The organism is Lysobacter olei, from assembly GCF_054777355.1.
Map to the genome: position 1 here is coordinate 332129 of NZ_BAAHAT010000001.1, position 203028 is coordinate 535156.

200 protein-coding genes, 5 tRNA genes, 5 pseudogenes and 1 riboswitch (1 of these 211 running past the window's edge) are annotated in these 203028 nt (G+C 68.0%); of the genes and pseudogenes, 73 read left to right on the forward strand and 137 right to left on the reverse strand.

What is annotated here, in order from left to right:
• From tuf to ACYVBS_RS01745, 12 genes are all read right to left on the reverse strand, one after another.
• A protein-coding gene (gene tuf, locus ACYVBS_RS01690) for an elongation factor Tu (protein WP_460821358.1) crosses the window boundary here: on the reverse strand, positions 1 to 649 show its 5' portion. It extends 542 nt beyond the left edge of the window; only the first 649 of its 1191 coding nucleotides appear in the window; the start codon lies at positions 647 to 649; the stop codon falls past the left edge of the window.
• A gap of 39 nt (positions 650 to 688) precedes the next feature.
• Positions 689 to 764, reverse strand: a tRNA-Thr gene (locus tag ACYVBS_RS01695).
• Between the two features lie 40 nt (positions 765 to 804).
• Positions 805 to 878 (reverse strand) — tRNA-Gly (locus ACYVBS_RS01700).
• A 91-nt stretch (positions 879 to 969) separates the two neighbouring features.
• A tRNA-Tyr gene (locus ACYVBS_RS01705) sits at positions 970 to 1055 on the reverse strand.
• A 137-nt stretch (positions 1056 to 1192) separates the two neighbouring features.
• Complete coding sequence (gene ychF, locus ACYVBS_RS01710) at positions 1193 to 2284, reverse strand: redox-regulated ATPase YchF (protein ID WP_460821369.1); 1092 nt, start codon at positions 2282 to 2284, stop codon at positions 1193 to 1195.
• A 169-nt stretch (positions 2285 to 2453) separates the two neighbouring features.
• A complete protein-coding gene (pth, locus tag ACYVBS_RS01715; RefSeq protein ID WP_460821370.1) occupies positions 2454 to 3035 on the reverse strand; it encodes an aminoacyl-tRNA hydrolase in 582 nt (193 codons plus the stop codon).
• A gap of 54 nt (positions 3036 to 3089) precedes the next feature.
• Positions 3090 to 3701, reverse strand: coding sequence for a 50S ribosomal protein L25/general stress protein Ctc (locus tag ACYVBS_RS01720; protein WP_460821372.1), 612 nt, complete (start codon positions 3699 to 3701; stop codon positions 3090 to 3092).
• Positions 3702 to 3827: 126 nt separating this feature from the next.
• A complete protein-coding gene (locus ACYVBS_RS01725; RefSeq protein WP_460821373.1) occupies positions 3828 to 4787 on the reverse strand; it encodes a ribose-phosphate diphosphokinase in 960 nt (319 codons plus the stop codon).
• A gap of 40 nt (positions 4788 to 4827) precedes the next feature.
• Positions 4828 to 4904 (reverse strand) — tRNA-Gln (locus tag ACYVBS_RS01730).
• Between the two features lie 12 nt (positions 4905 to 4916).
• A complete protein-coding gene (gene ispE / locus ACYVBS_RS01735) occupies positions 4917 to 5861 on the reverse strand; it encodes a 4-(cytidine 5'-diphospho)-2-C-methyl-D-erythritol kinase (RefSeq protein WP_460821374.1) in 945 nt (314 codons plus the stop codon).
• The gene (gene lolB / locus ACYVBS_RS01740; protein WP_460821375.1) at positions 5858 to 6517 is read right to left on the reverse strand and encodes a lipoprotein insertase outer membrane protein LolB; all 660 of its coding nucleotides are present in this window, start codon (positions 6515 to 6517) and stop codon (positions 5858 to 5860) included. The genes ispE and lolB overlap by 4 nt, the downstream gene beginning before the upstream one ends.
• Complete coding sequence (locus ACYVBS_RS01745) at positions 6514 to 8196, reverse strand: tetratricopeptide repeat protein (RefSeq protein WP_460821376.1); 1683 nt, start codon at positions 8194 to 8196, stop codon at positions 6514 to 6516. Before ACYVBS_RS01745 ends, lolB begins: the two co-directional genes overlap by 4 nt.
• Before the next feature lie 74 nt (positions 8197 to 8270).
• On the opposite strand from ACYVBS_RS01745, the gene hemA reads away from it, so the two are divergent.
• The 5 genes from hemA to ppk2 all read left to right on the forward strand — a co-directional run bounded on the left by hemA (position 8271) and on the right by ppk2 (position 13652).
• A complete protein-coding gene (gene hemA, locus ACYVBS_RS01750) occupies positions 8271 to 9569 on the forward strand; it encodes a glutamyl-tRNA reductase (RefSeq protein WP_460821377.1) in 1299 nt (432 codons plus the stop codon).
• Complete coding sequence (gene prfA / locus ACYVBS_RS01755) at positions 9547 to 10650, forward strand: peptide chain release factor 1 (RefSeq protein WP_460821378.1); 1104 nt, start codon at positions 9547 to 9549, stop codon at positions 10648 to 10650. The genes hemA and prfA overlap by 23 nt, the downstream gene beginning before the upstream one ends.
• Positions 10647 to 12377 (forward strand): O-linked N-acetylglucosamine transferase, SPINDLY family protein, encoded by a 1731-nt coding sequence (locus tag ACYVBS_RS01760; protein ID WP_460821380.1) that lies wholly within the window; start codon positions 10647 to 10649, stop codon positions 12375 to 12377. The genes prfA and ACYVBS_RS01760 overlap by 4 nt, the downstream gene beginning before the upstream one ends.
• A 73-nt stretch (positions 12378 to 12450) precedes the next feature.
• The gene (locus ACYVBS_RS01765) at positions 12451 to 12876 is read left to right on the forward strand and encodes a helix-turn-helix domain-containing protein (RefSeq protein WP_460821381.1); all 426 of its coding nucleotides are present in this window, start codon (positions 12451 to 12453) and stop codon (positions 12874 to 12876) included.
• Positions 12873 to 13652: a polyphosphate kinase 2 gene (ppk2, locus tag ACYVBS_RS01770; protein WP_460821383.1), complete on the forward strand. Its 780-nt coding sequence runs from the start codon at positions 12873 to 12875 to the stop codon at positions 13650 to 13652. The genes ACYVBS_RS01765 and ppk2 overlap by 4 nt, the downstream gene beginning before the upstream one ends.
• An 88-nt stretch (positions 13653 to 13740) precedes the next feature.
• Here ppk2 and ACYVBS_RS01775 read toward each other — a convergent pair whose 3' ends face one another.
• Positions 13741 to 14337: a TlpA family protein disulfide reductase gene (locus ACYVBS_RS01775; protein WP_460821384.1), complete on the reverse strand. Its 597-nt coding sequence runs from the start codon at positions 14335 to 14337 to the stop codon at positions 13741 to 13743.
• Between the two features lie 6 nt (positions 14338 to 14343).
• Positions 14344 to 15612, reverse strand: coding sequence for a YihY family inner membrane protein (locus ACYVBS_RS01780; RefSeq protein ID WP_460821385.1), 1269 nt, complete (start codon positions 15610 to 15612; stop codon positions 14344 to 14346).
• A gap of 82 nt (positions 15613 to 15694) precedes the next feature.
• Between ACYVBS_RS01780 and wrbA the strand changes: the two genes are divergently transcribed.
• The 3 genes from wrbA to ACYVBS_RS01795 all read left to right on the forward strand — a co-directional run bounded on the left by wrbA (position 15695) and on the right by ACYVBS_RS01795 (position 17244).
• Complete coding sequence (gene wrbA, locus ACYVBS_RS01785) at positions 15695 to 16288, forward strand: NAD(P)H:quinone oxidoreductase (protein ID WP_460821387.1); 594 nt, start codon at positions 15695 to 15697, stop codon at positions 16286 to 16288.
• Positions 16285 to 16644, forward strand: coding sequence for a DUF2069 domain-containing protein (locus ACYVBS_RS01790; protein ID WP_460821388.1), 360 nt, complete (start codon positions 16285 to 16287; stop codon positions 16642 to 16644). The genes wrbA and ACYVBS_RS01790 overlap by 4 nt, the downstream gene beginning before the upstream one ends.
• 111 nt (positions 16645 to 16755) lie before the next feature.
• Positions 16756 to 17244, forward strand: coding sequence for an asparaginase domain-containing protein (locus ACYVBS_RS01795; RefSeq protein WP_460821389.1), 489 nt, complete (start codon positions 16756 to 16758; stop codon positions 17242 to 17244).
• 98 nt (positions 17245 to 17342) lie between these two features.
• On the opposite strand, the gene ACYVBS_RS01800 is transcribed toward ACYVBS_RS01795, so the two are convergent.
• From ACYVBS_RS01800 to ACYVBS_RS01815, 4 genes and pseudogenes are all read right to left on the reverse strand, one after another.
• On the reverse strand, positions 17343 to 17717 hold the full coding sequence (locus ACYVBS_RS01800) for a proprotein convertase P-domain-containing protein (protein WP_460821607.1): 375 nt from the start codon (positions 17715 to 17717) through the stop codon (positions 17343 to 17345).
• Positions 17706 to 19427, reverse strand: a pseudogene (locus tag ACYVBS_RS01805) (S8 family peptidase); the annotation flags it as partial. The pseudogene ACYVBS_RS01805 and the gene ACYVBS_RS01800, both read right to left, overlap by 12 nt.
• A gap of 385 nt (positions 19428 to 19812) precedes the next feature.
• Positions 19813 to 20103 carry a proprotein convertase P-domain-containing protein gene (locus tag ACYVBS_RS01810; protein ID WP_460821608.1) on the reverse strand — a complete coding sequence of 97 codons (291 nt, stop codon included), beginning with the start codon at positions 20101 to 20103 and terminating at the stop codon, positions 19813 to 19815.
• A gap of 78 nt (positions 20104 to 20181) precedes the next feature.
• Positions 20182 to 21888: pseudogene (locus tag ACYVBS_RS01815) on the reverse strand (S8 family peptidase); the annotation flags it as partial.
• Positions 21889 to 22329: 441 nt separating this feature from the next.
• Here ACYVBS_RS01815 and ACYVBS_RS01820 point away from each other — a divergent pair.
• Positions 22330 to 25281, forward strand: coding sequence for a winged helix-turn-helix domain-containing protein (locus ACYVBS_RS01820; RefSeq protein WP_460821391.1), 2952 nt, complete (start codon positions 22330 to 22332; stop codon positions 25279 to 25281).
• A gap of 12 nt (positions 25282 to 25293) precedes the next feature.
• Here the strand turns inward: ACYVBS_RS01820 and sufT are convergent, their stop codons facing one another.
• The gene (sufT, locus tag ACYVBS_RS01825; RefSeq protein ID WP_460821392.1) at positions 25294 to 25845 is read right to left on the reverse strand and encodes a putative Fe-S cluster assembly protein SufT; all 552 of its coding nucleotides are present in this window, start codon (positions 25843 to 25845) and stop codon (positions 25294 to 25296) included.
• 100 nt (positions 25846 to 25945) lie between these two features.
• Between sufT and ACYVBS_RS01830 the strand changes: the two genes are divergently transcribed.
• Positions 25946 to 26365 carry a hypothetical protein gene (locus tag ACYVBS_RS01830; RefSeq protein ID WP_460821393.1) on the forward strand — a complete coding sequence of 140 codons (420 nt, stop codon included), beginning with the start codon at positions 25946 to 25948 and terminating at the stop codon, positions 26363 to 26365.
• A 130-nt stretch (positions 26366 to 26495) separates the two neighbouring features.
• Here ACYVBS_RS01830 and ACYVBS_RS01835 read toward each other — a convergent pair whose 3' ends face one another.
• Together ACYVBS_RS01835 and ACYVBS_RS01840 are read right to left on the reverse strand one after the other, a co-directional pair.
• Complete coding sequence (locus ACYVBS_RS01835) at positions 26496 to 27884, reverse strand: NAD(P)(+) transhydrogenase (Re/Si-specific) subunit beta (protein ID WP_460821394.1); 1389 nt, start codon at positions 27882 to 27884, stop codon at positions 26496 to 26498.
• 106 nt (positions 27885 to 27990) lie between these two features.
• On the reverse strand, positions 27991 to 28290 hold the full coding sequence (locus tag ACYVBS_RS01840) for an NAD(P) transhydrogenase subunit alpha part 2 (RefSeq protein ID WP_460821395.1): 300 nt from the start codon (positions 28288 to 28290) through the stop codon (positions 27991 to 27993).
• Positions 28291 to 28490: 200 nt separating this feature from the next.
• Here ACYVBS_RS01840 and ACYVBS_RS01845 point away from each other — a divergent pair, with 200 nt between their 5' ends.
• From ACYVBS_RS01845 to ACYVBS_RS01855, 3 genes are read left to right on the forward strand one after another with little or no spacing between them, the layout of a single operon-like run.
• Positions 28491 to 29078, forward strand: coding sequence for an RNA polymerase sigma factor (locus ACYVBS_RS01845; RefSeq protein WP_460821610.1), 588 nt, complete (start codon positions 28491 to 28493; stop codon positions 29076 to 29078).
• Positions 29075 to 29491 (forward strand): hypothetical protein, encoded by a 417-nt coding sequence (locus ACYVBS_RS01850; protein WP_460821396.1) that lies wholly within the window; start codon positions 29075 to 29077, stop codon positions 29489 to 29491. Before ACYVBS_RS01845 ends, ACYVBS_RS01850 begins: the two co-directional genes overlap by 4 nt.
• Before the next feature lies 1 nt (position 29492).
• Complete coding sequence (locus ACYVBS_RS01855; RefSeq protein WP_460821398.1) at positions 29493 to 29942, forward strand: DUF3106 domain-containing protein; 450 nt, start codon at positions 29493 to 29495, stop codon at positions 29940 to 29942.
• A gap of 116 nt (positions 29943 to 30058) precedes the next feature.
• Here ACYVBS_RS01855 and ACYVBS_RS01860 read toward each other — a convergent pair whose 3' ends face one another.
• On the reverse strand, positions 30059 to 31171 hold the full coding sequence (locus ACYVBS_RS01860; RefSeq protein WP_460821399.1) for an NAD(P) transhydrogenase subunit alpha: 1113 nt from the start codon (positions 31169 to 31171) through the stop codon (positions 30059 to 30061).
• A 75-nt stretch (positions 31172 to 31246) separates the two neighbouring features.
• Entirely contained in the window at positions 31247 to 33424 is a 2178-nt protein-coding gene (locus ACYVBS_RS01865) for a DUF1631 family protein (protein WP_460821400.1), read from the reverse strand.
• A gap of 151 nt (positions 33425 to 33575) precedes the next feature.
• On the opposite strand from ACYVBS_RS01865, the gene ACYVBS_RS01870 reads away from it, so the two are divergent.
• From ACYVBS_RS01870 to ACYVBS_RS01880, 3 genes are all read left to right on the forward strand, one after another.
• On the forward strand, positions 33576 to 34154 hold the full coding sequence (locus ACYVBS_RS01870; protein ID WP_460821611.1) for a nitroreductase family protein: 579 nt from the start codon (positions 33576 to 33578) through the stop codon (positions 34152 to 34154).
• A complete protein-coding gene (locus ACYVBS_RS01875; RefSeq protein ID WP_460821401.1) occupies positions 34139 to 35086 on the forward strand; it encodes a 5'-3' exonuclease in 948 nt (315 codons plus the stop codon). Before ACYVBS_RS01870 ends, ACYVBS_RS01875 begins: the two co-directional genes overlap by 16 nt.
• A gap of 193 nt (positions 35087 to 35279) precedes the next feature.
• Positions 35280 to 35774, forward strand: a complete 495-nt coding sequence (locus ACYVBS_RS01880; RefSeq protein WP_460821612.1) for an NUDIX hydrolase — start codon at positions 35280 to 35282, stop codon at positions 35772 to 35774.
• Positions 35775 to 35881: 107 nt separating this feature from the next.
• Here the strand turns inward: ACYVBS_RS01880 and pip are convergent, their stop codons facing one another.
• Together pip and prmC are read right to left on the reverse strand one after the other, a co-directional pair.
• Positions 35882 to 36823, reverse strand: coding sequence for a prolyl aminopeptidase (pip, locus tag ACYVBS_RS01885; RefSeq protein ID WP_460821403.1), 942 nt, complete (start codon positions 36821 to 36823; stop codon positions 35882 to 35884).
• A 146-nt stretch (positions 36824 to 36969) separates the two neighbouring features.
• Positions 36970 to 37794, reverse strand: a complete 825-nt coding sequence (prmC, locus tag ACYVBS_RS01890) for a peptide chain release factor N(5)-glutamine methyltransferase (RefSeq protein WP_460821404.1) — start codon at positions 37792 to 37794, stop codon at positions 36970 to 36972.
• Between the two features lie 219 nt (positions 37795 to 38013).
• On the opposite strand from prmC, the gene ahpC reads away from it, so the two are divergent.
• From ahpC to katG, 4 genes are all read left to right on the forward strand, one after another.
• On the forward strand, positions 38014 to 38577 hold the full coding sequence (gene ahpC / locus ACYVBS_RS01895) for an alkyl hydroperoxide reductase subunit C (RefSeq protein WP_460821405.1): 564 nt from the start codon (positions 38014 to 38016) through the stop codon (positions 38575 to 38577).
• Positions 38578 to 38848: 271 nt separating this feature from the next.
• Positions 38849 to 40432, forward strand: coding sequence for an alkyl hydroperoxide reductase subunit F (gene ahpF / locus ACYVBS_RS01900; RefSeq protein WP_460821407.1), 1584 nt, complete (start codon positions 38849 to 38851; stop codon positions 40430 to 40432).
• A gap of 81 nt (positions 40433 to 40513) precedes the next feature.
• The gene (gene oxyR / locus ACYVBS_RS01905) at positions 40514 to 41458 is read left to right on the forward strand and encodes a DNA-binding transcriptional regulator OxyR (RefSeq protein WP_460821408.1); all 945 of its coding nucleotides are present in this window, start codon (positions 40514 to 40516) and stop codon (positions 41456 to 41458) included.
• A 151-nt stretch (positions 41459 to 41609) separates the two neighbouring features.
• Entirely contained in the window at positions 41610 to 43805 is a 2196-nt protein-coding gene (gene katG, locus ACYVBS_RS01910; RefSeq protein WP_460821409.1) for a catalase/peroxidase HPI, read from the forward strand.
• A 165-nt stretch (positions 43806 to 43970) separates the two neighbouring features.
• Here katG and msrA read toward each other — a convergent pair whose 3' ends face one another.
• The 3 genes from msrA to ACYVBS_RS01925 are packed head-to-tail and all read right to left on the reverse strand — an operon-like array spanning position 43971 to position 45494.
• Positions 43971 to 44612, reverse strand: a complete 642-nt coding sequence (gene msrA, locus ACYVBS_RS01915; protein ID WP_460821410.1) for a peptide-methionine (S)-S-oxide reductase MsrA — start codon at positions 44610 to 44612, stop codon at positions 43971 to 43973.
• A gap of 60 nt (positions 44613 to 44672) precedes the next feature.
• The gene (locus ACYVBS_RS01920; protein WP_460821411.1) at positions 44673 to 45206 is read right to left on the reverse strand and encodes an adenine phosphoribosyltransferase; all 534 of its coding nucleotides are present in this window, start codon (positions 45204 to 45206) and stop codon (positions 44673 to 44675) included.
• A 21-nt stretch (positions 45207 to 45227) separates the two neighbouring features.
• A complete protein-coding gene (locus ACYVBS_RS01925; protein ID WP_460821412.1) occupies positions 45228 to 45494 on the reverse strand; it encodes a putative signal transducing protein in 267 nt (88 codons plus the stop codon).
• A 142-nt stretch (positions 45495 to 45636) separates the two neighbouring features.
• On the opposite strand from ACYVBS_RS01925, the gene ACYVBS_RS01930 reads away from it, so the two are divergent.
• The 4 genes from ACYVBS_RS01930 (at position 45637) to ACYVBS_RS01945 (ending at position 49901) form a co-directional block, all read left to right on the forward strand.
• On the forward strand, positions 45637 to 47397 hold the full coding sequence (locus tag ACYVBS_RS01930; protein WP_460821413.1) for a glutamine--tRNA ligase/YqeY domain fusion protein: 1761 nt from the start codon (positions 45637 to 45639) through the stop codon (positions 47395 to 47397).
• A gap of 7 nt (positions 47398 to 47404) precedes the next feature.
• Complete coding sequence (locus ACYVBS_RS01935; RefSeq protein ID WP_460821415.1) at positions 47405 to 47980, forward strand: nucleoside deaminase; 576 nt, start codon at positions 47405 to 47407, stop codon at positions 47978 to 47980.
• 19 nt (positions 47981 to 47999) lie between these two features.
• The gene (gene rlmM, locus ACYVBS_RS01940; RefSeq protein WP_460821416.1) at positions 48000 to 49067 is read left to right on the forward strand and encodes a 23S rRNA (cytidine(2498)-2'-O)-methyltransferase RlmM; all 1068 of its coding nucleotides are present in this window, start codon (positions 48000 to 48002) and stop codon (positions 49065 to 49067) included.
• A gap of 93 nt (positions 49068 to 49160) precedes the next feature.
• The gene (locus tag ACYVBS_RS01945; protein ID WP_460821417.1) at positions 49161 to 49901 is read left to right on the forward strand and encodes an EF-hand domain-containing protein; all 741 of its coding nucleotides are present in this window, start codon (positions 49161 to 49163) and stop codon (positions 49899 to 49901) included.
• 98 nt (positions 49902 to 49999) lie between these two features.
• On the opposite strand, the gene ACYVBS_RS01950 is transcribed toward ACYVBS_RS01945, so the two are convergent.
• Both ACYVBS_RS01950 and ubiH read right to left on the reverse strand, forming a co-directional pair.
• Positions 50000 to 51199, reverse strand: a complete 1200-nt coding sequence (locus ACYVBS_RS01950) for an FAD-dependent oxidoreductase (protein WP_460821418.1) — start codon at positions 51197 to 51199, stop codon at positions 50000 to 50002.
• Complete coding sequence (gene ubiH / locus ACYVBS_RS01955; RefSeq protein WP_460821419.1) at positions 51196 to 52473, reverse strand: 2-octaprenyl-6-methoxyphenyl hydroxylase; 1278 nt, start codon at positions 52471 to 52473, stop codon at positions 51196 to 51198. Before ubiH ends, ACYVBS_RS01950 begins: the two co-directional genes overlap by 4 nt.
• Positions 52474 to 52516: 43 nt before the next feature.
• Between ubiH and ACYVBS_RS01960 the strand changes: the two genes are divergently transcribed.
• The 3 genes from ACYVBS_RS01960 to ACYVBS_RS01970 are packed head-to-tail and all read left to right on the forward strand — an operon-like array spanning position 52517 to position 54598.
• A complete protein-coding gene (locus ACYVBS_RS01960) occupies positions 52517 to 53107 on the forward strand; it encodes a DUF6580 family putative transport protein (RefSeq protein WP_460821420.1) in 591 nt (196 codons plus the stop codon).
• 12 nt (positions 53108 to 53119) lie between these two features.
• Positions 53120 to 53674: a cob(I)yrinic acid a,c-diamide adenosyltransferase gene (locus ACYVBS_RS01965; protein WP_460821421.1), complete on the forward strand. Its 555-nt coding sequence runs from the start codon at positions 53120 to 53122 to the stop codon at positions 53672 to 53674.
• Between the two features lie 3 nt (positions 53675 to 53677).
• Positions 53678 to 54598, forward strand: coding sequence for a histone deacetylase family protein (locus ACYVBS_RS01970; RefSeq protein ID WP_460821422.1), 921 nt, complete (start codon positions 53678 to 53680; stop codon positions 54596 to 54598).
• A 15-nt stretch (positions 54599 to 54613) separates the two neighbouring features.
• On the opposite strand, the gene msrB is transcribed toward ACYVBS_RS01970, so the two are convergent.
• The gene (gene msrB / locus ACYVBS_RS01975; protein ID WP_460821423.1) at positions 54614 to 55030 is read right to left on the reverse strand and encodes a peptide-methionine (R)-S-oxide reductase MsrB; all 417 of its coding nucleotides are present in this window, start codon (positions 55028 to 55030) and stop codon (positions 54614 to 54616) included.
• Between the two features lie 119 nt (positions 55031 to 55149).
• On the opposite strand from msrB, the gene lptD reads away from it, so the two are divergent.
• From lptD to ACYVBS_RS02005, 6 genes are all read left to right on the forward strand, one after another.
• A complete protein-coding gene (gene lptD, locus ACYVBS_RS01980; protein WP_460821424.1) occupies positions 55150 to 57546 on the forward strand; it encodes an LPS assembly protein LptD in 2397 nt (798 codons plus the stop codon).
• Positions 57543 to 58847 (forward strand): peptidylprolyl isomerase, encoded by a 1305-nt coding sequence (locus tag ACYVBS_RS01985; protein WP_460821425.1) that lies wholly within the window; start codon positions 57543 to 57545, stop codon positions 58845 to 58847. Before lptD ends, ACYVBS_RS01985 begins: the two co-directional genes overlap by 4 nt.
• 1 nt (position 58848) lies before the next feature.
• Positions 58849 to 59820, forward strand: a complete 972-nt coding sequence (gene pdxA / locus ACYVBS_RS01990) for a 4-hydroxythreonine-4-phosphate dehydrogenase PdxA (protein ID WP_460821426.1) — start codon at positions 58849 to 58851, stop codon at positions 59818 to 59820.
• 193 nt (positions 59821 to 60013) lie between these two features.
• Positions 60014 to 60889: a 16S rRNA (adenine(1518)-N(6)/adenine(1519)-N(6))-dimethyltransferase RsmA gene (gene rsmA, locus ACYVBS_RS01995; protein WP_460821427.1), complete on the forward strand. Its 876-nt coding sequence runs from the start codon at positions 60014 to 60016 to the stop codon at positions 60887 to 60889.
• A gap of 47 nt (positions 60890 to 60936) precedes the next feature.
• Positions 60937 to 61320: a Co2+/Mg2+ efflux protein ApaG gene (gene apaG / locus ACYVBS_RS02000; protein WP_460821428.1), complete on the forward strand. Its 384-nt coding sequence runs from the start codon at positions 60937 to 60939 to the stop codon at positions 61318 to 61320.
• A 10-nt stretch (positions 61321 to 61330) separates the two neighbouring features.
• On the forward strand, positions 61331 to 62335 hold the full coding sequence (locus ACYVBS_RS02005) for a symmetrical bis(5'-nucleosyl)-tetraphosphatase (RefSeq protein WP_460821429.1): 1005 nt from the start codon (positions 61331 to 61333) through the stop codon (positions 62333 to 62335).
• 16 nt (positions 62336 to 62351) lie between these two features.
• On the opposite strand, the gene ACYVBS_RS02010 is transcribed toward ACYVBS_RS02005, so the two are convergent.
• The 16 genes from ACYVBS_RS02010 to ACYVBS_RS02085 all read right to left on the reverse strand — a co-directional run bounded on the left by ACYVBS_RS02010 (position 62352) and on the right by ACYVBS_RS02085 (position 76303).
• Positions 62352 to 63260 (reverse strand): hypothetical protein, encoded by a 909-nt coding sequence (locus tag ACYVBS_RS02010; protein ID WP_460821431.1) that lies wholly within the window; start codon positions 63258 to 63260, stop codon positions 62352 to 62354.
• Entirely contained in the window at positions 63257 to 63604 is a 348-nt protein-coding gene (locus ACYVBS_RS02015; protein WP_460821433.1) for a PadR family transcriptional regulator, read from the reverse strand. The genes ACYVBS_RS02010 and ACYVBS_RS02015 overlap by 4 nt, the downstream gene beginning before the upstream one ends.
• A 204-nt stretch (positions 63605 to 63808) precedes the next feature.
• On the reverse strand, positions 63809 to 64303 hold the full coding sequence (locus ACYVBS_RS02020; protein ID WP_460821613.1) for a dihydrofolate reductase: 495 nt from the start codon (positions 64301 to 64303) through the stop codon (positions 63809 to 63811).
• 2 nt (positions 64304 to 64305) lie between these two features.
• Positions 64306 to 65100, reverse strand: coding sequence for a thymidylate synthase (locus ACYVBS_RS02025; protein WP_460821434.1), 795 nt, complete (start codon positions 65098 to 65100; stop codon positions 64306 to 64308).
• A 3-nt stretch (positions 65101 to 65103) separates the two neighbouring features.
• Complete coding sequence (lgt, locus tag ACYVBS_RS02030) at positions 65104 to 65961, reverse strand: prolipoprotein diacylglyceryl transferase (protein ID WP_460821435.1); 858 nt, start codon at positions 65959 to 65961, stop codon at positions 65104 to 65106.
• 93 nt (positions 65962 to 66054) lie between these two features.
• Positions 66055 to 66543 (reverse strand): TPM domain-containing protein, encoded by a 489-nt coding sequence (locus ACYVBS_RS02035; RefSeq protein WP_460821436.1) that lies wholly within the window; start codon positions 66541 to 66543, stop codon positions 66055 to 66057.
• A 13-nt stretch (positions 66544 to 66556) separates the two neighbouring features.
• A complete protein-coding gene (locus ACYVBS_RS02040) occupies positions 66557 to 67444 on the reverse strand; it encodes a TPM domain-containing protein (protein WP_460821614.1) in 888 nt (295 codons plus the stop codon).
• Positions 67445 to 67555: 111 nt separating this feature from the next.
• Entirely contained in the window at positions 67556 to 68194 is a 639-nt protein-coding gene (locus ACYVBS_RS02045) for a LemA family protein (RefSeq protein ID WP_460821437.1), read from the reverse strand.
• A gap of 159 nt (positions 68195 to 68353) precedes the next feature.
• Complete coding sequence (locus ACYVBS_RS02050; RefSeq protein ID WP_460821438.1) at positions 68354 to 69088, reverse strand: TerC family protein; 735 nt, start codon at positions 69086 to 69088, stop codon at positions 68354 to 68356.
• 33 nt (positions 69089 to 69121) lie between these two features.
• Positions 69122 to 69502, reverse strand: coding sequence for a diacylglycerol kinase (locus ACYVBS_RS02055; RefSeq protein ID WP_460821439.1), 381 nt, complete (start codon positions 69500 to 69502; stop codon positions 69122 to 69124).
• Between the two features lie 97 nt (positions 69503 to 69599).
• Positions 69600 to 70640 carry an isoaspartyl peptidase/L-asparaginase family protein gene (locus tag ACYVBS_RS02060; RefSeq protein ID WP_460821440.1) on the reverse strand — a complete coding sequence of 347 codons (1041 nt, stop codon included), beginning with the start codon at positions 70638 to 70640 and terminating at the stop codon, positions 69600 to 69602.
• Between the two features lie 100 nt (positions 70641 to 70740).
• Positions 70741 to 71973: an ABC transporter permease gene (locus ACYVBS_RS02065; protein WP_460821441.1), complete on the reverse strand. Its 1233-nt coding sequence runs from the start codon at positions 71971 to 71973 to the stop codon at positions 70741 to 70743.
• Positions 71970 to 72677, reverse strand: a complete 708-nt coding sequence (locus ACYVBS_RS02070) for an ABC transporter ATP-binding protein (RefSeq protein ID WP_460821442.1) — start codon at positions 72675 to 72677, stop codon at positions 71970 to 71972. The genes ACYVBS_RS02065 and ACYVBS_RS02070 overlap by 4 nt, the downstream gene beginning before the upstream one ends.
• On the reverse strand, positions 72677 to 74200 hold the full coding sequence (locus ACYVBS_RS02075) for an efflux RND transporter periplasmic adaptor subunit (protein ID WP_460821444.1): 1524 nt from the start codon (positions 74198 to 74200) through the stop codon (positions 72677 to 72679). Before ACYVBS_RS02075 ends, ACYVBS_RS02070 begins: the two co-directional genes overlap by 1 nt.
• A 93-nt stretch (positions 74201 to 74293) precedes the next feature.
• Positions 74294 to 75580 (reverse strand): sensor histidine kinase, encoded by a 1287-nt coding sequence (locus tag ACYVBS_RS02080; RefSeq protein WP_460821445.1) that lies wholly within the window; start codon positions 75578 to 75580, stop codon positions 74294 to 74296.
• A 15-nt stretch (positions 75581 to 75595) separates the two neighbouring features.
• Positions 75596 to 76303 (reverse strand): response regulator transcription factor, encoded by a 708-nt coding sequence (locus ACYVBS_RS02085; RefSeq protein WP_460821446.1) that lies wholly within the window; start codon positions 76301 to 76303, stop codon positions 75596 to 75598.
• Between the two features lie 113 nt (positions 76304 to 76416).
• On the opposite strand from ACYVBS_RS02085, the gene ACYVBS_RS02090 reads away from it, so the two are divergent.
• A complete protein-coding gene (locus tag ACYVBS_RS02090; RefSeq protein WP_460821447.1) occupies positions 76417 to 76764 on the forward strand; it encodes a DMT family protein in 348 nt (115 codons plus the stop codon).
• A 16-nt stretch (positions 76765 to 76780) separates the two neighbouring features.
• On the opposite strand, the pseudogene mazG reads toward ACYVBS_RS02090, so the two are convergent.
• The 3 genes and pseudogenes from mazG to nudE form a co-directional block, all read right to left on the reverse strand.
• Positions 76781 to 77587, reverse strand: a pseudogene (gene mazG / locus ACYVBS_RS02095) (nucleoside triphosphate pyrophosphohydrolase); the annotation flags it as partial.
• 115 nt (positions 77588 to 77702) lie between these two features.
• Complete coding sequence (gene cysQ / locus ACYVBS_RS02100) at positions 77703 to 78536, reverse strand: 3'(2'),5'-bisphosphate nucleotidase CysQ (RefSeq protein WP_460821449.1); 834 nt, start codon at positions 78534 to 78536, stop codon at positions 77703 to 77705.
• Entirely contained in the window at positions 78533 to 79081 is a 549-nt protein-coding gene (nudE, locus tag ACYVBS_RS02105) for an ADP compounds hydrolase NudE (RefSeq protein WP_460821450.1), read from the reverse strand. The genes cysQ and nudE overlap by 4 nt, the downstream gene beginning before the upstream one ends.
• A gap of 74 nt (positions 79082 to 79155) precedes the next feature.
• Here nudE and bioA point away from each other — a divergent pair, with 74 nt between their 5' ends.
• A complete protein-coding gene (bioA, locus tag ACYVBS_RS02110) occupies positions 79156 to 80625 on the forward strand; it encodes an adenosylmethionine--8-amino-7-oxononanoate transaminase (protein WP_460821451.1) in 1470 nt (489 codons plus the stop codon).
• Positions 80616 to 81353 carry a 16S rRNA (uracil(1498)-N(3))-methyltransferase gene (locus tag ACYVBS_RS02115; RefSeq protein WP_460821452.1) on the forward strand — a complete coding sequence of 246 codons (738 nt, stop codon included), beginning with the start codon at positions 80616 to 80618 and terminating at the stop codon, positions 81351 to 81353. Before bioA ends, ACYVBS_RS02115 begins: the two co-directional genes overlap by 10 nt.
• 46 nt (positions 81354 to 81399) lie before the next feature.
• Here ACYVBS_RS02115 and ACYVBS_RS02120 read toward each other — a convergent pair whose 3' ends face one another.
• From ACYVBS_RS02120 to ACYVBS_RS02130, 3 genes are all read right to left on the reverse strand, one after another.
• Positions 81400 to 81873, reverse strand: coding sequence for a chemotaxis protein CheW (locus tag ACYVBS_RS02120; RefSeq protein ID WP_460821615.1), 474 nt, complete (start codon positions 81871 to 81873; stop codon positions 81400 to 81402).
• Between the two features lie 99 nt (positions 81874 to 81972).
• A complete protein-coding gene (locus tag ACYVBS_RS02125) occupies positions 81973 to 83484 on the reverse strand; it encodes a chemotaxis protein CheB (RefSeq protein ID WP_460821453.1) in 1512 nt (503 codons plus the stop codon).
• Entirely contained in the window at positions 83474 to 85909 is a 2436-nt protein-coding gene (locus ACYVBS_RS02130; protein WP_460821616.1) for a response regulator, read from the reverse strand. The genes ACYVBS_RS02125 and ACYVBS_RS02130 overlap by 11 nt, the downstream gene beginning before the upstream one ends.
• A gap of 191 nt (positions 85910 to 86100) precedes the next feature.
• Between ACYVBS_RS02130 and ACYVBS_RS02135 the strand changes: the two genes are divergently transcribed.
• Complete coding sequence (locus ACYVBS_RS02135; protein WP_460821617.1) at positions 86101 to 86766, forward strand: pentapeptide repeat-containing protein; 666 nt, start codon at positions 86101 to 86103, stop codon at positions 86764 to 86766.
• A gap of 208 nt (positions 86767 to 86974) precedes the next feature.
• On the opposite strand, the pseudogene ACYVBS_RS02140 reads toward ACYVBS_RS02135, so the two are convergent.
• The 5 genes and pseudogenes from ACYVBS_RS02140 to pilG all read right to left on the reverse strand — a co-directional run.
• Positions 86975 to 89761: pseudogene (locus ACYVBS_RS02140) on the reverse strand (Hpt domain-containing protein); the annotation flags it as partial.
• Between the two features lie 48 nt (positions 89762 to 89809).
• On the reverse strand, positions 89810 to 91831 hold the full coding sequence (locus ACYVBS_RS02145) for a methyl-accepting chemotaxis protein (protein WP_460821454.1): 2022 nt from the start codon (positions 91829 to 91831) through the stop codon (positions 89810 to 89812).
• A 28-nt stretch (positions 91832 to 91859) separates the two neighbouring features.
• Positions 91860 to 92408: a chemotaxis protein CheW gene (locus ACYVBS_RS02150; RefSeq protein WP_460821455.1), complete on the reverse strand. Its 549-nt coding sequence runs from the start codon at positions 92406 to 92408 to the stop codon at positions 91860 to 91862.
• Between the two features lies 1 nt (position 92409).
• Positions 92410 to 92775: a response regulator gene (locus tag ACYVBS_RS02155; RefSeq protein ID WP_460821456.1), complete on the reverse strand. Its 366-nt coding sequence runs from the start codon at positions 92773 to 92775 to the stop codon at positions 92410 to 92412.
• Between the two features lie 19 nt (positions 92776 to 92794).
• Entirely contained in the window at positions 92795 to 93193 is a 399-nt protein-coding gene (pilG, locus tag ACYVBS_RS02160; RefSeq protein ID WP_460821457.1) for a twitching motility response regulator PilG, read from the reverse strand.
• Positions 93194 to 93374: 181 nt separating this feature from the next.
• Here pilG and gshB point away from each other — a divergent pair, with 181 nt between their 5' ends.
• Together gshB and ACYVBS_RS02170 are read left to right on the forward strand one after the other, a co-directional pair.
• Positions 93375 to 94322 (forward strand): glutathione synthase, encoded by a 948-nt coding sequence (gene gshB, locus ACYVBS_RS02165; RefSeq protein ID WP_460821459.1) that lies wholly within the window; start codon positions 93375 to 93377, stop codon positions 94320 to 94322.
• A gap of 37 nt (positions 94323 to 94359) precedes the next feature.
• Complete coding sequence (locus tag ACYVBS_RS02170; protein ID WP_460821461.1) at positions 94360 to 95232, forward strand: energy transducer TonB; 873 nt, start codon at positions 94360 to 94362, stop codon at positions 95230 to 95232.
• A 126-nt stretch (positions 95233 to 95358) separates the two neighbouring features.
• Here the strand turns inward: ACYVBS_RS02170 and tsaB are convergent, their stop codons facing one another.
• From tsaB to mrcB, 3 genes are all read right to left on the reverse strand, one after another.
• Entirely contained in the window at positions 95359 to 96057 is a 699-nt protein-coding gene (tsaB, locus tag ACYVBS_RS02175) for a tRNA (adenosine(37)-N6)-threonylcarbamoyltransferase complex dimerization subunit type 1 TsaB (protein WP_460821462.1), read from the reverse strand.
• Positions 96058 to 96204: 147 nt separating this feature from the next.
• Positions 96205 to 98349 (reverse strand): ATP-dependent DNA helicase, encoded by a 2145-nt coding sequence (locus ACYVBS_RS02180; RefSeq protein ID WP_460821463.1) that lies wholly within the window; start codon positions 98347 to 98349, stop codon positions 96205 to 96207.
• Between the two features lie 73 nt (positions 98350 to 98422).
• On the reverse strand, positions 98423 to 100849 hold the full coding sequence (gene mrcB, locus ACYVBS_RS02185; protein WP_460821618.1) for a penicillin-binding protein 1B: 2427 nt from the start codon (positions 100847 to 100849) through the stop codon (positions 98423 to 98425).
• A gap of 95 nt (positions 100850 to 100944) precedes the next feature.
• Between mrcB and ACYVBS_RS02190 the strand changes: the two genes are divergently transcribed.
• Positions 100945 to 103062, forward strand: coding sequence for a glycosyltransferase (locus ACYVBS_RS02190; RefSeq protein ID WP_460821464.1), 2118 nt, complete (start codon positions 100945 to 100947; stop codon positions 103060 to 103062).
• Here ACYVBS_RS02190 and ACYVBS_RS02195 read toward each other — a convergent pair.
• Both ACYVBS_RS02195 and ACYVBS_RS02200 read right to left on the reverse strand, forming a co-directional pair.
• Complete coding sequence (locus tag ACYVBS_RS02195) at positions 103038 to 104489, reverse strand: hypothetical protein (RefSeq protein WP_460821465.1); 1452 nt, start codon at positions 104487 to 104489, stop codon at positions 103038 to 103040. The genes ACYVBS_RS02190 and ACYVBS_RS02195 overlap by 25 nt on opposite strands.
• Positions 104490 to 104544: 55 nt before the next feature.
• Positions 104545 to 106710, reverse strand: coding sequence for a RelA/SpoT family protein (locus ACYVBS_RS02200; protein WP_460821467.1), 2166 nt, complete (start codon positions 106708 to 106710; stop codon positions 104545 to 104547).
• 75 nt (positions 106711 to 106785) lie between these two features.
• On the opposite strand from ACYVBS_RS02200, the gene ACYVBS_RS02205 reads away from it, so the two are divergent.
• Positions 106786 to 107304 carry a hypothetical protein gene (locus tag ACYVBS_RS02205; RefSeq protein ID WP_460821620.1) on the forward strand — a complete coding sequence of 173 codons (519 nt, stop codon included), beginning with the start codon at positions 106786 to 106788 and terminating at the stop codon, positions 107302 to 107304.
• Between the two features lie 23 nt (positions 107305 to 107327).
• Positions 107328 to 107774 (forward strand): hypothetical protein, encoded by a 447-nt coding sequence (locus ACYVBS_RS02210; protein WP_460821469.1) that lies wholly within the window; start codon positions 107328 to 107330, stop codon positions 107772 to 107774.
• A gap of 15 nt (positions 107775 to 107789) precedes the next feature.
• Here ACYVBS_RS02210 and hrpA read toward each other — a convergent pair whose 3' ends face one another.
• On the reverse strand, positions 107790 to 111824 hold the full coding sequence (gene hrpA / locus ACYVBS_RS02215) for an ATP-dependent RNA helicase HrpA (protein WP_460821471.1): 4035 nt from the start codon (positions 111822 to 111824) through the stop codon (positions 107790 to 107792).
• 86 nt (positions 111825 to 111910) lie between these two features.
• Between hrpA and ACYVBS_RS02220 the strand changes: the two genes are divergently transcribed.
• From ACYVBS_RS02220 to ACYVBS_RS02240, 5 genes are all read left to right on the forward strand, one after another.
• Entirely contained in the window at positions 111911 to 112462 is a 552-nt protein-coding gene (locus ACYVBS_RS02220) for a Dps family protein (protein WP_460821473.1), read from the forward strand.
• A 255-nt stretch (positions 112463 to 112717) separates the two neighbouring features.
• Positions 112718 to 114529, forward strand: a complete 1812-nt coding sequence (gene recQ, locus ACYVBS_RS02225) for a DNA helicase RecQ (protein WP_460821474.1) — start codon at positions 112718 to 112720, stop codon at positions 114527 to 114529.
• 55 nt (positions 114530 to 114584) lie between these two features.
• On the forward strand, positions 114585 to 115160 hold the full coding sequence (locus ACYVBS_RS02230) for an RNA polymerase sigma factor (protein ID WP_460821476.1): 576 nt from the start codon (positions 114585 to 114587) through the stop codon (positions 115158 to 115160).
• Positions 115157 to 115798: a hypothetical protein gene (locus ACYVBS_RS02235; protein WP_460821477.1), complete on the forward strand. Its 642-nt coding sequence runs from the start codon at positions 115157 to 115159 to the stop codon at positions 115796 to 115798. The genes ACYVBS_RS02230 and ACYVBS_RS02235 overlap by 4 nt, the downstream gene beginning before the upstream one ends.
• A gap of 14 nt (positions 115799 to 115812) precedes the next feature.
• Complete coding sequence (locus tag ACYVBS_RS02240) at positions 115813 to 116715, forward strand: DUF4097 family beta strand repeat-containing protein (protein WP_460821478.1); 903 nt, start codon at positions 115813 to 115815, stop codon at positions 116713 to 116715.
• 321 nt (positions 116716 to 117036) lie between these two features.
• On the opposite strand, the gene ACYVBS_RS02245 is transcribed toward ACYVBS_RS02240, so the two are convergent.
• The 6 genes from ACYVBS_RS02245 to ACYVBS_RS02270 are packed head-to-tail and all read right to left on the reverse strand — an operon-like array spanning position 117037 to position 120157.
• Positions 117037 to 117306: a hypothetical protein gene (locus ACYVBS_RS02245; protein ID WP_460821480.1), complete on the reverse strand. Its 270-nt coding sequence runs from the start codon at positions 117304 to 117306 to the stop codon at positions 117037 to 117039.
• Positions 117306 to 118487, reverse strand: a complete 1182-nt coding sequence (locus ACYVBS_RS02250) for a hypothetical protein (protein ID WP_460821482.1) — start codon at positions 118485 to 118487, stop codon at positions 117306 to 117308. The genes ACYVBS_RS02245 and ACYVBS_RS02250 overlap by 1 nt, the downstream gene beginning before the upstream one ends.
• Positions 118484 to 118738: an Rz1-like lysis system protein LysC gene (gene lysC, locus ACYVBS_RS02255; protein ID WP_460821483.1), complete on the reverse strand. Its 255-nt coding sequence runs from the start codon at positions 118736 to 118738 to the stop codon at positions 118484 to 118486. The genes ACYVBS_RS02250 and lysC overlap by 4 nt, the downstream gene beginning before the upstream one ends.
• The gene (locus ACYVBS_RS02260; protein WP_460821484.1) at positions 118720 to 119112 is read right to left on the reverse strand and encodes a hypothetical protein; all 393 of its coding nucleotides are present in this window, start codon (positions 119110 to 119112) and stop codon (positions 118720 to 118722) included. The genes lysC and ACYVBS_RS02260 overlap by 19 nt, the downstream gene beginning before the upstream one ends.
• Positions 119109 to 119585 carry a lysozyme gene (locus ACYVBS_RS02265; RefSeq protein ID WP_460821485.1) on the reverse strand — a complete coding sequence of 159 codons (477 nt, stop codon included), beginning with the start codon at positions 119583 to 119585 and terminating at the stop codon, positions 119109 to 119111. The genes ACYVBS_RS02260 and ACYVBS_RS02265 overlap by 4 nt, the downstream gene beginning before the upstream one ends.
• Complete coding sequence (locus ACYVBS_RS02270) at positions 119582 to 120157, reverse strand: PAS domain-containing protein (RefSeq protein ID WP_460821486.1); 576 nt, start codon at positions 120155 to 120157, stop codon at positions 119582 to 119584. The genes ACYVBS_RS02265 and ACYVBS_RS02270 overlap by 4 nt, the downstream gene beginning before the upstream one ends.
• 78 nt (positions 120158 to 120235) lie before the next feature.
• On the opposite strand from ACYVBS_RS02270, the gene ACYVBS_RS02275 reads away from it, so the two are divergent.
• Complete coding sequence (locus ACYVBS_RS02275) at positions 120236 to 120373, forward strand: hypothetical protein (protein ID WP_460821487.1); 138 nt, start codon at positions 120236 to 120238, stop codon at positions 120371 to 120373.
• On the opposite strand, the gene ACYVBS_RS02280 is transcribed toward ACYVBS_RS02275, so the two are convergent.
• The 34 genes from ACYVBS_RS02280 to ACYVBS_RS02445 all read right to left on the reverse strand — a co-directional run bounded on the left by ACYVBS_RS02280 (position 120370) and on the right by ACYVBS_RS02445 (position 149337).
• Positions 120370 to 129762: an LPD38 domain-containing protein gene (locus ACYVBS_RS02280; protein WP_460821488.1), complete on the reverse strand. Its 9393-nt coding sequence runs from the start codon at positions 129760 to 129762 to the stop codon at positions 120370 to 120372. The genes ACYVBS_RS02275 and ACYVBS_RS02280 overlap by 4 nt on opposite strands.
• 12 nt (positions 129763 to 129774) lie before the next feature.
• Positions 129775 to 130509, reverse strand: a complete 735-nt coding sequence (locus ACYVBS_RS02285; protein ID WP_460821489.1) for a hypothetical protein — start codon at positions 130507 to 130509, stop codon at positions 129775 to 129777.
• 11 nt (positions 130510 to 130520) lie between these two features.
• Positions 130521 to 131174 carry a hypothetical protein gene (locus tag ACYVBS_RS02290; protein WP_460821490.1) on the reverse strand — a complete coding sequence of 218 codons (654 nt, stop codon included), beginning with the start codon at positions 131172 to 131174 and terminating at the stop codon, positions 130521 to 130523.
• Position 131175: 1 nt separating this feature from the next.
• Positions 131176 to 131874 (reverse strand): hypothetical protein, encoded by a 699-nt coding sequence (locus ACYVBS_RS02295; RefSeq protein ID WP_460821491.1) that lies wholly within the window; start codon positions 131872 to 131874, stop codon positions 131176 to 131178.
• A 1-nt stretch (position 131875) separates the two neighbouring features.
• Positions 131876 to 132364 (reverse strand): hypothetical protein, encoded by a 489-nt coding sequence (locus tag ACYVBS_RS02300; RefSeq protein WP_460821492.1) that lies wholly within the window; start codon positions 132362 to 132364, stop codon positions 131876 to 131878.
• Between the two features lie 39 nt (positions 132365 to 132403).
• Positions 132404 to 132898: a hypothetical protein gene (locus ACYVBS_RS02305; RefSeq protein WP_460821493.1), complete on the reverse strand. Its 495-nt coding sequence runs from the start codon at positions 132896 to 132898 to the stop codon at positions 132404 to 132406.
• On the reverse strand, positions 132895 to 135360 hold the full coding sequence (locus ACYVBS_RS02310) for a putative Ig domain-containing protein (RefSeq protein WP_460821494.1): 2466 nt from the start codon (positions 135358 to 135360) through the stop codon (positions 132895 to 132897). Before ACYVBS_RS02310 ends, ACYVBS_RS02305 begins: the two co-directional genes overlap by 4 nt.
• Entirely contained in the window at positions 135357 to 136136 is a 780-nt protein-coding gene (locus ACYVBS_RS02315) for a hypothetical protein (RefSeq protein ID WP_460821495.1), read from the reverse strand. Before ACYVBS_RS02315 ends, ACYVBS_RS02310 begins: the two co-directional genes overlap by 4 nt.
• The gene (locus ACYVBS_RS02320) at positions 136133 to 136849 is read right to left on the reverse strand and encodes a phage adaptor protein (protein WP_460821496.1); all 717 of its coding nucleotides are present in this window, start codon (positions 136847 to 136849) and stop codon (positions 136133 to 136135) included. The genes ACYVBS_RS02315 and ACYVBS_RS02320 overlap by 4 nt, the downstream gene beginning before the upstream one ends.
• Before the next feature lie 46 nt (positions 136850 to 136895).
• Positions 136896 to 137225: a hypothetical protein gene (locus ACYVBS_RS02325; RefSeq protein WP_460821497.1), complete on the reverse strand. Its 330-nt coding sequence runs from the start codon at positions 137223 to 137225 to the stop codon at positions 136896 to 136898.
• Entirely contained in the window at positions 137225 to 137476 is a 252-nt protein-coding gene (locus ACYVBS_RS02330; protein WP_460821498.1) for a hypothetical protein, read from the reverse strand. The genes ACYVBS_RS02325 and ACYVBS_RS02330 overlap by 1 nt, the downstream gene beginning before the upstream one ends.
• A gap of 46 nt (positions 137477 to 137522) precedes the next feature.
• On the reverse strand, positions 137523 to 138572 hold the full coding sequence (locus tag ACYVBS_RS02335; protein WP_460821500.1) for a phage major capsid protein: 1050 nt from the start codon (positions 138570 to 138572) through the stop codon (positions 137523 to 137525).
• Positions 138573 to 138742: 170 nt separating this feature from the next.
• The gene (locus ACYVBS_RS02340) at positions 138743 to 139756 is read right to left on the reverse strand and encodes a hypothetical protein (protein WP_460821501.1); all 1014 of its coding nucleotides are present in this window, start codon (positions 139754 to 139756) and stop codon (positions 138743 to 138745) included.
• Positions 139753 to 141960, reverse strand: coding sequence for a hypothetical protein (locus tag ACYVBS_RS02345; RefSeq protein WP_460821502.1), 2208 nt, complete (start codon positions 141958 to 141960; stop codon positions 139753 to 139755). Before ACYVBS_RS02345 ends, ACYVBS_RS02340 begins: the two co-directional genes overlap by 4 nt.
• The gene (terL, locus tag ACYVBS_RS02350) at positions 141957 to 143555 is read right to left on the reverse strand and encodes a phage terminase large subunit (protein ID WP_460821504.1); all 1599 of its coding nucleotides are present in this window, start codon (positions 143553 to 143555) and stop codon (positions 141957 to 141959) included. The genes ACYVBS_RS02345 and terL overlap by 4 nt, the downstream gene beginning before the upstream one ends.
• Complete coding sequence (locus ACYVBS_RS02355; RefSeq protein ID WP_460821506.1) at positions 143548 to 143973, reverse strand: terminase small subunit-like protein; 426 nt, start codon at positions 143971 to 143973, stop codon at positions 143548 to 143550. Before ACYVBS_RS02355 ends, terL begins: the two co-directional genes overlap by 8 nt.
• Complete coding sequence (locus ACYVBS_RS02360; RefSeq protein WP_460821507.1) at positions 143966 to 144178, reverse strand: hypothetical protein; 213 nt, start codon at positions 144176 to 144178, stop codon at positions 143966 to 143968. The genes ACYVBS_RS02355 and ACYVBS_RS02360 overlap by 8 nt, the downstream gene beginning before the upstream one ends.
• Before the next feature lie 162 nt (positions 144179 to 144340).
• Positions 144341 to 144631, reverse strand: a complete 291-nt coding sequence (locus ACYVBS_RS02365; protein WP_460821509.1) for a hypothetical protein — start codon at positions 144629 to 144631, stop codon at positions 144341 to 144343.
• A gap of 112 nt (positions 144632 to 144743) precedes the next feature.
• A complete protein-coding gene (locus tag ACYVBS_RS02370; protein ID WP_460821511.1) occupies positions 144744 to 144917 on the reverse strand; it encodes a hypothetical protein in 174 nt (57 codons plus the stop codon).
• Positions 144918 to 144925: 8 nt separating this feature from the next.
• Positions 144926 to 145267: a DUF1064 domain-containing protein gene (locus ACYVBS_RS02375; RefSeq protein WP_460821512.1), complete on the reverse strand. Its 342-nt coding sequence runs from the start codon at positions 145265 to 145267 to the stop codon at positions 144926 to 144928.
• Positions 145264 to 145449, reverse strand: a complete 186-nt coding sequence (locus ACYVBS_RS02380) for a hypothetical protein (RefSeq protein ID WP_460821513.1) — start codon at positions 145447 to 145449, stop codon at positions 145264 to 145266. The genes ACYVBS_RS02375 and ACYVBS_RS02380 overlap by 4 nt, the downstream gene beginning before the upstream one ends.
• Entirely contained in the window at positions 145442 to 145759 is a 318-nt protein-coding gene (locus ACYVBS_RS02385) for a DUF3307 domain-containing protein (RefSeq protein ID WP_460821621.1), read from the reverse strand. Before ACYVBS_RS02385 ends, ACYVBS_RS02380 begins: the two co-directional genes overlap by 8 nt.
• A 1-nt stretch (position 145760) precedes the next feature.
• On the reverse strand, positions 145761 to 146249 hold the full coding sequence (locus ACYVBS_RS02390; RefSeq protein ID WP_460821515.1) for a hypothetical protein: 489 nt from the start codon (positions 146247 to 146249) through the stop codon (positions 145761 to 145763).
• Entirely contained in the window at positions 146246 to 146527 is a 282-nt protein-coding gene (locus ACYVBS_RS02395) for a hypothetical protein (protein WP_460821516.1), read from the reverse strand. The genes ACYVBS_RS02390 and ACYVBS_RS02395 overlap by 4 nt, the downstream gene beginning before the upstream one ends.
• Complete coding sequence (locus tag ACYVBS_RS02400; protein ID WP_460821518.1) at positions 146524 to 146727, reverse strand: hypothetical protein; 204 nt, start codon at positions 146725 to 146727, stop codon at positions 146524 to 146526. The genes ACYVBS_RS02395 and ACYVBS_RS02400 overlap by 4 nt, the downstream gene beginning before the upstream one ends.
• Positions 146724 to 146933, reverse strand: a complete 210-nt coding sequence (locus tag ACYVBS_RS02405) for a hypothetical protein (RefSeq protein ID WP_460821519.1) — start codon at positions 146931 to 146933, stop codon at positions 146724 to 146726. Before ACYVBS_RS02405 ends, ACYVBS_RS02400 begins: the two co-directional genes overlap by 4 nt.
• Complete coding sequence (locus ACYVBS_RS02410) at positions 146930 to 147103, reverse strand: hypothetical protein (protein ID WP_460821520.1); 174 nt, start codon at positions 147101 to 147103, stop codon at positions 146930 to 146932. The genes ACYVBS_RS02405 and ACYVBS_RS02410 overlap by 4 nt, the downstream gene beginning before the upstream one ends.
• Positions 147100 to 147300 carry a helix-turn-helix domain-containing protein gene (locus tag ACYVBS_RS02415; protein ID WP_460821521.1) on the reverse strand — a complete coding sequence of 67 codons (201 nt, stop codon included), beginning with the start codon at positions 147298 to 147300 and terminating at the stop codon, positions 147100 to 147102. The genes ACYVBS_RS02410 and ACYVBS_RS02415 overlap by 4 nt, the downstream gene beginning before the upstream one ends.
• A complete protein-coding gene (locus ACYVBS_RS02420; protein WP_460821522.1) occupies positions 147297 to 147446 on the reverse strand; it encodes a hypothetical protein in 150 nt (49 codons plus the stop codon). The genes ACYVBS_RS02415 and ACYVBS_RS02420 overlap by 4 nt, the downstream gene beginning before the upstream one ends.
• The gene (locus ACYVBS_RS02425; RefSeq protein ID WP_460821524.1) at positions 147443 to 147757 is read right to left on the reverse strand and encodes a hypothetical protein; all 315 of its coding nucleotides are present in this window, start codon (positions 147755 to 147757) and stop codon (positions 147443 to 147445) included. The genes ACYVBS_RS02420 and ACYVBS_RS02425 overlap by 4 nt, the downstream gene beginning before the upstream one ends.
• Positions 147729 to 148604 (reverse strand): hypothetical protein, encoded by an 876-nt coding sequence (locus ACYVBS_RS02430; RefSeq protein ID WP_460821525.1) that lies wholly within the window; start codon positions 148602 to 148604, stop codon positions 147729 to 147731. The genes ACYVBS_RS02425 and ACYVBS_RS02430 overlap by 29 nt, the downstream gene beginning before the upstream one ends.
• The gene (locus tag ACYVBS_RS02435; RefSeq protein WP_460821526.1) at positions 148601 to 148918 is read right to left on the reverse strand and encodes a hypothetical protein; all 318 of its coding nucleotides are present in this window, start codon (positions 148916 to 148918) and stop codon (positions 148601 to 148603) included. Before ACYVBS_RS02435 ends, ACYVBS_RS02430 begins: the two co-directional genes overlap by 4 nt.
• Positions 148915 to 149121, reverse strand: a complete 207-nt coding sequence (locus tag ACYVBS_RS02440) for a hypothetical protein (protein ID WP_460821527.1) — start codon at positions 149119 to 149121, stop codon at positions 148915 to 148917. Before ACYVBS_RS02440 ends, ACYVBS_RS02435 begins: the two co-directional genes overlap by 4 nt.
• 3 nt (positions 149122 to 149124) lie before the next feature.
• Positions 149125 to 149337, reverse strand: a complete 213-nt coding sequence (locus tag ACYVBS_RS02445; RefSeq protein WP_460821528.1) for a hypothetical protein — start codon at positions 149335 to 149337, stop codon at positions 149125 to 149127.
• 69 nt (positions 149338 to 149406) lie between these two features.
• On the opposite strand from ACYVBS_RS02445, the gene ACYVBS_RS02450 reads away from it, so the two are divergent.
• From ACYVBS_RS02450 to ACYVBS_RS02540, 19 genes are all read left to right on the forward strand, one after another.
• Positions 149407 to 150147, forward strand: coding sequence for a LexA family transcriptional regulator (locus ACYVBS_RS02450; RefSeq protein WP_460821529.1), 741 nt, complete (start codon positions 149407 to 149409; stop codon positions 150145 to 150147).
• Positions 150148 to 150211: 64 nt separating this feature from the next.
• Positions 150212 to 150670: a hypothetical protein gene (locus tag ACYVBS_RS02455; protein ID WP_460821530.1), complete on the forward strand. Its 459-nt coding sequence runs from the start codon at positions 150212 to 150214 to the stop codon at positions 150668 to 150670.
• Between the two features lie 156 nt (positions 150671 to 150826).
• Complete coding sequence (locus ACYVBS_RS02460; RefSeq protein ID WP_460821531.1) at positions 150827 to 151711, forward strand: DUF7666 domain-containing protein; 885 nt, start codon at positions 150827 to 150829, stop codon at positions 151709 to 151711.
• Positions 151712 to 151714: 3 nt separating this feature from the next.
• On the forward strand, positions 151715 to 152074 hold the full coding sequence (locus ACYVBS_RS02465) for a hypothetical protein (protein ID WP_460821532.1): 360 nt from the start codon (positions 151715 to 151717) through the stop codon (positions 152072 to 152074).
• The gene (locus tag ACYVBS_RS02470; RefSeq protein ID WP_460821533.1) at positions 152071 to 152223 is read left to right on the forward strand and encodes a hypothetical protein; all 153 of its coding nucleotides are present in this window, start codon (positions 152071 to 152073) and stop codon (positions 152221 to 152223) included. The genes ACYVBS_RS02465 and ACYVBS_RS02470 overlap by 4 nt, the downstream gene beginning before the upstream one ends.
• Positions 152220 to 152399: a hypothetical protein gene (locus tag ACYVBS_RS02475; protein WP_460821534.1), complete on the forward strand. Its 180-nt coding sequence runs from the start codon at positions 152220 to 152222 to the stop codon at positions 152397 to 152399. The genes ACYVBS_RS02470 and ACYVBS_RS02475 overlap by 4 nt, the downstream gene beginning before the upstream one ends.
• The gene (locus ACYVBS_RS02480; RefSeq protein WP_460821535.1) at positions 152396 to 152596 is read left to right on the forward strand and encodes a hypothetical protein; all 201 of its coding nucleotides are present in this window, start codon (positions 152396 to 152398) and stop codon (positions 152594 to 152596) included. Before ACYVBS_RS02475 ends, ACYVBS_RS02480 begins: the two co-directional genes overlap by 4 nt.
• Positions 152593 to 153003, forward strand: a complete 411-nt coding sequence (locus ACYVBS_RS02485; RefSeq protein ID WP_460821536.1) for a recombination protein NinB — start codon at positions 152593 to 152595, stop codon at positions 153001 to 153003. Before ACYVBS_RS02480 ends, ACYVBS_RS02485 begins: the two co-directional genes overlap by 4 nt.
• Before the next feature lie 25 nt (positions 153004 to 153028).
• Complete coding sequence (locus ACYVBS_RS02490) at positions 153029 to 153796, forward strand: ERF family protein (protein ID WP_460821538.1); 768 nt, start codon at positions 153029 to 153031, stop codon at positions 153794 to 153796.
• Positions 153793 to 154419, forward strand: a complete 627-nt coding sequence (locus ACYVBS_RS02495; protein WP_460821539.1) for a lambda-exonuclease family protein — start codon at positions 153793 to 153795, stop codon at positions 154417 to 154419. The genes ACYVBS_RS02490 and ACYVBS_RS02495 overlap by 4 nt, the downstream gene beginning before the upstream one ends.
• Positions 154416 to 155336, forward strand: a complete 921-nt coding sequence (locus ACYVBS_RS02500) for a hypothetical protein (RefSeq protein WP_460821540.1) — start codon at positions 154416 to 154418, stop codon at positions 155334 to 155336. Before ACYVBS_RS02495 ends, ACYVBS_RS02500 begins: the two co-directional genes overlap by 4 nt.
• A 55-nt stretch (positions 155337 to 155391) precedes the next feature.
• Positions 155392 to 156168 carry a hypothetical protein gene (locus ACYVBS_RS02505; protein WP_460821542.1) on the forward strand — a complete coding sequence of 259 codons (777 nt, stop codon included), beginning with the start codon at positions 155392 to 155394 and terminating at the stop codon, positions 156166 to 156168.
• 1 nt (position 156169) lies between these two features.
• Positions 156170 to 156481, forward strand: coding sequence for a hypothetical protein (locus ACYVBS_RS02510; protein ID WP_460821543.1), 312 nt, complete (start codon positions 156170 to 156172; stop codon positions 156479 to 156481).
• Positions 156481 to 156744: a hypothetical protein gene (locus ACYVBS_RS02515; RefSeq protein ID WP_460821544.1), complete on the forward strand. Its 264-nt coding sequence runs from the start codon at positions 156481 to 156483 to the stop codon at positions 156742 to 156744. The genes ACYVBS_RS02510 and ACYVBS_RS02515 overlap by 1 nt, the downstream gene beginning before the upstream one ends.
• The gene (locus tag ACYVBS_RS02520) at positions 156741 to 157097 is read left to right on the forward strand and encodes a hypothetical protein (protein WP_460821545.1); all 357 of its coding nucleotides are present in this window, start codon (positions 156741 to 156743) and stop codon (positions 157095 to 157097) included. The genes ACYVBS_RS02515 and ACYVBS_RS02520 overlap by 4 nt, the downstream gene beginning before the upstream one ends.
• A complete protein-coding gene (locus ACYVBS_RS02525; protein WP_460821546.1) occupies positions 157094 to 157327 on the forward strand; it encodes a hypothetical protein in 234 nt (77 codons plus the stop codon). Before ACYVBS_RS02520 ends, ACYVBS_RS02525 begins: the two co-directional genes overlap by 4 nt.
• Positions 157328 to 157386: 59 nt before the next feature.
• A complete protein-coding gene (locus ACYVBS_RS02530; RefSeq protein ID WP_460821547.1) occupies positions 157387 to 157752 on the forward strand; it encodes a hypothetical protein in 366 nt (121 codons plus the stop codon).
• Entirely contained in the window at positions 157749 to 157949 is a 201-nt protein-coding gene (locus tag ACYVBS_RS02535; RefSeq protein WP_460821548.1) for a hypothetical protein, read from the forward strand. The genes ACYVBS_RS02530 and ACYVBS_RS02535 overlap by 4 nt, the downstream gene beginning before the upstream one ends.
• Positions 157949 to 159082 (forward strand): site-specific integrase, encoded by a 1134-nt coding sequence (locus ACYVBS_RS02540; RefSeq protein ID WP_460821549.1) that lies wholly within the window; start codon positions 157949 to 157951, stop codon positions 159080 to 159082. The genes ACYVBS_RS02535 and ACYVBS_RS02540 overlap by 1 nt, the downstream gene beginning before the upstream one ends.
• Positions 159083 to 159137: 55 nt before the next feature.
• Here ACYVBS_RS02540 and ACYVBS_RS02545 read toward each other — a convergent pair.
• The 21 genes from ACYVBS_RS02545 to aspS form a co-directional block, all read right to left on the reverse strand.
• Positions 159138 to 159213 (reverse strand) — tRNA-Lys (locus ACYVBS_RS02545).
• 111 nt (positions 159214 to 159324) lie between these two features.
• On the reverse strand, positions 159325 to 160020 hold the full coding sequence (queC, locus tag ACYVBS_RS02550; RefSeq protein WP_460821551.1) for a 7-cyano-7-deazaguanine synthase QueC: 696 nt from the start codon (positions 160018 to 160020) through the stop codon (positions 159325 to 159327).
• A gap of 89 nt (positions 160021 to 160109) precedes the next feature.
• Complete coding sequence (gene queE, locus ACYVBS_RS02555) at positions 160110 to 160787, reverse strand: 7-carboxy-7-deazaguanine synthase QueE (RefSeq protein WP_460821552.1); 678 nt, start codon at positions 160785 to 160787, stop codon at positions 160110 to 160112.
• 9 nt (positions 160788 to 160796) lie between these two features.
• Complete coding sequence (gene ybgF / locus ACYVBS_RS02560) at positions 160797 to 161627, reverse strand: tol-pal system protein YbgF (RefSeq protein WP_460821553.1); 831 nt, start codon at positions 161625 to 161627, stop codon at positions 160797 to 160799.
• An 8-nt stretch (positions 161628 to 161635) separates the two neighbouring features.
• Positions 161636 to 162154, reverse strand: coding sequence for a peptidoglycan-associated lipoprotein (locus tag ACYVBS_RS02565; protein WP_460821554.1), 519 nt, complete (start codon positions 162152 to 162154; stop codon positions 161636 to 161638).
• Positions 162155 to 162246: 92 nt separating this feature from the next.
• Positions 162247 to 163572, reverse strand: coding sequence for a Tol-Pal system beta propeller repeat protein TolB (gene tolB / locus ACYVBS_RS02570; protein ID WP_460821555.1), 1326 nt, complete (start codon positions 163570 to 163572; stop codon positions 162247 to 162249).
• A gap of 102 nt (positions 163573 to 163674) precedes the next feature.
• A complete protein-coding gene (gene tolA, locus ACYVBS_RS02575; RefSeq protein WP_460821556.1) occupies positions 163675 to 164646 on the reverse strand; it encodes a cell envelope integrity protein TolA in 972 nt (323 codons plus the stop codon).
• Positions 164643 to 165086, reverse strand: coding sequence for a protein TolR (gene tolR / locus ACYVBS_RS02580; protein ID WP_460821557.1), 444 nt, complete (start codon positions 165084 to 165086; stop codon positions 164643 to 164645). Before tolR ends, tolA begins: the two co-directional genes overlap by 4 nt.
• A gap of 3 nt (positions 165087 to 165089) precedes the next feature.
• The gene (tolQ, locus tag ACYVBS_RS02585) at positions 165090 to 165875 is read right to left on the reverse strand and encodes a protein TolQ (protein WP_460821558.1); all 786 of its coding nucleotides are present in this window, start codon (positions 165873 to 165875) and stop codon (positions 165090 to 165092) included.
• Between the two features lie 45 nt (positions 165876 to 165920).
• On the reverse strand, positions 165921 to 166364 hold the full coding sequence (gene ybgC, locus ACYVBS_RS02590) for a tol-pal system-associated acyl-CoA thioesterase (protein WP_460821559.1): 444 nt from the start codon (positions 166362 to 166364) through the stop codon (positions 165921 to 165923).
• Entirely contained in the window at positions 166354 to 167394 is a 1041-nt protein-coding gene (gene ruvB / locus ACYVBS_RS02595) for a Holliday junction branch migration DNA helicase RuvB (protein WP_460821560.1), read from the reverse strand. Before ruvB ends, ybgC begins: the two co-directional genes overlap by 11 nt.
• A 109-nt stretch (positions 167395 to 167503) precedes the next feature.
• Positions 167504 to 168499 carry an LLM class flavin-dependent oxidoreductase gene (locus tag ACYVBS_RS02600; RefSeq protein ID WP_460821561.1) on the reverse strand — a complete coding sequence of 332 codons (996 nt, stop codon included), beginning with the start codon at positions 168497 to 168499 and terminating at the stop codon, positions 167504 to 167506.
• A gap of 59 nt (positions 168500 to 168558) precedes the next feature.
• The gene (locus ACYVBS_RS02605; protein ID WP_460821562.1) at positions 168559 to 170478 is read right to left on the reverse strand and encodes a potassium transporter Kup; all 1920 of its coding nucleotides are present in this window, start codon (positions 170476 to 170478) and stop codon (positions 168559 to 168561) included.
• Between the two features lie 43 nt (positions 170479 to 170521).
• Positions 170522 to 171112, reverse strand: a complete 591-nt coding sequence (gene ruvA, locus ACYVBS_RS02610) for a Holliday junction branch migration protein RuvA (protein WP_460821563.1) — start codon at positions 171110 to 171112, stop codon at positions 170522 to 170524.
• 4 nt (positions 171113 to 171116) lie between these two features.
• Complete coding sequence (ruvC, locus tag ACYVBS_RS02615; protein WP_460821564.1) at positions 171117 to 171644, reverse strand: crossover junction endodeoxyribonuclease RuvC; 528 nt, start codon at positions 171642 to 171644, stop codon at positions 171117 to 171119.
• Between the two features lie 16 nt (positions 171645 to 171660).
• Complete coding sequence (locus ACYVBS_RS02620; RefSeq protein ID WP_460821566.1) at positions 171661 to 172401, reverse strand: YebC/PmpR family DNA-binding transcriptional regulator; 741 nt, start codon at positions 172399 to 172401, stop codon at positions 171661 to 171663.
• A 40-nt stretch (positions 172402 to 172441) separates the two neighbouring features.
• Complete coding sequence (locus ACYVBS_RS02625) at positions 172442 to 173086, reverse strand: esterase/lipase family protein (RefSeq protein ID WP_460821567.1); 645 nt, start codon at positions 173084 to 173086, stop codon at positions 172442 to 172444.
• A 68-nt stretch (positions 173087 to 173154) separates the two neighbouring features.
• Positions 173155 to 173697 carry a DUF3016 domain-containing protein gene (locus ACYVBS_RS02630; protein ID WP_460821568.1) on the reverse strand — a complete coding sequence of 181 codons (543 nt, stop codon included), beginning with the start codon at positions 173695 to 173697 and terminating at the stop codon, positions 173155 to 173157.
• A gap of 48 nt (positions 173698 to 173745) precedes the next feature.
• Positions 173746 to 174264 (reverse strand): GNAT family N-acetyltransferase, encoded by a 519-nt coding sequence (locus ACYVBS_RS02635; RefSeq protein WP_460821569.1) that lies wholly within the window; start codon positions 174262 to 174264, stop codon positions 173746 to 173748.
• Between the two features lie 74 nt (positions 174265 to 174338).
• Positions 174339 to 174653 (reverse strand): DNA primase, encoded by a 315-nt coding sequence (locus tag ACYVBS_RS02640; protein ID WP_460821570.1) that lies wholly within the window; start codon positions 174651 to 174653, stop codon positions 174339 to 174341.
• A gap of 108 nt (positions 174654 to 174761) precedes the next feature.
• The gene (gene aspS / locus ACYVBS_RS02645; protein ID WP_460821571.1) at positions 174762 to 176537 is read right to left on the reverse strand and encodes an aspartate--tRNA ligase; all 1776 of its coding nucleotides are present in this window, start codon (positions 176535 to 176537) and stop codon (positions 174762 to 174764) included.
• Positions 176538 to 176723: 186 nt separating this feature from the next.
• Between aspS and ACYVBS_RS02650 the strand changes: the two genes are divergently transcribed.
• The gene (locus tag ACYVBS_RS02650) at positions 176724 to 177629 is read left to right on the forward strand and encodes a DUF3011 domain-containing protein (RefSeq protein ID WP_460821572.1); all 906 of its coding nucleotides are present in this window, start codon (positions 176724 to 176726) and stop codon (positions 177627 to 177629) included.
• 3 nt (positions 177630 to 177632) lie between these two features.
• Here ACYVBS_RS02650 and ACYVBS_RS02655 read toward each other — a convergent pair whose 3' ends face one another.
• Entirely contained in the window at positions 177633 to 177941 is a 309-nt protein-coding gene (locus ACYVBS_RS02655; RefSeq protein WP_460821573.1) for an FmdB family zinc ribbon protein, read from the reverse strand.
• Between the two features lie 280 nt (positions 177942 to 178221).
• On the opposite strand from ACYVBS_RS02655, the gene ACYVBS_RS02660 reads away from it, so the two are divergent.
• Positions 178222 to 178935, forward strand: a complete 714-nt coding sequence (locus ACYVBS_RS02660) for an SIMPL domain-containing protein (RefSeq protein WP_460821575.1) — start codon at positions 178222 to 178224, stop codon at positions 178933 to 178935.
• 6 nt (positions 178936 to 178941) lie between these two features.
• Here ACYVBS_RS02660 and ACYVBS_RS02665 read toward each other — a convergent pair whose 3' ends face one another.
• Positions 178942 to 179502 (reverse strand): YbhB/YbcL family Raf kinase inhibitor-like protein, encoded by a 561-nt coding sequence (locus tag ACYVBS_RS02665; RefSeq protein WP_460821576.1) that lies wholly within the window; start codon positions 179500 to 179502, stop codon positions 178942 to 178944.
• 466 nt (positions 179503 to 179968) lie between these two features.
• Positions 179969 to 181558, reverse strand: a pseudogene (locus ACYVBS_RS02670) (ABC-F family ATP-binding cassette domain-containing protein); the annotation flags it as partial.
• Positions 181559 to 181695: 137 nt separating this feature from the next.
• Between ACYVBS_RS02670 and ybaL the strand changes: the two are divergent.
• Positions 181696 to 183399, forward strand: coding sequence for a YbaL family putative K(+) efflux transporter (ybaL, locus tag ACYVBS_RS02675; RefSeq protein WP_460821577.1), 1704 nt, complete (start codon positions 181696 to 181698; stop codon positions 183397 to 183399).
• 86 nt (positions 183400 to 183485) lie between these two features.
• Here ybaL and btuB read toward each other — a convergent pair whose 3' ends face one another.
• The 5 genes from btuB to rluD all read right to left on the reverse strand — a co-directional run bounded on the left by btuB (position 183486) and on the right by rluD (position 192489).
• On the reverse strand, positions 183486 to 185366 hold the full coding sequence (btuB, locus tag ACYVBS_RS02680) for a TonB-dependent vitamin B12 receptor (RefSeq protein WP_460821578.1): 1881 nt from the start codon (positions 185364 to 185366) through the stop codon (positions 183486 to 183488).
• Between the two features lie 116 nt (positions 185367 to 185482).
• Positions 185483 to 185729: riboswitch (cobalamin riboswitch) on the reverse strand.
• Between the two features lie 171 nt (positions 185730 to 185900).
• Positions 185901 to 188486, reverse strand: a complete 2586-nt coding sequence (clpB, locus tag ACYVBS_RS02685) for an ATP-dependent chaperone ClpB (protein WP_460821579.1) — start codon at positions 188484 to 188486, stop codon at positions 185901 to 185903.
• A gap of 468 nt (positions 188487 to 188954) precedes the next feature.
• Positions 188955 to 190541, reverse strand: a complete 1587-nt coding sequence (locus tag ACYVBS_RS02690) for a SulP family inorganic anion transporter (RefSeq protein WP_460821623.1) — start codon at positions 190539 to 190541, stop codon at positions 188955 to 188957.
• A gap of 112 nt (positions 190542 to 190653) precedes the next feature.
• Positions 190654 to 191442, reverse strand: a complete 789-nt coding sequence (pgeF, locus tag ACYVBS_RS02695) for a peptidoglycan editing factor PgeF (RefSeq protein ID WP_460821580.1) — start codon at positions 191440 to 191442, stop codon at positions 190654 to 190656.
• Between the two features lie 72 nt (positions 191443 to 191514).
• Positions 191515 to 192489, reverse strand: coding sequence for a 23S rRNA pseudouridine(1911/1915/1917) synthase RluD (gene rluD, locus ACYVBS_RS02700; protein ID WP_460821581.1), 975 nt, complete (start codon positions 192487 to 192489; stop codon positions 191515 to 191517).
• An 82-nt stretch (positions 192490 to 192571) separates the two neighbouring features.
• Here rluD and ACYVBS_RS02705 point away from each other — a divergent pair, with 82 nt between their 5' ends.
• On the forward strand, positions 192572 to 193438 hold the full coding sequence (locus ACYVBS_RS02705) for an outer membrane protein assembly factor BamD (RefSeq protein ID WP_460821582.1): 867 nt from the start codon (positions 192572 to 192574) through the stop codon (positions 193436 to 193438).
• A gap of 451 nt (positions 193439 to 193889) precedes the next feature.
• On the opposite strand, the gene ACYVBS_RS02710 is transcribed toward ACYVBS_RS02705, so the two are convergent.
• From ACYVBS_RS02710 to sucC, 3 genes are all read right to left on the reverse strand, one after another.
• Positions 193890 to 195524 (reverse strand): NAD+ synthase, encoded by a 1635-nt coding sequence (locus ACYVBS_RS02710; RefSeq protein WP_460821583.1) that lies wholly within the window; start codon positions 195522 to 195524, stop codon positions 193890 to 193892.
• A 313-nt stretch (positions 195525 to 195837) separates the two neighbouring features.
• Positions 195838 to 196713, reverse strand: a complete 876-nt coding sequence (gene sucD / locus ACYVBS_RS02715; protein ID WP_036136724.1) for a succinate--CoA ligase subunit alpha — start codon at positions 196711 to 196713, stop codon at positions 195838 to 195840.
• Between the two features lie 11 nt (positions 196714 to 196724).
• Positions 196725 to 197891, reverse strand: coding sequence for an ADP-forming succinate--CoA ligase subunit beta (gene sucC, locus ACYVBS_RS02720; protein WP_460821585.1), 1167 nt, complete (start codon positions 197889 to 197891; stop codon positions 196725 to 196727).
• Between the two features lie 248 nt (positions 197892 to 198139).
• Here sucC and ACYVBS_RS02725 point away from each other — a divergent pair, with 248 nt between their 5' ends.
• Together ACYVBS_RS02725 and ACYVBS_RS02730 are read left to right on the forward strand one after the other, a co-directional pair.
• The gene (locus tag ACYVBS_RS02725) at positions 198140 to 199756 is read left to right on the forward strand and encodes a sensor histidine kinase (RefSeq protein WP_460821586.1); all 1617 of its coding nucleotides are present in this window, start codon (positions 198140 to 198142) and stop codon (positions 199754 to 199756) included.
• Between the two features lie 80 nt (positions 199757 to 199836).
• Positions 199837 to 201363 (forward strand): sigma-54-dependent transcriptional regulator, encoded by a 1527-nt coding sequence (locus tag ACYVBS_RS02730; RefSeq protein ID WP_460821587.1) that lies wholly within the window; start codon positions 199837 to 199839, stop codon positions 201361 to 201363.
• A 28-nt stretch (positions 201364 to 201391) separates the two neighbouring features.
• Here the strand turns inward: ACYVBS_RS02730 and ACYVBS_RS02735 are convergent.
• Positions 201392 to 203028, reverse strand: a 1637-nt coding sequence (locus ACYVBS_RS02735; protein WP_460821588.1) for a T6SS phospholipase effector Tle1-like catalytic domain-containing protein, incomplete at its 5' end; no start/stop codon positions are given.

Consider the following 203028-nt stretch of genomic DNA (forward strand, 5'->3'; position numbering starts at 1 on the left):
CCGGCATCAGGAACGGCTTGTCGACGTCACGCTGCGGCTCCGGAATGAACGTGTCCAGCGCCTCCACCAGCTTCAGGATCGACGGCACGCCAATCTCCGACTGGTCGCCTTCCAGCGCCAGACGGGCCGAACCGTGGATGATCGGGGTGTCGTCGCCCGGGAAGTCGTACTTGCTCAGCAGCTCGCGCACTTCCATCTCGACCAGCTCGAGCAGCTCGGCGTCGTCCACCATGTCGGCCTTGTTCAGGTACACGACGATGTACGGCACGCCGACCTGACGCGACAGCAGGATGTGCTCGCGGGTCTGCGGCATCGGGCCGTCAGCGGCCGAGCACACCAGGATCGCGCCGTCCATCTGGGCGGCACCGGTGATCATGTTCTTCACGTAGTCGGCGTGACCCGGGCAGTCCACGTGCGCGTAGTGACGGGTCGGGCTTTCGTACTCGACGTGCGCCGTCGAGATCGTGATGCCGCGCGCCTTCTCTTCCGGCGCCGCGTCGATCGCGTCGTACGCCTTGAACTCACCGCCGAAACGCTCCGCGCCCACCTTGGTCAGCGCCGCGGTCAGCGTGGTCTTGCCGTGGTCAACGTGACCGATGGTGCCCACGTTCACGTGCGGCTTGGTGCGCTCGAACTTACCCTTGGCCATGGCTGCTTCTCAATGGTTGTGCGGATGCGTTTGAAAGGATGGTGCTCACGAAAGGAATCGAACCTTCGACCTCCTCCTTACCAAGGAGGTGCTCTACCGACTGAGCTACGTGAGCACGTTGTACAAGCGGGTCAAACTGTCGCGGCAATCAATGGTGGAGCGGGAGACGGGAATCGAACCCGCGCTAGTAGCTTGGAAGGCTACAGTTCTACCATTGAACTACTCCCGCGCCGGACTGACCTGCTTGGGTACTGCGCCGTTGGCTGGTAAGGCCACCGGTTTACTGCGATCTCCGCCAGGTCACTTGAACCGGGTGAAGCTGGTGGAGGGAGGTGGATTCGAACCACCGAAGGCGTAAGCCAGCAGATTTACAGTCTGCCCCCGTTGGCCGCTTGGGTATCCCTCCGAAGAGCCCGCAATTCTGGCGATGTTGAACCCGGAAGTCAACGCCTGAATGGCGAAAATTTTCGTTCTCAGCCCGCGCGGCGGGACAGACCGACAATTCTAACGCGAATCCTCGCTTCCTGCCGAGCGATCCGGGCCTCAGACGTTGAAACGGAAGTGCAGCACATCGCCTTCCTGCACCCGGTATTCCTTGCCTTCCAAGCGCATGCGACCGGCTTCGCGCGCGCCGGCCTCGCCCTTGTACTTGAGGAAATCGTCATAGCCGATGGTCTCGGCGCGGATGAAGCCCTTCTCGAAGTCGGTGTGGATGACCGCGGCGGCCTGCGGCGCGGTGGCGCCTGCCCTGACAGTCCAGGCGCGAACTTCCTTGACGCCAGCGGTGAAGTAGGTCTGCAGGCCGAGCAGCTTGTAGGCGGCACGGATGACCCGGTTAAGGCCTGGCTCGTCGAGACCGAGATCGGCCAGAAAAGCGTCGCGATCCTCGTCTTCCAACTGGCTCATTTCTTCTTCGATCGCGGCGCACACGGCCACGACCTCGGCGCCCTCGGTGACGGCGCGGGCGCGCACGGCCTCCAGATGTGGGTTGTTGTCGAAGCCGTCCTCGAGCACGTTGGCGATGTACAGCACCGGCTTGAGCGTCAGCAGGAACAGGTCGCGCAGCAGCGCCTTGTCCTCGTCGGACAGACCCAGCGAGCGGGCCGCCTTGCCGGCGTCCAGGCCGGCGCGGACGCGGGCCAGCACTTCGACGCGGGCCTTGGCGTCCTTGTCGCCGGTCTTTGCCGAGCGCTCGGCGCGCTGCAGGGCCTTCTCCACCGAATCGAGGTCGGCCAGGGCCAACTCGGTGTCGATGGTGTCGATGTCGGCGATCGGATCGACCTTGTTGTTGACGTGGATGACGTCGTCGTTCTCGAAGCAGCGCACGACGTGGGTGATGGCATCCACTTCGCGGATGTGAGCGAGGAACTTGTTGCCCAGGCCTTCGCCGCTCGCGGCACCCGCGACCAGGCCCGCGATGTCGACGAACTCGACCGCGGTGGGGATCACGCGCTCGGGCTTGACGATCTCGGCCAGCGCGTTAAGACGAGGATCCGGCACCGGCACCACGCCGACGTTGGGTTCGATGGTGCAGAACGGGAAGTTGGCGGCCGCGATGCCGGCCTTGGTCAGGGCGTTGAAGAGGGTCGACTTGCCAACGTTAGGCAAACCGACAATGCCGCACTTGATACCCATGACGCGTGTTCTCGCTCTGTTGTGGGCCGGCGGGGCCGGACCCGGAATGTGCGCCTGCCCGGTGGCAGGCCCGATGTTGCGAATGGCCGCCTCGGGCGGCCCCTTGTTGTGTATGGCCGCTTCCGGCCGCCAAGCGGTGGGGTGGCGCAAGCGCCCTGCCCCGCCGAGGTCAGGCGCGGGCGGTGTGCAGCCGTTTCATGGCCTCGTTGAAGTCGCCAGCCATGGCCAGCGGCAGGACGTCGATGGCGTCGTCGATGGCGCGCAGGATGGCTGCTTCGTCAGCCTGCCCCGGGCGGCCCAGCACCCACGGGGTGACCTTGTCCTTGTGGCCGGGGTGGCCGATGCCGACGCGCAGGCGGTGGAACTTGCCGTGCCCGAGCAGGCGGATGGTGTCGCGCAGACCGTTCTGGCCGCCGTGGCCGCCGTCGAACTTGAGGCGGGCGGTACCGGGCGGCAGGTCGAGTTCGTCGTGCGCCAGCAGCGCCTCTTCAGGCTCGATCTTCCAGTAGCGCAGCGCGGCGGTGACCGACTTGCCGGACAGGTTCATGAACGTCGCGGGCTTGAGCAGCCAGACGTTCTGGCCGGCGATCTCGACCTTGGCGGTTTCGCCGAACAGCTTGGGTTCCAGGCCGAAGCGGCCGCCAAGTTTTTCCGCAAGGGCGTCAACAAACCAGAACCCGGCGTTGTGCCGGGTCCGGGTGTGCTCGGGTCCGGGATTGCCCAGCCCGACGATGAGGCGCAAGCCTGCCATGCGTCATTCGCACGCGGCCCCGGCCCGGAAACCGGCCGGGGCACGGGAGTGCGATTACTCCGCGGCGCCTTCGGCGCCTTCGGCCTCGACGCGGCCCGGCTTGGCGATCACGACAGCGACGTCGTGTTCCTTGCCCAGCTTCAGTTCCGGCAGCTCGACGCCCTTCGGCAGCTTGATCTGCGACAGGTGGATCACGTCGCCCGACTTCAGCGCGCCCAGGTCAACTTCGATGAACTCCGGCAGGTCCTTCGGCAGGCAGCTGACGGTGACTTCGTTGAGCTCGTGGGTGATGACCACGTCGGCAGCCTTGCCGGCCGGCGAGCTGTCCTGGTTCAGGAAGTGCAGCGGAACCGCGGCCTTCAGGGCCTGGCTGGCGTCCACGCGCTGGAAGTCCAGGTGCATGATGATCTGCTTGTACGGGTGGCGCTGCATGTCACGCAGCAGCACGCTCTCGACCTTGCCGTCGATGTCCAGGTTCAGGATCGAGGAGTAGAACCACTCGTTCTGCTGGGCGAGCCAGATCTTTTCGTGGTCGAGCTGGATGGCCTGCGGCGCGGACTTGCCGCCGTAGACGATGGCCGGGATCGAAGCGGCGTGACGCAGGCGGCGGCTCGCACCCTTCCCCTCGACAGCGCGGCTCGTGGCCTTGATGGTGTGTTCGGACATTTCAGTGTCTCACTTTGCTTGCAATGGCCCCGCCTTGCGGCGGGAAGGAACGCTCATCCGCGACCAGATGAGCGGGTTGCGGTCCCGGCCGAAGCCGTGAGACCGCGGGTTCTGTTGCCGCTGGCGTCAGTCGACGTACAGCGAGCTCACCGACTCGCCGAAGGCGACGCGGCGGATGGTTTCGGCCAGCAACTCGGCGACGCTGAGCTGGCGGATCTTGCTGCAGGCCTTGGCCGCGTCGGACAGCCTGATGGTGTCGGTCACCACCAGCTCGTCCAGCTGCGACTTCGTCACGTTGTCGAGGGCGGCGCCCGACAGCACCGGATGGGTGCAGTAGGCGGCAACCTTGCGCGCGCCACGCTCCTTGAGGGCGTTGGCGGCGGCGCACAGAGTGCCGGCGGTATCGACGATGTCGTCCACCAGCACGCAGGTCTTGCCTTCGACGTCACCGATGATGTTCATCACCGTGGCGACGTTGGCGCGCGGACGGCGCTTGTCGATGATGGCCAGGTCGGCGTCATCCAGGCGCTTGGCGATGGCACGGGCGCGAACCACGCCGCCCACGTCCGGCGAGACGACCACCATGTTGTCGGTGCCGTGCGCGCGCCAGATGTCGGCCAGCAGCAGCGGCGAGGCGTACACGTTGTCGACCGGCAGGTCGAAGAAGCCCTGGATCTGGTCAGCGTGCAGGTCTACGGTCAGGACGCGGTCGGTGCCCACCGCGCCGAACATCTTGGCGGCGACCTTGGCGGTGATCGGCACGCGCGACGAGCGCGGTCGGCGGTCCTGGCGGGCATAACCGAAGTACGGGACCACGGCGGTGACGCTGGAGGCCGAGGCGCGCTTGAGCGCGTCCACCAGCACCAGCAGCTCCATGAAATTCTCGGCGGTCGGCGCGTTGGTCGGCTGGATGACGAACACTTCCTGCCGGCGCACATTCTCTTCGATCTCGACCTGGACTTCGCCATCGGAGAACCGGCTGACCAGCGCCTTGCCCGGGCGCACGCCCAGCTCACGGCAGACGGCATCGGCAAGCGGGCGATTGGCGTTGCCGCTGAACACCAGCAGATTGCGATCGGACTGCACGGGGAGAACTCCAGCGAGGGCGGGCGTGGGGTAGCGCAAATGGCAGGGGCGGTAGGATTCGAACCTACGGATGCCAGGATCAAAACCTGGTGCCTTGGGCCTCTTGGCGACGCCCCTGCAGTAACTTGTTCAGCACATGGCTTCGAGCGCGGCGTGCAGCGGTGAACGCGCAGCGCCCGCAGCCACCCAGGCCTGCAGGCCCGAGGGCAGCGCCGCCAGCGCCGCCTCGGCCGATTCGCGGGAGGCGAATTCGACGAAGACCACGCTGCCGGACCCGGTCAAGTGCGGCGTGCCGACGTGCGACAGGACCTGGAACACGGCATCAACCGCCGGTTCACGCCCGCGCAGCACCGGCTCGAATGCATTCCCGAGCGGTACACCCGAAACGAAGTCCGATATTGTCGCGGGCGCAGCATTGCGCGTCAAATCAGGCGACTGGAAAAGTGCCGCGGTGGGGGCGTGCACGCCGGGGGCGACCAGCAGGTACCACGCGGGCGGCAGCGCAATGGGACTCAGTTGCTCACCCACGCCTTCGGCCCAGGCATTCTCACCACGAACGAAGACGGGGACATCCGCCCCCAGGCTGAGCCCCAGTGCAGCCAGCCGGCCGACGTCCAGATCCAGTCCCCAGAGGCGATTCAGTGCGACCAGCACGGTGGCCGCGTCCGACGATCCGCCGCCCAGTCCGCCGCCGGCGGGAATGCGCTTTTCGATGACGATGTCGACACCTAGCGCACAATTAGCCTCACGTTGAAGCAACTTTGCCGCGCGCACAGTGAGATCGGCGGCCTCTTCCACGCCTTCGACCGAGCCGCCATGTCGCATCACTCGACCGTCGTCCCGGACGCGCAGGCGTAGCGTGTCACCCCAGTCGAGGATCCGGAACACGCTCTGCAGCAGGTGATACCCGTCCGCGCGACGTCCCACGATGCGCAGGAACAGGTTCAGCTTGGCGGGGGCCGGCCAGGACGACCACCCCTCCGCGCCCCGCGCCTCATTAGCGTCGCCGGTCGGGATCTGGCCGGAATCGACCGAGGAATGGGCGTCCGCTGCGCCGGAACGACCTTGGGTCATCGCCCAGCCACGCCGTCGGCCCCGCCCCACTGGCCGACGATCAGGCGCACGCGAGCTTCGCCGCGGCGGGCGTCGATCCGGGCCGGCAGGGCATCGGTCGCGGCCGACTCCGGCCATGTGTAGGCAATGTCCCAGCCGGCCTGCGCGATCCGGGCCGGCCGCAGGTCGGGGCCGAACTGGATGACCGCTGCGCCCGCCGCCGGCGAGCGCAACCCACGCACCCAGTGGCCCAGAGACGTAACGGGAATGTCCCAGCCGGTGGCCTCACGCAGCAGCAGCGCCGCATCCGGCCCGGTGCGCGGTCCGCCGTCGAGGCCTTCCAAGCGTGCCAGGCCAGTGGCGCCGTCGACACTGAGTTGCCAGCTCTGTCGGGTGACCGGGGCGCTGAGCGAGACCCGGTAGCCGGCTTGTTCCTGGTTCCAGTCGATGCGGCCACTGCCGCCGTTGCCGCCATTGGAAACGGCAATGCGGCCGGCGAGCGACCAACCCGCCTGACCGCCCAAATCGGCTTCGCGGGCGGACTGCCGCTGTTCCGCGGCGGCCTGCTGCTCGGACGTGAGGACCGCGGTGGTCGGGACGCTCGCGCAACCGGCCAACAGGGTCAGGACCAAGGCGGTGACCGCGGCGCGCGCGGCGAAGGGGGAAGCAAACGTCATGCGCCAACATTCTCCAGTGCGCGCTTCAGGGAGCGGTTATCGGGGTCGAGCTTGCGCGCTTCGTCGAAGTACTTGCGCGCCTCGTCGGTCTTCCCCAGTTTCCACAGGACTTCGCCCAGGTGCGCGGCGATCTCCGGATCCTTCTGCAGGGTGTAGGCGCGGCGGAGTTCGACCAGCGCGTCCTGCAGGCGACCCAGGCGGTAGAGGACCCACCCGTAACTGTCGATGATGGCGGCGTTGTCCGGCTCGGCGGTTCGGGCGCGGTCGATCAGTTCGAGGGCTTCCTGGTAGCGGTCGGTCCGGTCGGCCAGGGTGTATCCCAAGGCGTTGAGCGCCGCCACGCTGTCGGGTTCGACGACGAGAATCTTGCGGAAGTCGGCCTCGGCGCGGGCAATGTCATCGCGCCGCTCCCAGCCCAACGCGCGGGCGTAGAGGATGTCCAGATCGTCCGGGAAGGCGGCCAGGCCGCGGGCAAAGGCATCCAGTTCGCCCGCGTCGTTGCGGTCCTTTGCGAGCAATGACGCCTCGAGCATGTAGGCGTCGCGCCTCGCCTCATCCGGCGCCGCACCGTCGGCCTGCAGGTCACGCAGCGCCTTGTAGGCCTCCGCGCCTCGCCCGACCTCGTGCAGCACGTTGGCGATGCGCAGACGCGCCAGCCAACGCAGCGGGCCGCTGGGCACGCCCCCGTACCAATCGATGGCCTGCGGGTGACGGTCAAGGAACTCGGCGATCTGGCCGAGCAGCAAACGGCGCTGCGGATCCGGCCGGGAGGCCCCGCGCGCGAGTTCGTCGTAAAGCCGGCCCAGCCCCTCCTTGTCCTCCGCGCGGGCAAGCAGCGATGCGCGATGGGCGTAGGTCTCGTCGTCCTGCGGGCCGACAGCCAGGATGGCTTCGGCGCGCTGCGGGTCACCCAACTGGGCGTATTCCTGCGCGAGCGCCAGGCGCAGGGCCGCATCCGAGCCGGCGTGATCGGCGACGGCATCCAGTGCGGCCTTCGCCTCGTCAGTCTTGCCGGCCTCACGCAACTGGCTGGCCCTCAGCAGGGCGACGCGGGGTTCGCCGGGAAAGCGCTTTACGACTTCACCGACAATGCGCTCGGCCAGCCGGGGCTGTTCGAGACGCTGCGCCAGGCCGCCAAATGCCAGCCACGCCTGCAGCTCATTGGGCAACAGCTTGCGGTCAAGGATATGGGTGAGCAGGCGCGCGGACTGACCAGGCTCGCCCGCGCCTCCGCCCAGCACGGACAGTGCGTGGCGCCAGCCCTCCTGGTCGCCGCTGCGAAGCAACGTGGTCAAGTGCTTGCGGGCGACCCGCTCCTGCCCTTTGCGCAAAGCCAAGGTGGCCTCGGCGGCTGTCAGGCCATGGCCGGAGCCCCCCAGTCGGCGCCAGAGCGCCAAGCCTTCGGACGCACGCGCATCGTCCTTGGCGAGCAGCGCGATGCGCGTGGCGCGCTCGGCCAGCGCCACGTCCTGGGCGGTGCGGGCCGCGTCCAGGTACCAGCGCGCGGCTTCCTCCAGCTTGCCCGACTGCAGCGCGAACTCACCGGCCATCAGCGGCTCGACGGCTTCGCCGACCGGGTCGGTGGTGGGCTTGGAAGCGGGCGGCGCCGCATGCAGTGCCCCGGCCAGGCTGAGCGCGGCGAGAACGGCAACGGCAGTGGAACGCACGGTAACGGGCATGGAAGGGGTTCGGGCCGGTAGAATGGCGGCCCACGGTAGCCAGCAGCTTATCGCAAGCACCTGAACGGAATTCCATGACCCTGTTCGTCCTTGGCCTGAACCACCAGACCGCGCCGGTGAGCCTGCGCGAACAGGTGTCGTTTGCCGGCGACGGGGTGGCTTCGGCACTGAAGGCATTGCGGGAGCTGCCGACGGTGCGCGAAGTGGCCCTGCTGTCGACCTGCAACCGGACCGAGCTGTACGCGGTGACCGATGACGACGGGGTGGCCCTGGCCGACTGGTTGTCGACACACGGCACCGGCAATGCCGACCTGGACGCCTACTTGTACCGCCACCGCGACTCCGAAGCGGTGCGCCACCTCTTCCGCGTGGCCACGGGACTGGATTCGCTGGTGCTGGGCGAACCGCAGATCCTGGGCCAGGTGAAGGATGCCTGGGCGGCTGCGCGGGAAGCCGGCAGCCTGGGCACGCAATTGGACCGCCTGTTCCAGCAGGCGTTCACCACGGCCAAGCGCGCGCGCACCGACACCCGCATCGGCGCCAACCCGGTGTCGGTGGCGTCGGCGGCCGTGCGACTGGCGCAGGAATCGTTCGCGCGGATCGAGGAGTCCACGGTGCTGCTGATTGGCGCCGGAGAAACCATCGAACTGGCCGCACGGCACCTGATGCAGGCCAAGCCCAAGCGCCTGCTGGTGGCCAACCGGACCCTCGCCCACGCGCAGGAACTCGCCAGCCGGCATGGGGGCGTTGCGATGCCGCTGACCGAACTGGAGCGGCACCTGGCCGAGGCCGACGTGGTGTTCTCCGCCACCGCCGCGCGCGACCCGATCCTGCACAAGGCACACGTGGCAGCAGCGCTGGCGGCGCGCAAGCACCGGCCGATGCTGCTGCTGGACCTGGCCGTCCCGCGGGACATCGCGGCGGACGTGGCCGAACTGCGCGACGCATTCCTGTACACGGTCGACGACCTGGAGCGCGCGATCGAGGACAACCGCCGAGGCCGCCGCGAAGCCGCCGCCGAGGCCGAGGCCATCGTCGACCTGCAAGTGGCGCGCTTTGTCGAGGCGATGGCCGCGAGGACCCGCACGGCGCCCCTGAAGCGCCTGCGCGCGCATGGCGAAGCGGCCAAAGCCGAAGTCCTGGAGAAGGCGCGTCAGCAATTGGCTTCCGGCCAGGACCCGTCGGAGGTGCTGGACTTCCTTGCGCACACGCTGACCAACCGCCTGCTGCATGCGCCGACGATCGCCTTGCGCGAAGCCGCGCTGACCGGCAACCACGAACTGGCCCGGGCCGCGGATCGGATGTTCCCGGCAGCTTCCCCCTCTCCCGACCCCGGATTGACCCCGCCCGATGACGCCGACCCTGCGCCGTAAGCTCGAAGCACTCGCCGAGCGGCGCGAGGAACTGGAACGCATGCTGGCCGACCCGGCGGTGATCGGCGATGCGGCGCAATTCCGACGGCTCTCGCGTGAGTTTGCGCAGTTGGAGCCGGTGGCCACGGCACTGGCCGCGGAGGCACAGGCCCAGCGCGACCTGGAGGCGGCACGGGCGATGCGCCAAGACCCGGCGCTGCGCGACGACGCCGCCATGCGCGAGTTGGCCGACGACGAGATCGCCAGCGCCACTGCACGACTGGAAACGCTGGACGCGGAGTTGATGGCCCACCTGATTCCGCGCGATCCGCGCGATGACGGCGACATCTACCTCGAAGTCCGCGCCGGGACCGGCGGCGACGAGGCGGCCATCTTCGCTGGCGACCTGTTCCGCATGTATTCACGCTACGCCGAACGCCAGGGCTGGCGCGTCGAAGTCGAATCGGCCAATCCCGGCGAGCATGGCGGATTCAAGGAAGTCATTGCGCTGGTGCAAGGCTCGGGTGCGTATTCAAAATTGAAGTTCGAATCCGGCACCCACCGCGTGCAGCGCGTGCCGGAAACCGAATCGCAAGGCCGCATCCACACTTCGGCGGCGACGGTGGCGATCATTCCGGTCGAACCGGCGGGCGAACCGATCGAACTCAATCCCGCCGACCTGAAGGTGGACACGTTCCGTTCTTCCGGCGCGGGCGGCCAGCACGTGAACAAGACCGACTCGGCCATCCGCATCACCCACCTGCCGACCGGCGTGGTGGTGGAAAGCCAGACCGAGCGCAGCCAGCACGCGAACCGCGACAAGGCGATGAAGCGCCTGAGCGCGATGCTGGCCGAGGCGCAGGCCGCCAAGGCGGCCGCGGCGGTGGCGGAAACCCGCAAGTTGCAGGTGGGCAGCGGCGACCGCAGCCAGCGCATCCGCACCTACAACTACCCGCAGGGCCGCATCACCGACCATCGGGTGGAGGGGCTGACGCTGTACGACCTGCCCAACGTGCTGGCCGGAGACCTCGATTCGCTGGTCGGACGGCTGCAACAGGAACACCACGCCGACGAACTGGCGCGGTTGACGGCCAGCGCATGACGGTGACCGGCCGCGACCCTCTGGGCGCCGCACGACGGGCGGTGGAACGCGAGCCGGGCAGTCCCATCGCCTGGATTCTGTTGGCGGAAGAGGCCCTGAACGCCGGCGACGCCAATACCGGCGAGCAGGCCGTCCAACGGGCGTTGGTGCTGGCGCCGGGCCACCCCGAGGCATTGGCGCGGCTGGGACGCGCGCAATGGATGCAACGCCGCTTCAACGAAGCCGCGCTTAGCCTTCGGGCAGCCGCCGCGGCCGCCCCCCTGCACGCGGGCATCGCGCTCTGGCTGGCGCATGTGCTGGAGGACACGGGCGAGGCGGAAGCGGCCGCCGAGGCCTATACCCGCGCGCACACGCTGGCCCCTGAGCAGCCGCAACTGGCCGCCTACCGGCTGGCCTGGCAGCGCAAGCTGTGCGACTGGCGCGACCTGGCGGCGCTGTCGGCGCAGGTACGTGTGGCCGTGCAATCGGGTAGCGCAGCCGTGGAGCCGTTCGCCTTCCTAAGTGAGGATGCCGGCCCGGATGAACAACTGCGGTGCGCCCAGTTGCGCGCCGCTGCGTTGGCGCGCTCAATCGTGCCTTTCCCGCCGGCGCCTGCCGTGGCGCCCGGTAGCCCGGTACGCCTGGGACTGTTATCGAACGGTTTCGGCGCACACCCGACCGGACTGTTGACGGTGGCGATGCTTGAGGCATTGCGCGACGTGCCGGGCATCGAAGTACACCTGTTCGCGTTGAACGCCGACGACGGCAGCTCGGTGCAGGCGCGCCTGAAGGCGGCCGCGCACGGTTGGCACGAGGTGAACGCGCTTGCGCACGCGCGCGTGGCCTCGCGAATCCGCACCGCGGGCATCGACGCGCTGGTCGACCTGCGGGGCTGGGGCGGGGGCGGCGCCCCCGAGGTACTCGCGATGCGTCCAGCGCCCGTGCAAGTCAACTGGCTCGCCTACCCGGGGACCAGCGGCGCGCCATGGATCGATTATGTGTTGGCCGACCCCTTTGTCCTGCCCGATGCATTGACCGCGCATTTCAGCGAGCACGTCGTGCGGTTGCCGCGTTGTTTCCAGCCCTCTGACAGCCTTCGGACCATCCCAACCCCGCCGAGCCGGGAGGCTTGCGGATTGCCGCCCGGCAGTGTGGTCTTCTGTTGCTTCAACAACAGCTACAAGCTCAATCCACGCAGCGTGGATCGCGCGCTGAAGGTGTTGAAAGGCGTTCCGGACAGCGTGCTGTGGCTGCTGTCGGGGCCGGGGCATGCCGATGCGCGGCTCCGTGCGCACGCCGCCGAACGGGGCGTCGTGCCGGAACGGCTGGTGTTCATGCGCAAGCAGCCGCATCCCGAGTACTTGGCGCGGTTGCGGCATGCCGACCTGTTCCTCGACACCCACCCGTACAACGCGCACACCACCGCGTCCGATGCGCTGTGGGCGGGTTGCCCGGTGCTCACCACCCCGGGAGACACGTTTGCCGCGCGCGTGGCGGGCAGCCTGAACCACCACCTTGGCGTGCCCGCGCTGAACGTGGCGGACGATGCGGCATTTGTTGACACGGCGATCGCGCTGGGCAACGCCCCCGGGCAACTCGCCGCGTTGCGGGCCACCGTGGCGGAGCGGCGACAGACCTCCAGCCTGTTCGACATGCGCGGCTTCGCGGTCGACTTCGCTGCCGCCGTGCGTTGGATGGCGGACCGGCATCGCCAGGGACTGCCACCCCAGGCGCACGATTTCACCTGACCCAGCCGCAATCGCTGGACGGCCCCCGCCCCTGTCGGGTTAGGCTGCACCGGTGCCAGGACGGAGTCTGCCGATGCCCCTTGCCACCACCCTGCGCCTGCTGGCGCTTGCGCGCGGCCTGAATGCCACCGACATCGCCACCGCGATCCCACGCGCCGGCGTGGAAACCGTCAGCGCGTGGTTGCGTGGCGAGATGGCCCCTGGCCGCGACCAGTTGGATGCCCTCGCCCGCACATTCGGCGTGCCGGTGGGTGCATTGCTGTCGGAATTGGCCAGCACGCTCGACCCGGCGCGATCCCCCGGGGAACACGAACTCCTCGCTGCTTACCGTTCGCTTGGCACGAAGCAACAGGGCGCACTGCTGGAGGTCGCCTGCGCGATGGCGGGCAGCGTTCGCCGCCGCCCGCGCGCGGCCAAGGCATCGGCGCCGAAAGCGGCCTCATCCAAGGCCGCGCCGCGCGCCTCGGGTTCTTCAGGCAAGGCAAGCCCGCGCGCATGAGTGGTCTCAAGCGCAAGGACTATGAAGCCGCGCTGGAGCCGATGAAGCTGGAGCTGGTGGCGATGGCCCGCTGGGTGCAACACACCGGCCAGCGCCTGGTGGTTCTGTTCGAGGGGCGCGATACCGCCGGCAAGGGCGGTGCGATCAACGCCATTGCCGACACGCTCAACCCGCGCCAGTGCCGGATCGTGGCGTTGCCCAAGCCCAGCGAACGCGAAACCACGCAGTGGTATTTCCAGCGTTATGCGGCGCACCTGCCATCGGCGGGCGAGATCACTCTGTTTGACCGCAGCTGGTACAACCGCGCGGGCGTGGAACAGGTGATGGGCTATGCGACGCCATCGCAGGTCAAGTCATTCCTCAAGCAGGCGCCGATCTTCGAGCAACTGCTGGTGGACGATGGCATCGTGCTCTTCAAATACTGGCTGACCTGCGACCAGATCCAGCAGGAAGAGCGGTTTGCCGAGCGATTGGAAAACCCCCTCAAGCGCTGGAAGTTGTCGCCCATCGACCTGCAGGCGCGTGAACGCTATGCCGAATACACGCGCGCCCGGGAAGCGATGCTCAAGGCGACGCACACCACGCATGCGCCATGGACGCTGGTGGATTTCAACGACCAGCGCCGGGGTCGGCTGACGCTGGTTCGCGACTTGCTGGACAGGTTGCCTGACACGCGGGTGCCATCGGACGGCATCTCACTGCCGCCGCTGGACCGGAAGCCCTTGAAGGAACGATGCAGCGTGCTGAAACCACTGGCACCCTACCCGCTGGACTGAGCGCACCGCCGAAACGCTCTGGCCAAGGCGATGGCCCGACCCGCCGGCGCGTACGCGACACAACCGACGGATATGCAGGGTTTGGTGGTCAGCCGGCCTTGGGCCCACCTGCCTTTTCAATCGCCACCTCGATACTGCGGGCGGTGACCGGTCCCAACACCTTCTCAACGACCTTGCCATCGGGCCCGATGAGATAGGTCATGGGCAGGCCACGCGGCGTATCGAAGTCCTTGGGCGGATTGAACGTGTCCACGATCGCGATCGGATACACGACCGGGTGTTCCTTCAGGAACGCCTGCATCGCGCTGACATCGATTTCCTCGTAGGCAAGGCCGATGACCTCGATGTGCTCATGCATCGCGTCAAGCGCCGACAGCTCGGGCATCTCCTTCAGGCACGGACCGCACCAGGTGGCCCAGAAGTTGACCACGACCCATTTGCCGCGGCGCGCGGCCAGATCGTATTCGCCGCCATCGATCAGCGGCAGTTTCAGCTCGGGCACGATCACGGCCGCGTCGCCGCCAGCGCTGGCCGCATCCACGGCCGGTTCCGGGGTCTTTGACTGGGGCGCGTCAGCCTGCGTCCCCGTGGGCGGGGTCGGCGCGGGGGCCGGGGCCTGCGGGCGTTGACCGCAGGCCGACAGCAAGCACAGGGACGCGGCGAAAGCCGCAGTGCGAACATGCATCATCGTTCATTCCTTGTTTTCAGCGTGGATCGAGGCCACGCGCCGTTTCAAAAGTTCGCGCAAAGGCATGCGCAGTTCGTCCATTGCCGCCACGGCCGAGCGCCCCAGTGCGTCGTCGCGGCACGGGAGATGGGCCTCGGCGATGGGAATCCGCAACTGGCAGGCCTCGTAAAGCTCCGCCAGCGTCAGCTCATCCAGGTCGCGCGCGAGCAGCCATTCACCGTCCTCGGCGCGGCGGACAACCTTGATGTCGTGGAGCTGGCCGAGCATCTCCTGCACGAGACTGTCGGTCAGCAGGGGCTCCAACTGCTGGATGGTATCGCTGTGCAGCCCGCGCCCTTGCACCCGCGATTCCTGGAAGCGAGCGAGCAGGCGCAGCAGCCCGTACATTTCGTAACCCAGCGGCAACCGCATCGCCGCCGGCTGGTAGCGGAAGGCCGATACCGAGGACGCAAGCGATGCCCCAAGCAGGATCGAAACCCATCCCAGGTAGATCCACAGCAGGAAGATCGGCACGAAGGCCAGCGTGCCGTAGATCTTCGAGTAGGTCGCGAAGCTGCCGAAATACAGGCCCATTACGGCTTTCACCGTTTCCAGCAACAGCATGGCCAGTAGTGCACCGGCGAGCGCGTGCCGCCATTTAACGGTCCGGTGGGGCACCACGCGGTAGATCGCAGTGAAGGCCAGCAATTCGATGACCATCGGGGCCAGCTGCAGCAGCCCGTTTTCCAGCACGTGCCCCGCATCGGTCTTGAACACCTCCATGGCGAAGAAGCGCGCCGATATCGCAAGGCTGGCCGCGGCCATGAGCGCGCCCAGTGTGAGCACGGTCCAATACACCAGGAAGCGGCCCAGTCGCGGCCGTGCCGCATGCACACGCCAGATGCGGTTGAAGGTGGTCTCCACGCCATTGAGCGTGATCAGCAAGGAGATCACCAGCGCGATCACACCCGCTGCGGTGAGCTGCCCGACATTGCTGGAGAGCTGCTTGAGGTACTTCTCGACCGAACGCGCCGAGGACGGCACGAAGTTGGAGAAGATGTAGTCGCTGAGCCGGTCGCTCCAGTCGGAGAACGCCGGGAAGGCCGACAGCACCCCGAACACCACCATCGACAGTGGCACCAGGGCGAACACCGTGGTGAACGACAGTGCGCCCGCCGCCTGGAACAGGTTGTCGTCCAGGAAGCGCCGGGCGAGGAAACGGAAGAACGTCCCGACGCGCGCTCGGTCGCGCACGCGCTCGCTCCAGCGATTGAGGGTGTCCAATGGCTCCATTGGCCGCAGGGTAACCGATGGGCACCGCCAGCGGCATCGCCTATGCTTCACGCTGGTGCTGCCCGGCAGCAATGAGGACGCGATGATCGAAATCCTGGTGCTGTACTACAGCCGCGGCGGCTCGGTGGCCAAGCTAGCGCGCCAGATCGCGCGCGGCATCGGCGAAGTCGATGGCGTAAGCGCCCGGTTGCGCTCCGTCCCTCCGGTGGCGGCGATCACCCAGACCACTGCCCCACCCGTGCCCGACGAAGGTGCGCCGTACGTGGAAGCCCGGGACCTGGTGGAATGCGCGGGCCTCGCCTTGGGCAGCCCCACCCGCTTTGGCAACATGGCCGCGCCACTCAAGCACTGGATGGATGGGCTCGGCAGCGAGTGGGCCAGCGGCACGCTGGTCGGCAAGCCGGCCGCCGTGTTCACCTCCACCGCCACCCAGCACGGCGGCCAGGAGAGCACGTTGCTGTCGATGATGCTGCCGCTACTGCACCACGGCTGCCTGATCACCGGCATTCCCTATACCGAACCGGTCCTGAGCACCACGCGCGGCGGCGGCACGCCCTACGGCGCCAGCCATGTGGCCGGGGTGGAGGATGACCCACGGATCACGGATGACGAAGCCGTGCTGGCGCGCGCGCTGGGTCGCCGTTTGGCGGAAACCACGGCGAGGCTGGCCCGATGAATCATCCTTCCTTGCTGCGTACGCGCGCCCGCGGCGTGCTGCTGGTGTCATTGACCGCGCTTGCGGCCCTGTATGCCGCCTGGTTCGCCGGTGACGCGGACCCATGGGCCGAGTGGCTGGTATTCGCCCTGCCTCCCGCATTGCTGGCGCTTGGGGTGTGGCAGCGCCGCCGCACCGCCGGGTTCTGGGCGGCGGTGCTCGCGCTGTTCTGGTTCAGTCATGGGGTCATGGTGGCCTGGAGCCGCCCGCCCGAGCGTGGCTTCGCGCTGGCGGCGGTGTTCCTGGCGGTAGTGGTGGTGTTCGCGGCCAGCCTGCCCGGTCTGCAGGCGCGCTTTGCGGGCAAGCGCAAGGCCTGAAGGGCCGGCCGTTGCCGGCGGGGTACCCGACGCGTCCGCACGGCGGCGCGCTTCGAGCCGGCAGCGCGAGGGGACTATAATTGCGCCCCCGAACCTGAAAGACCCTGCGCGATGGACCAGCTCTGCATCGTCACCACCGGCGGCACGATCGACAAGATCTACTTCGACGACAAGTCGGACTACCAGGTCGGCGAGCCGCAGATCGGCCACATCCTGGACGAGCTGGGCGTGGCGTTCCGCTACAGCGTGATCCCGATCATCCGTAAGGACTCGCTGCACATCACCGACGAAGACCGCGAGCTGATCCGCGCCGCCATTGCCGCGCAAGAAGCCCGCCACGTGCTGGTCACCCACGGCACCGACAGCATGGTCGCCACGGCCAAGGTGCTGTCCAGCATCAAGGACAAGACCATCGTGCTGACGGGCGCCCTCAACCCGGCGCGTTTCCGCGGCTCGGATGCGGAGTTCAACATCGGCACGGCAGTGGGCGCGGTGCAGTCCCTGCCGCCCGGCGTGTACATCGCGATGAACGGCCGCATCTGGGACCCGGCGAAGGTGCGCAAGAACGTCGAAGCCAATCGTTTCGAATCAGCTGACTGAGGCCAAGCCTCCGACGCCTGGCAAGCCATCATGGCCAATAGAAAAGCCCCGGGAATGACCCCGGGGCTTTTTTGTTTGCCTCTATCCCGAAACGGCGATCAGAAGTTGATGCTCCAGCTGTTGATATAGCCGGTGTCACCACCAGCATTATCGTTGACGCGGAGCTTCCAGGTGCCGTTGAGGGCCTCGCTGGTCAGGTTGAACGTCACGGTCTTGATGACGTTGTCGGTGCTGCTGCCGGTGCGGTTGTGGATGTTGTAGAGCGTGCCATCCGGCGCGACCAGGTCCACCTTCAGGTCGCCCTGGTAGGTGTGGCGAACGTCCACCGACACCGAGGCGTCGGACGGGCCATTGCCGCTACGGCCGGACACGGTGATCGGGCTGTCCACGGTGGCGTTGTCGGCCACCGTGTAGTCCGCGGTGTTGCTGTAGGTCTGGCGGCTGCCACCACCACCGGTGGCGTAGTCACCCACCAGGCTGACGCCCGAGAACGCCGAGTACGCCTTGACGTTGACGTAGTACTTGCCGGCCGACGGCGCCGCGAAGGTGCAGGTCTCGGCGTTGCCGGTCTTGTACGGACGGCAGTCGTACACGCTGTCGGTCGGCTCGGCGCCGAACTTGACGTACATGTCGGCGTCACCGGTACCGCCGGACATCGTGAAGGTCAGGTTGGTCGCGCCGGCCGGCACGTCCATTGTGTATTTCACGTAGGCGCCGGCCGAAGCCGACAGTCCGGTAGCCGCCACGCCCTTGGTCAGGGTATTGCCGGTAGGCGGCGGCGTGGTGCCGTTGGCAGCGGCGACTACGGCCTGGGCATTGAGGATGCCGGGGCCAATCGGCTGCGACGGCGTGGACGGGAACGCAGTCACGTTGCCCTTGATCAGCGCCTCAACTTCGGCCGGAGTCTTCGGCGTGGTCGCCGCTGCCTGGAGCAGGGCTACGACGCCGGCCACGTGCGGGGTCGCCATCGAGGTGCCGTTGTACGAAGCGTACGACTCGGTAGACGGCGAGGTGGTGCCCGAATTCAGCGTCGACATGATGCTGGAACCCGGCGCGGCGATATCAATCAGCGAGCCGTAGTTGGAGAAGCTCGAGCGCGCACCGGTGCTGGTGATCGACGCCACCGCGATGACGTTGTTGCAGTTGGCCGGGGAGGCGTTCGACACATTGGTGTTGTCGTTGCCGGCGGCGATGACCAGCGTGGTGCCGCGGCCGACCGCGCTGTTGATCGCGTTCTGGGTGGTGGTGCCGCACGCGCCCGAACCGCCGAGGCTCAGGTTGATCACTTCGGCCGGGTTGGCATTGGCCGGCACGCCGCTCACGGTTCCGCCCGAGGCCCAGATGATGGCGTCGGCGATGTCGGAGTCGTAGCCGCCGCAGGTGCCCAGCACGCGCACCGGTACGACCTTGGCGCTGTAGGCGGTGCCGGCCACACCCTTGGCATTGTTGGTCACGGCCGCAATCGTGCCGGCCACGTGGGTGCCGTGCCAGCTGGAGTTCTGCGCCGAATGAGTGCCACCGCACTGGTTCGCGGTCACCCAGTCACCCGGGTCGCTGGCGTCGCTGTCACGGCCATTGCCGTCGTTCGACACCGCGGTATCGATGATGAAGTCGTAGCCGGGCAGGACGTTGGCGTTGAGGTCGCTGTGGTTGGTGATGCCGGTGTCCAGCACGGCGACGACCGCGCCCGAACCGCTGGTCACGTCCCACGCTTGCTGGGCCTTGATGCCGTAGGTGCCGTTGAAGCCCCACTGCTGCGAGTAGTTGGTGTCGTTGGGGACGAAGGTCGGCTTGTTGATCTTATCGACCTCGACGTATTCGACGTTCGGGTCAGCCGCAATCTGACGCATCAGCGTCTCGGCCTCCACGCGGTCCAGCTTGCGGCTGGCACGCACGACTTCGGCGCCGGTGGCAATGCGGCGCACGTGGTTCAGTCCCACGCCCTTGCCTGCCCCGGCGGCCGCCGCGTGCAGGGAGCGCTGCATTTCCGAGGGATTGGCGCGCTGGGCGCTGCCATCACGGTACTTCACGATGAAGCGGTCGGTCGGCTGGCCGGCCTGAAGGCCGCTCAGGTCCATGCGGCCGGCGGCATGCGCCGGTACCAGGATGGACGACGACAGAACGAGCGCCGTGGCAGCCGCAAGCACGTGCACGCGGACAGGACGCGAAACTGACTTGGTCATTACGTTTAACCCCGAAGTTGAAGTGAAAGCGCCGCGAATCCTGCACGGCGACGACAGTGGCGCCGCGGCCACCGGTCGACACCAAAGCCAGCGGCCCTGGGTCTATCGGGTGAACGGACGGGAGCGGCCAACTCCCCCCCTGGGGTTGACCGGATTGGGACGCTACACACGTTTTTGGGGCGGCTCACGCTGCACCCGCAGCAAATTTCACGGGTTCGACCCCAATTCGGGACACGCCCGGCCCTTTGGGCGACCAGCAGGCTGTGCGGGCGCAAAAAAAGGGGCCCCAGCCAAAGCCGGGGCCCCTGGATCGTCCTGATCCGGAAATGCTCAATCCTTCGAGAGGGGGGTGGATCACAAGGATCCACGCACACGGAGCCTTACATCAGAAGTTGATGCTCCAGCTGTTGATGTAGCCGGTGTCACCCGTGCCGTTGTCATTGACACGCAGCTTCCAGGTGCCGTTGAGCGCTTCGCTGGCCAGGTTGACCGTGACCGTCTTGATCACGTTGTCGGTGGCGTTGCCGGTACGGTTGTGGATGTTGTACAGCGTGCCATCCGGCGCCACGAGGTCGACCTTCAGGTCGCCCTGGTAGGTGTGGCGGATGTCCACCGTCACCGACGCATCCGACGGGCCGTAACCACTGCGGCCGGACACCGTGATCGGGCTGTCCACGGTGACGTTGTCGGCGACGGTATAGTCCGCGGAGTTGGTGTACGTCTGACGGGTTCCGCCACCACCGGTGCCGACGGTGTAGTCGCCGAGCAGGCTGACCCCAGAGAACGCCGAGTAAGCCTTCAGGCGCACGTAGTAGGTGCCAGCCGACGGCGCGGCGAAGGTGCAGCTTTCGGCATTGCCAGTCTTGTACGGGCGGCAGTCGTACGAGCTGTCGGTCGCCGGGGCACCGAACTTGACGTACATGTCGGCATCGCCCGTACCACCGGACATGGTGATGGCCAAGTTGGACGCCCCCGTCGGCACCACCAGCGTGTAGACCAGTTCGGCGCCAGTCGCGGCCGACAGGTTGGTGGCGGCCACGCCCTTGGTCAACGTACCACCGCCACCACCACCACCGGTGACAGAGTCCACGGCAGCCCTGGCATTGACGATGCCGTTGCCGATCGCGCGGTCGATGCTGGTCGGGAAGGGACGGAGCGTGCTCTTCAGCTTGCTCTCGACCTGCGCCGGCGTCAGCGTGCCGCCGGCCTTGGCCTGCATCAGCGCGGCGACGCCCGCCACGTGCGGCGCGGCCATCGAGGTGCCCGACATCGAGCTGTAGCCCTCGGTGCTCGGCGTGGTGGTGCCCGCGTTGACCGTCGAGTAGATGGTCGAGCCCGGGGCCGCCACGTCAATGAGGGTGCCGTAGTTGGAGAAGCTGGAGCGGGCGCCGGTGCGCGTGGTCGAGGCCACCGCGATCACGTTGTTGCAGTTGCCGGGGCGGTAGCCCACGGTATCGGCGTTGTCGTTGCCGGCCGCCACCACGACGGTGGTGCCGCGGCTGACGGCGCCGTCGATGGCGGCCTGATAGGTGCTGCCGCAGGTGCCGCCACCGCCGAGGCTCATGTTGATGACTTCTGCCGGGTTGGCGTTCGCCGGCACGCCGGACACGCTGCCACCGGACGCCCAGATGATGGCGTCGGCGATGTCGGACAGGCTACCGCCGCACTTGCCCAGCACGCGCACCGGAACGACCTTGGCGCCATACGCCACGCCGGCAACGCCCTTGGCGTTGTTGGTCACCGCCGCAACGGTGCCGGTCACGTGCGAGCCATGCCAGCTCGAGTTGGAGGAATAGGTCGCACCGCACTCGCCCGCGGCAAACCAGTCGCCCTGGTCGGCCGGGTTGCTGTCGCGGCCGTTGCCGTCGCGGGAGGTGGTGGTGTTGGTGATGAAATCGTAGCCGGGCAGGATGTTGGCGTTGAGGTCGCTGTGGTTGGTGATGCCGGTGTCAATCACCGCCACGACCACGCCGTTTCCGTTGGTCACGTCCCAGGCCTGGTCGGCCTTGATGCCACCGGTGGCCTCGAAGTAATGCCACTGGTTGCTGGTGTAGTAGGTGTCGTTCGGGGACAGGGTCGGCTTCATGATGGCGTCGACCTCGACGTACTCGACGTTCGGGTCGGCGGCGATCTGGCGCATCAGGCTCTCCGCCTCGACGCGGTCCAGCTTGCGGTTGGCCGTGACGACGTCGGCCCCGATGGCCAGACGACGCTGGTGGGTCAACCCCAGGGCCTTGCCGCTCACGCCGGTCGCAACCGCGCGACCGAATGCGGCCTTGGCCCGGTTCACGTCGGCGCGCTCCGCGCTGCCGGACTTGTAGCGAACGATGAACTGGTCGGCGGCGCCATCGGCCAGGCCCGACAGATTGACCTCACCGGCAAAGGCGGCCGGTGCGGCCAGCGCAAGCAGGGTTGCGACGGCCAGGGTGGAACGGCGTGCGGAGAAATGCTTAGGGTCCACTGCTGAAAAGTCCTCTGGTGATTCTGGGTAGGCAGGCACGCGGTGCCTGAATTTGTACGTCCGATGTACACACGACAGTGGGGGCGTCGCGCGTTCCGTTTCCCGAAGGCGGGATCCGCCCAACGGCCGGGACCGTCGGGCCGTCCGCCGGGTGGTGAACCAGCGGACACGTCATTGGTAGGCCAGGAGGCGGAGCGCGAACCTCTGGGAAAGGATCAAATTCTTCTCAAAATCGGATCTTTTTGAGATATCGGTCACGTTTTGGCCCCCAAAATAGCCGCCCCAGACGCCTCCGTACGGCCGCTCCGCGTGCGAACATCGACAGACAGGAGATGCGACCAGGCTCGCCTGCGGAGGCCACCAAGGATGCGGGGCCGCCCGTAGACGGTGCCTGGCACGCCGACAAGGACGGGTTGCAGCACGTGTGTTCGGGGCACTGCAGTGACGGAATCAACGCGCCAGACGTGGCCGGCCAATGCCTGGCTGCTACAGATCGACGACGTGCGCGTGGATACGCGCTACCGCCGGGTGGTACGCCCGGAACAGACGGTTGAACTGCCGCAGCGCACGTTCGACCTCTTGATGCTGTTCCTGCGCGAGCCCCACGTCCTGCATCCGCGGGCGGACCTGTTCCAGCGGGTCTGGCCCGGGGTCATCGTCGAAGACGCCAACCTCTCCCAGGCCATCTGGGTGCTGCGCAAGGCACTGGGGCCGGAGCGCAAGGACTGGATCCGTACGGTGGCAAAAGGGGGCTATGTGTTTGAGCCGCCTGCGCCCATCACGGCGGTGGGGGACGGCGCGGCGACCGGGCCCGCACAGGCCGACCCATCAGGAATTGCGACTGGGCCGTTGAACGCCCCCTTGGCAGCGCAAGCGCCGCCGTCCCTCGTCCCTCCACCCGGCACACCCTTGGGGGCCGAGGAAGACTACGTCAAGCCCAGCGTGGAGGATCCATGCCTGCCCCCGCCGCCGATTCGGACCCCACCCTTCCCGCCTGCCCGCCGCTGGTGGATTGCGGCCACGATGTTGTGCCTGGCGGCCTTGGCGGTTTCGGCCAGCTGGTTTGGCGGCCAGTCGGACCGACGCGCGAGCGCCAGCACAGACGTGTTGCTGATCGAGGTCCAGCCTCCTGACACCCAGGAAGGCGACGCAAACTGGCGTACCACCGTGCTGCACGCATGGCTGGACTGGAAACTCCGCGCGTTGCCCGACGTGAACGTGCTTCGGGAAGAGAACCTGGCGGCGGGGAAATCGCCGGCGAGGCCGAACGTCATGCTGCTGGCGACCGGGGCCTCCCCGGATCGGGCGGGCGACATCTATGTCCGGGCGAGCTTTGACGGCCTGGCGGGGAACGAAAGCGTCCAGGTGGTGGGGCCCGCCCACGACCTGCCCCGCCTCGTCGATACCGCGTCCAATGAGGTACTGCGGCGCCTCATCCCGGGCCGGGCGAAAGACGTGTGGCCCCCACTGGCGCTGGATCCGGCGTCCGCGCGGCGCTTTGCCGACACCTTCAAAGCCCTGGAGCGACGCGACTGGGCAAGCGCGCGGGTCGCCGCGCAGGACGTGATCCAACGCTCCCCACGGTTCGGCGTGGCCAGGCTGCAACTCGCGGTGGCGTTGGGCCGACTCGGGCAGGCCGGCTTGGCGATCGAACAGTTCGCCACCGCCCGGGCGATGCTCAAGCCGCTTCCCGCTGACGCGGGCAAGGTCATCGATGCCCTGCAACTGGCCGCAGACCCCCGTCGCCTGCTGGATGCCGCGGAGGCCTCGGGTGAACTGGCCAAGGCCTACCCGAACCGTCGCGCTTTCCTGCTCGACCAGGCCAAGCTGCTCGCTCGCGCGGGCCAATTGGACCAGGCTCGCGCGATCCTTGAACGACCGGACTGGACGACCGAGGCGCTTGGCCTGCGCATTCCCCAGTTGCTGTCGTTGGCCGACATGCACCTGCAGTTGGGCGACCCGCAACAAGCACGCGTCCACGCCGACCAAGCGCGCAAGCTTGCTGAGGCCGCGGGACGAGGCTGGCAGATCGAGCACGCCATGGCCCTGACGATTGAGGCAGAGGCCAATGCCGTCCAATACGAGGGCAAGGCCGACCTGGGCCTCTTTGAACGCGCAGCACGCGAGTTCGAGGCGGCTGGCGACGAGATCGATGCGCTTTATGCACGGTTCCTCGCCGAGTCCGCGCGACCGGCAGGAGCCCCCGGCGCCGACGCCAAGCTGGAGGCGCTGCTGGCGCGCGCGCGGGCGTCCGGGTACCGGCAACTGGAAATCGAGATCCTTCGTCGCGCCGCCTTCCAGCAATACGTCGCCGGGAACATGGCCGAATACCGCACCCGCCTCGCGCAGGCGCTGACCGCGGCCAATGAAGCCGGTGACGCGGTGGCCCAGCAGCATCTGGACCTGGACCTGCTCAACGAGGACATGGCCCGAGGCGACTTTGCCAGCGCCGAGCAACGGCTACAGCGCCTGCGCAGCTCTGACCTGCGCGGCGATAGGGCCTTCTGGGCGGCCCAGTTCGGAGCGCAACTCGAATTTCTGCACGGCAGGTACGACGCAGCCCTCGCCACCCTGGATCGTCTGGTGGCGGCACAGCACGCCGGGAACTCGCCGCTGCCGCCCATTTCGCGGGCCCGGGTGGCGTGCGGCAAGGCGGAAATGATGGCCGTGCAGGGCAAGGTGGCGCGCGCACGCACGCTGTACGCCGCTTGCCGCCAGATGGATCACGACCTGACCCGGCTGCTCGCGGACCTCGGCGCGTTGATGCTGGACGCCATCGTCAACGACGGCGGCGCCGAGCCCGCGGCGCTGAAGGCAATCCAGGCCCGGATCGACGCCTTGCCTGATGGGCCAGATCGCTGGTGGCCCGCTATCTCACTGGCAACAGCATTGACGCGGGCGAAGCAACCGGCTCAGGCAGAAGCGATTTACCGTGCGGTGGCGCCTGGCGCGGCACGCGCCGAATACCTGCACCTGTCACGGATGGTGGAGCTGGGCCTGGCGGAAGTCGCGGCGGCCCGGGGTGACTGGGAGACCAGCCGCGCGCATGCCGAGGTGGCCCGGGCCGACCTGCCGCCCGGGGATTGGTTCCTCTCCAACCGACTGGCCGAACTGGACATCGGCCACAGCCTCGCCACCGGCCAGACCGAAGCGGCCTCGCGCCAGCTGGCCCGATTGGATGCCCAAGCGCACAAAGTCGGCGACGCCATCGTCCAGCAGGAAGTGCACAGCCTGATGCCGCCTGGTGCCGTCGTCGGGGCGTGCACGGGGGCGACGCGCGCGGCCTTCGCCCAGCGCACCGGCCTGCGCGGCGCGACGCTGGCATGGATGGCCCCACGCACCGATCGTGCGAAGGGCGCCATCCAGGTGGTCACCGCGCAAGGCGCGCGCTGAGCCTGGATGCGGTCAGAGCATGCCGGTTTCGAGCCGGGCAATCTCCGACATCATGTTGCGGTTCCACGGCGGGTCGAACACCAGCTCGACATCGGCTTCGGCCACGGTGGGAATCATCTCCACCTTGTCGCGAACGTCAGCCACGAGGATGTCGCCCATGCCGCAGGCGGGCGCGGTCAGGGTCATGCGGATGGCAACCTCACGCTGACCGTCCTCGCGAGGCTTGACCGAGGCCTCGTACACCAGCCCCAGATCGACGATGTTGATCGGGATTTCCGGGTCGAAACAGGTGCGAAGCTGCGTCCACACCATCTGTTCGACCGCCTCGTCGTCCGCCCCCTCGGGCAGTTCCAGCGGGGGCACCGGCTCCTTGCCAATGGCATCGGCGTCCTGGCCCGCCACGCGGAACAGGTTGCCCTCCACGAAGACGGTGTAGCTGCCACCCAGCGCCTGGGTGATGTAGCCGACGCTGCCGGCCGGCAAGGTGACCTTGTCACCCTGCGGGACCATCACGACGTCGCAATCGCGCTCGAATCGGACAGGCTCGCTGCTGCGGGAATACATGAGGAAAAAGGGGGCTGGATTCGAATGGGACCATTCTAGTCCAAATTGACCCCAGCCGGGTCCCCGCTATGCTGTGAGGCCTGCTCCCCGCCCCGTCCCAATGTCCCTCGCGCGCTCGCCCTCCCCTTCCATTCCCTGGCTGTCACCGCTGCTGCTGGTGCTCACCGTTGTCGGATTCGCCGCGATCTGGACCCTGGTGGCGCTCTACACCAGTCGCCAGGTGAGTTGGCTGGCGGTCGTCGGCGCACTGGACGTGGCGTGGATGCTGCGACTCAGTGGATGGCCGGCGGGCCGCACCCGCATGTTCGCGGCGATAGGGGCCACCGCGGCCATCATTGGCTTTGCCAACTGGGCGATCATCGCCGCGCAATTGGGCGGAATGTTGGGCCTCGAGCCCTGGGAATCCATCACCCGGCTCGGCGGCGACCACGCCTGGACGTTGGCTCAACTCGCCAACGGCCCCATGGACATGCTGTGGATCGCCGTGGCACTGGCGATGGCGGTCTGGCTGTCTCGCTGAAGCGGGAAGCCTGCCGACTTCGCCCTCTTCTCCCGCCAATCCCGCCGGCCCCTCCGAGCGGCCGGACCGCGCCCCCCCGCAACGGGACGACGGATTCAAACCTGGACGCTGCCGGCCCGCGTTTAGCCCGTCAGTGCCCGCCGCCGTCCAGCGCCTTCAACTCGCTGACCAGCGCCGCCACCATGCTGGCCGCATCGCCGTAGAGCATGCGCGTGTTGTCGGCATAGAACAGGGCGTTCTCGATGCCGGCAAAACCCGTTCCCTTGCCGCGCTTGATGACGATGGTGTTCTTCGAAGCCACCACGTCGAGGATCGGCATGCCGTAGATCGGGCTGGCGGGATCGGTCTTGGCCACCGGATTGACCACGTCGTTGGCGCCGATCACCAGTGATACATCGGTGGACGGGAACTCGGGATTGATGTCGTCCATGTCGGCGATCAGGTCATAGGGCACGCCGGCCTCCGCGAGCAGCACGTTCATGTGGCCCGGCATGCGCCCCGCCACCGGGTGGATGGCGAACTTCACCTTGACCCCGCGCTCCATCAGCTTCTGCGTCAGCTCCCACACCTTGTGCTGGGCTTGCGCCACCGCCAGGCCGTAGCCGGGCACGATCACCACGCGCTCGGCATAGGCCATCATTGCGGCCACGTCACCGGCCTCGATCGGCTTCTGGCTGCCGGCGATTTCCTGCGCCTGACCGCCACCACCAAAATTGGAGAACAGCACGCCCGTGATCGGTCGATTCATCGCCTTCGCCATCAGCTGCGTGAGCAGCGTGCCGGCGGCACCGACCATCATGCCGGCGATGATCAGCGCTTCGTTGCCCAGCACATAGCCCTCGAAGGCCACGGCCAGACCGGTGAGCGCGTTGTACAGCGAGATCACCACCGGCATGTCCGCGCCGCCGATGGGCAGCGTCATCAACACGCCCAGTGCCAGTGCGAGCACGAAGAACGCGATGATCCACGGCATTGCCAGCGTGTGGAGCGCAAATGCACCGCATAGCACCGCAGCCAACGCCACCAGCGCGTTGAACCACTGCTGGCCGGGGAAGGTGTAGCGCTTGTCCATGCGCCCGTCGAGCTTGGCCCAGGCAATCACCGAGCCTGTCAGCGATACCGAGCCGATCAGCGCGCCGATCACCGCCAGCGCGAGCGTGAAGGTGGACGACACCGGGGCGCCGGCCGAAAAGCGCACCAGCTCCACCGCGCCGATCGCCGCCGCGGAACCGCCGCCCATGCCGTTGAACAGCGCCACCATCTGCGGCATGTCGGTGATGGCCACCTTCTTGCCCCACATCCAGTTCACCGCCACGCCGATGACGATGGCCGCGACCATCAGCCCGAGGTTGTGCAGGCCCGGCAGGAAGAACGTGGCCCCCGTGGCGATCAACATGCCGACGCCGGCCCACTGGATGCCGCTGCGTGCGGTCTTGGGGCTCGCCATGCGCTGCAAGCCCAGCAGGAACAGCGTAGCCGCGACGAAATAACTCAGCTTGACCAGCGTCAACGCGCTCATGCTTGGCTCCTATCCGCAGGCAACGCGGGCTGCAGGCAACTCAGTCTCTGGAGAACATCGCGGTTTGAAAGGCGCGAAGGCGCCGGCACGGCAGACACACCGCCGCTCACTTGCCACCCGTCGGCGGCTTGCTGCTCTTGAACATCTCCAGCATGCGTTCGGTAACGACGTAGCCACCGGCCGCGTTGCCCGCGCCCAGCAACACGGCGAGGAAGCCGATCGCTTTCTCCAGCGTGGTGTCGGCATGGCCCAGCACCACCATCGCGCCGATCAGCACGATGCCGTGGATGAAGTTGGACCCCGACATCAGCGGCGTGTGCAGGATCACCGGCACCCGCGAGATGATCACGTTGCCGGCGATTGCGGCCAGCATGAAGATGTACAGCGCGACGAATCCATCACCCATCGGTCCAGCTCCCCATCCGGCCTGTGTTGGCGTCCCTGAATCGGATCATAACCGTCCCGGCGGGCGGCGTTGCGACATCCCCGGGCCTGTCAACCCGACGCGCGTCCGGGCGTTTCAGATTGCATCCACGGCACTGTGCCACCCGGCGAGGGTTGCCGCTGGAAGCGTTCGTGACCCCTGCCCCGGCCGACCCATGCCCTATGCTGCTGCGCGTGACCCGTGATGCCGACAACGCGCCCGCGCCCGACGCTGCCGCCAGTAGCGCGCCGCCGGAGCCGCCGCCGACCCTGGACGCGTTCCTGGCGGACATCGGGCCGCGCGCGTTCCGTTTCGCCGAACTGGGGCTGCGCGACCGCGAGGACGCGCTGGACGCCGTGCAGGACGCCATGACGAAGCTACTGGGCTACGCCGGCCGCCCCGCCGGCGAATGGACACCCCTGTTCTGGAGCATCCTGCGTCGGCGCGTGGTGGACCTGCAGCGCCGTCGCGCCTTTCGCCTCCGCTGGCTGCTGCCACGCCAACCGGACGATGACGATGCGATGCCGGACTGGGCGGACGAGGGCCCCGACCCCGCGCGGACCCACGACGGCCACGAGGCGTACGGGCGCTTTGCCGAGGCGATGGCCACCCTGCCGCGGCGCCAGCGCGAAGCGTTCCACCTGCGCGTCCTGGAGGAGTTGGACGTAGCGACCACCGCACATGTCATGGGCTGCAGCGAAGGCTCGGTCAAGACACACCTATCGCGCGCCCGTGAGGCGCTGCAGCGACATCTGGAGGACTGGCGATGACGGCCAACCACACCACGACCGACGCCCAACACGCTGCGCCGGGGATCGAAGGCGATGCGAACGCCCGCTTCGACGCGTATGCACGCGCCAGCCATGGCGCCTCGCTGCAGCGACTGTCGCCCCGTGCACAGGCCCGCCTGGCCCAAGCCCGCCAGCCGGACTCGCGCCGCGACGCCCGCCATCGCGCCGCATGGGCCCTGCCGACGGTGTTGGCAGCCATCGCCGTGCTGGCCGTGGCACTGCAACTGCTGCCACCGCCGGCCGCCGTGCCCGCGCCACGAGTCAGCGCCGTAACGCCGGACACTGCCGATGGTGCATCCGGCGACCCGGCGGTGGCGCTCGACGAGAACCCCGACTTCTATCTCTGGCTGGCGTCATCCGACGACGTCATGCCGACCACCCTGGAGCACTGAGATGCGACGTTCCTTTGCCTTCGTGTTGGCGCTGGGCCTCCTGTGGGCCGTGCTGCCGCCCGCCACGGCGTCCGGGCAGGCGACCACTGCGCCGCTGCCAACGTGGGACAAGCTGACCCCCGCCCAGCGCGACACCCTGATCGCGCCGTTGCGCGAACGCTGGAATGCCGAGCCGGAAAGTCGACAGCGCCTGTTCGACCATGCGGCGCGCTGGAAGGCGATGACGCCCGAGCAGCGCGCGCGTGCCCGCCACGGCATGCACCGCTGGCAGGAAATGGGCCCGGCACAGCGCGAGGAAATGCGCGCGCTGTTCGCCAAGATGCGGACCCTCGATCCGGAAGGGCGTGCTGCCCTGAAGGCGAAGTGGCGACAAATGTCCCCGGAGCAACGCGCCGAGTGGGTAAAGGCCAATCCGGCGCCCGCGCGGGAAGACCAGCTGCCGCATCGGTAGCGATGTCGCTGGACCGAGGCACTGGGGGTATCACGCCGCCAACCGGTCCGCAGCCAACGCCGCGGGCGCCGTGACATTGCCGGCCCCGCCAACGCATGGCGGGCAGCATGACCGGATCAGCCGGCGGCGCGCTCCGGCCACACGGTCTTGGCCAGCAGTTCGTCGTCCCAGTCGAAATGCATCTGGCCATCTTTCAACAGCAGGCTGGCGAAGTTGAAGACGTTGCGCGCGAACATCTCGCTGGCGTGCACGGCCCCGCTGCTCGCCAGGTTGAGCGGCCCTGCAACCACCACGCCATTGCTGTCGATGGTCTCGCCTGGCTGGGTGAGTTCGCAATTGCCGCCGGTTTCCGCAGCCAGGTCCACGATCACGCTGCCTGGCTTCATTCCCGCGACCATGGCGGCCGTGATGATCTTGGGTGCGGGCCGCCCGGGGACAGCGGCGGTGCAGACCACGACGTCCATTCCCTTGAGGTGTTCCCCAAGGCGCCGTTGCTGCTCGGCGCGTTCTTCGTCGGTGAGCTGACGCGCATAACCGCCTTCGCCGGCGGCACTTACGCCGAGGTCCAGGAACTTCCCGCCCAGCGATTCAATCTGCTCGCGCGTCTCCGGTCGCACGTCGAACCCCTCGACCTGCGCGCCCAGGCGCCGCGTCGTTGCGATGGCCTGCAAGCCGGCCACGCCAGCCCCCACGATCAGCACCTTGGACGGCCGGATGGTGCCTGCCGCGGTCGTGAGCATCGGGAAGAAACGCGGCGCCAGCTGCGCCGCGATGAGCACGGCCTTGTAGCCGGCCATGCCCGCCTGCGAACTGAGGACGTCCATGGCCTGCGCGCGTGTAGTGCGCGGCAGACGCTCCAGCGGGAACGCCACAAGCTTGCGCATTGTGATGGCCTCGCCACGGGCCGCGTCGGCCTGGGGCGCCAGCATGCCGATGAGCGTGGCGCCTTCCCGCAATCCGGACAGCGTGGACGGAGGCGGCGGCTGCACGCACAACACCATGTCGGCATCCGACAGCGCAGTCCCAGCATCCGCCACCACCTGGCCGCCCGCCTGGCGGTACGCCTCGTCGGTCATGCCGGCCCCGGCCCCCGCGCCGGATTCGATGCGAACCTCAACGCCGGCGGCCACCAGCTTGCGGCAGGTTTCCGGCGTCAGTGCGACTCGCCGTTCACCTGCGGCCGCCTCTCGGGCCACGCCTACCTTGACTGCCTGACCCGTTGACGACATGCCATCCCTCCGGACTGTGCTCGCCGCATCCTAACCAAACGCGGCGCGAGGGGTGAACAGTTGCGCAGGAGAGGATCAGGCGGCGATCCGGCGCAACCGGTCGCCCACCGCGTTCATCGCTTCGGTGAAGGGATGGGGCGTCCCCGCCACGGACAAGCGGCCCTGCGCCATGAGCGCCGTCAGTTCCTCGACGGAACCGACGAGCACGCGACCACCCCGCTCGTTGACCAGCATGCGCCGGGACGTGAGCGGGCTGATCCAGGCGATCTTGGCCTTGGTCGCAACCCCCTCGGCATCGGTCAATTGGACCCAGTCACCCACCGCGAGCGCGCGCAATGCCTGGACCATTGACGGGTCCTGCGGCGCCAGCGTGTCGGTGCCGCCCACGAGCCACAGCCCCTCTTCGTCGCTCCCGGCATCGAGCTCGGGCTGCGACGGCAGCGGATGGACCATGCGCGGCGTATCCGGTGACGCCAACCCCCTGACCAGCGCGACCAGCCCGTGGCGCGCCGCCGATTCATCGCCACCCGAACTGGCAAGGCAATCCACGATCGTACGCTGGAGCCCCAACAACCGATCGGCCAGCGCGCGACCGTTGGCCTGCGCGGCGAGTCCGTCCACTTCCACGAGCGCGTTGCCCAGTGCCACGGCCTCGGAGAAGCGCGCGCTTTCGAGTCCGTCGCGCAGCAGCACCTGGACCAGGTGGTGTCGCCAGGACGTCCCCAGGAAATCGGCGATCGCCTCACTCAATGGCTGCAACGACAGACGGCGCGCCACGACCGCATCGGCTTGCGCACGTGCGTGCTGCAGTCGTTCGCGACCGTGCACGGCTTGTGCGGCACGCTCTTCCTGCAGATACACCCGCTGCCGCTGCTGCAGCAACAGGGCATCGAGTTCGGCGAAGGCCTGGTCGAAAACCGCCAGGCTTTCCCGGTATTCCACTGCGATGCGTTGGGCAACCAGTGCGGCGCGCTCGAACAACTCGCGCTCGAACCGAGTTTCGGCGTTGTTGCCTGCGCAGGCCTCGGTAATCGCGTCCAACAGTTTGCGGGCAGGATGGGCTGGCAGGTCGAACAACCCGCGGTCTCCCAAGGCCACTTTCACGTAGGGCAGCACGAGGCGCGAGTACAGGCGGCGGCAGCGCTCATGCAGCTCCTGCGTGGAGAACAACGCTTCGAACACCATGGCCACGAGGTCGATCGCGTCTTCGCTGTCGCGGCCCAGGCTGGTGTGGTCCGGGCTCAGTCCGAGACGGCGCGCGCCATCCCCCAGGCGTTCACGAATGACGGCGGCAAGTTCGCCCTGCGCTGTGAATGCGCGGGCGAACGCGTCGGTGGGCTCGCACTGCAGCAGCGAAGCCACGCTAAGGACTTCCTCCGCGCGCAGGTCACGTCGTCCCTGCAGCGCGCGCTGGGGCGACGAGGGCTCGGCAGCGGGAGAACCCAGACCCGCATCCCGCCATGCGTGCAGCAGGTCGCGAAGCTCATCCAGGGTGACGGGCGCCGGCGCGACATTCGGGGCGCTGGACGACATGGGCGGCGGCGGCGCGGCACCTTGTCGTGCGGGCGCGGGGGGCTCCACAGGCACAGGCACAGGCACGGCGGGCGGCACCAGCGGCTCCGCGGAGCTCTGGGTGAGCGGCTGGGCCTGCGGTCCGTAGCCCCCCTCCTCCAGCAGCGCGCAAGCCTGGGCATACAACCCCTCGAGCACACGCCCCAGTTGGGCTTCGTAGAGACCGAAAAGATCCGCGCGCAGCTTGGCGGGGATGCGGGCGCCCTCGAACGCTTCGACAAACGCCGTCGCCAGGCGCACTGGGCCCAGCGGATTGACCATGGTCTTGAGACCCAGCACCGCTGCCAGCGTGCGCAGGCGAGACTCCAGGGCCTCCAGGGGATTTTGGTAACGCTGGGCAAGGCCTTCGGCCATGCGCTCGCCCGCCAGGTGCAGGTCAAGCTGCGCCTCGTCCAACAGCCCCAGAGTCAGGTAATTGCGACCCGGCTGACGCAGCGTGCGGAACTCGTCAAAGCCCTTGGCCAGCTGTTGCCGGAAGCGCATGACCTGGGCCGCCTGCTGGTGACGCAGGCTCCACAGCGCTGCCTGGTCCTCGTACTGGAACGCATCCCTCTCCAGTTGGGTGGCCGACTGCGCCAGTGCGTCCTCGAGGGGGCCGTACAATGTGCCTGGTATGCCGCCCAGCCGCTCCAATGCGGCGCGCTTGAGCTCCTCAAGCACGCGAAACGGATCCGTCCTCATGGCGCGAATGGCGCCGGGCGGGTGACTGGACACACGGCCTCCCCAACGTTAATGACGCTTTGCGTCACATTATCCCAAGTGACGCCACAATTGATGCACGATCGGCAGTCTGCCGCCCCTCCTTTCCCGAATTCTGTGACCGATGCCTGATATTGCCGCGCCACCCTCCCTTACCTGCCTGGACCACCGCCGCTCGACGCCTGCCCGGCACCTGTCGGAGCCAGGCCCGGACCAGGCCACGCTGCTGCGGATGCTCACTTCGGCGGTGCGCGTGCCGGACCACGGGAAACGGGTGCCCTTCCGCTTCGTGACCCTGCGCGGCGACGCGCGCCATGCCTTGGGCGAGCGGTTGGCGGCCCGCAGTCGCGAACGCGACCCTGACGCCGCGGACGCCGTGGTGGAGAAGGATCGGGAGCGCTTCTCGCTGGCGCCGCTGGTGGTGACGGTGGTGGGCCGTTTCGGCCCGGACGAAAAGATTCCAGAGCAGGAGCGCCTGCTGTCGGCGGGCTGCGTGTGTTTCGCGCTGCTGCAGGCCGCCCAGGCAATGGGCTTTGGCGCCACCTGGCTGACCGGCTGGCCTGCCTACGACCCGGTGGTGCACGGCTGGCTGGACCTGGAGGCCGATGAGCGCGTGGTGGGCTTCATCCACATCGGCACGCCGACCCTGGAAGCCCCGGAGCGCCAGCGCCCGGACCCGCAGGCGCTGCTGACCGAATGGTCGCCGACGTGACCTCGCCAGCGCGCACGCGGCCTGCGCTGTACCTGGTCGACGCCAGCCTCTATGTGTTCCGCGCGTGGCACTCGATGCCCAACGAGTTCCACGACGACGAAGGCTGGCCGACCAATGCCGTGCATGGCTTCGCCCGTTTCCTGCTGGAACTGGTCGAGCGCGAACGCCCGCAGCACATCGCCGTCGCCTTCGACGAAGCGCTGGATTCGTGTTTCCGCAACGAGCTGTACCCGGCCTACAAGGCCAACCGCGACCCGGCGCCGGAAGAACTCAAGCGCCAATTCGCCCACTGCAAGGCGCTGTGCCAGGCGCTGGGACTGACAGTGTTGGCGCATCAGGCATACGAGGCGGATGACCTCATCGGCAGCGCCTTGGCGACGATGCGCGCACAGGGCTACCGCGGCGTGATCGTGTCCGCGGACAAGGACTTGTCGCAACTGCTCGAAGGCGAGGACGTGCAGTGGGACTTCGCTCGCGGTCAACGCTGGGGCATGGAGGGTGTGCCGGAACGTCATGGCGTGCAGGCCCATCAGATCGCCGATTACCTGGCACTGTGCGGCGACGCCGTGGACAACATTCCAGGCGTGCCCGGCATCGGCGCGAAAACCGCGGCGGCGCTGCTGGCCCATTTCGGCACCCTGGATGCACTGCTGGACCGGGTGGAGGAGATTCCGTTCCTGCGACTGCGCGGCGCGGCCAGCACGGCCGCCAAGCTGCGGGCGCACCGCGAGCAGGCGCTGCTGTGCCGACGCTTGACCACGATTGCCTTGGACGCGCCGTTGACCGGGCATGACGCGCACTTCACCCGGGATCGGGCCGACGCGGCCCGGCTGGCCACGCTGTGTGATGCGTTGCGCTTTGGCCCGATGACGCGGCGACGCCTGCACCAGGCGGGCGGCGTGGAGATCGCGGCGTCATCCACGGCGTCGTAGTATCAGGATCATCGGCGCCCCACCACGGCGGCACCTTTGAAAAAAAGCCACTGGACGAGAGCGCATGCATTCCAACGAACACAACGCCGTGACCGAGGGGAGCGCCCGGCGGCCAGATCAGCCAACCGGCCACCACGACCTGCACGACAACACCGCCCCCGTGGAAACCCTCTACGACGGCCAATGGCTTCGGATGTTGCGTCGCGGACGCTGGGAATACGCCGAGCGCGCGCACGGCAATGGCATGGCGGTGATCATCATCGCCGTGACCCCGGACGACCGGATCATCTTCGTCGAACAGTTCCGCGTGCCGCTGCAGGCGCGCACCATCGAGATGCCGGCCGGGCTCGTCGGCGACCAGGCCGGCGAGGACACGCTGGAGGATGCCGCGCGTCGCGAGCTGGAGGAGGAAACCGGCTGGCATGCCGATGAATTGCACGTGCTGCTGATCGGCCCGACGTCCTCGGGCATGAGCAACGAGCGCATCGCCTATGTGCGCGCCACGGGCCTGCGCAAGGTGGGCGATGGGGGCGGCGTGGACGGCGAGGACATCATCGTCCATGAGGTGCCCGTCGCCGAGGCGCCGGCGTGGCTGATGCAGAAGCAGCGCGAAGGCTACGAGCTGGATCTCAAGCTGTGGGGCGGGCTTTGGATGGTGGATCGGAACCCGGATGGGTCTGCGACGTGAGCAAGGGCGTTACTGCCGATGTAGTGACTCCGGGATAGGGACCGCCACTTGCGGCGGCCCCCACGCCTTCCTTTCAGCCGGCGACACATCGCCGGCTCGTCAGGCGATCACGCAAACCGATCCGTCGCGGCCACCAGCGCGTCAACATTCTCGGCTTCAAACGCCGAGTGTCCCGATGCCGGGGTGATGACCAGTTCGGCCTTCGGCCACACCTTGTGCAGGTCCCACGCATTGGCGACCGGGCACACCACGTCATAGCGGCCGTGCACGATGACGCCGGGAATGTGCGCGATCTTGTGCGCGTCGCGCAGCAGCTGGTCGTCAACCTCGAAGAAGCCGCTGTTGACGAAGTAGTGGTTCTCGATGCGGGCGAAGGCGAGCGCGAACTGGGGGTCTTCGTGCGCGTTGGCGAAGTCCGTGTCCACGTGCAGGAAGCTGGTCGCCCCCTCCCAGACGCTCCAGGCCTTGGCGGCGGCCAAGCGGACAGCCTCGTCGTCGCTGGTCAGCCGGCGGTGGAAGGCGCTGATCAGGTCGTGGCGCTCAACCACCGGGATCGCGGCCAGGTAGTGTTCCCACGCATCGGGGAACAGTCGCGACGCGCCCTCCTGGTAGAACCATTCCAGTTCCCAGCGACGCAGCATGAAGATGCCGCGCAACACCAGTTCGGTGACGCGCTCAGGGTGGGTCTGCGCATACGCCAGCGCGAGGGTGGAACCCCACGAGCCGCCGAACACCTGCCATGCCTCGATGCCGAGCTTTTCGCGCAGCGTTTCGATGTCGGCCACCAGGTGCCAGGTGGTGTTGTCGACCAGGTCGGCGTGCGGCGTGGAGCGCCCGCTGCCGCGCTGGTCGAACAGGATGATCCGGTACTTGGACGGATCGTGGAAACGGCGCATCTTGTCCGTGCAGCCCCCACCCGGCCCGCCGTGCAGCATCACCACCGGCTTGCCCTGCGGGTTGCCGCACTGCTCGTAATACAGCGTGTGCCGGTCGTCGACCTTCAGCTGGCCGACATCGTAGGGTTGGATTTCGGGGTAAAGGGTGCGCATGGGGGTCTCGGCAGGAAGAACCGGGAAAGTGTAGCCCCCGTTCCCGGTGGTGCGTGCTGCCCAAGGCGCTGAACTTGGGGGCAGCCCCCAGAGCAAACCCGTTGCCACGCCCACGCGCCTGCGCCCCGTCGGGGCGCACGGCCGCTTCAGCCCGGGCAGCGGCCGAGCGTCACGCGGTCCCGTCCTTCCAGATCGAGCTCCGTGGCCACGTCGCGGAACCCGGCCGATGCCAGCAGGTCACGAACGGCCACGCCCTGGTCCCAGCCATGCTCCAGCAACAACCAGCCGTTCGGGAGCAGGTGCACCGGCGCGCCGGCCACGATCTCGCGAATGGCATCCAACCCGTCCTGACCGGAGGCCAGCGCCGCGGCCGGCTCAAAACGCAGGTCGCCCTCGTCCAGGTGCGGGTCGTCGGATGCGATGTACGGCGGATTGCTGGCGATGAGGTTGAAACGCTCGCCACACACAGGGGCAAACCAGTCGCCCAACCGGAATTCGATATTGGCCAGGTGGAGCCTCCCGGCGTTCGCGCGCGCCACCTCCAGCGCGGCGGCACTCGCGTCCGTGGCCACCAGCGCGGCCTGCGGCCGCTCGGCCGCCAGGGCCAGCGCGATGGCGCCGCTGCCGGTCCCCAGGTCCGCCACGCGCAGCGACTGCGCTGTCGGCAAACGTTCAAGCGCGAGCTCCACCAGACGCTCGGTCTCGGGGCGAGGGATGAGCGTGGCCGGGCCCACCGCCAGGTCGAACCGCCAAAAGCCGCGGTGGCCGGTGAGGTAGGCCACGGGCTCACCCCGCATCCGGCGTTGCACCAGCGACTCGAACTGCTCGGCGGCTTCGCCGTCCACCTCATCGCCGCCGTGGCTGAACAGCCACGTACGCGGGCGGCCCAAGGCATGGGCCAGCAGCAGGTCTGCTTCGCCCGGCTCCAACCGGGAACGGGCGGCACGCAGCAGGTCGTCTAGTCGAGGCACGGTCTAGGGCGGGAAACAGGGACGGGCGATGGTACGAGACCCCAGCCGCACGCGGCCACTCCGAAACAAAACAGTCGAGAACCCCACTGGAATTGATAGCCGCTGCCTATCAATGTAATTCCAACAATCGATTTGTCATATCTATTGATCGCGCCTATGCTTTTCTCCGTAGCGGGCAGCCGCTCCCCTTCCACCACCCCACCAAAGGATTCCAGCACCATGTCGCTGATCAATACTGAAGTGAAGCCGTTCAAGACCACCGCCTTCCACAACGGCGAGTTCGTCGAAGTCACCGAAGCCAACTTCAAGGGCAAGTGGTCCGTCGTGATCTTCATGCCGGCCGCCTTCACCTTCAATTGCCCGACCGAAGTGGAGGACGCCGCCAACAACTACGCCGAGTTCCAGAAGGCGGGCGCCGAGGTCTACATCGTCACCACCGACACCCACTTCTCGCACAAGGTGTGGCACGAAACCTCGCCGGCCGTTGGCAAGGCCCAGTTCCCGCTGGTCGGCGACCCGACCCACCAGCTGACCCGCGCCTTCGACGTGCACATCGAAGAAGCCGGCCTGGCCCTGCGCGGCACCTTCGTGATCAACCCGGAAGGCGTGATCAAGACGATGGAAGTGCATGACAACGCGATCGCCCGCGACGTCACGGAAACCCTGCGCAAGCTCAAGGCCGCGCAGTTCGTCGCCGCCAACCCGGGTGACGTGTGCCCGGCCAAGTGGAAGGAAGGCGAGAAGACGATCAAGCCGTCGCTCGACCTGGTCGGCAAGATCTAAATCGCAACACCACCCGGGAGGCGCTTCGGCGCCTCCCGAGGCGGCCCGGCCGATGTGCCGGATCCCGCACCACCCGCTCATCCGATCGCGGCTGCTTGCAGCAGCGGCCTGGGCACCTCCCCCGAAGACGTTGCGCCGGTGAACGCTCCCGGCCCCGTTCGGCCCAGGCCGCTCCTGCAAGCCCCTGCCTCTTTCCCCTTCGCAACGAGACCCTGCTGCCGCACGGGACGCCCCAGTTGCGACCTTTATTACTGCTCCGCGAGGATTTCCCATGCTCGACGCCGACCTGAAGACCCAGCTCAAGGCCTACCTGGAACACCTCACCCAGCCGATCGAACTGGTCGCCTCACTGGACGAAGGCGATGCATCGCGCGAGCTCGACGGACTGTTGCGCGAGATCGCCGCGCTGTCGGACAAGATCTCCCTGCGCCGCGACGATAGCGACGCGCGCAAGCCGTCGTTCGCGATCAACCGCGTCGGCACCGACATCGGCTTGCGCTTCGCGGGCATCCCGATGGGCCACGAGTTCACCTCGCTGGTGCTGGCGCTGCTGCAGGTGGGAGGGCACCCGTCGAAGGCAGCGCAGGACATCATCGAGCAGGTGCGCGGGCTGGAGGGTGACTACACCTTCGAGACCTATTTCTCGCTGTCGTGCCAGAACTGCCCGGACGTGGTGCAGGCGCTGAACCTGATGAGCGTGCTCAACCCGCGCATCCGCCACACCAGCATCGACGGCGCGCTGTTCCAGTCAGAGGTCGAGGCGCGCCAGGTGATGGCCGTGCCGACGGTGTTCCTCAACGGCGAGGTCTTCGGCGCCGGTCGCATGGGGCTGGAAGAGATCGTGGCCAAGCTCGACACCGGGGCCACCGCACGCGAGGCCGCCAAGCTCGCCGCCAAGGCGCCTTATGACGTGCTGGTGGTCGGCGGCGGACCGGCGGGCGCGGCGGCGGCGATCTACGCCGCACGCAAGGGCATCCGCACCGGCGTGGTGGCCGAACGTTTCGGTGGCCAGGTGCTGGACACCATGGCCATCGAGAACTTCATTTCGGTCGAGCACACCGAAGGCCCGAAGCTCGCCGCCGCACTGGAACAGCACGTGCGCCACTACGACGTGGACGTGATGAACCTGCAGCGCGCCGACGCACTGGTCCCCGCCAGCCAACCCGGCGGCTTGGTCGAAGTGAAGCTGGCCAACGGCGCCTCGCTGAAGGCCAAGTCCGTGATCCTGTCCACCGGCGCGCGCTGGCGGCAGATGGGCGTGCCCGGCGAAGAGCAGTATCGCAACAAGGGCGTGGCCTATTGCCCGCATTGCGACGGTCCGCTGTTCAAGGGCAAGCGCGTGGCCGTGGTCGGCGGTGGCAACTCCGGTGTGGAGGCAGCGATCGACCTCGCCGGCATCGTCAGCCATGTCACGCTGCTGGAATTCGACGGCAAGTTGCGCGCGGACGAAGTGCTGCAGCGGAAGCTGCGCAGCCTGCCCAACGTGACCGTGCACGTGAACGCGCAAACCACCGAGGTGATGGGTGACGGCAGCAAGGTCACCGGGCTGGTCTACAAGGACCGCCTGGGCGGCGATTCGCACCGGGTGGAACTGGAGGGCATCTTCGTGCAGATCGGCCTGCTGCCCAACACCGAATGGCTGAAGGGCACCGTGACGCTGACGCCCCGGGGCGAGATCGTGATCGACGAGCGCGGCCAGACCTCGGTGCCTGGCGTGTTCGCCGCGGGCGACGCAACGACGGTGCCGTACAAGCAGATCGTGATTGCGATGGGCGCAGGCTCAACCGCGGCACTGGGCGCCTTTGATCACCTGATCCGCACGTCGGCACCGGCGGACGAACTGGCGACGGCGTGATGGCTGAGCCATTCGCGGACGTCGCCGGCCAACCCTGCGCATCAGGCGCCCGCCGGCCCGTCCCCGCACTACACTGACCCCATGAACCTGCGCGACCTTACCTACCTCGTCGCCTTGGCCGACCACAAACACTTCGGCCGGGCGGCGGAGGCGTGCTTCGTAAGCCAGCCCACCTTGTCCACCCAGATCAAGAAGCTGGAGGACGAGTTGGGTGTGGCGCTGGTCGAGCGCGCGCCGCGCAAGGTCATGCTCACCCCCGCCGGCCGCGAGATCGCCAGCCGTGCGCGCCAGATCGTCGCCGACGTGGAGCAGATGAAGGAAGTCGCGCGCCGCAGCCGTGATCCCGAGGCGGGCACCGTGCGATTGGGCCTGTTCCCCACGCTGGGTCCCTACCTGCTGCCACACGTGGTTCCGTGCATTCGCGCCCGCTTCCCGCGGTTGGAGCTGCTCCTGGTGGAGGAAAAAAGCAGCGAGATCCTCGCGGACCTGCGTACCGGCAAACTCGACGTCGGCCTGCTGGCCCTGCCGGTGCACGACGACCAGTTGCACACGGAGTTCCTGTTCGACGAACCGTTCCTGCTGGCCGTGCCCGAGGCGCATCCCTTGGCCCGGCGCAAGGACCTGGCGCTGGACGACCTGGCTCGCGAGCGCCTGCTGCTGCTTGAAGACGGCCACTGCCTGCGCGACCAGGCACTGGACGTCTGCCAGTTGGCCGGCGCATCGGAGATGAGTGGCTTCCAGGCCACCAGCCTGGAAACACTGCGGCAGATGGTGGCCGCCAACGTCGGCGTGACCCTGTTGCCGGCATTGGCCGTCAAGCCGCCCGTGGCGCGTTCCAGTGACATACACCTGATCGGCTTCCGTGATCCGCAACCCAGCCGGCAGATCGCGATGGTCTGGCGGCGCAGTTCGGCCATGCAGGAGTTCCTCATGGAGCTGGCCCGCGTGTTCCGCGAGCTGCCGGCGGAGCTGTTCACCGCATCACCCGACCTGCCGCTGCCGGAGCGGACCGCCGTCCAGGGGTAACGCCGCGTGACGCCGGCGCGGCGGTTGTTTGCGCGCACCGTTGGCCGATACGCCAGCCCTATGACAGCCATCGGAACAAACGATTTCACCTATCCACTGCGCGGCGCGAGACTGGCGGAACCAAAAGGTCCACTCTTCCACGGAGGAAGTCATGTCAGACGAATCGAAGTGCCCCTTCGGCGGCGACGCCAGCAAGGCAAGGAAAGTCCGGCACACCACCAACCGGGACTGGTGGCCCGAACAACTCAACCTCGGCATCCTGCGCCAACACTCCACGAAGTCCAACCCGATGGAATCGGACTTCAAATACGCCGCTGAATTCAAGACGCTTGATCTGGACGCGGTGACCCGCGACCTGCACGCGCTGATGACGGATTCGCAGGACTGGTGGCCGGCGGACTACGGCCACTACGGCCCGTTCTTCATCCGCATGGCGTGGCACGCCGCAGGCACCTACCGCACCGGCGATGGCCGCGGCGGCGCCGGCAATGGCGCACAGCGCTTCGCGCCGGAAAACAGTTGGCCGGATAACGGCAACCTCGACAAAGCGCGTCGCCTGCTGTGGCCGATCAAGCAGAAGTACGGCCGCAAGCTGTCCTGGGCCGACCTGTTCATCCTGACCGGCAACGTCGCGCTCGAGTCGATGGGGTTCAAGACGTTCGGGTTTGGTGGCGGCCGCGCCGACACCTGGGAGCCGCAGGAGGACGTCAACTGGGGTTCCGAACACACCTGGCTGGGCGACGAGCGCTACAGCGGCGACCGCGAGCTCGCGAACCCGCTGGCGGCCGTGCAGATGGGCCTGATCTACGTGAATCCGGAAGGCCCCAACGGCAACCCCGACCCGCTGGGCTCGGCGCGCGACATCCGCGAGACGTTCGCGCGCATGGCCATGAACGACGAGGAAACCGTGGCGCTGACCGCCGGCGGCCACACCTTCGGCAAGGCCCACGGAGCAGGCGACGCGGCACTTGTCGGCGTCAGCCCCGAAGGCTGCGAGATCGAATCGCAGGGCCTGGGCTGGGCCAGCACGTTCGGCAAGGGCCTGGGCGGCGACACCATCACCAGCGGCATCGAAGGCGCGTGGACGCCGACGCCGACGAAGTGGGACAACAGCTACTTCGAAACCCTGTTCGGCTACGAATGGGAACTGACGAAGAGTCCGGCCGGCGCGCACCAGTGGAAGCCCAAAGGCGACGCCGGGGCCGACACCGTGCCCGACGCGCACGACCCCTCCAAGCGCCATGCGCCGATGATGACGACGGCCGACATGGCAATGCGCATGGATCCGGCCTACGAAAAGATCTCGCGCCGCTACATGGCCAATCCACAGGAATTCGCCGACGCCTTCGCGCGCGCGTGGTTCAAGCTGACGCACCGCGACATGGGGCCGCGCTCGCGCTACCTGGGCAAGCTGGTGCCGCAGGAAGAGCTGATCTGGCAGGACCCGGTGCCGGCCGTGGACCACCCGCTGATCGACGCCAACGACATCGCCTCGCTGAAGGACAAGGTGCTGGCCTCGGGGCTGAGCGTGTCTCAGCTGGTCCGGACCGCGTGGGCCTCTGCGTCCACGTTCCGCGGCAGCGACAAGCGTGGTGGCGCCAACGGCGCGCGCATCCGGCTGGCGCCGCAGAAGGACTGGGAGGTCAACCAGCCGGCCGAACTGGCCAAGGTGCTGTCCACGCTGGAGGGCATCCAGCAGGCGTTCAATGCCTCCGCCACCGGCGGCAAGAAAGTCTCGCTGGCCGACCTGATCGTGCTCGCGGGCAATGCCGCGGTGGAGGCCGCGGCCAAGCAGGCGGGTTTCGAGATCAGCGTGCCCTTCTCGCCCGGCCGTACCGATGCCACGGCGGCGCAGACCGACGTCCACTCCTTCGCCGTGCTCGAGCCCAAGGCCGACGGCTTCCGAAATTACGTCGCCAAGGGATTCGAAGGCGACGTCGCGGAGATGCTGGTCGACAAGGCGCAACTTCTGACCCTCACCGCGCCAGAGATGACGGTACTGGTCGGCGGCATGCGCGCGATGGGGGCCAACCATGGCGACAGCCGCCATGGCGTGTTTACCCAGCGTCCCGGCACCCTCAGCAACGACGTCTTCGTCAACCTGCTCGACATGCGCACGCGCTGGCAGCGCTCGGAGGCCGATCCGCACGTGCTGGAAGGCCGCGACCGCAAGAGTGGCGAACTCAAGTGGACCGGGACGGTGGTGGACCTGGTGTTCGGCTCCAATTCGCAGCTGCGCGCACTGGCCGAGGTCTATGCCGCCAATGATGCACAGGCGAAGTTTGTGCACGACTTCGCCGCGGCCTGGGCGAAGGTGATGGACCTGGACCGCTTCGACCTGAGGTAACAGGCGGCGTCAGGCGGGCGCCCCCACGCGCGTAGGCATCCGCGCGTGGGGCTCCCAGAGGGCACCGCGCCACCTGACCGGGGCAAGGGCGGGGACAAGCGTGGAAGGGCTGGCCTTGGCGTCAGCTTGCGCTGGCATCCACTAGCGCTGCAGACGACGTCCGGCTTAAGGCATCGGGCAACTCACGCCAGTGCCGCCCAGCCCGCAGTAGCCATCCGGATGCTTGGACAGATATTGCTGGTGCTCCTCCTCGGCGTAGTAGAACGCCGGCGCGGGATAGCGGATCTCCGTCGTGATGTCGGTGTACCTCGCGTCACGTAAACGCTGCTGGAACGCATCGCGACTGACGATGGCGACCGCATGCTGCGTTTCGTCGTAGCAGTAGATCGCGGACCGGTACTGCGTGCCGACATCATTGCCCTGGCGCATGCCCTGCGTGGGGTCGTGGCTTTCCCAGAAGGTACGCAGCAGCTCAACGAAGGGAATGACCGCCGGGTCGTAAACCACCAGCACGGTCTCCGCATGGCCGGTCAGCCCGCTGCAGACCTCGCGGTAGGTCGGGTTGGGCGTCACGCCACCGGAATACCCCACGGCCGTGGTGAACACGCCGGGCAGCGCCCAGAACTTGCGTTCGGCACCCCAGAAGCACCCCATGCCGAACTGCACCATTGCCATCCCCGCAAAGTCGCCCCGCAACGGACGCCCGTGCACGTGGTGGCGATTGCCGAGGGGCATGGCCTCCGCACGGCCCGGCAACGCATCTTCCGGCCGAGGCAGGCGTTGTTTCCAGGCACCAATTCCAAGCATCGACATCATCTCCTTCCTCCAGGCCTGAAGCCGCTCCCGCGGCAACCAGCGCCATCAGGCTCAATAGCGCAGGGATGCCTGCAACGGGCGGTCATCGCCCCACCGTGCACGGCCGCCCAAGGCCACCAGTTCCACCAGCACCGACGCGCCCACCAGCGTCGCCTCCGCACGCTCGACCAGCGCACGGGCGGCCACCAGCGTGCCGCCGGTGGCCAGCACATCGTCCACCAGCAGGACCCGCATCCCGGGCCTGATCGCGTCCTCGTGGATCTCCAGCCGGTCGCTGCCGTATTCGAGGGCATATTCCTGCGCGAACACCGGCGCGGGCAGCTTTCCCGGCTTGCGCACGGGGACAAAGCCGACGCGCAGCGCGTGCGCCAGCGCCGCACCCAGAATGAAGCCCCGGGCCTCGATGCCCACCACGCAGTCGACCCCCTGCTCGCGCCACGGCGCCGCCATGGTCTCCACGACCCACGCAAAACCGCCGGGTTCGGCCAGCAGCGGCGTGATGTCCTTGAAGTGGATGCCCGGCCTGGGGAAGTCCGGGACGTCGCGAATCAGTGCGGGGAAATCAGACGCGGGCGTGTCGGTCATGGTGTCTCCACTCGGATCCGCTCACGCGGGGTCGGGCAGCATACCGTCGTCGCACGGGTCCATGGCCTCGCCATCCGGGGCATTCAGCGGCAGGGCGTCGACGACCGTCTTCGCCTCCGACCAGACCACGTCCGGCACGCACACCGCCACCACGCCAAACAGCGGCAACTCGCCCATCCCGCCCAGCAGTTGCTCGCCCCGCAGGAACACCGGAATGCCCTCGGCTTCCAGGGCATGGCGGACCAGGTGGGCATCGATCAGGTTGGCGGCTTCGTACACGACTTTCACGGCACACCTCCGCGCAGGCAGGAATCTGGGGCCAACCGGGGTCAGTTCCGGGGCTTCCTGCCGACCAGCATACCCCCGCCGACGGCAGCCTCGCCCGCCACCGGCTAAACTGCACGGTCTCCCACGCCTCGCCCGATCCCGCATGTCCAACACCCCTGCCCCGAACGCCGCCCCCGAGACCGCCGCCGAGGCACCGGTCAAGAACGACTTCATCCGGCAGATCGTTCGCGAGGACCTGGCCAGCGGCAAGCACGCCGCCATCAAGACCCGCTTCCCGCCCGAGCCCAACGGCTACCTGCACATCGGCCACGCCAAGGCCATCTGCCTGGACTTCGGCATCGCCCGCGAGTTCGGCGGCGAGTGCAACCTGCGCCTGGACGACACCAACCCGGCCAAGGAAGACCCCGAGTACGTGCGCGCCATCCAGGACGACGTGCAGTGGCTAGGCTTCCAGTGGCACGACCTGCGCCATGCCTCGGACTACTTCGAGGTGCTGTACCGCGCCGCCGAGAAGCTGATCCAGCAGGGCGACGCGTTCGTCTGCGACCTCAGCGCCGATGAAGTGCGTGCCTACCGCGGCACGCTGACGGAGCCGGGCCGCAATTCGCCCTACCGCGACCGCAGCGTGGACGAGAACCTGGACCTGTTCCGCCGCATGCGCGCCGGCGAGTTCGCCGATGGCACGCGCACCTTGCGCGCCAAGATCGACATGACGAGCGGCAACATCAACCTGCGCGATCCGGCCATCTACCGCATCAAGCACGTCGAGCACCAGAACACCGGCAACGACTGGCCGATCTATCCGATGTACGACTACGCGCATTCGCTCAGCGACGCAGTGGAAGGGATCACCCATTCGCTGTGCACGCTGGAGTTCGAGGACCACCGCCCGCTGTACGACTGGTGCGTGGAAAAGGTCGACCTGGCGCACTCGCCGGAACTGGTGAAGCCGCTGACCGACAAGGGCCTGCCGTTCGAGGCGGCCAAGCCGCGCCAGATCGAGTTCTCGCGCCTGAACTTCAACTACCTGGTCATGAGCAAGCGCAAGCTGATGGCGCTGGTGACCGAAGGCCTCGTCGACGGCTGGGACGACCCGCGCATGCCGACGCTGCAGGGCATCCGCCGCCGCGGCTACACGCCCAGCGCGCTGCGCCTGATGGTGGACCGCGTGGGCATCAGCAAGCAGAACTCGCTGCTGGACATCTCCATCCTCGAAGGCGCGCTGCGCGACGACCTCGATGCCGCCGCGCCGCGCCGCATGGCCGTCATCGACCCGCTCAAGCTGGTGCTGACCAACCTGCCGGAGTCGCACGAGGAACAGCTGACCTTCAGCAACCACCCGAAGCACGAGTCGTTCGGCGAGCGCAGCGTGCCGTTTGCGCGCGAGCTGTGGATCGAACGCGAGGACTTCGAGGAAGTCCCGCCCAAGGGCTTCAAGCGCCTGACGCTGGGCGGTGACGTGCGCCTGCGCGGCGCCGGCATCATCCGTTGCGACGAAGTGGTCAAGGACGCCGATGGGCGCGTGGTGGAGCTGCGCTGCACGCTTGACCCCGAGTCGCGCCCGGGCATGGAAGGCGCCAACCGCAAGGTCAAGGGCACCATCCACTGGGTCAGTGCGAAGCACGCCCTGCAAGCCGAGATCCGCCTCTACGACCGCCTGTTCACCGTGCCCGATCCGGACAACGACGAAGGCGGCAAGAGCTACAAGGACTACCTCAACCCGGAATCGCGCCGCGTCGTCATCGGCTATGTCGAGCCTGCCGCCGCGCAGGCGGCGCCGGAGCAATCGTTCCAGTTCGAGCGCATGGGCTATTTCGTCGCCGATCGCTACGAGCACCGCGCCGACGCACCGGTGTTCAACCGCAGCGTGACCCTGCGCGATACCTGGGCCACCAAGGCCTGAGCCCCCCATGCTCTATGCCCAGATCCACCTGACGTTGCCCGCATGGGTCCACAGGCGCGTGGACACCACGCGCGCGTACTCCGGTGACGACGCCAAGGTCGCGCTGGCGATCGAGTTGTCGCGGCTCAACGTGGAGGCGGCCTCGGGCGGCCCGTTCGGTGCCGCGGTGTTCGACCCGCAGGACCGCATCATCGCCGTGGGCGTCAACCGCGTGCTGCCGCACGCCTGCTCACTGGCCCATGCCGAAACGATGGCCTACATGCTGGCGCAGGGCCGTACCCAGCGCCCGCGCCTGAACCAGACGCTCGAAGGCGCCCCCTGCGGCCCGATCACGATGGCCACGTCGTCGCAGCCCTGCTGCCAGTGCTACGGCGCCACCGTCTGGGCCGGCATCGACCGTCTGCTCATTGGCGCACGGGCGGAGGACGTCGAGGCCCTCACGGAGTTCGACGAAGGCCCGCTCCCCACCGATTGGGTCGGCGAACTCGAGCGTCGTGGCATCGCCGTGGTGCGCGACCTGCAGCGCGATGCCGCGCGGGCGGTGCTGCGCACCTATGGCGAGCAAGGCGGCCTGAAGTACTGATGCCACTGCGCCCCTGCCCATGAACGCCGACGCCCTTCTTTGCTTTTGCCGCACCGGTTTCGAGCCCGAACTCGCCGCCGAGCTCACCGAGCGCGCCGCCGAGGCGGGTTTCGCCGGCTACGCCCGCACCCAGCGCGGCAGCGGCTATGTGGAGTTCATCTGCCAGGACGCAGCCGCACTGGATCGTGCCCTGCCGTGGCGCGGGTTGATCTTCGCCCGGCAGAAACTGTTGCGACTGGCCGACCTGCGCGACCTGCCACCCACCGACCGCATCACCCCCATCCTGGCCGCCCTGGGCGCCAATGAAACGGGCGGCGTGCGCAGCACTTTCGGCGAGCTGTGGGTCGAGCACCCCGACTCCGACGAGGGCAAGCCGCTGGCTGGCCTGGCCCGTGCGTTCGGCAACGCCCTGCGCCCAGCGCTGCGCGAGGCAGGCTGGCTCAGTCGAAGGGACGACGCCAGCCGCCCTCGCCTGCACGTGGTGTTCCTCGACGGGCAGCATGCGGTGCTGGCGCGCAGCGATACCCGCGATGCCGCACCGTGGCCCTTGGGGATTCCGCGCCTGCGCATGCATCCCGATGCACCCAGCCGCTCCGCACTGAAACTGGAAGAGGCCCTGCTCACGCTGCTCGATGACAGCGAGCGCAAGCGCTTGCTGCGAGACGGCATGCGCGGCGCTGACCTGGGCGCGGCTCCCGGGGGCTGGACCTGGGTGTTGATGCGCCACGGGCTGCACGTCACCTCGGTGGACAACGGGCCGCTGCGCCCGCATCTGCTCGACAGCGGCAAGGTCGAACACCTGCGCGCGGACGGCTTCCACTGGCAACCCAAGGCGCCGCTGGACTGGATGGTGTGCGACATGGTCGAGCAACCGCGACGCGTGGCCGAGCGCATGGCGACGTGGATGCGCGAGGGCTGGTGTCGCCACGCGATCTTCAACCTCAAGCTGCCGATGAAGAAGCGCTGGGACGAGACCCGCCTGTGCCTCGACCTGTTCCAGGCGCAGGCCGGGCGCCCGCTGACCGTGCGCGCCCGCCAGCTGTACCACGACCGGGAAGAGATCACCGTGTTTGCCACGCCGCGCTGAGCGCGACGCCCGTTCAGGTGATGTTGCACGCTTTGACGTGGGGTTTATGTCTACGGGACTACGGTCCTCGCACCCCCACCGAGAGGTTGCCCCATGAAGTACATGCACGCCCCGCTGTTCGTCGCGCTGGCCGTGGGCCTTGGCCTGGCCGGCCCGACCCTGGCACAGACCCCGACCAAGACCCAAGCCAAGGCACAGGCATCGACCGAAGCCGAAATCGCCTCCGAGGATGCGGAAGCGGCCCGCCAGAACGCTGAAATGGCCCAGGATGCCGCCAAGTCTGCCGCGCACACCCGCGATGCTGGCGCAGTTACCGCCGAGGGTGCCGCGTCGGCTGCACATAGCGCCCATGCAGCGCACCAGGCCTCCGTGACGGCCAACGCCGCGGCCAATCAGGCCGTGAATGCGGCCGACAAGGCCCAGTCCGCAAGCACCGCGGCCGAACGCGGGGCCAATCCGGTCGCCGCGGCAGCCGAAGCGCGCGCCGCCGCCACCGAGGCGCGTGGCGCAGCGTATGCCGCAATGGACGCGACCGAGAACGCACAGGCCGCCGCCACCAACGCCGAAGACGCCGCCAAGGCACCGCCGGCCGCGCCGGCGGCCGTCCCGTCCGCGCAGGGCGCCGCCCGGGCGCAGGTAACCTTTACCGACAGCCCGTCCAATTCAGTCGTCGGCGATTACAAGATCGATTTCGATGCCTTGGACGCCAACCGCAACGGATCGCTCAGCCGCGGCGAAGTGCGCTCGAACGCCACGCTCTCGGCGGAATTCGGCGCCGTGGACGTCAACCGCGACGGCCGACTGTCCAAGGACGAGCTGAAGGGCTGGATGTAAGCGCGAAGGCGGTTTTGCCCACGGACGCATTCCGTGCGGCGTTCTCGTCCCCGCCTCGATGCGATGCCGCGCGCCCCGGCCCTGCCGGGGCGCGGAATTCACAAGCCCGCGGCCCGGCGCCAGAACAGGTGCGTCAGCGTGGGCACCCGTCCGACCGCCCCCATCAGCGGACCGCGCACCAGGGTCGGTAGCATCGAGTCATTCGAGAACAGGCGGTTGATGCCATCGAACGTGTAGGCGGCCACCGTGTTTTCGCTGCGACGCTGACGCGCCCAGCGCGCCAGGCGCACGGGAGACCCGACGTCGCCGCCGCCCGCCTCGCGCACGGTGGCGCGCAGCGCCGTCACGTCCCGCAACCCAAGGTTGACGCCCTGCCCAGCCAACGGATGCACCGCGTGCGCCGCGTCCCCGATGATCACCACCCGGCCGGCCACGGCCTGCTTGGCCAGTTGCAGGCGCAGCGGGAACGCCGCGCGGCGCGAGGCAGCGCGCATCGAACCCAACGGTCCGTCGAATGCACGTTCCAGCGCACTCAAGAATTCGCGGTCGTCCATGGCCATCACCCGGTCGGCCTCGGCATCGGGCAGCGTCCACACGATCGAACTGCGCCGACCGTCCGCCCCATCCCCGCCTTCGCCTTCGACAAAGGGCAGGAAGGCCAACGGACCCGAAGGCAGGAAGCGCTGCCAGCACGTGGCCTGGTGCGGGTGCTCGTGATCGATGAAGGCGACCACGCCGCGTTGATGGTAGGCGTGCCCGTCCACGGCCACGCCAGCCAGCTCGCGCACCCTGGAACCGGCACCGTCAGCCGCGACGACCAGTCGCGCGCGCAGGCGTCGCCCGCTTTCCAACTCCACCGTGGCCAAGCTCTCGTCCTGCTCCAGCGCCACCACCTGGTCGGGGCACTGCACGCGAACTCCCGCGTCCGCCTGTGCCGCCCACAGGCGACCCACCAGCAAACCGTTCTCGACGATCCAACCCAACTCACGCCGCGCGAACGCGTCCGCGTCAAACTCGATCGGCGCACCCCCGGCGGCATCCCACACGCACATGCGCCGGTAGGGCTGCGCGCGCGCCTGCAGAATCGAGGCCCAGACGCCCACGCTATCGAGCAGCGCCGCGTTGTCCGGCGCGAAGGCATAGACCCGCAGGTCCGGCTCATCCCGCCGCCAGGGCGCGGGATCGCGCGCCTCCACCAATGCCACCTGGAGGCCATCGCGGGCGAAGGCCAGCGCCGCCGCGGCCCCGACGACGCCCGCACCGACCACCACCACATCCAACATGTCGCGACGGCTCATGCGCTTGCCCTCCGGCACAACGCGGGCACATCGCCCCGGTAGCCCAACGCCCCGCCGACCAGCGCCGATTGCACGGATGGCACGCGGCCAATCGCGAACAATCCGAGGCTGCGCAGCGGACGCATCCATGCGGCCGGGTTGCTGGTCAGCCGCGCCAGACCATCGGAGAACGCGAGCGTGCGCTCACGGTCCTGCCGGCGGCGGGCCGCATAGGCCTCCAGCAGGTGCGGCGCCCCGCAGTCGGCGGCCGAATCGGCCGCGCGTGCGCCTTCGATCAGCTCCGCCAGGGTCAAGGCGTCGCGCAGCCCCAGGTTGAAACCCTGCGCGCCAATGGGGTGGATCGTTTGTGCGGCATTGCCCATCAACACGGTACGCGGCGCGACCCGCCGCTCGGCCAGCACCCGCAACGCCGGATACACCGACGGGGTGCCGGCGGAAAGGAATCGCCCCGCACGCCATCCAAACACGGCCTGCACGCGCTGCAGAAACGCGTCGGGCGGCAGCGCGGCCACGGCGTCGACTTCGTCATTCGCCACACCATGGATCAGGCCATAGTGGCGATCGCCGCGCGGCAACAATGCGGTGGGCCCGGCATCGGTCAGCCGCTCGAAGGCGGTGCCGTCCATCGGACGGTCCGTGCGCAGCCGGGTCACGAACAGATGGTGGCCGTAATCGTGCTCGACCGCACCGATGCCCAACGCCGCGCGTACGGCACTGCGGGTGCCATCGGCGGCGACCAGCAACCGGGTGCGGATGAGACGCTCGCCATCGGCGTCAACCACGCGCACGCTGCGGGTGGACGCATCCGCGCCCTCATCGACCAACCCCGCGAAGCGCACCGGACGGTAGCGCACCAGGCGCGTCAGCTCGGCCAGCCGCGCCTCCAGCGCCTCGCCGAAATCCCGTGCCACGACCACCTGGCCAAAGGCGTCGCGATCGTAATTACGGGCCTCCAGCAGCACGCGGCCGAAGTCGCCCTCGCGGCTGACGTGGATACGCTGGATCGCGCCGCCCGGCGTGCGCAACTTCTGCATGACGCCGAGGGCGGTCAGGGCGTTAACCGTCGCCTCGGCGAACGACAGGTTGCGCTCGTCGAACACGGGCGGCAGGCCGCCGGGCGGGGACGCCTCCACCAGCCCGACATCCAGCCCCAGTCGGTCAAGGGCGATGGCCAGACTGGAGCCAACCAGACCGCCACCGACGATCAGCACGTCGTGCGGCGGGGTGGACGCAAGGGCGGGGGCATGCCCCGGTAGGGAAGAGGTCTCGGGCATTGCGTTATGCTAACGGTTCCTGCCCCACCGCACCGCGAAGACCATGAAACCCATCGCCCCCAACGCCTCGTCCGCCCACCGCACGTTTGCCCCGGGCCCGCTGTTGCTGGCGACACTGATCTTCGTGGCCGCGCTGACCCGCCTGCTGCCGCATCCGCCCAACTTCTCGCCGGTCGCGGCGATCGCCCTGTTCGGCGGCGCCTACTTCGCCGCCCGCCACTGGGCCCTGATCATGCCGCTGGCTGCGCTGCTGGTGTCGGACATCGCGCTGGCCGCGATCAATGGCGGCGACTACGCCACCTGGTTTGGCGGCCTGTCGATGTGGCTGGTGTACGCCTGCACCGCGCTGACCACCGTGCTTGGCTTTGGCCTGCGCGGCAAGGTGGGCGGCGGGCGCGTGCTGGGCTACTCGCTGCTGGGCACCGCGATCTTCTTCCTCGTGACCAACTTCGGTGCGTGGGTGGGCTACCCCACTTACCCGCAGACGTTGGGCGGCCTGGGCATGGCCTACGTGGCCGGCATCCCGTTCCTGAAGTGGAGCGTGGCCAGCACCCTGTTCTACGCGGCGATCCTGTTCGGCGGCTTCGCGCTGCTGCGCCAGTGGGCGCCGTCGCTGCGCGCGCAGACCGCCTGATCCTGCAACGCCGTGGGCAATCGCCTCTCGAAGATCTACACCCGCACCGGCGATGACGGCAGCACCGGACTCGGCGACGGCAGCCGGGTCGGCAAGGATTCGGCGCGGGTCAATGCCTACGGCACGGTGGACGAGGCGAACTCGTGCATTGGCCTGGTGCTGGCCAGCGACGTGTCCGATGACGTCCGCACCCTGCTGACCGCGATCCAGCACCAGCTGTTCGACTTGGGCGGCGAGCTGTGCATTCCAGGCCATGCCGCGATCTTCGAGGCCGACATCGATCGGCTCGAGGCGCACATGGACGCGCTCAACGAAACCCTGCCCCCGCTGAAGGAATTCATCCTGCCTGGTGGCGGCGAGGCGGCCGCGCGATGCCACATCGCCCGCACCGTGGTGCGCCGCGCCGAGCGCGAGGTGGTGGCGCTAGCCCGCGGGGAGGCCGTGCGCCCGGAAGCGGTGCGCTACCTCAACCGCCTCTCCGATCTGCTGTTCGTGCTGGCGCGCGTGCTGGCCCGGGCCAGCGGCCACGGCGAAGTGCTGTGGAACCACGAGCGGCGCAAAGCCTGAGCCGTGCGCGTCTACAGCCACCCCGCGTGTTTCCTGCATGACCCCGGCGATGGCCACGCCGAACGCCCCGCTCGCCTGACCGCCATCACCGAAGCGCTGCGCGCGGCGCTGCCCGCACTGGACTGGCATGAGGCCCCCCGCGCGAGTCGCGGTCAGCTGCTGCGCGTGCACGGCGACGACCTGCTGGCACTGGTGCTGGACACCGACCAGCAGCTGTTGATGGAGCCCATGCCACTGGACCCGGACACCTTCCTGTCCGCGGGCTCGGCCGAGGCCGCCTTGCGCGCCGCCGGCGCGGGCGTGGCGGCCGTGGACGCGGTGATGTCGGCCAAGATCCGGCGCGCGTTCTGCGCGGTGCGTCCGCCCGGGCACCACGCCACCGACTCGGTGGCCATGGGCTTCTGCCTGTTCAACAACATCGCGGTCGCAGCGGCGCACGCATGCGAAAAGCATGGCCTGGCGCGCGTGGCCATTGTTGATTTCGACGTACACCACGGCAACGGCACGCAGGCCATCTTCGACACCGACCCGCGGGTGATGTACCTGAGCAGCCACCAGTTGCCGCTCTATCCGGACTCGGGGCACGCCAACGAACGAGGCGTGGGCAACATCGTCAACGTACCGCTGCCCCCGGGCACCGCCGGCAGCGACTTCCGCCGCCTGTGGAGCCATCAGGTGCTCCCGGCCCTGGACGCCTTCCGCCCGCAACTGGTGCTGATCTCCGCGGGGTTCGATGCCCACCGCCTCGATCCCCTGGCCCAGTTGGAACTGGACACAGACGACTTTCGCTGGGTTACCGAGGAGCTGGTCGGCGTAGCGTTGCGGCACGCCCAGGGCCGCGTGGTATCGATGCTGGAAGGCGGCTACGACCTGACCGCGCTGCGGGAAGCGACCGTGGCGCACGTCAAGGCCCTGCAGGAATAACCCCCTCCGCAAGCCTCACGCGGGGTCCGCGCGTTCCTGCGGCACGAAGTCCAGCGAGGCCGAGTTGACGCAGTAGCGCGATCCGGTCGGCCGCGGCCCATCCGGAAAAACATGCCCCAGGTGCGAGGCGCAACGGGCACACTTCACCTCCACCCGCGCCATCCCGTGGCTGTGGTCGTTGTGCTCGGTCACGGCGGCGGCGTCGATCGGCTGCCAGAAACTGGGCCACCCACTGCCCGAGTCGTACTTGGCCGACGAAGAGAACAAGGGTGCGGCACACGCGGCGCAGACATAGGTGCCCGCCTCCTTGTGGTTCCAGAAGCGCCCGGTGAAGGCGCGCTCGGTGGCCGAACAACGGCACACCGCGTACTGCTCGGGCGTCAGCCGGGCCTGCCATTCGGCCTCCGTGGCCGGTAGGGGGTCGTGGGTCATCGCAACTCCTGGGGACGGGGACATCATGGACAAGCGGGCCGCCGCCGGGCGACCTTCATTGCCCGACTACCGCCGGATGGGGCAAGCTAGCACTCATTTTTCGCACAATGGATGAGCGCGTGCGCCCAAGCCTCCGCCTGCTGCCGTTATCGCTGTGTATTGCGATGGCCCTGCCGGCCCATGCCGCCGACGACCAGGAAGACTGGGGCCTGTGCCCTGTCGAAGACATCGTCCCCCCCTTCGCCGACGCGCCGCCGCCCCGCGGCCTGCCGGGTATCCGTATCCAGCAGCCCACCGACATCGAGGGCGATGCACTGGCCGCGAGTGAGACGCAGGAGTCGATCTTCCAGGGCAATGTCGCCCTGAGCCGTGGAGACCAGTTCCTGGGCACCGACAAGCTGACGTACGACAGTCAGACGGGCAACTATGCGGCCGAAGGCAGCGTGCGCTACCAGGACTCGGGGATGCGCATCGTCGCCCAGCGCGCCGAAGGCAACCAGGACGCCGACACCCACACCATCCACGACCTGCGTTACCAGCTGACGCAACGCCGCGGCAACGGTGGTGCCAACCGCATCGAGCTGAGCGGGGCGAAGGGCGCGCTGGTCGGCTCGACGTACTCCACCTGCCCGCCTTCGCAGCGCGCGTGGGAACTGCGGGCGCGACGCATCGACGTGAACACCGACGAGGGCATGGCCATCGCCCGCGGCGCCACGCTGCGCATCGGCAAGGTGCCCGTGCTGCACGTGCCGTGGTTCATGTTCCCGGTGGACGACCGGCGGCGGACAGGCCTGCTCTACCCCTCCGTGTCGATGTCCGGCCGCAACGGCTTTGACTGGAAGCAGCCGATCTACCTCAACCTGGCGCCCAACTACGACGCGACGCTGATCCCGCGCATCATGAGCGCGCGCGGGGCCACGCTGGGTGGCGAGTTCCGCTGGCTGTACCCCGAAGGACGCGGCCAGGTTTCGGGCAACTGGATGCCCGATGACGCGCTGCCGCGCGATGAGCCGTGGCGGTACCTCAACGACCTCTCGGGCAACCCGATTCCCGGGGAATCCCTGCCGGACAAGAACCGAGGCCAGTTCACGCTGTCGGCATTGCACGGGCTCGGCCCGCAATGGCATTCGCGCGCGAACGTGGGCTGGGTCAGCGACACGCATTACTTGGAAGACTTCAGCAGCTCTTCGGTGGGCGTGTCCTCGTACTTCCTGCAAAGCACGCTGGGACTGTATGGCCGTGGCCAGAACTGGGAGGCGGAGTTCAACACCATTTACACCCAGTTGGCCGACTACACGCTGACCGAGGGCGATCTGCCCTACCACCGGCTGCCGCGTGCGGCCGTCAACTGGGCGCAGCCGCTGGGATGGCTCAAGGCCGGCGTCAGCGCGGAGGCCGTGCGGTTCCAGCACGAAGTGTTCGACGCGGGCAGCCGCCTGGACATCAAGCCGTTCATCAGCATGCCGCTCGAAGGGGCCAGCTGGTTCGTGACCCCGAAGGTCGCATGGCGCTACACCGGTTACCAGCTCGACGAAGGGCTCGGCGCGGCGCTGGGCGACAAGTCGCCCAGCCGCAGCCTGCCCATCTACTCGCTCGATGCCGGGCTGTTCTTCGACCGCCACACCGAAATCCGCGGCGACTCGTACCTGCACACGCTGGAACCGCGCATCTACTACCTCAACGTCCCGTACCGGGACCAGAGCGGACTGCCGCAGTTCGACACCACCCCGATGACCTTCAGCTGGGGCCAGCTGTTCCGCGACAACCGGTACACGGGCGCGGACCGGCAGACCGATGCCAACCAGCTGACCGTGGCCGTCACCAACCGGCTGATTTCCGAGGAAGACGGCCGCGAGCGCCTCACCGCCAGTCTGGGTCAGATCCATTACTTTGACGAAAGCCGCGTCACCACGCCGGGCGAGACAGCCGTGGCGCAGGGTAAGTCCGCCTGGGTGGCGGATGTCGGCGTGTCGCCCAACGACCGCTGGAGCATCAACGCCGCCTATCAGTGGGACCCGAAGCTTCGCGGCCAGGACCTGGCCAGCCTGCGCGCGCGCTACCTGTTCGGTGACAACGGCGTGGCCAACCTGGGCTATCGCTACCGCCGCAACACGGCGTTCCGGCCGGGTATCGACCCCGACTCCGCCAAGGACCAGCTGGAACAGGTCGACTTCTCGTTCCTGTATCCCATCACGCCCAACTGGAGCGTGGTCGGCCGCTACTACTACTCGATCCTCGACAAGAAGGAACTCGAGACCATCGCCGGTGTCCAATGGGAAAGCTGTTGCCTGGCGGTGCGCCTGATCGGCCGTCGCTATGTTCGCAACCGCACCGGTGACCTGAACAATTCGTTGATGCTGGAGTTCGAGCTAAAGGGCCTGGGATCCGCCGGCCAGGACACGGAGCGTGTCCTGCGCCGTGGTATCCTCGGTTACGAACGCGACGACCTCTACCTCGTGCCGCCGTCCCAAGCGATCCGCGGCAACGTCGACCCCTCCCCCGACCCGAGCCCATGAAGAAACTACTCGCGCCCGTCCTCGCCGCCGCGCTGCTTGCCGCGTCCGTCCATGCCCAGGAAGTGCAGTCGCTGGACGGCATCGCCGCCGTGGTCGACGAGGACGTGGTCCTGCGCAGCGAACTGCAGCGCGCCATCGCCAACATCCGCCAGCAGTACGCCGGGCGCGAGAACCAGTTGCCGCCCGCGGACGTGCTTGAGCGGCAGGTGATGGAGCGCCTGGTGCTGATGAAGCTGCAGGTAGCGCGCGCCCAGTCGACCGGCGTCCGCGTCGCGGACCAGGAAATCGACCGCGCCATTGCCGGTATCGCCCAGCAGAACCGCGTCACCCCCGAACAACTGCGCGCCCAGCTGGCCCGCGACGGGATCGCCTACAGCGACTTCCGCGCCTCCATCCGCGACGAGCTGATGGTCCAGCGCCTGCGCCAGCGCTTCGCGCAGAGCCGTATCACGGTCAGCGACGCCGAAGTGGAAAACGCCCTGGCCGCACAGGGTGCCGGTGGCGTCCAGTACCGTCTCGCGCACATCCTGGTCGGCCTGCCCGAGGCCGCCACCGCCGAACAGATCGCCACCGCGCAGAAGAAGATCGACGGCGTGAAAGCACTCATCGACAAGGGTGAGATGGACTTCGCGGCGGCCGCGGTGCGTTATTCCGACAGCCCGAACGCGCTGGAAGGCGGCGACCTGGGTTGGCGCGGTGCCGACGAGATTCCTGCCGCGTTTGCGCGCGTGATGGGCAACATGAAGCCCGGCGACGTGACGGCGGCCATTCGTGGCCCCAGCGGGTTCCAGTTGCTGAAGCTGGTGGAAGTCCGTGATGCCTCGAAGGCGGCGCCGACGCTGGTGACCCAGTTCCATGCGCGCCACATCCTGGTGCGCGTCGACGAGGACACTACCGACGCCCAGGCCCGCGCGAAGGCCGAAACCCTGCGCGCGCGCATCGCCGGCGGTGCCGACTTTGCGCAGATCGCCAAAGACCACTCGGAAGATCCGTCGTCGCAGGCAAAGGGCGGCGACCTGGGCTGGTTCACTGAAGATGAGTTCGGTCCCGACTTTGGCCAGCCGGTCGCGGCCTTGACGGACGGTCAGCTGTCACAGCCGGTGCGCACCCAGGCCGGCTGGCACGTGATCGAACGCATCGAAACCCGCCAGACCAACGTGGGCGACGAGAACCGCCGCGCCCAGATGCGGGAGACGATCGGCCGCCGCAAGCTGGAAGACGAATGGAACCGCTACCTGCGCGAGATGCGCGGTGAAGCCTTCGTCGACCTGCGTACCGGCACCGCGGCCAGCGGCGGCTGACATGGCCACGCCCCGGCTCGCGCTGGTCCCGGGAGAACCGGCCGGCGTCGGGCCGGAGTTGTGCGTGCGGCTGGCGCAACAGCCGCGCGACTTCACGCTGACCGTATTTGGCGACGCCGCCACGCTGCGCGCCGCCGCAGACCTGCTGCAACTGCCCCTGCGGTTGTTGCCGCCCGACCAGGCAGGCACCGAGGCCGGCACGCTGGCATTGGTCGAGATTCCCAACGCGGCACCTGTCGCCTTCGGCCAACCCGATCCGCGCAACGCACCGGCCGTGATCGGCGCCCTGCGCGCCGCTGCCGAGGGCTGCCTGCGCGGCGCGTTCGATGGCGTGGTCACCGGACCGGTCAACAAGGCCACCATCAACGACGGCGGCATCCCCTACACGGGCACCACCGAACTCTTGGCCGAGCAGGCGGGCTGCGATGTCGTGATGATGCTGGCCAACGACATCGTGCGCGTCGCGCTGGCGACCACGCACCTGCCCTTGCGTGAGGTGGCCGACGCGATCACGCCAGCGCTGCTGGAACGCGTGCTGCGCATCACCCATGCCGCCATGCGGCGCGATTTCGGATTGGACGCCCCCGTCATCGCCGTGCTGGGGCTCAATCCGCACGCAGGCGAATCGGGGCACCTCGGCCACGAGGAGATTCAGGTCATCGAGCCGGTGATGGCCGCGCTCCGCGGCGAGGGCCTGCGGCTGGTCGGGCCGTTGCCGGCGGATACGGCGTTCCTGCCCAACAAGCTGCGCGGCTTCGACGCGGTGCTGGCCATGTACCACGACCAGGGCTTGCCGGTACTCAAGTACAGCGGCTTCGAGCGCGCGGTGAACCTGACCCTGGGCCTGCCCTACCCGCGCGTGGCGGTGGACCATGGCACGGCTTTCGACCTTGCCGGCACGGGCCGCGCCGATCCGTCCAGTCTGTTCGCCGCAGCCAACACCTGCGCGTCCATCGCCCGACGCCGGGGTTGAGCGCCACACGGCCTCCACGGCAGTCCCGCGCCCTACCCACGGCCCATTGCGCCAGCTCGGCGACGATCCTGCGCCGTCGCAGGCCGGGCGCGGCCTGACCTCGGATTCAACCCCCCACGGCCGCGCCGCGTATCATGGCGACCTTCCCCGCCAAGACCGGCGGCGGCCCGCCGCCCCGACAATGGATGCCTACATGAGCGGCTCCCGCCATCCCCATCACGCCCCACGGCGCCACGACGCGACCGGCGCCGGCAAGGGCTTCACCGAGCCGGCCAAGAAGAGCCTCGGCCAGCACTTCCTGGTCGACCGCAACATCATCGGCATGATCGTGCAAGCGGTGAACCCGAAGGACGACGATCGCCTGGTGGAGATCGGCCCGGGCCAAGGCGCGATCACCTTCCCGCTGCTGGACCGCCACGGTCGCCTGACCGTGATCGAGTTCGACCGCGACCTGATCTTCCCGCTGACCGAGGCCGCACACGCCCACGGCACGCTGCGGGTCATCCACCGCGACGTGCTGGAGGTGGACTTCACCGCGCTGGCGCAGGACGAAGGCCACCATGCCGATCCGCGCATCCGCCTGGTCGGCAACCTGCCCTACAACCTGTCCTCGCCCATCCTGTTCCATGCGCTTGAGCACGCCGCGGCGATCCGCGACATGGTGTTCATGCTGCAGAAGGAAGTGGTGGACCGCATGGCGGCCGAACCGAGCAGCAAGGTCTACGGTCGCCTCAGTGTGATGTTGCAGGCCTACTGCCACGTCACGGCGCTGTTCGACGTGCCGCCGGGCGCGTTCCGCCCGCCACCGAAGGTGGATTCGGCGGTGGTGAAGCTGGTGCCGCGCGCGCCGGAGACCATCGGCATCCGCGACCACGCGCTGTTCGCCCGCGTGGTGCGCGACGCCTTTGGCCAGCGCCGAAAGACGCTGCGCAACGCCCTGTCGCAGGTGTGCGACAGCGCAGCCATCGAAGCCGCCGGCGTGCGTCCCGATGCGCGGGCCGAACAGTTGCCGGTGGCCGACTTCGTGCGCCTGGCCAACCTGCTGGCCGAACGCGAAGCGGCGGCATAAGCGTCACGAATGCGCACGTTTCACGGCACATTGCTTACACTGTGATGATGGAACGCTCCATCGACTACGCGCTGGACATCGACGTCATCGCCCGTTACCTCGACGAACAGTCGGAACCGGAGCAGGACCGCTACGTCTTCGCCTACACCATCCATATCCGCAACAGCGGCAAGGTGCCCGCGCGCCTGCTGGCCCGCCACTGGATCATCACCGACGCCAACGGCAAGGTGCAGGAGGTCGAGGGCGAAGGCGTCGTAGGCGAGCAGCCGCGGCTGCGCCCCGGCGAAGACTTCGAGTACACCTCCGGCGCGGTGCTGGAAACCGAGTTGGGCACCATGCGCGGCAGCTACCACCTCCTGGCCGACGATGGCACGCGCTTTGACGCGCCCATCCCCGCCTTCACCCTGACCGTGCCGCGCACGCTGCACTGAGGTCGCCGCCATGACCACCTGGGCCATCGGCGACCTGCAGGGCTGCTACGACGCCACCCAACGCCTGCTCGAACGCATCAACTTCGACCCTGCCCAGGACACGCTGTGGTTCTGCGGGGACCTAGTCAACCGCGGCGGGCAGTCGCTGGAGACCCTGCGGCTGGTGCACTCGCTGCGCGCCAGCAGCGTGGTGGTGCTGGGCAACCACGACCTGTCGCTGCTCGCCATTGGCGAGCGCCGCGAAGAGGAACAGCGCAAGGTCAACCCCGACCTGCAACGCATCGTGCTTGCCGAAGACAACCGCGAACTGCTGGGCTGGCTGCGCACGCAGAAGCTGGTGCACGTGGACCGCAAGCTGGGCTGGATGATGGTGCATGCCGGCCTTTCGCCGCAGTGGACCACCGAACAGGCCGAACGCTACGCGCGCGAGGTCGAGGAAAAACTGCAGGGTCCGCAGTTCCAGCGCCTGCTGAAGAACATGTACGGCGACAAGCCCGCGTGGCACCCGAAGCTGGCGGGCATGGACCGCTACCGGGCGATCATCAACATCTGCACGCGACTGCGTTACTGCTCGCCGCGCGGTCGGATCAGCTTCGAGGACAAGGGGGCACCGGGCACGCAGCCGGTGGGCCTGTACCCGTGGTACTCGGTGCCGGGGCGCGTGGAGCGCGACCTGAAGATCGTGTGTGGCCACTGGTCCACGCTGGGGCTGTTCATCGGCCATGGCGTGCATGCCATCGATACCGGCGCGGTGTGGGGTGGCAAGCTCACCGCGCTGCAGTTGGACACCGAGGAACTGCGCGTCGTGCAGGTGCCGGGCCGCGATGTGCCGGCGACACCGCCGCGGCCGCGACCGCCGTACCATCCGGGTCAACGCGACCCACGCCAACCGCCCCGGCCCGGCAACCAGGAACGGCGCAACGGACGCCGCGGCGACCAGCGCAATGGTCGCCCGCGGGGGCCGCAGGAGCGGCCGCGACGGGACCCCATTATCGAACCGGGGCGCGGGGACTGACCCGCGCCTGGGATGATCAGGCTGCGCGCTCGGGTGCGCGCAGCGGTGGCCGACGGCGAAACATCCGCACCGCAAGGTCGAGCAGGATGAGGCCAATCACCAGCAGCAGTGCACCCTTGGCGCCCTCGTCCGTGAGTGCGGCCTGAAAAATGGGCCCGGCACCGATCCACCACCCCAGCAGTGCAACGAACGCCACACTCGTTGCCACATCAAGACGACGCGTGGCGCGCGACCAGCGCCCCCGTGACAACACCGTCAGTCGCATTGCGAAGTCGCCCAACCAGAGCGGCAGGACAAACGGCGCCCGCTGACGCAGGAACGTCGGGTCGAACGCGAACACCTGCGGCAGCGGATCAGGCATGGTCGGCGCCAGCCAAGGCAGGCCGACCATGAACGTGATCCCCGCCGCGATGGCAATCAGTCCCGAAATCGCCGGCAGGCGCTCGACCCGGTCGGGGTCGACCACACGCGGACGCCAGACGGGCTTGAACAGTCCCTTCGAACGCAGCCACGCCACCAGCAGTGCCATCATCACCATGAAGCCGGGCCACCAGAGTGCGCCGAGGCCCCCGCGGAACCACCACTGGGCCAATGGCTGGCCGGCAAACACCTGCGGCAGGGTCAGTGCCCATTGCAGCCCGACGCCGAGCAGCGCCGTCCACGCAAAGGCGCGCGTCTGCTCCTCCGGAATGATCACGATGCCCGGCGTGCGATAGCGTGAGGCCACATCGGCAGGCGTACCGAAATCGCGGAGCAGTGCCAGCACCAGCACGTCGTCGGCCTCGCCGCCCGCCTCGCGGGCGCGGTCGGCCAGCATCTCGGTCAACAGGCCATGCAGCTCGGCGCCGACCTCGTCGCGCTCCCTTCGGGGCAGACGGCGGACGACATCACCCACATACGCTTCGAGCACGTCGTTGGCGCTCATCGTTCGCTCCCTTCCAGTAGGCCGGACATGGTCGTCACGAGGGCAGACCACGAAGCGGCAAGTTCGGCGAGCAGCGCCTCGCCGGCGTCATTCAAGCGGTAATAGCGGCGCGGCGGACCATCCTCGATCCGCCACTCGGAGGCGAGAACGCCCTGCGCTTCCAGACGGCGCAGCAACGGGTAGAGGGTGCCCTCCTCGATCGCCATGCCGCGCTCGGCCAGCGCTTGCCGCAGGGAATAGCCGTACTGCGGTTGCATCAGCTGGGAAAGCACGGCCAGCACCAGCACCCCGCGCCGGAGTTCGGCCGGATTGCCTTCCTTGCCGCCAGCGCCTCTAACCACCATGCGTCACCTTGCACTGTTTTTCACACAGTACCGGGGGCCTCCTTACTGTGTCAAGCACAGTACGGCGCCATGGCGACCCAAAGCAGCCCGTCGCCAGCGCCGGGCAAGCGCGCACGTGGTTTTGCTGATGTGAGGACGCGGCGAAGCCCCAGAAGGCCTCTCCCGGCCCCCGGGTGTCATCGCTCAGGGAGAGTTGAGTCGGAGCTATTCCCGCGCGTAATCGACAAACTCGAACGCGTGTGCATGCTTGGCGTCGGCCGCGTGCACCTCTCGCGCGACGATGTGCCACTCGGCCGGATCGAAGCGGGGGAAGAACGCGTCCGCCCCGTCCACCACGGTATCGACATGGGTCAAATGCATGCGCGTGGCGTGCGGCAGGCACAGCGCGTACACCTCGCCTCCGCCGATCACGCACAGTTCCTCCACGCCTTCCAACTCCGCGATGAAGCGCGCCTCCTCCAACGAGGCCACTGACTGCATGCCCTCAAAGGGCACCGTGTCACCGCGTGTCAGCACCAGGTTGAGCCGCCCCGGCAGCGCGCGACCCAACGACTCGGCGGTCTTGCGCCCCATCAGCACTGGCTTGCCAAGGGTCAGCGCCTTGAAGCGCTTGAGGTCGTCGGGCAGGCGCCACGGCAATGTGTTGCCGCGGCCAATGCCGTGCGCGCGGTCCAGCGCCGCGATCAGCACCAGCGCCACGCTCACACCGCCACCGGCGCCTTGATGGCGGGGTGCGGGTCGTACCCTTCGATGGCGATGTCATCCCAGGTGAAGTCCAGGATGTCTTTCACCTCGGGATTAAGCTTGAGTCGCGGCAAGGCACGCGGCGTGCGCGCCAGTTGCTCGCGCGCCTGCTCGTAGTGGTTGGCATAGAGGTGCGCGTCGCCCAGCGTATGCACGAAGTCGCCCACGCCCAGCCCGCACACCTGCGCCACCATGTGGGTCAGCAGCGCATAGCTGGCGATGTTGAACGGCACGCCGAGGAAGATGTCGCCACTGCGCTGGTAGAGCTGGCAGCTGAGCTTGCCGTCCACCACGTAGAACTGGAAGAACGCGTGGCACGGCATCAGCGCCATCTGCGGCAGGTCGGCCACGTTCCATGCCGACACGATCAGCCGGCGCGAGTCGGGGTTGCGCTTGATCTCCTCGATCACCCAGCGGATCTGGTCGATCTCCTGCCCGTCCGGGCCGGCCCAGCGACGCCACTGCTTGCCGTACACGGGGCCAAGCTCGCCATCGGCGTCGGCCCACTCGTCCCAGATGCTGACCTTGTTGTCCTTCAGGTAGGCAATGTTCGTCTCGCCCTTCAGGAACCACAGCAACTCGTGCACGATCGACCGCAAATGCAGCTTCTTGGTGGTGACCAGCGGGAAGCCTTCGTTGAGGTCAAAGCGCATCTGCCAGCCGAACACGCTGCGCGTGCCGGTGCCGGTGCGGTCGGACTTCTCGGCGCCATGGTCGAGGACGTGGCGCAGCAAGTCGAGGTATTGGTGCATGGATTACGCCCCTGCCACCGTCGGCGAGCGGCGCGACAGCCACAGCCAGAACAGTCCCAGCGCGATCAGCGGCAGGCTCAGCACCTGACCCATGGTCAGCCAGTCGAAGGCCAGGTAACCGATCTGCTGGTCGGGCACGCGCACGAACTCCACCAGGAAGCGGAAGCAGCCATACAGCAGCGCGAACATCCCCGACACCGCGTATCGTGGGCGCGGCCGACTTGAGAACCACCACAGCACGGCGAACATCACCAACCCCTCCAGCGCGGCCTGGTAGAGCTGCGATGGATGGCGGGCGAACTTGTCCAGTGCGCCGGTGGCGAATTCGGCCTTGATCTGGTCCGCGCTCCAACCCGCGAATTCCGGCGCATGGGGAAACACCACACCCCAACCGGCCTCGGTCGTCTTGCCGAACAACTCGCCGCCGATGTAGTTGCCCAGGCGACCGAAACCCAGTCCGGGCGGCACCAGCGGCGCGATGAAATCCACGGTATCGAACAGGTGCAGGCGGTGCCGGCGCGACCACCACCAGCAGGCCGCCACCACGCCGATCAGCCCGCCGTGGAAGCTCATGCCGCCTTCCCAGATGCGGAACAGCATCAGCGGGTCTTTCAGCAGGTCGCCGAACGCGTAGAAGAGGACATAGCCAATGCGCCCGCCCAGCACCACGCCCAACATGGCGTAGAACAGCAGGTCGCCATAGGCCTGCTCGTTGACTCCGGGGAGGCGACCGGCGCGCACCCGCCGGTTGCCCAACCACCACGCCAGGCCGAAGCCCAGCAGGTACATGATCCCGTACCAGTGCACCTGCAGCGGACCGAAGCCGAAGGCGATGGGGTCGATATCGTGCAGGAGGATCATGGGCACTCGCGCGAGGGGCAATGCGCCCTATTGTGCCCGAGCCCACCCGGGAGATGCGTGGAGGCATTCACTGGGTAGCCGCGGCGATCCGCTTCAAAGCAGCCGGGGCAGGTTGGGCAACTCGTCGTGGTCGACCTCGCCCTCCACACGCGGAAAATGCGCGGCGATGAGGTCGGACAGGGCGGCCACGGCCTGCGCCACGGCCAGTTCGGGTTCGCCGGCACGCAGCCGCTCCTCCATCAACTGGCACACGCCGCGCCACTGCTCGGCGCTGACCCTGCCGTCAAAGCCGCGGTCGGCAATGATCTCGATGCGGTGATCGGCCAGCAGCAGGTACAGCAGCACGCCGTTGTTGGCCCGGGTGTCCCACACCCCCAGCCGCGCGAACACCTCGCGGGCACGGTGGTGCGCCGTCTGCCCCGCCAGCACCGCGCGCGGCTGCAGGTTGGGCTCCACGGCAAAGCAGATCTCACCGGTGTGCCGCGCTTCGCTGGCGGCAATCAGGGCGGCGATCCGCTGCAGCGCGTCCTCCGGGAACAGCCGCTTGGCCGACGGCGCGAACAGGTGTCTGAGTACTCGCATCATTCGCCCCCGCTCACCAGCTGCCGGAGGCGCCACCGCCCCCGCTCATGCCGCCGCCACCGGACCAGCCACCGCCGCCACCTCCACCGAAGCCGCCGCCGCCCCAGCCACCCCCACCGCCGCCCCAGCCGCCGCCGCCAAACCCGCCCCAGCCGCTGTCGCGGGCGTAGCGCCCGGTGGGCGCACTCGCCAGTCCCATGAAGAAGCCGACCAACGCGCCGATGCCACCGACCAGTACCAGCGACGAAATGAGCCACGCCACGCCGCCGGCGGCACCCGCACCGACCACGCCGCGCACGAAGCGGGGCGCGCGACCGAACAGCGCACGCACGACCTGGGCCGCGATGAAGGCCACGAACAGGGCGAAGATCCAGTCGCCACCGCCATTGCCATTGCCGCCATCCTGCCGCGCATCGGCCATCGGCGCCGGCAGCGGCTCGCCATCAATGAGTTTCACCAGCACGCCAGTCGCATCGGTGATGCCCCCGGCGTAGTCTCCGGCGCGGAATTTCGGTACCAGATACTCCTGGATCACCCGTGCCGAGGTCGCATCGGGAATCGCACCTTCCAGGCCGTAGCCCACTTCGATGCGCACGCGGCGGTCATCCTTGGCCACCACCAGCAATACACCGTCGTCCACCTTCTCGCGACCCAGTTTCCATTGGTCAAATGCCCGCACCGCGTATTGGGCGATGTCCTCGGGCTGGGTGGTGGGCACCACCAGCACCTGCAGCTGACTGCCCTTGCGTTGTTGCAGCGCGCGGGCCTGGGCCTCAAGCGCTTGCCGGGTGGCGGGATCGAGGGTGCCGGTGGTGTCCACCACCGGCGAGTCCAGCGGCGGAATTGCCGCCAATGACTGCGCCGTCGCCACCAACGGCATCAACAGCGCGAGCAGCAGCATCAGCGCAATGCCGCGCCAGTCGTGCCCGCGCACCACGGGGGGCGCCGCCTGACCCTGCGTCCGGTAGCGCAACTTCCGGCCAGCCATGGATCCTCGCATCCGCCGCGCCAATCAGCCGTTGGCCGGCGCCGCCTGGGCCGGCTGCGGCTGTTGCTGCTGCGGCACCGGCTGGCCGAAATCCACCTTGGGCGCTTCCTGAATCTGCGCCTCGTTCTCAACGGTGAAGTTGGGCTTGACCTTGTAGCCGAACATCATCGCGACCAGGTTCTGCGGGAACGAGCGGATGTAAGTGTTGTAGTCCTGCACCGTCTCGATGTAGCGCTGGCGCTCCACGGTGATGCGGTTCTCGGTGCCTTCCAGCTGCGCCTGCAGCTGCAGGAAGTTCTGGTCGGCCTTGAGCTGCGGATAGTTCTCGCTGACCACCAGCAGGCGGCCGATGGCGCTCTGCAGCTCGCCCTGGGCCTGCTGGAACTGCGCCAGCGATGCCGGGTCGTCGGCATTGACGTTGATGCTGCCCACCTTGGCGCGCGCCTCGGTCACCTGGGTCAGCACCTGCGCCTCGTGCGAGGCGTAACCCTTTACCGTGGCCACCAGATTGGGCACCAGATCGGCGCGGCGCTTGTAGACATTGAGCACCTGCGACCAGGCGGCTTTCACTGCCTCGTCCTTCTGCTGGATGGTGTTATAGCCACAGCCGCTGAGCATGAAGGTCAGCGACAAGACGGCCAGGGCCATGAGGATCCTGCGCATGGGTCGACTCCGTTCAGGGTAATGAAGCGCATTCCAGCACCGCCGGCGTTGGCGTGCAATGAAGGCAGGCGCACGAAAAAAGGGCTGGCCCGAGGCCAGCCCTTCTTATACTGCCCCGCCCGGCGCCAGAACACTGGCCCGCCGGGCGCAGGGCCGGGGTTACTCCGGCAGCAGGCGGCGCTGCGCGCGGCGCTTGGCCCACAGGTTGAGCACCTCGACCGCGGCCGAGAAGCCCATCGCGCCGTAGATGTAGCCCTTGCCGATGTGAATCTCGAAGCCATCGGCCACCAGGTAAGCGCCCACCAGCACGATGAAGGCCAGCGCCAGCATCTTGATGGTCGGGTTGTTGTCGATGAAGTGGCCCAGCGGCTTGGCCGCCAGCAACATGACGGCCACCGCCATCAGGATCGCCGCCACCATCACCGGGGTCTGGTTGGCCATGCCCACCGCGGCGATGACCGAGTCCAGCGAGAACACGATGTCGATCACCGCGATCTGCGCGATCACCAGCCCGAACGAGGCCAGCGGCTTGGTGTGCACGTCCTCGGATTCGTCCTCGCCGATGATCAGGTCCTTGATCTCCATGCTGCCCTTCACCAGCAGGAACAGGCCGCCGACGATCAGCACCAGGTCGCGCACCGAGATGCCCTGGCCGAACAGCCGGAACAGGTCACTGGTCAGCCCGGCCAGCCAAGCCAGGGTCAGCAGCAGCGCGACACGGGTGATGCACGCCACCGCGATGCCGAACTTGCGGGCCTTCTCGCGCTGGTGCGGCGGCAGCTTGCTGACCGCGATGGAGATGAAGACGAGGTTGTCGATACCCAGCACGATCTCGATCGCGCTCAGGGTGATCAGGGTGATCCAGGTCTGCGGATCGGAAAGCAGTTCAATCACGAGGAAAATTCCAGCCAATCAAGAATCGGGAAATCAAAACAGGCGCGGCAGCAGTATCAGGCCCCACGTCAGCAGGACGTTCATCATCACCACGAACACCGCCGCCGAACCCATGTCCTTGGCGCGGCCCGCCAGTTCGTGGAACTCGGCGCCGTAGCGTTCGATCACGGCCTCCACGGCCGAATTCAGCAATTCCACGCTCAACACCAGCAGCATGGAACCGACCAGCAGCACCTGCTCCACCGGCGTATGCCCCAGCCAGAGGGCCAGCGGCGCGAGGACCACGAACAGGTACACCTCGAGCCGGAACGACGACTCGTGCAACCAGGCCGCGGTCAGCCCCTGCATGGACCACTTGGCCGCCTTAAGGATGCGATCCGGGCGGCGGGGAAGGTGTCCGAACTCGTCAGCCATCGGGTCTGGAGGCGTGGGCCAAAGGGGCGTAAGCCGTCAATTTTGCCACAAGGGCGTGCCGGACGCCCCCGGAGCCGGCTGGAACGACGGTGCGGGTTCAGTCCTCGTGGACCGCGGTGCCCCGGCTGCCGTCGGGGCGGATCCAGCCGCGGAACATGGAACCGCTGTTGAACGGCATGGCGATGTTGCCGTCGCGATCCAGCGCAATGGCGCCGCCGTCACCGCCCATGGCCGGGACGATGCGGTTGACCACTTCCTCGGCCGCGGCCTGCAGGCTGTCACCGCGGTAGGCCACGCGCACACAGATGTCGTGCGCCACCGCGGCACGGATGTAGTACTCGCCCCAGCCGGTACCGGACACGCCGCAGCGGTCATCCGCCCAAGTGCCGGCCCCGATGATCGGCGCGTCGCCGACACGGCCATAGCGCTTGTTGGTCATGCCGCCGGTGCTGGTCGCCGCGGCGATGTGGCCGTTCCGGTCCAGCGCGACCGCGCCCACGGTGCCGAAATACTTCGGCGCATCGTCCTCCAGCGGCCGGTAGGCCTGCGGATCCTGGCCCTTGCGCGCCTTCTCCGCCTCTTCGCGCTGCGCCTTCTCCAAGGCACGCCGACGGTGCTCCGTGTCGAACCACGTATTGGGCACGCGCTCGATCTCGGGGCGGGTGTCTGCAAACGCCTCGGCACCCGCGCCGGCCATCATCACGTGCGGGCTGTGCTCCATCACGGCGCGGGCCAGTTTGATGGGGCTGCGTACGGTGGTCACGCCGGCCACGGCCCCCGCGCGACGGGTGTGGCCTTCCATGATTGCGGCGTCCAGTTCGTGGCCACCAACCGCGTTGAAAACCGCGCCCTTGCCGGCATTGAAGCGCGGCGATTCCTCCAGGACGCGGACCGCGGCTTCCACCGCATCGAGGGCCGTGCCGCCGCTGGTCAACACCTTGTTGCCGGCGTCCAGCGCCTGGTTCAGGGTGGCGTGGATGTCCTTGAGGTCGGCCGCTGTGAGCGAACCCTTCGGCACAAAACCCGCGCCACCATGGATCACCAGGGCCGTCTTGGGCGGCGCTGCGGCGGGGGTGGGCTCGGCGGCTTGGGCGGTCACGGCGGCAAGGGTCAGGGCAAGGGTGATCAGCAGGCGCATGGGGTCGGCCCGAGGCGGAAACTGCCCCGACTTTACCCGGTTTCACGGCGCCGGGACTGGCACCGTCGCCCTTCTTCCACACTCCGGCTGTCCACCACCCTTATTGCTGGCGAAGCGCTTCGATCGGATCCAGCATCGACGCCTTGCGCGCCGGGTAATAGCCGAAGAACAGGCCCGTGGCGATGGAAAAACTTGCTGCCAAACCGATGACCTGCGCATTCAACGCAACCGGCAGTGACCCAAACTTGCCCACCATGAGCGCACCCCCGACACCGATGACGATGCCGAGCGCGCCGCCGATCAGCGAGATCAGCATCGCCTCGGCCAGGAACTGCGCGCGGATGTCACGCGGGCCCGCACCCACCGCCATGCGCAGGCCAATCTCGCGGATGCGCTCGGTGACCGACACCAGCATGATGTTCATGATGCCGATGCCACCCACGATCAGCGAGATCGTCGCCACCGCACCGAGCAGCAGCGACATCAGCCGCGTGGTCTGCGTGCGCGTGGCCACCACCTCGGCGATGTTGCGCACGCTGAAGTCGTCGTCCTCTCCGGGCTGGATGCGGTGGCGCTGGCGCAACAGCGCCTCGATCTCACCCTGGGCGTAGGTCACGTCCTCTGCGCGTTCGACACCGATCGCGATGTCGCGCACCGCACCGGCCGGCGCACCGCTGGCGCCCATCAGACGGCGGCGCGCGGTTTCCAGCGGTACCAGGATCACGTCATCCTGGTCCTGGCCGAATCCGCCCTGTCCCTTCGGTGCCAGTGTGCCTACAACGGTGAATGGCACGCGGCCCAGGCGAACGGTCTGGCCCAGTGCATCTTCGTCGCCGAACAGTTCGCGGCGCACGGTTTCGCCGATGATCACCGACTTGCCGCCGTTGTAGTCGCGCTGCTCAAAGCCGTCGCCAGCCGCCAGCGTCCAACTATTGATCGCGAAGTAGTCGGCCTGCACGCCCAGCCATTGCGTGGACCAGTTGCTCTCCGCGTACACCACCTGCGTACCGCCACGCAGCGACGCCGCCACGTACTGCACTTCGGGGATTTCCTCCCGGATTGCCTTGGCGTCCACCTCGCTCAGGGTGAAGCGGCTGCCCGCCGCCATGCGCGCACCACCACCGCCGAAGCCGCCGGCGCCGAACACGTCCAGCCGGTTGGAGCCCAGTCCCGACACGAGCTTGTCGATCTCACGTTGCGTGCCCTGCCCCACCGACACCATCACGATCACGGCGGCAATGCCGATGATCACGCCCAGTGACGTAAGTGCGCTGCGCATCCAGTTGCCGCGCAGCGCGTGGACGGCGGTGCGCACCACCTCCAACGGGTTCACAGCGAACCTCCTTCGCTGAGCACGCCATCGCGGATGACGAAAGTGCGGTTGGCGGCGGCGGCCACGTCGGGGTCATGGGTGATCAGCACGACGGTGTGGCCATCGGCCTGCAGTTGCTTGAACAGCCGCAGGATCTCGTCGCCGGTGTGCGTGTCCAACGCACCGGTCGGTTCGTCGGCGAGCAGGATCGGTGGCCGGTTGATCAGCGCACGCGCAATGGCCACGCGCTGCTGCTGGCCACCCGACAGTTCGCTGGGCCGATGGCCGGTGCGGCCGCCAAGGCCGACGGCCTCCAGCGCCGCCTGCGCGCGTTGCAGCCGCTCGGCGCGCGGCACGTTGGCGTAGCCCAGCGGCATAGCGACGTTTTCCAGCGCGCTGAGTCGCGGCAGCAGGTTGAAGCCCTGGAACACGAAGCCGATCTTGTCACGGCGCAGGGTGGCACGTGCCTCGGCGTCGAGCGTGGCCACGTCCACGCCATCGCACAGGTAGGTGCCGGCGCTGGGCGTATCCAGGCAGCCAATCAGGTTCATCAGCGTGGACTTTCCCGAACCCGATGGCCCGATAATGGCAACGAACTCGCCGCGGCGGATGGTCATGTCCGCATCGCTGAGCGCCACCACCTCGGCCTCGGTGCCCGGCGCGTACACCTTGCGCAGGTCGTGGGTGCGGATGACCACGTCATCGGCAGGCGTGGCAACGGCCATCACTTGGCCGACCGCCCACTGCCGGTGATCACGGTGTCGCCTTCGGCCACCTCGCCGGAAACCTCGGTGAAGCTGCCGTCGCTGGCACCCACGCGCACGGTCACCGGCTGCGGCTTGCCGTCGACCAGGCGGTACAGTGGCGCGCGGCGCGCGGAGACCAGCGCCAGCAATTCCGCATCCCACTGTGCCTGCTGTGCGGGTGTCAGCGTGGCCCGGAACGCGGCAAACTGCTGGCGGAAGCGCTCCTGCATGCGCTGGCGCATCTGCCCGCTGTTTCCGCCCGCGGAGCCACTGCCACCGCTCCCGCCCATGCGCATTCCGCCGCCGAACAGCGGGCTGCCACCGCCATTGGACTGCTGCGGCGCCGCCTGGCGCGCGGCCATGCGTTCGCGCATCTGCGCCAGCGCATCATCGAAGGCCTGTTGCTGCGAGGCATCCAGCTTGAGCGCCGTCGCCACGCGCGGCAAATCGTTGGCCAGGCTGCCACGACCACCGGGCGCCGGTGCCTGCGCCGCACCCGCGGCCTCGTCGTCAGCAGGCTTGAAGCGCAGCGCGGCGTTGGGCACGCGGAGCACGTCGTCGCGGCGGCTGACCTCGATCTCGGCGTTGGCCGTCATGCCCGGCAGCAGCGACTGGTCGGCGTTGTCCACCGCCACCACCACCGGGTAGGTGATCACGTTGCTGGTGTTGGTGGCCGACAGGCGCACCTGCTGGACCTTGCCGCGGAACTGGCGGTCGGGAAACGCGTCCACGGTGAAGCCCACGTCCAGGCCTGGCTTGACCTGACCAATGTCGGCCTCGTCGATGGCGAGCACGATCTCCATCTGCGACAGGTCCTCGGCGATCTGGAACAGCACCGGCGCCTGCAGGCTGGCCGCCACGGTCTGGCCCGGCTCGATCGAACGGGTCAGCACCACGCCATCCACCGGGGAGCGAATCACCGAACGCTCCACATTGAGGCGCGCGGTCTGGGTGGACGCCACCTGTTGGCGGATCTGCGCCTGCGCCTGCGCGACCTGTGCGCGGGCCTGGTCGAGCGTGGCGCGCGCCAGGTCCACATCGCCGCGCGAGACCAGTTGCTGCTGCCCCAGGCTAGCCTTGCGCCGATAATCCAGTTCAGCGTTGCGCAGTGCGGCCTGCACGGTGGCGAGCCCGGCCCGAGCGCTGTTGGCCGCGGCGTCGCCCTGCGCGATCTGCGCTTCGTAAGTGCTTGGGTCGATGCGCGCGATGACCTGGCCCTTGGTCACGCGGTCGTTGAAGTCGGCCAGCACGTCGGTCACCTGACCGGAGATCTGGCTGCCCACGTCCACGGTGGCGATCGCGGCCAGCGTCCCCGTGGCCGAGATCGCCACGCGGATGTCGCCCTTTTCCACCTTGGCGGTGCGCCATGCGGCAGCATCCTGCGTATCGCGGCCGCGCCAGACGAACACGGCCGCGACAACCACGGCGAGCACCACCAGGACGATCAGCCCACGTTGGAGCCAAGGGGACTTCAGGGAACGGGACGACGGGTGCTGGGCCACGAAAAATCCGGAATCGACGGTAGTTGACTGCGGGAACGCGCCGAAGGGTGGCGCGTTGACATGACCCGGCAGATTAACGTCATTCGGGCGCGATCATGCCCCTGGCCGGGTCAGGAAAATGGTGGCGGTGGTGCCCTCGCCGGGTTCGCTGGTCAGGGACACGGGCCAGCCCATCCGCTCCCCCAGCCGGCTCACGATGGACAGGCCCATGCCCTTGCCCTGCCCCGCCTGCAGATTGGCCTTGTAGAACGGGTTGAAGACCTTGGCCAGTTCGTCAGGCGTCATCCCGATCCCGGTGTCGATGACGTCGATGCGATCGGGCCCGATCACCACGCGGATCGTGCCGGCGCCGGTGAATTGCACCGCGTTGCCCAACAGGTTACGCAGCATAAGGGCCAGTACGCTGGCGGGCGCATGCAGCCGCGGGCCGCCTAGGTCATCGACGGTCAGCGTGACCGGCCCACCGGACACCAGGGGCCGGAGCAGGTTGACCTCGTCCGCCACGACGTCCGCCACGTCGAAGTCCTCGCTCTGGGCTTCGATTTCCGTCTCGCGCGCCAGCAGCATGAACGCATCGATGGCCGCCTCCATGTCACGCCCCGCGGCCTGGACGCGCGTGAGCGAGCGGCGCAAGGGTGCATCCAGGTCGTCGCGCGCCAGCACCATGTCGGTGGACAGGCGCACCACCGTCAGCGGTGTGCGCAACTCATGGCTGGCATCACGGGTGAAGTCGCGTTCCCGGCGGACAAACTCGTGCACCCGGCGATTCATGTCGATCAAGGCGCGCGACAGCCGGCGCACTTCCACGCCCGAGTCAGGGGGCAGCTTGGCCACGTCGCCGACGAAGGCTTCCGAATCGGTTGGGTCCCAGGTCTTGACGCGCGCGGCCAGCCAGGCCACCGGGACCACCAACCGCTTCGAGATGCGGTAGGTGAGCCAGGACATCAGCCACATCGTCACCAGCGCGAGCAGCAACGCCGGCAGGGCGACCAGCACGATCGCGCGTTTGAAATACAGCGAGCTGGAAGTCAGGTATAGCGTGCCTTCCGGCCGGCGCTCCACCCGCGCCGCGCCGCCCGGGATGGCGTGAACGCCTGCACTCAACGCCAGCAGATCGCCGGGCACGGCCTCGGTCGGCGCGCCCCCGGTCGGCACGAAGTAGCCGCGCAGCGTTGTGGCATACGGGAGTCGCGCGGCCGTGGGATTCTCGGCATGCGCCAACCAGAAACGCTGCGCTTCCACCGTCAGCCGCTGCTGCTGGAGGCGCTGGGTACCCCAGGTCGCGGCCAGCATGATGCCGGCCGCCAGCACGACGCTGCCCAGCAGCGCCTGTGCGATGAAGGTCCGCTTGATCCGGCGCGGCAGCCCCTGTGACGTCACCTGCCTCTCCGGTCGTCAGGCCGGCTGGGACACGTCCGCGACGCGATACCCGGCCGACTGCACGGTGTGCAGCAAGGGGTTGTCGAACGGTTTGTCGATGGTCTTGCGGAGGTTGTAGAGGTGGCTGCGCAGCGTGTCCGAGTCCGGCAGGCTGTTGCCCCAGATCTCGCGTTCGATCTCCTGCCGGCTGACCACCCGCGGCGACTCGCGCATCAGGATGGACAGCAGCTTCAGGCCGATCGGCGAGAGCTGCAGTTCCAGGCCACCGCGCGTCACCCGCAACGAGGTGGGGTCGAGTACCAGGTCACCGACCTTCAGCACCTCGCCGCCCACCTGGCGGCGCTCGCGGCGGATCAGGGCACGCAGGCGCGCCTCCAGCTCCTGCACGGCAAAGGGCTTGGTCAGGTAGTCGTCGGCACCGGCCGAGAGGCCGGTGAGCTTCTCTTCGAGCGTATCGCGCGATGTAAGCATCAGCACCGGTGTCGATTTGCGCGCTTCCTCACGCAGTCGCTTGCACACTTCCACGCCGTCCAGGCGGGGCAGCATCAGGTCCAGGACGATCACGTCGTAGCTGTTTTCCGCCGCCAGTCGGTAGCCGTCCAGGCCGTCCTGCGCGTAATCGACCTCAAAGCCGCGCCCCTCCAGGTACTCGCCGACCATCTCGGAAATGTTGCGGTTGTCCTCGACGATCAGCACCAGACCGCCGTCCTTCATGTTCTGCATGGATGAGCCCCAGTTCTTCAGTTTTGTGAAGGGTGCCGAGCCGCGTGTTGAGGGGATGTGAAGCCGTGCCGGCCGGAACTGACCGCTGGTTAAACTGGCGCACCGTCCCATCGATGCCTCCCATGCTCGAACGATTCCTTCCGGTCCTGCTGCTCATCGGGTCCAACGTCTTCATGACGTTCGCCTGGTACGGGCACCTGCGCTACAAGTCGTCCCCGCTGATGCTGGCCATCCTCGCCAGCTGGGGCATCGCCTTGTTCGAATACTGCCTGATGGTGCCGGCCAACCGCCTGGGTTCGATGATGTACTCGGCCCCGCAGCTCAAGGGCATGCAGGAGGTGATTACCCTGCTGGTGTTCGCCGGGTTCTCGTCGTGGTACCTGGAGCAGCCGCTGAAGTGGAACCACTGGGCCGGGTTCGGCCTGATCGTGGTCGCGGCCTGGCTGATCTTCCTGGAGTGAGTCGCCGCCGCGGCTACTCGTCGCGCTTGACGCGCTCCCAGTAAGCGTCCTGCTGGTCCAGCGACAAACTGGCCAGGCCACCGCACTCGGCCGCCGCCAACGCCTCCATCGCGCGGAAGCGGCGCTCGAACTTGAGGTTGGCGCGGCGCAGGGCGGCCCCGACGTCGACCTTGCCATGACGCGCGACGTTGGCCGCCACGAACAGCAGGTCACCCACTTCTTCCTCCAGGCGGTCGCGGGCATCGGGCTCGCCTGCAGCGACCGCCGCGAATTCGGCACGGACCTCGTCGATTTCCTCGTGCAACTTGGCCAGCACCGGGTCAATCCCGGGCCAGTCGAAACCGACCGTGGCCGCCCGCTTCTGCAGTTTCGCCGCACGCTGCCACTCGGGCAGGCCTCGAGCAATGCCGGCCAGGGCCGAGTCATCGCGATCGCCGCGTGCGGCGCGTTCCTGGCGCTTCTGCGCTTCCCACGCCGCCGTCTGCGCGTCGGCATCCTCCACGCTGGCACCTGCGAACACATGCGGATGGCGGCGGACCATCTTGTCGCTGATTGCCGCCACCACGCCGGCAAAGTCAAACGCGCCCTGTTCCTCGGCCATGCGTGCGTGGAACACCACCTGCAGCAGCAGGTCACCCAGCTCGTCGCGCAGGTCGGCGAGGTCGTTGCGGTCGATGGCGTCCGCCACTTCGTACGCTTCTTCGACCGTGTAGGGCGCGATGCTGGCGAAGGTCTGTTTCACGTCCCACGGGCAGCCACCCACGGGATCACGCAGGCGCGCCATGATGGCCAGCAGCCCCTCGATTCCGGACGGCAGGCCGATGGCTGCGGCAGCATCGGCAGGCGGCGACCCGGGCGCAGGCACTCCAACGGGGCCTTGGAGGACGGCCACGGATGCGGCGGCGTTCGAATCGCGCGCAGGCGCAACGGGATCGCGGTCAGCCATCCAGCCACTCCCGCCAAGGCAACCCGGTGTCGCCGATGGCGATGAAATCGCCGTTGAGCAGGGTATCGCGCTGGTTGTAGCGGAACGGGCGTCCCTGCGGGTCAAGCACCGCTCCGCCTGCGCCTTCCAGCACGCATTGGGCGGCGGCCGTGTCCCACTCGCTGGTGGGGCCGAAGCGCGGGTAGAGGTCCAGGCTGCCCTCGGCCACGCGGCAGAATTTCAACGAAGAGCCCAGCCCGATGGGCTCGACCGCGCCGCTGACGCTGGCCGCCATGCGCGTCATGAAGGCCTCCGTGCGCGCGTCGCGGTGTGAACGGCTGGCCGCCACGCGCAGCGGCGCCAATGCCGGGGCCCGCACGCGTAGGGCGGTGTCGCGGTCGCCATCGCGGCGGAACGCGCCCATCGCCGCGCTGCCGTGCCACAGGTCGCCTGTCACTGGCGCCTGCACCACGCCGAATACCGCCTCACCGTCGTCCACCAGCGCGATGTTCACCGTGAACTCGCCATTGCGCTTGATGAACTCGCGCGTGCCGTCCAACGGATCCACCACCCACAAACGCGTCCAGCCACGACGCAGCGCGGTCGGCACTTCATGCGCCGATTCCTCGGACAGCACGGGAATGTCCGGGGTCAGTGCCTGCAGGCCCGCGAGGATGCAGCGGTGCGCGGCCAGGTCGGCCGCGGTCAGCGGCGAGCGGTCATCCTTGTGCTGGATGGCGAATTCGCTGTCATACACGCCGAGGATGGCGACCGCCGCGTCGCGCGCGATGGCGATGACGCCCTCACGCAGTTCGGCCGGTATCTCACGGGAGAAAACGCTTGTCATGCGTGATGCCTCAGCCACTCGCGGGCGATGAACAGCGCCGCGATGCTGCGGCCTTCGGAAAAGTCTTCGCGCAGGATCAGCTCGTGCAACCGGTCGAGCTTCCACGGCACCTGCTCGAGCTCCTCCGGCTCGTCGCCCGGCAGGCGCTCGGGATACAGGTCGCGGGCCAGTACCAGATGCGCCTCGTGGCTCATGTAGGTCGGTGCCAGCGTCAGCGTTCGCAGGTGCACGAGCGAGCGGGCGCCGAAGCCGACTTCCTCCTTCAGCTCGCGGTTGGCGGCCTGCTCAGGGGCCTCGCCTTCGTCGATGCGCCCCTTGACCAGGCCAAGCTCGTAGCGGTGCATGCCTGCGGCGTATTCGCGCACCAGCAGGACGGTCTCATCGTCGAGCATGGGCACCACGACCACCGCGCCGTGACCCCGGCCGTGCAGGCGCTGGAACTGCCGCCGCTCGCCGTTGCTGAACTCCAGGTCCATGCGTTCCAGCCGGTAGGGGCCGGCATCGACTTCGGTGATCCCGTGGATGGTGGGCAGGCGGCGGCTCATGGGAAGCGCCCGACGTGCGCAGTCCAGTCCGTCGCGACGCGGCGCGCCGCGGCAACAAGGCCGATAATGTGCGGATGAGCGAGACCAATCACGATGCGCAGATGCTAGCAGACCCGGCCCGCGCGGCTGCGCTGGAGGAGGACGCCGCGCGCTGGCGCGAACGGGACCTGGCCGTGCTGTGGCACCCGTGCACGCAGATGCGCGAGCATCCGGGTACCCTGCCCCTGCTGCCCATTGCGCGCGGCGAGGGGGCCTGGCTCGTGGGGCGCGACGGGCGCCGCTACCTGGATGCCATTTCCAGCTGGTGGACCAACCTGTTCGGTCATGCGGAACCCCGCTTGGCCGCCGCCATCGCGACGCAGGCGCAGACGTTGGAGCACGTGATCCTGGCCGGCATCTCGCACGCCCCCGCGGTCACGCTGGCCGAGCGGCTGTTGGGCATTGCGCCACGGCAACCCGGTCGTGCGCCGCTGGCCAAGGTGTTCTACGCCGACAATGGTTCGGCCGGGGTGGAGGTGGCGCTGAAGATGGCGTTCCACTGGTTCCGCAATCGCGGCGACGAACGCCGCACGCGGTTCATTGCGCTGGAAAACGGCTACCACGGCGAAACCATCGGCGCGTTGTCGGTCGGTGACATCCCACTGTACCGCCGCGTGTACGCGCCGCTGCTGATGGAGGCGCTGTTCGCGCCTTCGCCCGACGCCTACCAGTGCGGGCCCGGTGAATCGCCCGCCGACCGCGCACGCCGCGCCGCCGACGCCCTGCGCGCGCTGCTGGAGCGGCACGCCGGTGAGGTGTGCGCGCTGATCCTGGAGCCACGACTGCAATGCGCCGGCGGCATGCGCATGCACGACCCGCTGTACCTCACCCTGGCGCGGGGGCTGTGCGATGAGTTCGGCGTGTTTCTGATCGCCGACGAGATCGCCACCGGGTTCGGTCGCACCGGCTCGATGTTTGCCTGCGAGCAGGCGCCCGCCGCCGATGCCGGTGGAGTCGCGGGCATCCAGCCCGATTTCCTGTGCCTGTCCAAGGGCCTGACCGGGGGCGCACTGCCCTTGGCGGCAGTCCTGACCACGGATGCGGTGTACGAAGGCTTTCTCGACGAGTCGCGCGAGCGCGCCTTCCTGCATTCGCATAGCTACACCGGCAATCCGCTTGCCTGTGCGGCGGCATTGGCCTCGCTGGACATCTTCGCGCAGGACGACGTTTTCGCCCGCAACCGCCAGACCGCGGCGGCGATGGCGCGGCATGCCGCCGCGTTCGTCGACCATCCGCATGTCGCCGACGTGCGCCAGGCGGGCATGGTCGTTGCGTTCGAGCTTTCCCGCGGTGGCAACCGCGCCACGCCCTTCGCGCCGGGCGCACGCGTGGGTTTGCATGCGTACCGCACCGCGCTGGACCATGGCGTGCTGCTGCGCCCGCTGGGGGACGTCCTGTACTGGATGCCGCCCTACTGCATTGACGAAGAGGCGCTGGCGCACCTGGCCACCACCACCCGCACGGCCATCGACCGTGCCATCGAGGATTCCCGCGCATGCGCCTGACCCGAGTCCACGTCGACCTGCCGCTGGCCGAGGGCCGGGAAATCGACCTGCCCGAAGGACCTGCCGGTCATCTTGGCCGCGTGCTGCGCCTGGGCGTGGGCGATGCGTGCGTGCTGTTCAACGGCGACGGGCATGACTACGACGCACGCGTCGTGGCCGCCGGCAAGCGCGACATGCGGGTGGCCATCGATGCCGCCCGACCGGTGGCGCGTGAGTCCCCCTTGTCGATCACGCTGCTGCAGGGCATTGCCCGCGGCGAAAAGATGGACCTGATCCTGCAGAAAGCGACCGAACTGGGAGTCAGCGCGATCCGCCCCCTGCATTCGCAGCGCAGCGAGGTGAAGCTGGACGAAGCGCGCGGGGCCAAGCGCCTTGCCCATTGGCAGTCGGTGGTGACGTCTGCGTGCGAGCAGAGCGGGCGGGCCGTCGTCCCCCTCGTGTCGGCGCCGGAACCGCTGCAAGCGGTGATCCACGGCCTGCCCGAAGGCGGAACGCGCCTGATCCTCGATCCCATGGCAACCGAAACCTTTGCCACGCTCTCGCAGGCCGAGGGATCGCCGGTGGTGCTGGCGGTCGGCCCCGAGGGCGGCTGGTCGCCCCAGGACCGGGAGCAACTGCTGGCCGGGGGCTTCTACGGGGTACGCCTGGGGCCGCGCATCCTGCGTACGGAAACCGCGGGGCTGGCGGCGATGGCCGCCCTGCAGAGCCGGTTCGGCGATCTGGGCTGACGTCGGATTGCCGCCATCCCCTGCGGGAGGAGCGGACGGCCGGGGCTCAGGCCGCCGTCGCCAGGGCCTGATTGATCAGGTGCTCGATGCCTTCCAGATCCGGGACCAGCGCGGCATCTTCGTTCAGGTGCACGCGTGCCTGGACCCCTGACGGCAGGCCGTCCTGGTCGGCGTCGGCGGACAGCGCCGATGGCGCCACCGTCACCAGGCGTGGGAAGCCCTGGGTCAACAGCGCGAAGTACGGGGCGCGCGGGTTGCCGCCCATGGCCTTGAGCACGACCACCTTGGCGCCCAACTCGGCGTTTTCACGGGCGATGCCGGCCATATCGGCAAAGGCCACCAGCGGCAACTGCCAGCCACGCCAGCGCATGCGGCCCAGCAACCATTCCGGCGCGCCGTCCACCGGTTCGGGCTGTGCGTAGGACAACACCTCGGCGATGGTGGCGTTGGGCAGCAGCAAGCGGCCGCCGGCGGTCTGGATCAGCACGCCACGGATGTCATTCTGCGGAGAAGTCGGCACTTGGCTCATGTCAGGCTCCGTCACGCACGGTCTGCGCCGTGCGGAGGGGATGGCGGGCACCGGAGGCCCGTCGGAATTCGTGGTTGGGCGTACGCATGCTCAGCGACCCGGCTGCCAGTGGGCCGACAGGCGTGCGCCCATTTCGCCCGGTTTGGCGGCGACTCCGCCGCGCGCCACCAGTTCGGTTGGCGCTGCGGCGTCGTAGCAGCCGTCGGCGCTCTGGCCGATGACCAGGCCGCCGCCCAAGCCAAAACTGAGCGCCGCATCGACGCACGCGGGATCGCTGCCGCTGAGCAACAGCACTGCGCTGTCCGCGGCAGGCAACGCAGCAAGGATGTCAGTGCCGCCTTCGCTGAAGACCAGTCCAGTGCCGGTATCGTGGACGCCGACGGCCTCGGGCAGGATGTAGATCGTTGCCTGCGCCACGGCCTGGCCGGGCTCGGCCAAGCGGACGGGCAGCGGGGTGGCGCGCTGCATCTGCGCGACCAGGCGGTCGTACCGCGCGCCGTCAAGGCGCTGCTGCACCAGCACCGGGCGGTCAAAGTCCGGCGGCAGGCTTCCCAGCAACTGGCGTACCGCGTCCGGGCCACCGATGCCGGCAAGCACCAGCACCGCGCCGTTTCGCTTCTCGGGGACACGCGCCGGGGCGTCGTCGACCAGGCTCATCGTCGCGATGCGCAACTCCAGCGATGCCAGATCGTTCTTGAATTGTTCTTCCTGGGACAGCGGCTCGGCATTGTCGCCGGTTGCGGCCCCCTGCTCGTCCCAAGCGCCGCTCAAGGCAGGCACGTCGGCGCTGTCGCTGGTTTCCGCCATGACCGGGTCGAAGGGATTGAACGCCACCGGCGCAAGGGAGGGCGGTTCCGCCACGACCTCGATGTCTGCCGGGGGTGCTGCTTCGATCGATGCCTCCGCCGATTCCAACGGAGGCAGCACGAGATCGTCCATGCTGAGTTCGGGCAGCCGGACGTCGGAGGCCTCGGCCACTGCTGCTGCCTCCGGCCCGGGATCCAACGTCCACGCCAGCGATCCCGCCAAGGAGACTGGTGCCGCGACGGCGGGAAACTCGAGTTCGATCTCGGGTGCGATCGCGGCGACGGCCGGCGCTTCCTCGCCGGGCGCTTCCATGGTGAGCGCGTCCTCGCTGGGCGCTTCCATCGTGAGCGCGTCGGGCGTGGCGACTGGCAACGTACTTGCCTCGACCGGCGGCGGCGCGAACTCTTGCGCCGGAACGGTCCCTGCCCCGGCGCCGGCCCCGCCCGCGGGCGGCAGGACGTTGCCGTGCCCCTGGAGCTTGGCCAGCAGGTGGCGCTGCCAGCGCGCCGCGTCCCAGCCTTCACGCGAGACGACCAGCGCCGCCTCTTCGAAGATCACGTCGACCGACGGAGCATCGAGCGCGGCCTCAAGGCGTTCCAGCGCGTCTTCGGTGGGCGGATCCAACGCAACCAGCAGCGTATCGGGCCGCGCGTCCAGAACCATCGCCGCCTCGACCTGGGTGGGGTCCGCCTTCAGCACGATGTCCACGCCTGCGCCGGACAGCACCTCGACCAGGCGCGCTTCGGCGGCGCCCGGGCGTGCGAGCAGGGCGACGCGCTTGGCGTTACTGGCCATGGTGGGCGGTTTCCCCCAGTAGTTCAAAGACGTTGCGCAGCAGCTCAGGCTCCTGGTACGGCTTGCCGAGGTAACGGTTGACGCCAATTTCGAACGCACGCTCGCGGTGCTTCTCGCCGGTACGCGAGGTGATCATGATGATCGGCACGTCACACAGGCGCGGGTCGGCCTTCATCGCCGTGGCCAGTTCATAGCCATCCATGCGCGGCATCTCGATGTCGAGCAGCATCAGGTCGGGCACGACTTCCGCCATGCGCTCCAACGCGTCCAGGCCGTCCTTCGCGGTCGCGACCTCGAGGTTGTTGCGCTCGAGCACGCGGCCGGTGACCTTGCGCATGGTGACCGAGTCGTCGACCACCATGACCAGCGGCACGCGCCGATGCTCGACACTGACGGGTGCGGGCAGGACGTCGCGCGGCATCACCGACTGGCGACGCACCAGCGGCGCCACGTCGAGGATCACCACGACACTGCCGTCACCCATGACGGTGGCGCCGAAGATGCCCGGGATGGACGCGACCTGCGGCCCCACCGGTTTCACCACGATTTCTCGGTTGCCCACGATCTGGTCGACCGTGACCGCCGCACGCAGTTCACCGGAGCGCACCAGCAACAGCGGCATCTGGAGGTGGCCTTCGGCCTTGGCCGCGGCATGCCCGACCAGATGGCCGAGGTCGTGGATGGCGTAGTCCTCGCCGCCGTAGCGGTAGTTCAGGTCGTCACCCACGAGCTGCTCGCGTGCCACGCGACCGACACCGCGGACCGATGCAATCGGCACCGCAAAGGTGGTTTCGCCGATCTTGACGAACACCGCCTGCGTGACTGCCAGCGTCTGCGGCAAACGCAGGGTGAAATTGACGCCCTGGCCGGGGCTGGAGTGGATGTCGAGCGTGCCACCCAGCTGGCGGACTTCGCTGGCAACCACGTCCATGCCGACACCGCGGCCCGCGAGGCGGCTGACCTCGGTGGCGGTGGAGAAGCCTGGCTCCAGGATCAACTGGTCGAGATCGGTATCCGCCAGGACCGCATCGCTGCGAACCAGGCCACGTTCCTCGCCGCGCTGCCGGATGGCCGCACGGTCCAGACCGCGACCGTCGTCGGACACCTCGATCACGACTTCCGAACCTTCGCGACGCAGCGCGATGCGGATCGTGCCCTCTTCGGTCTTGCCGGCCTTGCGGCGCTCGTCCGGCGCTTCCAGGCCATGCGCGACCGAGTTGCGGAGCATGTGCTCCAGCGGCGCAGTCATGCGTTCCAGCACGTTGCGGTCGAGTTCGCCCTGGGTGCCTTCGAGCTTGAGCTGGACCTGTTTGCCCAGTTCGCCGGAGGCCTGGCGGACCACGCGGCGCAGACGCGGCAGCAGGCCGTCGAACGGCACCATGCGGGTGCGCATCAGGCCTTCCTGCAACTCCGAGCTGACGCGCGACTGCTGCAGCAGCAGGGTTTCGTACTGGCGCGTCAGGTCATCCAGCGTCACCTGCAAGCTGGTCTGGTCGGCAGCCGACTCGGCCAGCGCACGCGAGAGCTGCTGCAGCGTGGAGAAGCGGTCCAGCTCCAGCGGGTCGAACGTGGCGTCGGCGGTGTCCTCGCGCTGGTAACGCGCGACGATCTGGGCCTCGGTCTCGATCTCCAGGCGGCGCAACTGGTCGCGGACGCGCAGGTTGGTCTGTTCCATTTCCGCGATGGCGCCGCGGAATGCACCCAACTGCTGCTCCAGGCGGGCGCGGTAGATCGCGACTTCACCGGCGTAGTTGACCAGTCGGTCGAGCAGGTCGGCACGGATGCGCACCTGCTCCTGCGGCGCGCGCACGCCGATATCCTCGTCGTCCAGTGCGACCGTATCGCTGATCGGCGCCGACAACGGCTTGAGGGCAGCCACCAGCGACTGCGGCGCTTCCAGCACCTCGGGCTGTCGCGGAATGGTTGGTTCCGCCGCCACCGCAGAGGGGGTCGCCTTGGGCACCGGAGCGAAGGACGGCTGTTCGCCGCGCGCCCGGGATTCGAACTCGGCAATCAGCGCGGCGGGCATGGCAATCGCGCGGCGTTCGCCGACGCGGGTGATCATGGTGTGCAGGCGGTCGAAACCGCGCTCCAACAGCGGCACGCCGTCGCGGCCCAGTTCACGGCGGTTCTCGACGACCGCCTCGAGCAGCGACTCCATGACGTGGCCAAGCTCGCCCACGGCCATGATGCCGGCCATGCGCGCGCCACCCTTGAGGGTGTGCAGGTCGCGCTGGAGGCCGACCAGCGCATCGCGGTCGTTCGGCTCCTCGCGCAACTGCGCCAGCAGGGCGTCGGAATGGTCGAGCAGGTCCACGCCCTCTTCAACGAAAATGTCGACGAGCTCCGGGTCCAGATCGGTGAGGTCAAGCGCCTCGTCCGGGTCCTGCGCTTCGACCACTGCGGCCGCCAAGAGGGCGGCCACGGCCGGCTCAGGCGACGCCTCGACGGTGGCAGTGTCTTCCGTTACCGCCTCCGCTGGGGCTTCGGCTGCCTCGTCGGCCTCCGGCTCCGGCTCCGGCTCGCCCAGCGCGACAGGCGCCTCGGCGGCGGCGTGGGCAAGTTGCGCGGCTTCCGCCTTCTGGCGCTCCTCTTCGGCGTAATGCGCCTCGAGTCGTGCGTATTCGGCTTCTTCTTCTGCAGCGATGCGTTCGGCTTCGAGGCGCTCGGATTCGAGACGTTCGGCCTCGAGACGTTCGGTCTCAAGACGCTCAGCTTCGAGACGCTCAGCCTCGAGACGCTCAGCTTCAAGACGTTCGGTTTCGAGACGCTCGACTTCGAGTCCCTGGGCTTCGAAGCGTTCCGCCTCAAGACGCTCCGCTTCGAGGCGTTCGGCTTCGAGACGCTCGGCCTCCAGACGGTCAGCCTCGAAACGCTCTGCTTCGAGCCGTTCGGCTTCGAGACGTTCGGCTTCGAGACGTTCGGCTTCGAGACGTTCGGCTTCGAGACGCTCAGCCTCAAGACGCTCAGCTTCGAGACGCTCGGCTTCGAGACGCTCGGACTCGAGACGTTCGGCCTCAAGACGTTCGGCCTCAAGACGCTCAGCTTCGAGGCGTTCGGCTTCGAGACGTTCGGCCTCAAGACGCTCAGCTTCGAGGCGTTCGGCGTCGAGACGTTCGGCCTCAAGACGCTCAGCTTCGAAGCGTTCGGCTTCGAGACGTTCGGCTTCGAGACGTTCGGCCTCGAGACGCTCGGCCTCGGCGCCTTCGGCGTCGAGCGGTTCGACTTCGAGACGCGCGAACTCCTGCGGTTCAACGTCCGAGACCGATTCTTCGCCGATGAAGGCCGACAGGTCCAGCGGACCCACGGGCACCTCACCTTCAAATGCGGCTTCAGCCAGGCTTTCTTCCGGCTCCTCGAACCCGAAGGGACGAGTGGCTTCCGGGAGCGTATCGCGCAGCGCCGCCACGCGGTCGGCCAGCCCCTCAAACAGGGGAACGCGTGGCGATTCGACCTGCAGCAGCGCCATCGTGCACTCGATCGCCTCGGCCACGTCCGCCATCACCGCCACGCCTTCCTCGGTGGGGGCAAGGCGCGCCGCCAGCAGGCGTTTCACATACGCTTCGGCAGGCGACGTGATGCCGGTGATCACCGGCACTTCGGTCATTGCGAATGCGCCGTTCAACGTGTGAATCGCGCGCTGCAATGCGTCGTCGGCCATGTTGCGTTCGGGAACCTGCGCGTCCAGCCAGCGACGGATGGTGGCCAGGTGGCCACCCACCTCGATGCCGAGGATCTCCAGCAGCACCGCGTCGACCGACGCCGGCACGCTGGGTTCCATTTCGGCCGCAGGCACGGACTCTTCGAGCGGTAGCGACTCTTCGACCGGCGGCACCACTTCGGCCGCCTCTTCCATGAGCGCTTCCGCCACCGCCTCGGGCTCGACGGCCGCTGGCGTTTCCGGAGCCGCAATCTGGGTCGGCGCCGGACGCTCGACATACATCGATTCGTCGCCCGCGGCGAGGCGATCGGCATGCGCTTCCATACCCGCCAGGTCCGCCGTGATCGCGCCCTGGCCGGCCAGCGCCGCATACAACTGCGGCAGCACGGCATGCGTGCGAACGACCAGATCGATCACCGGCGAGGTCGCCGGCCGCGTGCCGTCCAGCACGCGATTGAGCATGTTCTCGATCTTCCAGCTGAACTCGCCCAAGGTCTTGGCGCCGACCAGTCGGCCGCTGCCCTTGAGGGTGTGGAAGACGCGGCGGATCGGACGCAGGAGTTCGGCATTGTCCGGCGCGGACTGCCATGCGGGCAGCAGCGAGTCGAGGTTGGTGATCTCCTCGCTCAGTTCCTCGAGGAAGACCTCGCGGATGTCATCATCGATGTCATCGCTGTGCTCGAATCCGCCCGCCGGGGCGGATACCGGCACCGGCGAGGGTGTGACGGCCGCGACCGGCGCGGCCTCCACCCGGACTTCGGGCGGCGGCGCCAGCGCCGGTGCCGGCTCGACCGGCTCGATCGCATGAAGCGCCACCGGTTCGATGACCGGCTCCGGCAAACCGACTTCGGCAACCGGGGCTGCCTCGGCCACCGTCTCTGCGGGCACCGGCCAATAGCCCAGCGTTTCCAGGCTCAGGCGGGCAATGTCGAGGATACGGTCGCGATGCGGCCGCTGCTCGCGCAGCGCCTCCAGGTAGTACTCGACGCTGGCCAAGGCATCGGCCAGCGTGTCGAGCTGCTGGCCGTTGGGCACGCGTCGCCGGCCGAGCAATTCGGTCTCGGTGTAGGCCCGGATCGCCCGCAGGAACTCCGCGGGCTGATCGAGATCGAGCATGCGCAGCGCCCCGCCCACTTCCTCCAGCAGGCGCGGCACTTCCACCAGTTCGGCGTGGTCCCAGTTGGTCTCGACAAACGCGACGAAGGCCTGGCGGGCGTCGCCAAAATTGGCGATTGCCTCGCGCACGACCACTTCCAGCACGCGGCGGGCCTCATTGGCCAACAGGTCCTCGTCACTGCGGTCATCAGGCAGGCCGAGGCGGCTGACCTGCTCGTCCAGCGAGGCATCCACGTACAGCAGCGCGCCTGCAACATCCAGCAGCGCGGTCTCGTCGGCCGTTCGCTGGCCGGACACGATTTCGTGCATCGCGTCGCGCTGTTGTTGCACGACGCCACGCGCCACGCCCAGCCCCATGAGGCCCAGGGTGTCGCTGACGCGACCGAGCGCCTCGACCTGGGGCCGGAGCTCGCTGATGTCGGTCTTGCCGGTACGCAAATGCAGGTCAAGGGCATCCTTGACCCGCATCAGGTCTTCCTTGATCGCTGCCGACACGGTGTCCAGCAGGGCGCGATTGCGACCGCTGAGGCTGCCACGGGCGTGCTCGATCTCGGTTTCCGTCGGCAGCTGCGCGTTCAGGTCGAACGTGCGGCGCAGATCGTCCAGGGCCGGGTGCGCCGCGCCGTGATGGGCGACGTGGTAAAGCAACTGGCGCGTGGGTTCGGCGGCGGCATCTTCGCGCGGCGCGCCGAAACCATCACCCTCCAACATCGTGCGCGCTTCGCGCTCGACGCCGGCGAAGGCCTGGCGCAACGCCACGGTGGGCTGCAGCGCACCGTCACGCAGCGCCTGCGCCACGGACAATGCCACCCAGAGCATGCGGCGCAAGGGCTCGATCACCACATCGGTCAGCAGGCCTTCGACGGCTGCGGCGAGCTGGGCGGAATCGGCAGGCGCGTCCTCCTCCGGCCAGCGCGCCAATGCGTCACGCAGGGCGCCCAACTGAGGCTTGGCGGCCTGTGGCGACCCGGTCGCTGCGGTAGGGGCCGGCACGTTTTCCGGCAACGGGCGATCCAGGTCCGGCGAGAACAGCACGCTTTCGTTCAACCCCGGCTCGCCGCGGGTTGCGCGCAGCTCATTGAGCAGCGGCAGCAGCACGATCGGGATGTCGCGATGGCCACCCTGCAGGCGCTCCAGGTAATCCGGCAACTGCACCGCGCCGCGCATTAGCACGGCACAGGCCTCGTCGCGGTCGGCCACGTCGCCGCGCATCAGCGCGAGCGACAGGCGTTCCATCTCCTCGGCGACCATGGCCGGGGCATACAACTCCACCATGCGCAGCGTGCCGTGCACCTGGTGCAGGTGGGCCGCGCATTCCTTCATCCGGCTGGCGTCACCCGGCGACTCGGCGAAGGCCTCGATGGCCTCGCGCGCGTGTCGCATGGTTTCGTCCAGCTCCGGCTTGATCCAACCCAGCGTGGTGGTGTCGATCGCGTCACGCATCACGGTCATCGCACCCCCAACGTGCGGCCGGGGCCGCGCCACAGGGGGCGGCGGCATTCCTGGCTAATCATCCTCGGCCTCGACATGTACTGCTGCCCTTCTTCGTCAGGCCGGCAGCTTGAAGTCGGCGACCGAGCGGCGGAGGTCGGCGGCGAGCTGTGCCAGGTTGCCAATCGACTGCGCCGTCTGGCTCGCACCCTGCGAGGTCTGCGCGGTAATCGACTGGATGGTGTTCATCGTCGCGGTGATGTTCGATGCCGCGCTGGACTGCTGCTGCGCCGCGCTCGAGATGCCCTGAATCAGGCCCGACAGGTCGGACGACACCTTTTCGATCTCGCCCAGCGCGGTACCCGCGTCCTCGGCCAGTCGTGCACCGGCGACCACTTCAGAGGTCGTCTGCTCCATCGAGGACACCGCTTCGTTGGTATCGCTCTGAATGGTCTGCACCAGCGTTTCGATTCGCTTGGTCGCGTTGGACGCGCGTTCTGCGAGTCGCTGCACTTCGTCGGCCACCACCGCGAACCCGCGGCCCGCCTCACCGGCCGAGGCCGCCTGAATTGCTGCGTTCAGCGCCAGGATGTTGGTCTGTTCCGAGATGTCGTTGATCAGTTCCACGATCGAGCCGATTTCCTGCGACGACTCACCCAGTCGCTTGATTCGCTTCGAGGTTTCCTGGATCTGGTCGCGGATGCTGTCCATGCCGGCGATCGTCTGGCGCACCACGCCCGCGCCCTTGGTCGCGATCTGCACCGAGCGCTGCGCCACTTCCGCCGATTCGGAGGAGTTGCGCGACACCTGGTTGATGCTCGCCGCGATCTCGTTGATGCGGTCGGAGGCCGAGCTGATCTCCTGCGCCTGGTGCTCCGCGGCCTCGGCCAGGTGCATGGCGGTGGCCTGTGTTTCCTGTGCGCTGGACGCCACCTGCACCGAGGTGTCGGTAATGGTCTGCACCAGGCTGCGCAGCTGCTCCACGGCGAAGTTGATCGAGTCCGCGATCGCGCCGGTCATGTCCTCGGTCACGGTCGCCTTCACGGTCAGGTCGCCCTCTGCGAGCGAACCCATTTCGTCCAGCAGGCGCATGATCGCCTCCTGGTTGCGGTCGTTCAGTTCCTTGGTGGTTTCGTAACGTTGCTTCTGCGCGGCGTTCAACGACCACAGCAAGCCGGCGATAGCGAGCAGGGCCACGAGACCCGACAGGATCGAGACCCAGATGTTGCCGAGAATGCTGGTGTCCTTCAGCGAGCCGAAGGCCGTGAAGGCATCGAACAGGTTGCGGCTGTCGTTGAGCAGCTTGCCCGAACCCGCCGTCAGCGCGGCCGCAGAGGACTGCGCGGCGAACAGGTTGCTGGAGTTGCCGAGGATCGCGTCGACGTCCGTCTTCATCTTCTTCCAGCGGGCCTCGGCGCGCGCGAGGGCCGCCAATGCGCCACCGTTGGAAAGCGCCGTCACGCCCGCCGCCTGGTCACCCCGACGCAGACCGGTAAGCACGTTGTCGAACACGGTGGCGTTGCGGCGCAGCGCATCACCCGCGCGGGCCGCGCCCGTGCCACCGGCGCGGATTTCGGTGATGCTTCCGGCCATCGCCGAGGACAACACCACCTGGCGCAGGGCCAGGTACACCTGGGACGACGGCGAGCCACTGGCCGACATCGCGCGGACCAGTTCGTCAAGTTCGGCCTGCAGCGACGACACTTCGCTGGCGAAGCTGGTCGCGTTGCCGGCCAGGCCCAACAGCGCCTTTTCCGACGCGATCACCTGGTCGGCGCTCTTACCCAGCGGCGTCCACGTATCGGTCACGTTCTTGATCGGCCCCGACACACCTGCGGTGGAGCCGAAGTTGGCGTTCAGGCGCTGGACGTCTTCGTCGATCTTCGCCTTCGTACCCTTGAACTCGGAAAACGCCGCGGCGTCACCGGAGACGGCTTCGCGGCCCTGGTTGGCGAGCTGTTGCGACAGCACCTGCAGGTTTGATGCGGCCGAACTGGCGCCACCCAGGCGGGCGGCCTTCCAGGTCGCGTAACCGGTGTTCGCACCGAAGACCAGCAGCGAGATGCCCAGCACGGTCAACCAGGTGTTGACGCCCAGGCTGCGGGCCTTGCCGGCGACGGTGTTCATGTTAGTGCTCATCGTTCAACCTCGAAGTGTCGCGGTGCGGTCAAGCCGCGGCTTGTCTGAATTCGGGCGTGCGGGCCAGCCGGTCCAGGCTGAAGACGCCCCATGCGTGTTGGTCCAGGCGGTAGCTGCGGTCGACGAAATGGCCGTACCGCCCCTCCGCCAGTTGCCCGGCGACGGCATCGTCCTCGGGCAGCAACTGCTCCTCGTTGAAGCTGCGCTGGCCGAACAGTTCGTCGATGAGCACGGCCACGTCGCCGCCGGTCTGGCGCACCAGCAGGATGCGCTGGCTCTCGTGCAGCACGGTGCGCTCGCCTTCGAGGAACTGCTTGAGGTCGACGACGGGCAGCAGGCTGCCGCGCACGTTGGCGACGCCCAGCATCCACGGCTGGGCGCCCGGCACGGGCGTGACCGGTGGCATGGGCAGGATTTCGCGCACCTCGTCAAAACCCGAGGCCAGGCGGCGAGACCCTATCCGGAAGCCGACGCCGCGCCACAGGCCCGGCGCATCCAACTGCTCCGGAAGGCCAACTACGTGGACGAGGCTGCGCTGCTCGTAGTCCGCCAGGATGTCAAAAGGTACGCGCCCCATCTCACCCCCCCAGCAGGGCGTTGATCCGGGCCACCAGTTCGTCCTCGCGCGGCGGTTTGACGATGTAGTCCTTGGCTCCCTGCCGCAGTCCCCAGGCCTTGTCCGTCTCCATGCCCTTGGTGCTGACGATCAGCACGGGAATGGAGCGGGTGTCGGCGTCCCGCGACAGGGCGCGGGTGGCCTGGAAGCCGTTCATGCCCGGCAGGACCACGTCCATGAGGACCAGGTCCGGCTTTTCGCGACGGCAGACTTCGATGCCGTCTTCGGCGCTGCCGGACGAGAGCACGTCGTGCCCGTTCCGCTCCAGCAACTGGGTAAGGACCGCCGTATCGGTCGGCGAGTCCTCGATGAGAAGAATACGTGCCATTGGATGCCTTACCCCCCGGTCAGGCGTTGACGTGCGTGCGGATCGCGCCAAGGAGTTCCTCGCGCGTGAATGGCTTGGTCAGGTACTGCTCGGAGCCGACGATGCGACCACGGGCCTTGTCGAAAAGCCCATCCTTGGACGACAGCATGATGACCGGCGTCGACTTGAACAGCTGGTTGTTCTTGATCAGCGCACAGGTCTGGTAGCCATCCAGTCGCGGCATCATGATGTCCACGAAGATGATCTGCGGCTGCTGGTCGGCGATCTTGGCCAGCGCCTCGAACCCGTCGGTGGCGGTGACGACTTCGCAACCTTCGCGCTTGAGCAAAGTCTCGGCGGTACGCCGGATGGTCTTGGAGTCATCGATGACCATGACCCTCAGCCCCTCAAGGGTGCCGCTGCGCGCCTCGTCTTGCATTCTCTTTCCCCAAACGTGGGCACCGTTATGCGTCGGCACCTCACCAAGGCTCCTTTATTCCCTGCCGGGCGCGCAGTGTCAAGCACGCTTCCCCTGAGGTTTGACTGAATGCCGGAAACGGACACAGTCGCCGCCACCCCGCCTGCTAACATCGACGCCACCACCCCCGCACGCGCTGCCCATGCCGCTGGATATCGTCGTAGTGATGGATCCGATCGGATCCATCAAGATCGTCAAGGACTCCACCTTCGCCATGCTGCTGGAAGGCCAGCGGCGTGGTCATCGCCTCCACTACGTCATCCCCGGGGGCCTGTTCCTGCGTGACGGCGTGGCGCATGCGCACACCGCGGCCCTGACCGTACGGGACGACCCGGGAAACTGGTTCGAACTGGGACAGCCGTCACACCTTGAGCTGGGCCCGGGGCACGTGGTGCTGATGCGCAAGGACCCGCCGGTCGATGCGTCCTATCTGCATGACACGCAGATCCTGGGGCTGGCCCAGCGCGCCGGGGCCCTGGTGGTGAACGACCCGCAGGGCCTGCGCGACATGAACGAGAAGTTGACCGCGCTGGAATTTCCGCAGTGCTGTCCGCCCACCCTGGTCAGCCGCGATGCCGCCGCGATCAAGGCCTTCATTGCCGAGCACGGCGATGCCGTGCTCAAGACCCTCGATGGCATGGGCGGGCGGTCGATCTTCCGCGCCCGCGCGGGCGACCCCAATACCAACGTGATCCTGGAGACGCTGACCGAAGGCGGACGCCACCTGGCCATGGCCCAGCGCTACATCCCGGAAATCACCGCCGGTGACAAGCGCATCCTGCTGGTGGACGGCGTGCCGGTGGACTACTGCCTGGCCCGCATTCCGCAGGGCGACGAATTCCGCGGCAACCTGGCCGCCGGTGGCCGCGGCGAAGGGCGTCCGTTGACCGAACGCGACCGCTGGATCGCGGCGCAGGTCGGTCCGGAAATGAAGCGTCGAGGGATGCTGTTCGTGGGGCTGGACGTGATCGGCGATTACCTGACCGAGGTTAACGTCACCAGCCCGACCTGCATTCGCGAACTGGACGCCCAGTTTGGCCTGAACATTGCCGGACAGCTGTTCGACGCCATCGAGTCGCGTCTGGCATGAGCTGGGCCGGGCCGGCGCCGGAGCGACGGGGGCAGGCATGGCGGCCGTGATGCCCACGCCGGGTATTGGCGAGAACCAGCGGCTGGGCGCCACCATGACGCTGTCCCTGCTGGTGCACGGGCTGGTGGTACTGGGGTTTGGGTTCGCGCTGGAAAGCGCGGCCCCTGTGGTGCCTACGCTGGACGTGATCCTGACCCAGACCACGTCCGCGTTGACGTCGCAGCAGGCGGACTTCCTGGCCCAGGCCAGCCACCAGGGCGGCGGCGAACACGACAAGGCCAGCCGTCCACGCGACGATCAGACCGGCCCCATCGCGCAGGTGCAGCCAGGCGTGGCGCCGCGCCAGCTGCGCGCACAGGCGCCCAGCCCCCAGCCAGCCCCCCGGGAACGGGTGGTGAGCAGCAATGCCGGCGAGTCCACGGTGGCGACCGCACGCGCCACACCGTCGCCCAGTGAGATTCCGCTGCCGAGGGGCCAGGAGAAGATCGAGCGCGACATGGCCATGGCCCGGTTGGCCGCGGAAATTCACCTGCGTTCGGAACGCTATGCCAAGCGGCCCAAGCGCAAGTTCGTGTCGGCCAGCACGCAGGAATACGCCTGGGCCGGCTACCTGGTGGACTGGGTGAAGCGGGTGGAACGGGTGGGCAACCTCAATTATCCGGACGAGGCACGGCGCCGGCGCCTGTCAGGCCAGGTGGTGATCAGCGTGGCGATCCGCCGCAACGGCACGGTGGAGCGGGCCGAGATCGTGCAGAGCAGCGGCGTGCCCCTGCTGGATGCCTCCGCCCTGCGCATTGCACGGTTGGCGGAGCCATACCCACCCCTGCCCAAGACCGACGAAGACCCGGACATCCTGCACGTCACCCGCACCTGGCTGTTCCTGCCGGCGGGCGAACTGGTGGACGACTGAGCCGCCGCACGGGCGAGACTGGGCCGTGACCTCAGCGATGGGCTGACGGCCCGGACACCGGACAAGCTTTGGAAAGACGGAGCCCTTGGCAGCCCAGCCCCTTGGACGGCTCAACCCTTGGACAGCTCAGCCCTTAGACGCTCTCAGCGCCTGCTGTTCGGCGATGGTGAGCGCGACGTTGTTGCGCAGGTAGGCGGGCTCCACCCGCTCCGGGGCGACGGCTTCGCCGCGGGCGCACGCCAGCACGGCGAGCCGGGCCACGTCGCCCGCCCGGGGCAGGGCCTCCGGGTCCACGGTGGCCAGGCGGCCGCCCAGCCGTTGGCGCAGCGCGCCGTCCACCGCGGAAAAGCCGGTGCCCACGCCGTGCCAATCCGCGGCGTCACCATCCAGGACAAACGCCGAGGGGTCGCCCACGGCCTCCACCGAGCACGCCACCAACTCGCCGTCACGGCGCTCGAAGGCCGCCGTGTACACCTCACCCATTCGCGCGTCGATCGCGGCCAACACGCGGGGCCCGGACGCCTGGAGTGCCAGGGCGGCCAAGGTGGAAACCGGCACCAGCGGGCGATCGAGCGCGAGCGCCACGCCCTGCGCCAGCGCGATGGCCAAGCGCACGCCCGTGAAAGCCCCCGGGCCACGGCCCAGAGCCACGGCATCGAGTTGGCTGCGGGCCAACCCCGCATCGGCCAGCAACTCGCCCGCCCACGGCAGCGCCAGTTCCGCATGCCGCCGGGGCGCAACGGCGAACCGTTCGCGCACCTCGCCGTCCACCCACAACGCCACCGAGCAGGCCTCGGTGGCAAGTTCGAAGGCGAGCAGCTTCATGCAGCGGGCGCGGCGTTGGGCCGCGGGGCGAAGGGGCAATGGCAAGGGCCGGTCATGCGGGCATTCTACCTGCACGCGGCAGGCGGCCGATCCGACGGCGGGCCGGCCTGCGGGGCCGGGATCCGTTTCCACTCCCTACGCTTCCAGCTACGCGGACGGCGCCACCGAGGGCGGCGGCACCGCAAAGAATGCCGCGACATCCTCGACACGGCGGGTCTTGGGCAGCGGCGGGAGCGAGTCGAGGAACAGCCGCCCGTAGCTGCGACCCAGGATGCGTGGATCGCACAGGACCAGCACCCCTCGATCGGACTCGCTGCGGATCAACCGGCCGGCCCCCTGCTTGAGCGCGATCACCGCCTGCGGCAATTGCTCGTCGCGGAACGGGTTGCCGCCGCGGCGGCGCACCGATTCCAGCCGCGCCTCGAACACCGGGTCATCGGGCGCGCCGAAGGGCAGCTTGTCGATGACCACGACGCTGAGCGCATCCCCGGCCACATCCACGCCCTCGCGGAAGCTGGCGGCGCCCAGCAGCACGCCATTGCCCGATTCGCGAAAACGCTCGAGCAGCACGCCGCGCGGCGCATCGCCCTGCACGAACAGCGGCCAGGGGCCGTCCCGCAGCAACTCGGCCACCTCGCGCAGGGCACGGTGCGAGGCGAACAACACGAAGGCGCGGCCATTGGAGGCTTCGAGCACCGGGCGGATCGCGGCCGCCATGGCCTCGCTGTAGTTGCGCGCCATCGGGTCTGGCAGGCCGCGCGGCAGGTAGCACAGCGCCTGCCGGGGCCAATCGAACGGACTGGGAGCGAGCAGCGTCGGCGTGCGCGCGACGCTGAGCCCGAGCTTGATCGCGAAGTGCTCGAAGCGCCCGGCGACGGCCAACGTGGCCGAAGTGAACACCCAGGCCGCCTGCGACTGGGCCCGGTGCTTCGCCAACGGTCCGGCTACGTCCAGCGGCGTGCGGCTGAGGCGGAATCCCTTGGCCGTCAATTCATACCAGCGGACGCTGTCGCCGTCGTCCTCGGCGTCCTCATCGGCGCGTTCGCGTCCAGTCACGTCAGCAGGTGCCGCTGGGTCATCGCCCCGGACGGCCTCGTCCCCGGCCGCTTCACCGCCAGCCTTCGAGAGTGACGTCTCCGCGTCCGCGTGCCCGGCACCCGACCCGATGCATTCGTCTGCCGAGAACTCCTCGTCACCTGACGCCTCCGGCGCCAACGACCGCCAGCGTCGAAGCCGCAACTCGAATTCCTTGGCGCGCGCCGTGCAACTGTCGAGGCCAGGCGCGCTCTCGCGCACGGGCAGCAGTGCCGCATGCAGGGTGCCCAGCGCCTGCTCCAGCGCCGCCAACGCCTCTTCGACGGCCGTCACTTCGGCGGCACGGCGGCGGGTGGCGCGCACCGGCAGGTCGTCCATCGCCGCACGCAGGGCTCGCACGGCCTGTTCCAGGCCTCGGGCGGGCTCCTGCACCACCGCCAGCGCGCCCGGCGAGGTCTTGCACTCGGTGACCGCGTCGCGTGCCAGTTCGACCAGGGGCCGTGCGCTCAGCGACTCGCCAAAGAACTGCGAGGCCAGGTCGGGGAGCTGGTGCGCTTCGTCCACGACGAACGCCTGGGCGCCGGGCAGGATCTCGCCGAATCCCTCCTGCTTGAGCGCCAGGTCGGCGAGCAGAAGATGATGGTTCACGACCACGATGTCGGCAGCCTGCGCGCGCTGCCGGGCCTGCACCACGAAGCATTCCGAAAAGAATGGGCACTCGCTGCCGAGGCAGTTCTCGGCCGTGCTGGTGACCATGGGCCACAGCGGCGAATCCTCGGCGATCCCATCCATCTCCGCCAGGTCACCCATCCGCGTGCGACCGGCCCATGCGACGACACGCTGGAACTGCGCGGCATGCTCGCGCGTGGGAAAGCGTCCCTCGCCCTTGGCCTGCTGCAGGCGATAGTGGCAGACGTAGTTGGCGCGGCCTTTGAGCAGCGCACTCTTCAGCCCCTTGCCCAGTGCATCGCGCACCCGCGGCAGGTCGCGATGGTAGAGCTGGTCCTGCAGCGCGCGCGTGCCGGTGGAGATGATCGTCTTCAGCCCCGACAGGATGGCCGGCACCAGGTAGGCGAAGGTCTTGCCGGTGCCCGTGCCCGCCTCGGCCAGCAGCACGCCGCGGCCTTCAAAGGCGTCAGCAATCGCCGCGGACAGGTCCTGTTGCGCCGGTCGCGGCGCAAAAGCCGGCAACGCCCGCGCGAGGTCACCGCCCTCGCTGAGGGCGGCGCGACTGGCCACGCCCAACCGGCTGCTCATGGGTGGCGACCCCAGGAAAAGTCAGGGGCGCATGGCGCGCCCCTGACGTGGAAGCGAATGTGTGTCACACGCGTCATTGCCCGTCGACCGGCGCTTCTGGCACGCGCTTGGCGGGATCAGGTTCCTCACGGCGCTCGCCGATGCCGAACCACTCGCGCCAGCCGCCACCCGACTCCTCGTCTTCCGCGCCCTCCTCCGGCACTGCCGGCTGCGGTGCGGGGCAAGGCGTGTAGGGCGGCGCGAAGCCGGCGACGAACGCAATGCGGCGGGCACCGGCGCAACCGCCGTCGGTGGTGCTGGCGCCGATCACCCACTGCCAGTCGAGGCCCTTGTCGCCGACTTCCAGCGGCGCCGTCGGCAGGCGCGCGAACAGCGACGACCACACGCGCATCGCACCGGTCGCGCCGTACAGCCCGGTGGTCTTGTTCTGGTCGTTGCCCACCCAGATCACCGCGAGGTGGTCGCCGGTCCAGCCGGCGAACCAGCTATCGCGGCCATCGTTGCTGGTGCCGGTCTTGCCGGCGGGCGACAGGCGTCCCAGACCATCGCTCATGAGCTGGCGACCGGTGCCGCTGGATACCGCCTGCTGCAGTGCGATGGTGATCAGGCGCGCGGCAACGGCATCGCCTTCCTGCGCGGGGGCGGGCTCCTTGTCATAGCGCTTCAGTGCCTTGCCGTTGGCATCCAGCACGCCGCGCACCGCGTGCAAGGGCTGGATCTCGCCACCGGACGCCAGGAACTGGTACAGCTGCGCCATCGCGTAGGGACTCTGGTCCACCGACCCCAGGATCAGCGCCGGGTTAGGCTCGGTCTCGATGCCGGCGAGCGTGCGCAACAGGTCGGCGATGCGCTCCGGCGCCACCTGCATGCCCACGCGCACCGTGGATTGGTTGTAGGACTGTGCCAGTGCGTCGACCAGGCGCACGGTCCCGTGGCTGCGGCCGTCGGAGTTGCCCGGGTTCCAGGTCTTGCCTTGGCCCAAGTTGACCGTGACCGGGGAATCGTCGACCCAACTGGCCAGCGAGAAGCGCTCCGGCTGCGCCAGCGCCAGCAGGTACACGAACGGCTTGAGCAGCGAGCCCACGGGGCGCTGCGCTTCAACCGCGCGATTGAAGCCGTGTTCGGCGAACTCGCGCGCACCGACCACCGCCACCACCTCGCCGTTGTGCACGTCGGTCACCACCACGCCCGCCTGCAGCTCCGGGCGGGTACGGTGCGACAATGACTTGAGCGTGCGCGTGACCGCGCCTTCGGCATTGGCCTGTGCGGCCGGCGACATGCCGGTCATCACGCTGAGCCCGGCGCCGGCCAGTTCGTCTTCGGGATAGTCGCGGGCCAGCTGGCGGCGGACCAGGTCGACGTACGCGGGGAAGCGGTTGGCCGCAGTCGCACGCGGGCTGTCGGTGACGCCCAGCGGCGCCTTCAACGCGCGCTGGTACTCGGCGTCGTCGATGAGGCCGGTCTCGTGGAACTCACCCAGGGCGAAGTTGCGGCGCTCCAGCGCACGCTCGGGATTGCGGCGCGCGTCGTACCACGACGGGCCGCGCACGATGCCCACCAGCAGGGCGATCTGCTCGGTGCTGAGGTCGCGCAGGTCGCGGCCGAACCAGTACTCCGCACCCGCGGCCACGCCGTGGATGGCCTGGTTGCCACGTTGGCCGAGATAGACCTGGTTGAGGTAGGCCTCGAGGATGGTGCGCTTGTCGTAGCGCGCCTCGATCAGCAGCGCGTACAGGATTTCCTTGCCCTTGCGCTGCAGCGTCTGCTCCCGGCCGATGCCCAGCAGGCCGCTACGGGCCAACTGCTGGGTCAGGGTGCTGGCGCCCTGCTTGGTGCCCGTCGCGGTCTTGAACGCGGCGCGCAGCATGCCGGTGAAATCGATGCCGATGTGATGGTTGAAGTCGCGGTCCTCGACGGCCTGCAGGCCGGTGACCAGCAGCTCCGGCACCTCATCGATGCGGACCAGGCGACGCTCTTCCTGCTTCTGGCCGTAGAGCGTGGCGATGCGGGCCGGGTCCAGGCGGGCCCGACGCAGCGCCTTCTTCGTCGCCGCATCACGCACGCTGGCCACGCGGCCACCGGAGATGACCACCTCCAGGCGGCGCGCGGAGACCGCGCCATCCACGTCATTGAAACCGCGGCTGGAAATGCGCCAACGCCCGCCTTCGCGCCGGTAGCTGCCTTCGCGGCTGCCGTCGCCTTCGCGGTAGGCGGCGGCGTCCAGCTCCGTCTTCAACGTACCGGCGTCCATCGCGAGGCCCGGCGCCAACTCCAACGGACGGGCATAGACCCGCGTCGGGATCTGCCACCGCAACTGGCCAAAGCGCTGCCCCACCTCATGGTTGAGGTACAGCGAGTAGGGGATCAGGAACCCGAGGCCCAGGCCGATGGCTGCCAGAATCCAGGTGATGATGCGGCGGCGCCACTGCGGGGACGCGGAATCATCGAGGTTGTCGTCTTCGTCGTAATCGATCTGGGCCACGGCATGGGACAATGGCAGGGCGGCGCCCTGGTGGCGTCGAGTCTAACCCAGCCGCCTCCCGCGCCCGCAGGGCACCGGGGGCGCCGCAACCGTACGGTCGGAGTCCCTTCAGCATGCCGATGTCACCGGCCGAGTTCCGGTTTTTCATCAACCGGGCGACCGGGCTGTTCCATCGCGGCCTGACCAGCCTGCGCACGCGTGGCCTGCGGGCGTCTTGGCAGCGGGTGCTAAAGCAGTTGCGTCGGGTGCCCGCGTCGCAGCGGCCGGCCCTGTACCTCCCCGCCCCCGAGCCGTTCTCGCCGTTCGCGGTCCCCTTCGACCCGATGCCGCGCGCCAGCATCATCATTCCGGTGTTCAACCAGGTCGAGCACACGGTGGCCTGCCTGCGGGCACTGGCCGAGCATCCGCCGACCATCGCCATCGAGGTGATCGTCGTCGACGACGGTTCTTCGGACGACACCGGCGTACTGCTGCCCCGAGTGGAGGGCCTGCGATACCACCGGCGCCCAGCCAATGGGGGCTTCATCGCGGCTTGCAACGATGGTGCTGCGTTGGCGCGCGGCGAGATGCTGGTGTTTCTGAACAACGACACCGTGCCGCAGCCCGGGTGGTTGGAGGCGCTGTTGGGGACGTTCGACACCCACCCGTACTGCGGGCTCGTGGGCGCCCAACTGCTGTATCCGGATGGACGACTGCAGGAGGCAGGCGCTGCGATCCGCTCCGACGGCTCGGCAGAAAAGCTGGGGCGCAATGAGAATGCGCTGGCGCCCCAGCACGCATTCGTCAAACGTGTGGACTACTGTTCTGGCGCGGCAATCGCGATGCCTGCCGCGCTGTTCTGGCAGGTGGGTGGCTTTGACACCCGTTACGCACCCGCGTTCTACGAGGATACCGACCTCGGCATGCAGGTGCGTCGCGCTGGTCAACAAGTGCTTGTCCAACCCGCGGCGCGAGTGGTGCATGCCGAAGGGGTCACTACAGGTACCGACACGAGAACCGGTACCAAGCAGTACCAGGTGCGAAACCAGGCGCGCTTTCATGAACGCTGGCATGACGCGTTGACCGCGCACCCTCTGCCCAATGCCATGCCGGCCAGCCTCAGTGACCACCGCTATGCGGGCATGGCACTGGTGATTGATGCACTGACACCGCAACCCGACCGAGATTCGGGTTCACTTCGCTGCGCGAACTTGATGCGGTTACTTCTGCAGGAAGGAATGGGGGTGGTGTTCATGCCCGCGAACCTGGCAGAAGACGGCGCCTACACGCAGTCCTTGCGGCAGTTGGGCGTGGAAGTCTGGCATACACCTTTCGTGCGCAGCCTGCCCGACTGGATGCGGGCGCACGGAACTAGATTCGACACGATCATCGTCAGTCGACACTACATACTCGACCAGATGCTTCCCTTGCTGCGCCGGTTTGCGCCTCAGGCCAAGCTGGTATTCGACACGGTCGACCTGCATTACCTGCGCGAGCGACGGGGCGCGCAGATGCTGGGTGACGCGGCCCTGCTCAAGGCCGCGGAACGCACGCGACGTTGCGAACTGGATCTCATCAATCGCAGCGACGTGACCTGGGTCGTGAGCGAGGTCGAGCGCGCACTGCTCGCCGAAGACGCCCCGCAGGCACGCGTGGAGGTGCTTTCCAACCTGCATGATCTTGCCGACGCCGGCCTGCCATTCGCGGAGCGCCGGGACGTGGTCTTCGTGGGGGGCTTCCGGCACCCACCCAACGTGGATGCCGTCCTGTGGTTCGCGGGGGAGGTCTGGCCCCATGTGCAAGCGAGCGAGCCTGGTGCGGTCTTCCACTGCATCGGTGGTGACGTGCCGCCGGAGATCAAAGCGCTCGCCGCGCGCCCCGGCATTCGCGTGCATGGGCATGTACCGGACATCGCGCCTTACATGTCCGACGTGCGGGTGGCTGTCGCCCCGCTACGCTTCGGCGCAGGGGTGAAAGGCAAGGTCAACCTGAGCATGGCGCATGGGCAACCGGTGGTTGCCACGTCATGCGCGGTGGAAGGGATGCACTTGCGGGACGGCGAGGACGTGCTCGTGGCGGACACGCCGGACGCCTTCGCCGCAGCCGTGCTGCGGGTCTATCGGGACGAGGCGCTGTGGGCGCGGTTGTCGGCGAATGGTCGCGCCAATGTCGCCCGTCATTTCTCCCTGGACGCGGGACGCGCGGTGGTGCGCCGCCTGTTGGGGCGTCAGGGCCCCGCCGCGGACGCCTGACGCAGGCGCGCCGACAATTCGACGGCGCCGGCCACGGCCGGATCCAGGGCCGTTGCGGCGTCCAATGCGCGACGCGCGGCATCGAGTTCTCCCGCACCCAACCGTTCGTTGCCCACCGCCACCCACCGCTGGGCCAAGCGGCTGCGTGCAGCCGGCAGCCAGCCACCTGCCGGATCCAGCGCCCGACCGGCGTCCAGGCAGGCAGTGGCGCTCACCAGACGGTTCTCGCGCATCGCGGTGTCAAAGCACCGCCGCGCCGCTGGAACCAGGCGCGCGGAGGCTGCCTTGACCCTGCGGTCGTCCGGCGAGATGGCGCGCGCCGCGCGCACCTTGTCGAAGGCATTCTCGCCCGGCGGCAGCAGCAGGTTGCCCCGCGCTTCGGCGGCGGCGGCCTCTTCCAGCAACTGCTTCAGGCGCCGCTGCCGCTCCGGGGTCAAGGCCCCGCTCCCGAGTTGCGCCTGCGAACGTCGCGCACGCGCGATGTGGGCGCGCGCCTCGACAACGTCAGCGTTTGTGGCACCCAGAACATCCTCTGCTACCGCCAGCGCGGCCTCCGCTTCGCTGAAGCGGAAATCCGCCGCAAACCGCTGGCTGCGTTGCAGAAGCCGCTCACCGACGGCATGCCGGCCGGCTCGCGCCGCGTCATCGTCGGGCTGGACGGCAAGCACCCGGTCGAACCCGGCCAGCGCATGCGTCAATCGATTGCTCCGAAGGTCACGCTCGGCCCGCGCACGCGTGGCCTCGAGCGACTGGTTCACGGCCGCCAGCGCCGCGGGCAGGTCGGCGTGGGCGGGATCGAAACCGCGCGCTTCGCGCACCAGGGCCACCGCCGTCTCCAGTTCGGCAGCCGCCAAGCGCCGCCGCGCGTCGGCCAGCATGTCGGCGATGACATCGTCACGTCCTTCCAGCGCTTCCGTGTTGCCCGGCTGCAATTCCAGGACGGCCGCGTAATGCGCGAGGGCGGAATCCGCGCTGCCATGCATGCGGCCTGCTGCCCGTGCAGCACGGGCAGACGCCAAGCGCGGCGCAATCCCCGCCTCTGCAATCTCTCGCTGGCGCATCGCGCGCTCGACCGAATCAACCCGGGCCTTGGGCACGCCCAGTGCCCGTGCCAGGGCAACGTATTCACGCGCCTGTGCAGGCTGTCCGGCACGCACGGCGGCGTCGGCACGGGCCAAGGCCGCATCACCCACGCGGGCCAATCCTTCCCGTGCACCCGGCCGGTCAGGGTCCAGCGCCAGTGCCGCCTCAAACAGTTCTCGCGCACCCGTGCCGTCCGGGGCCGTGAGTCGGCCTTCTGCCAGCGCGCGTTCGGCACTGGTTCGCAACGCCTGGATGCGCGTTTCCGGCCAGAGCCACTCCGAAAGCGGCTGTCGGACCAGTGCCAGCACGACCAGCAGTGCCGCCGCGGCCGCCGCCCACTTCACCCATGGTTGTGCGAAATGCGCCCGCAGGGACCTGCCCCGCAGTCGACGTCGATGCTCAGCCACGCCGCGCGTGCTCCACGCCCGGCAACGCCGCCAGTTTGCCCAGCACGGTGGAGAGTTGTCCGTAGTCGCGCACGCGCAGCCGCAACTGCAGGCGCACGCGGGCGCCGTTGCGCTCGTGTTCGCTGCGGATGCTGGTCACGTGCGCGTCTTCCTGCGCGATCACGTTGCTGACTTCCTTGAGCAACCACTTGCGGTCCAATGCGGCCACTTCCACATCCACTTCGTACTGGCTCCCGGCGCGCGCCCATTCCACCGGCAGCACTCGCTGGGGCTCCTTGCCCGCCAGACGCAGGAAGGCCGCACATTCGGGACGGTGCACGCTGACGCCGCGCCCCCGCGTGAGGTAGCCGGCGATCGGCTCGCCGGGCACCGGCTGGCAGCATCGTGCCAGCTGGACCAGCAGATTTCCGACGCCTTCGACGGTAAATGCGCTACTGCTCGGCGCTGCCTTGCGCCGGGACACCATGACGGTCGGCGCGGAGGCGGTGGTGGGCTGGGCGACGGCACGCTCGTGTTCCAGCAGCACACGGCCCACCTGGTGCGGCCCCAGGTCACCCAGCGCTACCTGCACCAACAGCTCGCTGTCGCTGCCAAGGTTGAACCGCTCCCGCGCGGGCGACAGGTCCGCGCCCAACAGGCCCAAGCGACGCAATTCCTTGTCGAGCAGTTCACGACCGGCCTGCTCGTTGCGCGCCTTGTCCAGCTTGTGGAACCAGGTGCGCACCTTTTCGCGCGAGCGGCTGCTGGCAAGGAAACCGTTGGCGACCACCAGCCAGTCACGCCGGGGCTCGGCGACCTTGCCAGTGAGAATTTCCACCCGGTCGCCGCTGCGCAGTTCATGGTCCAACGGCACGATCCGGCCGTTGACCTTGGCACCGCGGCACCGGTGCCCGACCTCGGTGTGCACGTGGTAAGCAAAATCCAGCGGCGTGGCCCCGGCTGGCAGGTCGATGACCTCGCCCTTGGGCGTGATCACATAAACCCGGTCCTCAACCAGTTCGGTATCCAGCGCCTCCGCAAGCTGCGCGTCATCGCCGTCGCGCCCGTTGTCACCGGACGCATCCAGCAGGCGCCGCATCCACGCGATCTTGCGGTCGAACGCCGCATCGGCGGCCTGGCTGCCGGATTCCTTGTACTTCCAGTGCGCGGCCACGCCCAGTTCGGCCTGCCGGTGCATGTCGAAGGTGCGGATCTGCACTTCCAGCGTCTTGCCTTCCGGCCCGATGACGGCGGTGTGGAGCGAGCGGTAGTCGTTGCTCTTGGGGCGGGCAATGTAATCGTCGAATTCGGTGGGAATCGGCGTCCAGGTGGCGTGCACCACGCCCAGCGCCGCGTAGCAGGCCGCGACGTCGTCCACCATCACGCGCACCGCACGCAGGTCGTAGAGCTCGCCGATGGGCACGTCCTTGCGCTGCATCTTCTTCCAGATGCTGTAGATGTGCTTGGGGCGGCCGGCGACATCGGCACGGATGCCCTGTGCCGCCATCGCCTCGCGCAGCGTGCGGATGACGTCCTGGATGAAGCGCTCGCGATCGGCGCGCTTCTCGTCGAGCAGGCGGGCAATGCGCTGGTATGTCTGCGGCTCAAGGTAACGAAACGCGAGGTCTTCCAGTTCCCACTTCAGCTGCCAGATGCCCAGACGGTTGGCCAACGGCGCATGGATGTCACGGGTCAATGCCGCCAATGCGCGCCGCTCGGCGTCGGGCAGGCGCCCCGCAAAGCGCATGCGCGCCAATTGGCGTGCCAGCAGGATCGGCACCACGCGCAGGTCGCGCACGATGGCCAGCAACAAGCGCCGCAGGCCCTCGCTGCCACCGCCACTGGCGCGCTCGGCATGCAGCGTGCGCACATGCGCGGCCGCGGCCTGGCCTTCGAGCAGCACGGCAATGGGCGGGTGTGCCGCCTCGAACCCCGGGCCCAGCGCCGCCAGCAGACCGGGGTAATTGCGCAGCAACGCGGCGGCGACGGTATCGCTGTCGGCATCGAGCTTGGCGAGCGCATCCAGCATCGTGGCCACCACGTCGACCGGATCCCGGGCGCCCTCCTCAGCTCCGGGGCGTGCCGCGGCCTCCCGCAGCGCGGTCCGCACCTCGGGCGTGAGCGCCGCGGCCGCGTCAGAGGTCAGCAGAGGGTCGAGGGCGTGGGGGACGGCATTCATCGCGACGCGGTTCAAATTCCTGCTTCAAGCTTGTCTACACTAGCCCGCAACCGACCGGAGGAACAGCCAATGCATGTGTCCAATTCCCTGCGAGCGCCCGTGCTTGCCATTGTCGCGTGCTTGGCGCTGGGTGCCGCATGGCCCATGGATGTCCGCGCTCAGGACATCCCGGTCGCCCCGCGCATCGAACAGCAGATGACACCGGAGCAGTTCCGCGCTGCAGGCCTTGACCGGCTCACCCCGGAGCAGTTGGCCAACCTCAATGCCTGGCTCAACCGCACCTTGGTGGTGGAAACGCAAAAGGCGGCCGCGCAAGCGAAGAAGAAGGTCGAAGACGACAGCCGCGGCTTCTTGAGCTTCGGCTCCAGCGAACCCATCGTCAGCCGCTACAACGGTGAATTCCGCGGGTTCGCCCAAGGGCGCCGCTATGTGCTTGCCAATGGACAGGAGTGGGAGCAGGTGGATGCCGCTTCGTTGGCCGGCGTGCGCCTCGCCGATCCCGAGGTGAAGATCACGCCAAGCGTGGTCGGCAACGCCTGGTACATGCAGGTGGGCAAGTACGGCACACGCGCGAAGGTACGCCGCATCAAGTAAATCAACCCGTTCCTGGAGCCGACATGACCCTGTCCCGCCTCGCCGCCGCCCTGGCACTCTCCGCGTTCGCCGCACTGCCCGCCGGCGCGAAAGACCGTTACGTGCCGGTCGAGACCCGATTCAACGTCGAGCAGTTCCATGCCGCCGGCCTGCACCGCCTGAGCGCGGAAGAACTCGCCACGCTCAACCGCCTGCTACGTGACGACCAGGCAACGGTGGTGCGGCGCGCCACCGCCCCGGACCGCGAGCAGGAGCCGGTGCGTTCGGCGATCACCGGCGAATTCCGCGGCTGGAGCACGGGCACCGTCTTCACCCTGGCCAATGGCGACCGCTGGCAGGTGACGGAGGGCAGCTACAGCGTGCGCCCCGTCGCCAATCCTTCGGTGACCTTGCGCCCCGGTCTGATCAGCGGCTGGTACATGGAAGTCGATGGCCACCCGGTCAAGGCCAAGGTGCGCCAGGTCAAGTAAATCCGGCACCGCCGCTCAAGCGGCGAGCTGTGCGAGCCGGGTGGCGAGTTTCTTGGGCGAGACGCCACCCTTCGTGCCGAGTTCCTGCGCGAACAGCGAGACGCGCAGCTCTTCCAAGTCCCAGCGCAATGCTTGCCAGCCGGGGTCGCCCGCGCGCCCCTGTTGCACGGCGCCGGCCAGCGCTTCGGCGAATGGCTTGAGTTCCAGCATGCGTGCCTGGTCGCGGGTCGGGTCCCGCAGCGCACGTTCTCCGCGCAGCGCCAATGCCTTCAGGTACCGCGGGTACTCGCGCAACGCCTCGGCAGGCACGTCGCGCAGGAAGCCCGGCGGCGTCAGCGTGGCCAGGTGCGCACGCATGTCGTCGAGGTTGCCGCTGGCCCAGCCCATGAGCGGCGACTCGAGCTTCGCCCGGGCCTCCGCCACGGCCGCGAGGATGGCCTCGGCCTGACGCAAGCGCTCCATTGCTTCGGGAAACAATTGCTTGCCAATGCGCTCGCGCAGCGTCGCGAAGGCGGCGGCGTCGCGCACGTCGGCAGCCCCCTCGGCCATGAGTGACGCCAATGCGCCGTCGACCAGATCGACGCGCAGGCGGTCTCCCTCGCGCTTGGCATCGCCGGAAGGCTTGACCCCTGCCGACTCGATCGCGGCATACAACAGCCCCGTCTTGGCGGATACCGGCAGTTGCTTGCGCGCCTGCTTGACCTTGTCAGCGAGCGCAATCGCCAGCAGCCGACGGACGCCCTCCGGGTGCAGGCGCCGTGCGACCACCTGTTCGGCATGCACCCGCAGCGACACGGTCTCGCCGTCGTCCTGCAGCGCCGGGTACGCCGGCACGCCGCCCGCGCCCGGCACGGAATCGGGTATCGGTGTTTCCGGGAACGTGGTCAGCCCCTGTTGGGCGAGCCCTTCGGCCGCACGTGCAGCAAACGCGGCCGCGGCGCGCTCTCCGAATCGGCTGCGCAGCTCCGCCAGATCCCGCGATTCGGCCAACACCTTGCGGCCGTCCCGGTCCAGCAGGCGCAGGTTGGCGTGAAGGTGCGGTTCCAGCGTCGTCTCGTCGAAGTCCACCGCCGCCACCGCGACGCCGGTGAGACGCTTCAGGAAGCGGGCCAACGCGCCGGTCAACGTGTCCGGCTCCGGCGGCACGCCCTGCTTCCACTCGGCGTGCGCTTCGTGGAAGGCCTTGGCGAAGTCCGGCGCAGGCACGAAGTTGCGTCGCAGGGCCTTGGGCAGCGACTTGATCAGCGCCGCCGACTTCTCGGCGACGAAGCCCGGTGCCAGCCAGGAGAGCCGCGTGGGATCCAGCGCGTTGAGCAGGTGCAAGGGCACGGCCACGGTCATGCCATCGTCCGGGGCCCCTGGCTCGAACCGATAGGACACCGCCAGCCGCGACCCGCCCAGCGGCAGGTACGGCGGAAACCGCGAGGCCTCGCTTTCGTCGCCCACCAGCAGGTCTGCGCGCGACCACTCCAGCGCAGACGTCTCGGCGGCGGCCAGCTTTCCGTACCACGCATCCAGCGCCTGCGCGTTGTGCACGTGCGCCGGCAGCCGGTCGAGGTACCAGCGCACCATCCACTCGTCGTCCACCACCAGCCCGGTCCGGCGCTGCTTGGCCTCTTCCTGCTGCGCCTTGGCCAGCACGGCCAGGTTGCGCGGCAAGAAGGCACAACGGGTGTTGATCTCACCGGTCACCAATGCGTCGCGGGCGAAGATCTCGCGGCTTTCCTCCGGATACAGCGCGCCGTAGTGCACCGGTCGCTTCGGCGCCAGCACCAGGCCGAACAGGCTGACCTGCTCACTGCCCACCACACGGCCCTGCGAGCGCGCCCAGCGCGGGTCGTGGTGGCGCCGCGAGAGCAGGTGCGGCAACTCCTGGATGACCCAATCCGGCTCGATCGCCGCGTTGGTCAGCGACCAGACCCGCTCGGTGTCGAGCAGCGTGGCGGACAACACCCAGGGCGGGGGCTTGCGCGCGAGCGGCGAGCCCGGGAACAACTGGAACTTGCGGCCACGCGGGCCGTCGTAGAGGCCCTTGTCGCCCCGCTGGCCGATCTGCGTCGGCAAACCGGCAATCAGGGCCCGATGAAGCGTCGCGTAGCCCGCCAAGTCCAACGACTCGCCCGGCGCGTGAACGGTCGACGCAGGGGCGTGTTGGCTGGCCCACCCCAACTCCTCGCACATCAGCTTCAGCTGACGATGCAATTCGCGCCATTCGCGCATGCGCAGGAAACCGAGGAAGTGCTTCTCGCACCACGCACGCAGTTTCGACTGGGTCAGCTCTTCGTGCGCGGTCTGGTACGCGTCCCACAGCTTGAGGATGCCGACGAACTCCGATCGCGGATCGGCGAACTCGGCGTGTGCGTTGTCCGCTGCCGCCCGCTGGTCCGCCGGACGCTCACGCGGATCCTGGATGCCGAGGAACGAAGTGATCGCCAGCATTTCGCGCAGGCAACCGTGCGCGTTGGCCGCCACCAGCATGCGTGACAACTTTACGTCCACCGGCAGGCGCGCCATCAACTTGCCCGTGGGCGTCAGCCGGCGCGACTCGTCTACCGCACCCAGTTCCGAGAGTTGCTGCCAACCGTCGGCAACCGCGCGCGGGTCGGGAGGCTCCAGGAACGGAAAATCCTCGATCCGGCCCAGGCCCAGCGAGAGCATGCGCAGGATCACCCCGGCCAGGGCCGAACGGCGGATTTCAGGGTCGGTGAAGCGCGGCCGCGACTCGAAATCCACCGCCGAATACAAACGGAAGCAGGTGCCCTCCGCGACACGTCCACAGCGGCCCTTGCGCTGGTCGGCGCTGGCCTGGCTGATGTCCTCCACATGCAGACGGTCGAGCTTGCCGCGCGGACTGTAGCGCTTTACCCGCGCCAAACCCGGGTCGACCACGTAGCGGATGCGCGGCACCGTCAGCGAGGTCTCGGCCACGTTGGTTGCCAGCACGATGCGGCGCTTCACCCCCGGGTTGAACACCCGATCCTGGTCGCGCACCGACAGCCGCGCATACAGCGGCAGCACCTCGGTTTCACGGTACTTGCGCCGCTCCAGGGCCTGGTGGGCATCGCGGATCTCGCGCTCGCCCGCCAGGAATATCAAGACATCGCCACGCGGGTCTTCGCGGGTGATCTCGTCGCAGGCGGCCACGATGCCATCCGTGACGGTCATCCCGCCGTCGCGCTCGGCCTCCGTGCGACCGCGCGCGCCCGGTCGGGGCGCGCGCGCGGCGTCAACGCCCGGAGCACCCTCCACCAACGCGCCTTCAAGCGGGCGATAGCGCACGCTCACCGGATAGCTGCGGCCCTCGACATTGACCACCGGTGCATCACCGAAGTGCGCGGCGAACCGCTCGGTGTCGATGGTGGCGGAGGTGACGATGACCTTCAGGTCGCGGCGTTTTTGCAGCAGTTGCTTGAGATAGCCCAGCAGGAAGTCGATGTTGAGGCTGCGCTCGTGCGCCTCGTCGATCAGCAACGTGTCGTAGCGCGACAGCCAGCGGTCGGATTGGATTTCGGCCAGCAGGATGCCGTCGGTCATGAACTTGATCGCGGTGTTCTCACCCACGTTCTCGTTGAAGCGCACCTGGTAGCCGACCGCGCCGCCCAACGGCGTCTGCAGCTCTTCCGCCACGCGCCGGGCCACCGCGCGCGCGGCGATGCGACGCGGCTGGGTGCAGCCGATCATGCCGGCCTGCCCTCGCCCCGCTGCCAGGCACAACTTCGGCAATTGCGTGGTCTTGCCCGAGCCGGTTTCGCCGGCGATCACGACCACGGGGTGTTCACGGATCAGCGCGACAATCCGGTCCGCCTCGCCGGCAATGGGCAGGCCGGGGTCCACTGGCGCGTGCGGCAGCGCGGCGGCCCGCGCCTCGCGCTGCGCCACTGATGCCGCCAGCGCGTGCTCGAAGGCCTCCCGGGCCTTGGCGTCGGCGGGCTTGGTGCTCCAGCGCGACCACAGCCCGTGCAGGCGGCCACGGTCGCGGCTCAGCGCGCCGTCGATGGCGTGCCGGGCCTGGCGTAACGCGGCGCTAGCATTCGGGTCGATAGGATTCATTGATCGGAACGAGAGAAAAGAAGCATTTCACGGCGCGAGGCCAAGCGCCTATTGTCACCGTATCCACGCTGGAAAGGAGAATCGCGATGTCCAAGACCAAGACCAAACCGGGCAAATCCAAGACGACGCCCGCGGCCTCGCCGGCGCCCGGCTCGAGCGCACCGGCCATCGATATCGGGATCAGCACCGGCGATCGCAAGAAGGTTGCCGAGGGGCTCGCGGCCTTCCTGTCGGATGCGTTCACGTTGTACCTGAAGACTCACAACTTCCACTGGAACGTCACCGGGCCGATGTTCAACGCCCTGCACGTGATGTTCGAGACCCAGTACACCGAGCAGTGGACCGCCCTGGATGACGTGGCCGAGCGCATCCGCGCACTGGGGTTCAACGCACCCGGGTCGTATCACGAGTTCATCCGTCTCAGTTCGATCCCCGAGGAGCCGGGGCTGACGGACGCCGCGGACTGGCGCGAGATGGTGCGCCAGCTGGTGGTCGGCAACGAGGCGGTGTGCCGCACGGCACGCAAGGTGCTCAAGGGCGCCGACGACGCGGGCGACGACCCGACCGTGGACCTGATGACGCAGCGCCTGCAGACGCATGAGAAGTATGCGTGGATGCTGAGGTCGCTGTTGCAGTGACTGGGGTCAGGGACGGAGGGTGGCGATGGCCATATTGCTGCTCCCCTCCGTCCGCGCCTCCTGCGCGGCGTCGGGGCCGCGGGCCATCCATGGCCGCTTTTCGCAACTTGGCCATCGCCACCCGCCTGACTCAACGCCCTTACAGGCTTCGAAACGCAGGAGCATACGAGCCGGCCGTCCCCAGAAGGCAAATTCCTACCCGATTTGAAGGCACTCCCCGATCGGCCCACTTGACCCGCTTGGTACCCTGTACGCATGACCGACGATCGTGCGCTGCAGACCCTCAACACCGTGTTCGGCTACCCCGCGTTCCGCGGGGAGCAGGGGGAGATCGTCCGCCACGTGGCCGGGGGCGGCGATGCGCTTGTGTTGATGCCCACCGGCGGCGGCAAGTCGTTGTGCTACCAGATCCCGTCGCTGCTTCGCGAAGGTTGCGGGATTGTCGTTTCGCCACTGATTGCGCTGATGCAGGACCAGGTGGAGTCGCTGCGCCAGCTGGGCGTGAAGGCCGCCGTGCTCAATTCCACGCTCGACGCGGCCACGTCCGCCGAGGTCGAGCGCCGGTTGCTGGCCGGCGAGCTGGACATGCTCTACGTGGCCCCAGAACGGCTGCTGACCCCGCGCTGCCAGGCGTTGCTGGACCGCGCGAAGATCGCGCTGTTCGCCATCGACGAGGCGCACTGCGTCTCGCAGTGGGGCCACGATTTCCGGCCCGAGTACCGCCAGCTGACCGTACTGCACGAGCGCTGGCCGGACGTGCCCCGCATCGCCCTGACCGCCACCGCCGATGCCCCCACCCGGCGAGAAATCGTGGAGCGACTGGCGCTGGAAGATGCGCGCACGTTCGTCAGCTCCTTTGACCGCCCCAACATCCGCTACCGGGTGGTGACCAAGGACGACGGCAAGCGCCAGTTGCTGGACTTCCTTTCCGAGCACCGCGGCGAGAGCGGGGTGGTCTACGCCTTCTCCCGCAAGCGCGTGGAGCAGGTGGCCGAACAACTCGTCATCGCCGGCATCAAGGCCCTCGCCTACCACGCCGGCATGGACGCGGCCACGCGGGCCGCCAACCAGCGCCGGTTCCTGCAGGAAGACGGCATCGTGATGGTGGCCACCATCGCCTTCGGCATGGGCATCGACAAGCCGGACGTGCGCTTCGTGGCCCACGTGGACCTGCCCAAGTCGATCGAGGGCTACTACCAGGAGACCGGCCGCGCGGGCCGCGACGGCGGACCCTCGGAAGCCTGGCTGTGCTACGGACTGGGCGACATGGTCAGCCTGCGCCAGTTGATCGTGCAGTCCGAGGCCAGCGAAGAGCGCAAGCGGCTGGAGCTGGGCAAGCTCGACGCACTGCTGGGCTACTGCGAATCCACGGCCTGCCGCCATCAGGCCCTGGTGGGCTGGTTCGGCGAGGCGCACCCCGGCCAGTGCGGCAACTGCGACAACTGCCTGAACCCGCCGCAGAGCTGGGACGGCACCGAGGCCGCGCGCAAGGCGTTGTCGTGCGTGTACCGCACCGGCCAGCGCTTCGGCGTGGCGCATCTGGTCGACGTCCTCCGCGGCGAAAATGCGGACAAGGTGCGGCAGTACGGCCACGACGCGCTCACGGTGTTCGGAGTGGGCCGCGACCTGGACGAGCGCACCTGGCGCAGTGTGTTCCGCCAACTGGTCGCCCACGGCATCCTCGAGGCCGACGTCGAGCGGTTCGGGGCGTTGCGTTTCACCGCCGCCAGTGGCCCGGTGCTGAAAGGCGAGCGCGAGGTACGACTGCGCGCCGAACCGCCCCGTCCCAACCGCCGCAAGCGTGCCGGTGACACGGTGGCCGCCTCGCTGGCCGACCTGGCGCCGGACACGCTGGTGCGCTTCAACGCGCTGCGCGAATGGCGGGCGACCACCGCGCGCGAACAGAACGTCCCGGCCTACGTGATCTTCCACGACAGCACCCTGCGCGCGATTGCCGAAGCCGACCCGGGCGACCTGGACGAGCTGTCCACCATCGCCGGCGTGGGCAGCAGCAAGCTGGATCGCTACGGCGAGGCCGTCCTGCAGCACCTGTTCGACGCGGCCTGAGGCCGGCTTAAACCCTGCGGGCCCTCCCCGCATCCATGGTGTCATGCTGAACGCCATGAGCACCGTCCCGCCCGATGCCCCCCCGGCCCCCGCCGGGACCGACGACGACCGCCCACTGGTCGCCGCAGCGGCGCACGGCGAGACCCGCGCCTTCGAGACGCTGTACCGGCGTCACGTGGGCCGGGTCCACGGCGTCATCGCGCGGCTGGTGGGCGGCCACGGCGCCCGCGCCGACGACCTGACCCAGGAAGCCTTCGTCCGCGCCTGGCAGGCCCTGCCCGCGTTCCGCTTTGAAGCCGCCTTCACCACCTGGCTGCACCGGCTGGCGGTCAACACCGCTTTGATGGAGCTGCGCAGTCGCCGCAGCCGCCCGCTGGAAGACGACGAAGAAGCACTGGAGACCTTCGGCCACCCGGATTCGGCCGGCCATACCACCGCGCTGTCGATGGATCTTGGCCGCGCCGTCGCCAGCCTGCCGCCCCGCGCCCGGGCGGTGCTGGTGCTGTACGACATCGAAGGCTGGAAACACGAGGAAATCGCCGCAGAGCTGGACATGGCCGTCGGCAGCTCCAAGGCCCAGCTGCACCGCGCGCGCGGCCTGCTCCGCGCGCGTTTGGGAGAACCCGCATGAACCACGACAACTACGACACCCCCGACACCCCCGACCTGCCCGACGCGCTGCGTTGGCAGTTGCGGGCCCTGCGCGAGGACGAGGCCCCTGCCGCGGACCTGTGGCCCGGCATCGCCGCTCGATTGAGCGCGCGCACGGATAAGGCCGCCCCGTTGGCATTTGCCTCCGCCCCCCCTGTCGCGTCTCGCGCTGCATGGCTGCGCCGCAGCCGCCTGCCCGTGGCGCTTGCCGCCAGCGTGCTGGTGGCGGTCGGGACGCTGGGCCTGCTGCGCCATGGCGGCCCCTCAGCGGATGGGCGGGCCCATGGGACCCCGACGCTCGCCATCGCGCCCGAAGCCGCCGGCGCGACGATCGCGCACCATGACGCCAACGCGCGCGGCGAGCCGCACGTCACCGCCGACACCCCGCTCGCCCTCGCCGAAGCCGAAGGCCTGCGACTGCAGTACGAAGGCGCCTTCCGCGAGCTGGAAACCCAACCGGGCGCCAGTGCGCCCAACCCCTCCCTGCGCACCCTGGACCAGAGCGCCGAGCTGATCCTCGCCGCGCTGCGCCAAGCCCCCGACTCCACGCGACTGCTCGAACAGCTGCGTCGCACCTACCAACGCCGCCTCGACCTGATGCGGCTCCCCCTCGCCTGACGGAGGAACTCCCCATGTCCCGCCTTGCCATTCCCACCCTCGCCGCGGTCTTGTCGCTCGCCCTGCCGGCGCTGGCCGCCACCCCCATCAACGAAACCCGCCCGCTGTCGTCCACGGGCGAGGTCGAGATCGAAAACCTCAAGGGCCGCATCGACGTGCGCGTCTGGGACCGTGACGAAGTGAAGATCGAAGGCAGCCTCGGCAATGGCGTCGAGCGGCTGGCCATCGAAGGTGACCGCAACAAACTGGCCGTGCGCGTGAAGTACCCGAAGCGCTTCGGCATGAATGGCAATAACAGCGAGCCCACCGAGCTGCGCCTGACGGTACCGCGCCGCGCCAACCTGGACATCGAAGCAGTCTCGGCCGACATCGACGTGCAGGGCACGGCCGCCGGAAAGTTGTCGGCGGATTCGGTGAGCGGCGACGTCGTCGTGATTGGCGCGCCGCGCAAGGCCGAAGTCAACACCGTCAGCGGCAACCAGCAGCTGACCATCAACACCGCCGATGCCGCCATCGACACCGTCAGCGGCGACATCGCGCTGCGCGGCCGCTTCGATGGCGAGGTGGAGTTCAACAGCGTGTCCGGCGACATCACCATCAGCAACAACCGCGAGAACCCGGTGCGCAAGCTGAGCGGTTCTTCGGTGTCCGGCGACCTGACCGTGTCCACCGCCCTGGCCCGCGGCGGCGAAATCGCCGTGGACACGCTTAGCGGCGACGTGCGGCTGAACCTGCCACGCGATGTTTCGGCCACCGTCACCGGCGAAAGCTTCAGCGGCGACCTGCGCGTCAGTGGCGCCCAGGTGCAGCGTCCCAAGCACGGCCCCGGCTCCAACGTCAGCCACCGCTATGGTGCAGGCGAAGGTCGCATCACCGTGGAAAGCTTTTCCGGCAACGCGTCGGTGATCGTGGAGTGAGGCTGGATGGTGGGTCGTGATGGATTCGAACCATCGACCAGCGGATTAAAAGTCCCCAGCCCACAGCCCGAAAATCAGCCACTTGGCCCCGAAAGTTTTACGGAGCGCGGGCCGTGGAACGCTTGGCGCTGCTACGGGTGGGGCGGGGTTTTACGGATCAGGCAATGATCGACTCGATGCTGGAACGAATGGCCGACGTGTCCGCGTTGTACGTCACCAGCGACTCCAGGCTCATGTCGCGGAATAGGCTCGATCCAGCACGCGAGGCAACGCCTCGCCGAGTGCGGTGTAGTCAAATTGACGGATGCCCATGCAGCCCCCTTAATGTGTCTCGGCAAACTCGGCGTCAGCGCCATTCGCTGCACGGGCCGCCATGATTTCGTCGTACTCGCGCACCATGCCAACCAAGTGCCGGCGCAGTTCCTCCACGGCAATCGACGCCTTGCCTGCCGCGTCTGCGGCTTCGTATTCCTCAATCCGCCCCATACGGGCCGCCAGTGCCCGCCCCAGCCGGTCAATCTTCGCGTTGGTCGCGGTCGTGTTCAGCAGCGCATCCGCCACTGCCTTGATGCGTTGTGTCTTGGTAGCCATCAGGTGCCAATCAGTCCGTGAGTGAATAGGGCGTCATCAAGTGCCTTCAGCCGCGCCTCAAGGGCCGCGATGCGGTTAAGCGCAGCCTGTAGTTCGGCCTGCACATACGCCGCCGACGCGGTGCCCGCTGCTGCGGCTGCAATGCTGGCCTTGGAGCCGGTGCCGGTCATGGCCGACCATCCGGTATTGCGTGCGCCAACGACTTGAATATCATTGACGCGGTAGTCTTTCGCATGGACCTGCGACCACTGATAGGTTGCGTTGCCTAAGCGGCTAACGCTGTCAGCAGCCGGTCGAAATCCGACTTGATTGTTCCCGCAGTAGAACCCATGCGAGCCAGCGGCGAAGATAATATCTGCCCCGGCTGGCGCGAGCATTCGCGCCCGCCCCGCGCCGGAGTGATTGATGCCGCAAAGCTCAAAAATTGCGCCGTTCGCTGGATTGAACCCCACCCCAGCATCAAAACGAATGGCCTTATCGAAAGGCGACGCCACTGTCTCAAGTCGCCATTGCGTGCTGTCAATCGTCTGCTTGTAATAGGCAGAGCCGAGCCGCATTCTATCGGCCAGCGCATCAAACACCGCGTTCTGTGACGGCGCTTTGTCCGTCACGCCGTCGGTGATGGTGTCCTGCACCTTGGCGTCTGCAATAGCCTGCGCCTCGGCGGCCGTGGTGTACTGCGGGTGGGGGTCGGCCGCCGCCTCATGCGCCGCCCGCGCCACCGATCCCTTGTCGGTGTTGGTGACGTTGATCGCGTTGCCAGCGTCGTCATAGGCCAGCGACGCGCCGTCGCCCGTGCCCGCCGCAATCGCCGCGCCTACCGCGTCCTGTGCGCGTTCGGCGGTGTAGTAGAGGTTGGTTGCGCCTTCGCCCAGCCCGTCCGTATCGGCGCCCGCCAAGTCGGCGTTGACGATGGGCGAAGCCGTCCAGGTGGCGTCGGCCTTGCGCACGAAGCCATCCGTGGCCAGTGCCGCCACCGCGCGCACGTTGGCCGGCACGCTCTGCAGTTTGTCCCACACCGTCACCGGGTAGCCGGTGGAGGCTGCGGCGGGCGCGGGCTCGCGCCACAGATTGCCGTCCGCGTCGTACACGTTGACCCCAATGGTCGCGCCCTTGGTCGCGCCCTGCTCGACTTCCACCGACTTCTGCGGGTTGCCCCACAGCGGGACGCGGGATTTCATGGGGCCAGCTCGCGTATCGCCTTCAGCCGCTTGTTGCACTCGGCCAGGGACTCGTCTCGGGCATTGGCCAGCCGCGCCGCTTCGCCCACGGTGTCGTCACGCTTGGCCGGTCGGTCGCAGTCGCGCGCCAGCTTCGGATCCACCGGCACGGTCTTGGTCACGACGACCTCCACCACTTCCGGCGGCTTGGGAATCGGGCAGGTTGCGCAGCCCGCCAGCAGCAGACACGCGATTACCGCAAAACGGTGCATAGCTTCGCCCTCAGTTGCTCGGCACACTTGGGGTCGCGCATGGACTTGTCCAGGTCGCGCTGGATCATGGCCAGCCGGGTTTGGTACTCGTCCTCGGCCTTGCGTGCGACCTTCAGGGCTTCCTCGGCGCGCTTGGCCTGATCCTCTGCGGCCTGCTTTTCCTTCGTGGCCTTCGCGTTCATCCGGTCGTAGAGCGCGATGTGGTCGGACAGGCTGGTTTCCAGCGAGGTGATCCGGCTCTTGGCCAGCGCCCTCTCGGCTTCGTTGCTCTTTCGCTCGTTGCTGCAGCCGGTGGCGTAGGCGCCGAACACGACGGCAACGAACAGCCCGGTGCGAATCAGGTCCAGGTACGGACGGATGGGGTCCAGGTTCATGGCGTCGCCCCGATGCACATGGCGTATTCCTCCTTGCGGCGGATCGTTAGGCCCAGCAGGCGCTTGCCCTTGGCCTTGTCCCACCGCAGCAGTTGCTTGCACCACTCGGCGGCAGGCGCCCCTTGGTTCAGTAGGCGCATCAACGTGGACTTGCACGCGGCGCCCGTGCCGACGTTGTAGGACCACGACAGCACGGCCTTGGCCTCACCGATGGCCAGCGGCTTGGTGATGCACTTGTCCAGTTCCAGCGCGTGCTGGTAGAGGCTGGCGCCCAGCACCGCGATACACTCGTCCCGGCTGAAGCGGTCGCGGTAGTTGACGACCTCGTGGTCGGTCTCGCCCGCGCAGACCGTGGGGATGCCCACCGGGTCCATGTAGCGCGGCAACACCACGCCCTCTTTCAGCGCCACGAACGGCGCGACCGCCAGAACGACGACCAGCGAGGCAACCGCCCCGGTGCGCTTCTTGCTCATCCGTCGATCCTCCGCATGACGCCAATCCACTGCTGGGCCGGCGGCGCGTCGGGAATCGGCGTGGCCAGGGTTTCGACGCGAAAGCGCACGCCATCGGAATCGACCATGGAATGCCGGATCCGGTAGGGACGATGCTCGGCGCGGCAGCTCGCCCACTCAGCGCGCACTATGTCGCGGTCCTCGGGGGCAATGAAGTTGATCCAGCCCCAGCCAGTCAGCTCGGCCTTTCCGACACCCAGCCAGCGGGCATAGGTCTGATTCACGTAGGTGTTGGCCCCATCGGGGCCACACTCAAACTCGGCCGCATCCACGTTGGCGTCGCCACGGGCGCGTACCGTCATGGTCAGCATCCCCATGCTGGCCCGGACCTGCTCGATCTCCTGCCGCCCCGCGTCGATGCTGCGCCGCATCGCCGGGACTTCCTGCATGGCCTCGATCCCCGCCCGGTACGGCGACCACCAGTGCGACAGCCGTTTGCGGAAGAACAACCACGCGGCACCGGCCGCACTACCCACCATGCCCAGCAGCGTCGCCAGGCCGATGGCAATGTCCAGTACCGTGGCCAAATCCATCCGCGCATTCCCCTGTCGTGTATGCGCTCCTTGTACGGGGCGGGGAATTAGGGTCAAGGATGGGTGTATGCTCGGGGGATGAACGCCATCCTGGGCGCTACCGCCCTGCTCGTCGGGATCGTCCTCGCCGCCCTGTTCGGGCTGGCCGCCGGCTGGATCATCGGGGCGCTCGTACTGGCCGCCCCGGTCTATTTCCTCGCGCGCCTGCGCCGCTAGTCTTTCTTCTCGGCCGCGCCCACCACGTCGCGGACCCACAGCGCGTTGAACCGGCTCTGCCAATACTGGTCCTGGGTCTGCTGCGTGCGGATGCTGGCATCGCGCTGGCGGGTTTGCGCAGTCGGCAGGAGACTGGCCGGCGCCAGCGTGAACGCATCCTCGATGCTCTCGCGCGTGCCGGTCATGGCCTTCTCGGCGGCCTTGTAGGCGCCAAACACCGTGTCGTCGCCGCTGGGGATGATCTGCGGGGCGCCGTCCACTTCGATGATGCTGCCCGCCTCCCCGTTGTCGCTGTCGCGCTTGCGGCGCTTGAAGCTCGCCCCGGACAGTTCCGGCATCGAGGCCAGCAGCTTCTCGGCCGCATCCGCCCCCTGGGTGCGGTAGGCGTTACGCACGCGCTTCAGGCCGCGGTCGATGGACTCGCGTCGCTCATAGAAGCGGGCGCGCTGGCTGGCCTGCTCGTCAATGTTGGTGACGAAGCGCTTGGTGATGGGAATGTCCTTGGCCTCCAGGTCCGGCGTCATCTTGCCGCCCGTGGCCTGCTGCCCCACCGTGGCCACGTCCACCACGAACTTGCCGGTGCCGCCGGTCAATTCGCCCACCAGGTACTCCAAGTCCTCGGGCGCGAAGTCGAACCAGGTCAGCGGCGGCGGGGTGAACGCATCGCCCCCGCCCAGCCGGTTCAGGCCGGTGGCCGTGAGCTTGAACACCTCCAGCGTGTCGGGCCGGCCCATGCTGGCGCGCGGCACGTCGCTCTTGGCATACGGCTGCTCGCTGCGGATCGCGCGGCCGAAGTCGTTGCGGTTGGTCTGGATATTGGTCGGGATGCGCAGCACCGTGGGCAGGAAGCCCAGCGCGCCGTCGCCAATCGGCACCGGCACGAAGGACTCGCTGGCCGCACTCAACAGGTCGGCGGTCATGGCCGCGGCCGAATTGCTGGCCTTGCGTTCCTTGCTCATCAGCGCGTCCACGCTGCGCCCGGACATGTAGGTGAACAGGTTGAAGCCGTAGGGCATCGGCACCGTCACGATGGTGCCGGACGGGTGGACGATGACCAGGTTGCGCCGCTTCACGTGGTCGGGCACCTTGTTCCACAGCGGTTCGCCCTCGTCGTCCTCCAGCCCCATGGCGAACATGGCCGCGATGACCTGCGCCCCGGCCAGCGCGCCTAGGTAGGCGTAGGTCTTGGGGTTGCGCAGCAGCTTGGACGTGCGGTGCGCGCCCTGCAGTGCCGCGTTGTAGAACAGGAACCAGGCGTTGAGCTTGGAGCCGCTGAAGCCCTTGCGGTTGAAGTTCACCGTCAGGTTCTTGGCGTACTCGGCCGCCGCTTCCGCCGACTCGCCGCGCTTGCGCAGGCTCACGTAGGCCGACAGGCGCAGCGCGTTTTCCACCGCGTCGTTCATCACGCCGATGGTGTCCACCAGCGGACGCACCGCACCCACCAGCCGCGCCTTCGATCCACCCACGGCGACATTGGCGACCTGCCGCTGCAGGTCCTCCACCGAGGGCATGGCCACGTAACCGGTTTTGCCGCCGGCCTCGGCAAACTCGCGCGCCCACTGGTCCCATTGGCCCGTGCCGGACACGCCGGCCGCGTGCTTGCCAGCCGCCAGGATCGCCTGCGGGTAGTGCAGCGCCGCATCCAGCGCCACCGCCTCGCCCTTCTCCACCGCCAGCCCGGTCAGGCCGAACAGCGCGTCACGGGTCGCGTTCACCGGCACGAACGCCGGGTTGTACTTGGTCAGCACCGCGGAGAAGTAGCGGTTGATCGCGCCCGCAGCACGGGTCACGGCGCCCAACTGGTCCACGCCCACGTTGTTCAACGCCTGCGCCAGTTGCGGCTGCTGGATTTGCACCTTGTAGAGATTGCCGGCCACGCGCACCGCCACCACGGACGGATCGGACCAGTCGTTCACCACGCGCTCGTACACCTCGCCGTTGGCGTCCAGGGCGCGCTCGGTCTGCACCGGCTCCACCGTCCACAGGTCGGGGTTCGGGTTGGCCAGCACCAGGCGCATCACGGCCTTGCCCACCCGCGCCTTCTCGGCCAGAATCACGCCGCGCTGCGCGTCGCCAATCACTTCGCCCAGGATGTTGGCTGCGCGACTGCGGCGGCCCAACGCCTGCTTCACCGGCTGGCGGCGGGTGTCGATGCCACGTCCGGCGGTGCCGCCCAGGTCGGTCGTGTCCGGCTTGCCGCGCAGCGGGACGTAGTGCTGGTACTGCGCCGCCATCGCATCGTGGGCTTCCTGCGTAATCAGCCCCGCCCCCAGCAGGCGGCGGCGGTTGGCGCGGGTGATTGCGTCCACCCGTGCGGCCAGCGGGTCCAGCCGCGCCCGGTCGGCGTTGGCGAGGATCGCGTCGGCCTCGGCGTCGGTCATGCCAGAACCGCCCTCGGGCATCGCCGGGTTGATCGCTGCGATCTTGGCGTTGCGCTCCTTGGCGTGGCGCGCGTACAGGTATTCCTCCAGCGTCTCCGGCGAGACCTTGGCCGCCTTCATCGCCTCCAGCAGCGGCTTCACTTCGTCGCGCTCGATGCGGTCCAGCCGCTCGGCCACGCGGCCGTGCATCAGGGTTTCCGCCCGGTACACGTTCTGCGCGTCGGGGATGGCCTGCCCAATCTGGCCCTCGACCTGGTTCTGCACGTCGCGCCAGGCCAGCATCTTGTCCTGCAATTCCATGCGGGCGCGCTTGGCGGCGCCGGCCCGGCCCTCCCAGCGGCTCTCGTCGTAGTGCCAGCCCGGCGTGCCACGCGACACCGGCAGTTCGCCGGCCGCCTGGTTGCGGCGCTGCTCGGCGCGGCCCTCGGCCTCGGCCACCGACTCCAGGATGCTCGGGCTGTCCGGGTCGAAGGTGCCGCGGTTGGCCGTGGCGGATTTGATCTGCTCGGGGCGGAAAGGTAGGTAAACGTCACTCTCCAAATCGAGGTCCGCCATGCCGCGGACAATCAGGCCGTCATGCCCCGCGGCCTTGGCCTTCTCCACGAAGTCGATAACGAAGTCGCGCGGCAGCAGGTTGCGGTCGTCCTGTTCGCCGTCTGGGTGCTCGGCATCCCACGCGGATTCCAGGTCGTCCTGCGTGATTTCCAGCGGATTCTCGATGCGGACGTAAAAGGCCCGGCTCGGCCCGAAGTGCCCAGCATGAGACTCGTTTGGCGTAAAGAAGTGGGCGCCATCATTGGCCTTCGACATATCGAACATGTCAAAAGCGCGATTGGACCCGTGGTAAACCACAAGCGGCCTGCCGGTAGCATCTGTGACCACGCTCCGACCGAACCACCTGCGGAAAGCTGGTGTGTGCCCAAACCCGATTTCTTCACGCGACGCATCCAAAGGAGTGGCAGTCGTCGGGACAGAGGGCGCTGTGCGGCCGTTGGCCTCGGGGCTCATTAGGTCAGCATCACGACTAGACTTCAAGGAGTCTGTCTCAGACGCCGCCTGCCACGCATTTTCCAGCAGGGCGCGCACGTCCGCGTCGCTGAAGGTCTGCCCGAACTTGCCGTCCAGCAGCGCCTTGAGCCGGCGCAGGAAGTTGGCCACGGCCGCCGCCACCCGCTCGCGGATGCCCTGCGGCACGGTGACGCCGTAGCGGTCCAGGATCAGGTCATAGTTGCCGGTGCGCACCGCCGCCGCCAATTCGGCCAGCGCTTCCTCCACCGCCAGCCGTTGCCCGGCATCGGTGGACGCATCAATGCCGCGCTCCAGTGCGATGGCCTCGGCCACGGCCAGCACGGTCGGGTTCTGCGCCGCCAGGTCCAGCGCCTTGTCCAAGTCCTTGCCCAGCAACGCGCGCAGCCCCTTGTGGCCGGCGATTTCGTGCAGGACGTTGAACACCGCCCGCTCCGGGCTCGGGTTGGCGTCGGTGAACAGGTACACGTCGCCGGTCTTGGGGTCGAACAGCGCCGCCGTCTGCCCCTCGCCGCCGCGCTGCTTCAGCCGCGATTCCACGCCGTTGCGCAGCCGGCCTTGCGGCAGGTCGCGCCACGACCGCAGGTATTGCACCTGCGATGCGACCTCGCCCAGCGCCGCGTTCACCGCCGAACGCAGCGCGGCGGTGCGGTCATCCAGCCCGAACGCGACGCGCTCGGCATCGGTCAGGCTGGCAGGGTCAACGTCGGACACGTCTTGGTCCAACTGCGCCATGCGCTGCGGGGCACGCACTTCCATGCCGCCGTACACCACGATGACCTTGCTGGTGTCCACGTCCTGCGTTTGGCTCGGCGCGGTATTGCGGCGCTGCTCGTCGGTCAGCCCTTGGCGGGCCTGGGTGTTGCGCGCCTCCACCTCACCGGCCAGGTGCCGGTAAATGTCATAGGCGGTCGAATACTTGTGGCCCTCCTGCACTTCGGACAGTGCGGACACCTCGCGTTCAATCGCCCGCTTCTCGTCCAGCGCCTTGTCGGCCTTGCGCCGCTGGCGGGCGAGCGCGTCGATCATCGACCGCACCTTGCGGGTGTCGGCCTTGAACTCGGCGCGCACGTCCGCCGGGATCGCCGCCAGGATCAGGCGGGCGCCTTCGTGGGCAATGTCGCGGATGGCCGCGTTGCGCTTCGGCCCACGCTTGGGGATGCCGTAGAACAGGTATTGGAAGTCGCGCACGCCCTCGTTGTTGCGCAACTCCGGCTCGTACACCCACTGCGTTTCGTTGCGGATCAGTCGGAACACGCCGGACGGGGCATCGCGCTCGGAGTAGTCCAGCAACCGCTGCGCGGACTCCCACATCAGGGCGTGGCGGTACTTCTCGGCGGCCTTGGCCGCGTCGATGATGGCGGCTTCGTTGCCGTGGACCCAGCCCGCCAGCTTCTCGCGGGCTTCGGTGGTGACGAAGTTCAGGCGGGCGCGGATCGAGTCCACGAAGGCGTTATCGGTGCTTCCGCCCTGCGCGAAGCCCTCGACCTGCTGGATGGCGTGCTGGATTTCGTGCAGCAGCACCGACAGCACGGTATCCGGCGAAACCACGCGAACCTCGCCCAGCGCAGCCTCGCCAGCATTGAGCTTGTCGGCATCTTCCTGCGACACGCCGTAGGGGCCATCGCTCGCCTCAAACACCGGACGCTTCGCAATCGCCCCATTGAGGACAATCGAGCCGGGATTGCCGGGGCGGTAGAATCCCCCGTATCCGCCGTCCTTGCCGTAGGACTTGAGGGTCACGTCCATGTCGGCAAACTGCGGGTATGCCGCGAACAGCTTGGGGTGGCGCAGCAGATCGGCCAAGCGGTAAACGACGTACATCCCCGCCGCGTTGGTTTCCGGCTCCGCGTCCTTGAGGTACAGGTTGCCGTTCAGATCAAGGGCGGCATCCTCGTCGCTGATTTCATAGCGCCAGCGCCCGTCGTGGCCGGTGAACCAGCCGGTTTCGCGGCGCACGCTGTCGGGATCGCGGCCCTTCGCAATCAGGTCGCGGGCACGGGCGAGCGTGTACTGGTCGGCGGTCGCGGCATTCTCGCCGGCAAACTGGTCCAGCCCGTCACTGGTCGGCTGGCTTCCATTTCGCGCGGCGCGAAGCTGTTGGACGCGAGCATCATCACGCGCGTACCAGTCGAGGGCGTTGGTGACAGACGAAACGGCACCCTGATCCATGTCCAAGTCGGCAAACCCTTGCGCGACTTGTTCGCGGGTGATTTCGCCCGAGAGTTCACGGCGCACAAGCTCTTGCGCGGCATCCAGATATGCCGGCTTTCCGTCGTTAAGGCTGAACGTGCGGCGCGGCTTCTGGCTGGTCGGCTGCGCCTTTACGCTGTCGGCGGCCGTCGCCTGGGAGTCGTTGGCCAGCACGGATTGAATCGCCGGGCGCAGTTTGGCGATGGTCTCGGCTCGCGCGCCCTCGCTGATGCGTTCGCGCAGCGCCAGCACGCTCTGATTCTTGCCGCGCTTGCGGCCGATGGCCTTGGCGACGGCCAGCACCTCGTCATCGGACAGCATCCCCACCGCCTTCTCGGGGTGGTCGTTCAGTGCGTACAGCACTTTGTCCAGGCGGGTGCCGTTGTTAGCCGCGTCCCGCTCCTGGGCGACGCGGCGCGACCTCTCGGCAGCGCGCTGGGCGCGTTCGACGGCTTCTTCCGGGGTGGCGGCCAATTCTGCGCCACTGCTGACCGTATAGGTGCCGTCCTCGTTCTGGCGGACGGTGGAATAGCCGATTCCGTTCTTGATGGTGAGCGTGTCGCCAACGCGAATGGCGTCCACCTCGGTATCGCCGCCGCGCGACTCTGCACGGCGCATGGTGATGCGCTCGGTGCGGCTCTGCGCCTCATCCACCCGCGCCTGCGCCGGACGGTTGCCGGCGAACAACTCGCCATCGCCGGCCAGCATGTCGGCGCGGCCGGTGCCGCTGCGCCCGTTGCGCGCGTCGTCGCGCTCGCGGGTCCGTGCGTCGAGGAAGTCCCGCGCCGTGGGGGCGCCGAACAGGCCCGCGCTTACCGGTCGCCCAGCACCTTCGGCTTGGACGGGGGCGGCGTCGGCTTGGAGGCTGAAGCCTTGCGGTTCAGCCACGGCTTGGCGGTTCCCGCCTTCACGGCTTGCGCTGCTTGTCGCAGGATCGTTGCCTTCTGCTTGTCGCTCAGTGCCATGGTCTGCCTCGTTGATCGCGGCCCACGCGCGGCGGGCAAAGTCGGCGTCGGATTCGCCCAGGTCTTGGGTCACGTCCACGCCGGACTGCATGGCGCGCACGGACAAGTCCCACAGCGTCAGTGCCTCGGCTTCGTCGCCCGGCTCGATGGCCTCGCCCGACTCGGCTTCCACCGCATCGTACCACTGTGCCAGTTCCTCGTCGGGGTCCGGGGTGTCCAGCGCGTCCGGCGACTCGTCGCGCATCGCCTGCTGCTGCATCCGAATCTCGTCCATGCGCGGGTCGCCCAGCGGCCCCACCGGCTCACCGGCCAGCGCGCGGGAGACCTGCTCCCACACCTCGTTCGGGCCGATCTGGCTCGGCTCGTTCGGGTCCTCGGGCGGGAAATAGCCCTGTTCGATCATCAGTTCCCGCAGCGAATCCAGCGAGGCGCCGTTCTTGCCGTACAGCGGGCGGATGCCCTTGCGCGCGGTCTTGATTTCCTGCGGGTCCACGCCCATGCGCGCCGCGTCCTCGCGGCTCAGGCCGCCCGCGCCCACGATCAGGTCCAGCAGCGGGTTGTACTGCGTTTCACGCTTGGCGCGCGGGTCGCTCTTGCCGGTCGGGTAGCGCGTGCCGTTGATGCGCACGAACCCCGAGTCGGTCTGGATTTCGCGGAAGCCCAGGTCCGGCGACGGGCTGAAGTCCTTACGCTTGGTCCACGCCTGCCACTGGCCGGCGGTCTTTTGCCGGACCATCCACCCGCCCTTGGGCAACGGGTACGCCTGCACGCCGCGCTTGGCCGACTTGCTGCCGGACTGGTAGAGCTTGCCCGCAAGGTCGGCGCCGGCCGCGACAGGAGCCGACTGCGCGGCCGGCGCCTGCCAGGCGTCTGCCGGGGTCGGGGTGGGCGGCTCGCCCAGGATGGGCGCCCGCGGCTCGGAAGTTGACTGCGCGCCGCCGGTCACAATCTCCGCGATTTGGCGGTCGATTGCAGCGCGCTCCGGGCTACCAATGGCGGTTTCCCCGCGACGGCGCAATAGGGACAACACTGCGCCCCGCTGCTGGGGTGTGCCGTCAGTCCACAGATTAACGTGTTCGCCTTCGGCGCTCAGCGCCTTCTGCCGCGTGGTCAGCTTGCCGTCGCGCGTGAGCCACATTTGCAGAACGTTGCGATCCTCGTTGTCGCGGCGAACCTCGTAGGAAATACCGCCGTCCGTGCCGTCTGCGGTGCCGGCGGGGCTGACGTTGACGCGCGTCTGGTTCTCTCCGCGCGGGGTCCACCGCTCGGTGATCGGCTCGGAAGAAGGTGCAGCCGGGTCCGCTGATACGGGAGTGGGCGCTGTGCCCGGCTGCGGGGAAACTTGCGGCTGGTACGGCTGCACGTTGACCTGTGCGGCCTGCTGCGGCGCCACCGGGGCGCGCTGCATGTTCTGACCACCGATCCAGTCGGTCAGGTTGGGGGTCGCCGCCACGCCACCGGGGGCTGAGGGGGCCGCATCCGCCGTCTGTGACGGGGCCGGCGGCGTGGCAGGCGATAGGTCGAGGGCGGCGGCAATGTCGTCGCCCAGCAGGTTGCGGACCAGCGCGGCTTCCAGGTCGGCGTCGTCCTGGGTGTCCAGCGGGACCGGTGCGGCGGGCGCGGGTTGCGCGGCGCGTGCCGGTTGCGGTGCCGGCTGCGGAGCCGGGGCGGGTTGCGGCGCGGCATTGGCCATGGCCTGCACAATGTCCGCGGGCGTGGGCGCGACTTCGTTGCTCGGCGCAGGCTCGCGTCCCGCCACCCAGCCCGGCACGTTGCTGACGGCATAGCCGCCCAGGCCCATGCCGGCGCCGCTGGCCGCGGCCTCCAAGCCCTGCAGCAGTTGTTCGACAATCGGCGTGGACTGACCGGTGGCCTGATCCTGAATGTTGGTCTGCGCGATGGACACCGGCAATTCCTGCCCGCCCTCCACCAGCGTCGCGTCCAGCAGCCCGCCGAACGGCCCCTTGGCCATGACGCGCGGCAACGAGAAGCCCTCGCCGGCCGCTTCCACGGCGGCCGACAGCGCGGCCGATTCGATGGCGGTGCGCGGGTCCACGCCCTGCCCGGTCAGGTCGGTGTAGTCCTGCAGGCCGGTCACGCCGCCCAGCAGGCTGGCGCCCAACTCCGGGTTGCGACTGGCCAGCGCCAGCGCGAACGCAGGCACGCTCTCGGTGCCCTGCGTGGCCAGGCGTGCGCCCAGCCCGCGGGTCGCGCTCGCCGGGTCGGTGATGAAGTCGGTCAGGCTCGGGCGCTCCAGCCCCGCCATGACCGCGTTGCGGTCGGCGGTCAGTTCGGCATTGACCGCGGCGGCAGTGTCGGATGCGGCGCGCACGCCCAGCGGATCGCGCAGCGCAGACACGTCGGCGCCGGCCCGCTCGCCCAACGCCAGCAGCGGGTTGGACTGCTGCACGGTGCGGTCGATGAAGTCGCCGCCGGCCTTGATGCCGCTGGCGGCCATGTCCACGGTGCCGCGCTGGATGGAGTCGAACAGGTCGGCATCGGCAATGCCGCGCACGAAGTCGGCGCCGCGGTCCACCAGTCCGCGCACGGCGGCCAGCGGGTTGGCGCGCAGCGGCGCGGTGATGGCGCTGAAGAAGTCGCCGCGGATCGGCTCGGCCGCCGGGGCGGTTGCGGTCGGCAACGGATTGGCGGCCACCGCCGCCGCGGTCGCGGCCTCGATGGCGTCCGGGTTGTAGTCCTCGGTGCCACCGGCAAACCCGCCCTGCACGCCGGCAAAGCTCGGCGCATCAAACTCGTCCCACAGTCCGCCCTTCGCCTTGACCGGCTTCGCCGCCTGGTCGAACTCGTCCCACAGATCGGCCACGTTGTTCTCCGGTTACTTCTTGGGGGCGCGGTAAATCTTGTCGGCCACGGTCGGGTAGCCCTTGCGGCGCAGGTAGTCGGCCACGGTCTTGGGGTCGGCGCCCGCAGCCACGCGCTCGCGGGCCTGCGCCAGCACGTCGCCATCGGCGCCGCCGGAACGGCCACTGCGCGCAGCAGGCGGCTTGTTGGCGCGGATCAGGGCCGCCTCGCCACTGGCGCGACGCTGCCCGGCCAGTGCCTGCTCGGACTCGATACGCGCCCGGCCCTGCTCGGTCGGGAAAATCGCCGGCTCGTCGCCAAACATGCCCATCAGGATGTTGCCGTCCTGCACCTTGGCCGTTTCCACCGGGCCGTTCTCCAGGCCCAGCAGCGGCGCGTTGTAGTCGGTGAAGTCGCCGCTGGCCTTCGCGGCATCCACGGCGGACTGGCGGAACCCCTGTTCCTGCCGGCGACCCTCGCCCATCATGGTGTTGGCGTAGTTGCTGCCCAGGCCGCCCAGCATCAGGGTGCTGATGAGGTCCGCTTGCGCCACCGGCACGCCAGCGGCCACCAGCTTGTCCTTGGCCCCGGCGCGATTGATTTCCTCGTCGCGCTTCTTGCGCGCGTCCAGCAGTTTGTCCTGCAGCGTGACCGCTTTCAGCGCGCCGGTCTGGAACGCGCCCTGCGTGTCCGGGAACAGCGCGCCGCCGATCTTGGCGCCAGCCTGCCCCATGCCGCTTTGGCCGGTGAGCATCGAAACAAAGTCCATGACCGGCCCTCTTAGGTGTAGAAGCGAACGCCGCTGCCGTTGTTGACTGTGCCCACCGCCGTGCCAGCGTCGAACGCGCCACCCCAGCCACCGCCGCCGGCCATTGCCCCGCCCGCGCCCTGCAGCGCGCCCGCGGCCAGATCCAGCCCCGGATTGCGGCGGATGCGCGACATGCGCAGTTTGTGCAGGAAGTCGTCGGACTGCGCCAGGCGCGCGATGGTGTTCATTTCCGTGCCGAAGCGCACATTCTCCAGCGCCTCGTTCTGGCGCTGCTGGGTCGGCGCGTCGATGCGCGAGAGCATGTCGGCAATCTTGCCGCCGTACTGGCCGATGCCCAGCGCGGCATCGTTGGCCGACTCCTTGTAGGCGTCCGAGACCCCGCCCACCTGATCCAGCGAGCCGGCCGCCATCTGCCGCTGCTGCGCCATGCGCTGCTGCATCGAGGCCAGGCTGGAAGCGCGTTCGTCCTCGGACGTGGAGCCGGTGCGCTTGTCGATCAGCGCATTGGCCTGCGCGTCGGATTCCTGGTTGCGGCGGGTGATGGCCGCCAGGTGCCGCGCCAGTTCGCCGTCCGCCTTCTTCTGCGTCTGCACGGTGTTCTGGTGCTGGGCGACCATGCCCAGGCCGGTCATGATGTAAGGTGCAGCGGCGGCAAACCAGCCCATATCAGCCTCCCGGTCCCGGACGCCCGTAGACGCCCTGGTAGCCATACAAATCGCCGCGACGGGTCGCCGCAGCCTCTTGACTCTTGCGCCACAGGTCGGTGAACTGGCCGAACGCATCGCCCATGCCCTGGGCCCGTGCCGCCGAACCGGCGGTGTCCAGGTTGGAGCGCAGCAGCGAATTGGCCTGCAGCGCCGCATTGCCGGCGTCCATCCCGCCCTGCACCATGGCAATCATCCGGGCGCGGGCGTCCTCGTCGCTGGCACGCAAACGCGCCCCCTCGGCGTTGCCGCGGCGGGTCGCCTCGACCACGCTGCGCAGGTAGTTCTCGCCCAGTTCGCGGTTGGCATCGGCCGACACGGAGCCGCCCGTCTGCCCGCTGCGCGCCATGGCGAACTTGGTGTTGCGATCCGCGACGACCTTCTGCCGGTCCAGGTCGCCCACCAGGAAGTCGGTGGTGTCCTTGGACAGTTGCCCGTACTGCGCTGACCGCCTCGGGTCATCGAACAGTGCGTTGATTTCGCCCGTGGTCTGCTTGATGCGCTCCTGGCGCTCGCGCTCCAGCCGCTCGGCCCGCGCCGCCGGGTCCTCGGCGTTGCTGGTCTTGGTGAAGCCAAGCGGGTCCAGCCACTTGTTGCCTTTGATGAGTCCCGTGGGGTCGGCCCAGTTGCCCCGGCCGACCTTGCCCATGCTGTCGCCCATCTCAGCCCCCTACCCGTGCGTACATGGCCACGTCCTGCCCCTGCCGTCCGGCCGCCTTGCGCACGCCCTCGCAGACGAAGCCCAGCCGCTCGTACCACTGTCCCGTCTGCACCCGCGAGGCGAGGGACCACACCTGCAGCCGGCGCACGGTGCCGGTGGCCAGCAGCGCATCCGCCAGCCAGCGCGACGCCTTGGTGATGACCCGCCAGTGCTGCGCCCAGCCGTCCATCGTGCCCACCATCCAGGCGTCCATCTGCCCCTCGTCGGTGGTCGTGTAGCCCCCGGCCACGATGGGCCGGCCCTCGGCGTCCTGCACGGTGAACCGCGGCCCGGTGCGCAGGTAGAGCATCGCCGCGAAGGCGTCCGGGTCGAACGGCTCCATGTCGGTGAACGCCTGCACCTGCTCCACCTCGTCCGGGCGCATGTCGCGGCACAGCATGACCAGATCGGCCAGCGTCACAGCGCGCAGGTTGGAGGGGCAACGGCTCATGCTCGCCACCGTGCCCGGTAGCGAGTTGGAATCAAGGCGTCAGGCGGTGCGGCGCGCATCGTCCAGGTACAGGTTCAGCGCGTAGAACTCCCACGCCTGCCCGCCGGCAAAGTCGATCTTCACCGACAGGCTCGGGGCCATCAGCGGCAGGTGGATGATCTGCCCCGGCACGGTGTCGGCGGGAATGTCGAACGGCACGGTGAAGGCCGCGGAACTGGCCTGGTTGTAGCCAATCGAGACGGTCGGCACGCCCACGCCCACGTAGTCCAGGCCCACCATGCGCTTGAGTACGCCCGGCTCGCCCAGGTCCAGATACGGCCACTGGATCGTGGCATCGAAGAACACTTCCCGCGCGTCGCCGCCGTAGTCCACCAGGGAGCCAGGCACCACCCGCAGCACGTCGTCGCCGCTGCGGATATACAGGTCGCCGTTGCGGTGGGTGAAGGCGTCGATGGGGAACGGGAACTCGTAGATGGACCACGCGCCCACCCCGCCGACGCGGTTCATGGTATAGACGAACACGGTGGTGCTCATGGCACGTACCTCACGGCCACCACGTCCTCATAGGTCGGCGGGTTGGCTTCGTTTTTGCGCTGGGTCCAGACCGGCGTACCGACCGCGGGCGTGGTGTAGATTTCCTGGGTGCTGCCCACGGCGATGAACAAGCCCTGCGCATAGGCGAGGTTTTGGGTGCCCGCGCCGCCCGTGCTGAAGCCGGCGATGGTCGGGCCGACCGTCCAGGTGCCGCCGTTGTCGTCGGAGTAGCGGCATTCGCCCGCAGAGCCAAGCACCATCAGCCGGCCCTGCCCGTAGGCCAGCCCTTGCCAGTTGCCAACCGCCAGTACGCTCGTCCACGTCTCGCCCAAGGCGCTGCGCAGCACCAGGCCATTGGCACCGGCCGCAAAGAAATAGGTCTCGGTGGCCAGGCACAACTCAACGTTGCCCACGCCGTTGCTGAAGGCCGCGCTGAAGGTCTGCCCGCCATCGGTGGAGCGGATCAGGCTGGCCAGCGTGGACATGGCCACGACGATGGAGCCCTTCGCCGCCGCGCCGTAATAGCCACGATCCTCCACGGCCATTGCGCTGAAGGCCACGCCGTTCGTGCTGCTGTAGGCGCTGGCGCCGCTGCCCATGAACACCAGGTAGCGCCCGGTGCCGCCGTGCTCGGCGTAGGTCATGCCGTTGCGGGCCAGGCTGGAAAAGCCGGTCACGTCCGCCCACGTCGCGCCCCGGTCGGCAGTCACCCGCCCGGTGGTGCCGCTGCTGGGGAACACGAACACCCGGCCATTGGCTGCGTACATGCGGCCGATGCCTGCCGCCAGCCCGGTGGCCACGCTGGTGGTGTAGGTGGTCGCGTCCTCGGAGTGCAGCACGCTGCCCACGGTCACCGCCTGCGACACAAACACCGCATGGGTGGCAATCGCCGCCGAATCGTCCAGCGTCGCCACGGTCCCGTCGGCGTCGGTGATACTCACGGTCCAGGTGTAGGTGCCGCCCAGTGTCGGGGTGCCCGTGACCGCGCCCGTGGAGGCGTTGAGCGTGCGGCCCGGCGGCAGACTGCCGCTGGCGAGGCTGTAATTGCCGTAGGGCAGGACGCCCCCCGTGGCGGTGTACTGCGTGGCGCCGGGATTGACGCCCACCTCGCCATCGGGGTGGTCCCCGGACAGGGCCAGGGTCGGCGCCGGGTACTGGGCGAACGCCAGCCAGTACTGGCCCGCGCTCGGGTAGTAGGTGGCCAGCGCCTTGGTGCTGTTGGCGCCGGCCACGCGGATGGCATCCTGCACCAGCGGGTCAATCGGCATCCCCACGTCACCCGCCGCCAAGTTGGTGGAGCCGCCGGCAATCGACACCGTGCGCACGCCCTGCGCGGACAGGAAGAACAGGTCGTTGCTGACCGGCGCCAGCGCCTTGTGCCAGGTGGAGCCGATGGGCAAGGCATCCAGCAACGCGGAGTTGGCCGGATCCTCGTCCACCTGCCACATCTGGAACGCCTGGGCGTTGAAGATGACCAGGTTGGAGCGGTACAGGCCCATGGCCGCAATCGGGTTGGCGCCGTACTGCTGCAGGCCGTAGGGCAGGTAGCCGGCGTCGTTGGCGGTGGACCAGTCGTAGGGGTTGACCGTGGCGCAGTAGCGCACCACGTCGTCGTCGGCGGCATAGACCTTGGATGATGCGATGGTCACGACCTTGCTGTGCGGGCAGTTCTCGTCCTCGATGCGGCGCGGGATGGCCTCCCACGCGATCTGCCCATCGGCCACGCGCGTGCCCATGCCGGTCGGCCACGACGGTTCGGTGGAACCGGACACCATCGCCGCCTGCGGCTCCCACACGATGCGGGAAATGGCGACCGCCTCCCACGTCACCGTGTTGTCCACGACGGTCACGCCCAGGGTGGACGGCCAGGCCGGCTCGGCGTCGTCGCTGGTGCCGGCCTCGGGCTGGACGGCCTTGTATAGCAGGCCCTCGGTGTTGGCGGTCAGGTCCCACTGGAACTTGTCGAACTGGTGTTCGGCGCTGTCGGTCTTGTGGCTGAAGGCGCCGATCTTGACCTTGGCGGTGTTGGCCGGGGCGGTGCCGGCCACGCTCGACTTCTTCCAGCCGCCGTCGCTGCTGGTGATGACGTTGCCCAGCACCGTGGACAGGACCACGCTGCTGGCGTCCAGGAATTGCAGCAGCACGCGCCCGGTGTTGTCGCCGGCCGACGCGGCGCCCTGGTGGTACATGCAGGACGCATTCACCACGCGGCCCTGCGCGCACGGGCCTTCCGTGGTGTTCAGCAGGGTCACGTCACCCGTGCCGTTGACCCGCAGGCTGTTGGTGCCTTCAAAGCGGAACCCGGTGTCCAGCACCACGTCGCCGCCGAAGTTCCACGCGCTCGCGCCGGCCTCCAGGTCGCCGTTGACGATGGCCACCGGCTGCGCGGGCGGCGCGGTGCGCGGCACGACCAGCGCGCCGGGCAGGTAGAGGGTGCCGGGTTCCCAGGCGGGCGTGGTCATACGGCCTGCGTGCCTCCGGTCTTGGCGTCAACGCCGCTGCCGTAGCGCGTGGTCGTGCTGCTCGGCGGGGTGGTGGTCGTGGTGTCGGTGGTGGTGGCCACGACGGTCACGCCCCGGTCGGATTCCTCGGTCACGCTGCCCTCGGTCGGCCAGTCGGGTTCGGTGGAACCGCTGCGCGGCGGCAGGCCATCGGCCTGGATCGCGGTGTAGGTGTAGCCGGCGAAGGTGGTCGGCTCCACCACGTCGCCCACGGCGTACTCGGTATTGGCCTGCCACGTCGGCCCCGGCTGCGCCAGCCGGTAGGCACGGTAGGCCAGCCCGTTGGGCGTGGTCGGCATCACAATGTCGCCCGGCACGTAGGCGTGGTCCGCCTCCCACGTCTCGGCCGGCGCCAGCCAGTAGTGGTACACGTCGCCGTTGCTGAACTCGGCGGCCACGTACAGCCCGCGCAGGAACGGTTCGGCAAAGTGGATTTCGGCCAGGGTCAAGGCGCTGTTGCTCGGATGCACCAGCACGTCGCACACGTAGTCCGCATCGGTCATGGTGATGACCGACGAGGCGAACACGTGGAACTTGCCGTCGAAGTAGCACAGCCCCTTGGTGCCGGCCGGCAGCGTGGTGTCCACGACGGTGCCGGGGCGCTGGGTGGCGCGCTTGGCGGCGTTTACGTAGCCGTTGCGCAGCAGCCACAGCGATTCGGGGCTGGCCCCGCCCTTCTCCAGCAGCCGGGTCATGCCCGACTTGGTGGCGCTCAGGGCAACCGCGCGGCGACTCATACCATCTTCGGCGGCACCGCGGCCGGCCGCTCCACCTTGCCCGGAATGTACCGGCGGGTGTGGTGGCTACCGGCCACCAGGTCGCCCAGGTACGTCTGCAGTTGCCCGGCGTAGTTGCCCGCGTCCGGCTGGCCGTAGTGCGCTTTGGCGTTGGCCAGCGCCAGCAGGAACACCGCCTCGGCGTCGATGGTGGTGGTGTCGGTGTCGGCGGAAAACGGCAGCAGGCCGAAGTCGCCCTTGACCCGCAGGCTCCACGTCGCATCGGCCGGCGCCGGCCACACCTCGATGCCCTGCCGGATTTCGTAGTGGGTCGGGATCGCGTCGCCCACGGTGCCGTACTGCACCGGGTCGATGCCGTTGACCAGCGGGCGCCAGTTCAGGTCGCCCTGCGAAATGCCCACCCACTCGACCTTGCGCGGGTCCAGGGTCTTGGTGCAGGGCACGGCGGCGGTCTGCTCGTCGTTGGCGGTCAGGTCGTAGAAGCGTTCGCCGGCCGGCATCGCCCACGTGAACCAGCGGGCGCCGCGAAACACGTCGTAACGGCGGTACAGCAATTCCTGCGCTTGCGCGAGGAAGTCGTTCAGCAGGTCGTCGGTGCCGGACAGCGCCACCGGCATGGCGGCAAAGCCCAGCCGGCGGTTCAGGTGCGCCCGCAACGCCGCGAGGGTGGCCGTGGGGAACGCATCGTCACAGGCGAATTGGGTCCACGGCACGGTTCACGCTCCGAACAGCGGACGGCCCCGAAGGGCCGCCCAGGGGTCACTTCTTGGTGGCGGCCTTCTTGGCGGGCTCGCGGACCTTGATGCTGGCCTGCGCGTCCTTGCCGCCTTCGCCCGCACCGGTCAGGCCGGTCACGCGCGCCAGCGCCGCGGTGTCGCGGTACACGCTCTTGACCGGCTCGCGGCCGTAGCGGCTGGTCAGCAGGTTGTAGGCGTCGCCCGCAGCCAGGTCGTCCACGTCCTCGTCGGACTCGACCGTGATGGCCTCGTCGCCGTGGATCGCTTCCAGCACCGGCAGTTCGAAGTCGAAGCAGGTGGCCGGGATGACCAGGCCAGCAGCGCGCTCGATGGTGATGGTCAGGCGCTTCATCACGCACCCGCCAGCAGGTACAGGGTCGCGGCGGTGGACACCTTGACGTAGTTGGGCAGGGTGACGTTGGCATAGGCGCCCGCGCCCACGGTGGCCAGCGTCGAATACGTGGTGCCGTCGCTGGAGCCCTGCAGGGTCAGCGAGCCGGCGGTGGTGTTGTGGACGACGGCGTTGCGGCCCGGCACGAACGGATGCACGTCCGTGGACTGGTTCAACTGCACGGCGGTGTCGGTAACGGCTTGCGACTTCATGGGATCGGTCCTCGGAAGGGGGCGCCCCGGAGGGCGCCCCGAAGGGTCAGGCGATGGACAGCACGGCGTTGGCGTTGCGCTTGTTGATCGTCAGCCCGTAGTCCGCCGTGGTGGCGAAGTAGTGGGTGTAACGGTCGTACATGCGCGAGGGCTTGCGGTTGACCATCCAGCGGCCCTTGAACGGGCGCAGCTTGAGGGTCTTGCTGTTGAGGAAGTAGCAGCGCTTAGCCCACGGGTAGGTGATCGCACCCAGGATCGCGTCCAGCGCGTCGAACTGCGGATCCCACACCAGCGGCACGCCCTTGAAGAACACGCCGGACACCGAACCGTCCACGTTGGCGCCGGACTTGCCGGTGACGCTCAACTGGCGGTTGATCTTGTCCAGCGAGTCATCGCGGTAGGCGTCGTAGAACGCGGAGCCGCAGACGATGAAGTCCGGGACCATGCCGCCGTACTGCGTGCAGGCGCGCCAGCTTTCCTCCATTTCGGAGGTCAGGGTGCCCGCGGTGGTGGTGACGATGCCCAGGTTGGCGTTGTTCTGCCAATAGCTGTTCGACGCGGCCAGTCCGCCGATGGTGCCGGCGGTCGGGGTGGTGGACACCAGCAGGTCGATGCCGGGGCAGGCGAGCGAGGACTGCGTGCCGTCGCGCAGTAGTTCCAGGCCCATGTTGGTCTGCATACCTTCCTTCAGGACGGCGTGCGCCTCGCGGACCTTGTTGACGATCTGGATCTTCTCGGCCTCGGTCACGACGGCGTTGCGGTCGTCGGTGATGATGATGCCGTTGTCGGCCAGTTCGGTTTCGTTGAAGCTGAAACCGTCGTGCGCCTCGTAGTGGTAGAACGGCGCCTTGCGCACCGTGTCGCGGCGGTTGTACGTGACCTGGTTATCGCCGGTGTAGTTCTGATAGTTGGAATCGTTGCCGATTCGCACCTTCTCGTTAAACACACCGTTGCCGAACACGCTCTCGACCTTGTTGGCAATCAGCCAGGCCAGGGTCGGGCGTGCGGTGTTGATCTGATCGATGGGGTCGCCAGCGGCGTAGGACTCGCGCTGATAGTGAACGCCTGCAGCAAGCTGCTCGGAGGTAACGGGCATGGTCGTACTCTCAAAAGGGAGGGAAAAGGGGGTTTTCCGTCCGCGTTTGAGGGGCGCGACTTCCTCAACCTCTGCGCTTACCGGGCGCGACACCGGCTATCTGCTATCGCGGGGCGGCCCGTGAGCCGCTGGGGTGACAGTGCCGCCCCGCGAGTTAGTGTCAAGGCCCGTCAGCGCACGCTGGCCACGCCCATGGAGAAGGCGTCCATGTCGTCCTTGGGCTGCGGGCGCACCGGAGCGGTGGTGCCCGGCCGCAGCGGCGAATGCGCCACGCGCGGGCGCGGGGCTTCGACCGGCACGCGCCAGTACGCCGCCTCGACCTTGGCCGCCCACAGGTGCGGCGGGTGCTGGCGGATCGCGGCAAAGTCGATCTTGGCCACGCGCTGCGCGAAGTGCGGGTCGTCCTTCTGCAACTGCGCGTTCAGCGCGGCCAGTTCTTCCTTGGCGGCGTTGACCGCCTGGGCCTGCTGGGCCTCGGCCCGCTGCTGCTCGGTGGTCTGCGCCTGGGCCTGCTGCTGGCGGTTCAGCAGGTTGCGCGCCTTGACCACCTCCAGCGCGGCCGCGCGGGTCATGTCGCCCTCCTCCACCTGCGCCTTCAGTTCCGGGTAGTCCGCCAGCGGGTCCACGCCCGGCACGTCCGCGCCGGCCAGCTTGGCCCAATGCTCGTACTCCTTGCGCGCGGTATCGAGTGCCAGAGCAATGGCCTGTGGGTCGCCCGCGTTGGCCTTGGTGGCGATGGCAGCGTAGTCGAACATGGACCCCATCAGTTCCGGCGGGGCGCCCGTGGACATGACCAGTTGCTCCCACTGCTCGGCACGGGCCGCGGCGGCACGCAACGGCTCGACCTCCTGGTGGAGCGTGTCGTACTGCTCTTTGAGCTTGCCGAAGCGTTCGCGGGTTTCGGCCTTGGCGTCCTTGGGCAGTTCGCCAAAGGCGTCGGACGGCTTGGCCGGCGGCGGGTCGGCCGGGGTGTCGTCGGCCTTGGCTTCGGGCGGGGGCGGCTCGTCGGCCGGCGCTTCATCATCGGCCGGCGCTTCGCCATTGGCTTCGGCCAGGCCAGCATCGAAGGCGGCCATGTCGGCGTCCACGACGGGCGCGGCGTCCTCGCCCTGCACCTCGACGGCGCCGGTGTCAGGCTGGTCCTGGGTCTCGTCGGGCTTCGGGTCGGTGTTCTGGATGGTCACAGGATGGCCCCCTCGGGCGGTTGGTTAACGGGTGCGGATACGGATGCGGCCGTGGCGCTGGGCGCCGCCGGCAGGAATTGGCCCACGTCCACGCGGATGCCGAAGCGGTCCAGCGTGGTCGCCACCACTTCCTCGATGCAGTCGGCCACGCTGGCCGGGTCGGAGCCGCGCAGGCTGGCGACCTGCTCGATGGCCTGCTGCAGCACCGGCAGGGCATTGACCCAGGCTTCGCGGTCGGCGTTGGTGTCGGGCTTGCCGGACGAGCCGGCGCGGATGGTGACGTTGGCCAGGTCGGCCAGGTCCTCGACGGTCATGCCCTCGGGCCAGAACGCCCACTCGCCGGCAATGTCCACCGCGTCCTTGCGGCTCATGGTCTGCACGCACACCTCGGCGGTGTACTCGGCCAACTCGCCCAGCATCGCGTCCAGCGATTCGCGCATGTAGCCGGTGCGCGCGTTGGTGCCGGTCTGCTGGATTTCGGCCTCGGTCGCGGTCTTGGCGGTGCGGATGGTGGAGGACAGGGCTTCCTGGATGCCCCAAATCATCTCCAGTTCGGCGCGGATCGCGCTGGTGTCGTACAGCGCCATGTCCACCGGGTTGTAGGCGATGGGCGCCATGGCGGTGCCCACCGGCTCGCCGGGGCGAGTCGGCTTGAGCGGGACCATTTCCCCGATGCCGCCGGCCTCCAGCTTCTTGATTTCCTCGGGGCTGTAGTTGCTCGCGTCAAAGCCCAGCTTGGGCAGGCAGCGGCGGCGGTGTTCGGCGTAGTTGGAACGGGTGCGGTTGTACTCGTCCAGCAGGCCCATCGAGCGGCTAATCAAGCTCTGCGGGTGGCGCTCGCCGTCCACCTTGATGGGCGACCACAGGAACAGGCTGTAGAAGCGGCTGGTGGCCGGGCGCGGCGCCTGCGGCGGCACGGCGTAACAGTCCAGCCCCTCGATCACCACGAACACGGTGTTGGTGTCGCGGTCCTGCACCTCCCAGGCGCAGACGTGGCCATGCTCGCCACCGCCGGGCTTGAAGGCGTCCGCGTCCTCGGCGCTGACCTCGGCCACGCCGCCGGACTCGCGCCGCTCGGTCGGGCTAGTCGGCTTCACCGGGGAGTACAGGGTGGCGTTCTTGATCTTGTCCTTGATCGCCGGGAACCGGGCCTTGGCCGCCTTGGTCGGGAAGAACGCACGGGTGGCCAGGTACGGCGCATCCTTGTACTGCGCGATGGTCTGCACCTCGCTGGCGACCTGCACGTCCTCGGCCGGGAAGAAGTCGAACGCCATGCCGCGCGCCACCACCACCTCCACCTGCGCCTCCAGCCCCACCAGCAACTTGGTCAGTTCGGCCTTGGCCGCGTCCATGTCCGGCGCCGTGCCGTCCAGCACCTCGGCCTGCAGCGCGTCGTACTGGCGCAGGTTGTCCTGGATGCCGGCGATCTTCTGCCGAATGATGGGATCCTCGCCGCGCTGCTCCTGCCACGTCGCCTTGATCCAGCCCACGGCCACGGTCAAGCCGGAACGCACGCACCAGTCCATTTGCGCCTTCAGCGCGGCCCGGCGCCACACCCGCGACACCACCAGTTCCAGCGTGTGACTGAACTGCTTGGCGTCCTTGAGCTTGGCCCGGTACGGCGCGGCCAGGGCCTCGGCGCGGGCCTTCACCGCCTGGTTGAGCGTGTCCTGCATCGCCTGTTGCGCGGCGGCCTGCGGGTCGATTGGCGCGGGCGCCTCGCCCGGCTTGCCACCGGCGGCCAGGTTCATCGCGGACTGTGCGGCTTCCTGCTGGGCGGCTTGTGCGGCCTGCTGGCCAACGGCCATGCCCGCCTGCTGCGCCTGCTGCATCACCGCCGGGTCGGCCAACACCTCGTCGCGCACCTGGTCCATGAGTTCGGCCATGCTCGGCGGCTTCACCGTCTCGGCCGGGCTGGCGTCCACGTCCGGGTCGCGGGCGTAGAGGAAGCTGGTCAGAATGTCCACGTAGGTGCCGGCAATCGGCACGTCCACCTCAAAGTCGCCCTTGTCGCCGCGGGCGTACTTGCGGTCACGGGCGTACTGGCTGCGCGCGTGCTTGTCGAACTCGCGGTCGTCGGCAATGCGCTTGAGCCAACGCTTCACGTCCGCGGCTTCTTCCACCTTGGCGCTCGCGTCCTCGCCGTGGACGGCCTCGGCAATGCCCAGGCTCAGGGGGTGGAACTCGGGCTGCTGGTCGTTCATCGGTAAAAGCGCCTCTTGAGGGATTCTTCATGCTGCTGCGCCCGGTCCATGCCCTCGATATGGGCGCGGGTGAACGGGATGATGGGTTTCTGCTTCTCGCGCTTGGGCACGCGGGCGCCGGCAATCAGGTCCAGGCCGCGCCCGAACAGGCCGCACACGTCCACCTTGTCGTCGTGGCGGCCGGCGGGGAACGAACACAACTGCTGTACCAGTTCCTCGGCCCAGCGTTGGCCGCGGGGCAGGAACACCGTGCCGTGCTGGGCGCGGGCGCGGAACGTGGCCACACGGGCCACCTTGTCGCCCGTGGTCGGCAACCACTCCATCGGCACCCACACCTGCGGCGTTGCTTCGCGCATGGCGCGGGTCACGGCCGGGGCGATGGCCTTCTCGATCACGCCCTTCTCGCCAAACCACAGCATCGGCTTGTGCTGCTGGCACAGCGCCACCTTGGCCTTGATGGTCACGTCCGGGGCTTCCTGCCCGCTCCACCAGTCCAGCACGAACATGCGGTCGGCTTCATCGACGCCCACCACGCCATGCTCGGTGAAGTCGCCGTCCTTGGAGGTCACGGCAAAGTCGGTGGCGCCGTACACGTTCAGGTGCGCCGGCACGTCCTCGGGGCCGTACCAGTTAAACCACTCGCGCTTGAACTGGATGCCTTCCTCGGGCGCCGGGCGCTGCTGGTACAGGCTCGCCCAGGTGCGCGGGTTGGCCTCGTAGATTTGCCAGTGGCGCGGGCCGAACCACTCCGGCCACAGGTATTCGCCCAGCTTGCGGCCCAGCGGGTCGTCGGTGCGCTCGCACTTGGCGGGGATGTTCAGCACCTCCCACACCTGCCCGTCCTTGCACGCCACCGGCCCGGAACGGCCGTCGTAGTCGTCGGGCAGGATCCCGCCGGCCAAGTCCTGCTCATGCCAACGGGTCTGGATCAGGATGATGCTGGCCTTGGGCTTGAGGCGGGTCAGGAAGTCGTCGTCGTAGGCTTGCCGGGTCTTGGCGCGGATCGGCTCGGACTCGGCTTCCTCGCGGCCCGCCACCGGGTCGTCCACGATGCCCAGGTCACAGCGGCTCGACGTGATGCCGCCCATGATGCCCGCGGCAAACAGGCCACTGCCGTTGGTCAGTTCCCACTCGTCGGCGGCGTTGGAGCCGGCCACCAGCGTCGTGGGCTTCTCCCACACGGTCGCAAACTCGGGGCTGGCGGCAATCTGCCGGGCGCGCTTGCTGTGCCGGATGATCGGCGTGCCGGCGTAGCTGGTCATCAGCACGCGCAGGCCGGGGAAGCGGCCCATGGCCCAGGTCGTGCCCACCACGGACGCATACGTGGATTTGGCGCTGCCCGGTGGCTCAAAGATCATCAGGCGGCCGTAGTCGGTGCGGATGCACCGCTCGATGGCCTCCATGGTGACGATGTGGTGCGCGGCCACGCTCGTCTCAATGGGCTTGAACAGCCACTCGTCCGGGTCGTCGGACACCGGCGCACCGGGAATCGTGATGGCCTTGCTGTAGGCCACCAGCGACTCACGGGCGCGGCGACGGCGCAGCAATTCCGCTGCGGCCTCGGCCGGGGTGATGCGGGCGCGGCCGTCAGCCATTCGCCCTACCGGCCGCGGCGATGGCCTCCAGTTCGGCCTCGGTCATGGCCACACGGGTCTGCAGCGGGTTGGCCGGGTCGCCCTTGAGGGTCACGGCGGGGCCGTAGACCTTGGGCTTCAGCTTCTCCATGCGCCAACGCTTGTTGGCCAGGATCACGCTGGCCGCTTGCGGGTTCAGGGAGCCGTCCTCCACCGCCGACTCCAGCCGGTCCATTTCCTCATGGTGGAACTCGGCCTGTTCCTCGCGCGCGTGCGCGTACTTGGCCGCGAAATCGTCGTGTTCCTTCAGCCAGCGCCGCACAGTATCCCGGTCGGGCATCCCTTCCTCGGCACAAATGGCGCGCAGGGAATCCCCGCTGGCCAGCTTGTCCAGAATCGAATCGGCCAGAGTCTCGCTGTAGGTGGACGGCCTACCCATGGGGCGCCACCTCCGCGGCAATCTTGGCCCGCCCGGCATCGGTCAGCCCGAAGCGGCCCTTGGCCTCGCGGGCGTAGCCCTTGGACAGCGCGCCTATCAGCAGCATTTCGCCCCCTGGGGCGTTGTCCCGGCGGAACTCGTCGGCGTTCACCGAGAACTCCCGGTTCAGGTATTGCAGGGCTTGGGTCATGCGATCAGCGGCCATGACCCAAACCCTCCCCGGTCCCATGGGTAGGAGATGCCGCGGCGGGTTGCAGCCCGTCCGCGGTGCCGCAACGCGGCGCCCCACTCCCGGAGTGCATGGGGTTCCCGACTCCCATGCTTCGGCCGCCACACTCGCGCCTGGCGGTAGCGCTGAACAGTCGCATCATCCTTCCACCTCGCGGATCACGTCGCGGATCAGTTGTTCGGTCACGAACCCGATTTCCACGAAATGCGCCAGCAGGTCATCGAACAGGTCGCGGGGGCTGGGCAGGGGGAAGCTGTAGCGCCCTACCACCAGGCCGGTATTGGCGTTCACGGTCGCGTCGGTCGTGGTCGCGGCCTCGCACAGCACGAACACGCTGCCCGTGCCATCGGCCATCACGTAGCTCCCCGCCCCTTCGTAGGAATGGCGGTTGGTGCGGATGCGCTGGGCGACCTTTTGGGCGAGGGGCATCATGTCCTGCTCGGGATGGGCGGCGCCGATCTTGACCATAGACCGGGTGTAGCAATGCCGCGGCCCCGCGTTCGGCCGCGCGTGGTGACGAATAACCCGTTTGGACTTGGATTCAAGGCTTGCTTTGCTTTCCACGGTTTCCCCTTTGCTTCCGTTGGATGCGCTGCGCCTTGCGCATGGCCGCCAGTCGGCGCTGCTGCGCGGCCAGTTGTTCGATTTCGTGCGCGATCAGTTGTTCCAGTTGCACCGGGGCCAGTTCGGCGTAGCGGGCGACGGCGGCGGCCATGTCGGCTTTCATCCGAAGCTCTCCATGGACCAGCCGCCGCCGTCCTTCTTGGCGCGTGCCTTGATGGCCACGAAACGGAACGGGTACTGCTCGGCCGCCACCTTGATCTTCACGCGGGCGTCGTCCGTCCAGTGGCCTTTGACTTCGTGGCACTCCATGACGCCATCTGCGGCCATCACCGCGAAGTCGGGCGTGTAGAACGTGCTGTCGGCCAGGCGCAGCTTCAGCCCCTCAAACCGGAACCACTGCACGGCCCCGGCCGCGCGCAGCACGTCCAGGTGGGCGGCATAAGCGGCCTCGGTCTTGTTCATCTGTCCGGCCTTCAGGCGGCCCAGCGCGTAGTGCTTCATCCCCGCCTCCGCATCTGCCCTTCCGCGCGCTCCCAGCTGTTAACCCACGCCTCGCGCAGATTCGCGGCCTTGCGGTCGGTCCCATACGGCGGGCAGTCGTCCAGCTTCTTGCCTACACGCCGGGCACTCTCCACGGCCAGTTGCGCCGCCTCCCACTCGCGGCGGGTTGGTGTGTCAGCCATTCATCACCCCCAAAAGCGCCACCCACAGAACCTTGCAGGCGACGTGCAATGCCTGGTCCGTGTTGAACCCGATGCGCCCCTTGCACTTCGCGTCGTCAATCAGGAAGTGCGCGACGGCCTCAGCCGCGGCCAGCGCCGGGCTACCAGTGACAACCAGCACCACGCCGGCATGGATGGCGGAATGCGCCCCAAGTGCCTGCCACCACGGCACGCCAGGAATGGGCGCGAAGCGATTTTTTGCCTTCGCCAGAAAGTCGCCTTGTAGCGGGTAGTCGGCCAGTGCGTGCCCGGCCAGCAGCAATGCGATCATTTCAACCACGGGCCACCTCCCACACTGCTGGGATGCGCTCGACCTTGCCCAGCCCCAACGCCTCCCAGTCGAAGCTGCTCATGCGCGGGCCGTCCACCGGCTCAGGCTTGACGAACTTGCGGGCGATGCTGGTCTGCACGTTCTGGTGGTTGATCGTTCGGATGCGCTCGGACGGCTTCACCTTGGCCGGCTTCGTCGGCTTGGCAACGCGCGGCTTGCGTACCCGGTTCCGACGCTTCTTGTCGTATGCCGCCTGGTTGGCCTTGCGTTGCTCCGGCGTCAGCTTCGGCGCCGGGTCGCAGATGAAGTGGTACACCCGCACGAAACGCTCGCCGCCGTCGTGCCCAATGAAGCCACCGCGGACTTGGCTGGCCAGTGCTGAACTGCACTCGTTATGCGTCAGCCCCAGCGCCACGCGAAGTTCATGCGACCGCATCGGGCCGACTTTCAGCGCCTCGCGGACCTTCAGATTCGATCCTTTCCTGCTCACCCGTACACCCTCCCCAACGTTTCATTGATTGCGGCCAACTCCCCGGCGGTCCCGCCGATCCGGTAGCGCAGCCGCAGCATGGTTTGATCCCCGTGGATGCCGCCCTTGCCGGTGTGGCAGGGCTGGCACAGCGCGATGCAGGTCCAGTGGTCGCCTTGGACGACGTGATGCGCCTCGCTCGGGGCTGGCGCGTCGCAGGTGACGCAGGCCACCGACTTGACCGCCGCCAGGTGCGCGGCCTCGGCCTTCGTGTGCGCCTTGCTGTTCTTCGTCCTCACTTGGCGGCCCTCGGCTTGACCAAAGGACCGCACCACGCGGCGGCCTCCACCTTCATCGCGCCCCAGCGCCACGTCGGCGCCTCGCCCTCATACGCCCGCAGCCCCGACCACAGCAGCAGCCGGGGCCGATCCGCTCCAACCAGCCACACCGCGTAGTCGCCCCGCTCGGTCGGGAAGTCGTGGCGGCCTCCGGTGGTCATGCGAACAGATCCCCTTGCGGCGACTTCATCGGGCTTCGCAGCGCGTGCGCCAGCCGGTCACAGGCCGGTGACGGGTGGAACAGGTGGCCGCATTGGGTGGCGTGCCCGTTGGCCGCCAATCGGCGCAGAACCGACAGTCGCGCAGACGGCGGGCTCAGCCAGCGGCGGTCGCTCAGGTCCAGTACGGCGCGCATGTAGGCGGTCACGACACCGCCTCCAGCCGCTCGGCCTCTCGCTCGTAGTACCGCGCCCGGCGTTCGGCGTCGTCGGGCGTCTCGTAGGGGTTGCGTCGCGCCGCGCGGGCCGCCTCCCGGTGTGCCTCGGCCAGCGCCTTGGGGCTTTCGCGCAGCAGGTCGCGCTGCTCGGTGGACTTCATGCCGCCCCCGTTGCAGCAGCGAAGTGCAGGCGCCAGCGGTAGGCCGTGGAGCGCGACACGTCGAACTTGTTGGCGACCTGCCTGGAAGTAGCCCTTGGGTTGGCGGCCAGCCACAGCGCCACGCGAAAATACAGTTCGGGCATGGCGGCGTGATGGGCTTCGGCAATGCGGCCCTGCCCGGCGAGCGTGATCCTCATGCCGCCCTCGCGTACACGTTCAGCGCGTGCGACATGCGGGCGTGCGCGGTGGAGACGGCGATGCCGGCATAGGCGGCAATCTCGCGGGCGTTGCAGCCGGCCAGGACGAAGGTCAGCACGTCGTCGTCGGTCAGTTCGATGTTCATTCGCCACCTGCGGCTGCGGTCTTGCGGTCGCCGGTCAGTTCCTTGCGCAGCCCTTCGATGATTTCCTGCGCGCGCTTCGGGTCGGCCGGCGTGGACGGCAACGCCTTCAGCGGTTCGACCTTCGGCAAGGCTTCGATGAAGTGCTGCGGCACAGGCCAGGTGGTGCGCATCCGGCCCAGGGTGATGAACGCCTTGCGGAACCGGGGCGTGTCGCGGTGTTGATCCCACACGCGATCCGAAGTCAGCACCTCGGTCCAGAACATCGCGGTGCCGGCGATCATGTCAGCGGCGGGGGTGCGTTCCAGACTCAAGCAAAGCAACTTGGTCAGTCCGTCCAGAATCTCGTCGTGAATCCAGGTGTCCATGCTTCATCGCCTGTAGGGTTTGGATGGCGGAAAGGGTCTTGCTCGGTGCAGCGGGGGGCGGGGCCGTGCTTCTGGCGACTGGCGCGGCGCGCAAGTCGTCCTCCCAGCGGTCTTGATTGAGGTAGGTCAGCGGGTCGGGCACGTAGCCGCGCACCCAGCCGTCGTCGTTGGCGGCACGGTGCAGCACGTCGGCAATCAGGGTGTCGGCCACCGCATCCAGCCCACGGCTGCGCCACTTCTGCAGCGCGGGCTTCTTGCCCACCTTCTTGGGGTAGGCGGCCCACCAGTCATCGAAGCGCGAAGCCGAAGGCTGCGCAGAGAGCTTTTGCTCTTGCTTCTCTAGTGATGGTGTTGGTGTTGGTGGGGTCGGACTGTCGGTTTTTGTCGGACTGCTGTCGGACTGCTGTCGGACTGCTTCGCGGCGGTGACCGCTCGGGCGGTTCTCCTGGTCCCAGCGGCGCTTGTACTCGCGGCGCTCGTCGGCATTGCGCACGGCGCTGTACTTTCCGTGGTTGATGAGTCGCCAGCCGCCGTCAATTTCCTCGATCCGGCGCCCGTCCGAGTCCTTGGTGCGGCTGTACGGGTCAGGCGACATGAAGGCCAGCAATGCGGCCTCCGCTTCCTGCAGCGTCACGTTGGCGCGACGGGCGAGACCAGGCACCGCGCCGTACACGTTGCCCTGCGCGTCCGCCATGGCCAGCATCGTTACCCACACAATCCGCGTGGCGTAGGACTCGCCCCACACGGTCGATTCGGTGATGCTGCTGAACAGCTTGGTGTAGGTGTCGCTCATGCCGCCGCCCCAAACAGCGCCGGCTGGAACCCGGTGACGGCCCACAGGTGTTCGGGCTTGCCGTAGATGCCCTGCTTCTGCAGTTCAAGCTGGGTCAGGCGGCCGTCCTTGGTCAGCACGGTGATGGCGCGGCGGATGCTGGTCAGCGGCCAATGCTTTCCTGCCGCGTTGCACTGGCCCCACACGTCGGCGGGGGACAGCGGGCCGCGGGCGTTGGCGTAGATCGCCAGCACCGCATCTTCCTGCTTGGCCGCGTCCGCGATGGCCTGCGCCAGCTCTGCGCCGGTCAGGCGGGAGGTGTTGAAGTAGGTCATCCCTGCCCCTCCCCCGTGATCCCTTCGGCGGCGAGCAGTTTTGCGGTTAGGTTGGCCGCCCGGATCTTCTTGGTCGCCCAGCCATGCAGAACATCACGAACGATGGCGGAATGGTCCTCACCGGTCGCCCGGTGTTCGGCCTCGATCACGCACCACGTTTCCGGGGTGATCTTTCCGCGAAAGTCCTTCAGGTCGGCCGCCATGGGTTAGGCCGCCTTCGACTTCTTCGGCGAAAGCAGCTTGCCGTTCGCATCGAAGGCGTCCGGTCGAAGCTCGTACCTGATGCGCAGGGCGTGGTTCTCTGGGATAGGCTGCCCGTCGTGCCACATGTAGATGGCCGAATGGGTCTTGAGTCCAAGGGCGGTCTGAAGTTCTTTGACCGAGCCGAAGAGCCTGATGGCTTGTTCTTTGGTGAGCATGCGCCGATTGTCAGCGCGCTGACAGTTAATGTCAACCCCCTGACGGCCCTGACATGTAAGTTTCCTGACATGCCGAACCAAGAACTCGCCGTCAGGACGAAGAAGGCCCGGATCCGGGCAGGCTTCACCAAGGAGAAGGACGCTGCCGCAGCCATTGGCTGCTCCCGTCCGCTGGTAATCCGCTGGGAAGCCGGCGAGGCGCACTCCATCGGTGGCAAGTACCTGATGGAGGCCGCACGGGTGTACCGGGTCCGGCCGGAATGGTTGGCGCTCACGTCAGACGATGACGGTTACCCGTGGGAGCCGGACGGCGAGCGGGTGAAGGTTCACGCCTACGAAGTCCGCGGGGTGGACGGCGAGGACGGCGTTGATGCCGAACGCGAAGTGATGATTGCGGTGTCCGACATAGAGGTGAGCGGTGGCCCTGGCGTTATCGTTCCCGAGTACGTGGAAACGAAGTACCGCCTGCCCTTCCAGATTGAATGGCTGCGCCAGTTTGGCGCCAAGCCGGAGCAGGTGCGCATTGCGCGCGTTCGCGGCTCGTCCATGGAGCCGACGCTATGGGATGGCGACAAGGCGGTGATCCACACCGGACAGAGGCGCATCCGCAACGACCGCGTGTTCGCGCTGATCTATGGCGGTGAGGCGCGCGTGAAGCGTATCTCGATGATGGCGGACGGCCGGCTTCGGATCGTCAGCGACAACCCGGACAAGACTCGCTACCCAGACGAGTACGTGCAGCCAGAGGACATGGCGCAGGTGTACATCATCGGCCAGGTAATCGACCGCAGCGGTGGCGGTGGCCTGTAACAGACTAACCGGAGGTGACATGGATAAGTGGGGTGATTCAATTCCACTAGGCGTGGCCAGTGGCATGCTGATCGTGCTGGGCGGACTGACAATGGCGGGCTCTCTGGGGTCGTGCAGCAAGGCCGTTCCACCAGCCCCGGATGAGTTCTCCAGTTACGAGGACTGCATATTGGGCAAGTTGGGGCGCGGTCAAAGCAAAGTCGCGTCAGAGGCGATCATTGAGGCGTGCCGCATGAAGTTCCGCCCATCGACGTTGCCAGCGCCACCTGTGAAGCACAGCACCGAAGCCCATAGGTCGGCCGCTGAAGCTGGAATGGTTCACGATCTGGCACCGGAGAATGACGAGCAGAAATTCGGCGACTTCACTTGTGCTGGCGACTGCTCAGGGCACAAGGCCGGCTACAACTGGGCCGAAGAAAAAGGCATCACCGACGAAGGACAGTGCGGCGGGAAGTCGCAATCCTTCGTTGAGGGATGCAAACAATGGGCGCGGGACGCGAGTGATGAGTGGGTGTCAGACTGACCAAGGCCAATCAACAGCCTAAAAAGCCCGCCGAAGCGGGCTTTTTTGTGCCCCGCACAATCGAAAGTTGAAAATAATTCTGTCAGCCTATTGACAGGCTGTCAGTCTGCTGACAGTATGACTCCCACGCCGAACGGATCGGCCGGGAGACAGACGATGGCAGACGGCACCACTCAGGAATCCGCAGCAACCGAAACCACGGCTCAGCCCGAGGTCATCACCACGTTCAAGGGCTTCGACGCCAACCTGGCGTGCCGTGGCTATCAGTTTGAGGTCGGCAAAGAGTTCGTCCACGAAGGTGAGGTATCGGCCTGTAATGGCGGCTTCCACGCCTGCGAGTACCCGCTGGACGTGTTCAATTACTACCCGCCTGCCGAATCGCGCTATTGCACGGTTGAGCAGTCCGGCACGCTCTCGCGCCACGGTGGCGATTCCAAGGTTGCCAGCGAACGCATCAAACTCACGGCAGAAATTGGCCTTCCGGGCATCATTAAGGCGGCCGTCGAGTACACGCTGAAGCGTGCGAAGCCGACTGATTCCGCCAGCAACTCGGGCGACTACGGCGCGGCCAGCAACTCGGGCGAGGATGGCGCGGCCAGCAACTCGGGCACTCGCGGCGCGGCCAGCAACTCGGGCGCTCGCGGCGCGGCCAGCAACTCGGGCTACCAAGGCGCGGCCAGCAACTCGGGCACTCGCGGCGCGGCCAGCAACTCGGGCGACTACGGCGCGGCCAGCAACTCGGGCTACCAAGGCGCGGCCAGCAACTCGGGCGCTCGCGGCGCGGCCAGCAACTCGGGCTACCAAGGCGCGGCCAGCAACTCGGGCGCTCGCGGCGCGGCCAGCAACTCGGGCGAGGATGGCGTCGCAATGTCCGCAGGCTATGCGGGAAAGGTTATGGGCTGCGAAGGCTCCGCACTGTTCCTGGTAGAGCGTGACGACGAATACAAGATCGTCGCGGTGTGGTCAGGAATTGCGGGCCGCGATGGCGTCAAGCCGGAGACGTGGTACACGCTGCGCGACGGCAATCTGGTGGAGGTCTAAGCCATGCAGTACGCCGAAAGCTACCAAGCCGCCGCCCTGGGCCTGCCGGATGACATTGCCCCGGAAGCCATCGAAGCGGCCCGCACCCTCATCACCGATGACCAGCGCGACGACGTGCGCGTTGACGTAGCCGACCGTCACGGTGATGGCGCGGCCTACCTGCTGACCATGCCGGGGATGGTGGAGGCGTTCAACGCCCTCATGGCCCGCACCCGCGCCGACGAACTGCAGGGCGATGCGGCGATTGCGTTTCGCGCCCTTGACCGATTCCGCGACCAGCAGCAAGGCGCGCTGGAAGAAGCCCTGAACGAGAAGGCCGCCGAGTTGGTCATGGACGGCGTGCTGCGGAGGGCTGCGGCATGACCACCGACACCAAGACGCTGGCCGCCGAGTTGGAGGCGCTGGCCTCCAAGGCGATCCACGCCGCGATGTGGGGCCACGCCACAGTGCTGGAACCGGACGATGTGCGGATGCTGCAGAAGGCCGCCAAGGCGCTGGAAGGTGCGCAATGAACACCATCGACCTACTTTCCGCCATCGCCGCCTACGGCCTGCTGCTGACCCTGCTGCTGTTCCTGGTCATGGGCTGGTGGATGCCGCTGGCCGTGGCTGTTCTCTACACCGCCGCGTGTTGCTGGGCGTTTGGCAACTGCCCGCAGGAAAAGACACAGCCGGAGCGCATACCGTGAACAAGTACGCCGTAACCCGGCTGGCCCGCGCCAGCATCATCGAGAGCTTCGACGCGATGGACCCGACGCGCAGCCATGAAGTCCTGCCGTCGCAGCGCATCGCCGCCGAGCGCGCCAGCAGCCGCCTGATGCGCACCGCCTTCACCACGATGGCCGGCATCGCCGCGTTGGTCGTGGCGTGTGGGGCGATGCAATGAGCCGCGTCGAGTCCCAGGACTGGCAGGAACGGGGCCGCGAGCCGATGACGCGCCAGCAGCAAAAGCTGTTGAACGCCGCCTGCGGGGACTTGGCCACCAGTCTGCGCTGGCACGGCCACCGCTTCGACAAGGACGACTTCCGGCTGCTGATCTGCGCCGTGGTGCTGGGCGAGCGACTGGTGCCCGGCATCAACACCGGCATGGGCGCACCGGGCCTGGTCCGCATGGGCCGCAGCAGCAAGGAACTGACCAAGACGCAGGCCACCGAAGCCATCCGCATGGCGTTCGACATTGGCGACAACCCCGAGGACCAGGGCATCGATGCCCCGCCCGTGCGCTGGGGGCCGGCCGTCTGCTACGCCCGCTGGGTCAGCACCGACACCCCTGATTACACCGTCGCGGCCTGATCCGCCGAGCCAAGGAATCCGAGCAATGAACAATCAAGCCGTTACCGTTGTCGAGCCGCGCGAAGCGCTGCCGACCGTCACCACGCCCTCGCACCTGCTGGCCATGGCCGTGCAGCAAGGCGCCGACCTGGACAAGCTGGAAAAGCTGATGGCGCTGCAGGAGCGCTACGAGGCGAACGAAGCCCGCAAAGCCTACGTGGCCGCCATGGCGAGCTTCAAGGCCGAACCCATGGAAATCCTCAAGCGCAAGCTGGTGGAGTTCAAGACCCGCGACGGCGACTGGACCAGCTACAAGCACGCCGAACTGTCCGACGTGACCGACGTGGTGGTGCCGGCCATGGGCAAACACGGCTTGTCGCACCGCTGGGACGTGTCGCAGAAGGGCAACGAAATCACCGTGGCCTGCACGATCACGCACGCCTTGGGGCACAGCGAGTCCGTGACCATGAGCGCGTCGCCGGACGCCAGCGGCAAGAAGAACGCCATCCAGCAAGTCGCCAGCACCGTGACCTACCTGGAGCGTTACACCCTGCTGGCACTGACCGGCATGGCGACGAAGGGCATGGACGACGACGGCCGTGCCTACGACGACGCGCCGGAAGCCGAGCCGGTCGATGCCAAGGCCGCCGACTGGATCCGGCAGGCCAACCAGTTGCAGGAACCGGGCGACTACGAGCCGACCAAGGCCAAGATGATGAAGGACTACGGCGGCGTGGTGAAGAACATTCCGGCACCGGTGAAGGACGCATTCAACGCGGCCAAGGCGCGCGTGATGCCGAAGGATGAAGAATGAACGCGCCCCTCTACTTCCCTGACATTGAGCAGGGCACCGACGAGTGGCACGCCATCCGGGCCGGCGTATGGAGCGCCAGCAACGGCGCCAAGATCATGGGCGGGCTGGAGACGCAGGGCTTGAAGGACTTGATTAAGGACGTGGCCTGGGGCCGGGTCTTTGGCAAGACCGACCGCGGCTACAGCAACGCCTCGATGCAGCGCGGGCACGAACTGGAACCGGAGGCGCGCGAGAACTTCGCCTTTGCCACCGATGCCGAGGTGGAACAGATGGGCTTTGTGAAGCACGGCCGCATCGCCCACCTGGGCTGGTCGCCGGACGGGCTGCACGCCAACCGCCGCCGCGGGCTGGAAATCAAGTGCCTGGAACACAAGGCATGGATGGACGTGCTGGAGCGCCAGGAAATCCCCAGCGAGTACCGCTGGCAGGCCCGGATTGGCTGCATGGTCGGGAACCTGGAGGCCATGGACTTCTATGTGTACCACCCGCTCGCGGGCGGCATCCACCTGGTCGCCAGCATCACCGACAGCGAGAAAGACCAAATCGAAGGGCGCATTGCGGTTCTGGAGTCGCGCGTCCAACCCCTCATTGAACGCCTGATGGAAAGGAAGATTGCCGCATGAACGCGCAGATCAAGGAAACCGCCCTGCTCCCGCTGGAGTCGATCAACGCGGTGGAGATTTTCACCGGGGCCAAGCTGGACGACCTGCTGGCGCAGATTCGCACCGAGGCCGCCAGCCTGGTGCCGGACGTGACCACCGAGAAGGGCCGCAAGGAAATCGCGTCGGTCGCCTACAAGGTGGCTCGCTCCAAGACCGCCATTGACGACGCCGGCAAGGAACTGGTGGCCGACTGGAAGGCGCAGTCGGCCAAGGTCGATGCCGCCCGCAAGAAGGCCCGCGACTACCTGGACGGGCTGAAGGACGAAGTGCGCCGCCCGCTGACCGAGTGGGAGCAGGAGCAGGAGCGCATCGAACGCGAGGCCATCGAAGCGGCTAGGCTCGCCCGCGAAGCCGAAGAACGCGCCCGCGTCGAGGAACTTGAGCGCCGGGAACGCGAGCTGCGGGAGCGCGAGGAACGCATCGCCGCCGCTGAACGCGCCGAGGCCGAGCGCATCGCCGCCGAGAAGGCCGAGGCCGAGCGCGCCGAACGTGAAGCCCGCATTGCTGCCGAGGCGTCCGAGCGTGCCCAGCGCGACGCGGCCGAAGCTGTCGCCCGCGCCGAGCGTGAAGCCGAGGAAGCGCGGGAGGCCGCCAAGCGTGCCGCCGAGCAGGCCGAGCGCGACAAGGCCGAAGCCGTGCGCCAGGCCGAGGAACGCACGGCACGTGAAGCTGCAGCCGCCGAGCAGCGCCGACTGGACGAGGAAGCCCGCCAGCGCGCCGAGCAGGAACGCCGCGAGGCCAACCGCCGCCACTGTGGCGCGGTCAACCGCAAGGCCGCCGAGGCGCTGGTGACTGCCGGCCTGGACGAAGCCGCGGCCAAGGCTGCGATCACCGCGATTGCATCCGGCAAGGTTCCGGGCGTGTCCATCGCCTACTGACAACCGATCCCGAGGCGCACGGAAGCGCCGACTACTTAGAACCAGGAGCCGCAGGATGAATGAGCATGATTTGCCGGCGCTGCCGGAAGCGTTGCTGATGACCGCACAGGGTCGCGACGGATGGACCGCCGACCAAATGCGCGACTACGCCCGAGCCGCCATCACCGCGCTACAGCCGGGGGAGGCGGTGGCTTGGCGCAGGGATACGCCGTATGGCATCGGCTACAGCTTCGCCAGCGAGGACGTGATGCGCGACATGGCCGACTGGCTTGCGCCCACCACCCCGCCCTCGCTGCCGGCTGGGTGGGCGCTGGTGCCTGAGCGAATGCACGCCCCGGCTGATGCGTGGGAATCTGCTGCTTTCAGCTTCGGCGGCCCCGCTGCTGGCGATGGCGAAGCGTACCTCGATTGCACGCTGTGGGTTGGCAACATCGAGAACGACGACGGCACCAAGACTTACGGATTGCATGTGTCGTGCGACGAGTGCCCCGAGGAAGGAATGACCACGCTGGCCGAGTTCGCCGCCGCCCCGCAGCCCCAGCGTGAGGCCAGTGAGGCTGGGCAGGGGGTGGATTGGAAATGCAACAACTGCCAAACCTGCTTTGCTGATACGCCGGACGCTTGGAGTCGCTGGCGTGATGCCAAGTACCTTTCGCCGTCGTGCCCGTACTGCAAGGCTGCAAACCAGTTCACCTATCCACACAGCACCGCTGCTCTGATGGGAGTGCTAGAGCACTACGGGTTTACCTGTGAGGCTGGGCCGCTGGTCAACTGTGTTGACTGGAAGAAGCTGCGCGAACGCATCGCCACCCACACGCAGGAGGGGCGCTGAAATGGGCTGCAGCCACTACAACTACCGCCAGCCCGATCCTTGCGCCAACTGCGGCAAGCGCGGCGGGGTCATGAGCGATTCGTCGTGGGGCCACAACCACCTGTGCTGCAGCCACGCCTGCGGGAAGCGACTCCGGCACAAGATCGAGAACGGGATGGGCGGCCCGCACCCGAACAGCTACGGCGGGCTCAACTTGTGGGACACGGGCTGGCCGTCCAGCGAGGACCGACTGCTCAACCTGCGCATCCGCATCAAGCAGCTGCGACACCGGGTTCGGGCATCGCAGATCCCCACCCAGGAGGGGCGAGGGTGATGCAGAAGCACATGCGACACATCGGCGGTGGCTTGCTCGCCTTGTTCGATGAGGATGGCGATTACGTGCGGGAAGTCGGCGTAGCCGCTGGTTGGAACTTCATGGACCGCGACGTGGTGATCGTCCGCTACAACGCATACACCACCGCCCAGCGCCGCATCGAGCGGTTGGAGGGGGCGTTGCGGGCCATCCGAGATTCCACGTTCCGAAACGCCGTGACCCTGCGAGGCATGGCGGACGCAGCACTACAGGATGCCGAATGAACGTCATCACCCAACACCTGCCAGCGTGGAATAGCTGGCTTGCACTCGCGCTGTACTGGATGCCGCTGGCGTTGTGCGCCTATGGCTACTTGGTTCGCAGTATTTCCATGTACCGCGCTGACCTGGCAGACCGAGCCGAAGCGGCACGTAAGCCGACCGTGGGGTTCTACTACCCGAAGATCACGATTGGCACGCTGGTCGGTTATGCCTTCGTGTCCGTTGTGCCGGTTGCCAACCTGTTCGCCGCGATTTTCGACGTTGCGCCCAAGCTGTTCGCGCAGTTATTCGACTGGTGCGGTCGCGTGCTGGACATTCCGCTAGTGCCGAAAAAGGCCAAGGAGCCAACCGAATGAACGCGATTGAGAGGCTGGTGAAACAGTGGTACGGATTTGGCGGCCCATACGCTGATTGTGCCGATGACCTAAACGCCCTCCTCCCCGAGCTGCGGGAGATGGCGAGGGATGCTGCTAGATACAGGTGGCTGCGGGACGACTGCGGCGATGACTGGGAAGAGCTCGGGTGGGCGCACCCCAACGAGTTCGACAGCATCGTTGATGCGGCAATCGCCAAGGCCAAGCCGTGAACTACTACTGCAAGTGGGAGGTTGTGATGAGTGATTGCGCCACGTATCGGCTGCGGACGATGAGTGACTTGCTCACGATCCCGCATGACCGCATCGACGTCATGCTGCGCGATCTGCGCTATGCGCTGGAAATGGCGCACCTCGTCGGCGGCGACAGCGTGCAAGCCATGCGGTTTGAGACGTTCGACTGGACAGACGACGGCGAGCGCAGCGTTGACGTGAAGATGAACGGCGAGAAGTTGTGTCGCTTGGAGGTCATGCCTGCCTGTTGGTGCCTGACGTGTGACCCGGTGACGGTTCGCATGGCGCTGTGCCCCGACTGCGGCAACAAGCGATGCCCGAAAGCCAACGACCACCGCCACGCCTGCACCGGCAGCAATGAGCCGGGACAGAAGGGCAGCGCATGGGAGCATGTAAAGCCATGATTGGCCCGGTATTGGAGTTCTGCGACCTGCAACGGATTTCGGGCTATGACCGCCGCGCAGACGTGGAACGCTGGGCCACGGATAACGGCATCCCGGTACGTGCGTGCCGGGGTGGCCTGTGGACGACGGTTCCGGCGTTGAATCGTGCGCTGGGGCTGGCCTCCAATGATGACGCTTACCCGGCTGAGATGATCTGATGGCACCGCGCCCGCGCAAGCATAATTCCACCATCCCGCCACACATCGACCAAAAGGCGATTCCGAAGGGCGTCTATTGGGACGCCAGCGGCAACGGGCGCTGGTACATGCTCAACCCGCCAGGATCAGTGAAGCGCCGTATTCCGTTGGGTGGGCGCGGCCTGAAGCTGTCCGATCTGCATTCACTGGCGGAAGGCAACAAGCCGCGTGGCACGGTGCAATGGCTGTGCGAGCAGTACCACGCCAGCCCCGACTTTGCCCAACTGGCGAAGCTCACGAAGGCCGATTACGAATACAGCCGCGACGTGGCGCTGAACCTGCCCACAGCCACGGGTGGCACGTTTGGCCGACTGGACCCGGCCCGCCTGCGCCCGCCGCACATTCACCGCATCGTGGACCGGCTGCGCGCGGAAGGCACGCCGACGAAGGCCAACAAGGTGCTGCGATACCTGCGGCTGGTGTTCGGCTGGGGCATCGCGCGCGGCCACGTCACCGAGAACCCGGCCAAGGGCGTGAAACAGGCCAAGGAACGCCAGAGACAACGCCTGCCGACGACGGACGCCTATACCCGCCTGCTGACCTTCGCCCGCGACCGTGGGGCGCGTACAGCGCGAACGGCGGGCAGCGTGGCCCCGTACCTATGGCTGGTCATGGAGTTGGGCTATCTGTGCCGCCTGCGCGGGATTGAGACCATCACGCTCACGGAGGCGAACGCGGAGGCCGATGGCATCTTGACCAACCGCCGCAAGCGCAGCCGCGACAGCCTGGTGGAGTGGACACCCCGCCTCAAGGCCGTATGGGATGCGGCCCTAGCCCTGCGCCGACAGACGCGAGGCGCGGCCCCTGAACTGATCCGGCCCGAGGATCGCGTGATTTTCCTTGCCAGCGGGGGCGAGCCCCTGAGCAAGTCAGGGCTGGATACCGCGTGGCAACGGCTGGTGAAGCTGGCAATGCGAGAGGGGATTTTGACCGCAGAGGAACGCTTCAGCCTGCATGACCTGAAGCGCAAGGGCGGCACGGATGCGGTTGGAGACAAGGGCCAGCGGCAGGATGCGCTGGGGGTCTCGGACGCGATGATGAAGGTGTACGACAAGTCCGTACCCCGCGTGAAACCTTCGGGTTTTACGGAGTGAATTACGGAGGCGGTGATTTTTTCACCACCGCCTCCACGCAAGGTACTGATTTGATTGGTGGGTCGTGTCAGAATCGAACTGACGACCAGCGGATTAAAAGTCCGATGCTCTACCGACTGAGCTAACGACCCATCGCGACCCGGCCTTGCGCCGGGTCGTGCATTCTAGCGCAGCGGCGCGATGGATGCAGGGGTGCGCAACCCGCGCGGCGGCGGCCGCGGATGCCTCGATTCAGTACCGCGTCAGGCGTATCGCGTGGGGTCGGCCACGCCCGCCGCCGCGAACCCCTCGGCCCGCAGGCGGCATGCGTCGCAATGCCCGCAGGCCCGACCGGCGTCATCGGCCTGGTAGCACGACACCGTCTGCGCGAAGTCCACGCCCAGGCGCAGCCCCTCGCGCACGATGTCGGCCTTGCTCATGAACTGCAGCGGCGCATGCACACGCAGTCCCGCGCCTTCCACGCCGGCCTTGGTGGCCAGGTTGGCCAGCTGTTCGAACGCCGCCACGAATTCCGGCCGGCAATCGGGGTAGCCCGAGTAGTCCACCGCGTTGACACCGCAGAAGATGTCATTGGCGCCCAGCACTTCGGCCCAGCCCAGCGCGATCGACAGCATGATCGTGTTGCGCGCCGGCACGTACGTCACCGGGATGGCGTCCTTGGCCGCGGCCTGCCCCACGGGGTGGCCGTCGGTGTCCAGCGGCACGTCGATGTCGTCAGTGAGCGCCGAGCCACCGATGCTGCGCAGGTCCACGTTGACGGTCTTGTGCGCCACTGCACCCAACGCCTTGGACACGCGGTCGGCGGCATCCAGCTCGGAGGTGTGGCGCTGGCCATAGCGGACGCTCAGCGCATGCACGGCGAACCCCTGCTCGCGCGCGATCGCTATGACCACGGCGGAGTCCATGCCCCCGGATACCAGAACGACGGCCTTTTTCATTCGACACTCCCTACCGGCCGACACTTCACATCGACCACAAGCCGCAGCCCAGGGCCGCGCGGAAAAGCACCCTCACGACGGTCGCGGGCTCAACGCCCCGGCTCGTCATTCCACAGGATCTTGTGCAACTGCAGCTGGAAGCGCACCGGCAGACGATCGGTCACGATCCAGTCGGCCAGCGCGCTCGGATCGACCTGGCTGAAGCTGGGCGAGAACAGCACGTCGCACACCTGCGTCAGCGCATGCTCGGCCACGATGGCCTTGGCCCAGTCGTAGTCCTCGCGGCTGCAGATCACGAACTTCACCTGATCGTTCGCGGTGAGCAGCGGCAGGTTGGACCACAGGTTGCGGGCGACCTCGCCCGAACCGGGCGTCTTGATGTCCAGCACGCGCGACACGCGTGGGTCCACTGCGCCGATGTCGATGGCGCCGGAGGTCTCCAGCGACACGTCGTAGCCTTCATCGCACAGGCGCCGCAACAACTCGACGCAGCGCTTCTGCGCCAACGGCTCGCCGCCGGTCACGCACACATGGCGCGCGCCGTGCTGGGCCACTTCGGAGAGAATCGCGTCAAAGTCCCACCACTGGCCACCGTGGAAGGCGTACGCGGTGTCGCAGTACTGGCAGCGCAGCGGGCAGCCGGTCAGGCGCACGAACACGGTCGGCCAGCCGATGGTGCGCGACTCGCCTTGCAGCGACAGGAAGATTTCGGTCAACCGCAGCCGCTCGGGCGACGCCGCGGCCGCCTCGGGGGAAACGGTGCTCATGGGGGTATTTTAGCGCGAGCCGCCGAGGCGGCCGAGTTCCAGCGCGCGCAGGCGGTCCTGGGCGACCCGGGCGGCATCGGTGTCGGGGTAGCGCGCCACCACCGACCCGAAGGTGCGCTCGGCGGCGTCCAGTCGTTTCAGCCCCTGCTGCGCCAGGCCCACCTTCAGCAATGCCCCGGGGGCCTTGTCGTGGGTCGGGTAGCGGTCCACCAGCGCCTGGAACTGCTCGAGCGCCGGCTCGTAGTTCTGGGTGACGTAGTAGCTCTCGCCCAGCCAATACAGGGCGTTGGGCGTATACACGCCATTGGGGTGCTGCTGCAGGAACGCCAGGAACTGGCTGGACGCATCGGCGTACCGCCCGGCCTTGAGCGTGGCGAAGGCCGCGTCGTAGGCCGCGCGCTCGCCGGCCCCCTCACGCAGCTTGCCGGCGTCGCCATGGACGCTCGGTGCCCGCTCGGCGGGCGCCGGAACGGCGGCCGAGACCGGCTGGGCGGCCGGCTTGGCCCCGGGTGTGCTCCCCTTCGGCGGCGTGGCCGGGACGGCCGGTGCGCCACCGACTTCCAGACGGTTCAACCGGTCGTCGATATCCAGGTACTGGCGCTTGCCCGACTCCTGCAACTGCTGCGTCAGCTGCTGCAATTCCTCGACCTGGGCCCTCAGCGCCCGCACTTCGGCCTTGAGCTGGTTCACTTCATTGAGCAGCGCCATGTTGGCCTGGTTGTCGCCGGCCCGCTGCTCCAGCACGGCCACGCGGTCGGCGAGGCTTGCGCGCTGCGCCGACGCGGGGGTGGCGGCCACGAGGGCCGCCACCAGGGTTGCACTGACAAAGAGTCCGCGCATTCCGATCATCACTTCGCGGTGTAGATGATCTCGACGCGACGGTTCTTGGCCCAGCAGTCCTCGCTGGACTCGGTGCAGACCGGCATTTCCTCGCCGGAGCTGTTCACCATCTGCTGGCTGGCCGAGCCGCCGTTGGCCTGCAGGGCCGACGACACGGCATTGCCGCGGCGCTCGCCCAGGCCAAGGTTGTACTCGCGGCTGCCGCGCTCGTCGGCGTGGCCCTGAAGGGTCATGCGCGCGGTCGGGCGGTCACGCAGGTACTTGGCGTGGCAGCCCACGGCCGCCTGGAACTCCGGACGCAGCACGTCCTGGTCGAAGTCGAAGTAGATCACGCGCTGGCGCAGGCAGGCGTCGGTATCGAGGTCGGCCGGGCCGTACATGCCGGGGGTGGTCGGCGCGGGGGTGGTGACCACCGGGGTTTCGCCGGTCGTGGTGTCGGCCGGCGGGGCCTCCTTGACCTTCTTCGAGCAGGCGACGGCGGCGGTGCAAAGCACGGCGGCGAGGGCGATACGGACGGTGCTGTTCATGGTGACTCCTCGTCAATACATGGTGCGGGGTGGATTGAGCCGGGCGCTCTGGCCCAACCGGAAGGAACTCGGGCGCCGGGTTTCGGCGCGGGTTACTGCGCGGCCGGGAGCCGGTACGGCCCCCACGCGGGTTCGCGGACGTCGCCACCCGACAGGACCAAACGCTGCCGCACCCGGGCATCGGCCGACACCGCGTACAGCACGCCACGCTGCCCCTCGCGGGCCGCATAGAGCACCATCGAGGCGTTGGGGGCGAAGCTGGGCGACTCGTCCAGCGAGCCGGGCGACAGCGTACTCCAGCGCGGTGTGCCAAAGCTGGCGTCCATCAGCGCGACCCGGTAGTTGTTACCGGTGCCCTGCGCGGTCGCGATCTTCTTGCCGTCGGCAGACACGGTCGCGCTGGCGTTGTAGCTGCCTTGGAACGTCACGCGGCTAGCGCTGCCGCCACTGGCGGAGACCTGGTAGATCTGCGGGCGGCCGCCACGGTCTGAGGTGAAGTACACGCTGCCGCCGTCGGCGCTCCACACCGGCTCGGTGTCGATGCCGAAGTGGTTGGTCAGCTGGGTCAGCGCGCGGCTGCCCAGGTCCATCACATAGACCTCGGGGTTGCCGCTGCGCGACAGCGTCATCGCCATGCGGCGGCCGTCGGGTGAGAACGCAGGCGCACCGTTGATGCCGCGGTACCGGGCAATCGACTCACGGTGGCCGGTGTTGATGTCCTGCACGAAGATGGTGGAGCTTCCGTTCTCGAAGGTGACATAGGCCAGGCGGTTGCCGTCCGGACTCCACGAGGGCGACAGGATGGGCTGGGAGGAATTGACCACCGCCTGCGGGTTGAAGCCATCGCTGTCGGCAACCATCAGCGCGTATCGCGCCCCCTGGCCCACGCCGGTGGCGGTGACATAGGCGATGCGGGTGAAGAACGCACCGCGAACCCCGAGGATCTTCTCGTATACCGCGTCGGCGATCTGGTGCGCCACGTCACGCATCGCGTTGCTGCGCGCGGTGATGGCGAACCCCAGCAGGCGCTGCTGCTTGGCCACGTCGAACAGCTCGTATTCCACGCGGTAGCTGCCGAGGCCGCCGTCGAGGACGCGACCCACCAGCAGGTAATCCTGGTTGAGGGCACGCCACGTCGGGTAGTTGACCTCGCTGCCGCGGGTCGGTCGCTCAACAAGATCCCGGTCCGGCAGGCCGCGGAACTGGCCAGAGCGCTCGAGATCAGCCTTGATGACCTGTGCGACGTCGGCCGAGGGGGCGCCGGCGCTGCCCTGATACGGCATCGGCACGATGGCGATGGGCAGTGCCGCAGCGTTGCCGCCGATCACATCGATTTCCAGGCCCTGCTGCTGCGCGGCGGCGGCAAAGGGGAGCAACAGGGCAAGCAGCGCGGCCCACCAGGGCGTCGTTCGAGTCATCGGCAGGTCCATCCGGTCAACATGAACAGTCTTAACAGCTTGGCCGTGAACGCGGCCTCAAAGCTTAACGAATACCTAACCCACTGACCCGGCAAAGCGCGCTCACCGATCCTGGGCGCGGAAGTTGATGGTCAGGTTACGGTTGAACACGGACTCGAAACCGGCGTACGGCAAGGGATCGGCCTTGAGCACGGCGCGCTTGATCGACTCCTGCCCCGCCTCGTCATAGCCACAGGGCGACGCCACTTGTACGTCCATGACGTTGCCGCCCGGCAACTGGCGGATCACGAGCCGGCAAGGGGCGCCCACGGGGACGGATTCGGGACGCGTCCATTTCGCGTTGATCGCCGCCTGCAGGGCGGCGACGTACTGCGCCAGCAGCCCCTGGTCGACGCCGCCGCTGCCGGCGCGTGCGCCACTGGCCCCGGCATCCGAGCGCGCGGCCTCTTCCGCGGCCCCGGCGGCGCGCGCATTGGCAATGCGGTCCAGTTCGGCGCGCGCGACCTTGGCATCGCGCGCGGCCAGCGCGCGCAGGCGCTTGATCTCGGCAATCTGCTTCTGCCGGTCCTCTTCCTGCTTGGCCAGGCGCTGCTTGCGCTCGGCCTCTTCCTGGCGCTTCTGTTCGGTCAGGTCCACCTGTTCCTGGCGGCGCTTTGCTTCCTGCGGTTTGGTCTCGGTGGCCGGCTTGGGCGTCGGCCGCTCGACCACCGCGTCCTGGCTCCGATCCTCGGGGTTGGGGATGAAGTCCTGCGGCGCGGCCTGGCGCGGCGCGACCTCATCCTGGGGCACCGGCTCGGGCAGCGGCTGCGGCAGGGGCGCGGCTTCCTCCTCCACCGGCGCTGGCATCGGCTCGGGTTCGGCCACCGGTTCCGGGCGATCGGCCAGCGTGCGCTGCATCGCCGCGGACAGGTCGCCCGCATCCACCAGTTCGGCGCCCACCGGCGAACCGGCCGCCGATACGGGACGCTGCGTCTTCGTCCACCACAGCCCGGCGAACATCGCCAGGAACACCAGCGCGTGCAACAGCAACGCCAGTCCGATCGCGCGCGAGGTATCGGCGCGGGTTTCCCTCATCGCGCGGCGTCCTGCTTGGGCTGGCTCATCAGGCCCACCTTTTCAACGCCGGCACGCTGCAGCAGCACCATCGCGTCCATCACCCGCTGGTAGTTGGCGGTGGCGTCACCGGCCACGTACACCGCGGCCTTCGGGTCCTGGTGGACGATGGCGCGCAGCTTCGCCTCCAGCGCCTGCGCCGTGACGGCCTCGTTGCTGCCCGCTTCCACCGCCAGGAACAGGTTGCCGTCGCGGTCCACGCTGACCACGATCGGATCCTTCTTCTCCTGGATCGACTTCGCGTCGGACTGCGGCAGGTCGATATCCACGCCCAGGTTGAGCAGCGGCGCGGTGACCATGAAGATGATCAGCAGCACCAGCATCACGTCGATGTAGGGAACGACGTTGATCTCGGCCTTGAGCTTGCGCTTGCGGCGACGCCCGGAGGAAATGCCGGCCATCGATCAGGCCTCGTCGAGGTGCGACTGGCGCTGCAGGATCGAGGAGAACTCCTCGGAAAACGCGTCGTAACGCACCGAGATGCGGTCGACCTTGGTGGCGAAGCGGTTGTAGGCCCACACCGCCGGGATCGCGGCGAACAGGCCCATCGCCGTGGCGACCAGCGCCTCGGAGATGCCGGGCGCGACGGTGGCAATGGTCGCTTCCTTCAACTGGGCCAGGCCCTGGAACGAGATCATGATGCCCCACACCGTGCCGAACAGGCCGATGTAGGGACTGATCGAGCCCACGTTGGCCAGGAACTCGAGGTTATGCTCCAGCCCGTCGATCTCGCGCGAGCCGGTGGCGCGCATGGCGCGCTGGGCGCCCTCGAGCTGCGCACGGGTGTCCACGCCACGACGCTGGCGCACCCGGTTGAACTCGCGGAACCCGGCCTCGAAGATCGCCTCCATGCCGCTGATGTCGCGGTTGCGCTCGGTGGCGCCGGCATACAGCTTGGACAACTCCGCACCCGACCAGAAGCGCTCCTCGAACTGGTCGGCTTCCTTGGCGGCACGGTCGAGCACGGCCTTTTTGCGGAAGATGATCGCCCACGAGGCGACCGAGGCCAGCAGCAGGATCGCCATCACCAGCTGCACCGGCAGGCTGGCGTGCAGGATCAGCTGCAGCAGGTTGAGGCCGTTGTCGCCCGTCGCTGCCACGGCCGTGGCAGTGTCGGCGACCGTGCTGGCAGGCGCTTCTTCGGGAAGGGCTTCGGCGGTGGCCTGCAGCGCGGTCAGCAGGTAGGTCATGCTTGGTTCTCCGTGCCCGTGGGGGCCTTGCGATGGCGACGGTGGTTACGTCGACGGGGGTTCTTCGGTGTTCTGCAACGAGTGGGCCTGCAGCTGGGCCAGCAACGGCTGGGGGATGCCCCGCGGCCGGAAGCTGTCCGCATGCAGCGCGGCGATCCGGACCTGCGCGGTGAGCAGCAGTTCATCGCCACGGCGGATGGACTGCGCGAACACCAGGCTGGCCTTGCGGCAACCCTGCACCGCCGCGGTGACGGACAGTGCATCGTCCAGCCGCGCCGGCTTGAGGAAGTCGATCTCCATCGCACGCACCACGAACACCAGACCGTATTCGTTGCGCAGCAGTTCCTGACCATAGCCCTGCGCGCGCATCCATTCGGTGCGGGCGCGTTCCATGAAGGCCAGGTACTGCGCGTGGTAGACCACGCCACCTGCGTCGGTATCTTCCCAGTAAACGCGTGCAGGCCAACTGAACGAAGGCTCAACCGGCATCGACGTCACTCTCGAAAAGCCCACCCGTTCCCGCTTTGGGCTTGAGGCCGATGTGGCGATAGGCCTTGGCCGTGGCCATGCGGCCACGCGCGGTGCGGATGAGGTAGCCCTGTTGGATCAGGTACGGCTCGATCACGTCTTCCAGCGTGCCGCGCTCTTCGCTGAGCGCCGCGGCCAGCGACTCCACGCCGACCGGGCCGCCATCGAAGGACTCGATGATGGTGCGGACCAGGCGGCGGTCGAGGTCGTCGAAGCCCTCCGGGTCGACCTTCAGCATGGCCATGGCCGCATCGGCGGCGTCGCGGGTGATGCCGCCGCCGGTTTTCACCTGCGCGTAGTCGCGCACGCGGCGCAGCAGGCGGTTGGCGATGCGGGGGGTGCCGCGCGAGCGCTTGGCGATCTCCGCCGCGCCCTCCGGCTCGCAGCTGATCCCGAGGATCTGCGAGGAACGGCGCACGATCCGCGTCAGCTCCTCGGCGTCGTAGAACTCCAGGCGCTGGACGATGCCGAAGCGGTCGCGCAGCGGCGCGGTCAGCAGGCCGGCGCGGGTGGTGGCCCCGATCAGGGTGAACGGCGGCAGGTCGAGCTTGATCGAGCGCGCGGCCGGGCCCTCGCCGATCATGATGTCGATCTGGAAATCCTCCATCGCCGGGTACAGCACTTCCTCGATGGCCGGCGAGAGGCGGTGGATCTCGTCGACGAACAGCACGTCGTGCGGTTGCAGGTTGGTCAGCAGCGCCGCGAGGTCGCCCGCCTTCTCGATCACCGGGCCGGAGGTCTGGCGCAGGTTGACGCCCAGCTCGTTGGCGATGACGTGGCTGAGCGTGGTCTTGCCCAAGCCCGGCGGGCCGAAGATCAGCACGTGGTCGAGCGCCTCACCGCGGCCCTTGGCGGCCTCGATGTAGATCTTCATCTGCTCGCGGACGGGGGCTTGGCCGAGGTACTCGTCCAGCCGCTTGGGGCGGATGGAGGCTTCGATCGCTTCGTCTTCGCGGGTGGCGCCGGGGGCGATGATGCGGGGGTCGTTCATGCGGCTATGTTCGCACGGCCCGATGCGCGCCAGCACCGCTGGCACACGATTCCGTGACCTGCATTGAGGTGCCGTGCCCGCGCGGGATGGACCCGGGCGGCCCTGTCGCTCAAGCCACTCCGTCGAATGCCTGGCGGGCCAACCGAAGGGAGTGCTTGCGCGCCTCGTGGTCGAAGATGTTGCCAGTCAGCATCAGCTCGTCGGGGCGATGGCGCCGGATGAAGTCGACGATGCCTTCGCGCAGGTCTTGGGCATCGCCGACCACGCTGCACGCCAGCGCCTGCATCGCCGTTGCCTTCTCGGCGGGCGTGCAGAACGCATCGATGTCGTCCACCGGGGGCGGGATCAGGCCCGGTTGCCCCCGGCGCGAGCGGACGAAGCTCTGCTGCAGGGTGGTGAACAAGCGCGTGGCCTCGGCGCGGGTATCGGCACCGATCACGCTCAGGGCCAGCATCGCGTGCGGTTGCCGCAGCCGCGCCGATGGCCGGAAGTCGCGGTGGTACAGGGCCAGCGCCTCGGTCATCGCAGCGGGGGCGAAATGCGAGGCAAACGCGTACGGCAGTCCCAACGCCGCCGCCAGCCGCGCACCGAACAGACTGGAGCCGAGGATCCACACCGGCACCTCGATCCCACCGCCGGGTACGGCCTGCACCGCTTGCCCCGGCTGCACCGGCGCGAAGTAGTGCAGTACCTCCTGCACGTCCTGCGGGAAGGCGTCGGCGCTGTCGTAATAGCGGCGCAGGGCGCGCGCGGTGGCGTGGTCGGTGCCCGGCGCGCGGCCCAGGCCCAGGTCGATGCGGCCGGGGTACAGCGAGGCGAGCGTGCCGAACTGCTCGGCGACCTGCAGCGGGGCGTGATTCGGCAGCATCACCCCGCCCGCACCCACCCGGATCCGCGTGGTACCCGAAGCCACGTGGCCGATCAGCACGGCGGTAGCGGCGCTGGCGATGCCCGGCATGTTGTGGTGCTCGGCCAGCCAGTAGCGGGTGTAGCCCAGCGCCTCGGCGTGGCGTGCCAGGTCGAGGGTGTTGGCGAAGGCCTGTGCCGGGGTGCTGCCCTCGGTTACCGGCGCCAGGTCGAGCAGGGAGAACGGGATCGTGGCCATCCCGTCCAGATGCCGGCAGCGCCGGCCGGATTCAAGGCCGCGCCGCCAGCGCGTGGCCGTCAGATCTCGACCTGCGCCCCCAGCTCCACCAGCCGGTTACCCGGAATCCGGAAGAAGCCCGTCGCCGGCGCCGCATTGCGGTGCATGAAGGCGAACAGGCGATCGCGCCACACCGGCATGCCGCGGTGCGCGCTGGCCACCACCGTCTCGCGGCTGGCGAAATACGTGGTGTCCATCGGATCGAAATAGATGCCGCCCTTGTCACACGAGCGCATCAGGGCCAGCGGTACGTCCGGCGTCTCCATGAAGCCAAAACGCACCAGCACGCGGTAGAAGTCGTCCCCGATCTCGTCGATCTTCAGGCGTTTGTCCCTGGGCGCATAGGGCACTTTCAGCGTATCCACCGTCAGGAAGACGTTGCGCTCGTGCAACACCTTGTTGTGCTTGAGGTTATGCAGCAGTGCATGCGGCACCACGCCCTTCTGCGCGGTCATGAACACCGCCGTGCCCGGCACCCGTACCGGCGGCGCCAGCATCAGGCCCGGCAGGAAGCTGTCGAGCTGGATGCCTTCCTTCTGGATCTCGGCCCCCAGCAGCTCACGGCCGCGGCGCCAGGTGCGCAGCAGGGTGAACACGAACAGGCCCAGCATCACCGGGAACCAGGCGCCGTCGAAGAACTTGGCGCCATTGGCGATCACGAAACCCAGGTCGACGATGAAGAACACCACGCACAGCGGCAGCACCCACAGGCGCCACTTGGGCCACAGCGCGTTGGCGACCAGCGCCAGCAGCAGGGTGTCGATGAGCATGGTGGCCGACACCGAGATGCCGTACGCCGAGGCCAGCGCGGTGGAACTGCGGAACATCAGCACCACCGCGATCACCATGATCATCAGCAGCCAGTTGATGTACGGGATGTAGATCTGGCCGATGGTTGAACTGGAGGTGTGCTTGATCGCCATCCGCGGGATGTAGCCCAGCTGCATCGCCTGGCGCGCCACCGAATAGGCACCGGTGATCACCGCCTGCGAGGCGATCACCGCCGCGGCTGTCGCCAGCGCGATCATCGGATACAGCGCCCAGCGCGGCACCGATTCATAGAACGGGTTGATCACCGCGTCCGGGTGCCCAAGCACGAATGCGCCCTGCCCCAGGTAGTTCAGCATCAGCGACGGCAGCACCAGGATGTACCAGCCGTAGCGGATCGGCTTGGCGCCAAAATGGCCCATGTCGGCGTACAGCGCCTCGCCGCCGGTCACCGCCAGCACCACCACGCCCAGGATCAGCACCGAATGCGAGCCGTGTTCGAGGAAGAAGCGCGCACCCCACAGCGGGTTGAGCGCCTTCAGCACTTCTGGCTCGTCGATGATGTTGTGGATGCCGATCGCCGCCAGCGCCAGGAACCACAGCACGGTGATCGGGCCGAACACCTTGCCGACCTTCTCGGTGCCATAGCGCTGACCGAGGAACACGACCACCAGGATCAATAGGGTGACGGGCACGATGTACTGGTGCAGGCCCGGCGCCGCGACCTCCAGGCCCTCGACCGCACCCAGCACCGAGATCGCCGGAGTGATGACGCTGTCGCCGAAGAACAGCGACGCGCCGAAGATGCCAAGGAGGCCGACCACGTAGGCTGACCTGCCGCCCTTGGCCAGGGTGCGCTGGGCCAGCGTCATCAATGCCATGATGCCGCCCTCGCCTTCGTTGTCGGCGCGCATGATGATGCTGACGTACTTGAGCGTCACCACGATCATCAGCGCCCAGAACACCAGCGACAGGATGCCCAGCACGGTGTCGTGGTTGCCCACCAGGCCGAAGTGCGGCGAGAACGCCTCCTTCAACGTGTACAGCGGGCTGGTACCGATGTCGCCGAAGACGACGCCAATGGCGCCGACGACCAGGCCGGCCAGCCCCTGCTTGCCGTGGCCGTGGGAAGAGTCGTGCGATGCCGGGGTGGCGGGAACGGTGGAGGCCATGGAGTGGTCTGCTTGGAGGGCGGCCGTCCTGGCCGCCGACAGGTCAGCGAAGCGCGGACTTTAGCGCTTTGCGGATGATGGTGGCGGCATCGTCGCCGGCCTCGGTGGCGTCGCGCGCCATGCGGGCGGCTTCGGCCGGCTTGTAGCCCAGCTGCTGCAGGGCGATGACCGCCTCGGACTGCGCGTCGGCGGGGGCACCGGGCACGTTGAGCGTGGTGCCCGCGCCGGCCAGGTCGGCGGCACGGTCGCGCAGCTCCACGACCATGCGCTCGGCGGTCTTCTTGCCGATGCCGGGGATGCGGGTCAGCGCAGTGATGTCGCCGGCCTGCACCATGCGGGCGAACTCGTCCACGCTGACACCGGACAACACCGCCAGCGCGATCTTCGCGCCGATGCCGGTGACCTTCTGCACATCGCGGAACAGGCGGCGCTCGGCCTCGCGCAGGAAGCCGTACAGCGACACGCTGTCTTCCTTCTGCGCGTAGTGGGTGAACAGCGCCACTTCGCGGCCGAGGTCGGGCAGGTCGTAGAAGGTGCTCATCGGCGCCTCCAGTTCGTAGCCCACGCCGTGCACGTCCACCACCAGCCACGGCGGCTGTTTGTGGACCAGGATGCCCTTGAGTCGTCCGATCATGCGGTCATGTTCCCTTGCGGCGCAGCAGCGCGGTGGCCACGCCGGTGCGCGCGGCGGTTTCGCGCATGTGCGCGTGGGTCAGGGCGATGGCCAGTGCATCGGCCGCGTCGGCCTGCAGTTTCATGGCCGGCAGGTTCAGCAGCAGGCGCACCATGTGCTGCACCTGGTCCTTGTCGGCGGCGCCGCGGCCAACCAGCGACTGCTTGACCACGCGCGGGCCGTATTCGGCGATGGGCACCTTGCGCCGCACCACCGTGGCCAGCGCGGCACCGCGAGCGTGGCCCAGTTTCAGCGCCGACATCGCGGACTTGTCCATGAACACGCTTTCGATGGCCACTTCCTGCGGCTGCCATTCGTCCAGCACGCGCTCCAGGCCTTCGCACAGCAGCCCCAGCCGCGACGGGAAATCCTCGGCGTCGAGCAGCACGAGGGCTTCGCAGTGCACGTAGGTGCAGCGGCCGCCGGGCGCGACATCAATGATGCCCACGCCGGTGCGCTGCGAACCCGGGTCGATGCCGAGGATGCGGGTCACGTCATGGCCTCCGCCGTCAGGCGTAGGCGTCCTCGCCCAGGTCGGCGTTGGAGTACACGTTCTGCACGTCGTCCAGGTCTTCGAGCCAGTCCAGCAGCTTGGCCACCTGCTGCGCGGTCTCGCCCGTGACGGCGATGTCGTTGTCGGCGCGATAGGTGACTTCGGCCTGGTCGGCCTTGAGGCCGGCGGCGTCCATTGCGTCCTTCACGGCGGCGAAGGCGTCGGGTGAGGTCAGCACGTCGATCGAGCCGTCCTCCGGGTAGACGACGATGTCGTCGGCCCCGGCCTCGATCGCGGCTTCGGTGACCTGCTCTTCGTTGGCGCCGGGCGCGAAGCTGAGCACGCCGGTCTTCTTGAACATGAAGGCGACCGAGCCGTCGGTGCCGAGGTTGCCGCCGAACTTGCTGAAGGCGTGGCGCACGTCGGCCACGGTGCGGACCTTGTTGTCGGTCAGGCAGTCGACGATCACGGCCACGCCGCCGGGCGCGTAGCCCTCGTAGCGGATTTCCTCGTAATTGACGCCTTCCAGCTCGCCGGTGGCTTTCTTGATGGCGCGCTCGACCACGTCCTTGGACATGTTGGCGCCCAGCGCCTTGTCGATGGCCACGCGCAGGCGCGGGTTGTTGCCCGGGTCGCCGCCACTGGTGCGTGCGGCGACGGAGATTTCACGGATGATCTTGGTGAACATCTTGCCGCGCTTGGCGTCTTGGGCGCCTTTGCGGTGCTGGATGTTGGCCCACTTGGAATGGCCGGCCATAGGGTTGAGCGGTCCTGGAAAGGGATGTTGCGGCGCGAAATTATAGGCCGGCCCGCGGTCGCGCGCTGTGTGGGCCGCTCCGACCCGCGGGGCGATCCCCGGCAGGCGGCGACGGGGCCGTGAACCGCCCCTCGCCCAGGAAGCTCAAGGCCAGCCGCGCCGCTGCGTCCGAAAACAGCAGGCCCGAATGGCTGGTGGGGATAACGGCATGGTCGGCCAGACCGGGGAGACGGGTTTCCTCGACAGCCACCGTGCCGTCGCTTGGGCCGGGAAAACGGCCGAAAAACTGTCCCAGCCCCACGGGTTGCTCGCCCGCGACCACCCCGACCTCGGCAGCCCCCTGCCACGCCGGACAGCCCGTACGCAGCAGTTCCGCGGAGCGCCCCAGGCACGCGGCCCCCAGGGCGCGATTGGCCAGTCCGCCGGCCGCGGCACTGCCCGCCAGCGGCGAGCCCAGGCAGACCACCCGGCCCACCGGGAGGTCGGGATAGCGCTGCAGCGTGCGCAGTGCGAGCAGCCCGCCGAGGCTGTGCGCAACCACGTCGCTAGGGGTTCGCAGGGCTTCGGCGAGGGCAGGCAAGACCGCATCGGGGCCTTGCGTCACCGGCGCGTAACCAAACAGATGCGGCGCGTAGCCGGCTTGGCGGAGCCGATGCGCGTGCCAGCGCATCGAGGCGCGTGGCATCCACAGCCCGGGCAGCAGCAACACCCGCCGACCGGCGGCCCCAGGCGCGGCGGCCGCGCCGCGCGCGGTCACGGAGCGCCCAGCTCGCGGCGCAGCCAGTCGTCGATGAGGCGCTTCTCGTATCGCAGCGGGTCCGTGTCGGCGACGGTGGACTGCAGCATGAAGCCCACGTCCACCAGCCGGCGCTCGCCTTCGGCCACGACCGCGCCAATCGCATCAACGTGGCGGAACTTCAGGTGGATGCGCGGGGGATAGACGTCACGGACGATGCGCAGGTCGGTAGACCCGGCGGATCGGGCGGGCTCGTATTCGCCGGCGCGATCCACGTCCAGCAGTTCGACCTCGAGCCGATGGCCCGGCGGCAACCGGCGCTCGGCCTGCTGGCGCAGGTGTTCGGCCAGCGGACGGATCCAGGTGCCGCGATCGGTGGGCATGGCCCCCCAGGTGGACTCGGAGAAGTCAGCGGGATCGCGCCAGGACACGGCGACGGGCCCCTGGGCCGCCAACGCGCCCGGCCCCGTGGCCTCAGGGGTACTGGCGCAACCGGTAACCGCCAGCACGGCGACGAGCGCCGCGCCCATCCAACGCACGGTGGACTGATGTCGTGCCATCACCCTGCTCCTCGACCTGGAGATGGGACGATTGTGCACCCAAACCCGCTAGCGCGGCGGTAGGCGTCGCAGGATGAATTCGTGGTCGCGGACGCGGCCGACGGGGAACTCGTAATCGCCCACGTGTTCGAACCCGGCGCGGGCGTAGAAGCGCTGCGCACCGAAGTTTTCCGACCACACGCCAATCCACAGCGTGCGGGGGCCATTGCGTTCCAGCCAGTCCAGCACGGTCTGGAACAAGCGCCCACCCCAACCGCCGCTCTGGTAAGGCTTCAGTACGTACAGGCGCTTGAGTTCGCCGTCGCCGGGCTGGACGTCCGGGTGCGGCAATCCGCACGGTCCGGCGGCGGCATGGCCGACCGCGACGCCATCGTCCTCCAGCAGCCACACCGCGTAATCCGGGTGGGCCAGGATGATGCGCTGCTTTTCGACGTCGTAGGCGTCGTCGAGGAACGCGGCGAGATCCTCGGGCGGGTACAGGTGGCCGAAGGTTTCAATGAAGGTGCGACGCGCCAGGTCCGAGAGGACCGGCGCGTCGTCAACGGTGGCGCGGCGAATCGTCAGCATGGGTGCAGGAAGGGCTCGTACTCGGGGAGAGGGCACGTGCCGCACCCTGCATCGCCGGAGACAGGGACTGGAAATCAGGCCTTGCCCTCATCCTCATCCTCATCCTCTTCCTCGTCGTCTTCGTATTCCTCGTCCTCGTCTTCTTCGTCGCCTTCCTCGTCCTCGTCGCCTTCTTCGTCCTCTTCGTACTCGTAGTCGTCCTCGCCGAAGTCCTCGCCATCCCAGCGGCCTTCGCCGTCCGGCACGAACGCCAGTGACATGGCATTGGCGGCGATGCCCACGCGCACCAGCCAGCCGCCGAACACGCGGGCGCGCTCGGTCACCAGGCCCGCATCGGCGCCTTCATTGGCCAGTTTTTCCCACTGCAGGGCGAAAGCGAACTCGGTCATTGCGATGACTCCGGAATTGGGGGCAGGACACGGACGCGGCGCATGCCGCGTCGAAACAAACGGGAGAGGTCCGGGCAGGCGCGGAAGCCTGCCCTCGCGGGCATCCGATCAGCCGGCCTTGGGGGCGACCTCACGCACCTGCACGTGCACTTCGGCCAGTTGCGCGTCGGGGATCGGCGACGGCGCATCGGTCATCAGGCACTGCGCGGTGGTGGTCTTGGGGAAGGCGATGACATCGCGGATCGAATCACTGCCGGCCATCAGCGCGGCAATGCGGTCGATGCCGAAGGCGATGCCACCGTGCGGCGGCGCGCCGTACTTCAGCGCGTCCAGCAGGAAGCCGAACTTGCCCGCAGCCTCCTCGGCGCCGATGCCGAGCAGCTCGAACACCGCCGACTGCATCGCCGAGTTGTGGATGCGGATGGAGCCGCCGCCGATCTCGTTGCCGTTGAGCACCATGTCGTAGCCGCGCGACACCGCGGTCTTGGCGTTGGCGCGCAGGTCGTCGATGGAATCCACGGCCGGTGCGGTGAACGGGTGGTGCAGCGCGACGTAGCGGCCTTCCTCGTCGTCCCACTCAAACATCGGGAAGTCGGTGACCCACAGCGGGGCCCAACCATCGGCGACCAGGTTGAAGTCCTTGCCGGCCTTAAGGCGCAGGGCGCCCATGAAGTCGCTGACCGTCTTGTACTTGCCGGCGCCGAAGAAGGCGATGTCGCCGTTCTGCAGGCCGATGGCCTCCAGCAGCGCCTTGAACGCGTCCTCGGTGAAGAACTTGGCAATCGGCGAATTGATCGCGCCGGCCTCGTCCAGCTTGACGTAGGCCAGGCCCTTGGCGCCGTACTTGGCGGCGTGCGCGGCGTATTCGTCGATCTGCTTGCGCGACAGCGACGCGCCGCCCGGGATGCGCAGCGCAACCACGCGGCCATCCTCGTCGCTGGCGGCGTCGGTGAACACCTTGAACTCGCAGCCCTTCACCAGCTCGGCGACATCGACGAATTCCAGCGCGATGCGCAGGTCGGGCTTGTCCGAGCCGTAGCGGCGCATGGCCTCGGCGTAGGTCATGCGCGGGAACTGCGCGGCGAGCTCCACGTCCATCACTTCGCGGAAGACGTGGCGGATCATGTCCTCGGTGAGGTCCTGCACGTCGCGCTCACCGACCCACGCGAACTCCATGTCGAGCTGGGTGAACTCGAGCTGGCGGTCGGCGCGCAGCGCCTCGTCGCGGAAGCAGCGCGCGATCTGGTAGTAGCGGTCGAAGCCCGCCATCATCAGGATCTGCTTGAACAGCTGCGGCGACTGCGGCAGGGCGTAGAACTCACCCGGGTGCATGCGCGCCGGCACCAGGAAGTCGCGCGCGCCTTCCGGGGTGGCCTTGGTCAGGATCGGGGTCTCGATGTCCTGGAAACCGCGCGCGTCGAGGTAGTGGCGCAGCGCCGACACCAGTTTGGTGCGGGTGCGCATCTTGCGCTGCATTTCCGGGGTGCGCAGGTCCAGGTAGCGGTACTTGAGGCGGATGTCCTCGCCCGGGTTCTCGTGGGCGTGGAACGGCAGCGGCTCGGCCTTGTTCAGCAGCTCGATCTTGGTGGCGACCACTTCGACCTTGCCGGTCTTGATCTTGTCGTTGACCGCATGGCGCGCGCGCACCACGCCGGTGATGCGCAAGCAGTCCTCGTAGCCGACGGCCGCGGCGGCGGCGAGCACTTCGGCGTTGCCGGCGGTGGCCGCATCGGGCTCGGCGACGATCTGGACGATGCCTTCGTGGTCGCGCAGGTCGATGAAGCACAGGCCGCCCAGGTCGCGGGCGACGTCGGCCCAGCCGCACAGGGTGACGGTCTGGCCGATCAGCGCCTCGTCGACGAGGCCGCAGAAGTGGGTACGCATGCAGAACTCCGGGTGGGGTTGCGGCGGCCGCGGGGCCGCAGGGCCGGCGAGCACCGGCAAACACATCATTTTAACTGGTCCGGCCACGTACTGGCGGCCCGGACCGCCGGCTTGTGCCGGCCTTGGCCGGCCAGCCCGCGCCCCGCCGTACCCACCACTGCATGACGACAAGCGTAAGGAGCGACCATGAGCCGTACCCTGTTCCCGCTGCTGACCCTGCTGTGCTCACTGGTGCTGGCGGCGCCCACCTGGGCGCAGTCGCAGCGTGCCTACGCGCCCGAAAACCTGAAGACCTTGTCGTACAACGACCAGGTGCGGGTGATCAGCCTGGAATACGAGGAGCAGTCCGGCGGGCGCCGCATCCCGGACGACCAGTTGCGCTTCTATCTGGACCAGGTGAACCGCTCCAACTGGGGGTTCAGCCGGATCAAGTCCGACATCGCCGAATCCCTGCGCGGCAGTGGACCTGCCCCCGCCCCGCCCCAGTCACAAACCGTGCGCTGCGAAAGCAGCGACGGCCGCGGCCACACCTGTCGCACCCCGTGGCAGGGCCATTCGCGCCTGGTGCGCCAGCTGTCGCGGGCGGATTGCGTGGAAGGCCAGACCTGGCAATCGCAGTGGGGCCAGGTCTACGTGGGCAACGGCTGCCGTGGCGAGTTTGCCGAGGCGTTTGCCCCGCCCGCCGGGGGTGGCAACCGGGTGACGTGTGAAAGCACCCACTCCCGGCTCAAGACCTGTCCCACGCCCTGGGCCGGTGCATCCCGCCTGGAGCGGCAGCTGTCCAGCGCGCAGTGCATCCAAGGCCGCAGCTGGGGCTCCAACCGGGGCTCGGTCTGGGTGAATGAGGGGTGCCGCGCGGTGTTCGGGCCGGGCCGCGGCCCGGGCTGGGGTCCGGGCGGGCCGTACTCGGTGACGTGCGTCGCAACCGGCCCCGGGCACACCACCTGCGCGTGGGACGCCCGACGAGGGCGTCCGTACGTGCTGGAGCTGCTGTCGTCGACGCGCTGCGTGGAGCGCATCAACTGGGGCTATGACGAGCGGGTGGGCCTTTGGGTCAGCGGCGGTTGCCGCGCCCGGTTCGGCGCACGCTGAGCGTCAGCCGCTGCTGGCGGCCTTGGGCGCCGGCTTGGATTCCGCGGGCTTGGCGTCGGCGGTCTTTGACTCGCTCGCCTTGGGCGCGCCGGAACTGCCCTCGCCCGCCAGGTTGCGCTTCTTGTCGCCTTCCTTCTTGAAGTCGGTCTCGTACCAGCCCCCGCCGGCCAAGCGGAACTGCGGCGCGGTCAGCTGGCGGCGCACCTGCGGCGCCCCGCAGGCCGGGCAGTCGGTGGGGTCGGCATCGGACATCTTCTGCAGACGGTCGAAGCTGTGGCCGCAGGCGGCGCATTCGAAAGCGTAGATAGGCATGGCGAGCAACGGATAGGTGTGCGACGTTCTACCGGGGTGGCTATCCCGGCGCGATGGGGTTCCGGGCGGTGCGGCGCGAATCTGGCCGCCCGGCCGGCTGGATGCGGGCGTCGTGGCCGGTTATCAAGGCGCCACGATACACGCCGTCGGTCTCGCCGGCGCTTCGGACGCCGCCCGGGGGTGGCGGGGTCGATCGGGCCATCCATCCGCCGGCCACGGTCCAATCGCCGTTCATCACGCATCGCTATGCTCCATGCTGGTGTCCACAAGGAGGTAGAAGATGACTTCGTCCCGTTCACTGGTCGCTGCGGTGGTGGTGGCGTTGGGCCTCGCCGGCGCCGGCTGGTTCGTCGCCGACGGCATGGCGCGGTTGAAGACGCAGGACCGTTTCGTCACGGTCAAAGGCTCGGCCGAGAAAATCGTCGACGCCGACCTGGTGGTGTGGCCGTTGTCGCACACCGTGGCCGGCAACGATCTGCCGCAGGTGCAGCGGCAACTGGATGCCAACACCGTCACCATCCGCGAGTTTTTCGCCAAGGCCGGTTTCAAGCCCGAGGAGATCGTGGTGTCGCCGCCGAGGCTGGAGGATCGCTGGGCCTGGGCGTATGGCGAGAACCGGCCGCCGGAACGTTACCGCTACTCAACCACGGTCACCCTGCGCACCGGCCGTGTGGCTGACGCCATTGCCGCGCTGCGGCGCACCGGTGAACTGGTCAGCCGCGGCATCCTGATCGGCGGCCAGGAGGGCGGCGGCAGCGATCCGACCTTCGATTACACCCAGCTCAATGCGGTGAAGCCGGCGCTGATCGCCGAGGCCACCGCCAATGCACGCAAGTCCGCCGAGCAGTTCGCCAAGGACTCCGGTGCGCGACTGGGCGGCATCCGCAGCGCCAATCAGGGCGTGGTCTCGATCAGCGACCGGGATCGCGGCAGCCCGCAGGTCAAGACCGTGCGCGTGGTGACGACGGTGGAGTACTTCCTCAAGGGTGAATGACGCCGGTCAACGTCCGCGCTGGTACGTGCCGACCAGCGCGGTGTGACCGAGGATGTGGCCCTCCATCGCCTTCATCAGGCGCGCCTTGTCGGGCTGACCCAGGTCCGGCAGCACCACGTCCAGCGCGTACAACTTGTGGAAGTAGCGGTGGCGGCCCACCGGCGGACACGGGCCGCCGTACCCGGTGCGGCCCCAATCGTTGACCCCCTCGCGGGTGCCGGGCGGCAACTGCCGGGAACCCCCTTCGCCCAAGCCGTCGGCGGTGGCCGGCAGGTTGTAGAGCACCCAATGCACCCAGGTCATGCGCGGCGCGGCCGGGTCCGGCGCATCGGGATCGTCCACGACAAGGGCCAGGCTGCGGGTGCCGGCGGGCAGGCCCGTCCAGTGCAGGTCCGGAGACCGGTCTTCCCCGTCACACGTCAGGCGCGCGGGCATGCCCCCTTCGTGCGCGAAAGCGGTCGAACTCAGGCGCAGGGTCATGGGCGGCTCCTTGGCACCAACGGGCGTCGCCGCGAGGGCGGTCGTCAGCACCAACGGCACGCAGGACAGGAGGCGGGCAAGCGACATGGCGACTCCTCCGCAGGAGCCGCCAGTGTGCGCCTTTCCATGCTTCGCGCGGGGGCTGAGGGTCCCGGGAGCAGGTCGCCCAGCCGCGCCGCCGAAGCCGACGCGCGGGCCAGGCCACTCAGGCGGCGTCGTACAGCGCCAGGTAGGCCTCTTCCGCCTCGGCCAGTTGGACGGCCAGCGCAGCCCGCTGCTGTGACAGGCCGGGCACGTCGGCATAGCGCGTGGGGTCGGCCAAGTCCATGTCGATGGCGTGCAGCTTGGATTCCAGTTCAGCGACGCGGGCTTCGGCCTGCGCCAGCTTGACCGGGTTGGCCTTGCGCGACTTGCCCGTCGGGGCCGGTGCTGGCGTTGCGGCGCTGCGCGTGCTGGCGACCGCGGCCGTTTCGGCCACGGCGGGCATCGCCGCGCTGATCGGGTCCGTGCCGTCCCCGCCCTTGCCGGCCTTCGCCGCCTTCACCTGCTTCACCGACTTGCCGTCGTTGCTGCTGTCGCGGCTGCGCAGCCAGCTGGCGTAGGCGTCCAGGTCGCCGTCGAACGGCTGCGCCACGCCATCGGCCACGCGCCAGAAGGTGTCGCAGACCAGGCCGATCAGGTGTCGGTCGTGGCTGACCATGACGATGGCACCGTCGAAGTCGCTGAGCGCTTCGGCCAGCGCCTCGCGCATCTCGAGGTCGAGGTGGTTGGTCGGTTCGTCGAGCAGCAGCACGTTGGGCTGGGTCCAGGCGATCATCGCCAGCGCCAGGCGCGCGCGCTCACCGCCGCTGAAGCCGTCGACCGATTCGAAGGCGCGGTTGCCGGGAAACTGCCACTTGCCGAGGAAATCGCGCAACTGCTGGGTGGCCACGCCGGGTGCGAGGTCGGCCAGGTGGTCGATCGGGCTGCGGCCCTCTTCCAGCGACTCCACCGTGTGCTGGGCGAAGTAGCCGATGCGCAGGTCGGGGTGGCCGCCGCGCTCGCCGGTGAGCAGCGCGATGTCGCCGACCAGCGATTTGACCAGGGTGGACTTGCCGGCGCCATTGGGGCCGAGCAGCGCGACGCGGTCGCCGGCCTCGAGGATGAAGCTGACGTTCTCCAACACGACGTGCTCGCCGTAACCGCAGTCGGCGTCGACCAGGCGCAGCAGCGCGTGCGGCAGCTTGGCCGGGGCCGGGAAGTCGATATGCAGCGAACGCTCGGCGCGCACCGCCTCGGTGCCGGCCAGCTTTTCCAGGCGCTTCATGCGGCTCTGGGCCTGCTTGGCCTTGCTGGCCTTGGCCTTGAAGCGGTCGATGAACTTCTGCAGGTGCTCGCGCTCGACCTGCTCCTTCTCGAAGGCGATCTGCTGCTGGCGCAGCTGCTCGGCGCGCTGGCGTTCGAAGGCGGTGTAGTCGCCCACGTACAGCTTGGCCTTGCCTTCGTTGAGGTGGATGGTGTGGGTGGACACGCCGTCGAGGAACTCGCGGTCGTGCGAGATCATCAGCAGGGTGCCGGGGTACTTCAACAGCCACTGCTCCAGCCACAGCACCGCGTCGAGGTCGAGGTGGTTGGTGGGTTCGTCCAGCAACAGCAGGTCGGACGGGGTCATCAGCGCGCGCGCCAGGTTCAGGCGCACGCGCCATCCGCCGGAGAACTCCTTGACGGCGCGCTCGTGGGTGTCGGGCGAGAAACCCAGGCCGTGCAGCAGCTTGCCGGCCCGCGCGGTCGCGTCATAGCCGTTGAGCTCGGCCAGGCGCAAGTGGGCGTTGGCCACGGCCTCCCAGTCTTCACGCTCCGCCGCGTCGCGTTCGGCGAGGATGACCTTGTGCACCTCGGCATCGCCGGAGAGCACGAACTCCAGCGCCGGCTCGTCCAGCGCCGGGGTTTCCTGCGCCACGCTGGCGATGCGCACGCGGGCGGGCACGTCGATGTCGCCGCGGTCGGCTTCGACCTCGCCCTGGATGGCGGCGAACAAGGACGACTTGCCGGTGCCGTTACGGCCAATGACGCCCACGCGCCAGCCGGCGTGCAGGGCGAGGTCGACGTTGGACAGCAGCAGGCGTTCGCCGCGCCGCAGGGCGAAATCTCGGAAGGCAATCATGGCGACATTGTACGTGGCCACACTGCCCCGCAGGGATCGGCCGACGACCTTGCCGGATCGGGCCCCTTGGCCCGTGTCCGGGTTGTGATGGCCGTGGTCAGCCCCTATACCTCTATGTCTTGGCCTTGGGAGAGCCGATGCACCACACGTCCCTGATTGCGATCCTCGTGGCCGGCTTCGTGCTGGCGTTCATCTTTGGCGCACTGGCGCAGCGGCTCCGGCTGTCGCCGCTGGTGGGCTACCTGATAGCGGGCATCGTCGCAGGGCCGTTCACCCCGGGCTTCGTCGGCGACCAGACCCTGGCGCCGCAGCTGGCCGAGATCGGCGTGATCCTGCTGATGTTCGGCGTGGGCCTGCATTTCTCGATGCGCGACCTGCTGTCAGTCAAGGCCATCGCCCTGCCGGGCGCGGTGGCACAGATCGCCGTGGCCACGGTACTGGGCTGGGCGATGGCACGGATGCTGGGCTGGTCGCATGGTGCGGGTGTCGTGTTCGGCCTTTCGCTGTCGGTGGCCAGCACGGTGGTGCTGCTGCGTGCACTGGAGGAGCGCCGCCTGCTGGATACCGGCAAGGGCAAGATCGCCGTGGGCTGGCTGATCGTCGAGGATCTGGCGATGGTGCTGGCGCTGGTGTTGCTGCCGGCGCTGTCGGGGCTGTTGACGGGCGAGGCCGCCGACGGGGTCTCGGTGTGGAAGGCGATCTTCACCACCATCTTCAAGGTCGGCGCGTTCCTGCTGGTGATCCTGCTGGTGGGGCGGCGGGTGATCCCCTGGGTGCTGGAGCGCGTGGCCGGTACCGGCTCGCGCGAGCTGTTCACGCTGTGCGTGCTGGCCATCGCGCTGGGCGTGGCGTTCGGATCGGCGGAACTTTTCGGAGTGTCGTTCGCGCTGGGCGCGTTCTTTGCCGGCATGCTGCTGAACGAATCGGAGTTCAGCCACCAGGCGGCCACCGAGACGCTGCCGCTGCGCGACGCGTTCGCGGTGCTGTTCTTCGTGTCGGTCGGCATGCTGTTCGACCCTTCAATCCTGGTCCAGCGACCGCTGGACGTGCTGGCCGCATGGGCGATCATCGTGTTCGGCAAGTCCGCCGCCGCCTACATGCTGGTGCGCGCCTTCGGCAAGGAACACGGCACCGCGCTGCTGATCTCAGCCAGCCTGGCGCAGATCGGCGAGTTCTCCTTCATCCTGGCCGCGCTGGGCCTGCAACTGAAGATCCTGCCGCAGGACGGCCATGACCTGGTGCTGGCCGGCGCGCTGCTGTCGATCATGACCAACCCGCTGATCTTTGCCTGGCTGGACCGGCGTCGCGCACGCGAAGCGCTGCAGGCGAGCCGCGAGAAGGCGGATGCCGCCCAGGCGGCGGACGACCTGGCACCGGGCATTCCCGAGGGCTTGTCCGGGCACGTGATTTCCATCGGTTATGGTCGGGTCGGCAGCGAACTGGGCCGCCTGCTGACCGAGCGTGACGTGCCGGTGGTGGTCATCGACACGGACGATGACCTGATCGCGCGGGCGCGGGCAAGCAACATTCCCGCCATCCGCGGCAACGCGGCCAACGAGCAGGTGCTGCGCGAGGCGGCACCGGAACGCGCGACCACGGTGATGCTGGCGATTCCCAATGTGCTGGAAGCCGGCGAGATCATCGCCAAGCTGCGTGCGATCAACCCGGGCCTGACCATCGTGGCGCGCGCGCACAGCGACGGCGAGGTCAAGCACCTGCTGGAGCGCGGCGCGGACGGCGCGGTGATGGCCGAGCGCGAGTTGGCGCACAGCCTGGCGGAGATGGTGATGGCAACGCCGCCGTATCGCGGCAGCCACCACCTGCCGCCGGCGGTGGCCTGACCCGACGATCGGGGTTCAGATGCAAGGAAGGCACCGTGCCGAAGCACGGTGCCCCCTGACGCCGGCCCACGGCCGGCCTGCGGGCATCAACGATGGCCGCGGTAGCGCAGGCTCAGCAGGTACGTGCGACCCGGCTGACGGTAGTACGCGGCGGTTTCGTACTCACGATCGAACACGTTGTTCGCCGTCAATTGCAGCGACCAGGCGTCGTTAATCGACCAGCCCATGCGAAGGTCCGTCGTCGCGTAGCCCGGCAGGCGGGTGGTGTTGTAGACCTCGTCGAAGCGCTCGCCGACGGCCTGGACGCTTGCCCCGGCACTGAAGCGACCGAAGCGGCGATCGGCGTCGATCCGGCCATTCTGTCGGGCACGGCGCGGGAGCAGGTTGTCCTGGTTGAAGCCCTCGGAATCGTCGCGCGGGTCCAGCCACGTCACGCTGCCGCGAAGCTGCCAGCCCAGCAGCGTCGTGTCAGCGGCGAGTTCGACGCCACGGATACGTGCCCGGTCGATGTTGTTCGGCTGACCCCACGGGTGCTCCGCATCGACTAGGGTGGGGTCGTAGCCGATCAGGTCCTCCACGCGGGTCTGGTAGGCGTTGACCGACCAACCACCCCAGCCGTGCTTGCCGCGCACGCCAATTTCGGCGGTTTCCGAGGTCTCGGGCGCCAGGTTGGGGTTGCCGAAGTACGGGTAGTAGAGGTCGTTGAAGCTCGGCGCCTTGAACGCAGTGCCATACCGGGCCGTCAGGCGCAGCGCCTCGGTGAAGTCCCAGCCCCACGCCACACTGCCGGTGGTCTTGCCGCCGAACTGCTCGTTGTCGTCACGGCGGACGCTGGCCTGGATCGAGTGCGCACCCAATGCATGCTGCCACTGGCCGAACACGGCACGGTTGGTGCGTCCATCCACGACGTAGGCGTCGGTGCTTTCGATCTCGTCGCGCAGCCAGTCCACGCCCACGGTGAACAAGCCCCGCTGCGTGGAAACATCGGCCTGCAGCGAAGCCAGCGAGCGCAGCGTTTCATACTCGGACGCAAAGACTTCGTCGTGGAAATCACGGCTGCGGTCCTTGGCTTGCCCCACCCGTGCGGTCAGCTTGAGTCCTTCGGCGGCGTAGCCGACACGCGCGCCGGTCACCTGCTGCACCACGTGTGATTCGTTGGCGAAACCGCCGTCGTACTCATTGCGCCCATCGGCATGCAGCACGCGCGCGTCCGCATCCCATGCCTCACTGAAGCGATAGCCGGCCTGCGCCGACACCGAGTTGTTGGTATAGCCATCGCGATCGGGCTCATCGATCCCGCACCCCGCGAACGGCGTCGGCGCAGGACGGCAGGCATTGATGCCGTTGGTGGTGTCGTGGGCCAGGTTCAACTGGTACCAACCACGCTCGCCACGGCCACCGATGCCGGCGGTGGCACGCCGCGTACCGAGGTTGCCGATGCCCACGCTCGCTTCGGGAGTGAAGCCCGTCTGGGGCCGCCGCGTGAACACCTGCACGACGCCGCCGAGCGCTTCGGAACCGTACAGGCTGGAGAAGGGGCCTCGCACGATCTCGATACGCTCGATCTGCTCGACCGGAATGTCCTGCAGCGCCGCCTTGCCTGCCGTCGCCGACCCCACCTTGATACCGTCCACCAGCACCAGCAGGTGGTCGGATTCGGCGCCGCGCACGAAGAGCGAGCTCTCCTTTCCGGGGCCGCCGTTATTGGACAGCGAAACGCCCGGCACGGTCCGCAGCAAGTCCGGCAGGGACGCCGGCTGCAGGCGCTCGATGTCTTCGCGGGTGATGACGCTCGTGGAGACCAGCGACGCGTCCTGGGTCACGGCGGTACGGGCGCCGGTCACGACCACGCCATCGAGGTCGGTGGCCTGGCCTTCTGCCAGCGCGGGAACGGCGCTCAACGTGGCGGCGAGCGCCAGCGATACCGCCAGCACGGTGCGGCGGGTACGGAAATTACGGGAAACCATCGGGTACTGCTCCTTGGCCGCGCCTGCCCGCGCGGAAAACGTTGGGAATGGACAGGCGGCAGGAAAGGACGCAGACGCCACGCGCGTGCATGGCCCCCGTGACATCGCCCACCGCATGTCGGGTCACGCCAATGGCCGGTCTCCGGGCTCGCGGGTGGGTGCGCTCAAGCATCCGGGGACGGCGCCTTCCCGTGCCGAGGGCACAGTGGCATTCGCCGGTCCCGACCCGTCCTGGGGTCACCTCGCCTACCGTTGCGGGGGCAGCTCCGGAATTGCCACGGCCATCGACCAGACGGCGGGCGCACCGGATTCCCGTTTCAACCACCGGCTTGGCCGGCGGTCACCTCAGGCGGCAGCGATTCTAGCACCCCACGATCATTGGGCCCCATGCGGCATGGCAACGCCCTCATGAGCGAAGGGCATATGCGCGAGGATGTCCGACGGCGGCGCGCCTACCCAGCCCGCGCGCCAAGGCCGAGACGAGTGCAGCAGAGCGGGTGCGGCCCCCGTGTCGAGGCCGCACCCTAAGCGTGCTCAGCCCTTGCGGAACACCAGCGCTCCGCCTTCGGCCTCCACCTGCACGGTATCGCCATTGGCGAATTCGCCGGCCAGGATGCGCTGGGCCAGCGGGTTCTCCAATTGCTGCTGGATGGCCCGCTTCAGCGGCCGCGCACCGTACACCGGGTCGAAGCCCACGTTGCCCAGCAGGTTGAGCGCGTTGTCCGACAGCGCCAGCTTCAGCCCGCGTTCGTGCAAACGCTTCTCCAGGCTCTTGAGCTGGATCTTGGCGATCTCGCGGATCTGCGCCTTGTCCAGCGGGTGGAACACCACGATGTCGTCGAGGCGGTTGATGAACTCCGGGCGGAAGTGGCTCTGCACCACGCCCATCACCGCGGCCTTCATCTGCATGTAGCCTTCCGGCGTGTCATCGGCGGCCATGTCCTGGATCATCTGGCTGCCCAGGTTGCTGGTCATGACGATGACGGTGTTGCGGAAGTCGACCGTGCGGCCCTGGCCGTCGGTCAGGCGGCCGTCGTCCAGCACCTGCAGCAGGATGTTAAACACGTCCGGATGCGCCTTTTCCACCTCGTCCAGCAGGATCACGCTGTACGGGCGACGGCGCACCGCCTCGGTGAGGTAGCCGCCTTCCTCATAGCCCACATAGCCCGGAGGCGCACCGACCAGCCGGCTGACCGCGTGCTTCTCCATGAACTCGCTCATGTCGATGCGCACCATCGCGTCGCTGCTGTCGAACAGGAATTCGGCCAGCGCCTTGCACAGCTCGGTCTTGCCCACGCCGGTGGGACCGAGGAACAGGAACGAGCCGGACGGACGGTTCGGATCGCTGAGGCCCGCGCGCGAACGGCGCACGGCATCCGACACCACCTTGATGGCCTCCTCCTGCCCAACCACGCGGCCGTGCAGCACGTCCTCCATCTTCAGCAGCTTCTCGCGCTCGCCTTCCAGCATCTTGCTGACCGGGATGCCGGTCCAGCGGCTGACGATCTCGGCGATCTCCTCGGCGGTGACCTTGTCCTGCAGCAGGGTGAAGCCCTTGGTCTCGGCTTCCTGCGCCGCGTGCAGTTGCTTTTCCAGCGTCGGCAGGGTGCCGTACTGGATCTCGCTCATGCGGCCGAAGTCCTGCTTGCGCTGCGCGGCCTCCAGCTCCAGCTTGGCGGCCTCGATCTGCTCCTTGATCTTGGTGGCGCTCTGCAGCGTGGCCTTCTCCGCCTTCCACACCTCTTCCAAGTCGTTGAACTCGCGCTCCAGCGTGCCGATCTCGCTTTCCAGGTCGGCCAGGCGCTGCTTGCTCGCCTCGTCCTTCTCCTTCTTCAGCGCCTCGCGCTGGATCTTCAACTGGATCAGGCGGCGTTCCTTGCGGTCCAGTTCCTCCGGCTTGGAGTCGATTTCCATGCGGATCCGGCTGGCAGCCTCGTCCATCAGGTCGATGGCCTTGTCTGGCAACTGGCGGTCGGCGATGTAGCGGTTCGACAGCGTGGCCGCCGCGACGATCGCCGGGTCGGTGATCTCCACGCCGTGGTGCACGGCGTACTTCTCTTTGAGGCCGCGCAGGATCGCGATGGTGTCCTCGACACTCGGCTCGCCGACGAACACCTTCTGGAAGCGGCGCTCCAGCGCGGCGTCCTTCTCGACGTACTTGCGGTACTCATCCAGCGTGGTCGCGCCGATGCAGTGCAGTTCGCCGCGCGCGAGCGCGGGCTTGAGCATGTTGCCCGCGTCCATGCTGCCTTCGGCCTTGCCGGCGCCGACCATGGTGTGCAGCTCGTCGATGAAAAGAATCACCTGGCCTTCGTTCTTGGCCAGGTCGTTGAGCACGGCCTTGAGGCGCTCCTCGAACTCGCCGCGGAACTTGGCGCCGGCGATCAGCGCGCCCATATCCAGCGACAGCACACGCTTGCCGCGCAGGCCTTCGGGCACCTCACCGTTGATGATGCGCTGGGCCAGGCCTTCGACGATCGCGGTCTTGCCCACGCCGGGCTCGCCGATCAGCACCGGGTTGTTCTTGGTCCGGCGCTGCAGCACTTGCACGGTGCGGCGGATTTCCTCGTCGCGGCCCACCACCGGGTCAAGCTTGCCGCTCTCGGCGCGTGCGGTCAGGTCGATGCAGTACTTCTCCAACGCCTGGCGCTGGTCTTCGGCATTCTCGGATTGCACGCTCTCGCCTCCGCGGATCTTTTCGATGGCTGCTTCCAGCTTCTGCTTGTTGGCGCCGGCGGCCTTGAGCGCCTTGCCGGCCTCACCACCATCCTCAAGCGCTGCCAGCACGAACAGTTCGCTGGCGATGAAGGCATCGCCGCGCTGCTGCGCCAGCTTGTCGGTCACGTTGAGCAGGCGGCCCAGGTCGTTGCCCACCTGTACGTTGCCGGCCTGGCCGGTGACCTTGGGCAGCTTCTCCAGCGCCTCGCCCAGACGCTCGCGCAGCAGCGGCAAGTTGACGCCCGACTGCGCCAGCAGGGGGCGGGTGCTGCCGCCCTGCTGGTCGATCAGCGCGGTGAGCAGGTGCACGGGCTCGATGAAGTTATGGTCGCGCCCCACGGCCAGCGACTGCGCGTCGGCGAGCGACTGCTGGAAGCGGGAGGTGAGCTTGTCCATCCGCATGGGTTTCCCCTTCAAGTCATGGGCGGCCATCAGGCCGCGATGAATTGCAGATGCGGCTGGGGGCCGCGGGAATCAAGCGTCTTTCAAGGCTTGTTCAGGGAGTGTCGAGGGTTGGGCTTTACGGGACTTGATTGGGGTCAAATCGGGCATATTTTGGGTGGTCGGCCTGAGCGGAAAGCGCCGGCTTCGGTGGGGCGGCGGCGGAGGCGCTGGGCATTGCTCCTCCGCTCCGTCGGCACATCCTGTGCCGAGTCGCGGCCGCAGGCCATCCATGGCCTGCTCTACGCAATACCCAGCGCATCCACCACCGCCACGCAACTTGAAGGGTCGCGGCGACTTCAAGAGCTCTGCCCGGAAACGCGTGCTTGTCCCGAACTCCTAAGTCCTCGGCATTCGGCACGCGGCACGCGGCAGTGTTGCCGCCCCCCTGATTGCGGCCTTTTTCTGACCGGACATCGCCCGTTGGGTTCAGGGGGAAGTGCCGGACCGTACCGGCTCGCGCTGCAGCGACAAGGCTGCCAACAAGGTCGCCAGCGCCAGATACGCCCCCACGAACTGCCATGCGATCTGCCGGGGTAGCCCCTCAAGGTTCCACGGCAGGTAGATCCCGCCCTGCGGGTGCACGGAGTGGATGACGCCAAAGAGGGCCAGGGCCGCACCGGCCAGCAGGAACGCAGAGGCGCGCAGCAGGCGCCCGTCGATCATTGCGGCCACTGCAGAGATCCAGATCATCGCGGTGATTATGAAGCCGTTGCCGAGGGTCACGATCACCGCCATCTCGGGCAGGCCGTGGCTGTCACTGGCGTGCATCAGCTGGGCGAAGTGGTCAGGCGCGATCCACGCCGGGTTGCCGACCTTGATCGACAGCATGTAGGCGACCGAGGGCAGGAAGCCGAGCACCATCGCGGTGGTGTGCCTGGGTGGCGTGGCCTGGAAGGCCTGCGTGGCGATATCCAGCGCCACGTACACGATGATCGGCGCCAGCACCGCCAGCGGCAGCCACTGCACCAGCCCGGACACCAGTCCGAGCATGCCGCCAATACCGATGAACAGGCCGGTCAGCAAGGTGTAACCGCTACGCGCGCCCATGTGCTTGTACGCGGGTTGGCCGATATACGGGGTGGTCTGCGCCACGCCGCCGCACAACCCCGCCACCAGCGTAGACAGCGCCTCGGTCAGCAGGATGTCGCGGGTGCGGTAGTCATCGCCGGCAGCGCGCGCGCTCTCGCTGACGTTGATGCCCCCCACCACCATCAGCAGGCCAAACGGCAGCAACAACGGCAGGTACGGCACGGTGTACGGCAGGCCTTCCACAAAACCCAGCGACGGCAAGGGGAAGGCCACCGTCAGCGGTGTCGCCTGGGGCCACTGGAAGCCGGGCGCCCCCAAGCCCAGGGCGCCGAGCGCGTAATACAGCACGGTGCCAAACACGAAGGCGACGAACACACCGGGCAGTTTTACCGGCAGCCGCCCCTTCGCCACCAGCACGTACAGCAGCAGTCCCAGCGTCACGAAGCCCACCACCGGCGAGCGCAGCGCCTCGACCAGCGGGAGGAAGCCCATCAGTACCAGCGCGATGCCCGCGATGGAGCCCAGCAAGCCAGCGCGCGGCACCAGCCGCGTCACCGCATCGCCCGCGAATGACAGCACGAACTTCAGCACGCCCATCACCATCAGCGAGGCCATGCCCAACTGCCAGGTGGCGTGGGCCGCCGCGTCGGCGTCCATGCCCATCTGCTTGAAGCCCGCGAATGCCGGTCCGAGCACCAGCAGCGCCATGCCAATGCTGGTGGGCGCATCCAACCCCAGCGGCATCGCGGTGACGTCGTCGCGGCCGGTGCGCGCGGCCAGCCGTCGCGCCATCGCCGTGTAGATCACGTTGCCCACCAGCACGCCCAGCGCGGTGCCGGGGAACATGCGCCCATACACCACCTCCGCCGGCATGCCGAACAGGCCGACCAGCGCCATGGCGATGAAGCCCAGGATCGACAGGTTGTCGACCACCAGGCCAAAGAAGCCATTGAGATCGCCGGCGACGATCCAGCGGCGCGGCATTGAACTGGAAGTTGACACGGTGACGTCCCCGGAGGCCTTCAGGCAGCTGGCAACCATACCGTGCCGACATCGGCAGGGGCAGCCGAACCATGGTGGGTCACCGATTCCGGCTTTACCGCGCCGGTTCGATCCAGGCCAGCGAGACCATGCGTCCCGTGCGCCGATCGCGCCGGTGCGAGTAGAAGCGGTCTGGGGCGGACAGCGTGCACAGATCACCGCCGGAAATGCGATCTGGCGCAATGCCGACCGCTGCCAAGCGCCGACGCGCCAATGCGTAGAGGTCCACCCGCCAGTGGTGCTCGCGCGTGCTGGTGAAGGCGCTGCCCGCCCCCCAATCACGCGAGACGAACGCGTCGTACACCTCGACGCCGATCTCATACTGCTGCGGGCCGGCGGCCGGGCCCAGCCAGGCGCGAATCCGCTCCGCCGGCGTGCGCATCGCGGCCACGGTGGCCTCCAGCACGCCCTCGGCCAGTCCGCGCCAGCCTGCGTGCGCCGCGGCAACTTCACTGCCGTCGTCGGCGCAGAACAACACGGGCAGGCAGTCCGCGGTCAGGATGGCGAGCACCACGCCCGCCTCGGAAGTGACCGACGCATCCGCTTCCGGCAGCAGCGCCGGCGCATCCCGCCCGAACCGCACCACCCCGACCCCGTGCACCTGCCGCAGCCAGCGCGGGGAGCCCGGCAGCCCCGCGTGGGCTTCCAGCAAGTCGCGATTGCGCGCCACATCCGTGGGGTCATCCCCCTCGGCGGCCGTGCAATTGCCCATGTTGAAGCTGTCGAACGGCGCCTTCGACACGCCCAGCCCATGGCGCAGCGTGGTCAAGCCATGCACGCCCCGCGGGGCCGGCCAGTCAGCGCGCAGCCACGGCTTGCCGGGCAGGTCGAGGGGTTCGGTCATGGCGCAATTCCCAACGTGGAAGGCAACGTCAAAAAGGTGCGGCGGAGCAGGCGGACAATGGCGGCCGTGCGGTCAGCGCCGTGATTCCGCCGCCGCCTTGGCGTCGTCATGCAGCACCTTCACCAGCGCCTGCATGTCCGCCGGCATCGGCGCGCTGCAGCGGATCGGCTCACCGGTCACCGGGTGCGCGAACTCCAGCGTCTCCGCATGCAACGCCTGACGGCGGAAACCGCGCAGCGCTTCGATCAGTTCCGGCGAAGCCCCCTTGGGCAGCTTCAGCGACCCGCCGTACAGCGGGTCACCCACGATGGGGTGCTTGAGGTGAGCCATGTGCACGCGGATCTGGTGCGTGCGCCCGGTCTCCAGCCGGCATTCGAGCAGGGTGTGGGCGCGGAAGCGCTCGCGCAGGCGGAAGTGGGTCACCGCATCCTTGCCGTCCTCGCGCACGGCCATGCGGATGCGGTCGCGCGGGTGGCGGTCGATCGGGGCATTGGCGGTGCCGCCGGAGACCAGCGCCCCCACCACCACGGCCAGGTACTGACGGTGCACCTGGCGCCCCGAAAGCTGTTCGATCAGTGCGGTGTGCGCCGGCAACGTGCGCGCCACCACCATCACCCCCGACGTGTCCTTGTCCAGGCGGTGCACGATGCCCGCGCGCGGCAGGGTGGCCAGCGACGGGTCGCGGTGCAGCAGGGCATTGACCAGCGTGCCGGCCGGGTTGCCGGCGCCCGGGTGCACCACCAGCCCGGCGGGCTTGTTGATGACGATGACGTGCTCGTCCTCGTACAGCACGTCCAGCGCGATGTCTTCCGGCTCGGAGTGGGTCTGCACCTCCAGCACGGCCGTCACGGTGACGGTCTCGCCCCCGCGTACCGGGTCGCGCGGGCGGGCCGTCTGGCCGTCCAGGCGCGCGTCCCCGCTTTTGATCCACCCCGACAGCTTGGAGCGGGAATAGTCGGGGAACAGGTCGGCCAGCACCGCGTCGAAGCGGCGGCCGGCGGCTTCGTCGGGAACGGTGGCGGTCAGGGTCTGGGGGGCCTGGGTCATCTTGGTAGGCTCTCGCACCCGATTAAGGGGCTGGTAGGCGGGGGCTGCTATTATCGGCCCTTCACGCCTCAAGCGCCCGTCGATGCCGACCATGACCCCACGCTCCGCCCTGCTGCGCACCACCGCCCTGCTGCTGGCCATCACCGTCGCCGGTTCCGGCTGCGCCCGCATGGGCAAGATGTTCAAGGATGAGAATGCCAACGAGGGTCAGCCCGTCGAACAGCTGTACGACAAGGGCCACACCTCGATGAAGAACGGCAACTGGGACTCGGCCGAGCAGACCTACAAGCGCCTGGTCGCCCAGTACCCGTACGGCGAATACACCGAACAGGCACTGATCGAAACGGCCTACGCCCAGTTCAAGGCCGGCAAGCACGACGACGCGATCAGCAGCATCGACCGATTCATCCGTACCTACCCCACGCATCGCAACATCGCGTACCTGTACTACCTGCGTGGCCTGGCCAACTCCAGCCGCGACACCGTGTTCCTGCAGCGCGTGTGGCGTCTGGATGCCAGCCGCCGCGACCTGGCCACGCCGCACCAGGCGTACAACGATTTCTCCATCGTCGCCGAGCGCTATCCCAACAGCCGCTACGCCGAGGATGCGCGCAAGCGCATGGGGGAGCTGCGTGACCTGTTTGCGCGGCACGAGCTCGACGTGGCCCTGTACTACCTGCGCCGCACGGCCTACGTGGCCTCGGCCACGCGCGCCAAGCAGCTGCTGGAAACCTACCCGCAGAGCACGTACGAGAACGACGCGGTAGCCACGCTGGCCGCCGCGTACACCGGGCTGGGCAACGAGGCGCTGGCCGCCGAGGCCAAGCGCGTGCTGCAGGAAAAGGCGCCCAACCACCCGTACCTGGCTGGCAACTGGCCGGACTACCCGGGCAACTGGCGCAAGCTCAATCCGTTTGCGGGTGAGAAGTCCGCGCTCGATATGGATTGAGGGTGTTGGCTTCGGTGGGGGCGGCGTTGCCTGTAGGCATTGCTTCGTCCCTCCATCGGGGCATCCTGCCCCGAGTCGGGCCGGCGGCCATCCATGGCCGCCTCCTACGCAATACCTACAGGCAACACCGCCTCTGCCACCGAAATGGGATTGGCGAGGTAATTAAAAGCATTAGCGGGCTACGCACGCCATGAGCCTCCAACAACGCCGCCTAGTGTGGCGTTGCTGTTTTTGCCCCCCCCCCACGTTTGGAGGCGGGGCGCTGCCATGCGTCTCGTGAAAAGCGCGCCATGGGTGAGAGCGGGCTGCTTACGCGGCACTGCCGCGTAGCCCGGTCGAACGCCCGGCGCGCTGCGCTGGGCCGGATTGGCGCGCGGCCCGACTCGCGGCAGGATTGCCGCGACGGAGGGAGAAACGAGGCGCATGGCAGCGCCCCGCCCCCCACGACTCCCTAAGCCCGATAACCGTTCGTGATCGGATACCGCCGCTCGCGCCCAAACGCGCGATGCGAGACTTTCGGCCCCGGCGCGGCCTGGTGCCGCTTCCACTCGCTGATGCGCACCAGGTTCAGCACCCGGTCCACCGTCTCGGCGGCAAAACCCGCCGCCACGATCTCATCGCGGGACTGCTCCTGGTCCACATGCCGCAGCAGGATCGCATCCAGCACGTCGTACGGCGGCAACGAGTCCTGATCCTTCTGGTTTTCGCGCAATTCCGCGCTCGGCGCGCGGGTGATGACGCCCATCGGGATCACCGGGTCGCCCACCGTGTTGCGCCAGCGCGCCAGCGCGTACACCTCGGTCTTGTACAGGTCCTTGATCGGCCCATAGCCGCCGCACATGTCGCCGTAGATGGTGGCGTAGCCCACCGCGTACTCACTCTTGTTGCCGGTGGTCAGCAGCAATCCACCGAACTTGTTGGTCAGCGCCATCATGATCGCGCCGCGGCAGCGTGACTGCAGGTTTTCCTCGGTCACGTCCGCATCGCGGCCGTCGAACACGTCCGACAACGCGCCCAGAAAGCCCTGGAATGGCTGTTCAATCGGCACCTCCAGCAGGCGAACGCCCTGTTCGCGGCACTGCTCCAGCGCAAGATCGTTGGACAGGTCCGCGGTATAGCGCGACGGCAGGCGCACGGCGGTCACGTTCTCCGCGCCCAGCGCATCCACCGCGATCGCCAGCACCAGTGCGGAGTCGATGCCGCCCGACAGGCCCAGCCATGCCTTGGTGAAACCGTTCTTCTGGCAGTAGTCACGCGTGCCGCGCACCACGGCCCGCCATGCCAGCGCCTCGCGGCTCTCGTCGCCGTCCTCCATCCACTGGCACGCGGCGAAGCGCCTCTCATTGGCGTCGTAATCCACCACCAGCCACTGGTCGCTGAACGCAGCGGCCGCGGGATGCACCGCGCCATCCCCATCCGCCACCACCGAGGCGCCATCGAACACCAGTGCATCTTGCCCGCCCACCACATTGAGGTAGGCGATGCCCACGCCGTGGTCACGCGAGCGTTCTTCAATCAGGGCATCACGCTGCAGGTGCTTGTCGCGCTCGAAGGGCGATGCATTGGGCACCAGCACCAACTGCGCCCCGGCCTGCACCGTGGAGGCGATCGGCTCGTCAAACCACAGGTCCTCGCAGATGATTAGGCCGACCTTCACCCCATCGACCTCGAATACGCAGTTTTCGCCATCCGGATCGACATCGAAGTAGCGGCGCTCATCGAACACCGCGTAATTGGGCAACTCACGCTTGCGATAGGTGTGCGCCACCTCGCCATCGCGCAACACACTGGCCGCGTTGTAGACCACGCTGCCGGCTGCCTGTGGCCAGCCCACCACGGCCACGATGCCCTTCGTCGTCATGGCCAGCCGCTGGATGGCGGCAGCGCATTCGGCCAGGAACGACGGTCTAAGCAGCAGGTCCTCAGGCGGGTAACCGCAGAGTGCCAACTCCGGGAACAGCACGACGTCGGCGTCGTACTCGTCGCGTGCGAGCGCGATCATCTCCGCGATCCGCTCGGCATTGCGCTGCACCGCGCCCACCGGAAAGTCGAACTGCGCCATCGCGATCCGCAAAGGGGTGCCCATCCGCTGCTCCATCCAGTCACGCGTCATATCTCACCCATGATAGTGGTTACGGCGAAGAGGAGGTGGAGCGTGGGCGTATTGCGGCGAGCCGGCCATGGGTGAGACCAAGCCGCTTTCGCGGCACTGCCGCGTGGCTTGGGCAAACGCCCGGCGCGCTGCGCCGGGCCGGACTGGCCGGCGCCCCCGACTCGGGGCAGGATGCCCCGACGGAGGGGCGCAGCAATACCCCCCATGCTTCGCCTCCTCCCCCCATCGCCAAAACGAGAAAGGCCACCCGGAGGTGGCCTTTCCCAGACAACTTCAGCGCCGCCGATTACTTGGCCAGGCGCTTCGCGATCGCCGCACCCAGGTCGCCCGGCGACTTCACCGTGGTCACGCCCGCCTTCTCCATCGCGGCGAACTTGCCCTCGGCCGTACCCGAACCGCCGGAAGCAATAGCACCGGCATGGCCCATACGCTTGCCCTTCGGCGCCGAGGCACCGGCGATGAAGCCGACGACCGGCTTGGTCACGTACTGGCTGATGAACTCGGCCGCTTCTTCCTCGGCGGAACCGCCGATCTCGCCGACCATGATGATGCCTTCGGTCTGCGGGTCGTCCTGGAACCACTTCAGCGCGTCGATGAAGTTGGTGCCGTTGATCGGGTCACCGCCGATGCCAATACAGGTCGACTGACCCAGGCCCACGTCGGTGGTCTGCTTGACCGCTTCATAGGTCAGCGTGCCCGAGCGCGACACGATGCCGATCTTGCCCGGCATGTGGATGTGGCCCGGCATGATGCCGATCTTGCACTCGCCCGGCGTGATCACGCCCGGGCAGTTCGGGCCAACCAGCACGACGTCGTCGTAGCCGTTGAGCACGTTCTTCACGCGCAGCATGTCCAGCACCGGGATGCCCTCGGTGATGCACACGATCACCTTGATGCCGGCGTCGGCCGCTTCCATGATCGCGTCAGCCGCGAACGGCGGCGGCACGTAGATGACCGAAGCATCGGCGCCGGTTTCGGCGACGGCATCGGCCACGGTGTTGAAGACCGGCAGGCCCAAGTGGGTGGTGCCGCCCTTACCGGGGGTCACGCCACCGACGACCTGGGTGCCATAGTCGAGCATCTGCTCGGCGTGGAAGGTGCCCTGCGAGCCGGTGAAGCCCTGCACGATCACCTTGGTGTTCTTGTTGATCAAAACGCTCATGGTGTCGTTCCTTACTTGCCGGCGACGGCCGCAACGGCCTTCTTCGCGCCGTCGTTGATGTTGTCGGCCGGGGTGATGGCCAGGCCGGAGTTCTTCAGCAGCTCCTTGCCGGCTTCAACGTTGGTGCCCTCAAGGCGCACGATGACCGGCACCTTGACGTCCACTTCCTTCACCGCGGCGATGATGCCCTCGGCGATCATGTCGCAGCGGACGATGCCACCGAAGATGTTGACGAAGATCGCCTTCACCTTGTCGCTCGACAGGATCAGCTTGAAGGCCTCGGTCACGCGCGCCTTGGTCGCGCCGCCGCCCACGTCGAGGAAGTTCGCCGGCTCGCCGCCTTCCAGCTTGATCACGTCCATGGTCGCCATCGCCAGGCCGGCGCCGTTGACCATGCAGCCGATGTTGCCGTCCATGGTGACGTAGTTGAGGTCATGCTGGCTGGCCAGCACCTCGGTCTCGTCTTCCTGGCGGATGTCGCGCATCGCCACCAGTTCCGGATGGCGGAACGAGGCGTTGTCGTCGGAGTCGATCTTGCCGTCCAGCACCGCGAGGTTGCCGTTGGTGAGGATCGCCAGCGGGTTCAGCTCGACCAGCGCCAGGTCCTTCTCGTTGAACAGCTTGTACAGGCCCAGCATGATCTTGGTCAGCTGGCCGACCTGCTTGGCGTCCAGGCCCAGGGCGAAGCCCAGGTTGCGGCACTCGAACGGCTGCAGGCCCTGCACGTAGTTCACGTGCAGCGTCTGGATGGCTTCCGGCTTCTCGGCGGCCACCTGCTCGATGTCCATGCCGCCTTCGGCCGACGCGATGAAGGTGATCGAACGCGTGGCGCGGTCCACCAGCACCGACAGGTACAGTTCCTTGGCGATGTCGGTGCCTTCGCACACCAGCACCGAGTCGATCGGCAGCTCGACGCCGGCCGTCTGGTAGGTCGCCATCTTCGTGCCCAGCAGCGCCGCGGCGTACTGCTTCACGTCGTCATACGAGCGCGCCAGCTTGACGCCACCGGCCTTGCCGCGGCCACCGGCGTGGATCTGCGCCTTGACCACCCACAGGTCGCCGGGGATGGTCTTGGCGGCTGCGACAGCCTCGTCGGGAGTGCGGGCAACCACACCGACCGGCACTGCGATGCCGTAGTCGGCAAAGAGCTGCTTTGCCTGGTATTCGTGAAAGTTCATGCGTCACCGAGGGGAGTTGGAGTCATCCCATGCGGGGCATCCGGCAGGCCGGCGCGCAGGCAATGGGGCCCGCCATTGTCGCCGATCGGGCCCCGGCGGGCAAAATCGACCATGGACGAAGCACCCGCCGCCCTGCGGGAGCGGCTCCGGGCCCGGAAGGCGTGCGGCGTGGCCGAGCCCCGTTCGCCGTCCCGCGCGCCCCTGTGACCTCGGCCTATACTCGCCCGGGAACCCCGCAGGACGCCTCCTTGCCCTTCTTCCGCCACGCCACGGACGCCACCGACGCCGACCGCGCCCTGCGCCGGGAGTTGTACTTCTTCACCCTGTACCGCGTGTTCGAGGCGGTGCTGCTGGTCTTCGTGCTGTTCGGCCCCCTGCCCGACCTGGCAGGGGAGGCACGCCACCCCGAGTTCGCGCGGGGGCTGTCGCTGGCCTACCTGCTGGTGGCGATGGCGCTGTTCCTGGTGGGCGGCCGGGGCGATGTCCGCCTCCATACCGTGGTGGGCGTGGCCGCCGACCTGCTGCTCGGCACGCTCGCCATCCATGCCCTGCCCAACAGCGGGGCCAGCATCGCCCTGATGCTCGCCTTCAACGTGGGCGCGGGGGCCCTGCTGCTGCGCATCCGCTACGGCATCGCGATTGCCGGGCTGGCGACCGCGGGCCTGATCGGCGAACACGCCTGGAGCCATCTGCTCGAAGGCGGCGCCAGCATGACGCTGGGGCAAGTGATGCTGACCTCCGCGGCCTACCTCACCATCGCCGGCCTCACCAGCACTCTGGGCCGGCAGTTGCGCGAGGGCTACAACCTGGCCGAGGCCCGCGGCGCCGAAGCCGCGCAATTGTCGGAAGTAAACGAGCTGATCATTCGGCGCATGCGCACCGGCGTGCTGCTGGTGGACGGCCAGGACAACATCCGGCTGGCCAACGAAGCCGCCTCCCTGCTGATGGGCGAAGCCGGCGACGCCGACCCGCAGGGAATCCGGCACCTGGGCGTGGCCCTGCCCGAACTGGCCCGCCGCCTGCAGCGCTGGCGCGCCGGCGAAACGGACACCAGCCCGATGCTGATCAGCCCCGATCAGCCCGAAGTGGTCCCGCGCTTCACCCGGCTGCTGGCCAACAGCGACCAGGTGCTGATCTTCCTCGACGACACCGCGCTGGCCGCCCGGCGCGCGGAGTCGCTGACCCTGGCCACCCTGGGCCGTTTCTCGGCCAGCCTGGCCCATGAGATCCGCAACCCGCTGGCGGCCATCAACTACGCGGTGCAATTACTGGAGGAGTCGCCCGACATCCCCACCGCCGACCGCCGCCTGCTGGAGATCATCCGCCAGCAGGGCACGCGGATGAACGGCATCGTCGAGAACGTCCTCGGCCTGGCCCGCCGCGACCACGCCCAGCCCGAAAACGTCGATCTGGGCGAGCAGGTCCGTCAGTTCGTCGAGGACTACCGCCAGGGGCACCCGCTGGAGGACGACACCGTGCAGGCCGCCACGCCCAAGGCGCCGGTGCCCGCCCTGGTCGACCCCCGGCAGTTGCACCAGGTGCTGACCGCTTTGGTCTACAACGCCCTGACCTACGGCCGCATGCCAGGCGAACCCGCACGGGTGACCGTGCGCGTGACCGCCGACGGCAGCGGCCAGCCCATGATCGAAGTGCTGGACCGCGGCCCGGGCATCCCGGAGCGCGTGCAGAGCCAGCTGTTCCGCCCCTTTTTCACCACCTCCAGCCACGGCACCGGCCTGGGCCTGTATATCGCCCGGGAACTGTGCCGGGCCAACCAGGCCAGCCTGGACTACGTCCCCGTCCCCGGCGGGGGGGCCTGCTTCCGCCTGCGGCTGCAGGGACCGACCGGCGCCCGGCATGCCTGAATTCGACGCAGCGCACAAGCCTGCAACTCCGAACTTGGCCGTCCGCCCCCCATCAGTTATCGTCGGCGCCGGAGGATCGGATGGCAGAAACCCGTAGTGCATTGGTAGTCGACGACGAACGTGACATCCGCGAGCTCCTGGTCATGGCCTTGGGTCGCATGGGTTTACGCTGCGACACCGCCTCCAGCCTTGCCGACGCGCGCAACCAGCTCGCACGGCAATCCTTTGACCTGTGCCTGACCGACATGCGCCTGCCGGACGGCTCGGGCATGGACCTCGTCGCCGAGATCAGCCAGAAGCACCCCGAGACCCCGGTCGCCATGATCACCGCCTTCGGCAATGTCGAAGCGGCCGTGGAGGCCCTCAAGGCCGGCGCCTTCGATTTCGTCGCCAAACCGGTGGAGCTGAGCGTGCTGCGTGACATGGTCCGCCACGCCCTCGACCTGCGCACGAAGGGACCGGCCCCGGCCTCGGTGGTCGACACGGTGGCCGCGCGCCTGTACGGCGACTCGCCCGCCATGACCGCCCTGCGGGCCACGCTGGCCAAGGTCTCCCGCAGCCAGGCCCCGGTGTACATCGCCGGTGAATCGGGCGTGGGCAAGGAACTGGTCGCCCGCACCATCCATTCCGAAGGCGGCCGCGCCGACGGCCCGTTCGTGCCCGTCAACTGCGGCGCCATCCCGGCCGAACTGATGGAAAGCGAGTTCTTCGGCCATAAGAAGGGCAGCTTCACCGGTGCCCACGCCGACAAGCCCGGCCTGTTCCAGGCCGCCGACGGCGGCACCCTGTTCCTGGACGAAGTGGCCGAGCTTCCGATGCACATGCAGGTCAAGCTGCTGCGCGCCATCCAGGAAAAGTCCGTCAAGCCGGTGGGCGCCAACATCGAGATCCCGGTGGACGTGCGCATCCTCTCGGCCACGCACAAGGATCTGGCCCGCATGGTGGCCGAAGGCCGCTTCCGCCAGGACCTGTACTACCGCATCAACGTGATCGAACTGCGCGTCCCGCCGCTGCGCGAACGCCTGGACGACCTGCCCGGTCTGGCCGACAAGATCCTGCGGCGCCTTTCGAGCCAGCAGGGCCGCGACCCCGCCCGCCTGGGTCCGGCCGCACTCGCCGCCCTGCGCGCCTATCCGTTCCCCGGCAACGTGCGTGAGCTGGAGAACGTGCTAGAGCGCGCCATGGCGCTGGCCGATGGCGACACCCTGACCGCCGAGGACCTCAGCCTGCCGGCCACCGGCGCAGCGGCACCGGTCACGCATGGCCTCCCACACGCGGCCTTGCGGCCCTCCGTGCCTGCCACCGCCACCAGCAGCTCGGCGCCCGCGACGGCAGAGAGCAGTTACAGCCACGCGTCCTTCAATGCCACGTTCGGACCGCCGGCCGGCAGCCACTCCAGCGCGGCGGCGGCGGGCATCGACCCGCGCACCCTCGACCCGCGCGACACCGCCACCAGCGCCCTGCCCTCGTACATCGAGGAAGTGGAGCGCGCCGCGATCGAGCACGCGCTGAAGGAAAACCGGTACAACAAGACCAAGACGGCCGCCTCGCTGGGCATCACCTTCCGGGCCTTGCGGTACAAGTTGAAGAAGTTGGGGATTGATTGAGGCCATAGCGGCGCCCGTCACCGCAGGCTTATCCCGTCGGGGCGTTAGCCCCTGCCGAAACAGCGCGCACTCGTCCTCCTGAGGGAAGGCGCGTTTCGCGTATGGCGTAGTAGTCGATTCGAGAGAAGTCCAGCTGAAGCGTGCCGACGAGCCGGAACCCTACCTGCGAGTCGTGGACATGATTCTCAAACAGGGATTCAATGGGCGCGGGGATGGCATTGCGTCGGGGGGGCACCCTCGGGTTTCCGGTCAACCCACCGTGACCCCGCCCCGCCTCCGTTCTCGCCGCCTGCCCAAGTACGCTGTTCATTGCAGCCAACTCCTTGCGTCGCTCAGCACTTCCCGGCGCATTCGGCTCTGCTTGCCAATAGCGGCGAAACTTCTCCCCCGTGTCCTCAACCGCCAAACCGCTATCGATCCACTTCCAGTACCACTTCATGTGAGCGTGTAGCACGTCACCCATAGGACCCTTGGGCGTGTCCACATGCTTCATATACCCTCGGAAGGTGTCGTGCGCGGTTGCATTCAACGCGAAGGAATGTGAGTAAAGATCACGCCAACGCCCGCCATCATCGGCCCGCATTTCCGCCACGGACTGCATCGGCAGGCCTGCACCCCGCGCGTGGTCCAGCATCTGCAACAGGTTGATCCGCGCCAAGTCCCGGGTCCGCCCCTGCTTGCCCTCCTCATAACCCCCACCCACATCGGAATGCGCACCCGGCGATACCACCTGGACGCGTTGCGCTAACGCAGTTCCGGCCTCGATGACCGTGACAGGGAAAGCGTCTCGCAACTCATGGGCGGCCACGGTGTGAACGCATTTTTCGACCCAACGCGGAACAGTGGTAGGGATCAGCTCGGAATGCGTATTGCCGCCCGCGCGGCCGATGGATTCGACCGTATCGAACAAGCCGAGAAACTTGAAGTTAAGTGGTATCCCGTCAAACTTCAGCTTGCCAGCCGCTTCAGTGACCTTGCTGTGGGCGCGGAGCCAGTGCGTGAATGCACGAGCCGTTGCCGCACCACGAGAGAAGCCAAAGGCAGAGACATTGATTTCGTCGACACGGGCGTGGGAACGGATATCTATCACATACGTTTCAAAGTCAAAGATCGCCTTTTCCAAGCGCTTGTCGATCTGCCGGCCAAACGCCTGATTGATCCTGCTTTCGTCCTCTTCGTAACCGTGGACGTCCGTCCAGACCACCTGTCGGTCGCGCCCTACGATCCTCGCCACGCGCTCGTAGCGACCAGTGAAGGTGAAATGGGTGCCGCATCCCTCGTAGTAGAAAGGCGTGATTCCTTTTCGTGGGTTGGTCAGGTGCGCGTGAAACAGCGCAGCCACGTTGCTATGCCGCACAGGGAAGTCACGATCTTTATGATTATTCGTGCCGTCAAAGAATGCAGAAAACCAACCTACCACGTGACATGTCGGACACGCGGGGGATCCTCCCGCCGAGCCGCCCTTGGAAACTGCACGACTCACCATGTTTTCAACCGCCAGAACTCTTGGCGCAATTACAGCCCCTGCATCAGAGTTCATTTGCCGCTTTCCCGGAGTTGGACTTCGGGTGACCTGCCCCCGGTTTTCAGGGCCACCCTGACTTAAGTAGAGTCCGTTCCCAAGAAGAGGACGGACATGAAGAAGCGCTTCACCGACGAGCAGAT

Coding starts and splice junctions, on each gene's coding strand:
- ychF (WP_460821369.1), bottom strand. CDS start 2,284: ATGGGTATCAAGTGCGGCATTGTCGGTTTGCCTAACGTTGGCAAGTCG.
- pth (WP_460821370.1), bottom strand. CDS start 3,035: ATGGCAGGCTTGCGCCTCATCGTCGGGCTGGGCAATCCCGGACCCGAG.
- ACYVBS_RS01720 (WP_460821372.1), bottom strand. CDS start 3,701: ATGTCCGAACACACCATCAAGGCCACGAGCCGCGCTGTCGAGGGGAAG.
- ispE (WP_460821374.1), bottom strand. CDS start 5,861: ATGACCCAAGGTCGTTCCGGCGCAGCGGACGCCCATTCCTCGGTCGAT.
- lolB (WP_460821375.1), bottom strand. CDS start 6,517: ATGACGTTTGCTTCCCCCTTCGCCGCGCGCGCCGCGGTCACCGCCTTG.
- ACYVBS_RS01745 (WP_460821376.1), bottom strand. CDS start 8,196: ATGCCCGTTACCGTGCGTTCCACTGCCGTTGCCGTTCTCGCCGCGCTC.
- hemA (WP_460821377.1), top strand. CDS start 8,271: ATGACCCTGTTCGTCCTTGGCCTGAACCACCAGACCGCGCCGGTGAGC.
- prfA (WP_460821378.1), top strand. CDS start 9,547: ATGACGCCGACCCTGCGCCGTAAGCTCGAAGCACTCGCCGAGCGGCGC.
- ACYVBS_RS01760 (WP_460821380.1), top strand. CDS start 10,647: ATGACGGTGACCGGCCGCGACCCTCTGGGCGCCGCACGACGGGCGGTG.
- ACYVBS_RS01765 (WP_460821381.1), top strand. CDS start 12,451: ATGCCCCTTGCCACCACCCTGCGCCTGCTGGCGCTTGCGCGCGGCCTG.
- ppk2 (WP_460821383.1), top strand. CDS start 12,873: ATGAGTGGTCTCAAGCGCAAGGACTATGAAGCCGCGCTGGAGCCGATG.
- ACYVBS_RS01775 (WP_460821384.1), bottom strand. CDS start 14,337: ATGCATGTTCGCACTGCGGCTTTCGCCGCGTCCCTGTGCTTGCTGTCG.
- ACYVBS_RS01780 (WP_460821385.1), bottom strand. CDS start 15,612: ATGGAGCCATTGGACACCCTCAATCGCTGGAGCGAGCGCGTGCGCGAC.
- wrbA (WP_460821387.1), top strand. CDS start 15,695: ATGATCGAAATCCTGGTGCTGTACTACAGCCGCGGCGGCTCGGTGGCC.
- ACYVBS_RS01790 (WP_460821388.1), top strand. CDS start 16,285: ATGAATCATCCTTCCTTGCTGCGTACGCGCGCCCGCGGCGTGCTGCTG.
- ACYVBS_RS01795 (WP_460821389.1), top strand. CDS start 16,756: ATGGACCAGCTCTGCATCGTCACCACCGGCGGCACGATCGACAAGATC.
- sufT (WP_460821392.1), bottom strand. CDS start 25,845: ATGTATTCCCGCAGCAGCGAGCCTGTCCGATTCGAGCGCGATTGCGAC.
- ACYVBS_RS01830 (WP_460821393.1), top strand. CDS start 25,946: ATGTCCCTCGCGCGCTCGCCCTCCCCTTCCATTCCCTGGCTGTCACCG.
- ACYVBS_RS01835 (WP_460821394.1), bottom strand. CDS start 27,884: ATGAGCGCGTTGACGCTGGTCAAGCTGAGTTATTTCGTCGCGGCTACG.
- ACYVBS_RS01840 (WP_460821395.1), bottom strand. CDS start 28,290: ATGGGTGATGGATTCGTCGCGCTGTACATCTTCATGCTGGCCGCAATC.
- ACYVBS_RS01845 (WP_460821610.1), top strand. CDS start 28,491: ATGCTGCTGCGCGTGACCCGTGATGCCGACAACGCGCCCGCGCCCGAC.
- ACYVBS_RS01850 (WP_460821396.1), top strand. CDS start 29,075: ATGACGGCCAACCACACCACGACCGACGCCCAACACGCTGCGCCGGGG.
- ACYVBS_RS01855 (WP_460821398.1), top strand. CDS start 29,493: ATGCGACGTTCCTTTGCCTTCGTGTTGGCGCTGGGCCTCCTGTGGGCC.
- ACYVBS_RS01860 (WP_460821399.1), bottom strand. CDS start 31,171: ATGTCGTCAACGGGTCAGGCAGTCAAGGTAGGCGTGGCCCGAGAGGCG.
- ACYVBS_RS01865 (WP_460821400.1), bottom strand. CDS start 33,424: ATGAGGACGGATCCGTTTCGCGTGCTTGAGGAGCTCAAGCGCGCCGCA.
- ACYVBS_RS01875 (WP_460821401.1), top strand. CDS start 34,139: ATGGTCGCCGACGTGACCTCGCCAGCGCGCACGCGGCCTGCGCTGTAC.
- ACYVBS_RS01880 (WP_460821612.1), top strand. CDS start 35,280: ATGTTGCGTCGCGGACGCTGGGAATACGCCGAGCGCGCGCACGGCAAT.
- pip (WP_460821403.1), bottom strand. CDS start 36,823: ATGCGCACCCTTTACCCCGAAATCCAACCCTACGATGTCGGCCAGCTG.
- ahpC (WP_460821405.1), top strand. CDS start 38,014: ATGTCGCTGATCAATACTGAAGTGAAGCCGTTCAAGACCACCGCCTTC.
- ahpF (WP_460821407.1), top strand. CDS start 38,849: ATGCTCGACGCCGACCTGAAGACCCAGCTCAAGGCCTACCTGGAACAC.
- oxyR (WP_460821408.1), top strand. CDS start 40,514: ATGAACCTGCGCGACCTTACCTACCTCGTCGCCTTGGCCGACCACAAA.
- katG (WP_460821409.1), top strand. CDS start 41,610: ATGTCAGACGAATCGAAGTGCCCCTTCGGCGGCGACGCCAGCAAGGCA.
- msrA (WP_460821410.1), bottom strand. CDS start 44,612: ATGCTTGGAATTGGTGCCTGGAAACAACGCCTGCCTCGGCCGGAAGAT.
- ACYVBS_RS01920 (WP_460821411.1), bottom strand. CDS start 45,206: ATGACCGACACGCCCGCGTCTGATTTCCCCGCACTGATTCGCGACGTC.
- ACYVBS_RS01930 (WP_460821413.1), top strand. CDS start 45,637: ATGTCCAACACCCCTGCCCCGAACGCCGCCCCCGAGACCGCCGCCGAG.
- ACYVBS_RS01935 (WP_460821415.1), top strand. CDS start 47,405: ATGCTCTATGCCCAGATCCACCTGACGTTGCCCGCATGGGTCCACAGG.
- rlmM (WP_460821416.1), top strand. CDS start 48,000: ATGAACGCCGACGCCCTTCTTTGCTTTTGCCGCACCGGTTTCGAGCCC.
- ACYVBS_RS01945 (WP_460821417.1), top strand. CDS start 49,161: ATGAAGTACATGCACGCCCCGCTGTTCGTCGCGCTGGCCGTGGGCCTT.
- ACYVBS_RS01950 (WP_460821418.1), bottom strand. CDS start 51,199: ATGAGCCGTCGCGACATGTTGGATGTGGTGGTGGTCGGTGCGGGCGTC.
- ubiH (WP_460821419.1), bottom strand. CDS start 52,473: ATGCCCGAGACCTCTTCCCTACCGGGGCATGCCCCCGCCCTTGCGTCC.
- ACYVBS_RS01960 (WP_460821420.1), top strand. CDS start 52,517: ATGAAACCCATCGCCCCCAACGCCTCGTCCGCCCACCGCACGTTTGCC.
- msrB (WP_460821423.1), bottom strand. CDS start 55,030: ATGACCCACGACCCCCTACCGGCCACGGAGGCCGAATGGCAGGCCCGG.
- ACYVBS_RS01985 (WP_460821425.1), top strand. CDS start 57,543: ATGAAGAAACTACTCGCGCCCGTCCTCGCCGCCGCGCTGCTTGCCGCG.
- pdxA (WP_460821426.1), top strand. CDS start 58,849: ATGGCCACGCCCCGGCTCGCGCTGGTCCCGGGAGAACCGGCCGGCGTC.
- rsmA (WP_460821427.1), top strand. CDS start 60,014: ATGAGCGGCTCCCGCCATCCCCATCACGCCCCACGGCGCCACGACGCG.
- apaG (WP_460821428.1), top strand. CDS start 60,937: ATGGAACGCTCCATCGACTACGCGCTGGACATCGACGTCATCGCCCGT.
- ACYVBS_RS02005 (WP_460821429.1), top strand. CDS start 61,331: ATGACCACCTGGGCCATCGGCGACCTGCAGGGCTGCTACGACGCCACC.
- ACYVBS_RS02010 (WP_460821431.1), bottom strand. CDS start 63,260: ATGAGCGCCAACGACGTGCTCGAAGCGTATGTGGGTGATGTCGTCCGC.
- ACYVBS_RS02015 (WP_460821433.1), bottom strand. CDS start 63,604: ATGGTGGTTAGAGGCGCTGGCGGCAAGGAAGGCAATCCGGCCGAACTC.
- ACYVBS_RS02025 (WP_460821434.1), bottom strand. CDS start 65,100: ATGCACCAATACCTCGACTTGCTGCGCCACGTCCTCGACCATGGCGCC.
- lgt (WP_460821435.1), bottom strand. CDS start 65,961: ATGATCCTCCTGCACGATATCGACCCCATCGCCTTCGGCTTCGGTCCG.
- ACYVBS_RS02035 (WP_460821436.1), bottom strand. CDS start 66,543: ATGCGAGTACTCAGACACCTGTTCGCGCCGTCGGCCAAGCGGCTGTTC.
- ACYVBS_RS02040 (WP_460821614.1), bottom strand. CDS start 67,444: ATGCTGCTGCTCGCGCTGTTGATGCCGTTGGTGGCGACGGCGCAGTCA.
- ACYVBS_RS02045 (WP_460821437.1), bottom strand. CDS start 68,194: ATGCGCAGGATCCTCATGGCCCTGGCCGTCTTGTCGCTGACCTTCATG.
- ACYVBS_RS02055 (WP_460821439.1), bottom strand. CDS start 69,502: ATGGCTGACGAGTTCGGACACCTTCCCCGCCGCCCGGATCGCATCCTT.
- ACYVBS_RS02060 (WP_460821440.1), bottom strand. CDS start 70,640: ATGCGCCTGCTGATCACCCTTGCCCTGACCCTTGCCGCCGTGACCGCC.
- ACYVBS_RS02070 (WP_460821442.1), bottom strand. CDS start 72,677: ATGGCCGTTGCCACGCCTGCCGATGACGTGGTCATCCGCACCCACGAC.
- ACYVBS_RS02085 (WP_460821446.1), bottom strand. CDS start 76,303: ATGCAGAACATGAAGGACGGCGGTCTGGTGCTGATCGTCGAGGACAAC.
- ACYVBS_RS02090 (WP_460821447.1), top strand. CDS start 76,417: ATGCCTCCCATGCTCGAACGATTCCTTCCGGTCCTGCTGCTCATCGGG.
- cysQ (WP_460821449.1), bottom strand. CDS start 78,536: ATGACAAGCGTTTTCTCCCGTGAGATACCGGCCGAACTGCGTGAGGGC.
- nudE (WP_460821450.1), bottom strand. CDS start 79,081: ATGAGCCGCCGCCTGCCCACCATCCACGGGATCACCGAAGTCGATGCC.
- bioA (WP_460821451.1), top strand. CDS start 79,156: ATGAGCGAGACCAATCACGATGCGCAGATGCTAGCAGACCCGGCCCGC.
- ACYVBS_RS02115 (WP_460821452.1), top strand. CDS start 80,616: ATGCGCCTGACCCGAGTCCACGTCGACCTGCCGCTGGCCGAGGGCCGG.
- ACYVBS_RS02125 (WP_460821453.1), bottom strand. CDS start 83,484: ATGGCCAGTAACGCCAAGCGCGTCGCCCTGCTCGCACGCCCGGGCGCC.
- ACYVBS_RS02145 (WP_460821454.1), bottom strand. CDS start 91,831: ATGAGCACTAACATGAACACCGTCGCCGGCAAGGCCCGCAGCCTGGGC.
- ACYVBS_RS02150 (WP_460821455.1), bottom strand. CDS start 92,408: ATGGGGCGCGTACCTTTTGACATCCTGGCGGACTACGAGCAGCGCAGC.
- ACYVBS_RS02155 (WP_460821456.1), bottom strand. CDS start 92,775: ATGGCACGTATTCTTCTCATCGAGGACTCGCCGACCGATACGGCGGTC.
- pilG (WP_460821457.1), bottom strand. CDS start 93,193: ATGCAAGACGAGGCGCGCAGCGGCACCCTTGAGGGGCTGAGGGTCATG.
- gshB (WP_460821459.1), top strand. CDS start 93,375: ATGCCGCTGGATATCGTCGTAGTGATGGATCCGATCGGATCCATCAAG.
- ACYVBS_RS02170 (WP_460821461.1), top strand. CDS start 94,360: ATGGCGGCCGTGATGCCCACGCCGGGTATTGGCGAGAACCAGCGGCTG.
- tsaB (WP_460821462.1), bottom strand. CDS start 96,057: ATGAAGCTGCTCGCCTTCGAACTTGCCACCGAGGCCTGCTCGGTGGCG.
- ACYVBS_RS02180 (WP_460821463.1), bottom strand. CDS start 98,349: ATGAGCAGCCGGTTGGGCGTGGCCAGTCGCGCCGCCCTCAGCGAGGGC.
- ACYVBS_RS02190 (WP_460821464.1), top strand. CDS start 100,945: ATGCCGATGTCACCGGCCGAGTTCCGGTTTTTCATCAACCGGGCGACC.
- ACYVBS_RS02200 (WP_460821467.1), bottom strand. CDS start 106,710: ATGAATGCCGTCCCCCACGCCCTCGACCCTCTGCTGACCTCTGACGCG.
- ACYVBS_RS02210 (WP_460821469.1), top strand. CDS start 107,328: ATGACCCTGTCCCGCCTCGCCGCCGCCCTGGCACTCTCCGCGTTCGCC.
- hrpA (WP_460821471.1), bottom strand. CDS start 111,824: ATGAATCCTATCGACCCGAATGCTAGCGCCGCGTTACGCCAGGCCCGG.
- ACYVBS_RS02220 (WP_460821473.1), top strand. CDS start 111,911: ATGTCCAAGACCAAGACCAAACCGGGCAAATCCAAGACGACGCCCGCG.
- recQ (WP_460821474.1), top strand. CDS start 112,718: ATGACCGACGATCGTGCGCTGCAGACCCTCAACACCGTGTTCGGCTAC.
- ACYVBS_RS02230 (WP_460821476.1), top strand. CDS start 114,585: ATGAGCACCGTCCCGCCCGATGCCCCCCCGGCCCCCGCCGGGACCGAC.
- ACYVBS_RS02235 (WP_460821477.1), top strand. CDS start 115,157: ATGAACCACGACAACTACGACACCCCCGACACCCCCGACCTGCCCGAC.
- ACYVBS_RS02240 (WP_460821478.1), top strand. CDS start 115,813: ATGTCCCGCCTTGCCATTCCCACCCTCGCCGCGGTCTTGTCGCTCGCC.
- ACYVBS_RS02245 (WP_460821480.1), bottom strand. CDS start 117,306: ATGGCTACCAAGACACAACGCATCAAGGCAGTGGCGGATGCGCTGCTG.
- ACYVBS_RS02250 (WP_460821482.1), bottom strand. CDS start 118,487: ATGAAATCCCGCGTCCCGCTGTGGGGCAACCCGCAGAAGTCGGTGGAA.
- lysC (WP_460821483.1), bottom strand. CDS start 118,738: ATGCACCGTTTTGCGGTAATCGCGTGTCTGCTGCTGGCGGGCTGCGCA.
- ACYVBS_RS02260 (WP_460821484.1), bottom strand. CDS start 119,112: ATGAACCTGGACCCCATCCGTCCGTACCTGGACCTGATTCGCACCGGG.
- ACYVBS_RS02265 (WP_460821485.1), bottom strand. CDS start 119,585: ATGAGCAAGAAGCGCACCGGGGCGGTTGCCTCGCTGGTCGTCGTTCTG.
- ACYVBS_RS02270 (WP_460821486.1), bottom strand. CDS start 120,157: ATGGATTTGGCCACGGTACTGGACATTGCCATCGGCCTGGCGACGCTG.
- ACYVBS_RS02275 (WP_460821487.1), top strand. CDS start 120,236: ATGAACGCCATCCTGGGCGCTACCGCCCTGCTCGTCGGGATCGTCCTC.
- ACYVBS_RS02285 (WP_460821489.1), bottom strand. CDS start 130,509: ATGGACTTTGTTTCGATGCTCACCGGCCAAAGCGGCATGGGGCAGGCT.
- ACYVBS_RS02290 (WP_460821490.1), bottom strand. CDS start 131,174: ATGGGCTGGTTTGCCGCCGCTGCACCTTACATCATGACCGGCCTGGGC.
- ACYVBS_RS02295 (WP_460821491.1), bottom strand. CDS start 131,874: ATGGGCGACAGCATGGGCAAGGTCGGCCGGGGCAACTGGGCCGACCCC.
- ACYVBS_RS02300 (WP_460821492.1), bottom strand. CDS start 132,364: ATGAGCCGTTGCCCCTCCAACCTGCGCGCTGTGACGCTGGCCGATCTG.
- ACYVBS_RS02305 (WP_460821493.1), bottom strand. CDS start 132,898: ATGAGCACCACCGTGTTCGTCTATACCATGAACCGCGTCGGCGGGGTG.
- ACYVBS_RS02310 (WP_460821494.1), bottom strand. CDS start 135,360: ATGACCACGCCCGCCTGGGAACCCGGCACCCTCTACCTGCCCGGCGCG.
- ACYVBS_RS02315 (WP_460821495.1), bottom strand. CDS start 136,136: ATGAGTCGCCGCGCGGTTGCCCTGAGCGCCACCAAGTCGGGCATGACC.
- ACYVBS_RS02325 (WP_460821497.1), bottom strand. CDS start 137,225: ATGAAGCGCCTGACCATCACCATCGAGCGCGCTGCTGGCCTGGTCATC.
- ACYVBS_RS02330 (WP_460821498.1), bottom strand. CDS start 137,476: ATGAAGTCGCAAGCCGTTACCGACACCGCCGTGCAGTTGAACCAGTCC.
- ACYVBS_RS02335 (WP_460821500.1), bottom strand. CDS start 138,572: ATGCCCGTTACCTCCGAGCAGCTTGCTGCAGGCGTTCACTATCAGCGC.
- ACYVBS_RS02345 (WP_460821502.1), bottom strand. CDS start 141,960: ATGAACGACCAGCAGCCCGAGTTCCACCCCCTGAGCCTGGGCATTGCC.
- terL (WP_460821504.1), bottom strand. CDS start 143,555: ATGGCTGACGGCCGCGCCCGCATCACCCCGGCCGAGGCCGCAGCGGAA.
- ACYVBS_RS02355 (WP_460821506.1), bottom strand. CDS start 143,973: ATGGGTAGGCCGTCCACCTACAGCGAGACTCTGGCCGATTCGATTCTG.
- ACYVBS_RS02360 (WP_460821507.1), bottom strand. CDS start 144,178: ATGGCCGCTGATCGCATGACCCAAGCCCTGCAATACCTGAACCGGGAG.
- ACYVBS_RS02365 (WP_460821509.1), bottom strand. CDS start 144,631: ATGCCCCTCGCCCAAAAGGTCGCCCAGCGCATCCGCACCAACCGCCAT.
- ACYVBS_RS02370 (WP_460821511.1), bottom strand. CDS start 144,917: ATGGCCGCCGCCGTCGCCCGCTACGCCGAACTGGCCCCGGTGCAACTG.
- ACYVBS_RS02375 (WP_460821512.1), bottom strand. CDS start 145,267: ATGAAGCACTACGCGCTGGGCCGCCTGAAGGCCGGACAGATGAACAAG.
- ACYVBS_RS02380 (WP_460821513.1), bottom strand. CDS start 145,449: ATGGCTGACACACCAACCCGCCGCGAGTGGGAGGCGGCGCAACTGGCC.
- ACYVBS_RS02385 (WP_460821621.1), bottom strand. CDS start 145,759: ATGATCGCATTGCTGCTGGCCGGGCACGCACTGGCCGACTACCCGCTA.
- ACYVBS_RS02400 (WP_460821518.1), bottom strand. CDS start 146,727: ATGACCACCGGAGGCCGCCACGACTTCCCGACCGAGCGGGGCGACTAC.
- ACYVBS_RS02410 (WP_460821520.1), bottom strand. CDS start 147,103: ATGAAGTCCACCGAGCAGCGCGACCTGCTGCGCGAAAGCCCCAAGGCG.
- ACYVBS_RS02415 (WP_460821521.1), bottom strand. CDS start 147,300: ATGAGGATCACGCTCGCCGGGCAGGGCCGCATTGCCGAAGCCCATCAC.
- ACYVBS_RS02420 (WP_460821522.1), bottom strand. CDS start 147,446: ATGAACATCGAACTGACCGACGACGACGTGCTGACCTTCGTCCTGGCC.
- ACYVBS_RS02430 (WP_460821525.1), bottom strand. CDS start 148,604: ATGAGCGACACCTACACCAAGCTGTTCAGCAGCATCACCGAATCGACC.
- ACYVBS_RS02435 (WP_460821526.1), bottom strand. CDS start 148,918: ATGACCTACTTCAACACCTCCCGCCTGACCGGCGCAGAGCTGGCGCAG.
- ACYVBS_RS02440 (WP_460821527.1), bottom strand. CDS start 149,121: ATGGCGGCCGACCTGAAGGACTTTCGCGGAAAGATCACCCCGGAAACG.
- ACYVBS_RS02445 (WP_460821528.1), bottom strand. CDS start 149,337: ATGCTCACCAAAGAACAAGCCATCAGGCTCTTCGGCTCGGTCAAAGAA.
- ACYVBS_RS02450 (WP_460821529.1), top strand. CDS start 149,407: ATGCCGAACCAAGAACTCGCCGTCAGGACGAAGAAGGCCCGGATCCGG.
- ACYVBS_RS02455 (WP_460821530.1), top strand. CDS start 150,212: ATGCTGATCGTGCTGGGCGGACTGACAATGGCGGGCTCTCTGGGGTCG.
- ACYVBS_RS02460 (WP_460821531.1), top strand. CDS start 150,827: ATGGCAGACGGCACCACTCAGGAATCCGCAGCAACCGAAACCACGGCT.
- ACYVBS_RS02465 (WP_460821532.1), top strand. CDS start 151,715: ATGCAGTACGCCGAAAGCTACCAAGCCGCCGCCCTGGGCCTGCCGGAT.
- ACYVBS_RS02470 (WP_460821533.1), top strand. CDS start 152,071: ATGACCACCGACACCAAGACGCTGGCCGCCGAGTTGGAGGCGCTGGCC.
- ACYVBS_RS02475 (WP_460821534.1), top strand. CDS start 152,220: ATGAACACCATCGACCTACTTTCCGCCATCGCCGCCTACGGCCTGCTG.
- ACYVBS_RS02485 (WP_460821536.1), top strand. CDS start 152,593: ATGAGCCGCGTCGAGTCCCAGGACTGGCAGGAACGGGGCCGCGAGCCG.
- ACYVBS_RS02490 (WP_460821538.1), top strand. CDS start 153,029: ATGAACAATCAAGCCGTTACCGTTGTCGAGCCGCGCGAAGCGCTGCCG.
- ACYVBS_RS02495 (WP_460821539.1), top strand. CDS start 153,793: ATGAACGCGCCCCTCTACTTCCCTGACATTGAGCAGGGCACCGACGAG.
- ACYVBS_RS02500 (WP_460821540.1), top strand. CDS start 154,416: ATGAACGCGCAGATCAAGGAAACCGCCCTGCTCCCGCTGGAGTCGATC.
- ACYVBS_RS02505 (WP_460821542.1), top strand. CDS start 155,392: ATGAATGAGCATGATTTGCCGGCGCTGCCGGAAGCGTTGCTGATGACC.
- ACYVBS_RS02510 (WP_460821543.1), top strand. CDS start 156,170: ATGGGCTGCAGCCACTACAACTACCGCCAGCCCGATCCTTGCGCCAAC.
- ACYVBS_RS02515 (WP_460821544.1), top strand. CDS start 156,481: ATGCAGAAGCACATGCGACACATCGGCGGTGGCTTGCTCGCCTTGTTC.
- ACYVBS_RS02520 (WP_460821545.1), top strand. CDS start 156,741: ATGAACGTCATCACCCAACACCTGCCAGCGTGGAATAGCTGGCTTGCA.
- ACYVBS_RS02525 (WP_460821546.1), top strand. CDS start 157,094: ATGAACGCGATTGAGAGGCTGGTGAAACAGTGGTACGGATTTGGCGGC.
- ACYVBS_RS02530 (WP_460821547.1), top strand. CDS start 157,387: ATGAGTGACTTGCTCACGATCCCGCATGACCGCATCGACGTCATGCTG.
- ACYVBS_RS02535 (WP_460821548.1), top strand. CDS start 157,749: ATGATTGGCCCGGTATTGGAGTTCTGCGACCTGCAACGGATTTCGGGC.
- ACYVBS_RS02540 (WP_460821549.1), top strand. CDS start 157,949: ATGGCACCGCGCCCGCGCAAGCATAATTCCACCATCCCGCCACACATC.
- queC (WP_460821551.1), bottom strand. CDS start 160,020: ATGAAAAAGGCCGTCGTTCTGGTATCCGGGGGCATGGACTCCGCCGTG.
- queE (WP_460821552.1), bottom strand. CDS start 160,787: ATGAGCACCGTTTCCCCCGAGGCGGCCGCGGCGTCGCCCGAGCGGCTG.
- ybgF (WP_460821553.1), bottom strand. CDS start 161,627: ATGCGCGGACTCTTTGTCAGTGCAACCCTGGTGGCGGCCCTCGTGGCC.
- ACYVBS_RS02565 (WP_460821554.1), bottom strand. CDS start 162,154: ATGAACAGCACCGTCCGTATCGCCCTCGCCGCCGTGCTTTGCACCGCC.
- tolB (WP_460821555.1), bottom strand. CDS start 163,572: ATGACTCGAACGACGCCCTGGTGGGCCGCGCTGCTTGCCCTGTTGCTC.
- tolA (WP_460821556.1), bottom strand. CDS start 164,646: ATGAGGGAAACCCGCGCCGATACCTCGCGCGCGATCGGACTGGCGTTG.
- tolR (WP_460821557.1), bottom strand. CDS start 165,086: ATGGCCGGCATTTCCTCCGGGCGTCGCCGCAAGCGCAAGCTCAAGGCC.
- tolQ (WP_460821558.1), bottom strand. CDS start 165,875: ATGACCTACCTGCTGACCGCGCTGCAGGCCACCGCCGAAGCCCTTCCC.
- ybgC (WP_460821559.1), bottom strand. CDS start 166,364: ATGCCGGTTGAGCCTTCGTTCAGTTGGCCTGCACGCGTTTACTGGGAA.
- ruvB (WP_460821560.1), bottom strand. CDS start 167,394: ATGAACGACCCCCGCATCATCGCCCCCGGCGCCACCCGCGAAGACGAA.
- ACYVBS_RS02600 (WP_460821561.1), bottom strand. CDS start 168,499: ATGGCCACGATCCCGTTCTCCCTGCTCGACCTGGCGCCGGTAACCGAG.
- ACYVBS_RS02605 (WP_460821562.1), bottom strand. CDS start 170,478: ATGGCCTCCACCGTTCCCGCCACCCCGGCATCGCACGACTCTTCCCAC.
- ruvA (WP_460821563.1), bottom strand. CDS start 171,112: ATGATCGGACGACTCAAGGGCATCCTGGTCCACAAACAGCCGCCGTGG.
- ACYVBS_RS02620 (WP_460821566.1), bottom strand. CDS start 172,401: ATGGCCGGCCATTCCAAGTGGGCCAACATCCAGCACCGCAAAGGCGCC.
- ACYVBS_RS02625 (WP_460821567.1), bottom strand. CDS start 173,086: ATGCCACGCGCCTCGATGCGCTGGCACGCGCATCGGCTCCGCCAAGCC.
- ACYVBS_RS02630 (WP_460821568.1), bottom strand. CDS start 173,697: ATGGCACGACATCAGTCCACCGTGCGTTGGATGGGCGCGGCGCTCGTC.
- ACYVBS_RS02635 (WP_460821569.1), bottom strand. CDS start 174,264: ATGCTGACGATTCGCCGCGCCACCGTTGACGACGCGCCGGTCCTCTCG.
- ACYVBS_RS02640 (WP_460821570.1), bottom strand. CDS start 174,653: ATGACCGAGTTCGCTTTCGCCCTGCAGTGGGAAAAACTGGCCAATGAA.
- aspS (WP_460821571.1), bottom strand. CDS start 176,537: ATGCGTACCCACTTCTGCGGCCTCGTCGACGAGGCGCTGATCGGCCAG.
- ACYVBS_RS02650 (WP_460821572.1), top strand. CDS start 176,724: ATGAGCCGTACCCTGTTCCCGCTGCTGACCCTGCTGTGCTCACTGGTG.
- ACYVBS_RS02655 (WP_460821573.1), bottom strand. CDS start 177,941: ATGCCTATCTACGCTTTCGAATGCGCCGCCTGCGGCCACAGCTTCGAC.
- ACYVBS_RS02660 (WP_460821575.1), top strand. CDS start 178,222: ATGACTTCGTCCCGTTCACTGGTCGCTGCGGTGGTGGTGGCGTTGGGC.
- ACYVBS_RS02665 (WP_460821576.1), bottom strand. CDS start 179,502: ATGTCGCTTGCCCGCCTCCTGTCCTGCGTGCCGTTGGTGCTGACGACC.
- ybaL (WP_460821577.1), top strand. CDS start 181,696: ATGCACCACACGTCCCTGATTGCGATCCTCGTGGCCGGCTTCGTGCTG.
- btuB (WP_460821578.1), bottom strand. CDS start 185,366: ATGGTTTCCCGTAATTTCCGTACCCGCCGCACCGTGCTGGCGGTATCG.
- clpB (WP_460821579.1), bottom strand. CDS start 188,486: ATGCGGATGGACAAGCTCACCTCCCGCTTCCAGCAGTCGCTCGCCGAC.
- ACYVBS_RS02690 (WP_460821623.1), bottom strand. CDS start 190,541: ATGCCGCGCCGCTGGATCGTCGCCGGCGATCTCAATGGCTTCTTTGGC.
- pgeF (WP_460821580.1), bottom strand. CDS start 191,442: ATGACCGAACCCCTCGACCTGCCCGGCAAGCCGTGGCTGCGCGCTGAC.
- rluD (WP_460821581.1), bottom strand. CDS start 192,489: ATGACCCAGGCCCCCCAGACCCTGACCGCCACCGTTCCCGACGAAGCC.
- ACYVBS_RS02705 (WP_460821582.1), top strand. CDS start 192,572: ATGCCGACCATGACCCCACGCTCCGCCCTGCTGCGCACCACCGCCCTG.
- ACYVBS_RS02710 (WP_460821583.1), bottom strand. CDS start 195,524: ATGGGCACCCCTTTGCGGATCGCGATGGCGCAGTTCGACTTTCCGGTG.
- sucD (WP_036136724.1), bottom strand. CDS start 196,713: ATGAGCGTTTTGATCAACAAGAACACCAAGGTGATCGTGCAGGGCTTC.
- sucC (WP_460821585.1), bottom strand. CDS start 197,891: ATGAACTTTCACGAATACCAGGCAAAGCAGCTCTTTGCCGACTACGGC.
- ACYVBS_RS02730 (WP_460821587.1), top strand. CDS start 199,837: ATGGCAGAAACCCGTAGTGCATTGGTAGTCGACGACGAACGTGACATC.